We start from the raw sequence: 230,686 nt of genomic DNA, 5'->3' as shown, positions 1-230,686 counted from the left end.
GTGAGCGCCGCTCAGGTGGTTTCCAGGCAGTGGCGGCGGAAGGCGCGTTTCAGCATGTCAAGCTCTGCGCGCAGCAGTTCGACTTCGGCGCGCAGATCGTCCGCCACGGCCTCGCCGGCGATCAGGGTGAAATCGCCCAGCCGGGTGCTGTCCGCGGCATCAAAGATCACAAAGGTCTGCACCCCGTCGGCCAATGCTTCGGCGGGGACCGGCACCGAGATCAGCCATTCACCGCCTGCCTGGCCTTCTTCCAGTTTTGTATCAGCGACCGGCTGATCCTGGAACATCACGGAAATATCCGGCCGCGCGCCGCTGGCGGGGGCGTTGCTGATCCGGCCCTCCCAGATGCCGTTGCGGAAGCGGATTTTGGTCAGTGACAGATCGCTCATGGGGCAGGGTCCTCAGATCGCGGCGCGGCGGTGGCGCGAGAAGGTCAGGTCGCGCAGGATCACCTGGTTCAGATCAGGCGCTTCGAATATCAGATCAAGCCAGATCTTCTCGATCCGCTTTTCGTTCAGCTTGGAATAGGCCAGGTCGAACTCCACCACGATGTTCTTCTGATCCTGCGGCAGTTCGCGCACGATCTGTTCGGTGTTGGGGCCGTGCTGGATGTTGAGCCGGGCGAAAATCTCGATCGGCTGTTCGGATTCGATGATGCTGTCGATCCGCAGCAGGTGCTGCCGGGTGATGCCATCGGCGGCGGCCGGCGGCAGATCGATGACCAGCGACAGGAACGAGCCGTCGAATTTGAACACGTCCATGCGCAGGCCGAAGGGGGCGAGGTCTTCTTCGCGGGTGTTGCGCAGCTGGCGCAGAGTCAGCTCGGAAAAGGCGCAATCGTGGAACAGCTGCACCTCAGCGCCCAGCCGGGCCTTGGCGGGCACCGAGGACAGCCCGCGTTCCGGCAGCGGGCCGCGCCACAGCTCCGGGCGCCAGGACCAGTCGGTGCCATGCGGGCGGGGAAAGAAGGACGAGCCGATCTGCGGCAGCGCCAGGCGGCCGTCGGCGGTGTGGATCAGCCGGTCCAGATGGGTGCGCAGCTGGCGGGCCTGATTGCGCTGGCGGCGCAATTCAGACAGCGGCGCGCGGGCCGACTCTTCGGCAGCTGCGCGCCAGCGGCGCAGGCTGCGCAAATGCAGCAGCCGGTCCATGATCCTGCCCATCGTGCTCTCTCTTGCCTGTTGCGCCGTGTTGCGGAGTCCGGCCCGCGCGGCAATGCGGCGGGCGCTGTCGCCAGTGTAACCGCTGGAGGCTATTGAAATAAACCGGCAATCCGCTGGCCAAGCCCGCGTTTTTTGCGCCGCGCAGGCGTGGCGGCTGTTTCCGGGGCGGCGGCGGCGGCCGCTGCGGGCCGTGCCAGGGGGCGCAGGGACTGCCGGGGGGCTTGGGGCAGCACCGCGCCGGCGGCCTCAAGATCCGGCAGGGTGGAGGCCTCCAGCGTGCGGTGGGTCAGTTCGTTCAGCAGCGCCGCACCCTGGCGGCCCAGGGCCCGGCTGCCCTCCGGTGCGTAAAGCGCCAGGGCGACCAGATGCCGGTCGAGCACAAAGGCGCCGCGCCAGTGAACCGGGCTGGCACCTTCGGCGACGGCTTCGGGGAATTCCAGCCGGACCAGCGGCAGCAGCTGGTCGTCGCGGGTTTCCAGCAGCCTGGCGCCGGGGAACATGGCCACGATATCAGCCGCTTGCGGCGCCGTGGCGTCCTGTTTTGCCGGGCCGATCGACGCGGTGAGCACGGCCGCATTGCGGGACCCGAACCAGCGGTTCCGGTTCAGCCGGCTGCACGGGGCCATCAAGGCAAAGCCGCCGCTTTCATCCGCGGTGCTGCTGCGCCGGTCAAAGCAGTAGGTTTCCGGCGCGGCCAGCAGCACACCGCCGCCGGCAAAGGACATGACCTGGCCGCGGGGCCACTGCGCCAGGCCGGCGTCGCGGGCGGCAAAAGACATGCTTTTGGGGGCGGGGCTGCATCCCGCCAAGGCCAGACCGGCCAGCGCGGCAGCGGCTGCCGCCCTGCGCAGTCTGAGCGTCTTTCCGCCGGGGCGCGGAAAAGACGCGGGTTTCCCGTTGCTTGATCTGGTCACTGCTGTCCCTGCCGCTCTTGTTTTTTGCCGATTTCATTACGGGCAGGCCTGCTGCGCGGCAAGTGTGAACCGCGCGCCGGGCTGTCTGCCTTGCCATGGCGTTGCAGCAATGCATAACGTTGGCGCAATTTGCCGCCTTTCCAGCCGGAGGACACATGCCGCACAGGCGCAGAGACGGGCACAGCGACGGACACAGGGACGGGCAGGGCTACAGGGCGCATGAAGCCCTGGTGCGCTTTGCCCGGAGGCAGCCGCAGCTGTGGCGGCTGCTGTTGGGGCTGGTGCTGGTGGCGGCGGTCGGCTTTGCGTTGACCGCGGCGCTGCAGGTGATGCTGGCAGGCCTGTTCCCCGGTGCCTGGCTGCAGGGGCTGGCCGACGGCAGCACGGCCGGCGCCATGCTGGTGCTGCTGGGCAGCTTTGCCTTTTTGACGCTGGGCGTTGCGATGGCGGCGCGGCTGTTTCACCAGCGCAGCTTTGCCAGCGTGACCGGGCATCTGCGGCCGCTGCTGCGGCAGTTCGCCAGGGTGAGCCTGTATCTGGCAGGGCTGAGCGCGCTGATCATGCTGCTGCCGCCCTACGGCATGGGGCCGCCGATGACCCCGAACCTGCCGGTCTGGACCTGGCTGGGTCTTCTGCCTGTGTCGATTGCCGCGGTGCTGGTGCAGACCTCCTCGGAGGAGATCCTGTTCCGCGGCTATATCCAGCAGGCGCTGGCGGCGCGGTTCCGCAGCCCGGCCGTGTGGCTGCTGGGGCCGTCGGCGCTGTTTGCGCTGGGGCACTACCTGCCTGCCGAGGCCGGGGAAAATGCGCTGATGATCACGGTCTGGGCGGGGCTGTTCGGGGTTCTGATGGCGGATCTGACGGCGCGGGCCGGCACCCTGGGGCCGGCAATGGCGGTGCATTTCTTCAACAATGCCGCGGCGCTGTTGCTGTTTGCCTCGCCGACCAGCCTGAACGGGCTGGCGCTGTATCTGATTCCCTTCGAGATGGCCGATGTCCAGGCGCTGCGCCCGTGGATGGCTGTCGACTTTGCCCTGATGCTGGTCAGCTGGCTTTGCGCACGGCTTGCCATACGCCGCTGATTGCAATTGCGGCAAATGCGTCTTATCTGGGGGGCAAACCGCGCCCCCGGAGAGGCAAGCTATATGAACTGGATCACCAACTACGTCCGGCCCAAGATCAACTCGATCTTTTCGCGCCGCGAAGTGCCCGAGAACCTTTGGCAGAAATGCGATGAATGCGGCACCATGCTGTTTCACCGCGAGCTGAGCGACAATCAGAACGTCTGCACCAGCTGCGGCCATCACATGCATATCACCCCGCGCGACCGGTTCACCGCGCTGTTTGACGGCGGTGTCTTCACCGAGGTCGCGGTGCCGGAGCCGCTGGCCGATCCGCTGAAGTTCAAGGATCAGAAGAAATACCCCGACCGGGTGAAGGCGGCGCAGAAGAAGACCGGCGAAAAAGATGCGATGCTGGTGGCCGCGGGCGAGATCGGCCGCACTCCGATTATCGCTGCCGCGCAGGATTTTTCCTACATGGGCGGCTCGATGGGCATGTATGTCGGCAACGCCATCATTGCCGCGGCTGAAGAAGCGGTGAAGCTGGGCCGCCCGCTGGTGCTGTTCTCTGCCGCCGGCGGCGCCCGGATGCAGGAAGGCATCCTGTCGCTGATGCAGATGCCGCGCACCACCGTGGCCGTGCAGATGCTGAAAGAGGCCGGGCTGCCCTATATCGTGGTGCTGACCCATCCGACCACCGGCGGGGTGACGGCGTCTTATGCGATGCTGGGGGATGTGCATATTTCCGAACCCAACGCGCTGATCTGCTTTGCCGGCCCGCGGGTGATCGAGCAGACCATCCGCGAGAAGCTGCCCGAGGGCTTCCAGCGCGCCGAGTACCTGCTCGACCACGGGATGCTGGACCGGGTGACCCCGCGCACCGAGATGCGCGAAGAGCTGATCACCATTGTCCGGATGCTGATGGGCCTGCCGCCGCAGGTGGTGGGCGACCTGCCCTCGCCGGAAGAGGAAGCACCCGCCAAGGCCGCAAATGCGCCGGCGGGCGACGCAGTCAGCGAAGAAGCTGCCGAGTAATCCGGAATAGAATACCCTGCCCGGCCGAAGGCCGGGCAGCGCCCGTCCCGCCCCCGTCGAACCGGAGGTTTGCCTTTGGCAGAACGGGGGCGGGCGCTTCGCTTCACCCCCCGCCGGGACGGGCCTGCCCTTCGCGTTTGAAGCAGCCCTCAGGAGTGCCCGGCTGAACAGGACCAGGCTGATGACCCAGACCTCCGACGCGATCCTTGCCCGCATGATGGCGCTGCACCCCAAGATCATCGACCTGACGCTGGACCGGGTCTGGCGGCTGCTGGCCGCCCTGGACAACCCGCAGGACAAGCTGCCGCCGGTGATCCATCTGGCAGGCACCAATGGCAAGGGCTCGACCCAGGCGATGATCCGGGCGGGGCTGGAGGGTATGGGGAAAAGCGTTCACGCCTATACCTCGCCGCATCTGGCGCGCTTTCACGAGCGGATCCGGCTGGCGGGGGAGCTGATTTCCGAGCCGCATCTGACCGAAATCCTCGACGAGTGCTATGCCGCGAACGGCGGTGAAAACATCACTTATTTCGAGATCACCACGGTGGCGGGGCTGCTGGCTTTTGCCCGGACCCCGGCGGATTACACGCTGCTGGAGGTGGGCCTGGGCGGGCGGCTGGATGCGACCAATGTCATTGATAAGCCCGAAATCAGCGTGATCACCCCGATTTCGATCGACCATGAGCAGTTCCTGGGCGACACGCTGACCAAGATCGCCACCGAGAAGGCCGGGATCATCAAGCGCGGCGTGCCGGTGGTGGTCGGCCCGCAGCCGGAGGAGGCGATGGAGGTCATTGAGGCCACCGCCGCCCGCCTCGGCGCGCCGCTGATTGCCTATGGCCAGCAGTGGCAGGTGCATCAGGAGCGCGGCCGGCTGGTGTTTCAGGACGAAAACGGCCTTTTGGATCTGCCGCTGCCGGCGCTGCTGGGGGCGCATCAGGTTCAGAACGCCGGTGCGGCACTGGCGGCGCTGCGCCACCTGGGCGCCGATGAGGCGGCCTGCGAAGCGGCGATGACAGCTGCGGAATGGCCCGCCCGGATGCAGCGGCTGAAAACCGGCCCGCTGATCGAGGCCGCTCCGGAGGCTGAGCTGTGGCTGGACGGCGGCCATAATGCGGCCGCGGGCCTTGCGCTGGCCGAGGTGCTGGCGGGGCTGCCCAAGCGTCCGACGCATCTGATCTGCGGCATGCTGAACACCAAGGACGTGAGCGGCTACATGGCCCCGCTGGCGCCGCATACGGCGGGCCTGACGGCAATTTCGATCCCGGATGAGGTGAACACGCTGAGCGCCGAAGAGACCGAGGCTGCTGCCAAATCGGTGGGCATCGCGGCCGGCACCGCGGAGAGCACCCTGGCGGCGCTGCAGGCGATCATCGCCAGCGACCCGCAGGCGCGGGTGCTGATCTGCGGCTCGCTGTATCTGGCGGGGCATATCCTGCGCGAGAACGGCTGAGGCTTGCGGCCGTGGCGGGGGAAGTTCTCCCGCCCGGCTTCGATCTGACGATCTCATCCCGTTGGGCCGGGCGCCGCTGGCGCGGCGCTGGCCGTTGTTGCTTTGTGCCGTCTGCTCCTAGTCCAGAACGTAGTTCACCGGCTCCAGCTTGGGCGGCACCGGGCGGCCCAGGGCGTTGCAGACCGAGATTTCCATCACCCGGCACATGGCGCTGAGGGGGACGGAGTTGGCCTGTTTGCGGAACGGGTGCTCCAGCTCATGCGTCACTTCGGCGAGGCCGAAGAAGACATAGGCCGCCACCGCCGCCACCAGCGGTTCGAACCAGCCGGCACTGCCGAGAAGTGCAAAGGGCAGCAGCAGGCAGTAAAGATAGGTCGTGCGCCAGACCAGCAGCGAATAGACAAAGGGCAGCGGTGTGGTCAGCAGCCGCTCGTTGCCGGCCTGCGCCGCGGGGAAGGCCGCCAGCCGTTCGGCCAGGGCGCGCTGGCCGAAGCCGTCGATGCGGCCGTCCTCGGCCATTTCACGCAGCCGGGCCGCGATGTCGCGCAGGGCGGCGTTCGGGCTGTTTTCCGTCTGCATCAGCAGGTCTGCGTCTTCCGGGCCGACCCAGTGCCGGACGGTGTCCGCCACGTCGTCGCCGCGCAGCTGGGCGCGGTGCAGGTGGTGAAAGGCCAGGATGCGGTTGAGGATATAGGTCTCGTCCGGGCCCTGGCCTGCAAAGATGTGCAATTCCTGCGCCAGGCTGCGCACGTCCGATACCATGCGGCCCCAGATCTTGCGCGCTTCCCACCAGCGGTCATAGGCGGCGTTGTTGCGGAAGCCGAGAAACAGCGACAGCGACAGGCCGAACACCCCCATCGCCCCGATCGGGATCTGCGGCACCGCCACCACATGGCGGTCCAGCATCAGCACCGCAGCCGCCCAGAGCGCGGCGCCGATGATATTGGGCAGGATGCGCGGCACCACCGACCCGTTCAGGATCAGGAAGATCTCCCACCGGCGGGGGGTATGGCGGACGATCATGGCGCTGCGGCTCCCCAGTCCTTGTCCTGCATCTCGCGCAGGCGGGAGGCGGTGCGTTCGAACTCAAAGGTGCCTTCGCCCTCGACATAGAGCATTTCGGGCTGCGCGGCGGCAGAGCAGATCAGCCGCACCCTGGCCTCGTACAAGGCGTCGATCAGGGTGACGAAGCGCCGGGCCTCGTTGAAGTTGTTGCGGCTGAGGCGCGGGATGTCCTCGAGCACCAGCACCTTCACGGCTTCGGCGATGGCCAGATAATCGCCGGGCCCCAGCATCTTGCCGCACAAGTCATAGAAGCTGGCCCGCGCCACCCCGTTGCGGAAGGCGGGCAGGGTGACGTCGCGGCCCTTCACCTTCAGCGTCAGGGGCTGTGCCGGGCCGCCGGAAAGATCCGCCCAGATGGCCCGGATCTGCGCCCGGGCCTCGGCGTCGACGGGGGCAAAATAGACCTGGGCACCGGTCAGCCGGTGCTGGCGGTAGTCGGTGGGGCTGACCATTTCATGCACCGCCATATGGTCCTTGATGAGGTCGATGAAGGGCAGGAACAGCTGGCGGTTGAGGCCGTTCTTGTAAAGGTCGTCCGGCACCCGGTTGGAGGTGGTGATCACGGTGACGCCGGCCGAGAACAGCGCCTCGAACAAACGTCCGACGATCATCGCATCGGTGATGTCGATGATCTGCATCTCGTCAAAGGCCAGCAGCCGCACCGACTCTGCGACCTCTGCCGCGGCGGGCGCCAGCGCGTCCTCGGCGCCCTGCTGGCGCGCCTCATGCAGCTTGGCGTGGATTTCCTGCATGAAGGCGTGGAAATGCACCCGGCGCGACGGGATGCCGTCGAGGCTGCCGGCAAAGAGGTCCATCAGCATCGACTTGCCGCGGCCCACCCCGCCCCAGAGGTAGAGCCCCTGGACCGGTTCATATTCCGTCTTGCGGAAAAAACCGCGTTTCACCGGCGGTGCCATCAGCCCTTCGGCGATGCGGTCGAAATGGGGCAGCACGGCCTCCTGGGCCGGGTCGGGCGTCAGCTCGCCTGCGTCGATCTTCTGCCGGTACAGCGTGGTCAGATGGGTCATGGGGAAGGGATAGCGCGGGGCGCGGGGGATGGGAAGCGGGGGATGTTCTTTCGGTTCAGAACCTCATGGCATTGCAGATGTTTAGACTGCCCGCCTGCTTCGCATCAAATTCTCTTGATGATCTGCGCAGAATTCCTGATTTGACGCCTGCGGCAATATCCCTGAGGGTTGCCCGGCCTGTCAGGAGAGACCGCATGGACCGTTCCGCCCCGTTGTTTACCCCCGTTCTGATCGTGGGCTGCGTCATCATCATGGTGAGCTTTGCGGTGCGGGCCTCCTTCGGGGTGTTCCAGATCCCGATTGCCGAGGAGTTCGGCTGGCTGCGCTCGGAGTTCTCGCTGGCGATTGCGATCCAGAACCTGGCCTGGGGCATCGGCCAGCCGGTATTCGGCGCCATTGCCGAGAAGATCGGCGACCGCAAGGCGATCATCATGGGGGCCGTCGTCTATGCCGCCGGTCTGGTGCTGAGTGCCGGGTCCACGACACCGTTTGAAATGCAGGCCTATGAATGGCTGGTGGGGTTCGGCATTGCGGGCACCGGTTTCGGCGTGGTGCTGGCGGTTGTGGGGCGGGCAAGCTCTGATGAAAACCGGTCGATGTCGCTGGCGGTTGTCACCGCCGCGGGCTCTGCGGGCCAGATTTTCGGCGCGCCGGCGGCGGAGTGGATGCTGGGCTTCCTGCCCTGGCAGACGATTTTCCTGATCTTTGCCGGTGTGGTGCTGGCGCTGATTGCGACGCTGCCGCTGATGCGCGCACCGGAAACGGCGGGCCGGGCAGAGCTGGAAGAGAGCATGGGCGCGATCCTGATCAAGGCGTTCAAGGATCCGTCCTACACGCTGATCTTCCTGGGCTTTTTCAGCTGCGGTTATCAGCTGGCTTTTGTCACCGCGCATTTCCCGGCCTTTGTCACCGAGATGTGCGGGCCGATCCTGCCGGGCGGGGCGCTGTATTCCATCGGCATCACCTCAACCTCGGCGCTGGGGGCGGTGGCGATCTCGCTGATCGGGGCGGCCAATGTGGGCGGCACTTTGCTGGCGGGCTACCTGGGCAAGCGGTACTCCAAGAAATACCTGCTGGCGGCGATCTATACCGGGCGGACCATCGCGGCGGCGGCGTTTATCATCTTTCCCATCACGCCGCTGAGCGTGATCATCTTTTCGGTCGTGATGGGGTCCCTGTGGCTGGCGACGGTGCCGCTGACCTCGGGGCTGGTCGCGCATATCTATGGCTTGCGCTACATGGGAACGCTGTACGGGATTGTCTTTTTCAGCCACCAGCTGGGCAGTTTCCTGGGCGTCTGGCTGGGCGGGCGGATGTATGACATCTACGGCGATTACACCACGGTCTGGTGGATCGGCGTGGGCATCGGCGCCTTCAGCGCGATTGTGCATCTGCCGGTGAAGGAACGGCCGCTGCGGGCAGCGGCCCCGGCGGCCCCGGCAGCCGGGTAAGGCCGGCGGTCCTCTGCGGGGCAGCGCAGGGAGCGGGGCGCTGCCCGCCGCCATCGGGTCTGAACCCATGGCGCAGCAATGCCGGACCCCGGAGTATTTTTTGAAAGATGAAAACGGCGGGGCGGGTCAGAGCAGGCCGCGGCGGTGGTTTTGGGCGATGATCTGCAGCACTTCCTCGGTGTGGGTATAGGGCAGGCCGTGGCCGGCGCCGGGGATTTCCTCCTGCCGGATCGAGCGGGCGTGTTCGGCCAGACGCCCCGGCGAATTCGGCGGGATCACCGCGTCCTCCTGGCCCCAGATCGCCATTACCGGCACCCCGTGGCTGTGCAGGCGGCGGTGGTCTTCGGTGAAATCCTCGTTCAGGATGCCGCGCAGCGAGGACAGCACGGCCGGGATGTAGCCGCGGCAGGCCAGCTCCCTTTGCTGCAGATCGGTGATGCCGGGGACCGAGGAGGGCAGTTTGCGTTCGGCGTTGGTGCCGCGGACGTGCAGGGCGGGGAAGAGCGCGTGCATCAGCCAGTCGCCAAGGCCCGGGATCTGGCGGATTATCTTTGTCAGACGGTCCGGGCTGTGGCCGAAACCGGCAGGGGCCAGCAGGATCAGCTCGCGCAGGCGGCCGGGGTTGGCGGCGGCAAAGGCGGTGGCGATGGCGCCGCCCATGGAATAGCCGATCAGGGTGAAATCATCGGCAACCTCCTGATCCGCCAGCAGCTCTTCGAGCTGGGAGATGAAGAAGGCCCGGTCCTGCAGGCCCGCGGGGCGGTCCGAGTAGCCGCGGCCGTAAAGATCGTAGCTCAGCACCCGGTAGCCCATGGCGGCCAGCCCCTGCGCCACCCCGTCCCAGACAAAAGACGGCGTGGTGAGGCCGTGGACGCAGACCGCGACGGGGCCGCGCAGCGGTCCGCTCCAGCGGTAGTGGGTCAGCCCGCCGGAGAGCTGGGCAAAACCGCCGGGGGCGGATTGCCGGGCCTTGGCGTTCATCGGTTTGCGCAGCCGTTCCCGCAGCAGCGGAATGAGGATCAGGATCAGGGCGGCGGCAATCAGTGCCAGCAGCCAGCTCATGATGCGGCCTTCCATTTCTGCAGGATGTGGTGGCTGGTCATCAGATCCAGATGGGCGCCGCCGCCGTTCTTGAACAGGGTGATCCGGTCCGCCCCGAAGGCGGGGAACCGGTCGAGGCTGTAGAAATCGGCCAGCACGTCGCTGCGCTGGATGATGCCCTGTTCCAGCGGGGTCTTGAATTCGCCGATGTGGTCCAACGTGGTGCCGAAGCTGTCGCAGTAGATCCGGGCGCGCCGCAATGCCTCGTCATCGGCCTCGCGCATGTCGGGGCGGTAGGCGCCGATCAGGTTGAGGTGCTGGCCGGGGCGCAGCCATTCACCCTTGATCACCGGGGCAGAAGACATGGTGCAGGTGACGATGATGTCAGCGGCGCGCACCGCCGGTTCCAGATCGGCTGCGTGCAGGGTGCCGGGGTATTGGGCGCAAAGCTCCTGCGCCTTGGCGCCGGTGCGGTTCCAGACCCGGATCTGGGCCTGCGGGAAACCGGCGCCGAACGCCTCGATCAGCGAGGCGCCGACGGTGCCGGCGCCCACGATCAGCACCTCCTGCGCGTCCGGATCGGCCAGCCGCAGCGCGCCAAGCAGGCTGTCGCCCGCGGTTTTCCATTTGGTGACCAGGTGGAAATCCACCAGCGCCTCCGGGGTGCCGTCCTGATCGGAGTAGAGGCAGACAGAGCCGTTGATCATCGGCTTGCCGGTGCCCGGGTTGCCGGGAAAGACGTTGGCAGTTTTCACCGCGATGCCCATGCCGTCGATCCAGGCGGCGCGGCTGAGGACCGTGTCCGGGTTCCGGTAGAGGAAGGTGTCGCCGATTTCCGCCTTGGGCAGATCGTGGCTGGAGGCCAGGGCCTTGGTGAATCCGACCCAATCGAGCAGCGCCCCGCCCTCTTCAAAACCGATATATGGAATGCTCATCCGTGCCTTTTCCTGTGTCTGTTGCGGGCCGGGTCAGGCGGCCTCTTGTTCTGTCAGCAGCCCCTCCTGCACCAGCCGTGCGGCAAAGGGGCCGGGGATGGTGAACAGATGGGTCTGCCAGCCGCGCAGGCGCGCGGCCGCGATGTTTTCGGGACGGTCGTCGGTGAACAGCAGATGCTCCGGCGCCACCCCCGTTTCGCGTTCCAGAATGGCATAGATTTCCGGCTCTGGCTTGATGGTTTTCAGATGTGCGGAGACACATGTGTGGTCGAAGCCACGCAGGAAAGGGTAGGCCCCGCAGGCGGTCTCAAAGGTCTCGGTGCCGAAGTTGCTGAGCGCGAAGACCGGGATGCCCTTGGCCTGCAGCGCCTGCATCAGCCGGACTGAATGCGTAATTGCGCCCGGCACCATCTGCAGCCAGCAATCATGCCACCAGCGGATTTCTTCGGCCCAGGCGGGGTGGGCGTCCGCCAGCGCATAGACGCTGCCGCGGAACGGCGCGCCGCGGTCGATCCCGAGGTTGACGGCATGCAGCGGAACCTCTGCAAACAGCTGCCTGCGCCGGGCCGGGCCGATACGGCTGTCGTAGAAACGCTCAGGCTCCCATTCGATCAGCACCCGGCCAATGTCGAAGACGACGGCATCAATTGGCATGCGCTTTATCCTTCTGCGCGCGGGCGGGGCCGCGGGACGGGGCGGTTGCGGCGGGTCTCGCGCCAGACCGAAACCAGACCGGCCGCGATGATCAGGCTGCTGCCGGCCCAGACCGCCGGACCGGGCCATTCGTTGAAGATCAGCACGCCCCAGAGCACCGACATCGGCATCGCGATATATTCGAAGGGGGCGGCAAGGGCGGCCTCGTTCATGCGGTAGGCCTGGGTCACCAGATAGCCGCCGATGGAGCCGGCCAGGCCGACGCCGATCAGATAGGGCCAGTCTTCGGGGGCGGGCCAGATCCAGGCGCGCAGGATGAAGTCCAGCGCCGGGCTGCCGCCATCCGCAAAGCGGCCGTTGCCGAACAGGATTCCGGCCAGCGCGCTGACAATCAGAAAGCCCAGCATCGGGTAAAACGCCATGGTCGCGCCGGATTCCACGCTGCCGGCGCGGCGGGTCAGCACATGCAGCGTGGCATAGCCGCAGGCGCCGAGCGCGGGCAGCAGCGCCGCGGCCTGAAAGGTGCCGGGACCGGGGCGCATGATGATCAGCACGCCGAGGAAGCCGATGGCGACCGCTCCCCAGCGCCAGGGGCCCGGCCGTTCGCCCAGAAACAGCGCCGACAGGGCGGTGACGATCAATGGGGTGGCAAACGCGATGGCCACGGCTTCGGCCAGCGGCAGGATGGCAAGACCGGTGAAAAAGCAGATATTGGCAAACAGCACCGCAAGGCAGCGGGCGAAATGCAGTTTCGGCTGGTGGGTGCGCAGCAGGTGGTAGCCGCCTTCCAGCGGCAGGATCACGGCGAGCATCACGCAGACCGCGACGACCGAGCGGAACAGGACAACCTCGTACAGCGGGTAATCGCCCGACAGGAACTTGAAGGTCATGTCGATGACGGAAAAGGCAATGCCTGCACCGGCGGCTGCGAACAGGCCGGGAACGCTGATCTTTATCTCTGCGCTCATTTGTGTCCCCCCATTGTGCTGCCCTTGATCAGTGGCGGATTTGATCAAGGCGGGCAATGGGGCGGGGGGCGGAAAAAGGCAATTTTTCCGGGTGAAGTTTGGCGCCGGTATCTTGGGCCGCAGAACGCTGCAGGCTTGGCTTGGGGAGAGGATGGGCGTTGTGCTGCGGCGCGGCTCAGGTCCGGACGGGCGCTGTCCTGCGTCCGAACGGGACGCCGGTGCCGCTGAAGGCCGCGATCGGGTGACCGGAGTTACCGGCCCGCCTTGGCCGCCCGCAGTTCGCGCTCCAGCGCATCCAGAAACCGCGAGCGGTCGGCCTTGGTGAAGCCCTTGCCGCTGCCGCCGGCGCCCAGCGGGTTGGCGGCGCGCAGATCGGCCATCAGGTCGCGCATCGCCAGCTGCTGGCCGATGTTGGCCTCCGTGAAGCGCTCGCCGTTGTGGCGCAGCACGCGGGCGCCGGCCTTGATGCATTTGGCGGCGAGCGGGATGTCGCCGGTCACCACCACATCGCCCGGGCCGCAGCGCTCGGCGATCCACATGTCGGCCACATCGGCGCCTTCGGAGACGATCACATTCTCCACCAGCGGGTTCTGCGAGGGGCGCAACCCGCCGTTGGAAACCACGAACATGCGCAGGCGGTGGCGGGTGGCGACCCGCTCGGCCTCCGCCTTGACCGGGCAGGCGTCGGCGTCGATGTAAAGCGCGGTCACTCTGCCGCCTTCTTTTCGGCCCCGGGCTTTGTCTCCGTCTCGGCCTCGGCCTTGGGGGCGGGTTTGGCCTTGCGGGCAGGTTTCTTCACCTTGAACTCCTTCGGGATCGGCATCCGGTTGAAGGCGTCGAGACCGGCGATTTTATACGCCTCGGCCAGGGTCGGATAGTTGAAGGTGTTCTGCACGAAGTAATCCACCGTGCCCTTGAGGTTGAGCACCGCCTGAGCAATGTGAATAAGCTCGGTGGCGCCTTCACCGACGATCTGCACCCCCAGCACCCGGCGGGTCTTCAGCGAGAACAGCATTTTCAGCATGCCGTGCTCCAGCCCCATGATGTGGCCGCGGGAGGTTTCACGGAAGCGGGCGACGCCGACCTCGTAAGGAATGCCGCGCTCCTGCAGCTCTTCCTCGGACATGCCGCAGGTGGAGATTTCCGGCACCGAGTAGATGCCATAGGGATACCAGGGGCTTTCCGGCAGCGTCGGGGTGTCGAGCGCATGGCAGGCGGCAACCCGGCCCTGCTGCAGCGAGGTCGAGGCCAGCGACGGATGCCCGATCACATCGCCGGCGGCATAGATGTGCGGCACCTCGGTCTGGTAGGTCTTGCGGTCGACGCTCAGGCGGCCGCGGTGGTCGGTCTTCAACCCGGTCGCGTCAAGATTGAGCGAGGCCGTGGCGCCCAGCCGCCCGGCCGCAAACAGCAGCATTTCGGCCCGGACATGGCGGCCGTTGTCGAGGATCACCTCGACATGCTCGCCTGCATCCTCGATGGTTTCAACCGCGGCGCCGAGCCGCAGGTCGACGCCGTTTTCGCGGATCTGGTGGGTGAATTCCTGAATCAGGGTCTTGTCGATGAAATCCAGGAAGCTCTCGCGCGGCTCGATCAGGGTGACGCGGACATCAAGGGCGGCGAACATGGTGGCATATTCCACCCCGATCACGCCGGCGCCGATCACCACCAGCGAGCGCGGAATATCCGCCATTTCGAGGAATTCATCGCCATCGACCACGGTGCGGCCGTTGAACGGAACATAGTCCGGGCGGTAGGTGCGGGTGCCGGTGGAGATCAGGAATTTTTCTGCCGTCAGCCGGGTGGTTTCGCCGGCTTCGGTGGCGACCTCCACCTCGTTCGGGCCGATGAATTTGGCCAGACCCATCAGCGTGTCCACATGGTTGCGGTTGAACTGGTGCTCCAGCACGTCAACCTCGTGGTCCAGTGTCTTGTGCAGGCGCGCCTTCAAGTCATCGGCGAGGATGTCATCCTTCACCCGGTAGGAGCGGCCGTAAAAGCTGCGTTCGCGCCAGCCGGAAAGGTTCAGCACGGTTTCGCGCAGGGTTTTCGACGGGATGGTGCCGGTGTGCACCGACACCCCGCCGAGACGGTCCTTGCGATCGATCACCAGCACCCGGCGGTGCAGCTTGCCCGCCTGAATGGCAGCGGCGCGGCCCGAGGGGCCGGAGCCGATGATGATCAGGTCATAATCAAAGTCTTCACTCATGGCCGCGTCCTTTGTTGCTTAGGTCTGGTACAGCGCGTCGGCATGGAAGGAGACGTGCTCCTCCATGAAGGTCGACACGAAGAAATAGCTGTGGTCATAGCCCGGCTGCATCCGCAGGGCGGCCTGCTGGCGGCGTTCGGCCACCGCGTGCGCCAGCGCCTCGGGCTTCAGGAGGTCGATGAACTGGTCGCTGGTGCCGGTGTCGATCAGGATCGGACCGTCAAAGCCTTTTTCGCGCATCAGGAGGGTGGCGTCGTGCTTGGCCCAGGCGGATTCATCGCCGCCGAGATAGGCGTTCAGCTGCTTGCGGCCCCAGTCGGAGGCAGTGGGGTTGCAGATCGGAGCGAAGGCAGAGACCGATTTGTAGCGGCCCGGCAGGTTCATCGCCAGGGTCAGCGCGCCGTGGCCGCCCATGGAATGGCCGGTGATCGCCTGGCGGCTGAGGTCGATGGCAAAGTTTTCGCCCAGCAGCGCGGGCAGTTCCTCGGCCACGTAGTCCCACATGCTGAAATGCGGCGCCCAGGGCTGCTGGGTGGCGTTCACATAGAAGCCCGCGCCCTGGCCCAGGTCGTAGGCGTCATCATCGGCCACGCCTTCGCCGCGGGGGCTGGTGTCGGGGAAGACGATGGCGATGCCCTGCTCGGCGCACCAGGCCTGGGCGCCGGCCTTGGTCATCGCGTTTTCATGGGTGCAGGTGAGGCCCGACAGGTACCACAGCACCGGCACCGGGCCGTCCTTGGCTTCCTCCGGCAGGAACAGGCCGAAGGTCATATCGCCGCCGGTGGCGGTGCTGGCGTGTTTGTAGACGCCTTGGGTGCCGCCAAAGGCACGGTTCTCGGAAACGGTTTCCATGGGTAAGGCTCCTTAATTCTGTTAGCTCTACCGCTATCCGCAGTTGGCCTCAGGGTCCAGCGGGAGGGCGGCAGCAATGCCGGTTTTTGCGGCACGGGGCTTGCGAAATCGCAAACATTCGGAATGCAGGCACGGGATGGCTGCCGCCCGTCGCAGGAACATGGCGCAGGAACATGGCGCAGGAACATTGGACATGCTCCGCGCCCGCAGGCGCGCCTGCGGGCGCGGGAGCGATCCGGGGCGGGCGGCTGGCGTGTCAGGAGACCCAGGCGATCACCGCAGGCACGGTGACGATCGACAGCACGGTCGAGATCAGGATGGCGGCAGAGGCCCGCTGCGGTGCAACGCCGTAATGCTGCGCCAGCATGTAGACATTGCCCGCCACCGGCAGCGATGCGGCGGCGATGGCCACCGCGGCGGAGAACGGCGCGGCGGGGATCAGCCACAGCACGGCGGCGGCGACGCAGGCCGGGTGCAGCACCAGCTTGGCAAAGCTGAGCCAGCCGGAAACCTGGACCCTTTCGGCAGATTTCGAGGCCAGCGAGGCGCCGATGGCAAACAGCGCGCCGGGGGTGGCGGCGCCGCCGAGGATGGTGAGAAAGTCGTTTGCGGGCGCGGGGATCGGCCAGGCAGACGCCGACCAGGCAAGGCCTGCGCAGATCGACAGGATCATCGGGTTCTTCAGCAGGCCCAGCCCCACCAGTTTCAGCGTGCCCAGCCGCATTCCCGATCCTTGGCCCTGGCCGCGGCCGGTGTTGATCAGAATGACGATCAGCGAGGAGAACACCACCAGATCGACGCTCAGCACCACCATCATCGGCGCCGCGGAGGCCGGCCCGAACAGGATCGCCATCATCGGCAGCCCCAGGAAACCGACATTGCCGATCGCGGCGCATTGCGCCTCCACCGCTGCGGTGGGCATGTCCAACCCGCGGACCCAGGCCACGGCTGTCACCAGCAGGTAGACCGCCAGGGTGCCGGACAAGTAGCCGAGAATCAGGGCAGGATCGAAGATCTCGGCAAAGGACAGGTTGGCGGCAAAGCCGAAGATCATCGCCGACAGCGGGAAGTAGAACACGAAGCGGGTGAGATAGGCGGTGGCGTCCTCGGTGAAGAAGCGGCTGCGCCCGGCCCAATAGCCAAGGCCGATGATTGCGAAGAAGGGAAGGGTGCGGAAGAAGATTTCGGCCATGGGGCGAACTGGTAACGGGATTTGACCAATTGGCAAAGAGCCTTTTGCGGGGGATGGCGGGAAGCTCCCGCCTGGTCCCGGGTCATTGCGGGGAAAGCCCGTCGCTGTTGGGTGTGGCCGCGTGCGCTGCAGGGGGGGGGGCAGGTTTTCCGCCGGGACGCGGTCTGCGGGCCGCTGCGCCCTGAACGCGCCGCCTCTGCTGCGAGGCCGTTCCGCAGCGCGCCAGCGCTGCCGGGCCCAACCGGGGAGGGGCAGGCTGCGGCTGCTCCGGAGCGGGCGGGAGTGCTGCCGTTGCCGTGTTTCAGCCGCTGCCGATCAGCGCGCCCGCCCCCAGCACCAGGGCACCGCCGAGCACAACCTGCATTGCGGCGCGCCAGAACGGGGTTTGCATGAAGCGGTTCTGGATCCAGGCAATCGCCCAAAGTTCCACGAAGACAATCAGCAGGGCGAGGGTGGTGGCGGTCCAGAAGTCCGGAATCAGATAGGGCAGGGCGTGGCCGAGGCCGCCGAGGGTGGTCATCACGCCCGAGGCCAGGCCGCGTTTCAGAGGTGAGCCGCGGCCCGAGAGTTCGCCGTCGTCCGAGGCCGCCTCGGTGAAACCCATCGAGATGCCGGCCCCGACCGAGGCCGCCATGCCGACCAGAAACGTGGTCCAGGTGTCCTGGGTGGCAAAGGCGGTGGCAAAGATCGGCGCCAGGGTGGAAACCGAGCCGTCCATCAGCCCGGCCAGCCCCGGCTGCACCCAGGTCAGCACGAACTGGCGGTGGGCGGCGCGGTCCTCATCCTCGCGGGTGCCGGTGTCCAGATGCGTGTCCTGCAATTCGCCTGCGCGCGCCTGATGCCCGGCCTCGGCCGCGGCCAGATCGCCGAGCAGCCTGCGGGTGGCGGCATCCCGGGTGCGGGCGGCGGCGGCGGTGTAGAATCGTTCGGCGTCGCGCTCCATCGCGCGGGCTTCGCCGCGGATCCGGTCCAGGCTGAGGTTTTCCATCAGCCAGACAGGGCGGCGGGCATAGTAACCCGCCACATGCTCGCGCCGGATCAGCGGAATTGCCGGTCCGAACCGTGCCTGGTGCAGGTCGATCAGCTGGGCGCGGTGCTCGTCTTCTTCCGCCGCCATGCCGTCGAACATTGCCGCCGACGCGGGATATTCGGCGCGCAGCCGTTCCGCATAGCCGCGGTAGATCCGCGCATCATCTTCCTCTGAAGCGATTGCCAGGGCCAGAACCTCTTGCCCGGTCAGCTCTGCAAAGCGCTTGCGCTGGGTGAAAAATCGCATCATCTGCCCTCAGTTTAGAATGGTTCTAACTATACCCCTTCCGCGAGCCGCCGCAAGTCGCCGCGGGTAATGCTGTTGCAAAGCGGCGGCGCGGATTACATTAGGGTCAGACCGTGCTGCCTGCAGCCTGCATCCCGAGGAAACCGCATGAACCAGCAAGCCAGCGTCCTGCGCACCGGCCGGAAATTCGATCAGGTCCTGGCAGGGGCCCGCGAGGTTTTCCTGGCTGACGGGTTCGAGGGGGCGAGCGTCGACAATATTGCCAAGGCGGCGGGCGTGTCCAAGGCGACGCTGTACAGTTATTTCCCAGACAAACGGGTGCTGTTCATGGAGGTGGTGCGTTCGGTCTGCGGGCAGCAGGCGGACAGCGGGCCGGACCTGGCAGCAGGCGATTGCGGCCCGCGCGGCGTGCTGCGGCTGGCGGCGGAACATGTTCACGGCGTTCTGATCGGGGGGCTCAGCCTGCAGCTGTTCCGCATCTTTGTGGCCGAGGCCGACCGCTTCCCTGAACTGGGGCCGATGTTTTATGAAAGCGGCCCGATGGTGCTGCACGGGCAGATCCGCGATTACCTGGAGGGCGCCGCAGAGCGGGGCGAGCTGGCTATTCAGGATGCCGACCTGGCCGCCGCGCAGTTCATCGAGCTGTGCAAGGCGGATGTTTTCCTGCGGTTCCTGTTCAACATCGACGATGATTTCACCGAGGCCGAACGCGAGCGGGTGATCGCCGGGGCAATCGAGACCTTCATGGCGCGGTTCGGCACCTGACTGCGGCGCGCGGGCCGGTCCGTGCGGGCCGGCGGCTGATGCCTGCCGGTCATCAGTGCGTGGTGAAGCTGTTGGGCGTGTTGCGGTAGGTCTCGTGGCAGCTGAGGCAGCTTTGCATCAGGCTGGGCAGGGTGCGGCGCAGGGCGGGCAGGGACCGGGTGCTGAGGTTGCGGGCTGCTGCCTCGGCGGTGTCTGCGCGGGCTTTGAAATCTTTCCAGGCGTGCCAGATCGAGGGCCGCGCATGGGAACGCGGATCCATCCGGGCCTTCTTGAAATGCTTGCGGATCGTGCCGGTGGATCTGATCAGCTGCCGCCGCGCCGCGCGGGCCCTGTCCCGGTCGAAAGAGCTGCGCCCGGCCATCATGCCGGTCAGCACATCCATTGCTGCCTTTTGCGAGGTCATCAGGGCCATTCTGCGCGTCACGTGGTTGCTGTCGCCGTCCCTGGCTGTGACCGGAGCGGTGGTGCCAATGGCAAGCGCTGCGAGGATCGCCATGAAGGCAATGGTTTTGAACAGGCGGATGCTCATCGGGAGGGCCCCGGGGGGATCGGCCGAATCGGATGACAGGAACAAAATAAGAACATATGCTGTGGAACTCCTGTAATCTGCCGCCTGCCGGCCCCTGTTGCCCGATCTGCCCATGCCCCATCGCCGCATCTTATCGCTTTGGTTTCCGCGCCTTGGCGCCGAACGTATCATGCGGGCAGAGCGCGGCGGCATTGCCGGGCCGCTGGCTGTTGCCGGGGAAGTGTCCAACACCCAGGTTATTTCTGCGTTAAACACGGCGGCTTCGGCGGAAGGTTTGCAGCCGGGCCAGCCGCTGCGCGATGCCCATGCGATGTGTGCGGGCCTGGTGGTGCGGCCGCGCAACCGGGCGGCTGAGGCGGCGTTCCTGGCCGCTCTCAGGCGCTGGGCCGGCAAGTTCAGCCCCTGGGTGGCTGAGGCCGGGGAGGACGGGCTGACCATCGACCTTACCGGCTGCGCGCATCTGTTCGGCAGCGAGGCGGCGCTGATGGAGACGGCGGGGCAGGACTGCGCAGAGATGGGCCTGAGCGTGCAGATGGGGCTGGCGGATACCCTGGGCGCGGCCTGGGCGCTGGCGCGCTACGCGGGCGAGGACGCCGCGCCGGACCGCTCGGGCGATGCCATCGACCAGGAGGCCCGGGCGACCCGGTCCCGGGCCCAGAAGCGCAGCCCGCGGCAAAGCGCCAAACGCCGCCACTGGACCCGCGGCGGTGCGGCGCCGCAGCTGCAGGCGCCGCCGCCGGAGCCGGGGCGGATTGCCGGAGCCGGGCAGGCTTACGGCGCGCTTGGGCCGCTGCCGGTGGCGGCTTTGCGGCTGGACGGCGCCACGGTGGCGCAGCTGAACCGGCTTGGCCTCAGGCGGATCGGCGATCTGCTGGGGCAGCCGCGGGCCGGCCTGGCGCGCCGGTTCGGCCGCGGGCTGGTCTTGCGGCTGGATCAGGCGATGGGCAGCGCGCCGGAGCCGGTCTCGCCCGCGCGCAGCCCGGATCATTTTGCGGTGCGGCTGACCCTGCCGGAGCCGATCGGGCTGATGGAGGATCTGCTGGCGGGGATCGACCGGATGCTGCCGCGGCTGTGTGCCCGGCTGGAGACGCGCGGCAAGGGCGCGCGGGTGCTGCGGCTGGAGGCGCACCGCTGCGACCAGGAGATGGAGGCCGTGACCCTGGGCCTGGCCCGTGCCAGCCGCGAGCCGGACCGCATCCGGCCGCTGTTGGAGATGAAGCTGGAGCAGATCGATGCGGGCTATGGCATCGACATGCTGCGGCTGGAGGTGCTGCAGGCCGAAGCGATCCACGCCCGCACCCCCGCGGGCCATATGCAGGCGGGGGCCGCGGCGCGGGCACGGCAGGAGGATGGCGCGGCGCTGGAGGATCTGATCGGCCGCCTGGGCGCGCGGCTGGGGCTGGAGGCGATCACCCGGTATCACCCGGCAGAGAGCCATATTCCGGAAAAGACCTTTACCGTGCAGGCGGCAGCCTGGTCGGAACCTGCGGCGGGCGCGTGGCCGCAGCCGCCGCGGCCGCGGCCGCTGCTGCTCTGGCGGCCCGAGCTGGTCACCGCGCCGGAGCGGCCTGAGGTGCCGGAGCGTTTCCGCTGGCGGGCGCGCGACTGGGAGCTGGCCGGGGCCGAAGGGCCGGAGCGGATTGCGCCGGAATGGTGGCTGGAGGACCCGGAGTGGCGCAGCGGCGTGCGCGATTACTGGGTGGTGGCGACCCGAAGCGGCGAACGGCTGTGGCTGTTCTTTGCCCATGGCGGCGCGCTGTCGCCGGGCTGGTTCTGCCATGGGTCGTTTGCGTGACGGGACACGCGGGGAACAGTTCGATGCGCGGCGAAGGGTTTTGCTTGGGTCTGGCTGCAGGGCGCGCGTAGAGTGCAAACATGATCACACCGCGTTTCGACATTCTGGGCCAGGCCATCAGCGACGCCAGCCGCACGCAGATGCTGTGCGAGCTGATGGAGGGGCGCGCCTATACCAACAAGGAGCTGGCGGCGGCTGCCGGGGTGACGCCGCAGACCGCCTCGGCGCATTTGCGGCTGCTGCAGGATGCCGGGCTGGTGGTGGCCGAAAAGCGCGGCCGCTGTGTCTATCACCGGCTGGCCGGGCCGGAGGTGGCGCATGCGCTGGAGCAGCTGGCGGCGATTGCGCCCGCAGACAGCCTGCACCGGGCGCAGCAGCGCAAGGCGGGGGATCTGGCACAGGTGCGCAGCTGCTATGACCATCTGGCCGGGCCTTTGGCTGTGGCGATGACCCGGGCGCTTCTGGACCGCGGGATGCTGCGGGAGGAACACGGCGCCTTTTGCGCTGTTCCGGCCGGCGAATGGCTGAAGCTTGGGGTTGTTCTGCCTGAGAAACCGGGCCGCCAGCCCTTTGCCCGGCCCTGTCTGGACTGGACCGAGCGCAAGCTGCATGTGGCGGGGCCGCTGGGGCGGCTGATGCTGGATCACGCCCTGGACAGCGGCTGGGTCAGGCGCCGCCGGCACAAGCGCGGATTGGTGCTGACGACGCCTGGCGCACGCGCGCTGGAGCAGATTCTGGGCCTCAGCTGCGGCGGGCTGGTGGCGGCCTGAGGCAGGCCGGAGCGGGCTGAAAACAGGGGGCAGAGCCTGTGCGCCTTCTGCATCACAGGAAAATTCGAAGGGGATAAACCTTGATTTGCCCCGGAAACGGCGCAACCTATACACTATGAGCTTTGATCAGGTGCAGCCTTTTCCCGGATCTTCCTACCCTCAGCAAGTCGCGTTTGACCGGCGGGAACTGTCGGTCATTATGACGTTGTACGGCCGCATGGTCGCGGCGGGGGAATGGCGCGATTACGGGATTGCCTGCCTGCGTGATCTGGCAGTTTTTTCCGTCTTCCGGCGCACCGCAGAGCATCCGCTATACCGGATCGAAAAGCGTCCCAAGCTGCGGCAACGGCAGGGGCAGTATTCGGTGGTGGGCATGGACGGGCACATCCTGAAGCGCGGGGCGGATCTGAAAACCGTTCTGCGGGTGCTGGAGCGCAAGCTGATCCGGTCTGTGGACTGACGGGTGCGGCTGCTGCCGCAGAGGGACCGGAAAACTCAAATTTTCCGGTCAGAAAACTTCGCAAGATTTTCACTGCCTGCGGTGGCTGATGCGGGTCACGCCAGCCGTTTATGTGCGGTGACCGGGCCGTCGCCCTGGGCCTGGATCCGCTCAACCGCCGCTTCGATCGGTTCGATCGCCACCGCCATATCGTGGGCGTTGGCGTGGATCAGAGTGCGGGCGTCCCGCACCAGCGCCACATGGCCTTTCCAGAACAGCAGGTCGCCGCGCTGATAGTCTTTGGAGGCGGCCGCCTCTCCCAACTCTGCCTCCTGCATGCCGCTGTCGCCGGGGCAGGGCATGCCGCAGGCCAGCAGCGCCGCTTGCACCAGGCCGGAGCAGTCGATGCCGAACCGGCTGTTGCCGCCCCAGAGGTAGGGCGTGCCGAGAAACAGTTCCGCCACTGCCGCCGGATCCGCGGCATGGGCGCCCAGCGGCGACAGGTGGCGGGCGGGAATGAACCCCAGGTTGGTTTCAAGAAACCGTCCGGTGCCGCCCAGGGCCTGCACCCGGCTGCCATGGCTGAGCGCCTGCGTCTCCGGCGATTTGAAGTCATCCGCCGAATAGCAGTGGGTCGCCGGGGCGCTGACCCAATGGGTGGCTTCAAACGGCGCTGTGAGGGCCGTGCCGGGCACATATCCGACGTAGGAATCCTTGGCCGCTTGCAGAAACGACCAGCCGTTGCGGTCCTCGTAGACGGTCACCGGCTCGCCATAGACAAGCTGGCGGTCGCGGGCGCCGTCCGGCGCGCGCAGGAGGTCCGCAACCGGCACGCCGATGCGGGCGGCAGTGCCCTCTACCAGGTCCAGGCCGGCGGGAGCATCCTTCAGATGCGCGGCGGCGATGCGGTCATTCACCGGTGTGCGGCGGCGGTCGGTCATGCACTCAAAGCTCCAGCAGGCCCGGCAGCGCCGCAAACAGCGCGCGGGCGCCCTGCAGGGCGCCGCCCTTGGGGCGTCCGGGGGCGGCGCTGGGGGTCCAGCCGTAGATGTCGAAATGCATGTAACGGGCATCGCCGGCAAAACGGCGCAGGAACAGCGCGGCGGTGATCGAGCCTGCAAAGCCGCCGGAGGGCGCATTGTCCAGATCCGCAATGCCGGGTTCGATCATGGTCTCGTAAGGGGCATAAAACGGCATCCGCCAGACCGGGTCGGCGGTGTGCGCGGCACTGGCAGACAGGGCAGCGGCATCGGTATCGCGGTCGGTGTAGAAGGGCGACAGGTCGGGGCCGACGGCGACGCGCGCGGCACCGGTGAGCGTGGCCATGGAGATCAGCAGGTCCGGCTCTTCCTCGGCGGCCAGCATCAGCGCGTCGGCCAGCACCAGGCGGCCTTCGGCGTCGGTGTTGTTGACCTCGACCGTCAGCCCCTTGCGCGAGGTCAGCACGTCGCCGGGGCGGAAGGCGGGGCCGGAGACGGCGTTTTCCACCGCCGGAATCAGCACCCGCAGTTGCAGCTTCAGCCCGGCGGCCATGATCATCCGCGCCAGGCCCAGCACATTGGCGGCGCCGCCCATGTCCTTTTTCATCAGCGCCATGCTGTTTCCGGGCTTCAGGTTCAGCCCGCCGGTGTCGAAACAGACGCCCTTGCCCACCAGGGTGAGCCGCGGCCCGGCGCTGCCCCAGCGCAGGTCGATCAGCCGCGGCGCACGGTCCGAGGCGCGGCCGACAGTGTGGATCAGCGGAAAATTCTGCGCCAGCAGGTCCTCGCCCAGAATGATGGAGGTCTCCGCGCCGAATTCCTCTGCCAGGGCGGCGGCGGCGGCCTGCAGCTCTGCCGGGCCCATGTCAGAGGCGGGCGTGTTGATCAGGTCGCGGGTCAGGCATTCGGCGGCCGCGAGGGATTCCACGGCGCCTGCATCCAGACCATCCGGCGCCACCAATGCAGCGGCCTGTGCCGCGTTTTCCTTGTAGCGGTCAAAGCGGTAGCCGGTCAGCAGCCAGCCCAGCGATTCGGTTACGGCCGCTTCCTGCGGCAGGCCGGAGGCGATCCGGTAGGTCCCGGCGGGCAGTTTCGCGGCGGCCTCGGCCAGCACAAAGCGGCGGCGCGTGCGCGCGGCATCATTGCCATAGCCGGCCAGGGCCATTTCAAAGGTGCCATCCGCCGCCGGCACGGCCACAGCCTGGCCGCAGGCGCCGGTGAAGCCCTGCGCCGTTGCCCAGGCCTGCACGCGCTGCGGCTGGCTGGAGAGCCAGCTGTCGAAAGTGTCGCTTGCGATGACATGCACAGGACAGGCGTCCGGGCTGGGCGCGGCAAAGACGGGCGGCATGGGCATACTCCGGTTGCGGATCAGGAATGATGCGCCAGAGTAGCCGCCGCAGCGCCGTCTGCAAGCCCTGCCGGCCGCCGACCTGTCAGATCGTCATGTCCTGCTGATCCCAGACCGCGGTCAGCGAGCGTTCGCCCACCCGCATCAGCCGGAACAGGATCGCGGCAACCGCCGGAGCATCCTCGGCATCAATGGCCACGGTCGCATCCCTGGCAATGGCTGTCAGCGCCGTCATGCCGATCTGATCGGCCATCGCGATCAGCGACCGGGCGCTTTTGCGCAGGCTGACCATGTCATTCTGCCGCCAAAGCCGCTCGCAATGCGTCAGCCGCACGGCCATTTCTTCGACTGCCCGGCACACCACATCTTCGGCACCGGCTTCGCCGAGCTGATCGTAAAGGGAAGAGAGTTTGTCAGGATCAAGGCGCACTGTTTCCGAGTGCATCACTGTTAAAATATTGGCCACCACATTCACCCAAGTTGTATGTACCCCCACGGCACAACTGCCAGTTTGAGCCCGACAAGTTTTCAAAAGGTTTCCATTGCGGTGATCAAATCCCTCGAATTTACTGACAATGCGGGGTAACACCTCCGGCAATGCGCAATCAATCGGAGGATTCGACAATGGAATTTGCCAAACCTCTCCCCAGTTATCTGGTGACCCGTTACCACGGCTGGAAAGCCACATCTTATAAGGATAACCAGGGCTGGTACCGCCGCCTGGCCACCGAAGGGCAGCGCCCGCGCGCCATGGTGATCTCTTGCTGCGACAGCCGGGTGCATGTGACCTCGATCTTCGGGGCTGATCAGGGTGAATTCTTCATCCACCGCAATATCGCCAACCTGGTGCCGCCCTTTGCTCCAGATGGCGATCACCACGGCACCTCGGCAGCGGTGGAATACGCGGTGACGGCGCTGAAGGTTTCGCATCTGATCGTGCTGGGCCATTCGCAGTGCGGCGGCGTGCAGGGCTGTATCGACATGTGCAAGGGCAACGCGCCGCAGCTGGAAGAGAAGACCAGCTTTGTCGGGCGCTGGATGGAGATTCTGAGGCCCAAGTTCGACGGCGTTGCCGGAATCGAGGATCCGGAGCAGCAAGCGCGCCAGTTTGAGCGCCAGGCCGTTGTTGCATCATTGGAAAACCTGATGACCTTTCCTTTCATCGAATCATCGGTGAAGGCCGGACAGCTGAGCCTGCATGGCCTGTGGACCGATATCGGCGAGGGCGGGCTGGAATGTTATGATCCCAAGACGGGCCTGTTTGCGCCGGTCTGACGTCATGCCGGGTTTTTGCTGATACCAAAAGCAGCTGCCAGATTGGCGGCTGCTTGCGTATAGCCGCCGCCGGCCCCATCGACAAAGTGGATGTGGTCGTCCTCCACCGGCGAGGGCACGATACAGGTGACCATGGCGGCGTCTTGTTCGTGCAGGCCGAATTGCACCAGCCCTGCGCCGGCGGCCTGCTGCAGGCGGCCGCGGATCCGGTTGCTGATGGCCGGGGTGCAATCCAGCGTCATCTTCAGGCCATCGTCAAATTTGCGAAAATCGGAATGGGCTTTGAGAACGGACAGGTAGTGCACCGGGTCAAAGCCGCCCGCCGGGCGCTTCAAGGCGAAAAGCACCCCGGCAAAGAGGCTGTGGAAGAATAAGTAGAATTTCCGCAAGATCACCGGCTGATTCCCGCGGGACGCCTGGGCTTCCAGCGCCAGGCCGGCGGGCGGAAAGCGCAGTTTCGGGCCGGAATCGGGCACCGGGTGGCCGTCTTCCGCAAGTTCAGAGGCCAGATCCAGCAATTCTGCCGAGAGCCGGGCAAAGGCCCGCGGGCTGGTGCCCGGCGCGGGCTGGGCCACCACCGACAGGATAATGCCGTTCCGTGCGGGGGTGTTGCTCCAGCGGCAGGACAGGCCGCTGAGGTCGGGCGGTCCGGCCTGCGGGGCGGCGGCCACCGCAAAGGCGCCGGCCTTCATTTGCGACTCGGCCCAGGCCAGGCCGCCGCCGTTGAACATGGCGAAATCCGCGTGCTCCGACACCGCATAGCGGGCAATCCGGACGTCCAGCCCCTCGGCCCGGATCCAATCCATCGGCAGCATCGCAGCCCGCAGGCTGACGCCGTATTCCGCTTTGGTCCAGCTGCGCAGACCCGCCAGCACTTTTCTGGCGGTGTCCTTGTGCCGGGCCGGCACCGCGAAGGAGGCGCCGTCACCGCCGAAGATAAAAGGGAACGGCTCGCCCTGCAGCGCATTGCGCATGGCGGCGATCACCGCGGTGCCGATCATGTTGACGGTCTTGTAGCGGCCCGCCGCCGCCAGCCCGGTGGAATTGACGATATCGGTGCAGCACAGGTGCCAGTCCGGCGGCAGCGGCACAAAGGCTTCTGGCGCGGCAAGGCTGTCGAAGGACCGGGTTTTCGGCAGGCCGGCATAGAAGCTGTCTGTCGTCATTCCATTCCCGCCCCAGTAACCCGCGCCAGTGACCTGCCGTTTCTTCCTAAACGAATTGTGTGTCAGGGCCAAACATGCAAGCTGTGCCGCGGAAACGGCAAGCCGGGGGGCGGGGAATGCAGGCAGGATTGATTTTATTGTGCCTGGCTTACGTGCTGAGCCAGTTTTTCCGTGCCTTTCTGGCGGTGCTGTCCAGCGTGCTGGCGCAGGATATCGGTGCGGCACCGGATGATCTCGCCTTTGCGTCGGGCATGTGGTTCCTGTCCTTTGCCGCAATGCAGCTGCCGGTGGGCTGGGCGCTGGACCATGCGGGGCCGCGCCGGACCGCGGCGCTGCTGCTGCTTCTGGGCGGCGGCGGCGGGGCGGCGCTGTTTGCCGCGGCGGCCGGGCCCTTGCATGTCAGTATCGCGATGTTCCTGATCGGCATCGGCTGTTCGCCGGTGCTGATGGCCTCTTACTATATCTTTGCGCGCCAGTACCCGCCTGCGCGGTTTGCGACCCTGGCGGCGCTGATGCTGGGGGTTGGGTCGGCCGGCAATCTGGTGGCCTCTTATCCGACAGCGCTGGCGGTGGATCTGTTCGGCTGGCGGCAGACGCTGGCGGGGCTGGCGGTGGTTTCCGCGGTGGTGGCGGCCGGGCTCTTTGTGACCGTGACAGATCCGGACAAGCCGGACGGGGAGCACAAGGGATCGGTGCTGGATCTGCTGAAGATGCCGGCGCTGTGGGCGATTTTCCCGCTGATGCTGGTGGCCTATGCGCCGTCGGGGGCGCTGCGGGGGCTGTGGATCGGGCCCTATCTGAACGACCTTTACGGGCTCAGCACCCAGCAAGTGGGGCTGGCAACGATGGTAATGGGAGCAGCGATGATTGCCGGCACTTTTCTATACGGGCCGCTTGACCGGATGCTGGGCACCCGCAAATGGGTCATACTGGTCGGCAACCTGCTGGCGTGCCTGGCGTTGGGCGGATTGGTTCTGGCGGCTGGCGCGCCGGTCTGGATGCCGGTCCTGCTGATGGCGGCGATCGGGTTCTTTGGCGCCTCGTTCCCGGTGATCATGGCGCATGGCCGCGCCTTTGTGCCGCCGCATCTGGCCGGGCGCGGGGTCACATTGCTGAATTTCTTCGGCATCGGCGGGGTGGGAATCATGCAGTTCGCCACCGGCCGCATCCATGCGGGAATGGCCGGAGCGGACCTTTCCCTGCCCTATACCGGGATTTTCAGCTTCTTTTTGGTCTGTTTGGCGTTGGGATGCGCCATTTATCTGCTGAGCCGGGACAGCATGGACTGATCCGGGACTTTAAACTTGTCCCCGGAGGCAGTATCACTCCGCCGCCGGCCATGGGGCCGGGCATTACTGGAGAAACAGACAAATGGGTTACCGCATCGTCGTCGTTGGCGCCACTGGCAACGTGGGCCGCGAAATGCTGAACATCCTGGCCGAGCGCCAGTTCCCTGTGGATGAGATCGCTGTGCTGGCCAGCCGCAAATCTCTCGGCACCGAAGTCAGCTTTGGCGATAAGACACTGAAGACCCAGGATCTGGACACCTTCGATTTCACCGGCTGGGACATGGCGCTGTTCGCCGTGGGATCCGCCGCGACCAAGGATTACGCGCCCAAGGCTGCTGCCGCCGGCTGCACCGTGATCGATAACTCGTCGCTGTACCGTTACGATCCGGACATTCCGCTGATCGTGCCGGAGGTGAACCCGGACGCCGTGCACGGCTATGCCAAGAAAAACATCATCGCCAACCCCAACTGCTCAACCGCGCAGATGGTTGTCGCCCTGAAGCCGCTGCATGACCGCGCCAAGATCAAGCGCGTTGTCGTCTCGACCTATCAGTCGGTGTCCGGCGCGGGCAAAAACGGCATTGATGAGCTGTGGGACCAGACCAAGTCGATTTACAACCCGACCGATGACAAGCCGGCCCGGCAATTCACCAAACAGATCGCCTTTAACGTCATTCCGCATATCGACGTCTTCATGGAAGACGGCTCGACCAAGGAAGAGTGGAAGATGGTCGCCGAGACCAAGAAGATCATCGACACCTCGATCAAGGTCACCGCGACCTGCGTCCGCGTGCCGGTGTTTGTCGGCCACTCGGAAGCCGTGAACATCGAGTTCGAGGACTTCCTGGACGAAGACGAGGCCCGCGATATCCTGCGCGAGGCGCCGGGCGTCATGGTGATCGACAAGCGTGAAGACGGCGGCTACGTGACCCCGGTGGAATGCGTCGGTGATTTCGCTACTTTCATCAGCCGGATCCGCCAGGATTCGACCATTGAGAACGGCCTGAACCTGTGGTGCGTCAGCGACAACCTGCGCAAGGGCGCGGCCCTGAACGCGGTGCAGATTGCCGAGCTTTTGGGCCGTGAGGTCCTGAAGAAAGGCTAAGCCTTATATCCTTTTGGTGAGGGGGCCGCTTCGCAAGAGGCGGCCCTTTTCTTTTGCGTGGCCTCCGGGCGGGGCGGCGGCTAGGCTCGGCATCGGGCGGGCAGTTTTGCGCCGCGGATATTTGTTTGAGAGATGCCAATGCGATTTCCCATGATGGCCTTTGCCTTCACCTCATTTGCCGTGGCAGCCGCACCCTTTGCGGCGGCCGAAACCATTCCGGTCAGCAGTTCCGTGTCAGAGGTGACGCTGTACCCGGGGCTGGCGGAAGTCACCCGCAGCGCCGCGCTGGCACTGCCGGAAGGCCGCCACCGGCTGATCCTGCAGAATGTTCCCAGGACTGCCTTGCTGGAGACCCTGCAGGTTGAAATTGCCGGTGCGCGCCGCGTGGCCACCCTGCTGCGCGAGGATTATGTGCCGCCGCGTAATGCGGAGGATCCTGAGGCCGAGGCTGCAGAGGCGCGGGTGCGCGAGGCCGAGGCGCGGATTGCAGCGGTGCGGGATGAGGCTGCGCGGGCCCGTTCCGGGGTGCAGGCGGCGGAGGCTTCGATTGGCTTCCTGCAGCAATTGGGCGCGAACGAAGGGCTGGCGGAAGCGGATGCCGCCGCGCTGAGCGCCATTGCCCGGATGATTTCCGACGAGGCCGCCGGAGCCAGCCAGGCGGCGGTGGCGGCAGAGGCAGAGGCCCGCCGGATTGAGCTGCAGCTGGAGGACCTGGAAGAGGAATTGGCAGCGGCGCAGGCGGCGCTGGCCGCGATCACGCTGGAGGATGAAGACCGGCTGTTCATCGCCGTGGATATCGAGGCCGGGCAGGCGGGCGAGGGCGCTGTCAAGGTCAGCTACTACACCGCGGGTGCGGGCAATACCGGCTGGCAGCCGTCCTACGAGATGCACCTCAGCACAGTGAACGGGGAGCAGGTGATCCTGAAACGGGCGGTGATGCTGGTGCAGGATACCGGCGAGAATTGGCAGGACGTGGCGCTGACCCTGTCGACCGCGGTGCCCGCCGGGCAGGGCAGCCCGTCGGCACTGCACCCCAGGCTGCGCCGGATCGAGGAGCCGCAGCCGCCGCGGGCGCTGAAATCAATGGGGCAGGACGCGGCGGAACTGTCTGCGCTGGCAGAGCCGGCAGCGGCGCCCGTTTTTGAGGAGGAGGCCCGCGGCGGCTGGGGCGCTGATCTGGGCGGCGCAGCAGCGGCCTACCGGTTCGGCCTGCCGGTCTCGATTGCCTCCGGCGCCGACTTGCTGCGGCTGGAAATGGACAGCCTGACCGCTGAGGCAAAGGTGCGGGCGGTAGCAGTGCCGTTGCGGGACAAGACCGCCTACCGGGTGGCCGCATTCGCCAACACATTTGGCGAGCAGCTGCTGGCCTCGGACGAGGTTCCGCGGTTTGTTGATGGCAAGCTGGTCACGGTGGAGCCTTTCGCCGGGCTGGCGCCGGGTGCGGAAATGGACGCCGGTTTCGGCCCTATCGAAGGCCTGCAGCTGCGCCGCGACGTGCTGGGGCAGAGCGAGGGGGAGCAGGGGCTGATCTCGCGCAGCAGCGCGCAGGTGCAGAAGGTGGAGATCACGGTGGAGAATCTGACCGCGCAGGACTGGCCGGTACGGGTGCTGGACCGGGTGCCCTATTCGCAGCAGGACGATCTGGAGATCGAGTGGAGCGCGAAACCGCAGCCCGCGGAGGAAAACGTGGAGAAGCAGCGCGGCATCCTGGCCTGGGACCTGGAGCTGGAGCCGGGCGAAAGCCAGACTATCCGCCTGGACACCGCACTCAGCTGGCCCGAGGGGATGGTGCTGCGCTGATCGCCGCCCGGGCGCGGCGCGGAGTCTGGCGGCTGGCGGCGCGCTCCCGCCCGTCGCCGGGTATTGAAAATACCTTCCTCCCGTTGGGCGTGGCACCGCGCCCCGCGCGGTGCCACGCCCAAGCCCGCTGCCGTTGCTCTGGCTCTGCCAGGGCGGCGGGCGGGCACGGGAGAACGTCCATTATCAGGGCCCCAAGGGGCGGTGTTACTCCGCCTTCCAGCGTGCCGCCAGCGCGCGGGCATTGCGGGCAAGCACCATCACGTCGATGCCGACGGCCAGAAATTGCGCCCCCATGTCCGCGTATGCCTGAACGGCTTCCTCTGTGGTTCCGAGGATGCCGGGCGCGAGGCCTGCAGCCCTGATCCGATTGATCGCATCGGCAATCACTGCGCGCACGTCCGGATGCGCGGAGTTGCCCTGATGGCCCATATCTGTCGACAGATCCGCGGGGCCGATGAAGACGCCGTCGATGCCCTCGACCTGCAGGATTTCATCCAGAGCGTCCATCCCGGCACGGTTTTCCACCTGCACCAGCAGACACACCTCCTGATCGGCGGTCTGGATGTACTCCGTCACCGTGCCGAACATGGTGGCGCGGGCCGCCGTGGCGCCAACCCCGCGCAAGCCCTTCGGCGGGTAGTGGCAGGCGCGGACCAGTTCACGGGCCTGATCTGCGCTTTCCACAATCGGCACCAGGACCGTCTGGGCGCCGGCATCCAGCACCTGCTTGATCATCCAGGTTTCGCCAACCGGCACCCGCACCACCGGATGGCTGGGGGAGGCCGCCAGGGCCATCAGCTGGTCGCGGATCGAGCGGATGTCGTTCGGCGCATGCTCGCCGTCGATCACCAGCCAGTCAAATCCGCAGGTGCCCATGATCTCGGCAATCTGACCGTCAGCGAAGCTCATCCAGCAGCCGATCTGGCGCTCGCCCTTGGCGAGGGCTTGTTTGAAGGTGTTCTTGGGCGCGGGCATGGGCAGGCCTCCTGTCAGGCGAAGGTGATGGATACTGAGCCGAAGGGGCCGAAATCGGCGGCGATTTCTGTGCCCGGCGGGCATTCGATTGGGCGGATGAAAGAACCTGAGAGCACGATATCCCCGGCCTCGATCTGTTGTCCATATTCAGCCATCCGCCGCGCCAGCCAGAGCACTGAGGTGACGGGATCATTCAGCACGCCCGCGCCGAGGCCGGTTTCCTCGACCGTGCCATTGCGGGAGGTGATGGCGCCCACCCAGCGCAGGTCGTGGGCGTCGGCCGCGTGGCGTTCTTTGCCCAGCACGATACCGGCATTTGCGGCATTGTCGCTGATGGTGTCGGTGATGATGCGGGCCTGACCGGTCTCCGGATCCGCGCGCAGGATGCGGGTGTCGAGGATTTCCAGCGATGGCGCAACATGGTCCGTGGCGGCCAAGACGTCCGCGCGGCTGCAGTCGGCGCCTGCGAGGGGGGATTTCATGACAAAGGCAATCTCGGCCTCCACCCGCGGCTGGATGAAGCGGCCAGCGGGGACGGTGGCGCCGTTTTCAAAGAGCATATCGTCCAGCAGCACGCCGCTGTCGGGCGTGGTGATGTTCAGCGCCTGCTGCATGGCGCGGCTGGTGAGGCCGATCTTCCAGCCGATCTTGCGCCGCCCGGAGGTCAGTTTTTGCCGTATCAGAGCCTGTTGCACCGCATAAGCGTCCTCCAGCGTCATGCCGGGATAGGCCAGCGAGAGCAGGCCGCATTGCTGGCCGGTTGTCTCAGCCTGGCAGAGCCTTTCGGCGGCTTCCTGATGCTGTTCAGGGGTCATGCCTCATCCTCGCCAAATTCATCCGCGACGGTGTTGCGCAGGGTTCCGATGCCCGCTACGTCAACCTCCACCACATCGCCGGGCACCAGGTATTTCGGCGGATCAAAGCGCGCGCCTGCGCCGGTGGGGGTGCCGGTGATGATGATGTCGCCGGGCTGCAGCGTGGTGAAGGTGGAGATATAGGCGATCTCCTCGCGGATCGGGAACATCATGCGGGCAAGGGTGTCGTCCTGGCGGATTTCTCCGTTCACGCGGGTGATGATGCGGGCATTGTCCAGCTGCGCGGCATCGGTGAAGGGGACCAGCCAGGGGCCGATTGAACCGGAATTGTCCCAGTTCTTGCCTTGCGTGACGTTGAACTTGGCATGGCGCACCCAGTCGCGGATGGTGCCTTCGTTACACAACGTCAGCGCCGCGATGTGGGCATAGGCGTCTTCCGGCTTGATGCGGCGGCCCGGTTTGCCAATCACCACCGCGACCTCGCCCTCGTAATCCAGCGTGTGGTTTTCCGGCGGGCGGATCAGCGGGCGCTCTGCCCCGGTGAAGGAGCGCGCAAACCGCGGAAACAAGGACATGTGCTTGGGCTGGGCCGAGCCGTCCTTGTACTCTGCGTTGCGGTCCGGGAAGTTGACCCCGACGCAGAGGATTTTCTCCGGGTTCGGCACAGGGATTTCATAAGTGAAATCCCTGTGGGTCACGGGTTTGCCCTCGGCGGCTTCTGCCAGCGCGGGCAGGCCGTCTGCCGCGATCACCTCGCGTAAGGAGGGCCAGCCGGGGAACTGCGGCGACAGGGCGATCATGCCGGCATCCGTCACTGCGCCATAGAAGGTCTGCCCATCGGCGGTGTAGGTGGCAAAGCGGGTCATTTCAGGTTCCTTGCGATTTCGGTGATGACGTCGAAGGCCATCATCACGTCGGCTTCGGTGGTCTCGAACTGGCCGGCCTGGAAGCGGATCACCAGATCGCCGTCGACGCGGGTCTGGGTCAGGTAGATGCGGCCGTCGTCGTTGATGGCATTGACCAAGGCGAGGTTCAAAGCGTCTGGATCCGTGGCACCTTGGGGCAGATAGCGGAAGGTCCAGAGCGACCACATCGGCGGCGTCACGATCTGGAAATCAGGCTCTGACTTGAGCTTTTCGTGCAGTTGGTTCGACCAGTTCACATGGTTGCGCAGCCGCTGGCGCAACCCGTCGAGGCCGTAGGTGCGGATCAGGAACCAGATTTTCAGCGCGCGGAAGCGGCGGCCCAGAGGCACCGACCATTCGGAGTAATTGATGATGCCGTCATGGCCGTGGGTCTTGAGGTATTCCGGGCTGATGGCGAGGGTCTGCACCAGATCGTCCGGGTTCTTCAGGAAATGGGCGGAGCAGTCGAACTGCACGCCCAGCCATTTATGCGGGTTGAAGACGATGCTGTCAGCGCGCTCCACCCCCGGCCAGTAGTGGCGGTATTCCGGGCAGATCATGGCGGAGCCGGCCCAAGCGGCATCCACATGGGTGTAGAGGCCGTGTTTTTCGGCCACATCCAGCACCTGGTCCACCGGGTCGGTTGCGCCGGTGCCGGTGCCGCCCACACACAGGATCACGCCGGCGGGCTGGTGGCCCGCGGCGATGTCGGCCTGAATGGCGGCCTCCAGCGCATCCGGGTCCATGCCGCGCCAGTCGCCCTTGATCGGGACCCGGATCAGGTTCTGCTGGCCGATGCCTGCCACCCAGATGGCGCGGTCGATGGAGGTGTGGACCTCGGAGGAGCAGTAGATGCGCAGCGCCTTCTGCCCGAACAGCCCCTGTTGGTTGCCCTGCCAGCTCAGGGCCTTCTCCCGCATGGTCAGCACCGCGGCCAGGGTGGCGGAGGAGGCGCTGTCCTGAATGACGCCCTGAAACTGCTCTGGCAGGTCCAGCGCCTGTCGCAGCCAGTCCATCATCCTTGTTTCCATCTCGGTCGCGGCCGGCGAGGTTTGCCACAGCATGCATTGCGGCGCGATGGCAGAGGCGAGGAATTCGGCCAGCACCGAGGGCGCGGCGGCGTTGGAGTTGAAATAGGCAAAGAAACGCGGGTGCTGCCAATGGGTGATGCCGGGCAGCACCTTGGTCTCGAAATCGGCAAAGATCGCTTCCATCCCCTCGCCCTGCTCGGGCGGGGTTCGGGGCAGGGCGTTCAGCATGTCGCCGGGGCGGGACTGGGCACGCACGGGGCGGTCGCCCACCGTCAGGTGATAGTCCTGCGCCCAGTCCGCGACCTTGCGGCCCCATGCGGAGAAGTCATCCCATTTCATCTCGTATTCCTTAGGTTTGTGCAATTGGCGCGGACCGTGCCTGACCTTCCCCGTCAAACCGTAGGATTGCCTCCGGCAAAACGGAAGGCGCTTCACGCCTCCCCAAGGTCAGGCGCCGTCCTCATGTTGAATCAGGGGGCAATAATCGGCTGCGAGTCCAAGGTGCTGGGTTTCGGGGTGGCGCCTTCGAACACCGAGCCTTCCTCGAACCAGCTGCGCGGGGCAGGGGCGCCCCAGAGGGTCTGGCGCTGCGGATCGGTGAGCGACCATTTGATCGGCTCCAGATCCGGATCAACGGTCTGGTAGTCGGAGCAGTAGATCTCGATCCGGTGGCCGTCGGGATCGCGCACATAGAGGAAGAAGGCGTTGGAAATGCCGTGCCGGCCGGGGCCGCGCTCGATGTTGCCGACGTAACCGGTGGTCGACATCAGGTCCAGCAAGTCGATGATATTGAGCGGGTTCGGCACCCAGAAGGCGGTGTGGTGCAGGCGGGGGCCAAGACCATTGGTAAAAGCGACGTCATGCACGCCGCCCTTGCGGTGCATCCAGGCGGCCCAGACACGGCCGCTGTCGTCATCCTCGGTGTATTCGGTGACGCGGAAACCCATCTCGTTATAGAAGGCGACCGCCGCGTCCACATCCGCACTGAACATGTTGAAATGGTCGATGCGCAGCGGTTTTACCCCGTTATAGAGCCTGTATTTCTGGTGAATCGGCTCCAGCCGGTCCATCCTGACATAGAACTCAAGCGGGATGCCCCAGGGGTCGCGGGTGCGTAAGGTCTTGCCCATGTGGGGGCGGTCGATCCATTCCACCGGCAGATCCCGGGAGGTGAAGAATTCCGCGGCCTTGTCCAGGTCCGGCTCATCGTAAAGCTTGAAGCCCAGAACCCCGACCGAGGCGGTCTCCGCCTTGACCAGCACGATGCAATGGTGGCCGCGTTCCTCCATCGCGCGCAGATAGATGCGGCTGTCGTCCTCGTGCGTGACCTGAAGGCCAAGCGTGTCCACGTAGAAGGCGCGCGAGGCGGCAAGGTCGGTGACGGCGTATTCGACGTGGGACAGCCGGACGATGTTGAAGGGCGGATAGAGGTTTGCGGCGGGGACGGGCATGGTCGGAACCTTTCGCGTGGGGCCGGGGGCGGGAGCGAGGGGCCGGCCCCTCGCGCTCCCCGGAGTATTTTTTGACCAGAAAGAAGCGGGCTCAGGCGCCGAGGCGCGGGATCTTGTGATGGCCGGTGGCAAAGCCGATGTGCTTTTGTTCCATATAGAACTCGAACGACCAATCGCCGCCGTCGCGGCCGATGCCGCTGGATTTGACACCGCCGAAGGGCGTGGGCAGGTGGCGGACGTTTTCCGAGTTCACCCAGATCATCCCGGCCTCCAGCTGATTTGTGAAGCGCAGGGCGCGGGTGAGGTCGTTGGTCCAGACATAGCCGGTGAGGCCGTATTGGGTGTCATTGGCCAGTGTCAGAGCCTCATCCTCGTCCTTGAACCGGATCGAGGTGAGGACCGGGCCGAAGATTTCCTCCTGGGCGATGGTCATATTGCTGGTGGCATTGGTGAAGAGCGTGGGGCGGACGAACCAGCCCTTGTCTCCGGCGCGGATGCCGCCGGCGGCGATGGTGGCACCGCCCTGTTCGGCGGTCTCAAAATAGGACGTCACCTTGTCGAAATGCACCTTATGGATCAGCGGGCCGACCTCTGTGCCCGGGTCCAGCGGGTGGCCGACCTTGATGTTGTTCACACGCTTGATCAGTTTGGCCTCGAATTCCTCGGCGATGCTCTGCTGCACCAGCAGGCGCGAGGAGGAGGTGCAGCGCTCGCCGTTCAGCGAATAGATCATGAACACCGCGGCATCCAGCGCGCGGTCCAGATCGGCGTCGTCAAACACCACAACCGGGTTCTTGCCGCCCAGTTCGAAATGCACGCGCTTGAGGGTATCGGCGCCCTGTTTCATGATCATCGAGCCGGTTCTGGACTCGCCGACAAAGGCGATGGCCTTGATGTCCGGGTGTTCCGTGAGGGCTTTGCCCGCGTCCTCGCCAAAGCCGTTCACCAGGTTCCAGACGCCGGGCGGCAGGCCTGCTTCCTGGGCAATCTCGGCCAGGATGCGGGCGGTGAGGGGGGAGAATTCAGCCGGTTTGTGGACCACGGTGCAGCCGGCCGCCAGCGCAGGCGCGATCTTCCAGGTCGACAGCATGAAAGGCGTGTTCCAGGGGGTGATCACGCCAACCGGGCCGATCGGCACGCGGGTGGTGACATTCATCAGGGTGGGGGATTGCAGTTGCTGGCCGTCACGGGCCGCTGTGGCCTTGTCCGCGAAGAAGCGGAAGTTCTCGGCCCCGCGCAGGGCGGCCTTGGCCATGAAGCGGATCGGCTGGCCGGTGTCCCAGCTTTCGCACAGGGCGATTTCCTCGGCGCGGCCGGCGATCAGATCGGCGATGCGGTGCAGGATCTTCTTGCGCTCCAGCGCCGGCATGTCGCGCCAGGCGGGGAAGGCATCCTTGGCGGCCTTGGCGGCAGCGTCGATATCCGCGGCACCGCCCTTGGCAACAGTGCAGATCACGCTTTCATCCACCGGCGAAGATGTTTCAAACGTGGCACCGGAGGCCGCGGCCCGGCTTTCGCCTGCGATCAGGTTCTGAATGCCGCCGTCGCGGAAGCGGCTCAGGTGGCCGGTCAGCGTTTCGATGTTGGTGGTCAGATCGCGCATCACGGGTCCGCCTTTTGCATATGGTCGCGGATGGTGCCGCATTTCGGAGAAAGGTCCGGGTCGATGTCGCGCATCTCCAGCGAGAGCGCGATGGAGTGCTGCTGCATCGCTGGCGCAAGGAAGGCCCGGGCCGCTTCGAACACTGCCTGGGCCGCGCGTTTGCGGGTGTCTGGATCGCGGCCGGCCCGCAGGCGGATCGAAATATCGATGTAACCGTGCTGCGGGCCGCCATCCGCAATTGAGACGTGACTGGCGGCAAAGGCACGGACCCGGAGGCCCGCCAGAGGAAATACGCCGGTGTCCGCTGCAGCCTGCCGCAGATGGCCGCAGAGCGCGGCTATATCGGCGCGCTCCTCCATATTGGCAGAGTAGTCCAGGGTGATGTGCGGCATGTCCGGTATCCCTTCTGAATTACTTAACATGTTTAGCAAATTAATAGGCGCCAGTCAAGCAGAAGAAATTCAAGCGGTAATTGCGTTTAGCCGTAAGGGCGGTGATAATCGGATATGACCAAGATGATGCCGGCCACTGACCGATCCCTTCCCATCGCGCTGTTGCGGGCGCGTGAGCGTGTGATGGGGCCGATCCGGGCCTTGCTGAGCGGCGCCGGCCTGACAGAACAGCAATGGCGGGTTCTGCGCGTGGTGCAGGAGAGCGGGCCGATTGATCCGACCCAGATTGCGGATAAGGCCTGCCTGCTGCTGCCCAGTTTGACGCGGATCCTGCAGAAACTGGAGGAGAAGCAGCTGATCAGCCGTGAGCGGGATCAGCAGGACCGCCGCCGCCAGGTGGTGCAAATCTCTGAAGCGGGCACCCGGGTCATTGCCGACAACATTGACGAGAGTCTGGAGCTGATGAACCGCACCCGGGCCAAGATGGGGCCGGAGCGCTATGAGGCCCTGCTGGACCTGCTGAACGAGCTGGATCAGATCGATCTGTCCGAGTGAGTCGCCTTTGACGCATATGGCGCGAATGCTGGAGCGGGTGACGCAAACCGGGTGGGGGTTGCGCGTCGGCTGTATTTCCAGTTGATCACGCATTTTTCATTATAATTCAGTTTCTTGAGTGGTGTTTAGCGCAGGGGTTGCGCCGCATGCCATGCTGCGCCTGCATGGATGAATTCCTGATTGTGCCGCAAATGGCGCTGCCAGTGTCCGAAATCACTCTGTGAATTGCCGCATTTCTCAACAAATCTGTCGGTGACAGTTGGTGAGGACAAAATGCGGTACTCTGGCCTGAAAGTGATCAAGGAGGCCCTGACGGGCCACAAGGGATGGCGCCCGACCTGGCGCGATCCGGAACCCAAGAAAAGCTACGATGTGGTGATTATCGGCGGCGGCGGGCATGGGCTGGCAACGGCCTATTACCTGGCCAAGGAGCACGGTATCACCAATGTGGCTGTAATCGAAAAGGGCTGGATCGGCGGCGGCAACGTGGGCCGCAACACCACCATCATCCGTTCGAACTACCTGCTGGACGGCAACGAGCCGTTTTACGAGCTGTCGCTGAAGCTGTGGGAAGGGTTGGAGCAGGACTTCAACTATAATGCCATGGTCAGCCAGCGCGGCATTCTGAACCTGGTGCACTCGGACGCGCAGCGCGATGCGGCGCGGCGGCGGGGCAATGCGATGATCCTGAACGGATCGGACGCGGAGCTGCTGGACGTGGAGGGCGTCCGCGCCATGTACCCGTTCCTGAATTTCAACAACGCGCGTTTCCCGATCAAGGGCGGCCTGTTGCACCGCCGCGGCGGCACCGTGCGCCATGATGCTGTGGCCTGGGGCTATGCCCGCGGCGCGGATCTGCGCGGGGTGGACATCATCCAGAATTGCGAAGTCACCGGTTTCAGGATCGAGAACGGCAAGTGTCTGGGTGTTGAGACCACCAAGGGTTTCATCGGTGCCAACAAGGTGGCGAGCTGCGTTGCCGGGTCGTCGAGCCGGGTGATGGAGAAGGCGGGCATGCGCCTGCCGATCGAAAGCCACGTGCTGCAGGCCTTTGTGTCAGAGGGGCTGAAGCCGGTTCTGGACGGGGTCATCACCTTTGGCGCCGGTCATTTCTACTGCAGCCAGTCGGACAAGGGCGGCCTGGTCTTTGGCGGTGATCTGGACATGTACAATTCTTACGCGCAGCGCGGCAACCTGCCGGTTGTCGAGGACGTGATGGAAGGCGGCATGGCGCTGATCCCCAGCCTGGGCCGGGTGCGGATGCTGCGCAGCTGGGGCGGTATCATGGACATGTCGATGGACGGCTCGCCCTTCATCGACAAGACCCATGTGGATGGCCTCTATTTCAATGGCGGCTGGTGTTACGGCGGCTTCAAGGCGACCCCGGCCTCGGGCTGGTGCTATGCGCATCTGCTGGCGACGGACACCCCGCACAAAGTGGCCACGGCCTACCGGCTCGACCGGTTCCGCAAGGGCTGCATGATCGATGAAAAGGGCCAGGGCGCCCAGCCGAACCTGCACTGAGGAAAGGAGCAAACGATGATTATAGACCATCCGATCCTCGGGCCGCGGGACAGCCAGGAATTCACCTACCTGGGTGACGCGGCGCTGATCGACCGGCCCGACTGGCAGGCCGAGAACGCGGCGGATCAGTTTCACGACTATCTGTACCTGCGCGACAACCCGGCCGGCGAGCACCGCGAGCTGTGGTTCCATGAGCAGGGCGACCGGTCCTGGCTGGTGGTGACCCGCAATACCGTGACCCATGAAATCCTGACTGTCGAACTGGCCCGCGATGTGGCCCGGGCAAGGGGGCGCAGCAAATGACTGATGCAATACTGAATGCCGGAGCCGTTGCGTTCCAGGCCGATGGCAGCACCGGCACCCGCAAGGGCGTGCAGGTGAACCGCCTGGATGGCGGGCTGATCAAGGGCAGCAAGGCGCTGACCTTCACGTTTGATGGCAAGCGGTACAAGGGATTTGAGGGCGACACGCTGGCCTCGGCCCTTTTGGCCAACGGCGTGCGGCTGATGGGCCGCTCGTTCAAATACCACCGCCCGCGGGGTGTGCTGACCTCCGGGTCGGAAGAGCCCAACGCGCTGGTCGAACTGCGCAGCGGCGGCCGGCAGGAGCCGAACACCCGCGCCACCACCGCCGAGCTGTACGATGGTCTGGAAGCCAATTCGCAGAACCGCTGGCCGTCGCTGAAGCATGACTTCATGGCTGTGAACGACCGGTTCTCGAACTTCCTGACCGCCGGGTTCTACTACAAGACCTTCATGTGGCCTGCGGCGTTCTGGGAGAAGATTTACGAGCCGATCATCCGCAAGGCCGCGGGCCTCGGCAGCATCAGTTTTGAGGATGACCCGGACGCCTACGACAAGGGCTTCCTGCATTGCGATCTGCTGGTCATCGGGTCCGGCCCCTCGGGCCTGATGGCGGCGCTGACCGCGGGCCGGGCTGGCGCCCGGGTGATCATCGCGGACGAGGACTTCCTGCTGGGCGGACGCCTGAATGCGGAAACTTTCGGCATCAATGATCTGACCGGCTCAGCCTGGGTGGAGCAGGTGCAGGCCGAACTGGCCGCGATGCCGAATGTGCGGGTGATGCCGCGCACCTCGATCATCGGCGCCTTCGACCACGGCATTTATGGCGCGGTGGAGCGGACCGCCGACCATGTGCTGGCACCGGAAGCGGGCAGGCCGCGGCAGATCCTGTGGCGGATCTACTCCAAGCGGGCACTGCTTGCGGCGGGCGCCACCGAACGTCCGATTGCGTTCGAGAACAACGACCGTCCAGGCGTGATGCTGGCAGGGGCGGTGCGCGCCTATGCCAACCGCTGGGCGGTGACGCCGGATCAGACGGTTGCGGTCTTCACCAACAACGACGACGGCCACCGCACCGCGGCGGATCTGATCGCCAAGGGCGTGAAGGTGACGGCGGTGATCGACACTCGCCCGGATGCGCCCAAGGTTGACGGTGCCGAACTGTTCGCCGGTGCCCAGGTGACCGACACCCAGGGCCGGCTGGGCCTGGAAACGGTGCGGTTGCGTCTGGCCAATGGCGCCACCCGCGATGTGCCTTGCGGCGCGCTGGCGGTCTCTGGCGGCTGGAACCCGAATGTGCATCTGACCTGCCACCAGCGCGGCCGCCCGGCCTGGCGCGAGGACATTGCCGCCTTTGTCCCCGCAGGCGAGCTGCCGCAGAACATGTCTGTGGCGGGGGCCGCCAATGGCGATTTCTCGACTGCTGCCGCCCTGCGCGCAGGGGCCGAGGGCGCGGTTGCTGCGCTGTCGGACCTGGGGATCGAGGCCAAATCCGCCGATCTGCCCGAGGCCGAGGATGCGCCTGTCAACGTGACCCCCTTCTGGTATGTGAAAGAAGGCAAGGGCCGCGCCTGGCTGGACCAGCAGAACGACGTCACAGTCAAGGACGTCAAGCTGGCGCATCAGGAGAACTTCCGCTCGGTCGAGCACCTGAAGCGTTACACCACCCTGGGCATGGCCACCGATCAGGGCAAGACCTCCAATATGGGCGGTCTGGCGATCATGGCCGAGCTGGCGGGCAAACAGATCCCCGAGGTCGGCACCACCATGTTCCGCCCGCCCTATACGCCGGTGTCTTTCGGCGTGATGGCCGGCCGTTCGGTGGGCGAGGAGTTCCGCCCCACCCGCAAGACGCCCAGCCACAAATGGGCTGAGGAGCAGGGTGCGGAGTTTGTCGAGGTCGGCCAGTGGCTGCGTGCCCAGTGGTTCCCCAAGGCGGGCGAAACCCATTGGCGCCAGTCGGTGGACCGCGAAGTGTTGCAGACCCGCAACTCGGTCGGTGTCTGCGATGTGACCACGCTGGGCAAGATCGACGTGCAGGGCAAGGATGCGGCGGCATTCCTGAACAAGATGTACGCCAACGCCTTTGCCAAGCTGCCGGTCGGCAAGGTCCGCTACGGGCTGATGCTGCGCGAGGACGGCATTGCCTATGACGATGGCACCGCCGCACGTTTTGCCGAGGATCATTTTGTGGTGACCACCACCACCGCCAACGCAGTTCTGGTCTACCGCAACATGGAATTTGCGCGCCAGTGCCTGTTTCCTGACATGGATGTGCAGCTGATCTCGACCACCGAGGCCTGGGCACAGTTCGCGGTGGCCGGTCCCAATGCCCGCAAGCTGCTGCAAAAGGTTGTGGATCCTGAATTCGATATCTCGAACGAGGGTTTCCCCTTCATGGCCTGCGGTGAGATCACCGTGGCGGGCGGCTGCCGGGCGCGGCTGTTCCGGATCTCCTTTTCGGGCGAACTGGCCTATGAGATCGCGGTTCCGACCCGTTATGGCGACGCGCTGCTGCGCAAGCTGATGGAAGCGGGAGAGGAGTTCGGCGCGGTGCCCTATGGCACCGAGGCGCTGGGCGTGATGCGGATCGAAAAGGGCCATGCGGCCGGCAACGAGCTGAACGGGACAACTTCGGCGCTGAACCTCGGCATGGGCCGGATGGTCAGCAAGAAGAAGGACTGCATCGGCAATACGCTGAGCGAGCGGGAAGGCATGAACCGGGAGGATGCGCTGAAGCTGGTCGGTTTCAAGCCGGTGAACGCCGCCGATCCGGTGCCGGCCGGGTCGCATCTGATGAACGCCGATGGCGAAGTCAGCGCGGCCACCGATCAGGGCTATATCACCTCGGCCGCCTATTCACCGGTGCTGGGATGCGCGATCGGGATCGGCTTCCTGAAACGCGGCGACGCGCGCCTGGGCGAGGTGATCCGCGCGGTCAACCCGCTGGAAGGCAAGGAAGTCCAGGTCGAAGTTGTCAGCGCGCATTTTGTGGATCCGGAAGGGGAGCGTCTCCGTGGGTAAGTTTGATAATCATGGGCTGAAAGCCATTACGCCGCTGGGCGGGCATGAGCCGCAGGTCGATGCCTTTACCGGGCTGCTGATCCGCGAGGTCGCCGGCCGGGCGCTGGCCTCGCTGGCGGCGCGTCAGGGGCAGGAAGAGGCAGTGAATTCCGCCGCTGCCGCATATCTGGGCGGCGCGCTGCCCGGGCCAGCCGGCTGGACAGAAACCGGGGCATTCGCCACCTGGTGGATGGGGCCGGATCTGTGGATGGTCTCGGCACCGCATGACAGCCACGAACTGCTGGCGGGTGAGCTGAAGCAGGCCGTCGGCGAGGCTGGTTCTGTTGTCGAACAGACCGACGGCTGGTGCCGCTTCGATATGGAGGGCGCGCGCTGTTCCGATGTGCTGGAACGGTTGTGCAATGCTGATGTCCGGGGCGGAAAGGCGGGGAGTGCGGTACGGACCTCGATGGAGCATCTGGGCGTTTTCCTGCTGTGCCATGCTCCGGGGCAGCAGTATTCGATCATCGGCCCGCGTTCCTCTGCCGGCTCCCTGCATCATGCGCTGTTGGCAGCGGCAAAATCGGTGATCTGAGCCGGGCTGAAACAAAAGGGAGCGCCGCCTGTTCCAGTGCGGCGCTTTCCTATTGGTGTGCAGCGAGGCGCCGCAGGGCAGACAGATCGCAAACGGCAGTTCGATCAGTCCTGACCCGCCGTAAGCTTCAGCTGCCGCACTGCAGGCTGCGGGATCACCCTGGCGCCTGCCGGTGACGGCATCAGACAGACGGATAACAGGGACAAAGTCCGGCAGCAGAGCCTGTTGGTCCGCCCGGTGGAGGGCGGTGATCAGTTGTTCCTCCAAGCCGGAAGCGATTGCGGGATTGATTTCCGCCTCCACGCAGCTCCCGCAGGCCGCCGCAAGCGTGCCGCACAACTTGGCAGGCCGTTGCCGGCACGTGGCGATCGGGGGCAAGAAAGCCGAAGATCCTGTTGTTTTGCGAAAGCAGCGGCATGCTGACCTTTGCAATGCGGTGGAGGTAATCCAGGTGCACGCCAATCCGTCTTTCCGCGCGGCGGATCAATATGCGGCAATGGGGGGCAGACACGCCTGTTCCTCTCAACACCGCCCGTACCAATAGGGGGGCGTACCAATAGGGAGAGTAGCCGGGCGCGCATTTGTGTTAAGCCGGGAAAACCCACCGCTGCTGCCCGGGATGCGTCAGGCTGACGGAATGGGGCGGTTGTCCTGGACCCGGAACAGGTTCACCTTCCGGCGTTCCTCCTGCGGGGTGACGCCAAAGCTGTCGCGGTAGTGCTGCGACAGGGTGGAGGAGGTGGCGTATCCAACCGCATTGGCGATCGAGGTGATGGAATCCCGGGAGTACATCACCAACTGCCGGGCCGCGTTCATCCGCAGGGTGCGGTAGTAGATTGCGGGGCTTTGCCCGGTGGCGGATTTGAAGCTGCGCTCCAGCTGCCGCGGGGAGACGCCGATTTCGCTGGCGGCGTCGCGGATCGACACCGGATGCTCCAGATTGTCGGCAAAAAGCTCCACTGCCTTGGCGACCGGCGGCGGCAGGCTGTCGGCGGTGCTGTCGGTCTTGAAGGCGGGGATTTTCTGACGCACGCCTTCGGCCCGGACCATCGGGTGCTGGAACCAGCAGGCGACTTCGGTCATCACCGCGTCGCCGAGGGCCTGTTCAATCAGCTTCAGCGACAAGTCGAACATTGCCGCAGCACCGCTGGCGGTAAAACGGCGGCGGTCCAGAACAATTACATCGTCGACCGTGGCGAGCGATGGGAATTCAGCGCTGAAGGCGGCCTTGTAGCACCAGTGGACCGAGCAGCTGTGCCCGTCGAGCAGGCCGGAACGGGCCAGCGGGAACACCCCGCCTGACACCGCGCCCATGGTGGTGCCGTGGCGGGCCAGGTGGCGCAGCTTGCCGTTGGATCCTTTGGGGTCCTCGAACTTGCCTTGCGGGCTGGACAGCAGAAACAGCGTGTCGATGTCCTCGGCCTGGTCCAGGGCGCAGTCGGGCTGAAACGCCACATTGGCAGAGGCGTTCACGCCGGCGCCGGTTTCCGAGACCAGTTTCCAATGAAAGGTTTCAGTGCCGGCAATTTCATTCGCCGCCCGCAGCGGCTCGATAGCCGAAGTGAGGCAGGCCATTGGAAAGCCGGGGAAAATCAGAAAGCCGAGTGTCATGGTTTTATCGCGCTGCATAAGGTGGATATTAGCTTGCGAAGAGGGATTCGCACAGCGGCGAAAGGTGCCTGCGCCGCCCAGGAAGGAAAACGGCGCAGGCGGATCTGCTTAGTTTTGCAGATATACTTCCAGCGAATCGTCCAGGGCATCCTTCCACGGGGTGTGGTGGATAGGTGCCATGGTGCCGGTGATGACCGATTTGTAGGAATGGTTGCGGAAGGCCATGATGTCTTCGGCCTTGTGACCCTTCCATTCATAGAAGGCCTGGCAGGCGCCGGCCACGTCGAAGGTCGGGTAATCGGTCTCTTCGATCAGTTCCAGCACGTAGTCGCCCTGGTATTTGATCGCGTATTTGACGTCGTCCGAGGCTTCTTCGCGCTCTTCGCGCTCCTTCACGTCGGCCAGCAGGGTTGCCTTGTCCGAGGGGATTTCGATCTTGCCCATAATCGCATCCCGGACCCACCAGGCCTGGGCGTCGAACATGTTGAAGGTGAACCACTGATCCTGCATGCCGAGATAGAACATCTTGGGATTATGGGCAAAAACCACACCCTTATACAGGTCAGCCGCGGCAAGGCGGTTGGCGGTCTTCAGGCGCAGGTCGTCGGGCAGGAAGCTGAAGAAATGCTTGTAGCCGGTGCAGAGAATGATCGCGTCGACTTCTTTCTGGGTGCCGTCCGCGAAAAATGCGGTGTTGCCCTTGACCGCTTCCAGAGCCGGAACCTCGTCCCAGTTGTCCGGCCAGTTGAAGCCCATCGGAGCGGACCGGTAGGAGGTGGTGATCGATTTGGCGCCGTATTTCCAGCACTGCGAGCCGATGTCCTCGGCCGAGTAGGAGGCGCCGAGGATCAGGATGTCCTTGCCCTTGAATTCGCGCGCGTCGCGGAAGTCATGGGCGTGCAGAACGCGGCCGTTGAAGGAGTCGAAACCCGGGTAGAACGGCACGTTCGGGGTTGAAAAATGGCCCGATGCGCAGATCACATGATCGAAATCTTCCTTGTAGGTGCTGTCCTTGGCGTGGTCGTGCACGGTGACGGTGAAATTGCCGGCGTCCTCGTTGTATTCGACCCAGCGGATCGGCGAGTTGAAGCGGATCCACTTGCGCACATCGGCTTTTTCCACCCGGCCTTTGATATAATCGAACAGCACGGCGCGCGGCGGGTAGGATGCGATCTGCTTGCCGAAATGCTCCTCGAACGAATAATCGGCAAATTCCAGGCCTTCCTTGGGGCCGTTGGACCACAGGTAGCGGTACATCGAGCAATGCACCGGTTCGCCGTTTTCATCCAGGCCGGTGCGCCAGGTGTAGTTCCACAGCCCGCCCCAGTTGTCCTGCTTTTCAAAGCAGACGATCTCCGGGATCTCTTCGCCCTTGTTGGCGGCGGATTGGAATGCGCGCATCTGAGCCAGGCCGGAGGGGCCGGCGCCGATGATGGCAATGCGTTTCTTGGTCATTTGGCTCTCCCATTGGTATGGACCAATATTGTAGTTTGGTTCCTTTGGTCTGATCCAATTAGTCCAAAATGACGCCGCCGAGTCAACATATTTTCACGGAAGGAATAAGATTTTTCATTCAATGGACTGGCGGGACAGAGAATTATTGTTAGGATTCGAGCCATGAAGACAACGAGTTTTGTGCATCAGCTGACGGCCCGCGCAGCGCTGCCGCGGCTGTCGGTGGAAATGACGGAAACGGTGAACATCGGCTTTCTTGGCCCGCTTTCGGGCCGGGTAAAGAGCTGGGGGCTGCCCGGGCTGAATGGCTGCCGGATCTGGGAAGACGGGCTGAACAAGGCCGGCGGGGTGCTGATCGGCGGCCGCCGCTACCCGATCCGCATCCATTCCTATGATTGCGGATATGACCCGGAACGCGCGCTGGAGGGGGCGATGGAGCTGGTGCAGAAGCATAAGGTGAAGCTTATGCTGATGCTGGGCGGCGATACCTTTGCGCCGGTGCGCGATTTCCTGATGCGCAACAAGGTGCTGACCTCGACACTGCTGCCATCCGATTTGTCGCCCGATACGCCTTATCTGATCGCCCCCAGCGAAGCGCACCCGATCCAGAATGTGACCGGCGTGGCCTGGCTGGCGGAGAACAAACCGGGATTGAAAACCGTGGCCTTGTGCAGCCAGGCGGATCTGCTGGGGATGCCGTCGCAAGCGGTTTACCGGGCGGCGTTCAAGGCTGCAGAGAAAACGATTCTGCGCGAGGTGCAGTACGATCCGGGCTCCAGCGATCCGGGGCCGGTGGTGGACCCGATGCTGGAGAGCGGCGCCGATATCCTGTGCTGGTGCTCGTCTTATGCGCCGATGGTGCATGCGATGACGGAATATGCCTATGCCAAAGGTTTCAAGGGTCAGATCATCAGCTGCACCATGGACGGCTATGATCAGCTGGTGGAACGGACGTCGCCGGAATTCATGGAGGGCGTGGTTTTCCAGTTCCCGGATTTTGACGATCCGCTGCTGCGCGAAAAGGCGTTCTTCTTTAACCGGCCACATGTGTTTTACGAGGAGTACAACCGCCGTTTCCCAGGCAGCTGGTCGGCGGTAAGCTGGGAGTATGTGGCGATCCTCGACATCTGGCACAGCGCGGTGGAAAAGGCGGGATCAGTCGAGCCTCCATCAGTGCTGGCGGCGATGAAACAGTTGGGCCATGTCACCCACGCATTCGGCCATGCGGAATGGTGGGGAGAGGATATATTCGGCATTTCCAATGCCTTGGTTGGGGATTGGCCTGTTGTGACCATCCAGGAAGGCAAGGCGCGGATTGCCGCTTTCAAATCGATTCCCGGCTGGCTGGCGCAGCATTCCGATTTGCTTAAATCCGAAATGGCGGCTTTGGGGCAGCTGTGGCACCAGCGGCTGGAAAGCGATGCGCCGGGCAGTGAGGTCAGCTCCCGCGCAGTGAAGGTCTGATCGGGCAGGGTCCGGCCGGGTTCAGACCTCCTGCAGCAGCAGTTTCTGTTCGTCGATCAGATGCAGCTTGATGAATTCCACCGCGGATTCCACATCGCGTGAGGCGATGGCGTTGAACAGCGTGTTGTAGCGTTTCTGATATTCCTGGATCCGTTGCGGCGTCAGATGGCGGCGGCGCAGCGCGGTGCGGTAGGACAGGCGGCAGGCCTCGATTGTCAGCTCATAGCAGGAGTGCAGCAGCGGGTTTCCGGTGCCCTCGGCAATTTTGCGGTAGAGATCTTCCTCCGCCTCGATGAATTCCCCGGGATCGGTGCGCACGGCTTCGACGCGGGACAGGGTCTGGTCCAGCTCCTCGATCTGGCGCGGGGTCATGTTGATCACTGCAAGGCGCACAAGTTCCGGTTCCAGAATGCCGCGCACCACCAAATGGTCCAGAGGTGAAACTTCCCTGGCCAGTGAAGAATAGGATGTTTCGGGTTTGGGATCAGAGCGGAATTTGACAAAACTGCCGGACCCGGGGCGGCGGTGGATCACGTCCTGACCGGTGAGCACATCCAAGGCTTCACGCACGGTGTTGCGGGCAACGCCCAGTTCCGAGGCCAGAGTGCGTTCTGACGGCAGCCGGGTGTCCACCGGATAGGTGCCCGCCTTGATGCGGGCGAACAGCGTGTCGATCACGACTTGCACCGTGGCGCCAACCGAATGGGTGGTCAGGATTTGCGAGGTGGTGTCTTCCGCTGAGCTCATGGTCTGTATTTTCCGGGCCGGATGGGCGGGGGAATCCCCTGCGCCTGATCGCTGTGACAGAAGTGCAGTTACCCGTTTCGGCGGCCTTAATGCAACTGTCTGAAACAGCTGGGATTGGTCTTGAGGCTAACGATTCTTCGGCCCGGCGGCAAGAAAGTTGAAAGAAATTGGTTCTTAAATTGGTTGAGCGGGCGTCTTGTTGAAACATGCCGCAAGATCTTGTTTTTGTGTGGTTTTGGATGCTGCTATTGCCGCATTTCCGGGCACGTGGTTCCGGATTGGTGCTTTTTTGGTTCGTTATGTGACAGAAAATTGCTTTGCGGTGAACCAGATCGCTGTTGGACTTGGTCCGGGATGGGGCCAATTCACCCCAACCGGCTCAGTCATTTTGCGCTGACATCAAGGGGCGTCAAGGTCCGCAGCCGCATTCCGCATAAAACACCGCCGCTTAAAAACAGGCGGGTCCACCATGGGAGAAGAAAATGAGTTTTAAGATCGTGAAATCGGGCTGACCCGGAAAACGTTCCTTCAGTCGACGGCGGTTACCGCGATGAATGCCGGGCTGCCGGCCGCGTCGCTGACCGCAGGCCGCACAATCAAGATCGGTTTCTGGCGCCGCTGAGCGGAGCTGTGGCGGCCTGCGGCAAGCCCGGGCTGGACGGGTGCCGGATCTGGGCCGAGCGGGTGAATGCCGCAGGCGGGATCAAGCTGAGCGAGGGCAGTTATAACGCCGAGTTCGTGGCTTAAGGCAACGAATACGACCCGGCCAAGGCGCGCAGGGGGCCACCAAGCTGATCCGCGAGAACGGCGTGTGCTTTATCATGATGCTGGGCGGCGATACCTGGCCCGGTGTGCAGCCGGTGGCAGACAAGACCGGGATGCTGTTCTCGGCCCTGCTGCCGTCGGATCTGTCGCCCGATACCAATACGCTGATCGCGCCGACCGAGGTGCATCGGATCTACAACGTCACTGGTGTGGAATGGCTGGCCGAGAACAAGCCCGAGCTGAAGATCGCGGTGATGTGAGCGCAGGATGATGCACTGGGGCTGCCCTCGGTCGCGACCGATCTGGCAGCCTTTAAGGCGGCAGGGATTGAGATGCTGGATGAGCCGCTGCTATTCGATCCGGCAACCACCGGTTTTGCGCCGGTTGTCACCCGTCTGATCAGCAAGGACCCGGATATTGTCTGCCTCGATACCTGCTACAGTGATTACGTGCATCGGATTGCCAAACAGCTGTTTCAGCAAGGGTTCAAGGGGCAGAGCATTTCCTGCACCGCGGATTTCTATGACCAGATGATCGCCAAGACCTCGGAAGAGTTCATGGAAGGGTTCGTCTTCCAGTTCCCGGATTTCGATGAACCGGCGCTGAATGGCGAAAAGATCAATTTCACCGGCCGGAATGGGTTTTCTGAGGCATTCAACGCCCGGCACCCCGGCCAATTGGGCGCTGAGCTGCTTGGCATCGGCAGCGCGCTGGTCGGCGACTGGCCTGTGGTGGTGATTGAGAGCGGCAAAGCCAGGATCAAGAACTTCCGTGCGATTCCCGACTAATATGCCAAACACGGTGATCTGAACTTCAAACACATGCAGGCCTATGATCAGATGTGGGATCAGCGCAGCTGATCTTTCAGGCAGGTAATCCCGCGGCGCGGGGGCAGCTCTTCGCGCCGCAGACTGACTGAAAAAAACGAGACAATCCAATATATAGGACCTTCTGGCGCAGACAGGCCTGAACGCCGTGTATGCTGCGAGCTATGTTCCCGTTCCGCCTTAGGGCTTGTGCTGATTTTTGCGTCATGGGGGTGATCAATTCCGCCCATGGCGAACTGTTCATGGCGGGCGCCTATGCGATTGCAGCGCTGTATGCAGACCTGCATGTGCCGTTCTTTATCGCTATTGCAATCGGCCTGTTGTTTGCCGGCTGTCTGGGCCTGTTGATGGAAAGGGCCTTGTTCAGGCCTTTGAGGAACAACCCGCTGGGCGGGCTGGTCGCCTCGATCGGGTTTCTGATGATCCTGCAGGCGCTGGCTGTGATGGGGTCCGGTGTGCGGATGGAGCATAATTCGCTGGTGACGCAAGAGGTCATTGTGTTCAGCGAGACAGTACGGCTTCCGGTGGCGCGGCTTTGCGTGATCGTGGCCGCCGTGGTGCTGCTGCCGGCGCTTTGGACTTTTTATGCGGACCAGGTTCGGCTGGGCTTTGCGCGCGCCGGCGCAGGATCCGGAAGCGGCGGCGCTGCAGGGGATTTCGATCACCATGACCGCGCGGATTGCCATGTTCATCGGGGCGGAACTGGCGGGGATCGCCGGGGCGCTGGCGGCGCCACGGGCGCCAAGGTGGGGGCAAGGGGATTGCTCCGTTGTCAAATTTCCCGGCCTGATTCTATCAGTTCGATTTCTTTGAACCCACGTCCTACTACTATTTCGCTGGGGTCATCGTGGCGGTCTGCCTGTGGATCCTGTGGCGGATCGAGAAATTGCCGGTGGGCTGCACTCCACCTTTCATGCGGTGCATTGGCAGGGCAAGCTGGCGCAGGCCTCGGGTGTGAATGCGCGGGCCTAGCGGACGCCGGCCTTTGCCATCGCCTGGGGCTTTGCCGGGATTTCCGGTGCGCTGCTGGCGCTTTATGTCGGCGCCATCAACCCCGGTGCCTTTGTTATTGATCTGGTGGTCTATGTGCTGACCTGGGCCATCGTGGGCGGCGCCGCCGCATTCCAGGCCCGATTCTGGCCTGCAGATACATGAGGCGGCCCGGCGCGGTGCGGAGGTTTCAGCATTTGACGCTGTTTGCCGAGCTGACCGTGCTGGAGAATGCGCTGGTCGGCACCTATATGCCATTCCGTCCCAACATCTTTGCCGCGATCATCGGCTGGGACCGGGAGCGGCGCAGTAGCGCGCGCCAAGGAAGCGCTGGCGTTCTTCGGGCTGGAGCATGTGACGCACGAACCGGCCGGGGATCTGTTCCGCGGCCATCAGCGGGCGCTGGGCATGGCGGTGGAGAAGAGCCTGCGCACCGGGGCGTTCCTGCGCAAGGACAAGGAGGCGGTTGAAGAGGATCTGGAGGATGTCTTCAAGCGTTTCCCGCGTCTGCGCGAACGCCGTACCTAAATGGGTAAGACTATGTCGGGCGGCGAGCAGCAAATGCTGGCGATCGGCCGCGCGCTGATGTCCAAGCCGCGGTTGCTTTTGATGGATGAGCCTTCGATGGGGCCGGATCGCAGCGGAGACCGGGGAGGTCAGGCGGAAAACCAGTGGTGTTTGACGGCACGCGCTAGGTTCTGGGGGCCTGTTTGCTGCTGCTGGATGACTGACTTTATCCAGCTCCGAATGCTGGCAAGCGCAAATCCAGGCCGGATGACCCGGGTTGTGCTGTCAGCGTTCCTGCAAAGTTGGGCGGCTCAGCAACAAATTTCTTTCCTGTGGCGGTAAGGGCTTGGGAAAAAGTGGTAATGGCAGTAAAATAATTTTCGCGTGGTTTCTTGTGTCCGGAAAATTTTTGCGTACCGCCCGCTGCGCGCTTGTCAGAGGCTGTCCAGAAGGAAGATAACGCAGTGGCTAAACCCAAAGACGATAGCGACGCAGTGGCAAATAACCTTTCTCAAGATCCGCACCGGGTCCGCGACGGCGCGGAAAAAGTTCTGGAAGTGGCGATTGGCCGCGAGGTCCGGTCGTTCCGGCGCCAGCAGGGAATCACTGTGGCGGATCTTGCCACGCTGACCGGGCTGTCGATCGGGATGCTGTCGAAGATCGAGAACGGCAATACATCCCCGTCGCTGACCACGCTGCAATTGCTGGCCAACGCGCTGAGCGTTCCGATCACTTCTTTTTTCCGCCGTTTCGAAGAAACCCGTGAGGCAGTGCATACCAAGTCGGGCGAAGGCGTCGAGACCGAGCGTGCCGGTACGCGGGCGGGCCATCAGTATCAGTTACTGGGGCATCTTGGCTCCAATGCCTCGGGTGTTTTGGTGGAACCTTACATGATCTCCCTGACCGAGGAGTCGGATGTCTTTCCGACCTTCCAGCATGACGGCGTCGAGATGCTCTATATGCTGGAAGGTGAGGTGGATTACCGGCATGGCGACAAGGTTTACACGTTGAAGCCTGGCGATACGCTGTTTTTCGACGCCGACGCGCCGCATGGTCCGGAACAGCTGATCAAGCTGCCGGCGCGGTACCTGTCGATCATTTCATATCCGCAGTCGAGCTGAGCCGTGGCGGGATTGCTCCCGCCTGTTTCGGATCATCTGAAGATGCCCTTGACAGTTGGGCCCGGCGCCGCGCAATGCGCGGCGCGGCGGCACCCTGCCGCAAACCTCCCGGCTGCCGCCTGCAGCGCGCGAAGCCCGCCGCCCGGTCCAACGCTGCGAGGGGACAGGCGCAGCCTGCCGTCTGATGCGGGGGAATGTCCCGGTACACAAAAAAACTGCCGCGCCAGAGGCAGCGGCAGTCAGAGAGGCGGGCCTGAATGACAGGGGGGGAACGGCCCGCCGGGGTGGTTCGGGATTATTCGTCGGGCCAGATACCGTCCGAGGTCGGGCTGCCATCGTCGAACTGCGACAGGTATTCCACCATCAGCGGGCGGTTGTCGATGAAGCCTTTGTAGGTGGCCAGTTCTTCCGGCAGGTCGCGGATGACCCGGTGAAGACGGCGTGCCCATTTCGGCACCGTGACCAGGTCTTCAAACCGGATCAGGTAGCAGCGGATCGGGAACACCAGCGCGTTGGAGCGGGGCAGGCGGAAGAAGGTCTGCAGCTCGACCCGCAGGTACTGTTTCTCACCGATGTTTTCCATCGTCAGCCCCTGCTTCATGGTGCCCCATTTGTGGTAGTTCTCAGGGGAGGTGTCGAGCAGCGGATTGACTGTCATGGTCCAATTCAGACGGCGGGCCGGCTGGCCCTGCTGGATGTTCAAGAGGAATTTCAGAGCACGCACGAAGATGCCCATTTCATTCGCCTTGGGCACCGGTGCATGCCATTCAAAGAAGTTCATGCCGATGTCGAAGTCCAAGGACCAGTCCGCCTGGGTGGTGACCATGCCGGCATCCATCCACAGGTTGTCGTCGCGCTGGTCAAGCAGGGCGAAGTCGCCCTGGGTCTGGCGGGTGATGTATTCCATCGGCCCATAGGGCAGGGTGCTTTCATCGAGGAAGGTGAAGGTGTCGTCGATGCCCAGCGGCTTGTTGACCCAGCGCCAGCGGTTGCCGTTCTTGTGCAGTTCGAACAGGTCAGGGTATTCGGCGGCCTTGGCTTCCATGATCAGCTCGACCAGGTCCCAGCCGGCCAGTGTCATATGCGGCAGCGACTGGCAGCGCAGCGGATCGTTGGCCAGGACGCGGGCGCGGTCCTTCATTTCCGCCACATAATGCTCGTCCACGTCAAAGGTGCGCTCAAACACCGAGCCGGGGCGGTAGGACTTATGCGGCTCCATGTTCACGGAGTACATGTAGCTGTCTTCGTGGAACGGGAAGGGGAAGCGCTTGATCGCCCAGTCCGAGTTCTTGAAGGTGAAATCGCCGTAGAAGGTTTCGTCGTTGAATTGAATGGTCATTTTCTTTTCCTCAGCGATCCAGAACCAGGGTCTTGCCCTCAAAACGCGACACGCATGGCATGATATGTTTGCCGCCGGCCTTTTGTTCGTCGGTCAGCCAGTGGTCGTGATGCAGGAATTTGCCGTCATAGCCGATGACATTGGTCTCGCACTGGCCGCAGGCACCGCCGCGGCAGAGGTAGGGGGCGTCGACGCCCGCGGCCTCGATGGCTTCCAGCAGCGACTGATGCTCACCGACCTGGACCACCTTGCCGGAGACCGCCAGTTTTACCTCAAACGGTTTGCCGGAGGCAGGAGCCAGGAATTCCTCGGAATGCACGGCCTCGCGCGGCCAGCCCATTTCCGATGCGGTGCCATGCACCCAGTTGATCATGCCCTTGGGGCCGCAGACATAGACATGCGTGCCCAGCGGCTGGGTGGCGAGCAGGGTCTTGAGGTCGATCGCCTCTCCCTGGTCGTCATGATAGATATGCACCTTGCCCGGGTAGTTCGCCGACAAGTCCGCGGAATAGGTGCCGAGCGAGGCGTTGCGCACTGAATAGTGCAGCTCAAACTGGCCGCCCATCATTGCCAGCTGATGCATCTGGGCGATGAACGGCGTGATGCCGATGCCGCCGGCCAGCATCAGGTGCTTTTTGGCGCGCAGATCCAGCGAGAACAGGTTCACCGGGTTGGAGATCACCATCTCCATGCCCTCTTTCACCTGGGAGTGCATGAATTTGGAGCCGCCCCGGCCTTCATCATCCCGGCGGACCGAGATCGTGTAGGCGCCGCGGTCGGCCGGATTGGACATCAAGGAATAGGCGTTGAGCCGGGTGATGCCGCCATCCTGCATTTCGACCACGGTGTGTGCCCCGCCCGAGAAGGTGGGCAGGTCGCCGCCGCCGGTGCGGACGAATTTGAAACGGGTGACCAGATCATTGATCGGTTTGACCTCGGCCACGGTGACATTCAGTTTTGCGGTGCCAGCACTCATTTGAACAGCTCCACTTTCTCGGGGATATTGCCCGGATCTTCGGCATCCACCCGCACGCCTTGGAAGGCGGCGATGCGGCGCGAATAGTGGTCGCGCACAAACAGGCTGAGGCCGCAGTGGCTGCATTCGAAGGGATCGGTGGTGACGTCCTCGGTGATGCCCTTGCAGTGCACGCACTGCATGCGCCGCGCGGTCGAGCCGCGGTGTTCGGTCTGGATCGCTGTGTGCGGAACACCCGCCGTGGTGGCCTCGTACATTGCCTGGCCCATCAGGCTCTCGGTGCCGGTCAGGTAGACCTGGGTGCCCATGTGGCAGTTGTGCAAGGCGCGGCGGATGCGGCTTTGCGCGGCCTCATAGGAGGGGCCGGCGTAAAACTGGCCCGCACCCAGCTGTTCGAGCTGGCTGCTGTATTTGGTGCCGGTTTTCTTGGGGATGTAGATGATATGGGCCTTGGCCCAAAAGTCCTTGTCCACGGTTTTGGCCAGATCAAGGATTGCTTCGGCGCCTTCGGCGTCGGCGATCATCAGGTGGCCGCTGCCCGGGCGGGCTTCAAGCTCGCCGTAGACGGGGCGGCTGTTGATGGAGGGGGGGAATACGGTCTTAGGCATGTGAGTCGCTTTTCCTGCAGTCCGGGTGAACGAAAGCGGGCGCCCCCGAAGGGGACGCCCGGGGTCCGGCTCAGCCCTTTGCGGTGCGGATTGATTTGTCCTTGTCGTAGAAGGGCATTTCCTCGGCGGTGGCTGCAATCTCGGTGCCATCGCCATTCCGGACCGTCAGCTCGGTGCCCGGCTTGGCGCAGGCCACCGGCATCCGGGCAATGCCCACATTGTGGTTGTTGACTTCGGAGTACATGCCATAAGTCACCACGCCGACTTTCTCGCCGTTTTGCAGAAGATCGGCGCCTTCGTCCGCCGGAGTGGTGCCCTCCAGCATGACGCCGTAAATCTTGAACCGTTCCTTGCCTTTAGCGGCATAGTGGTTTTCGGCGCCGATGAAGCCGGTCTTGCCGGGGGATACGGTGAATTCCAGACCCAGCTCCCACAGAGTGTCGCCGCAGGTCTCATCCTCGAACGGATAGGTTTCGGAGTTGTCGCCCGGATAGAACAGCAGATAGCTTTCGGTGCGCAGCAGATCCAGTGTTGAGAATTGGACCGGCACGATGCCCAGGCCTTTGCCCTCTTCCAGAATGCTGTCCCACAGGTGAACCGCATCTTTGGATTGGCAGAAAATCTCATACCCGCGTTCACCAGTATAACCGGTGCGGGAGATCATCACCGGGCAGCCGAACAGCTTGGTCTGGATGATGCCGAAATAGGCCAGATCGCGGATGCCAGGGACATATTCGGCCAGAAAATCAACGGCGACAGGGCCCTGCAGCGACATGTCGTGCAGATTGTCGTCGAAGATCACCGAGCAATTCTTGCCTGCGGCAACCGCGTTCAGCTGTTCCATGCCGGTTCCGGTGCCGTGCACAATCAGCCAGCTGTTTACCGACAGGCGGTAGATGATGCAGTCGTCGACAAACTTGCCCTGATCATTCAGGATCGAGGCGTAGGTCGAGCGGCCCGGCATGATCTTTTCGACGTTGCGGGTGGTGACCCGGTCAATAACTTGCGCAGCGTGTTCACCGACAACATGGACTTTTTTCAAACCGGACACGTCCATGAGGCCGGCCTTGGTGCGGACCGCCTCATAGTCGGCCTTGGCGCGTTCGGGGCTGTGGTCATAAAACCATGCGGTTCCCATGCCGTTCCAATCTTCCAGCTCGCCGCCGATTTCCTTGTGCCGCTGAGCCAGTGCTGAAGTCCGCCAGATAATGGCCATGGTCTGTGTCTCCCAAAGATAGTGGTGGACCAAATTTCGCGATTTGGTTCCATTGGTCTGGTCCAGTTAGCCAAGAGAGTAGGCACTGTGTCAACGTTTATTCCTAACAGGAAAAAGATTTTGCCGAAAAGGCCGATTCCGAATGGATTTGCGGCATGGAATGGCCGGAAATGGTCTTTTAGGCAGTCTGTTTGAGGCTGCGTTGGCCTCGGAATGTCTTGTTTCGGGGGAGAATCGACACGTTGCGATGCCGGGGATTCGGTTGAATGCGTCGCAAATTCGCAATTATGCCGCGCATCCCCAAAAAAACCGGGCGCGAGCAGCTGCCGTGAAGGGAAAGCGGGCAGAGTGCCGTAAGCCCTTGGGAGGGTAGGTTTAAGGGGTTCTGCAGCAGCGCAGTTAAGCTGTGATTATGGCCGCGCCGGCTTTTCTGAGGGTAAACAAACTTTCACATGATTATTGACAGCTCTACCTCCTGAGACACAATAATAAATGAAAATAATATTCCCAAGAGGCAAGAAAGCCCGGGAGAACTGCCAACAGGAGGGCAAAACATTGGATGGAAATCTGAACGCGTTAACAACGGTGTTCACCGAGTTCTACTACTGGGTGACCGTTGTCTTCATGTTCCTCATTCACGTGGGGTTCTGCATGTACGAGGTCGGCGCCAGCCGCCACCGTAACCACATGCACACACTAATGAAGAACATCATGATCATTCCGCTGGTCACGGTGACATTCTTCTTCTTCGGCTGGTGGATCTACTGGTCATTCCCGAATTTTCCGTTTTTCGGCGGGCTGAACCACGATGCCGGTTCCGCAAACCTGCCGTGGTCGCAGAACATGGCCACCAACCTTTCCGACCGGATCACCGGTGTGTTTTGGGCAGCATTCCTGCTGTTTTCCTGGACTGCCGCCTCGATCGTGTCGGGCGCTGTGATCGAACGGATCCGCTCCTCGGCTTTGTGGGTGCACGCGGTGATGATCGGTTCGGTGTTCTGGATCATCGACGCAGCCTGGGGCTGGCACGCCGAAGGCTGGATGGTGAAGTATCTCGGCTACCACGATGCCTATGCATCCGGCGTGATTCACGCGGTGGCGGGCGGCTACGCGCTGGGGGTGATCATGGTGCTGGGCCCGCGGATCGGCAAGTTTGCCGCCGACGGCACCCCGCGCGATATCCCGCCGCATAATCCCTGGATGCTGACCATCGGTATCTTCCTGATTTATACAGGGTTCTGGGGCTTCTATGCTGCCTGCAACATTCCGGCGATCTCGCCAGACGGCATTGGCGGATTGCTGACTGGTGAAACCTGGACGGCCACCAATATCTACCTGGCGCCGACTTCGCTGTCTGCAATCACCTTCAACTTCCTGATGTCGATGTCGGGCGGGCTGATGGCGGCCTATCTGGTATCCAAAGGCGATGCATTCTGGACCTTCTCCGGCGGTCTGGCAGGGATCATCACCGCATCCGCCGGCAACGACCTCTATCATCCGATTCAGGCGATGCTGGTTGGCGCCGTCGGTGTAGTGATCGTGTACAAGCTGCACTACTGGGTGGAGCGTACCTTCAAGCTGGATGACGCGGTGGGCGCGGTTGCCGTGCACGGTTATTCGGGCATTGTCGGCCTTATCCTCGCCGGCTTCCTGCTGTGGGGCGCGCCGAGTTCGCCGTATGATGGCTATGCCACTGTCAATCCGGTCGGCCAGACCATCGGCGCGGTGATCATGTTCGGGGTGCTGGGCTGGCTGCCAGGATTTTTGATCTCCAAGATCCAGGCCGCTGCAGGTGTGCTGCGGATCCCGGTTGAGGTCGAACTTCAGGGCCTCGATTACGCAGAGCACCATGCCTACGAGGATGCCAAGGCGGCAATCATCGAAGCCGACAAGGCTGCCTTGACCGGCAGCTCCAGAGTCCCTGCGGAATAAGGAGAACGAAATGTCTACGATTGGATATGACAGCTGGGCAGTGGACCTGGCAGAGGTTGGGCCGGTCTACCCCTTCCAGGGATACGAAGTTTTGATGGTGATCTTGGGGGTGGCCTTCTGGATTGCCTGGCACCGGATCCAGTTTGCCCGGGAAAGCAAACACCTGGAGAAGGCTAGGCATATGGGTGATCAGGAAAAAATCCACGCTTTGCTGGAAAAATACTGACCTGAGTACATCGAAAGGCGCGCCAGCACGGCGCGCCTTGACTCACCTTCTTAGGAAAAAAAGTTTCACAAGAGTTGAACGGCAGATCGCAAACTGCTAGCGTTGATTCGAGATGAAAAGCAGGAGGCTTACCCATGTGCGGGATTGTCGGTCTTTTTCTAAAAGACAAATCACTTGAGCCGAAATTGGGCGATATGCTCACCGATATGCTCATTACAATGACGGACCGCGGTCCGGACAGCGCCGGTATTGCCATTTATGGTGCCGATACCGCAGGGCGGACCAAGGTCACGGTTCAGTCGGATTCGCCGGATGAGGCGTTTGACGGCTTGGACGGTGTGCTGGCTGAAGCCCTGAGCGGCGATGTGTCGATCCGGGTGATCGATACCCACGCGGTGCTGGACCTGCCCGCGGGCAAGGAAGAAGCAGCCCGCAGCGCGCTGGCCGAACTGCGCCCCGGCATGCGCATCATGAGCGCGGGCGACTCCATTGAGATCTACAAGGAAGTGGGCCTGCCCGAGAAAGTCGCCGAGCGTTTCGACGTCCGCGGCATGAGCGGCAGCCACGGCATCGGCCACACCCGGATGGCCACGGAATCGGCCGTGACCACCGAGGGCGCCCACCCGTTCTCCACCGGTTCGGATCAGTGCCTTGTGCACAATGGCTCGCTGTCCAACCACAACGCGCTGCGCCGCCGCCTCAAGCGCGAAGGCGTCCGCATCGAAAGCCAGAACGACACCGAAGTCGGTGCCGCCTATCTGACCTGGAAGATGCAGAACGGCTCCACCCTGGGTGAAGCCCTGGAAGGCACGCTGGAGGATCTCGACGGTTTCTTCAACTTCGTCGTTGGCACCAAGGACGGCTTTGGCGTGGTCCGCGACCCGATCGCCTGCAAGCCGGCCGTGATGGCGGAAACCGACCAGTATGTGGCGTTCGGCAGCGAATACCGCGCGCTGGTGAACCTGCCGGGCATCGAAGACGCCAAAGTCTGGGAGCCCGAACCCGCAACCGTTTACTTCTGGAACCACTAAGATGCAGACATATGATCTTGAAGCAAATGGCCTGCGCGGTCTGAACTCGGCCCTGCAGGAACTGAACGGCAGCTCCAACAAGACTGCTTGGGAAATCGTCAACCCCAAGGGCAGCCATGCGATTGCCGTCGGCCTGAACTCGCCCGTTGAGGTCACGGTCAAGGGCTCGACCGGCTACTACTGCGCCGGCATGAACCAGCAGGCGACCGTCAAGGTCGAGGGCTCGGTTGGCCCCGGGGTGGCGGAAAACATGATGTCCGGCACCGTGATCGTCGACGGCGATGCCAGCCAGTACGCCGGTGCGACCGGCCAGGGCGGGCTGCTGGTGATCAAGGGCAACGCGTCGTCGCGCTGCGGCATCTCGATGAAGGGCATCGACATCGTCGTGCACGGCAACATCGGCCACATGTGCGCCTTCATGGGGCAGGCTGGCAATCTTGTGGTGCTGGGCGACGCCGGAGATGCGCTGGGCGACTCCTGCTATGAAGCGCGGTTCTTTGTGCGCGGCTCGGTCAAGAGCCTGGGTGCCGATTGCATCGAAAAGGAAATGCGCCCCGAGCATATCGAGATCCTCAAGGATCTGCTGGCCCGCGCCGGTGCAGACGCCAAGCCGGAAGAGTTCAAGCGCTACGGTTCGGCCCGTCAGCTGTACAACTTCGACGTCGACAACGCGCAAGCGTACTAAGGACAGGGATCACAAACATGGATAACACTAAAATCCCCCGTACGGTCCCGATCCAGTCGGCGACTTTCTCCAACCCGATCAACGCGGAAATCCGCCGTGCTGCGGCCACCGGGATCTATGACATCCGCGGCGGCGGCGCCAAGCGCAAGGTTCCGCATTTCGATGACCTGCTGTTCCTTGGCGCCTCAATCTCGCGCTATCCGCTGGAGGGCTATCGCGAGAAATGCGACACCAAGGTGACCCTGGGCACCCGCTTTGCCAAAAAGCCGATTGAGCTGGATATCCCGGTCACCATCGCCGGCATGAGCTTTGGCGCGTTGTCCGGTCCTGCCAAGGAGGCCCTGGGCCGCGGCGCATCGGCTGCAGGCACGTCCACCACCACCGGCGACGGCGGCATGACCCCGGAAGAGCGGGGGCATTCCAGCAAGCTGGTCTATCAGTATCTGCCCTCGCGCTACGGAATGAACCCGGATGACCTGCGCAAGGCGGACGCGATCGAAGTCGTGGTCGGCCAGGGCGCCAAGCCGGGCGGCGGCGGCATGCTGCTGGGCCAGAAGATTTCCGACCGCGTGGCGCATATGCGCTGCCTGCCCAAGGGCATCGACCAGCGCTCCGCTTGCCGTCATCCGGACTGGACCGGCCCGGATGATCTGGAAATCAAGATCCTGGAACTGCGCGAAATCACTGACTGGCAGGTTCCGATCTATATCAAGGTTGGCGGCACCCGCCCCTATTACGACACCGCGCTGGCGGTGAAGGCCGGGGCTGACGTTGTGGTTCTTGACGGCATGCAGGGCGGCACCGCCGCGACCCAGGACGTGTTCATTGAGCATGTCGGCTTGCCGACGCTGGCCTGTATCCGCCCTGCCGTGCAGGCGCTGCAGGACCTGGGCGTGCATCGCGAAGTGCAGCTTGTGGTTTCCGGCGGCATCCGCACCGGCGCAGATGTGGCCAAGGCGATGGCGCTGGGCGCTGACGCGGTGGCCATCGGCACCGCAGCGCTGGTCGCGCTCGGCGACAATGACCCGAAATGGGAAAGCGAGTACCAGAAGCTGGGCACCACCACCGGCGCCTATGACGACTGGCACGAAGGTCAGGATCCGGCGGGCATCACCACTCAGGATCCCGAGCTGATGAAGCGCGTCGACCCCGTTGAAGCCGGCCGCCGCCTGCGCAACTATCTTAAGGTAATGACGCTGGAGGCGCAGACCATTGCACGCGCTTGCGGTCATAACCATCTGCACAACCTCGAGCCCGAGGATCTGTGCGCCCTGACAATGGAGGCCGCCGCCATGGCGCGTGTGCCGCTGGCCGGTACCGACTGGTATCCTGGCAAAGCAGGGTTCTAATGATTGGCAGGCGCGGCCGGGCAATGGCCGCGTCTTTTTCAACACACACTCAACAGGGAAAGGGAGTGGGACCATGACGACAGATCTGGCTGCTTTCGCAAAAGAAAAAGGCGTCAAATATTTCATGATCTCCTTCACCGACTTGTTCGGTGGCCAGCGCGCCAAACTGGTGCCGGCGCGGGCGATCGCAGATATGCAGGAGGACGGTGCTGGGTTCGCAGGTTTTGCCACTTGGCTTGATCTGACCCCGGCGCATCCCGACATGCTGGCGGTGCCGGACCCAAACGCCGTGATTCAGCTGCCTTGGAACAAGGAAATTGCCTGGGTCCCGGGCAATTGCGTGATGGAGGGCGAAGATGTCGCCCAGGCGCCGCGCAACGTGCTGCGCCGCCTGATCAAGGAGGCCGCGGACGAAGGCCTGCATGTGAAAACCGGGATCGAAGCCGAGTTTTTCCTGCTGACCCCCGATGGCGAGGAAATTTCGGACCCCTTCGATAACGCCGAAAAGCCCTGCTACGATCAGCAGGCAATGATGCGCCGTTTGGATGTGATCCGCGAAATCAGCGACTACATGCTGGAACTGGGCTGGGGCGCGTATCAGAACGACCATGAGGACGCTAACGGCCAGTGGGAAATGAACTGGGACTTCGATGATGCCCTGGCAACCGCTGACAAACACAGCTTCTTCAAGTTCATGGCAAAATCGGTGGCGGAGAAGCACGGCTTCCGCGCCACCTTCATGCCGAAACCGGTAGAGGGCCTTACCGGCAACGGCTGCCATGCGCATATCTCGGTCTGGGATGCTCCCGGCGCGGATTCGCGCAACAATGTCTTTGCGGCCGAAAAAGGCACAGGCGATATCGCTGAACTGGGGCTCTCCGAACAGGGCGGTTACTTCCTGGGCGGCATCATGAAACATGCCTCGGCGCTGGCGGCGATCACCAACCCGACGGTGAACTCCTACAAGCGCATCAATGCGCCGCGCACCATGTCGGGTGCGACCTGGGCGCCGAACACCGTCACCTGGACCGGTAACAACCGCACCCACATGGTGCGCGTGCCCGGCCCCGGCCGGTTTGAGCTGCGCCTGCCCGATGGCGCTGTGAACCCCTATCTGCTGCAGGCGGTGATCATCGCAGCCGGGCTTTCCGGCGTCCGCTCCAAGGCCGACCCCGGCCCGCGTCATGACATCGACATGTACGCCGAAGGCCACACCATCACCGACGCGCCGAAGCTGCCGCTCAACATGCTGGATGCGTTGCGCTTCTACGATAAGGACGATGGCCTGAAAGCAATGATGGGCGAGGAATTCTCTGCCGCTTACCTGAAGATGAAGCAGCAGGAGTGGAACTCCTTCGTCAACCACTTCTCCCGCTGGGAGAAGGACAACACGCTGGATATCTGACCCGGCAGTGATTCCCCCTGTCTGGCCTTCGGGCCGGACCTTGCATGGCCCGGGCATTGCCCGGGCCCTTTTTGTTTGCGTCAGCGCTTGCCGCATATGCGCCGTCTTCACCCGGGGTGAAATTCCGCTTGTTTCCGATGGGCGCCGGACGTGGTGAAAATGCCCTGTTTTTCAGGCGGATTCGGTCAGGAATGTGTTGACGAGCAGGAAAATAATTTGAGTAATAGGAATATATAGAGCCTCGCTATGGCACGCGCCTCGGGGTTTCAGCCAGAAGAGACGGCAAAAAGGGAGATAGCCATGAGCTACAAGAGTGACATCGAGATTGCGCGTGAAGCGCAGAAGAAACCGATCCAGGAGATTGGTGCGAAGATCGGGATTTCGGACAGCGATCTGCTGCCCTACGGCCACGACAAGGCAAAGGTGTCCCAGTCCTTCATCAACTCGGTGCAGGACCGCGAAGACGGCAAGCTGATCCTGGTGACCGCGATCAACCCGACCCCGGCGGGCGAAGGCAAGACCACCACCACCGTGGGCCTGGGCGACGGTCTGAACCGGATCGGCAAGAACGCGATGATCTGCATCCGCGAAGCCTCCCTCGGCCCGAACTTCGGCATGAAGGGCGGCGCTGCAGGCGGCGGCTATGCGCAAGTGGTGCCGATGGAGGAGATGAACCTCCACTTCACCGGCGACTTCCACGCCATCACCTCGGCGCATTCGCTGCTGTCGGCGATGATCGACAACCACATCTACTGGGGCAATGAGTGCGACATCGACACCCGCCGCGTCGCCTGGCGCCGGGTTGTGGACATGAACGACCGCGCCCTGCGGGTGATCACCGCGTCCCTGGGCGGCGTCTCCAACGGCTTCCCGCGCGAAGCCGGCTTTGACATCACCGTGGCCTCGGAAGTGATGGCGATTCTGTGCCTCGCCAACGATCTGAAAGACCTGGAAAAGCGCCTCGGCGACATCATCGTGGCCTACCGTCGCGACAAGACCCCGGTCTACTGCCGCGACATCAAGGCCGAAGGCGCGATGACCGTGCTGCTGAAAGACGCAATGCAGCCGAACCTGGTGCAGACCCTGGAAAACAACCCGGCGTTTGTGCACGGCGGCCCGTTCGCCAACATCGCCCACGGCTGCAACTCGGTGATCGCCACCAAGACCGCCCTGAAAGTCGCCGACTACGTGGTGACCGAGGCCGGTTTCGGCGCCGATCTGGGTGCTGAGAAGTTCATGAACATCAAATGCCGCAAGGCAGGCATCGCCCCCTCCGCGGTGGTGCTGGTGGCCACCGTGCGGGCGATGAAGATGAACGGCGGCGTTGCCAAGGCGGACCTGGGCGACGAGAACGTCGACGCGGTCAACGCGGGCTGCGCCAACCTCGGCCGCCACATCGAGAACATCAAATCCTTCGGTGTTCCTGTTGTGGTTGCGATCAACCACTTCGTCACCGACACCGATGCCGAAGTGGAGGCTGTCAAAGCCTATGCCGCCACCCATGGCGTCGAGGCGGTGCTGTCGCGCCACTGGGAACTGGGTTCGGAAGGCTCGGCGCCGCTGGCCGAGAAGGTTGTGGAAATCGTCGATGCGGGCCAGGCCAACTTTGCGCCGATCTACCCCGACGAGATGTCCCTGTTCGACAAGATCGACACCATCGCCAAGCGCATCTACCGCGCCGACGAGGTGCTGGCGGACAACAAGATCCGCAACCAGCTGAAGGAATGGGAAGAGGCTGGCTACGGCAATCTGCCGGTCTGCATGGCAAAGACCCAGTACTCCTTTTCGACCGACCCGTCGCTGCGCGGTGCGCCGGTGGGCCATTCGGTGCCGGTGCGCGAAGTGCGCCTCAGCGCCGGTGCCGGCTTCATCGTGGCGGTCTGCGGCGAGATCATGACGATGCCGGGCCTGCCGCGCAAACCGGCGTCGGAAACCATCCGCCTGAATGACGACGGCCAGATCGAAGGCTTGTTCTAAACGGCGATATGCGACATTCACGGCCCGGGTCCCATCCCGGGCCGTGAGAGTTTTAAGACATGAGCACACGCACCCCGCCAGATGCCTGCAGTGATATGGCAAGCCTCCGGCTTCAGATCGACCATCTCGACCGGGAGCTGATCGCGCTGCTGGCCGAGCGGGCCGGATACATCGACCGGGCGATTGCGCTGAAGCAGGCAAACGGCTGGCCGGCGCGGATCCCGGAACGGGTCGAGGAAGTGGTGCTGAATGCCCGCGCCGCGGCCGCGGAACAGGGGCTGGACCCCGATCTGGCCGGGCACCTGTGGCGGCAGCTGGTGGAGTGGTCGATTGCCCGCGAGGCGCGGGTGATCCGGGAAGAGTAGGCAGGTCTCAGGCCTGCGGCAAAGAGGAAGAGATCAAATGGCAGCAACATTGATTGACGGCAAGGCCTTTGCGGCCAAGGTGCGCGGCCAGGTGGCTGAGCATGTGGCGCGGCTGAAAGAGGAACACGGCATCACCCCCGGCCTGGCGGTGGTTCTGGTCGGCGAAGACCCGGCCTCCCAGGTCTATGTGCGCTCCAAGGGCAAGCAGACCGTCGAGGTCGGCATGAACTCGGTCGAGCACAAGCTGGATGCGGATACTTCCGAGGCGGATCTGCTGGCGGTGGTCGAGCAGCTGAACAACGATCCCTCGATCCACGGCATCCTGGTGCAGCTGCCGCTGCCGAAGCACATGAACGAGGATCTGGTGATCAATTCGATCGCGCCGGAGAAGGACGTGGACGGCTTCCACATCTCCAACGTCGGCCTGCTGGGCACCGGCCAGAAATCGATGGTGCCCTGCACGCCGCTGGGCTGCCTGATGATGCTGCGCGACCACCATGGTTCGCTGTCGGGCATGGACGCGGTTGTGATCGGCCGCTCCAACATCGTCGGCAAGCCGATGGCGCAGCTGCTCCTGGGCGACAGCTGCACCGTGACCATCGCGCATTCGCGCACCAAGGATCTGCCCGATGTGGTGCGCCGCGCCGACATCGTGGTGGCGGCCGTCGGCCGTCCGGAAATGGTGCCGGGCGACTGGATCAAGGAGGGTGCGACCGTGATCGACGTCGGCATCAACCGCATCGAGCGCGACGGCAAGACCAAGCTGGTCGGCGACGTTGATTTTGCCTCCGCTGCCGAGCGCGCGGGCGCCATCACCCCGGTGCCGGGCGGCGTCGGCCCGATGACCATCGCCTGCCTGCTTGCCAACACCGTCACCGCGGCCTGCCGCGCCCACGGCCTCAAGGAACCCGAAGGCCTGACCGCCTGACCCGGCGCAGACCGCTGAACGCCTGACAGATTTGCACCCGCCGGACGCCTCCGGCGGGTGTATTTTTGGGAAAGAGGGAATAACGAAGTGGGACTTCAGGCGCGCGGGGGCGGTCTCAATGGCCGAGATAGGCAATGCCGCCAAAGGTGACGGCCACGCTGATCCATTGGGCGCGGTTCATGCTTTCGCGCAGCACCAGCCAGGCCAGCACCACAGTAACCAGCCCGAAGAGCGACGCGCCGACCGAGGCGAATTCCGGCCGGGGCAGGCTTCCGGAATAGATCACCAAGCCAAGAGCAAAAGCGTCCAGCGTGCCCATCAGCACCAGCAGCGGCAGCATTTTGCGGGCGGGCAGTTGCACCATCCGGGCAAGCAGCGCCAGGCCCAGCAGCATCAGGATGGCGGCCAGACGGGTCACGATCAGCACTGGCCATTCGGCGCCGGCCAGGGCGGCGGCCTGGCCAATGGCAAAGGTAAGCGCAAATCCGACGGCGCCTGCCAGACCCCAAGCAGCGGCTTGCAGGTTGACCGGGCTGCCGTCTTCTTCGGTGGAAAAGACCGCAATGCAGCCGACGCCGCCAACCACCGCGGCAACCGCGAGCCAATGGCCCAGGCCAACCGGCTGCCCCTGCAGCATTGCCATGCCAAGCGACAGCACCGGATAGGAGCCCACCAGCGGCGCCACCAGTTTCACCGGCCCCAGGGCCAAGGCGCGGTAGAGCGCATAGGAGCCGAGGGCAAAGATGGTGCCCGAGAGACCTGCCAGCCGCGCGGCCGGGAGGGTCATCGCCTGCCAATCGCCAAGGGCCAGGGCCGCCCCGGCGACCAGAATCGCCCCGGTGCCAAAGACAATCAGCATGGCCGGCAGAATGCCGGTTCGCTGCGATACGAACCGTACGCAAAGGTCATGGGTTCCCCAGGCAAGAGCCGCGGCGAGGCCAAAGAGCAGCGAGTGCATGGCGAGCATCCTATTGTTTGCGGCATTCACCCCCAGGAAAGTGACGCATCCCGGGCATTTGCCGTTTTTCCGCAGAAAATCAACATGTTTGTTGATTAGAGTGGAGGAACGCAATATTCTTTTCAATAAATAAATATTCCGGCCGTGCAATATTTGGCTGGAATCCAGCAGGAGATGCACGATGAATGACATGAGCTTCCCTGAGGTTGTCAAAGGGCCGCCGAAGCCTTCCGGACTATATCAGCCATCGGTGTTTTCGCTGCCCAAGGGAACTGAACGCTATGTGGTGGAAGGGTGCGGCGCAATCCTGATCCGGGTGGAAACTGGTGATGCGGTGACGGTTGTCAACGACGAAGGCGGCCAGCCCTGCGAAATCGTTGCTGCCGGAAACAAGGGCGGCATTGATGCCGGGATTATCGGCATGGCGCCGAACAGCGACGCCGGCGGGCTGAAGGCGCTGCTGACCTCGGCGGACCAGTCCTTGCGCGGTCTGCGCATGGGAATGGAGGCACGCGGCATCAATCTGGGGCAGGGCGGTGCGGTGCGCTTCTTTGGATCGGACACTCCGGCCAAGACCGAAGAAAGTTTCACGGTTCAGCGCGACGGCGTGGTGATCATCGCAGCGCCGGGCGGGATCATGGATTTTGAACGGCAGGATACCGCCACGCAGCTGACGGTCATGGTCAAGCGCGCGGTGATCAAGCAGGTGGCACGGTTTGAGCTGCCGGACCCGCTGGCCGATCCGGTGCTGGACTTGCGGGTCAAAAGTGCAACCGCCGAAGCCTATTTCGTGAAGGCTGGCGACTACATCCAGGTGCTGGATGTCGATGGGCGCCAATGTACGGACTTTCAGTGTTTTGCGGCCCGCAAGCTGGACAAGGGGATCGAGCATGCGCTGGATGTAACCACAACACGGACGCTGATGGGACATGCCTATCCGATGCCGGGGCTGCATGCGAAATACTATGATCAGGATATGCTGCCGCTGGTCGAAGTGGTGCAGGACACTGTGGGGCGCCATGATGCCTTTGCTCTGGCTTGTGCGGCGAAATACTATGACGACATCGGCTATCCCGGCCATGTGAACTGTTCTGACAACTTCAACGGGGTTCTGGCTCAGCACGGGGTGACGCCGCGGGCGGGCTGGATGGCGATCAACTTCTTCTTCAACACCGGGCTGGATGAGCACGGTGTGATGTATGCCGATGAGCCCTGGACCCGGCCCGGCGACTATGTGCTGCTGCGGGCGCTGACCGATCTGGTCTGTGTCAGCTCGGCCTGCCCGGATGACACCAGCGCCGCCAACGGCTGGAACCCCACCGACATTCACATCCGCACCTACAGCGGCCAAGAGACCTTCAAGCGGGCGATTGCTTTCCGCGCGACCCCAGAATCGGAGCCGAAGATGACCAAGGAAACCGGTTTTCACGACCGCCTCAGCAAGATGACCCGCAATTTTATCGAGTACAACGGGTACTGGCTGGCCAATTGCTATGCCGAGTCCGGGCCGCTGGAGGAATACTGGGCCTGCCGCGAGAAATGCGTGCTGCTGGATCTGACGCCCCTGCGCAAGTTCGAGATCACCGGGCCCGATGCCGAGGCGCTGTGCCAGTATATCTTTACCCGCAATATCAAGAAGCTGGCGGTCGGGCAGGTGGTCTATACTGCGATGTGCTACCCGCATGGCGGCATGATCGACGACGGCACCGTGTTCCGGCTGGGCAAGGACAACTTCCGCTGGATCGGCGGCTCGGATTACGGCGGCGAATGGATCCGCGAACAAGCGGAGAAGCTGGGGCTGAACGTATTGATCCGCTCGTCAACCGACATGCAGCACAATATCGCCGTGCAAGGCCCCGAAAGCCGTGATCTGCTGAAGAAGATCATCTGGACGATGCCGCACAATCCGACGCTGGAAGAACTGGGCTGGTTCCGGTTCACGCCTGCGCGCATCGGCGGAGAGCATGGGGTCCCGGTTGTGGTTTCACGGACCGGCTACACCGGTGAGCTGGGGTATGAAATTTTCTGCCATCCGAAACACGCCGGAGACGTCTTCGACGCGGTCTGGGAGGCGGGACAGGACCACGGTATCCGCCCGATGGGGCTGGAGGCGCTCGACATGGTGCGGATCGAGGCGGGGCTGATCTTTGCCGGCTATGACTTCAGCGATCAGACCGACCCGTTTGAGGCAGGCATCGGCTTTACAGTGCCGCTGAAGTCGAAAGAGGATGACTTCGTCGGCCGCGATGCGCTGATCCGGCGCAAGACCACGCCCGCACGCAAGCTGGTGGGGCTGGATATCGACTCGGCGATCGACGTTGGGCACGGCGATTGCGTCCACATCGGCCGGGCGCAGATTGGCGAGGTGACGTCCTCGATGCGCTCGCCGCTGCTGGGCAAGAACATCGCGCTGGCGCGGGTGGATGTGTCCTGTGCCGAAGCCGGTACCGAGGTGGAGATCGGCAAACTTGACGGGCATCAAAAACGCCTGCCCGCAAAGATCGTACCCTTTGCCCATTACGATCCCAAGAAGACCCGGCCTCAATCCTGAGGCCGGCCGCTTCGGGGCTGGGAGGTACTCATGGTTCAGAAGCTGATAGAGCAAATCGGCGGCGAAGACGTGCTGCGTGCCTTGGTCGAACGGTTCTACGATATAATCGAAGAGACGGAGACCGGGGCACGGATCGCCCGGTTGCACACGCGCGGGCATGGATTAGACCATGCCCGCATCGAGCAGTTCAACTTTCTGTCCGGGTTCATGGGCGGACGGCGGTATTACGAGGAAAAGCACGGGCATATGGACGTGAAACTGATGCACGCCCATGTGCCGATCACCGGGGAAGACGCCGAGAACTGGCTAAGGTGCATGGATCAGGCGCTGGCGGATTTGTCGCTGGAAGGGCCGCATGTGGAACGGCTGCGCCAAGTGTTGCGGCGGGTGGCGCTGATGCTGGTCAATGATCTGGCAGAGTGGGGCGAGGCGCGCGTATCAGCCTGAACCCAGTGCTTGCAGCCGCTGCGGGATCCTCCGGCGGGAGTATTTCAGGAAAGTTGAAAAGCGGAGGCGGGCCAGGAGTTAGCCGGGGCGCCTCAGGAAGATCTGGACGTCGGCCACATTGGTGCCGGTGCCGCCGGTCATCAGCAGCGCATCCGCGGCTTTCAGCGCCGCGTTGCTGTCGTTGTTGGCGAGCAGTGCGTCCGGGTCCTGTCCGGCAGCTTTGATTGCGTTCCAGGTGGCAGGGGTGGCAATGCCGCCCGCGGCATCCGTGGGGCCGTCGCGCCCGTCGGTGCCGCCGGAGAGGAACAGCCAGTCGCCGCTGAGCCGCTCTGCGCCCAGTTTGGCGACGCGCAAGGCGAGTTCCTGATTGCGGCCGCCAAGGCCGGTGCCGGTGAGCTGGACAGTGGTTTCACCGCCAAAGATCAGCGCAACGGGTTTGTTCCCGGGCGCGGCTTCTGCTGCTTTTACTACGGTTTCAGCGGCCTCGGCCACGTCGCCCGTCAACCGGTGAGAGACCAGTTTGGGACCCCACTCCGCAGCTGCGGCGCTCATCATGGCTTTAAGGCTGTGGCGGTTGGAACCGATCAGCGTGTTGGTGGCCGGGGGCAGTGCGTCCGGAGCCTCATGAGTGGCGCTGAGGTGGGCTTTGACGGCCTCCGGAGCCCTGTCCCAGATGCCAGCCCGTTGCAGGGTCTCCCGCGCCTGTGCACGGGTGCCGATAGGCGCCACGGTAGGACCGGAGGCAATGGCGCGCAGGTCGTCGCCGATCACGTCCGAGAGGATGAAGGCCTGCACCCGGGCGGGTGCGGCATGACGCAGCAGGCCGCCGCCCTTGGTGTCCGACAGCTGCTGACGGATCAGGTTCATCTCGTTGATATCCAGCCCGGAGGCGAGCAGCAGTTTGTTCACTGCCGCCTTGTCCGCCAGTGTGAGGCCGGGGGCGGGGGCCACCATCAGCGCGGAGCCGCCGCCGGAGATCAGCGCAATCAGCCGGTCATCGGGGCCCAAGGCATGAGCCAGTTCAATGGCAGCCTGACCTGCGGCAGCGCTGTTTTCATCCGGCACCGGATGGCTGCCGCAGATCACTTTGGCGCCAGGAATCTCCGTGTGATTTTCCGGGTTTGTGATGGCCAGCGCCTGGGCGGTGCCGGGGATCAGATCCAGCGCTTCGCGCATCATCGGAACGGCTGCCTTGCCCACTGCCAGCAGCACGTTGCTGCCGCCTTCCGGCAGGGCAGGGAGCGGAGAGGCCGTCAGCTGTGCCCGCAGTGCCCGGGCCGGGTCGGCGCGGTCGACAGCGGCCTGAAACAGGGCCTTGGCGGTGGTCAGCAATCCGGTCATCTGCATCTCCTTGGCATAGCGGCGTACAGCCGCCCCAGTGGAACCGGGGCGGCGTAAGACTTTAAAAACAAACGGCGGCTTAGTTGCCGGCGATCTGTTTGGCTTTTTCCACCAGCACTTCTGCCTGACGGATCGAGGCATAGTCAATCAGGCGGCCGTCCAGCGACACCGCGCCTTTGCCGGCAGCTTCGGCTTCGGCCATGGCTTCCAGAATGCGGTGCGCCTTGGTGATTTCAGCATCCGAGGGCGACATCACCTCGTTGGCCAGCTCGATCTGGCTGGGGTGGATGGCCCATTTGCCTTCGCAACCCAGAACTGCGGCGCGTTTGGCGGCGGCCTTATAGCCTTCCTTGTCCTGGAAATCGCCGAACGGGCCGTCGATCGGGCGCAGGCCGTTGGCGCGCGCGGCAACCACCATGCGGGCCAGCGCATAATGCCACATGTCGCCCCAATGCACCTCGCGGGAGCCGTCTGCGGCCGGGTCGGTCAACACCGAATAATCGGGGTTCACGCCACCGATGATGGTGGTGCGGGCGCGGGTCGAAGCGGCATAGTCGGCAACGCCGAAATGCAGCGATTCATTGCGCTTGGAGGCTGCGGCAATTTCACTCACATTCTGCATGCCCAAAGCGGTCTCGATGATGTGCTCAAAGCCGATTCGCTTTTTCAGGCCCTTGGCGTCTTCGATCTGGGTCACCAGCATGTCGACGGCGTAGACATCGGCGGCGGTACCCACCTTGGGAACCATGATCAGGTCGAGACGTTCTCCTGCCTGTTCAACAACATCGACCACATCGCGGTACATGTAGTGGGTGTCCAGGCCGTTGATTCGGACCGACATGGATTTGTTGCCCCAATCGATATCGTTCAGGCCTTGGATGATATTCTTGCGGGCCTGGTCCTTTTCATCCGGCGCAACCGCGTCTTCGAGATCCAGGAAGATCACATCGACGTCAGATTTTGCCGCCTTTTCAAACATTTGCGGCTGGGATCCCGGGATCGCCAGTTCACTGCGGTTCAGGCGGCCGGGGGCTTGTTCAATGGTGTGGAATGACATGGGTTCGCTCCTCATTCGTGATAGGTTTTCGTCCTCTCCCCTCTAGGCATTCCTCACGAGGGTGTTTCCTGTCAAGAAAAAAATCTTCATTTAAATACATTCGCGCGCGTGTTCGTGGGCGCGACGCGCCCCCGCGTGCGTACGTGCCCGCGTGAGGCGCCCGCCGCCGTCACGGGATCATTCCTCGAGAAGGAAATCACCCTTGGCGGCGCGGTTGGCGTAGTAAAACGCAATCGCCTGGGCGCGGTTCTTGACCGAAAGTTTTTCGTAAAGGTTCGACAGGTGGAACTTCACCGTGTTGGTTGAGATCCCCAACTCCTTGCTGAGCTCCTTGTTGGTCAGCCCCTTCGACAGCGCTTGCAGCATCGTGCGTTCGCGGCGTGACAGCTGCTCAATCGGATCGGTTTGCAGGCCTCGGACGTCGAGGAAGGGGAAAACCATCTTGCCTTCAGCGACGGCTAGGCAGGTATCCAGAACGTCTTCGACAGCGCTGGAGCGCGGGGCGAAGCCGGCAGCGCCGGCGCTCATCGCCTTGCGCGGCACCTCGCCGCTCTCCTCGGCATAGACCACGAGCCGAGGCGCATTGGCCTGGTCGCGCAGCACTTCGATCAGCTTGGCGCCGCCAAGCGCAGGCAGATTCCAGTCGATGATTCCGACCTGAACCGGCACCCGCATCACCGTTCCAAGGAAGCCTTCAGCCGTTGCAGAGGTCGCGACCAGCGAGAATCGCGGGTCCTTGTCGAAGATTTCTGACATCGCCGATAGCACCAGTGGATTTGCGTCAGCCAGCATGACCGAAATCGGGGAAACTTTGTCGCTTATGGGAGCCATTTGGTGCCCTTTTGTGAAAAACTACCCAAGTGGGTAGGGGTGGTTTTGGTATGCAATGGTATTTTTACCTTTTTGGGCAGGTTTTTTACCACCCAATTAGATACCCAAAAGCAGGATATAGGTATGTTGCGTGTTTTGTCGACCTAGGGTTTCCTTGGGTTAACAGATGTTGCACGTCAGGAAACAAACCTTCCCGCAGTGAAGACCGCAGCGGAAGAGGCCCGTGACCTCCTGCACATCGGCGAACTGAAACCAGCGAGGTCTAACCCCGATGACTGAACCCATGATCTTCCCCAGCCTGGAAATTCCGGAAACCCTGGCCGCCGGCCCTGGCCCGGGCAATACCGATCCCCGCGTGCTGCAGGCCTTTGCCAACACCGGCTTGGCCGACCACATGCAGGCGGACGTGCTGCGCGGCATGATCGAGTGCAAGCAGATGCTGCGCGATCTGTGGGGCACCAGCAACACCTACACCTACGGCGTTGGCGGCACCGGCTTCTCTGGGCTGGACTGCATGCTGAACGCGATCCTGCCCGGCGACAGCGTGGTTGCCTTCCAGAATGGCACCTTCTCGGGCATCGACGCAATGACCATCCGGATGAAGGCCGCCACCCGCGCGGAGCTGGCCGCCGATGCGATGAACCCGCAGCCTGCCTCGGTCACCGTGATCGACGTGCCGCACGGCGAGTCGGTTTCCGGCAAGCTGGTGGAACAGGTACTGGCTGAGAAGAAACCGAAATGGGCCTTCATGGCGCATTGGGAAACCGGCTCGGGCCGCATCAACGACCTCAAGGGCTTCTCGGACGCGTGCGTGAAACACGGCGTGATGGGCCTGATCGATGCGGTGTCCTCGCTGGGCATCGAGGATTTCTCGATCGACGATTACCCGGGCGTTGCCGGCTGGGCTTCCTGCCCGCAGAAAGGCGTGCTTTGCCTGCCGCTGACCTATGCACCGGTGTCGTTCACTGACAGCTATATCCAGACCGTGCGCGAGAACGGCTGCCATTCCTATGTCCATAACCCGATCCTGGAAGCGCGCCACTGGGGCATCGTGGACGGGGAGGACGTTGCCGCCGGCACCTACCACCGCACCCATTCGGGCTATGCGGTTGCCGCCTTCCACGAGGCGCTGCGCATCACCCTGCAGCACGGCCGTGCCCAGAAGGCCCGCGACTATGCGTTCCACGAGAAAGCGCTGCGCGACGCCGTGACCGCGATGGGCTGCGATGTGACCAGCAACATGACCAGCCTGGTGGTTTTGAACCTGCCCGGCGATCTTGCAGGCCGCGAGAAGGAACTGGTGGGCAACTGCCGCGCCGTGGGCTTTGGCATCTGGCCGACCCTGTCGGAGCCGGTCCAGGTCCGCATCGGCATCCTGAACCAGATCACACCTGCCGCCATCACCGACATCGTCAACCGCTTCGGCAAGGCGATGAACGACATGGGGGCAAATGTCGACCTTGAGGCGATCAACGCCCTGCTCGACCAGCATTACACAGCAGCTCTCGAGCCCGCTGAGTAATAGATTTCCGCATCCATGAGGAGGAGAGGACCATGGATATCCACGAATACCAGGCCAAGGAAGTTCTTAGCAACTTCGGCGTGACCGTACCCCCGGGCGCGCTGGCCTACAGCCCCGAGCAGGCGGCCTACCGTGCACGGGAACTGGGCGGCGACAAATGGATCGTCAAAGCCCAGGTCCACGCCGGCGGCCGCGGCAAGGCGGGCGGCGTCAAACTGTGCAACTCGGAAGCCGAGATCTATGAGGCGACCGAGAACCTGTTCGGCAAGAAGCTGGTAACCCACCAGACCGGCCCCGAAGGCAAAGGCATCTACCGTGTCTATGTCGAAGGTGCGGTGCCGATCGCCCGCGAGATCTACCTGGGCTTTGTGCTGGACCGTTCCAGCCAGCGGGTGATGATCGTTGCCTCGTCTGAGGGCGGTATGGAGATCGAAGAGATCTCTGCCGAGCGCCCCGAGTCCATCGTGCGTTCGACCGTTGAGCCGGCCGTTGGCCTGCAGGACTTCCAGGCACGCGAGATCGCGTTCAAGCTGGGCATCGAGCCGGCAATGACGCAGCAGATGGTGCGCACCCTCAAGGGCTGCTACCAGGCGTTTTCCGAACTGGACGCAACCATGGTTGAGATCAACCCGCTGGTGGTCACCTCGGATAACCGGGTCATCGCGCTGGACGCAAAGATGACCTTTGACGACAACGCCCTGTTCCGTCACCCGCAAATCGCCGAGTTGCGCGACAAGAGCCAGGAAGATCCGCGCGAAAGCCGCGCCGCTGACCGCGGCCTGTCCTATGTCGGGCTTGAGGGCAATATCGGCTGCATCGTGAACGGCGCAGGCCTGGCGATGGCGACCATGGACACCATCAAGCTGGCCGGCGGCGAGCCTGCCAACTTCTTGGACATCGGCGGCGGTGCCACACCGGAACGGGTTGCCAAGGCGTTCCGCCTGGTGATGTCCGACAGCAATGTGCAGGCGGTGCTGGTCAACATCTTCGCCGGCATCAACCGCTGCGATTGGGTGGCCGAGGGTGTCGTTCAGGCGCTGCGGGAAGTCGAAGTTGACGTGCCGGTTGTGGTCCGCCTTGCGGGCACCAATGTGGAGGAAGGCCAGAAGATCCTGGCCCAGTCCGGCCTGCCGCTGATCCGCGCAACTTCGCTGATGGAAGCCGCTGAGCGGGCCGTCGGCGCGTGGAAAAACGACCTCGACCAAAACACTCGTGTGAGGGCAGTCAAATGAGCATCCTTCTCGATCGCGAAAGCAAAGTCATCGTCCAGGGCATCACCGGCAAGATCGCCCGGTTCCACACCAAGGACATGATCGAATATGGCACCAATGTCGTTGGCGGCGTGGTGCCGGGCAAAGGCGGCGAAACGGTTGAAGGCGTGCCCGTCTTCAACACCGTGAAAGAAGCCGTTGAAGCCACCGGCGCCAATGCCTCTCTGGTGTTCGTGCCGCCGCCGTTTGCAGCAGACTCCATCATGGAAGCGGCGGATGCGGGCATCAGCTACTGCGTCTGCATCACCGACGGCATCCCGGCTCAGGACATGATCCGCGTGAAGCGTTACATGTACCGCTATCCCAAGGACAAGCGGATGATCCTTACCGGTCCGAACTGCGCGGGCACCATCTCGCCGGGCAAGGCGTTGCTGGGCATTATGCCGGGCCACATCTATTTGCCGGGCACCGTGGGTATCATCGGCCGTTCGGGTACATTGGGTTATGAGGCTGCGGCACAGTTGAAAGAGCTGGGGCTGGGAATTTCCACTTCGGTTGGCATCGGCGGCGACCCGATCAACGGCTCCTCTTTCAAGGATATCCTTGAATGGTTTGAGAAGGATCCGGAAACCGAGGTTATCGCGATGATCGGTGAAATCGGCGGCCCGCAGGAAGCGGAAGCGGCGGATTACATCAAGAACCATGTGACCAAGCCGGTTGTGGCCTATGTCGCAGGACTGACCGCTCCCAAAGGCCGCACGATGGGCCACGCGGGTGCGATTATCTCGGCCTTTGGCGAATCCGCTTCCGAGAAGGTGGAGATCCTGTCGGCGGCTGGCGTGACCGTTGCCGAAAACCCTGCCGTGATCGGCGAAACCATCGCAAGCGTGATGAAAAAGAACGCCGCCTGATCCGGCCACGGAACAGGCGCGACGCTCCACCCCTCGCCTGGGGCAATGGCAGGGGTGGAGCGCATTAATAAAGCATAAGCACCACAGGGAGAAGAAATCATGGCAAAGCCAAAGGTTCTGGTGACCCGCCGCTGGCCCGCCGCAGTTGAGGCGCAGCTTTCTGAAGCTTTTGATGCTGTGCTGAACAGGGATGACAAGCCGCTGAGCGAAGCCGAGTTGCGTGACGCGCTGACGTCTTATGACGCGGTGCTGCCGACAGTGACAGACAAGATTTCCGCCAAGTCGTTCGATATCGCCAAGCCCCAGGCGCGTATCCTCGCCAACTATGGTGTGGGCTACTCTCATATCGATATGCCTGGTGCAGCAGGCCACGGCATGACTGTGACCAACACTCCCGATGTCCTCAGCGAATGCACCGCCGACATCGCCATGACGCTGCTCCTGATGGTCGCCCGCCGGGCAGGCGAGGGTGAGCGTGAAGTGCGTGCTGGCAAGTGGACCGGCTGGCGTCCGACCCATCTGGTCGGCACCAAAGTCTCCGGAAAGACGCTGGGCATCGTCGGTTTTGGCCGCATCGGCCAGGAAATGGCCCGTCGCGCGCACCATGGCTTTGGCATGAACATCGTGGTTCAAAACCGCTCCCGCGTGTCGCCGGATATACTGGCCCGCTGCAACGCTACTCAGGCTGACAGCCTAGAAGAGCTGATGCCGCAGTGCGATTTTGTGTCATTGCATTGCCCCGGGGGGGCTGCAAACCGGCATCTTATCAACACCCGGATGCTGAACCTGATGAAGCCGGACGCATTCCTTATTAATACGGCCCGCGGCGAGATAATCGACGAACTGGCTTTGTCCCGGGCCCTGTGGTTCGAAACCATTGGCGGCGCCGGGCTGGACGTATTCGACGGCGAACCGCGCATCAACCCGGACCTGATGGACTGCGACAACCTGGTGATGCTGCCGCATCTGGGCAGCGCCACCCGTGAAGCGCGCGAGGCGATGGGCTTCCGGGTGCTCGACAACCTGACTGATTTCTTTGCAGGGCGCGAACCGCGGGACCGGGTGATGTGATGGGAGATCCGGCCGAAAACACCCCCGAAGGAACTGAAGAAACCGGCTATGCCGCGGAACTCCGTTCTGAGCTGCGCACCCTGTGGTTGGACGTCCTGCGCCAGCGCGCGCCTGAAGTGGCGGAAAGAGCCATCGGCGAACCCGCCTGGGATCTGGCCGATGGCCAGCCCGAAACCGCGTATATGCAGGCCTTCAACATCTGGTTCCAGCTGCTGAAGATCGTCGAGGAAAACGCCGCCATGCGCGACCGCCGCTTGGCTGAAACCCAGGACGGGCCGGAAGTGGTCGAAGGCAGCTTTGCCCGCGCCCTCGATCTGGCCGGCGAGCTGGCTACGCCCGAACGGCTGCAGGAGGTGGCCAGCCAGTTTTCGATCGGCCCGACGCTGACCGCCCATCCGACCGAAGCCAAGCGGGTTACCATCCTGGAAATCCACCGCCGCATCTACCGCGGGCTGGTGTCGCTGGAGGCCAAGCGCTGGACCCCGCGCGAGCGTGCCGATCTGCTGGAGGATCTGCGCTCGGAGATCGATCTGTTGTGGATGACAGGCGAGTTGCGCCGCGAGCGGCCCAGCTTGCAGGACGAAATCCAGTGGGGTCTGCAGTTCTTCCGCGACAGCCTGTACGAGGCAGTGCCGCAGCTGTTTGAACGCTACATTGCCGCTGCCGAACCGCGGCTGGGCGCGACCGCGGACGCACCCTGCGTGAAATTCCACTCCTGGATCGGCGGCGACCGTGACGGCAACCCGAATGTGACCGTTGAGGCCACTGCCGAAGCGCTGACGGCCAACCGCGCGGCGATCCTCAAGCGCTACCAGAAGGCGCTGACCACCGCGGCTGAACGGATTTCCATTTCTGCAGATGTGTTTGCACTGCCGGACAGCGCCTCTGCCCGCCTGGCTGTTATCATTGAAGCGGCTCCCGGCATGGCTGGCCTCGCGGCCCGCAATCCGGGCGAAGTCTTCCGCCAGGCACTGACAGCCATCCTGGCCCGCATCAAGGCTACCGCTGCAGAAGACCCCGGCGCCTATCCGCACCTGGGTGACTTTATCAGCGACCTCACCCGGGTTGAGGAGGCGCTGGAGGAGATCGGCGCCAACCGTCTGGCGGCCCGCTATGTGCGTCCGATCCGCTGGCAGGCCGATGTCTTCGGCTTCCGCACAGTGACGCTGGATATCCGCCAGAATTCCACCGTCACCACCGAGACCCTGACCGAGATCTGGGCGCGCTCCGGTGAGGTGCCGGACTTCGGCAGCGCCGAATGGTCCGCCCGTCTGCGCCGCGAGCTGGGCAGCGCCTCGCTGGCCTATGTGATGCCGGATGAGCTCAGCCCGCAAAGCGGCGAGCTGTTGAAACTTCTGCGGCTGATGCGCGATGCCGGTGCGGGTGAAGACCCGCAGGCGATGGGTCCGTTCATTCTGTCGATGACCCGCTCCACTGATGACCTGCTCGGCGTCTATCTGCTGGCGCGCTATGCCGGCTTCGGGGCGGAGAAGGCGGCACTCAAGGTGGTGCCGCTGTTTGAGACCATCGGCGATTTGCGCGCAGCGCCCGGTATTCTGAATGGTCTGCTGGCTGTGCCCTTTGCCCGCCGCTCGCTGAAATCCGGCGACAACCGGATCGAGGTTATGCTTGGCTATTCCGACAGCAACAAGGATGGCGGATTCCTTTGTTCCACATGGGAGCTGGAGAAGGCGCAGCGCCTGATCACCCGCACCCTGGCGGCGCACCGGATGAAGCCGGTCTTTTTCCACGGCCGCGGCGGCTCGGTCTCCCGCGGCGGCGCCCCTGCCGAACGTGCGATCGCCGCTCAGCCCGCGGGCACCATCGCAGGCCAGATGCGGATCACCGAACAGGGCGAGGTGGTCAGCTCCAAATACGCCAACCGCGGCACCGCGCTGCACCAGCTGGAGCTGATGGCCTCTTCGGTCCTGCGTCATTCGCTGCAGGAAGACACGCCGCCGGTCAATCCGGAGCATGACGACGCCTTCGAGGCCCTCGCAGGCATGTCCCAGGCAGCCTATTCCAACCTGCTGAATGCGCCAGGTTTCCTGGATTACTTCCAGCAGGCCAGCCCGGTGGAAGAGCTGGCCATGCTCAAAATCGGCTCGCGCCCCGCGCGCCGGTTCGGCGCAGGCTCACTGGATGACCTGCGCGCCATCCCCTGGGTTTTTGCCTGGTCGCAGAACCGCCATATGATCACCGGCTGGTACGGCTTCGGCTCGGCGGTGGCCAGCTTCCGCAAGTTCCGCGGCGCGCGCGGTGATGCGGTCCTGCAGGACATGTTCAGAAACTCGCCACTGTTCCGCCTGGTGGTGGATGAGGTCGAAAAGACCCTTCTGCAAAGCGATATGGAGATTGCTGCGGATTACGCCACGCTGGTGCAGGACGCGGAAATCCGCGAGCGGATCTTTGGAACCATCCGTAACGAGTATCAGCTGGCTCGGGAGGCGATCCTGTTCCTCACCCGAGACACCGGTCTCGCCAACCGCTTCCCGCGCCTGCGCGCCCGCTTTGGCCAGGTCGAAACCATGCTGCGCGAAATTCACAAGACACAAGTGCGCCTCCTGCGGGAAGAGCGCGCCGAGAAGCCTTCAACAGTGCCGGTCCCGCTGATGCAGTCGATGAACTGCGTTGCCGCGGGGCTTGGCTGGACAGGATAGACAGGAGCCCCGAATGTCCAAAGATCTCTTTTTCACCCAAGCGCTGTCGGAGCGCGATCCTGAACTTTATGCCTCGATCACAGCCGAGCTGGGCCGCCAGCGCGACGAGATCGAGCTGATTGCCTCCGAGAACATCGTCTCGGCCGCGGTGATGGAAGCGCAAGGCTCGGTGCTGACCAACAAATACGCCGAAGGCTACCCGGGGCGCCGCTACTATGGCGGCTGCCAGTATGTCGATGTCGCCGAAAACCTCGCCATCGACCGCGCCAAGCAGCTGTTCGGCTGCGAATACGCCAACGTGCAGCCGAACTCCGGCAGCCAGGCGAACCAGGGTGTGTTCCAGGCGCTGATCCAGCCCGGCGACACCATTCTGGGCATGGATCTGGCCTCCGGCGGCCACCTGACCCACGGCGCCCGCCCGAACCAGTCGGGCAAGTGGTTCAACGCTGTTCACTACGGTGTGCGCGAAAGCGACAACCTGATCGACTACGACCAGATCCAGGCCCTCGCGACCGAGCACCAGCCCAAATTGATCATCGCCGGCGGTTCCGCCATCCCGCGCCAGATCGACTTTGCCAGATTCCGGGAAATCGCCGACAGCGTCGGCGCCTATTTCATGGTCGACATGGCCCATATCGCGGGTCTGATCGCTGCCGGTGAGCATCCCTCGCCGTTCCCGCACGCGCATGTGGCCACCACCACCACCCACAAGACCCTGCGCGGCCCGCGCGGCGGCATGATCGTGACCAATGACGAGGCGATCGCCAAGAAAGTGAACTCGGCGATCTTCCCCGGCATCCAGGGCGGCCCGCTGATGCATGTGATCGCCGGCAAGGCGGCGGCCTTCGGCGAGGCGCTGAAGCCGGAGTTCAAGGCCTACCAGAAGCAGGTCCGCGCCAACGCAGCCGCGCTGGCGGATCAGCTGATCCAGGGCGGGCTGGACATTGTCACCGGCGGCACCGATACCCACGTCATGCTGGTTGACCTGCGCCCCAAAGGCGTCACCGGCAACATCGCTGACAAGGCGCTGGGGCGGGCCCATATCACCACCAACAAGAACGGCATCCCGTTCGACCCGGAAAAGCCCACCGTGACCTCCGGCCTGCGTCTGGGCACGCCGGCAGGCACCACCCGCGGCTTCGGCGAGGCAGAGTTCCGCCAGATCGCCGATCTGATCATCGAGGTGATCGACGGGCTGGCCGCCAACGGTGAAGACGGCAATGCGGATGTGGAGGCCGCGGTGCGCGCCAAGGTTGCGGATCTCTGCGCCAGGTTCCCGCTGTACCCGAACCTGTAAGCCCTTGCAGGAGTGAAGAAACGAACCGCCGCGCGCCGGAAGGCCGCGGCGGTTTTGCTTTGATGCAGGAGGCGCCCGCACCGTGTGCAGGCGTGGCGCCCCCCCCCCAACGCTTTCAGACTGCCACAGGCAAGTCAGAAAAGGGGCAGGAGCAGCCGGAAGTTGGAGGTGATGGCGCCTGTTTGGCGGAAAATGCCCGGATATCCAGGGAAATGTGGGGATTTGTGGGTTGGCCTTGTATCCCGGAAGGAATTCATGCCTTATGCCTCCAGACGGTTAAATGCGAACAGGCTCATTCTTGTCGGACTCACTTTCTCTCTCTCATCGCGAATTGGAACTGGTGGACGCTTTGCGGCGTTTGGGCGGCTCGGCCCGCAGCGCAGAGCTTGCAAAAATGCTTGATGTGTCCGAGGAAACTGTGCGCCGCACCATCAAGGCGCTGAATAAGGTTGGAGCCGTGCAACGGGTGCATGGCGGAGCTTTTCTGCCGGGGCCGCAAAGCGCCACCAGCTTCGCCCGGCGGATTTCTGAGAATCAGAAGGAAAAAGCACGGATCGCGGCCCGGATCGCTGCACATGCTCGTGATGGCATGGCGCTGTTCCTGGATGTCGGTTCTACCACTGCATTTGTTGCGGAGGAGCTGCGGCAGAAGACCGGGCTGATCGTGGTCACAAATTCTATCGGAGCTGCGCAGGCGCTGGCAAACCACAATGGCAACAGGGTGCATCTGTTAGGTGGTGAATTGCAGAGCAATGAGCGCGGCACATTTGGTTTTGTGGCTGAGCAGCAAGTCCGGCGGTTTGCGCTGGATCTGGCGATACTGTCTGCGGACGCATTTTCTGCCAAACAAGGCGTGCTCTATCACAGTGCGGCCGAGGCCCAGCTGGCTGGGGTGGTTGCCGATTGCGCAGAGCAGGTGGCGGTGGCTGTCGTCCATCCCAAGTTTGCGGAATCAGCGCCGCATTGCGGCCCCGCTCCACGCAAGATCGATGCGCTGTTTACGGACCGCAGACCTGACAAGAAACTCTCTGCAGCGCTGGCAGACTGGGGGGTGAAGGTGGACGTTGCCCAGGGTGGCAACGATGACTGATATCCACCTGGCCTTGCCCGACAGGCAGTCTGAAAAGCAGGGTGCCTGATGGACGACCGCAGGAGATGCCCGCCGTGGGTGCATCAAGGCCGCGATCAAGCAGAATTGGCTGCGGCTGGGGCCGATACAAACCCGCTGCTGGCCGTAAACAGGAACTGACATGGCAATTTTGACTTTTCTCATCAGTCTGGCGGGAGCCACGATGCTGCTGCTTTATGCAGTGCGGATGGTGCGCACCGGAATCGAGCGCAGCTATGGCGCGTCATTCCAGCGGTTGCTGACCGGCCGGCAAAGCCATCTCCAGGCGGGCCTGATGGGGCTGGTGCTGGCGATCGTTCTGCAAAGTTCGGCTGCTGTGGCGCTGCTCACCTCCGGGTTCGCAGCAAGCGGCTATCTGGCCTTTCCCTCCGGGCTGGCCATCGTTCTGGGCGGCGACCTGGGCTCGGCACTGATCATTCAGATCCTTTCCTTCAAGCTCGATTGGCTGGTGCCGGTGTTGCTGGCGGCAGGCGGATATCTGTTCGTCAAGACCGAGGCCAAGAAGGTGCGGCAGCTGGGCAGGATCCTGATGGGGGTCGCCTTCATCCTGATTTCGCTGCGTTTCCTGCGCGAGGCGATGGATCCGATCCGCGACAGCGCCTTTCTGCCGGCAGTTGCAGGCTATCTGGCGCGGGATTACATCACGGCTTTTTTGGTCGGTGGCGCACTGGCCTTTGTGATGCATTCGTCTGTTGCCGCCATCCTGATGTGCGTGACACTGGTGCAGATTGGTGCCATTCCCTTTGCCGCCGGCCTTTCACTGGTATTGGGGGCGAATTTCGGTTCTGCTTTCATTCCGGTCTGGCTGAGCCGCGGGATGGATTTGCGGGCCCGCCGCATCCCTTATGCCAACCTGGCTTTGCGCGGCACCTGGGCGGTGATCTGCCTGTTCGGCGCCAATCTGGCGCTGCGCCAAGGGGGGCTGGGGGATCCGCAAGGCGGTCAGATGCTGGTCAACGCGCATCTGGCCTTCAATGCGTCACTGCTGGTGCTGGCGCTGCCGGTTTGCACGCCGTTGGGCGATGTCTTTGCCCGGCTGTTTCCCGAACCCGCGCAGACAGAGGGAAACCATCCGGGGCGGCCTGTGAGTGCGCTGGAGCAGGGCAGCTATGGCTCGCCTGCTGTGTCTGTTTCTAATCTTAAACGCGAATTGCTGCGGATGTCGGATCAAGTCAATGCCATGTTCCGCCCGATCCTGGAACTGTACCGATCAGGCAGCAAGGAGCAAATCAAGATCGTCCAGTCGATGGACGATGAGGTCAACGCTTGCCTGTCCGGTGTCCGGAAATATGTGGCCGCGATCCCCGAGGACAGATTTGACAAAGAGCAGTTAAAGACGGCCCGCGGCCTGATGGATTATGCCATCCGCCTGGAAACCGCCGGCGATGTGGTGGCGCGCCGTTTAACAGTCCTGGCGGGAGAGTTGAATAAAAGGAATTTGAATTTTTCCAGGGACGGCTGGATGGAGATCACCCGGATGCATGAGGCAATCATGGCCAATATGCAGCTGGCCTCCAATGTGCTGATCTCTGATGATCTGGAGAGCGCGCGGCTGTTGAGCCTGGAAAAAACCGAACTGAAGCGGATGGAGCATGATAGCCGTAAACGCCACCTGAAACGGTTGCAGAATGGCGCCCGGGAAAGCTTTGACACGTCCGACATCCATTTGGAAACGCTGCGTGCCTTACGTGAATTCAACAGTCACATTGCAGCTGTGGCCTATCCGGTTCTGTACCAGAATGGCCAGCTGCTGGAGACCCGGCTGATCAATGAAATGCTGCCGGAAGACGCAGACTGAGACTGGAAACAGCCGCCCGCCTAAAGACTTGCCGAGAATATGCCCCCTATTATCATCGCTATCATTCTGTCGGCTGCGGTATTGCATGCTGTGTGGAATGGTATTGTGAAAACGGCTGCGGACCGTACCACCACACTAGGGCTGGTCGCCTTTGGCCAGGTGATCCCCAGCGCCGTAATGATCACTGTCCTGCCGCTGCCTTCTGCAGAAAGCTTCGTTTATATCCTGCTCTCCACGGTGGTTCATTTCGGGTATTACTACATGCTTGGCCGCGCCTATCAGCACGGTGACCTTAGCGTCGTGTACCCGATTGCAAGGGGCATCGTGCCGCCGCTTGTCGGCATCTGGGCGATGATCTTCGCCGGTGAGCTGCTGCCGTTGCAGGCCTGGGGGGGGATTGCGGTGATTGCCCTTGGAATCCAGCTCAGCAGCTGGAAGGCGCTGCGCTCAGGTGTTGGGCGAGCGGCCCTCGGCTTTGCCGCAGGGACCGGAATTTGCATTTCGGTGTATTCAGTGACCGATGGTATCGGCGTGCGTTTGTCCGGCAACACACTCAGCTACTGGGCCTGGGGGGGCTTTCTGCACATCTTTATCGCTGGCTTCATAGCTGTGCGTAAGCGCCGAACCCTGGCGGCTTTGCCCAAGCGGGTTTGGGTGCTGGGAATTGCCGGAGGGCTGGTATCGATGACGGCTTACGGGCTGGTGCTTTATGCCAAGAACTTTGCCCCTCTGGGGGCCGTTTCCGCGTTGCGCGAAACTTCGGTGATCTTTGCTGCGCTGATCGGATTTGTCTTTCTCAAGGAAGGATACTGGATGCGGCGGCTCGGTTCAGCGGTCTTGATGGCCGCCGGTGTGGCCCTGATCGGGACGGCTGTTTAGATCCTTGGCGTCTTGATCTGCCGGCATTCAATGGATTTGGGTTGAGACTTCAGGCCCTGGCCCTGAGCAGTTGCTCAATGGGGGGAGTGTCTCTCAAAATTGATGCCAAAGTGTGCAGTAGAACTGCCTTTTTAACAGGCTTGGCCAGGAAGTGATCCATGCCTGCATCCAGACAGGCCTGCCGGTCGCTGGAAAAAGCGTTGGCCGTCAGGGCAATGATTGTTGGCTGGGGAATGGGCAGGCTGCGGATCTGCCGTGTAGCCGCAATGCCGTCCAGCTCGGGCATCGACATGTCCATCAGGATGATGTCCGGCAGCAGTTCCTTGAACATTTTCACTGCCGCACGGCCATTGCCGGCTTCAGCCAGCTCAACCGGCTGTCCGCGCAGGAATTTGCGGACCAGCAGCCTGTTGGTTTGGTTGTCCTCAGCTAGCAGAACCTTGCAAGGCCTGATCTGTGGCGCGGTGTCCAGAGAAAAGCCCGAGGCCGGGATTGCCGCCTGTTTGGCTGGCGCCATTTGCAGCTCCAGCCGGAAACATGAGCCCTGGCCGGGATCCGATTTGACGGAAATACTGCCGCCCATCCGCTTGGCCAGCATGCTGGAAATAGTAAGCCCCAGACCGGTGCCGCCAAATGCCTTTGTGGTCGCCGCGTCTGCCTGGGTGAAGCGGTCGAAAATATGGCGCGCTTGAGCCTCGGATATTCCGATCCCGCTGTCCTCAACTTCGGCAACAAGGCAACAAGGGTTGCCGCCGGCGTGTGAAACGCGGACGTCAATCCTGCCTTGCGGTGTGAATTTGACAGCGTTGCCGATCAGGTTGACCAGAATCTGCCGCAATCGCCCGTTATCGCCATGCAGCCGCTCCGGTAGCCCGTCCGCGTAAGAGACCTGCAGCGACAAACCTTTTTCCAGCGCTTTCGGACGGAAAAGCCCCGCTGCACCGCCAATGCAGTCACGCAGATCAAAGTCCTCTTCGGCTATGGAGAATTTCCCCGCTTCCAGCCGTGAAAGGTCGAGGATGTCATTGATGATTTTCAGCAGTGCTTGGGCCGAACTGCGGATGGTTTCCACATTCTGCTGTTCATCCGGCGACAGCTCGGCCTCTGCCAGCAGCTCGGCCATGCCGATGATGCCGTTCATCGGCGTGCGGATTTCGTGGCTCATGTTCGCCAGGAACTCTGATTTGGCCCGATCGGCCTGTTCCGCGGCTACTTTGGCCTCGGCCAGTTCCCGTTCCCGCAATTTGCTGTGGGTAATGTCGCGTTCAATGCCGATAATCAGGTCAACTGTGCCATCCTCGCCGGTCACCGGGACGATATTGGTGTCGAACCAGGCGACTTCTCCCGATTTGGTGTAGGTGAGCACCTCGTTGTGATAGGGGATGCCAAGGTCCTTGTGGCGGTCTATTTCCCGGATCACGCCGGGATCGGTGTCAGGGCCATTCAGCAGTTCTGCAGGTGTCCGGCCAATCGCTTCGCTGGCGGTATAGCCTGTGACGCGGGTAAAGGCCTCGTTGACCCAAAGGATCTGCCGCTCTGCATCGGTCAGGATAATACTGTCGGAGGTGTGTTTTGCGACCAGCGACAGACGGTGCAGCTCCGCCTGTTGTTTTTGCAGTGCGGCATGGGCGTCCTCCAATGCGCGTTTGCCGTGATTCAGTTCGCTGTTCCGCTCGGACAGCGTCTGGTTCGCGCGGATCAGTTCTTCGCGCAGATGGACATCCTCCGACACATTCCAGTTGACGCCGATCAACCAGTCGCGGCCTTGCGCATCTGTAAAAGGGCTGGCCATTGCGCGGATATGCTTGAAGGTGCCATCTTCCATAACAATCCGGAAATCGGAGGCGTAATGTGCCTTGTCCCGTTCTGCTGACTGCTGCGCTTCCGCCACCCGGTCCCGGTCGCCGGGATGCAGCATGGCCATCCACTTTGTCCCCTCCGGCGGCCCCTGATCCACGGGCACGCCGTAAAGCTCATGCATGCGGCTGTCCCAGCTCACCTTCTGGTTCTTCGAATCCCATTCCCAAATGCCAACACGGGATGTCTTTACCGCAACTTCCAACCGCCGGGAGACTGCCTCCAGTTCGGCTTCCCTGCGCCGCAGCTGGCCGATCACGGTTCGCCGCGCGGCAGACAGCCTGCCGGCCAGAAACGTTGGGAAAACGATCAGTGCCGCCGCCGCCATCAGCGCCAGCCTCAGCTTCCACAGGTTGCCGGGAACGCATTGCCAGCCGTCTCGGGGGCGGGCGGCCAATTTCCATGAACCAACTGGCAGGTTAATGTCCAGCAGCACAGGATCTCCGCTCAGCATGTCCGGCACGCCAAAGAACTGGCGGCCGGAAGGGCCCGTCCCGTCTTGACCTGTCAGCGCTATTTCCAGACCGCTTTTGTTGCCATTGATACCGGTCTCTGCATAAAGGGTGCCGGTTGCGACCACAGCCGAGAGAATGCCCCAGAATTGCCGGTCAGTCCCTGACCCGCTGAAAATAGGCAGCCGGTAGATGAACCCGGAGCCGCCCTGTAACAGGTTTACCGGCCCGGCCAGCACCATGTCACCGCTATCGCGCACCCGGTACGCCGCCGCGCGCTGGGCGGCATTCTGGTTGTAGTCCAGTCCGATGGCGGTTTCGTTCCCCTTTAGCGGGTGTACCAGAGAGACCACTAAGCCGGGAGCCGCTGCGATGTGCCTGATGGCGGTCTGTCCCTCAAGCACCTGTGCAGCCATCCGGCTGAACTGCGCCTGTTCCATGTCCGGTTGGGTGGCCAGCATCGCGGCCAGCCCGCGCAGCCGCTGATAGTCGCCATTGACTTGACCTTCCAGACGGGACTTGATCATCCCTGCCTGTTGCTGGACCCTGGCACGTTCAGACTGATGGTGAATTGTGGCGTTTTGCTTTTCAGCATAAAACCCTGCGGCACAGACTACCGCCAAGGCAAGCAGTGCGGGCAAGTAGGTCCGGTTGCTGAGAGCGCGCAGCCAGCGAGCAGAAAGTTCAGACACGGTCATCTTGCCACCTTTGCATTTGCGCGAAGCACTGCGGGCATCCGTGTCCAGAATGTATGCCAAGTGTTCGTTTTAAACCCAATGTCGTCATAAAGTCTGAAAATTTGGTTTTCACAACACCGGGGCTGTTTGAGCGGTGCTGCGGCCGCCTCCGCGGCGGCCGCAGCGGGCTGGTGCAAAACGGGTTCAGCGGCGCGGCTGTTGTCGTTGACTCGATGTGCCCCGCTCCAGTCAGGATCAGAAGTCCTGCCATTTTGCCAAAGCGGCTGAACCATCTGCAGCCGGAATGGCGGAAAGCGTCTCTGATGGAACATCCCAGCCCGAGCCGTGGACGGATGCCTGAATTGGCTCCGGCACCTGGCGGGGCGGAGGCGTCTCCATTCCGACATTGAAAATGTCCACCAGCCCGGCCAGCTTCGAAGCATCGCCGTTCAGAAGCTGGCCTGCTGCCGTCATTTGCTCCACCATCGCGGCGTTCTGCTGGGTCACCTGGTCCAGTTGCATAACGCCAGTATTGATTTCACCGATGCCAGTGGATTGCTCTGCTGCGCCCTCGGCAATTCCCGAGACAAGCCTCGAGATATGGGTGACCTGAGAGACAATGCTGTTCAGCGCCTCGCCGGCTTTGCCGACCAGATCCACCCCCTTTGCCACTTGGTCACCGGAATCGGAGATCAGCGTCTTGATTTCCATCGCCGCATCCGAAGACCGTTGTGCCAGTGCCCTCACCTCGGAGGCTACAACAGCAAAGCCGCGTCCGGCATCGCCGGCGCGCGCCGCCTCGACGCCTGCATTCAGCGCCAGCAGATTTGTCTGAAAGGCGATATCGTCGATCACCCCGATAATCTGCGAAATATGGGAGGCGGATGCTTCTATTCCGTTCATGGCAGAAACCGCGTTTCGCACCACCTCGCCGCTGGCTTCGGCTTCGTCGCGGGCCTCGTTCATGGCGGTTTCCACCTGGCGTGCGCCATCGGCAGCAGCCTTGACGCTGGCGGTCATCTGGTCCAGCGCAGCAGCGGTCTGCTCCAGCGTGGCGGCCTGGCTTTCGGTGCGCTGCGACAGATCATCCGAGGCCTGACTGATTTCCGAAGTGCCGTTGCGGATGCTGGTGGTGGCTTCCACCACTTCGCGCACCGTATTGTTCAATGTGTCGGCCGTTTGGTTGAAGTCCATGCGCAGGCCCTCATACGCTTCGGGAAAGGGTTCCGTAATAGGGTTCGAAAAATCCCCGTTGGCCAGATGCTTCAGGCCATTGCGCAATTCACCAACCACGAGATCCTGCTGGCGTTGCAGTTCAGCCCGTTCCTTTTCCGCCGTCTGAGCATTTTGCAAGTCAGTTTTGAACCCTTCGAGGATGCCGGCTATATTGCCGAATTCATCGCCGGTGCCATGGCCTGAGACCGGATGGTTGTAATCCTTGGCTGCGATATGCTCGACACTGTCGGACAGGGCCGAAACCTTGCGTGCAATGCTGCGGGCTGCCACCCAGGACAGCAATGCCACAGCCAGCGCCACGCCAACTGCCTGCAGCATGGCGGCGTTTGACAGGCTGTTCTGGGCCGCCAGCGCCTCGGCGCTGTCAACTTCCAGGACAATGCCCCAGGTCCGGTCTTCGAGGGCGACGCCGGCGGCCATGGCCTCGACCGGTTGGCCCGCCAGGCCCGGAGTGCCCGAAAAGCTGCTTTGCCCGCCGCCAAGTGCCGCTGCAATCTGCGTCAACTCAGGCAGACGAGACAGTGCCTGATGCCCTCCGCCGCGGTTTGAAGCAGTCAACGCCACTCCATCGCCGCGCACCAGGTAGGCCTGGCCGGTTTCCCCCAGCAGACTGGAGTGGGACAATAGTTTGGAGATGTCTTCGACCGGGACGCGCAGAACCAGCGCGCCCATCATTGCGCCTTTCTTCAGGATCGGAGCAGATATGAACATTGCCGGTCGGCCGCCATCGGCCTCAAAGGATGCCATTTCCGATAGGAACACCTGGCCGCGCTCCAGTTCCAGCGCGGCGCGGAATGCTACGCCCAGCCCGCTGTCCTGATACGGCCCATCCAGGTAGTTCAGTGCAAAGTCGTCGTTCTTTTGCACCGCATAGACCATGTTGCCCTGCACATCCAAAAGGTAAGCATCCATAAACCCCTGTTCTTCCAGGAAGGTGACAAATCCAGTGTGATTCATCTTGTGGCGGATCGACCAGGCGGATTTGTCTTTGGCATCGAGCAGTTTGTAGCGTTCGCCTGCAGGGTTGGGGTTGCCGTCCGCATAAGCGGCGCGAAGATGCCCGCTGGGGTCGTCACCCAAAGAATAGAAACCATTGGAAAAATCCCGCAATGCCGTTTCAACCGCCTTACTGGCAACCAATGTCCGGGTCTGCGATCGCAGGTCGGCCACCCAGTTCTCCAATGCCTCCTTGCGCTCTTCGAGCAGTGTTGCATACGCGGCTTCCCGGTTCGCCTTCAGTGCTTGTCCGGCGTCCCAGGCAAAGAAAAAGCCAGAGGCAAGGGTTAGAAAAATCGTCGGGGCGGCGATAGACAGCGGGAGCTTGCGGCCCAATGGCATATTCGCCCAGAATTTAAACAGTCGAGTCATTGCAGCGTAGTTCCCATCAAGGTTTGTGTCTGCCGGCAGCTTGGGAGCAGCCGTGAACGGGCCGGCTGGTTAGCGCCTGATGGCAAAACACTTGATGGGATTCATTTCAGCAGTGTTAAATTATGTGCGAATGCCTCTGATCTGCTGCGTTTGGCAGGTCAGATACAGCGAAAAAGGCACATACATTTTTATTTGTGGACCTGCGAGCGTATCGCGAATCGCCCGTTTGCCACTTAGCCATGCGGCTCTTCAGCCGGGTTTTGGGAAAACAGCGAATCCCTTGTGCCAGCTGCAGTAGCCGCCGCACAGGGCAAGCTGTGCCCAAGGGCGGCCTTAAAGGCCGGCTGGCAGGCAGATGGTGCGGATGTTCCTGTATTCACGGTCATCTTGCGTGTCTACAGCGGCCGTCTTACGGGGACAGTCCGCCAAAGGCTCGGCGCTTGCCACTCAGTATCTTGAAATCATTTAGTTTTTTGGAAGATGGTGCTGCTGGAGAGAATTGAACTCTCGACCTCTCCCTTACCAAGGGAGTGCTCTACCTCTGAGCTACAGCAGCGCCGGTGAGGGGGCTTTTAGGCATAAACGCTGAGGGGCGCAAGAGCATTCTGGACGGTTTTTTCGCACTAAGTTACAGAAGTCTTATGGCAGAGAAGAAAACACCGAAAAACGACAGGTCAGCGGTATCGCGCGAAGACCGGCTGAAGGCTGCGCTCAAGGCAAATATGGCCCGGCGCAAGGCTCAGGCCAAAGCGCGGGCGGAAAAGCCGGACCAGGATACGGGCAAAAATGGAGAGTAAGGGCAGATGGATTCGATTCTGGTAACTGGTAACGGCCCGCTGAACGGGCAGATTCCTATCGCAGGGGCCAAAAACGCCTGCCTCACCCTGATGCCCGCGACGCTCCTGAGCGAAGAACCGCTGACGCTGACCAACGCGCCGCGGCTGAGCGATATCAAGACGATGACGCTGCTCTTGCAGTCGCTGGGTGCCGAAGTGTCCAGCCTGCAGGACGGTCAGGTGCTGGCGATGTCGAGCCATGACCTGACCAGCCATGTCGCGGATTACGATATCGTGCGGAAAATGCGCGCCTCCAACCTGGTGCTGGGTCCGATGCTGGCGCGGCTGGGGCAGGCGGTGGTGTCGCTGCCTGGCGGCTGTGCGATCGGCGCCCGGCCGATGGATCTGCACATTCAGGGGCTTGAGGCGCTGGGCGCTGAGATCGAACTGAAAGATGGCTATCTGCACGCCAAGGCGCCTAAGGGCCTCAAGGGGGCAGAGATCGCTCTGGCCTTCGCCTCGGTCGGGGCGACTGAAAACGTCATGATGGCGGCAACCCTGGCCAAAGGCACCACGGTCATCAAAAACGCTGCACGCGAACCGGAGATCGTCGATCTCGCAGATTGCCTGCGCAAAATGGGCGCGCAAATCGAGGGTGACGGCACACCGGAGATCACCATTCAAGGTGTTGACCGCCTGCATGGCGCGACACATCAGGTGGTGACTGACCGGATCGAACTAGGCACCTACATGCTGGCCCCGGCCATTTGCGGCGGTGAAGTGGAACTGCTGGGCGGCCGCATCGCCCTGGTGGGAGCTTTCTGTGAGAAGCTGGAGGCAGCAGGCATTCAGGTGACGGAGACGGACAAGGGGCTTATGGTCAGCCGCAAGAACGGCCGCGTCCGGGCGGTGGATGTTGTGACCGAGCCATTCCCGGGCTTTCCGACCGACTTGCAGGCGCAGATGATGGCGCTGATGTGTACCGCTGAAGGCACCTCCGTGCTGGAAGAAAAGATCTTTGAAAACCGGTTTATGCATGCTCCGGAACTCACCCGCATGGGCGCGCAGATCGAAGTGCACGGCGGACATGCAACCGTGACGGGCGTTGAAAAGCTGAAAGGCGCTCCGGTGATGGCAACCGACCTGCGCGCCTCGGTCTCGCTGATTCTCGCCGGTCTGGCGGCGGAAGGTGAAACCAAGGTGAGCCGGGTCTACCATTTGGACCGAGGCTATGAGCACGTAGTGCGCAAACTTTCCGGGGTCGGTGCCAAAATCGAACGGATCAGGGAAGAGTGATGGCGGATGCAAGTTTTGAAGACGGCCGCGAGGCGCCGCTGAACCTGGGCGCGCTGGAGACCGAAGATCTTAAAATTCTGTCCTCGTTGCTGCAGGATGCGGTCTTTCCGGTAACTGAAATGAGCTGGCGCGCGGCTGAGCGCCGTTTCGCGTTGCTGGTGAACCGGTTTCGCTGGGAAGACCGCGATGCTGCGGAACGGCGCGGCCGGCCTTTTGAGCGTGTGCAGTCGCTGCTGGTGGTGGACAATGTGCTGGCTGTCGCATCGCAGGGCGTGGACCGCAAGGATAAGGACCTGGTTCTGTCGCTGCTCGCCCTTGATTTCGAGCCAGGTGAGGACGGTGCCGGCCACGTGCTGCTCACCCTGGCTGGCGACGGCGCCCTGCGCCTGGCGGTCGAGGCGCTGGAGGTGTCCCTGCGGGATGTCACCAGGCCTTACCGTGCGCCGTCGGGTCACGCGCCGGATCATGGCGTTTGACCCATGCAGAACAAGCGCGGCGTTTCGCAGGTCTTTGCCCGGCCTGCAACGAAGCTGCAGATCCGCCCTGCCACAGTCTTTGATGTATTCGCTATGAGCCAGGTGCTCATCGCGTCGATCCGCGATCTGTGCCGGGCGGATCACGGCGGCGATGCCGCAAAAATAGCGGATTGGACTGCGGACAAGTCGCCTGCGCATATCCGCAGCTGGATTGACGGCCCCGGACGCTACTGGCTGGCGGAACGGGGCGGCAGCGCCGAAGCGGTCGGCGGCTTGGATCCGGATGGGGCGGTCTCTTTGCTTTATGTTTCCCCCAATGCTGCCGGGCGCGGCTCCGGATCCGTTCTGCTGGGGCATCTTGAGGCGGAATTGCGCAGGGCAGACCATAGCGACGGGCGGCTGAACGCGACCCGCACAGCGCTGGGCTTTTACCAACACCATGGCTGGCAAAGAGTTGACGCGCCTGAGGGATGCTGCGGGACATCCGGTGTCCCGATGCGAAAACCCCTTCTCTGACGGCTGCGGCTTCTTTCTGGTCCCAAATACTCCGGGGTGAATTGGCCGTATGGCCTAGAGGGGCAGCGCCCCGTCCTTGCGTCCAATTGCACCGCCCCGCGCCATAGTTCTTGAGACCGCGCTGGCATAAAGCTATGCGAGGGCCAAAGGAGATCCCGATGCCGCAGTTTCTGAATACCGCCGATTCTGATTTCGAACAGTCCTTTGCCGCTCTTTTGGGTGCCAAGCGCGAGGATAGCCCGGATGTGGACGCTGTCGTGGCTGGGATCATCGCCGATGTGCGCGCCCGCGGTGACGCGGCGTTGGTGGAGCTGACAGCGAAATTTGACCGGATGGAACTGGACCCCGCGCAGCTGCGGATCACCGGTGCAGAGGTGGAGGCGGCCATCGCCGCGGTTTCTGCAGAGGAGCGCGAGGCGCTGGAAGTGGCAGCTGAACGCATCCGCGCGTACCACGCCCGCCAGATGCCGGAAGACGCGCAGTGGACGGACGAGACAGGCGCAAGCCTGGGCTGGCGCTGGTCGGCAGTCTCGGCAGCTGGTCTGTACGTGCCGGGCGGACTGGCCTCTTATCCTTCGTCGGTGCTGATGAACGCTATTCCAGCGAAGGTTGCAGGCGTGCAGCGGCTGGCGGTCACGGTTCCGACCCCGGACGGACAGATCAACCCGCTGGTGCTGGTGGCTGCAAAGATTGCAGGGGTGGATGAAATCTACCGGGTCGGCGGCGCTCAGGCTGTAGCGGCACTGGCCTATGGCACTGAAACCATCGCCCCGGTCGATAAAATCACCGGCCCCGGCAATGCCTTTGTTGCCGCCGCCAAGCGCCGGGTCTTCGGCAAGGTCGGCATCGACATGATTGCGGGCCCTTCTGAAATCCTGGTGATTGCGGATAAGGACAACAACCCTGACTGGATTGCGCTGGATCTGATGAGCCAGGCCGAACATGACGAAAGCGCCCAGTCGATTCTGATCACCGATGACGAGGGTTTTGGCCTGGCTGTGGCAGCGGCGGTGGACAAGCGTTTGGAAACGCTGGAGCGCCGTGCAATTGCCGGACCCTCCTGGCGGGACTTTGGTGCGGTGATCACCGTGCGGGATCTGGATGAGGCTGCGGCGCTGTCCAACCGCATAGCACCGGAACACTTGGAGCTCTGCGTCAAAGACCCTGCCGCGCTGAGCCAACAGACGGTGCACGCAGGAGCGATTTTTCTGGGGCAATTTACGCCCGAGGCTATTGGTGACTACGTGGGCGGCCCCAACCACGTGCTGCCCACCGCCCGGTCGGCCCGGTTTTCCTCCGGCCTGTCTGTTCTGGACTTCCTCAAGCGCACGACTCTCAGCCAGATGACGCCGGACTCTCTGCGGGCAATCGGGCCGGCGGCGGAAATCCTGGCACACAGCGAAAGCCTGCAGGCGCACGGTCTGTCTGTCACGGCGCGGCTGGATGCGTTGAACGGTTGAGACATTGAGGGGCGCTGCCCCTCTGCGCGCGGCGCACGCATTCACACCGGAGTATCTCGAACCGGAAAGAAAGCACTGGCCGTTCAGTAGTGCGAGGTATACCCGCCATCCACGGCCAGCACCTGCCCGGTGACGTATGAGGCCGCGGGCGAAGCAAAGAACAGGATGGCCGGAGCCAGCTCTTCCGGTTCGCCCCAGCGGCCGAGCGAGGTGGCATTTCTCAGTTTTACAGCGATTTCCGGATCGCTGGCCGCGGCCATGTTGGGGCTGGTTTTGAAGAATCCCGGGGCAATAGCATTCACGGTGATGCCATTGGGGCCAAGCTCGGCCGCCAGGGCCTTGGTCATGCCGTTGATGCCGGCTTTGGCAGTTGTGTAGGCGGCATCCCCTGATTGCGCGATGAGGCCGGCAATCGAGGAAATGTTGATGATGCGGCCATATCCTTTCGGCGCCATTTGAGCGGCGGCCAATTGCGCAAGGCGGAACGGGGCGACCAGATCAACATCCCATAACGCTTGTAAATCGGAGCGCGTGAATTCCGTCAGGCCGCGCCGGTCCCGTTGCCCCACGTTGTTGACCAGAATATCAAGCCCGCCTTCAGCGGCGATGTCCTCGAATGCCGCGGCTGCAGATCCCTCATCAGCCACATCCAGAACCAGTGGGCGGGCGATGCCGGGTATCCGGGCAAGCGCATCCGCAACCCGGTCCTGACTGCGTCCGTTCACCCAGACCTCGGCGCCCGCTTCCGCCAGAAGTTTGGCGGCGGCAAACCCCAGCCCCTCCGTGGAGCCGGTCACCAGCGCACGCTGGCCTTTGAGGGAAAATCGTTCAAGCCCTGTCATCATCCTGTCTCCTGTTGCAGGCAAGCTGTGCGTGCGGGCGTGGCCTGTCAAGCACTGCCGCAAATGGCTCAGGCTTTGACGCCCGCTGCTGCATTGCCCCAGGCGCGGCGGTGCGATACTCATGGCCGGACGCCTCAGCGCATTTTAGAGACAAAGACCCATGAGCCGCATCAGCCATATCGAACTGGACGACCGCAATCTGCCGCCTCCGACGCCCGAGATCGAGCAGGAGCGCAAAGTGGCGATTTACGACCTGATCGAGGGCAACAGTTTTGCGCTGCCGTCCCGCGAGGGACGCGATCTGCCCGCCGGCCCTTACCATTTGGGACTGGCGATCCGCGACAAGCGGCTGGTCTTTGATGTCAACACCGAAGCGGGCGAGAAAGCAGCAGAGTTCCACCTGTCGCTTTCGCCGTTCCGTCAGGTGGTCAAGGACTACTATCAAATCTGCGAAAGCTACTTCAGTGCAGTGAAAACCATGCCGCCCAGTCAGATCGAGACCATCGACATGGCGCGGCGCGGCATCCACAACGAAGGCAGCCGGGTTCTGCAGGAACGGCTGGAAGGCAAGGCCGAAGTCGACATCGACACCGCCAGGCGCCTGTTCACCTTGATCTGCGTCTTGCACTTCGGAGGCTGACCGGTGAAGGAGCTGCCGCAGTCCATTCTGTTCTGTTGCGACCACAATTCGGTCCGTTCGCCGATGGCGGAGGGCATCATGAAGAAATTCTATGGCACCGGCACCTATGTGCAGTCTGCCGGTGTCAAGAACGACATGGAGATCGACGGCTTTTCGATTTCCGTCTGCCAGGAAATTGATGTCGAGCTTTCGCGGCACCGCTCCCGGTCGTTTGACGAGATGGAGCGCTGGGGCGATGATCTGTCGTCCTTTGACCTAGTGGTGGCGCTGTCGCCGGCCAGCCAGCGCCGGGCGCTGGAACTCACCCGTTTTTTTCACCTTGATGTCGAATATTGGCCGATTATGGACCCTACCGGGCTGGGTGAGACGCGCGCAGCCAAGCTAGATGTCTACCGGCAAACCCGGGACCAAATCATCCAGCATCTGAAGAATCGCTGGGGCGAACCAACGGAGAAAACATGACCGACACCATCGCGCGTTATTTTGCAGCCTTCAACGCTGGCGACACTGAGACAATGCTCGATTGCCTTGACGAAAACATTGCCCACCACGTCAACGAGGGGCAGATCCGCGTAGGTAAGGAGAAGTTCGCCGCGTTCTGTGCGCATATGAGCCGCTGCTACAAAGAAGAGCTGACCGATATGGTTATTTTTTCTTCTGAGGACAGCTCCCGCGCAGCGGCGGAATTCATCGTCAACGGCACCTATCTGGTGACTGACGAAGGCCTTCCCGAAGCCAAGGGCCAGACCTACCGCCTGCCCGGCGGATCGTTCATTGAGCTGAAAGACGGGAAGATTTCCCGTTTGACCACCTATTACAACCTGGCGGACTGGATCGCGCAGGTGTCCGGCAAGCCGGCCCCCGCATGACGGCCCTCCGCATCGAAGCGATGACCGGTGCGGCTTTGGAGACCGCACTGGACGATGTCGCACGCCTGCGGATCAAGGTGTTCCGGGATTGGCCTTATCTTTACGATGGTGATTTGGCCTATGAGCGGGACTACCTGCAGCGCTACCGCGACAGCGCGAGGGCTGTTGTTGTCGGCGCGTTTGACGGAGACACTCTGGTGGGTGCCTCTACTGGTGCGCCGCTGGCCGACCATGCGGATGATTTCGCAACCGCATTTGACGGCAGCGGCATTGATCTGAGCGACGTTTTTTACTGTGCCGAATCCGTGCTGCTTCCGGACTACCGCGGACGCGGCGCCGGGCATGGTTTTTTCGATGCGCGCGAGGCCCATGCCCGCAAACACGGTTTCCGTAAATGCGCGTTCTGCGGGGTGCAACGTCCGGCGGACCACCCGCTGCGGCCTGCAGATTATGCGCCGCTTGACCCGTTCTGGCGCAAGCGCGGCTATCAGCCCCTGGATGGCGTCATCGCGCATTTTTCCTGGAAAGATGTGGATCAGTCTGAAGAGACAAAGAAGCCGCTGCAGTTCTGGGGCCGGGATTTGTAGCACTGCCGGAGCGGTCATGCAGAGGGGCTTTCCGCAGGACCGCTGCATGAGGGGTGCACAGGGGGGGCACGGAAGTCACCCCGTTTCCGGAGGCCGCCGGAAATATCCGGAAGAATGTATGGGCTGCATCTGTAAAAAGGGAAGACAGGATGAAAATCGCAACCGCCGCCTATACGCTCGACTGGCTCGACAGCTGGGCCCAGTATGAAGACAAATTGGCCGCCTGGGTGTCAGAGGCAGCTGGCAACGGGGCAGAGCTGCTGGTGTTCCCGGAATACGGTGCAATGGAGCTGTCCACGCTGGACGGCGCCGCGGTTGCTGGCGATCTGCAGCAGTCGATCCATTCCGTGTCGGAAAAAATGGAAGACGCCGCCGCCCTTCACCTGAAGCTCGCCGCCGAACACGGGGTGCATATCCTGGGGGCTTCAGCGCCTGTGAACAGCGGATCGGCCCAGCCGGTGAACCGGGCGGAGTTTTATGCGCCCTCCGGCAAACGCGGCCATCAGGACAAGCAGATCATGACCCGTTTCGAGCGCGAAGAATGGGGCATCACCGGCGGGGGGCCTCTCAAGATATTCAATACCGCGCTGGGAAGAATCGGCGTGCTGATCTGCTACGACAGTGAATTCCCGCTGCTGGGCCGCGCACTTGCAGAAACGGACGTCATTCTGATTCCCTCTTGCACCGAGGCGCTGGCCGGATACTGGCGGGTACGTATCGGGGCAATGTCGCGGGCGCTGGAAAACCAGTGCGTGACGGTGATGGCGTCGTTGGTGGGCCGCTACGACTGGTCCGAGTCGGTAGACGCAAATACCGGCATGGGAGGCATTTTCGGTCCGCCGGACAAGGGGTTCCCGGAAACCGGTGTGCTGGCTGCAGGCGGCATGAACCGGCCCGGCTGGACCTATGGGGAGGCGGACCTTGAAGCTATAGCACATGTCCGGGCTGACGGCGGGGTGTTGAACCGGCTGCACTGGGAAGAGCAAATGCCGCGGGTGAAATCGGTCACAAAGGCCGTCATAACCTGATTGAGCCCTTGAAATATTGGAAAAATGCCCCCATTTAAGCGCACGTCCCGCAGTTTGCGGGGTAACCCAATGATGGAGACAACATGGCCAAGGAAGATACGCTCGAATTTCCCGGTGTCGTGAAGGAACTCCTGCCTAATGCGACGTTTCGGGTCGAGCTGGAAAACGGCCATGAAATCATCGCTCATACGGCAGGCAAGATGCGTAAAAACCGCATCCGTGTTCTGGCAGGCGACCGGGTCCAGGTTGAAATGACACCTTACGACCTGACCAAGGGCCGGATCAACTACCGCTTTAAATAAGCAGTTGATCCGACAAGACTATCAAGGCCCGGCTCTTTGCCGGGCTTTTGTTTTTACAGCGGCTTTGCAGCCGCCGCCTGGGGCGGAAGTATTTTCGGCCAGAGGAAAGTGCGCGGTGCTTTCCCGCTGCCGGTATTCACCGTATGACAGGCGCAAACAGGTAGAAGGGCCACGGCATGGCGTTCATTCTGGGATCGGGCAGCCCGCGGCGGCTGCAGCTACTGGCACAGCTCGGGGTGCATCCCGACAGCGTGCGTCCGCCGGAAATTGACGAAACTCCGCTTAAGAATGAGCTGCCTCGGGCCTATTGCGTGCGGGTCACGAGGGAAAAAACTGAAGCTGTCCCCGCGGGGACAGGGGATGTGGTTCTGTGTGCGGATACGACGGTGGCCTTGGGCCGCCGGATTCTGGGCAAACCACGCAATGCGGGCGAGGCGGCAGAGTTTCTGCTGGCCTTGTCGGGCCGCCGCCACCGGGTGATTACGGCAGTCGCCGTGCGCCGCGGCGACCGTGTCTGGGAAAAGGACGTGGTCAGCCAGGTAAAGATGAAAAACCTGTCGGACGTGGAATTGAACGCCTATCTCGCGACGGGCGATTGGGAAGGCAAGGCCGGAGGGTATGCCATTCAAGGCCCCGCCGGGGCGTTCATCCCGTGGATCAGCGGTTCCTTCACGGGGATAGTCGGGCTGCCGTTGTCTGAGACCGCCAACCTTTTGCGCGCCGCCGGGCTGCCATTGTATCAGGAGGCTGCCGCATGAAGGGCCGCACTATCATCCTCGACCATATCCAGGACCGTGAAGCCGCTGCGTTGATGGTGGATGGAAAACTGGAGGATTTCCTGATCGACAGCGACGCACCGTCGCCTGGTACGATCTACCGCGCCCGTGCCGACCGGCCGGTGAAAGGGCAGGGGGGCATGTTCTTGACCACCCCTGACGGGCCGGCCTTCCTGCGTCAGGTCAAGGGGCTGGCGCCCGGACAGATGCTTCTGGTGCAGGTCTCCGGTATTGCCGAGCCGGGCAAAGCGATCCCGGTAACCCAGAAACTGCTGTTCAAAAGCCGTTACGCCATTGTGACCCCCGAGGCGCCGGGCCTGAATATTTCGCGCAGCATCCGAGACGAAGACGAGCGAGACCGCCTGCTGGAAATTGCCCATGAGGAAATGGGCGAAACCGGATATGGGCTGATCCTGCGCTCGGCCTGCGCTGGGGCGGACAGCGGGGAGATCGCCGAAGACGTCGCTGCCATGGCCGCACTGGCAATGCAGGTGATGCAGGACGAAGGGTCCGAATCTGAGGTGCTGGCCGAAGGCGACACGCCGCATCTTCTGGCCTGGCGCGACTGGGTGGAGCCTGCGGACATAGAACGCGGCTCCGGCGGCTTTGAGCGTCTGGGGGTGCTGGACGCGCTGGACATTGCTCTGGGCATCCGTGAGCCGCTGCCAGGCGGCGGCTTCCTGTTCATCGAGCCGACCCGTGCGCTGGTTGCGGTGGACGTGAATACGGGGTCCGACACGTCGCTGGCGGCCGGTGTCAAAGCCAATATGGCTGCCGCCAAAGCATTGCCCAGAGCCTTGCGTGTGCGCGGATTGGCCGGACAGATTGTACTGGATCTTGCGCCGATGCCGAAAAAGGACCGCCGCGGTTTTGAAACAGCGTTGCGGGCGGCTGTCCGGTCCGAGTCGGAGGAGACGGTGCTGGCCGGCTGGACCAATCTTGGCCACTTCGAAATGCAGCGTAAACGCAGCCGCATCGCCCTGCGGGAGGTTTTGAAATGAGTTGCCCGATCTGCGGCGGGGAAGCGCAGAGGGGACACCGGCCTTTCTGCTCCAAACGCTGTGCTGATATTGACCTCGGCAGATGGCTGAACGGCATCTATGCGGTGCCCAGTTTGGAGCCGGAAGATATTGAAAACGCTCCGGAAGAAGCGCGGCAGACATTGCCGGCGGACGAAAAAACACCTCAAACCCGGCATTAGTGAATTTCTTTCAAAAACCCTCTGGACACCGCTGCGCGCACGTCATAGAAGGCCCCCACCCAAGGCGACAAGCCTTCCCGTGCCCGGGTAGCTCAGGGGTAGAGCAGTGGATTGAAAATCCTCGTGTCGGTGGTTCGATTCCGCCCCCGGGCACCACTAAATCACTGAAATAGTTGATTTATTTGGTCCGTTGAGATCGTCAGATTTCACCCGTAAAAGTTACACACAGTTATACACTCCTCTGACGGGCTCGATTTGTCCCAAGATTCCAAAAACCGAATACTCAAGATCAAGCATCTCCGGAAAGGGCTGGCCATCGTGCTGACAGCCCGAAGCCCGTACTGGCTTATTCGCTTCAGAGACCCCCTTGCAGGGAAATACGTCCACCGGTCGTCCAAGGAGACATCCCGGCTGGATGCGATTGAAGTGGCCTATGAGTTTGCCGACTCATACCGCAGCAAGGCCAACAGCGACCATGCTCAGAAGAAAGCCACCAGTTTCGAGCACTATGCCAAGAAGCTGATGGGCATTCAGAAAGGCAAGTCCAAGTGGTCAGACGGCGACAACAAGCTGCTGAACCGATCCAAGGACGGGCTGATCTGCTACTTCGGCAAGTATGATGTCACGAAGATCACCACCGGCAAGGTTCGGGATTACCTGATTCATCTGGACGAGAACCGGCCAAAGCGTCTGGCAGAATCGACCAAGGCCAAGCACACAATCATCATCCGCAAGGTGCTGACCCTGGCGGTGGAAGACGGCATTCTGAACGTGCTGCCGGTGATGCCGAAGCAGAAGACCGTGGACACGCCACGACACACCTTCACGGACGACGAATACAAACGGTTCATGAAGGCTGCCGGTGAGTGTGCCAAACGTGGGGATATGGTCCGTGGCGTCCAGATCACCGGCCACCATGCCAAGATGTTCCGGTTTGTCGTTCACACCTTCCTTCGGCCTACTGAGGGCGAGCTGTTCGGGCTGAAGCACAAGGACATTCAGGTCAAAGGCGACCCGCCGCACTTGGAGATGAACGTCCGTGGCGGCAAGACCGGTGGGCGCACCAGCGTGACAATGCCGCTGGCTGTCCCCCTCTATCTCGGGACTCTGAATCCGTTCGACGAGATCGGCCCTGATCGGAACGGCTATGTGTGGATGCCGGAATATTCCAACCGCAGGACAGCCATCAACACCGCCCGGCGTCTGTTCAACCATATCCTTGAAAAGGCCGAGCTGCTGGACGAGGACAGGAAGCTGTCTCCGTACTCCCTCCGGCACTATGCCATCCAAGCACGCCTCAGAGGCTCCCAGGGTAAGGTGAACCTTTACACCCTGGCCAAGAATGCTGGCACGTCGGTGGACCAGCTGGAACGCTTTTATCTGAAGAACATGGCCCCCACGAAAGAGCTGATCGAAAACCTACAGACACGTGGGGATGACTAGCCCCGCAGGCCGTTGACTGGAACAGCGGCGTTGTCTGCGATTGGGATAAGGAGGACGCCTTTGGGGTAGCAAAGGAGACCCCAATGGCACTTGAGAAACAGTTCAAACTTGAAGCCGCCGAGAAGCCGAAGGCAAGCCAGCCGTCGAGCCAGCGCCGTCAGAAATTCATCGCCGCCATCGACAAGCAGTTGGCGGGTATGCCGGATGGTGATGCCAGCACGATCAAAAGCACTTGGGTGTGGAAATCGGATCAGGGCGATTGGTTCATCTCTCCCCGCTACGGGAAAGCTCCGCTTGAGCTGGCCCCTGGCCTGAACGCCATCAAATGCACCGATGCCAAGGACGTGGCCGAGAACCTTCAGAAGTTGAAGACCCTCGCCAGCGAAGGCAAGCTGGATGACGTGCTGGAAGGTGCCGCGTCGGCCATCCGGAGCCGCTTCGGCAAATGAGACGGCAGGCGGGCTGCAGAACCAGTTTGGCCAAAGGCCGAACTCTAAACTCAGCCCGCCCAGCCCAACCAGCGTGCAAATCCTATGGCACCTGCGAAGCACTTCACGAAGTGAAGCCATAGCCGATCTTTGGCCAATCGCTTGATCACTTCGTGATCAAGAACTGCGTTTGTATCTGTTTGGTATTCTTGGGTTTTGGACATACTTCTCCTATCCGTTAAGGAGAAGCCTGTAAGACCCGAAGGTCTGACAAACCATCCACACACGATTGCTTTCCAAAGCGCGGCTGGCGGTTATCCGGTCTCAGCCTACGTGCTGCTCAAACAGCGGACCGATGTGCTAGCTTTACGTGGACGGCAATTCGGCTAGCTCGGCGACGGCACTTCCCCGTCTCGTGATGACAATTGTTTTGCTCTGGCTCTCTGATGGGGGCTTTCACCTTTCCCCCGCTTTCGCTGTCCCCTGACCCTACTATTCGATGACGTCCTGTCTGCTGACCTACTGGATTCGGTTCGGCACCATCCGGCGGAGATTACCTTCTGATCGCATGACGCTTCGGGCTGTCTATGTGGTTGTCTGTATCGCGTTCCTGATACGAGAGAGCTGCGAGCTGTGTTCAATATGGCTGTGTGTACGGCGTGTTTCTGTGTGTGATGCTATTTATACGCTTAGGTCCCCGGGTTTCCCGAGTTTCATGGCGATTTGGTCAAAAAGGGAGAATCTCCCCCAGACACCCGGAAACGGGGCAGATTATCCCACAGCCCCGGCAGCTAGCCCTGGCTGCCGTCATAGCTGGCAAAAATAGTAATTGTGTCATATGGGTGTGGGCGAACGACTTTTACCATTTCTGGCAAGTCGGCACGCTCACCTAGATCAGGCTCCCATGCAAGACAGCAGGCACTTCCGCACTGACCAGTTCCTCCGCAAGAACAGCCCGAATTCCGGCCACCCTCGTTACCTGGTGATCGGCTTTGACACCGAGTACCAAAGGGAGACGGTTACCAACGCCGATGGACAGGTCGAGCTGCGGAACCAGGTGCTTTCCTATCAGTACAGCTGCCGAGTCATCACGCCGGATAACGCTGACAGCGAGCCGCACTGGTCCGGCATTGTGCTGCCCAAGGGACGCGGTGATGACAAAAGGCTGACAGTGACGGAATTTGTGGAACATGCCCTCACTGCCGGGTTCCGGGCATTACCGGATCTGAAGGTTCCCGTTGATGTTTATCTGGTGGCGCATTTCACCCGTGCTGACGTGCCGGGGTTCAGCGACTTCAAGGACGAGGCCTCCCGCAAGGCCATGAACCTCGAAAACGTCCGCAATCTGTTCATGAACGTCAGCAAGGACATCGACGTGAAACTGAAGCGGGCCGGTGGCAGCAGGCCTATCCGGCTGAAGGTGAAAATCCGGGACACAATTGCCCTGGCTCCGACGGGGGCAAAGAGCCTTGCTCAGCTCGGGGACATTCTGGGCTTTGAAAAGCTGAAGCTTTCCGATGACCCCGACAAGGAGCTGCATTACAAGCAGCACATGGCCGAGTTCATGGAGGCGAATTGGCGGCTGTTCAGGGAATATGCCATCCGCGATGCAGAGATTTGCGCCCAGTACACATCCAGGATCATCCGGCTGTACTGCGACAAGACCGGCAAGTTCAAACTGCCGGTTACCCTGACGTCCATCGGGGTCGACCTCATCCGGAGCTACTGGGAGGGGCAAGGCCTCGATCCGCTGGCGGTCGTAGCAAAGGAAGAGGTGGAGGAAACCTACTGGAGCAAGAAGCACAACCAGTCCAAAACACGGAAGAAAACTGTCTCCACGCAAAAGCTGCACTGGAACGAGGACTTTTTCACCGAGTGCTATCATGGCGGGCGCAATGAGCAGTTCTGGTTTGGCCCGGCACCGGAAGGTGTTTGGTATGACTATGATCTCGCCAGCGCATACCCATCGGCAATGGCGCTCATCGGCGCTCCGCATTGGGATACGATCAGGGCGATTGGCAGCACTGACGAACTCCTGACCCGCTTTGCGCCTGACGATCTGGCCTTTGCCAATGTAGATTTCGAGTTCCCTGATGGCGTTCGGTATCCTGTTCTGCCAGTACGAACAGAAAACGGCCTGCTGTTTCCCCGCAAAGGCAACAGCACGACCCACATCAGCGAAATCCTGTTGGCCAAGCAGCTCGGCTGCAGGATCAGCCTTGTCGAGGGGCGGCAGATCGACTGCGACAGGATCATCAGCCGGACGGAGGAATACGCTCCTGCGAAACGTCCGTTCATCGGCTTTGCCAGCAACTGCATCAACGAGCGGCTGAAGCACCCCAAGAAGTCCCTAGATAACCTATTCTGGAAAGAGTTGGTCAATTCGACCTACGGCAAGACCGCCCAGGGCCTGCGGGAACGGCGGATATACGATTTGCGGGATGCCGAGACAAAACCGTTGGAGCCAAGCAAGATCACCAACCCTGTCTTTGCTGCTTTCATCACTGCCTTCTGCCGGGGCGTCCTGGGGGAAATCATGAATGCCCTGCCGCCGGAGGTGCAGATCTTCAGCGTCACCACGGACGGCTTTCTAACTACGGCCACCGACAAGCAAATGCGGGCGGCTGCATTCGGGCCTCTGGGGCGCAGGTATCTGGACGCACGCCGTATGCTTGCCGGAGAATGGGGCATCTACGAGATCAAGCATGTCATTCGTCAGCCCGTTGGGTGGAGGACACGAGGCCAAGCGACACTGCAGCCTTCGTCTCCCTCCGATTGGGAAGGGACCGGAATGGTGCCCAAAGAGGACGAACGTGTGGTACTGGCCAAGGGCGGCATCAAGCTTGACGGCCTCTTGTCCAAGTCGGAGCAGAACGCTGAAATCACCCGCCTGTTCTTCGAGCGCAAGCCCACGGACAAGCTGCTGGTCACCATGGGTGCTGGAATTCGCGAGATGTATGAACAGGGTATGGATTTCGTTGACAAGACGATGGATCGGCGGCTGTCCATGGAGTTCGATTGGAAGCGGCGGCCTGCCCAGGCGGGCGAAGTGTCGGCGTCATACGGCAGTGGTAAAACCTGCAAGCATTTGGCGTTCTCGACCGGTCCCTGGGACACCGTGGAGCAGTTCAACACCGTCCGCGCGATCTGGTCCCAGTACAACAAGGAAGCTCCGCATTGCTTGAAGACCGTACGGGACTACCAAGCCTTCGCCTCCTATTTCGAAGGCAAGCTGGCCGCACAAGGGGATGCCGGAAGGTACTTGGCCAAGGCGGACGGCCCGCTGAAGCGGCTCCGCCGGGATTTGGCGATTGCTCACAAGCTGCGAAAGGCGGGCACCCATGAGCTGAAGCCGAATGCCTTTGGGCGGGAGCGTCTGGCCAAGGATTCGAAGCTAAAGGTGAAGGAGCTTGCCGAGTTCCTTGCCGATGCGCTGGATGTGCCGTGCACAAAGACCGACCTGGACAATGCTCGCAAGAAGACGGTGTTCACGCCGCATCAGGTGCCACGTACTGCCGAGGCGGTTTCGGTGCTTGAGGCTGTGCGGCGGGAGCTGTTTCCGCTGCTGGAGATTGATCAGTTCGTGACCCCGAAGGCTGCGTTCAGCTTGGATGTGGCGAGTGCTGATATGACACTGCCTCCCCGTGATCGGATGAAGGATTAGGGGGAGGAGCGATGGCCGGGAAGTTGTTCAGTTATCAAAACGACGATTGTAGAGTGGCCCATGACTAGTTTTTGATGTTACAAGCTATCCCAGTAAGTCAGAAGACCTTTCAAATATACTTTTCCTCGCGGCTGACCTGTTGCGCCGATCGCCTTTTTTAGAGCCATCACTCGCTCTCCTAAGGTGCCACCAGTAACGTCGTTATGATGGGCGCTCAAAAATCGAATTACCTCAAAATCGCCGACATATTCATTTAACAGAAAATCATCCAGCACCTTTGCGAATTTTCGGCAAGCCCTCATCGTGCTGTATAGACTTTTTTGCGACAACCGTTCCATTGGCTGAAGTTCACGCAATCCGTGGTATTGCGCATTCTCGATGTTTCTCCCGAATGCATGCCCCACATTATTCCGCAGCTTTCGAAGCCTTTCGAGGCTTGCGTGTTGATGTCTCAGCTCAAGAGGTAGTGGTCCAAATATCTTTTCTAGAGCTTCGAGTCTTTTGCTCCAGTCTCCCTTGGTGCAGGAGATGATGTAGTCTTTGGTGTCGAATGTCGGCGCTCCATATTTGAGAAGAACTGAGCCGTCCAGCGCGTGTTTTGTCCCAAAGAGAGAAGCTGGGGCGGACCTTATCGCAAGATCTATTACACCCACCATGTAGGTTTCCAAATTTGAAGCGCATGCTAACGCTGCGTTAAGATGCGTCCAGTTTGCGAAATCACCGTAAACATTGGACCAGTGGGTGATATCGTTAAACGAGTTGAGAAAACGGTCTCCTGTTCCAAGAGCGCTTTCAGCGCTGTCCTGCGGCTTCGTTCCGTTTCTACCAAGCGTTTTATATGTAAACTTGCTAGCATTTTGCTGGGCGGTGAGCATTACCCCCAGTTGATCATCGTATTGAGAAAATAATTGGTAAGACCAGGTTGATTGCTCAAATGCTTGCCATCTATCGAAATTTCTTTGCGATTTGACCAATTCTCTGTCCTCAAAATTTTTGGCAGCCAGCAATTTGTGAAAAGTTCATTACACGCCGTGGCCACCGAAATATAGCTATACCTGAAAGAACCTTGCAAGACTTGGCTCGATGCTATGTTTCACTGTACCGGTACTGACTGCCTACGTTGCATCAATCTTCGTACCTTGGAGTTCGCATGCTGAGCTGAATCGTCTACGCTCAAAGGCATCTCGCATGCCCCGCCACGGAAAGCGGTTTGTAGTTGCAGACTGTTTGCGGATACCACTTCCCGCCCTTGGCTGTCTTCACGCCACGGTCGTTCAGGAGCCGTGCAGCACCGGAAAGAGATCCCGCCTCGGCAACTGCCTGTTCGAACTCAGCGCGTATCGTTTCGAAGAAATCCTGCTTCTCTAGCCGCCGTTGCACCGCCAAGGCTTGGGCGTTCCGGCCAAGCTCCGTTCCCCGCTTCTTGGCGGCTCTGAGCGCCGCTCTGGTGCGTTCTGAGATCTGACGGCGTTCCTCCTCGGCAAAGCAGGCCAGCAGGTGCAGGAAGAAGATTGAGACGTTCGGGTGTTCGCAGACGGTCAGCTCTATGCCCTGGTCGATGATCCCTGATATGAACGACACCTTCCGGGAAAACCTGTCCAGCTTCGGAATCAGCAGCTTGGACCGGGTCTTTTTGACGAGGTTGATCGCGTTCCAAAGCTCGGTCCGGTCGTCCCGTTTGCCGGATTGGATTTCGGTGAACTCGGCGATCACGTTGTCGGCGGGCTGAAGGAACTGCTCGACCATCGCCCGCTGCGCTTCCAGCCCCAAGCCAGACCGCCCCTGCCGTTCCGTCGAAACCCGATAGTAGACAACATATTCAGCCATTCTGATCCCTTCGTAGCCGACAAACGTTGGTTTGTCGTAGACGGCGTCCGAAGGATTGTTAGCTATATCAACGCTGATGGGTGTTGTGATTGCCTGATCCTTCCTGACCTACTTGAGCTAGAACAGTTTCCCACAATCGGTCCCACTGGAAAATCGGTGGAGAACATCAATGGGCGCGCTGCAGCTATTGAATGCTACTTGGATCTGACCCGCGGAGGCTTACCAAATATGGAAGTCGAGTGGGGAGCAAAAAAACAACGCTCTCGGCCGATATCAAGGAGAACTAATTGGCAAAACACAGGCTATGAAAGACTTCCTGAACTACAAGGGTGAACCTGATAAACACGGCGCTTATAAAACTCAAAAGTTAGAAGCGATACTGGATGTGCTGCAAAACGCTTGTATATCGATTGCCAGCAAAAGCGAGTGCTCAGCCATACACAATCGTCCACGCTGATAAAGGAATAACTAGTAGGACACAGTGAACGCTGACCTATTCAAATTTCAATTCTCCCGAAGAGACTCCTTTCTCCACTATCTGATAGTACTCTTCGATTGACACTCCAGTGCCGCGACCTTCCGCAGTTGCTGCGAGTTCATAAAGGACGGCGTAGTCGATTTTAGCATTATCACTCTCCAATTTCACCAAGTCATAATCGGGGAAAATTGAATCCTGAAGCATACCACGATCCATGATCTCGCCTGTTGCCTCTAACCCCTTGGGAAGGCCTGAAGAATAGACAAACACGGTAGTGCTTGCTAGGATATCTGCGATTTGGACCGAAGGGTGGGCACGAGAGTCGACAAATTCAAGCGGTTTCGCGAAGTCCCATCCCAACCCTTGTGCACCTAGTAGAACTCTCGCTCTCTCAATAGCCGCATTGCGTCCTACATCATCCAGATCTCTTTCGATAGCGCGAAGAGGCTTGCTGTCGTCACAAATGACTGTGAGTGGCATTTTCTGCCGTCCCCAGTAGTTGAGATGGCTCCACAGGCCGGACGCAGAGAGATCAAGCGTCCAAGTGCCATTGTCGGTGGTGTGCTTCTTGATATTCGCGATGTCGCGAGAAATGGTTTCTTTATGGCCAGTTGCAAAGCGTTGAATCAATTCGAATGGATGAGGTTTCCCTGATATTGCTCCCCCTTTGAACTCAAATAGAAATGGTGCATCGCCTATGTCCTTGCTTCTCATGAATGCTTGGAACTGCACCAAGGCGTCCTTTGCGTTGGAATTTTCATCTTGGAACCAAAGATAGCAAAACATAGCAATGAAGCGGTGAAAATTCTTCTGATAGAAGATGCGCGGGTCATGTTGGTAAACAGGCTCAAAAATGTACTCAAATACCCAGCCGCAAAGCGCCAAAAGTTTGTCGTGGGCGTTGATGGCAAACTTCCCGTCAATCTTCTCTACTATATGTGAAATAAGCCTCCGACCCTGGTTGCTTTTCATGAGCTTCGATGCTTTGAGTTCCGGCATCTGGACTGGATGGGTTTGCCGTGCCGAAGAAATCAGCGCCCAGGCCTCTTCATCCGAAATATTCACTGTCGCAAAAGCAAAATATCTTTGGTCTTTTGCTAAAAGGTCAGGGCCGGTGTGTCCAGCTTCATCGCATGCAATCAACACTTCAACCGCTCCCGCAAGAAGTATTCTAGGGACTCAACCTTAGCGTGATCAACGAACTATGCAAGAGAACTGATCGCCACGTTGAAATAGATATATTCTTGATTGAAAAGGAAAATTGACCGATGCACATTGTTGCTCCGCTTAGCAGCATTACCTAATGGCTTGACTAGGTCATTTTTCGAGTATCATTTCCGAGCGGAAAACACTCCCTATGGTCATAGTTGCTGATCGCTCTTCACTTTTGAGCATGCTTCGGCCGATCTTGGCCTCCCACTCAGCGCCGGACTCAGAAATTGTCTCTTCGATAGTTGGCCTATCCTGCATTTCTTTTATTGCGTCCTCGTTGAGACCCTGCCTCACAACTACGCGAGAAACGGGAGTGTCATCAACTATGACGGAACGTGGCAGTGCGAAATGCTGCTCGCGACCCAAAAAGTGTTCGCCGAAAAGAGAGGTTCGCTCTCTGTTTTTTAGTTCGTCACGTGCGCGCTCATTGCGATCATTTACTTCTTGTACCCGCTGCTCTTCAAGCTTCTTGGAGTACCCGTATCGTTCGCTAGGCCTCCTCCCGAAAGGTGAAGCTGTTACCTCGGCAGAAGTTTCATAGCCGGAAAGGCGCAGCGCTTTAGACATTACGCACCGTGTCGCGGCGTCGTTCGCAAGCTCCAAATCTTGTTCACTTACCACGAAGGGTTTCTCTGGTTCCGGGTCGATGAAGGTTAAATGGCTTGGATTGCCGGCCTCAACACCAATCTGCAACCCACTGACAAGGCGCTGTCCCGTATAGCCAGCTGGGAAAAGGATTGACCGTTTTTGTGCCACCCCTCCTGTTGGAGGAGGCCCTGCGTTCCCCAACTGTCTGGCGCCATACTCGCGCCCGGACTGGGTGCCCTTGCACTCAATTACGTGCCATACGCCACTTGTGTCACGAGCTACAAAATCTGGCGACTTGTTCGGGCCGCGCTTTGCTGTCCTCCGTTGCGTTGCCCCCATTGAGGCCGCGACATATTCCACGAAGTACCGTCCATCCACTATCCGGTCCAGATCTAGGTGTTCATTCAGCCATAGCAGCGGGGCGCCCATACCAAAGTCATCACTTAGAATCGTCTTCTGATGCGCATCGAGGTCTGCGAAGCTACTAGTTAAGCGAAGGTCCGGATCTGGAGTGACGGCGGAGAGATATCTTACCCAGGCCCAAAACTCGCTTAAGGATACTCCCGTCGAAGATGTCGGCGTTGTAAGGTAGCCAATCATAAGCAGCATTGCGGGGAAGTTGATATCCCATATCTGGGTCCCTCTATGAAAGGACCGTGGAAAAGCTGGGACATTTCCAGGCCCAGGCCAAGTCGCGTCCATGACTTCAACAGAAATAGTTTTAATCACAAATCAATCCTTTAAAGGGCCTGGCCCTAGTTTCAGTACATTCCGTCCGAAACGAAGCTTACGGATTGGCTAGCAACCTTCAATGGGGGTAAGGGCTCTTTGCGTTTATAGCTTCATCACCGACGCAGTGCGTGGCGAGGTGCGTAGCTTCTATAAGCCCTTTTCGCCAGGGAATGTTTAGGCCACGCCAGAACGGTCCGGCGCGGCTGGTTGGTTATCGCACTAAGCGCAAAGAGGGTGCCTCTGGGCGCGAGGGCATGTGCCCTGCCAGATCGAAAATTAACGTTTCGACCTCTTCCCAAGGAAGGTTCAGCTTCTGTGCAATTTCAGATCGGGTGACCCCGTTTTTCCAGAGTGCGGCCAAGACTTTTCCCAGGACCGTGGACGTCTCGCGCTCCACACCTACAGGCTCGCCCTTCCGGTACCCTCGCTGTCCCAGTTCGATGATGATCGACCTGTAATTCCAATCACTCAGCATACCTAGGCCGTGCAGTCGCGTTGCCAACGCCATCGCAGACACCTTCCAGCGGTGCTTTGCCTGGATGATCTGTGAGGCACTGTAGACGTGCCCGAAACGGCTCTTTACGTCATCTTCTGGCATCAAGAAGGCAGACGCAAACTGGTCCGCCTGCTTTTCAGCGTCATCTATCTGCGCCGACTGCCGCGCTGCGTGGAAGTGGAGTACAAGGTGCCCGAGTTCGTGCGCGGAGTCGAAGTTCGAGCGCTCCGCCGTCTTGCGCTGATTCAGGAACATGTAGGGGCGTTCCGCGTGCCAGAATGAGTAAGCGTCAACGTTTGGCGTATTCTCCGACAGGGAAAGAACCCTGATACCCTTCGACTCATAGAGCTTGAGTAAGCTCCCTATCGGACGATCACCGAGCCCCCAGTGTTGGCGCAAGAGACGCGCGGCGACCTCGGGGCGGTCACGTTCTTTGCTCAGGTCGATCAGGTCCGGCAATGGCAGGTTGAAGTGTTTTTCGATCCAGTCATAGAAGGCGATCCCAATCGACCCTGCTGCCAAGGACGCGTTACGCTCGGCTGCGCTCATCTTCTTAAGGCTTCGGAACGAAACGGCTTTTGTTTCGAGGGTTTCCGGGGGTTCCATGAAAAAGAAATCGATGGGGTACTCTAGTGCATCCGCTAGCTTCTGCACCGTGGCTTCGTCAGGCTGGTGCCCGTTCTCTGCCTTGGACACAGTAACAGGAGTGAGTCCCGCAGCTTCTGCGAGTCCCTTTCCGGACAGCTTCCGCCTAAAGCGGGCCATCCTAAGTCTTTCTGCGCTGAACATCACGTCTTGTCTTTAAAGCTTACCGGCACGTCAAAGTCGTCGAGGGGCTCGCTATCAGGTTCAATCCGGTCTTCCCAGTCTTCGCCGGGGCGATCCACAAAAATGCGTTCCCGGAAGTCCGAGTATCTCTGGTTGGCAATGATGGGGCTGGACAGTTCAACGCTTCCGTCTTCACCCACCATTACAAAGTACGTCGCTACCTGATCCCCGTGGGGGTCTTTTACGTCATCGCGGGGAACCCTGTCATGGTCGGTTTCAAGGGTCATTCCGTAGTAGTCAAACAGGGGAAAGCTGCACATCTTTTCAGAAGCAGGACCTTTCACCGAACGCGGCATCGGCTTGAAAACGAGGTCACATGCCTTGTCGACATTCTGGTAACCGATGCGGATACCAAGTTCGCGATTGATCACGGCTTCGACGCCAAGGGTGCGATCTATCACCCACTCGCCGTCTAGCACCTGGGCGCGCAGTGCTTCGACCCCGCGGATGTACGCAAGCGTCCCAGGTGCGTTCAGGGGCATGAGCGGGCTTGCATCGTCTGCAGCAGCACGAGCGGAGTCTCGAATGGCAAGAATTTGCGTTGACGTCAGGCCGAAGTCGGCAAGGCGCACTTCTGCGTCAGCTGGGGTTTCGGAGATCGCGGTATTGAAAGCAGTCATGCCTACCTCGTTTAATATTTTGCCTCACATTAGAGGGGTGGAATATTAAACGCAAGGTCATACTTTCGGGTTGAGTATTTTGGGGCGATTGTACCATTTCACATGGCCCAAGCAGCTCCGTGTGGTGTACGCTGCAGGAGTTGAAGAAGTTGACGCTCGATCCGACAAACTCCGGAACATTCACCATGCGTAAATTTTCCTATCATTATCAGCGCGTTGCTGGAAAATTTCAAAAAGTTACACACGAAACTTCACACTCGCTCACAACTATCTGATTTTGTTGCTGGTAATGTGATTGAAAATCCTCGTGTCGGTGGTTCGATTCCGCCCCCGGGCACCATTTTTACCAAGTGAAAGCAATGTGTTGGCGAAATACCCGCTGTTGCACCTCTTTGGTTGTTTGCCCGGGACTGCACCGGGACTGCAAAGAGGTTATTCCAGGTTTGCGTTGTGGTCGAGACGGACAGTCTTCGCGTGAACCCGAGTTGTTCCAGGCCCAGTTGCGAATAACGGCTTGGCGGTCCCAGTGAAGATACTGAGAAAAAACTCCGGCGGTAATTACTCTGGGTTGAAGGTGGCGGAAAAACAGTGTGTTTTCACGGAAGTTGAAACAAGTGAGTCATCTCCATGCCTGATTGTTTTGCGTTTCGCCAAGTTGATTACCGGGACATCCCGACCTTCTTGGCAGATGGAGAAGTCAGATCCAAGAATCATGGCACACCCCAAAGGTGTCACCAAACAAGTCTACCCGGTCTGGTTGGTTTGCGCGGGACTGGCGCGTTCACACTGCCGCATGGTGGTGTAGTTAATGACTACGTTGCATTCTATTTCTCCCCTTTGACATCGTTCACCTGCTCAATCCATCGAGAGAGCGTGGAGGTAATCGACCCAAATGGCGTCAAATTGGGTATGTCCAAGATGGATGATAGAGCCTTCATCGTGTGCCGCACCGACGCTTTTACCGCCGTAGGTGCTGACCTGCCCCCCGCAAAATCCCTCACCATGAAGTAGAGTCTGCCCAACCTGTGCTCTGGTCCCCAACATTGGACCACCGGAAGCTGGAGTTTTCCGGCTGTGTCACGATGACGGGCTGGTGACGCCATCGGGATAATGCATGGCAATCGGGACGTTATACCCGATCGCACTGTGAGGTCGGTCTTCGTTGTAGTGTCTACGCCAAGCTTCCAACTTTTCGCGGGCGTCGGCAAGGCTCATGAACCAATGCGCGTTCAGGCATTCGGATCGGAACTTGCTGTTGAACGCCTCGATGAACCCGTTGTCCGTCGGCTTTCCGGGCCGTGAGAAGTCCAGCGTGACGTCATTGGCGTAGGCCCAGAGATCCAGATCGCGGGAGATGAACTCGCTGCCATTATCGACTCGAATGGTGTTCGGGTAGCCAATCCTGCCGCAAACCTGTTCCAGGGTCTGAACCACGTCCTCGCCGCGGTAGCTGAACCGAGGATCCACGGCAGGGCAGAACCGCGAATGCGTGTCGACCACGGTCAGGATCCTCAATTTCTTTCCCATGGCCAGCTGGTCGTGAACAAAATCCATTGCCCAGACGTCGTTCGGCCCGGTGGCTTCTTCGCGATCCTCGCGCAGCTTGGCTTTCACTCGCCGTTTCGGGTGCTTATTCCGCAACTGCAGACCCAACTCATTGTAAATCCTGCGTGTCTTCTTGATATTGATGGTCCAGCCCTCTCGCCGCAACAGAACATGGACGCGCCTGTAGCCATAGCGCACACGCGTTTCTGCAATCTCCTTGATCCGCCGCTCGACGGCAGCCTGGTCCCCTCTCGGGACATCGCTGGGCGATGCCCTGCCGGGCAGTGATCCGCCGGGACTTGTAGTGGTAGGTGGAGGTGTCGAAGCAGATGGCCCCACAGGCCCTCCGGATCGACACGCCCCAGTCGACGCACATCCCGGTGACGATCTCGCGCAAACGGCCAGGCTTCAGAGCTTTCGCCGAATGACATCCTGAAGCATTTCCCGGTCCAGCGTCAGATCGGCTACGATCTTCTTCAGCCGGGTGTTCTCATCCTCCAGCGCTCTCAGCCGGCGCATCTCGTCCGGCAGAAGACCCCCGTATTTTTTCTTCCAGTTGAAGTACGTCGCCTGGCTGATCCCCGCCTTGCGGCAGATCTCCGCGACCGGCGTGCCTTGCTCGCCCTGCTTCAGGATGAAGGCCTTCTGCGCCTCCGTGAACTTCGATGCTTTCATGCGATTCCTCTCCTCTCCCAGCCAGGGAAACTTAGCGGAAAACTCCAGCTTCATACGGTCCAGTTTTCAGGGGGCAGAGCAACCTATGTAGGAGCAGACGAATGCGTAAGAGCCGTTTCACCGAGGCGCAAATCATCGGGATGATCAAAGAGCAGGAGTTCAAGCGTTAAGCAATTGATCCAGTGGATCAATTGTAGTGCCGAACGGGATGCCGACGGCGGAGGTGTGCCGTCGGCATGGGCTGAGCCCGGCGACCTTTTACAAGCTGAAGTCCAAGTCTGGCGGCATGGAGGTATCGGAGGCGGCGCGGCTGAAGGCGCTGGAAGATGAGAATGCCAAGCTGAAGCGGCTGCTGGCAGACACGATGCTCGACAATGTGGTTCTGAAAGACCTGCTGGGAAAAATCTGACGGCACCGAAGGAGCGGCGAGAGGCAGCGCTCCCTGCGATGCGGGATCATGGCATCTCGCAGCGCAGGGCCTAAGAGGTCTTTACGACGCGTTCCCTGATCACGCTGCCAACCTCAACTTGCCAAGGGTGTTCGATGATATCGAGTTGCACGAACTGAGCTGGTTCTGCCAGTTTCGGCAAGCCAATGTTGGGCTGAATTCCTTTCAGATTTGGAACCAAATTTTAAAGACTGAAACGAGCTTTGAGACGGGTACCTGAAGGCACACCGCACCGCGACCAGCATGGGCGTCAAAAAGGGGGGCGTGGACGCCTGATTGGTCGAACGAAGGGCGGCATGAACACCAAACTGCATGCCATCTGCGACAGCCAGGGGCGTCCGTTGAACCTGTTCGTCACTGCTGGTCAGCTCAGCGATTACATCGGGGCACGGGCTTTGCTGAGCAGCCTGCCGAATGTCGATTGGCTCCTCGGGGACCGCGGGTATGATGCAGACTGGTTCAGAGAAGCGTTGAAAGACAAAGGGATACGCGCGTGTATCCCCGGTCGGAAACAGCGGAAGAAACCGGTCAAGTACGACAAGCGCCGGTACAAGCGGCGAAATCGCATCGAGATCATGTTCGGCAGGCTCAAGGACTGGAGGCGCGTGGCAACCCGCTATGACCGTTGTCCGAAAGTCTTCCTCTCAGCCATCGCCCTCGCCGCACTCGTCATTTACTGGCTATGAGTCCTGACCCTACTCGCCCCAAGCTTCTTGAACTCCTTCCCTTCACCGCGCTTTCGTCTGGTCCTTCCTGCTCATACTGGCCCTCTGGCAGGCCAGCCTTCTCGAAAGGATTGTGCTCCCAAGCATCAACCGGCTTATTAGCGATCTGAACAGCTTTTGCTGCAACTTCCATAGTTGTTCTTCCTAATTCTGACCCATCGGGTCGTGGGATTTGCGCCGCAGATCAAAACAGGGTATATTTAGGTCACAAACACTGACCCACACCTGCGATCTGCAGCATGGTTAGGCCTCCCCCGCACCAACGGGCGGAGGCATTTCTTTCGCGCAATAGCAGCGCATGCTCTGGTGAATGTTCCTGCCGTCTTACCCATCGGCAGGTGGCCCTCATGCAGTCCGAAAGCCTCGAACTGAAATTGTGTGCGACTCCCGCACGGACAGGGCGATGGTCTACCCATCTGAGCTGGCTTTATAGCGGATAAGGTCCGAGAAGTCAACAGATCTCTCGTGTAACCTGCTGCTACGCAACACAAATTCGTCTTTATGACGAATTTCATGTAATTGGTCAGAGCGGTCGCGTGAGGGCCTAACTGCACGCAACTGACGTAGCTGTTCAACAGGGCGGTCTGAAGATCAGGCACGAAAGCCAAAAGATGCCGCTCTCCTGCTTCGGCGGGATCAGTCCTGTTGCGTGAAATGCCTTGAAGGGGACCGACCCGTTACCGAAGTCCCGAGCCTAAAGGCCGCCCGGAGGCGGAGGCGCCGCTTGCCTTGGGCGGCGGCCGGGCGGTTGGAAGGCGTGTTTGCGGTCTTGGACCGGCGTAACGCCATAAAGCTTGCGGTAGTGCAGAGTCAGCGTCGAGGAACTGGCATAGCCGACAGCATGGGCAATATCTGATACCGGATCCCAGGAATAGAGCACCATTTGCCGGGCGGCCTTCAGGCGCTGGCGCCGGTAGTACTCGCCGGGGCTGAGGCCGGTTGCGGTGCGAAAACTGCGCTCCAGCTGGCGCGGGGAAATGCCGGCCAAGCGGGCCACGTCTCGGATGCAGACCGGGGTTTCGAAGTTCTCCGAGAAGATTGCCATTGCCTCCTTTACCGCAGGCGGCATCTGGTCGACGGTGCGGTCGCTTTGCAGCACTGGGATTTTCTGGCGGGCACTGCCGTTGCGGATGACGGGGTGCTGGAACAGGCAGGCGATCTCGTTCTTGGCGTCCGGGCCGAGAGCATTGCCGATCAGTTCCAGCGACAGGTCGAACATGGCGGTTGCACCGGAGACCGTGTGAATATTGCCGTCCCGCACAATCAGCCGGTCAACGGCTAGGCAATCGGGAAAGGCGGTTTCAAAGGCGCTGCGATAACACCAGTGAACGGCACAGCGCCGACCGGACAAAACCCCGCTGCGCGCCAATGGGAAGACACCGCCGGACACTGCGCCCAGTGTTGCACCGTGCCGCGATAGATAGCGCAGCCGCCCATGCCCCGAGACAGGATCTTCGAATTCACCTTCCGGACCGGACAGCAGAAACAGGCAGTCCAGTCCGTCGGTGCCGGCAAGGCTGGTTTCTGCTGAAAAGAGGACCCCGGCGGAAGCTGCTGTGTCCGCGCCGGTCTCCGTTACCAGGGACCAGGAAAACACCTGGTGCCCGGCAATTTCATTGGCGGCACGCAGCGGCTCTATCGCCGAAGTCAGACAGGCCATAGGAAAGCCTGGAAACAGCAGAAAGCCGATGCGGGTACAGGGCGCAGGGCCAAAGTCGTTGGAATGGAAGGTCATGTTATCACTCCAGTCCCAGCGCATCTTTCTTGGATTTCGCCCAGGTGGTGACCAAGTGGTCGACCATCAGCCCCATGAAGGCGACGGCAAGGCCAAGCACCAGCCCTTTGCCCACATCTGTGGAGGACAGCGCGCGCTGCATTTCCTGGCCCAGGTCCTGGGTGCCGATGAAGGCGGCAATGATCACCATGAACAGTGAGAACATCACCGACTGGTTCACCCCGACCATGATGGTAGGAAGCGCCATCGGCAGGCGGACCTTCCACAGCGTTTGCATCCGGGTGGCGCCGGACATGTCGGCGGCCTCGATCAGGGTTTCGGGCACCTGGCGCAACCCCTCGATAGTGTAGCGCACCAGCGGTACCGCGGCGAAAAGGACAACGGCGCCGATCACCGCCACATCGTTCACTCCGAACAGCATGACCACTGGGATCAGGTAGATGAAGCTGGGGAAGGTTTGCAATGTGTCGCAGATCAGCAGGGCCAATGCGGCGCGTTTCTCGTGAAACGATCCCCAGATGCCCAGCGGAAAGCCCAGCACGGTCGCAATAGCGACGGCGACGACGACGGTATAGACTGTGATCATCGCCCGGTCCCACCAGCCGGACATGGCGATGAGGCCGAAGAAGGCTACGCAGACGAGGGCGGACCGCAAACCGCCGATGGCCCAGCCGGCGGCCGCGAGCAACGCCAGAACTGCGGTATAAGGCATCCATAGGAAGGCATCGCGGATCGGGATCAGCACCCAGGTGATCAGGAACCAGCGCAGCCACTGGGTGACCGGGTCGATTAGCACGATGAACCAGTCTGCTACGGCATCAATCGGCTTGGAAATAGTGAAGGCTTCGCGGCGGCTGATCTGGTCCATCAGCGGGATGAACTGCGCAAGAACGAGGCAGGCAAGGGAGAGGCCCGCACCGATCAGCAGAAATTTGTTGCGGACTGCAAAGGAGATACCTTTCTCAAAGTGCTCAGGCTGCTTGGTCGCCCAGGCTTTGGTGCAGCGGTCCAGCATGACTGCCAGGAGCACGATGGTGATGCCGATCTCGACCGAGCGGCCGATCTTCAGAGCTTGCAGCAGTTGCAGCAGTTTCTGGCCCAGCCCGGGCATGCCGATGAAGCTGGCCAGAACGACCATCGCAAGGCATTGCATGATTACCTGGTTCACGCCCACCAGGATCTCTGTCCGGGCGGTGGGGATGCGGACGTGGCGCAGCAGCTGCCAGCGGGAGGAGCCGCACATGTGGCCGCTTTCAATCACCTCATGCGGAACCTTGCGCAGGCCCAGCAGGGACATGCGGATCATCGGAGGCACGGAAAAGATGATGGTGACGATTGCGCCGGCCTTGGGGCCAACGCCGATGAAGACGACAACCGGAATCATATAGGCGAAATGCGGCAGGCTTTGCGCGATGTTGAGAACCGGGTTCAGGAACTTTTCGAAGGTTTTTGAGCGCCAGGCGAGAACGCCCATGACCAGCCCGAACAGAATCGAGAACGGGGCAGCGACGACGATAACCGAAAGGGTTTCCATCGCCCATTTCCACTGCCCCATGACCGCGATCCAGACAAAGGTGCCGCCGGTGAGCAACGACAACCGCCAGCCTTGCAGCGCATAACCGATGACAAAGCCGATGCTCGCAATCACGGTCCATGGAATGGGCCCCAGACGGGGCCAGCGGTTCTTGCCGTAAAGCAGGTTGGCGGTCACATCGAGCAGCCATTCCACCCCGTCGGCAAAGGCACGGGTCAGGTACAGCAGGCCCAGGTCATCACGGAGAAAAGCAAAGATGGCATTGATCCAGTCAGCGAAGGGCAGGATCAGCCACTCTGGCGGCCGCACCAGCCCTGCGGGCAGGACGGAGTTTCCCACGGCCAGCAGGCAAGCTGCTGCCAAGATCGTCCAGCCGGTCTTGGCGCGCGTCCAGCCGTGGGACTTTCCAGCAAGTATCAGGGTCTGGTCCGTCATGACGCCTCTCCCAACAGAACGTCGAGCGCCTCCTGGCGGCTCATCGCTCCGATCAGGCTGCCTGCGTTGTTGGCAACGGGCAGAAAGTCGCGGCTGTCATTGACCAGCAGGCGGGCCAGTTCGGAGATGGTCTGTTTCTCGCCGATCGGCGCCCCGGTCAGGCTGTGGCCGTTCACCTCCCGTGCCAGAACGCCGGCATGCACGACGCGGGATTTCTCAATTTCTTCAGTGAATTTGGCAACATATGCGGTGGCGGGGTTCAGCACGATCTGATCGGGGGTGTCGCATTGCTCGACAACACCGTCCTTCATGATAGCAATCCGGTCGGCAAGGCGCAGGGCCTCGTCAAAGTCGTGGGTGATAAAAACGATGGTTTTGCCCAGCATTTCCTGCAAGCGCAGAAATTCGTCCTGCATCTCGCGGCGGATCAGCGGGTCGAGCGCCGAAAACGGTTCGTCCAGGAACCAGATATCGGGCTCGATTGCCAGGCTGCGGGCAATGCCGACACGTTGTTGCTGGCCGCCAGAGAGTTCGCGCGGGAAGTAATCCTCGCGGCCCGACAGGCCGACCAGTTCAATCACTTCCATAGCACGGGCGCGGCGAGCGTGGCGGTCCTGGCCGCGCATTTCCAGTGGAAAGGCCACATTGTCCAGCACGGTGCGGTGCGGCAAGAGGCCGAAGCTTTGGAAGACCATGCCCATCTTATTGCGGCGCAGCTCGATCAGTTCCTTCTCGGACATCTCACCAATGTTCTGACCTTCGACCCGGACCTCTCCGCCGGTGATATCAATGAGACGGGACAGGCAGCGCACAAAGGTCGACTTGCCGGAACCTGACAATCCCATGATCACCAGCATTTCCCCCTTGGCGATATCCAGGGAGACGTCACGCACAGCTGCGATGTAGCCAGCGTGGCGGATCTCATCAAAACCCGGGTTGCCGGTCAGGGACTTCAGATACTGTTCCGGTTGGGCGCCAAACAGCTTCCAGACGTTTTTGCAGGAAATGACAGGGGAGGCGGCGGTCATGGCTTATCTTTCATTGATAGGGAAACCGGGGCGGCGCGCCGCCCCGGAACAAGGGTCTGAATGTGGGTTTAGGAACCAGTCCAGGGCTTCCAGAGACCCTCATTCGCGGCCAGCCATTCCGCTGCGGCGTCCTCGGGCTCCATCTCATCGATGTCGACCAGCTTGGCCATTTCCGCAATTTGCGGATTGGTGAAGCTGATTTCAGTCAGCGTTTTATAGGCTGCCGGCCATTTTTCTTTCATGCCGTCCCAAGCGGCCTTCTTCAGATAGCCGTTTGCCGGGTTGCCGCAGTCATAGGTGGCATCCGGGTTCGGGCCCACGGAAGGGTCCTTGTCACAGCCCTCGACCCACTTGGGGAACTCGACAAATTCGCCTGGCCAGACGGCCTCGGCAAAGTTCGGGGTCCAGTTGAAGATCACCACCGGTCTTTTGGTCTTCTCCGCAGCTGCAACTTCGGCCCAAAGCGCCGAAGCCGAGCCCGCGTTCACCACGGTAAAGTTCATGTCCAGCGCCTCCACGCGCTCGGCGTCATGCTTGAGCCAGTCGACGGGGCCGCCCAGGAACCGGCCCTTGTCGCCGGTTTCGGGCGTGGCAAAGACGGCGGCGCAGTCGTTCAGTGCTTCCCAGGCCGGGAGGCCGGGGCAGGCTTCTTTGGTCCAGGCCGGATACCACCAGTCTTCGCGGGTGACGGCATTGTGATCGCCGGCGTCATGCAGGCCGCCCTTGGACACCGCCTCATTGAAAGATTTGCCAAAGGCGCCTTCCCAGACTTCCAGCTCCAGGGTCACATCGCCAAGGCGGACTGATTCATAGACGGCCTGGCTGTCGGTCGACACATATTCGACGCTGTTCCCCATCGATTCAAAGATTTGTCCGACAACGTGGCTCATCACGATCTGGCTTGACCAGTTGTGGATCGGAATGACGATGGGGTCCGGGGAATCTTCGGCCATCGCCATCGGGGCCGTCATCATTACGGCCGCTGCACTGGCCAATAGGTATTGCCGGTATTTCATGTGTTTCTCCCTGTTGTCGCAGCTCTGGTCCTGAAGGCCTGAACTTTTTCGCGTTTTGAAAGCCGGGCTTTCGAGAAAAGAAGTTAGGCAGCAGTTGTGAACAGGTCAGCCCGGCGGGATGAACAGGCTGGTCAGTCATGTTAAAATTTGTTAACCGGCGGGAATAATCGCGGGGACGTTAAAATCATGGCGCATATTCTGATAATTGAGGACGAACCCGTCACCCGGGCCACTCTCGCCAGTTATCTGGACGCCCAAGGGTACAAAGTTTCACAGGCTGAGACTGCCGAAGACGCGGAAAGTATACTTGAAGAACAGGATGTTGACCTTTTGCTTGTCGATATCAATCTGCCCGGAAAAGACGGGCTGCAAATAACCCGGGAACAGCGTGCCAAGTCCGAGTTGGGGATCATCCTGGTGACCGGCCGGGACGATGAGATTGACCGGATCGTCGGGCTTGAGCTTGGCGCGGATGATTATGTCTGCAAGCCCTTCAACCGGCGCGAATTGCTGGCAAGGCTGAAAAACCTGCTGCGGCGGACAGAAGATGTCCGGCGTTTGTCACGCCGGATCTACAGATTCGGGAAATTTCAGTTCGACGTTGCGGCGCGGCATCTGCAAACGGTGGAAGGTGGCAGCATTTCTCTGACCCGGGCCGAATTCGAAGTGTTGGACATGCTGGTCAGCCGGGCAGGGGAGGTCGCCTCGCGCGATGCGCTGATGAGCCGGGTGACCCACCGGCAATACGGCGCGAATCCCCGTACCGTGGATGTGCTGATCCGGCGCCTGCGCGGCAAGCTGGAAGAGGATCCCGCCAATCCGCGGGTAATCACCACAGTGCATGGCGAGGGCTATGTGTTCACGGCGCCTTTGAACTGACGGTTTCACATTCCCGCAGCACCGCGGCTAGCGCGTGCAAGATGTGCGGGACCATGTCTGTCAGCCTTTCCAACTGGTCCTTGGCAGCGTTCCTTTCACCTTTTTCGGCGAGTGTTTCCAGCGCAGCCAGCAGCGCAGCAAGATCCTGCTGGCCAAAAGTGCTGGCAGCTCCTTTGGCTCGGTGCGCTTCCACTGCAAGAGTTGCGAAGTCTAGCGTTTTCAAAGCCGCAGTCATCCGGGCAAGGCCTAGTGGAAGCTCCTGTTCAAATATCCTTGCGATGTCCAAAGCTTGCCTTTCGCCAAGATCACGCATGTTTTCCTGCATCTGTTTTTGAAGGCTGGCGCGGCGGTTCGGCTGTTCCAGGGCAGCCTGGCGGTCGGACAAGTAAATTGCGCCCTCGCGCCCCTGCATAACGCTGTCTAAAGCCTTGGCCAGGCGTTCAGGAGAGACCGGTTTGGCGACAAAACCGTTCATGCCAGCCTGCAAGTGCGTCTCGATCTGGTCCTTTTGCACATGCGCTGAAATGCCGATGACCGGCAATTCGGCAACCCGCCGGTCGGGCAGGGCGCGCAGGCGGCGGGTGGCTTCGGTGCCGCTGATGCCCGGAAGGTTCACATCCATCAGAACCAAATCAAACCCGGAACCGGGTAGCAGTTCCAGCGCGTCTTCGGCGCTGCCGGTGCAGTGGCAGCTGTGTCCCATACGCTCCAGGTACCCCTGTGCCACCATCTGATTGATTTCGTTGTCTTCGACCACCAGCACAGACAGGGGCCGTTCGGCTTGCTTTGTCGGGACTGGCGGCTCTTCACACTTCAGATCGGCGGGATTCCCCGGTTCCAGCTCCAGGGCCAGTGTGAAAACCGAACCCACACCAGGGGTGCTTTCCAGCGACAGCCGGGCACCAATGGTTTGGGCGAAGTGCCTACTGATTGCGAGCCCCAGCCCGGTGCCGCCGAACTTGCGGGCGGTATCTGTGTCCTCTTGTTCAAAGGCCTCAAATATTCTGGACTTTGCTTCCGCCGATATGCCCTTGCCGGTGTCACTGACTTCAAAGGTCACCCGGTGGCGGCCGCTGGCAGTCTCGTTAATCCGGATCCGCAGAATGACCTCGCCGTCGTCAGTAAATTTCAGGGCGTTGGACAGCAGGTTGAACAGGATTTGCCGGAGCTTGGCGGCATCGCCCTGCACTGCCTCTGGCAGATTGCCGGGGGCATCAAGCCACAGGTGGACGCCTTTGCTGTCCGCGCCGGGCCGCAGCAGCACGACGATGTCGGTTACCAGTTCCCGCAGGGAAAATGTGCTGATTTCCGGCTTCAGTGCACCGCTTTCGATTTTCGAGTAGTCCAGAATGTCATTCAAAATCTTCAGCAGATTCTGGCCGGAGACCAGCGCTGCCCGAAGCCGCTCCATCTGCTTGGCAGACAGGCCATCGTCCGAAAGGCTGCGCAGCATGCCAAGCACGCCATTCATCGGCGTGCGGATTTCATGGCTCATCATGGCGAGGAATTCGGATTTAGCACGATCGGCGCTTTCTGCCTTCCGACGGGCCTCGTCATGGGCTTCGACTTCCTCCTGCAGCCGCTCGGTCTGTTCATTGACCAGGACCTGGAGATTGTTGCGGTGTTCGCGCAGTTCCTGCTCATTGCGATCCCGGACACTTTCCAGTTCCAATTTGTCGATGGCTTGCTGGCGGAAAACCTCGACGGCCGCCTCCATACGGGCGATTTCGTCATGCCCCTGGGGGCGCACACGGTGGTCAAGCTGGCCGCGCATCAGGGCCGCCATTGTCCCCGACAGCTGGTTAAGGCGCCGGGTGATGCTTCCGCGCACATAAAACCACAGGACTGCAAGCGACAGCACAAGCCCTGCAATCGCCGCAAAGCCGTTGCGCAATTGGGCCCGCTGAACGTCGAGAGCGGCTGCGTTGCCTGATCGGATCACCCGTGCTTGGGCCTGATCTGCCACGGCTGCAGCCTCGTCGCCAAGCCGCAACGCGGTATCCTGCAAGCCCTGTTGCAGCGCGGTTATGCGGCCTTCGGTGGTCAGAATCCTGTGGCGCAGCACAAACAGCCCAATGTCCTGCTCTGAGACGGTACGTAATTGCACGGCAAAGCTTTCGGCCTGCTGGCGCCGTCCAGGGTCGCGGATCGCCTTTATCCGGCGGGAAACTATGAGCAACCGGCTGGTCAGAGATGTCTCGATCTCACCCAGTTCGGTTTCATCGCGCGCGTCTTCGATCCGGTTGATCAGCAGCCCGATTTCGGCGGTTTGCGACCGCAATTCGAACATCAGGCCCAGTTGGAACAGGTCAACCTCGATCAGCTTGTCCAGCGTATCGGTACGGGCTTTCTCCTCAATTGGGGAGGAGCTGTGACCATAAAGGCTTGATATCACTGCAGTGGTCCCCATCTCGGCATTTGCCACCAAAGTGTCGGCCATGCTGAGCAAGTTGTTTGCAGCGGAAAGATTCTGCCCGGCCAACTGGTTGAATTCGCTGTGCAGGGCAATGCGGGTCTCAACCAGGGCATCAAGCAGCGGCAGCACGCGGGACGCCTCTGTCACGGTTTCACGCAGCCGGGCGGACCCGGTGCTGCCAGCTGTCTCCAGGGCTTCAAGTCTCCGGGTCAGTGCTTCGACTTGAGCTGACAGGAATTCCGTCCGCTTTTCCCGTTCGGACTGGGTGTCGACTGCGGCCAGCTCCGGAGCAATAGCGATGATACGGGTGCTTTCCTCGGCCATGCCGCGGACTTCGGCGATGGCCGGGATGGTTTGACTGATGACCTCTGCCTGGCGGCGTGCAAGCACCCGCAGTTCGATCAGGCCAAGGATGCCCGCAAGGGTGGGCAGCCCTGCAATGACGACGAATGCGAGGCTTAATTTCCCGCCAAGACCAAGCTTTTTTAACATGCCTGAACTGTCGCGCGCATTTGTCTGTTGTGCAATTTTGAATTTCCCTTTTGCGTTCTGCTGCCTATCCTCGGTGCCTGGAAGGAAATTTAATGCGCGCAATCTGGTTTCTGGTCTTCTCAGTGCTTTGCACCACAGCCGCCGCCGACAACTGGCGCCTGCAGAATCCGCGAATCCCGTTCGACTACGAAAGCGGGTACGAGACCGCCGTTTATCAGCCGTTGAAACGAGCCTCGCAGATATGGCGGCTGTGCATTGCATATCCCCATCTGAAGGACGCCTATTGGTTGAGCGTCAACTACGGAATGGTGGCTGAGGCGGCACGTCTGGGGGTAGCTTTCAAGCTGGTTGAGGCCGGCGGGTATCCGAACCTGCAGCGGCAGATTCGCCAGGCTGAAGACTGCGTGGAGGGAGGGGCAGATGCCCTGATCCTGGGGACAGTCTCCTTTGCGGGTCTTACCGGAACTGTGCAACGGATTTCGGCGAAAGTTCCGGTAATCGCTGCTGTGAATGATATCGCCGATGCAGGGATCACTGCCAAAGTCGGTGTATCCTGGATAGAAATGGGCGCTGTAGCCGGGCGTATCATCGCTGCACGGCATCCCAAAGGCACGCCGCCAGTGAAAGTGGCCTGGTTTCCCGGCCCGGAGAATGCGGGCTGGGTGAAATTTGTCGAGCAAGGGTTTCGCTCGGCGCTGGCGGAAAGTTCCGCGGTGGTCGCAGTGACGAAATACGGAGACACCGGACGGGAGATCCAGGTTCGCCTCGTAGAGGAGGCGCTGGATGAGGCGCAAGATCTGGACTACATCGCCGGGTCCGCGCCGGCTGCCGAGGCGGCGGTGTCGGTCCTCCGTGCCCGTGGTTTGCAGGGAAAGGTTCATGTTGTGTCTGACTACATGACCCACGCCGTCTACCGGGGGGTTCTGCGTGATCGCATCCTTGCAGCCCCAACGGATTTTCCTGTTCTGCAAGGACGGCTGGCTGTTGAAATGGCGGTTCGGGCTATTGAGGGAAAGCTGAAAACCAAGCATACCGGGCCGGAAATCCAGGTATTTGATCAGAGCTCGCAGCGCGGGGATATGCTTGAGCAGTCCCTGGCGCCGGCAAGTTTTGTACCGGTGTTTGATTTTCATCCGCAACGGTGACGATGCTATGGCAGGGCCAGACCGGCAGCGGCAGCTTTGTTGACCGGCGGCGTATGATCCACCATCCTTAACCAAATATTGCGGGAAACCAACAGGCGGCCGGCGGACTTTCTCCGGCAGTCATGGAATATGAGGCCTGCCCCATGCAAAAAGCGCAGCGAAAGGGATATGTTTTGGACACCCACCGGCTGTGCAATCCGGCGCAGACGCTGGCAGCCGTCCGGCCGCATCTTGCCGGCATGGGCATTACACGGATTGCAAATCTGACCGGGCTGGACCGGGTCGGCCTGCCTGCCGTTATGGTGACGCGGCCGAATTCACGCTCCGTCGCGGTGGCGCTTGGAAAGGGACTGACGCTGGAAGCGGCACAGGCCTCGGGGGTGATGGAAGCGATAGAGACCTGGCACGCGGAACGGATCACACTGCCCTTGCGGGCAGCCAGCTATCTGGACTTGCGGCAAGAGGCATTGGTCGCGGATGTTGAGCGGCTGCCCAGTGTGACCGGCGGCAGCTTTGATCCTCACCATCCGATGCTGTGGATAAAAGGGGAGGATCTTGCGTCAGGCCAACCGCATTGGCTGCCCTATGAGATGGTGGACACTGACTATACCGCCCGGCCTTGCGGCGGACAGGGGGCGTTTCCGCGCACGACCAACGGTCTTGCCTCCGGCAACAGCCTGGCAGAAGCCACTTGCCACGCCATTTGCGAGTTGATCGAAAGGGATGCAATCACGCTTTGGCATCATGCACCGCCGGGCCCGAGGATCAATCCCGGGACCATCGAAGACCTGCGTTGCCGCGCGGCGCTGGAGCGGTTTTCCGCGGCAGGATTGGACGCCGGAGTTTGGAATATTGCCTCGGACACTGGGGTGGCGGCGTTCCATTGCATGGTTTGCGAAGCAGGCAGCCGGCCCGGCCATATCGGCATCGGCAGCGGCTGCCATCCGGACCGGGCAATCGCGCTGCTGCGGGCGCTGACCGAGGCGGCACAGACGCGGCTGACCTACATCTCAGGTGCGCGCGACGATCTGGACCCGGATGAGTTTACAGCCGAAGCGTCGGCAGAACGCGTGCAGTATGTCCGGGCGCTGTTTGATCGGAGCGAACCAACGGCCCGGATGCAAGATTGCCCTACCTACTCGTCGCCGTCGTTCGAAGATGACCTGGCTTGGCTCCTGAGCCGGCTGGGGGATGCAGGGATTGAGCAAGTTCTGACAGTCGATTTGTCGCGTCCGGGTCTGGGCATCTCTGTGGTGCGCGCGGTGATACCGGGACTGGAAGCGCCGCATGACGATCCGGATTTCATACCGGGCCCGCGGGCCCTGAGCGCAGCGGGGGCGCAGGCTTGACGGCGGTTGTTTTTGCAGGCCCGACAATCAGCGCTGAGGAGGTCCGGACCTTGCTGAATGCCACTGTTCTGCCGCCAGCTGGTCAAGGCGACATTTACCGCGCCGCCCGTCAAGGGGCAACCGTCATCGGCTTAATCGACGGGTACTTTGAAGGCGTACCCTCGGTCTGGCACAAGGAAATCCTGTGGGCAATGGAGCAGGGGATCGCGGTATTCGGCAGCGCCAGCATGGGCGCGCTGCGGGCGGTTGAGCTGTCTGCCTTCGGGATGATTGGCACCGGAAACATCTACAAGGCGTATGCTGCTGGCGAAATCTGCGACGATGACGAAGTTGCTGTCCTGCACTGCCCGGCAGAAATGGGCTTTGCTCCGCTAAGCGAACCAATGGTCTCGATCCGGGCAACAGTGGCGCGCGCGGTAACTGATGCAGCGCTGGAAGCGGATCAGGCTGCTGAGCTGCTCAGAACGGCCAAGCGACTGTTCTACCAGGACAGGACTTGGGAACAGATCCTTGCGGGGGTTGCGGACGCATCCTGGCTTGGCAGGTTCTCGGCCTGGCTGGAAACCGGGCGGGTGGATGCCAAGCGCGATGACGCGCAGATGATGCTGAACCGCATGGCGGCCGTTCTGCAGAATGGAGCTATGGCCGCTTGCATGCCGGCACAGAGGGTTGAACGCTCGCTTGCCTGGCAGGGACTGGTACGGCGTATCGAGGCGGAGGCGCAAAGCCTGCCGGACGCGGATCTGCGGGTGCTGGATGAGTTGCGCCTCGAGCCGGAGCGCTTTGGTGAATTCCGGACCCGCGCTGCGTTGCGCTGTATGGCGCTGGAGGATGCCAGGCGAACGGATCTGAGTGCGGACCGGCAAGAGATTTTGGAGCAATTGAACCGCCATCGGGAAACACTCAAGCTTTTCCGCAGTCACGACCTAAAGCAGTGGCTGGCAGAAAACGGTCTGACTGCTGACGGGTATGAAGCTTTGCTTGGGGAAACAGTGCTGGCCGGCACCGCTGTGAACGCCCAGGACAGGGATTTGGACCTGCACTTGCTGGCGGAGCTACGGCAAGCAGACGCCTATGCGCAATTGAAATCCCGAGCCATTTCCAAATCGCAGTGGCTGGCTGAGCGGGGCAGCGATCAGCCTGAACAGGACCGGTTGCGCTTGACCGTCTGGTATTTTGAAACGCGTCTGCAGCGCGAAATTCCGGATGACCTGGGTAAGTATGCTGCGGGCATCGGTCTTAGAGCCCTTGATGAATTCTATGCGCTGATCCGGCGTGAATTCATGTATCATCAAAAGGGAAGAACACAGTCTGCACCGGAATGCAGCGACTAGGCAGGGCATATACGGCGAAACCTCCGCAAGATTGGAGGGCACATGGATGACACCTTTGGGATGGCGGAGGAAGCGCCGGGAACGCGGTTTCTTTTATTTCCGCAATCGCCGTTCCGGACTGCGGATCCGGAACTGGAACTGATCGAGATTTCCGCGCCGCCGGGTTCAATCGGGCCGGGCCCGTCGGGACCGCGGATGTATGCGGTCAACCCTTTGGGCAAAACAATTCCGTTTGGCGCCATCGTTCCTGGCCCGTCGGGGCCGGGTATGTATCTGCCGCCTTGGCTCGGAGAGATCCAAGAGCCTCCTGCGCCGGATGAAGATGGGCATTTTGTTCACGTTCAGCCTTCAGATCCCGGCTTTGAAGCGGTGCATTTGTTTGCTGCTGCCCATTTCACGCTGGATGTCTGGGAGGCGTATTTCGGGCACCCGATCCCCTGGCATTTTGAACGCGATTATGACCGGCTGGAGCTGTCGCTGCTGCCGAGCCTGGACAACGCGCATATCGGCTGGGGGTTTCTGGAAACCGGCGGCACCAGCGAACATGGCGGCGAATACCGCGCTTACAGCCTGAATTTTGATGTGGTCGCCCACGAGATCGGCCATGCCATCATCTACAGTGTTGCGGGAATGCCGGTCTCGGACGATGTGCCGGGCGAATACTTCGGGTTTCACGAATCTGCAGCCGATTTGGTGGCGCTGATAGCGTCGCTGCACTTCGGGTCGGTTGTGGAGGAGCTGCTAGAGAACACGAAGGGCAATCTTTACACGTTAAATCAGTTGAACCGCTTTGCCGAACTTGCCGGGAATGCGCAAATCCGGATGGCGGCAAATACCCGGACGCTTCAGGAGTTTGTGTCCGGCTGGAGCAGTGAGCACGCGCTGTCCGAACCTCTGACGGGGGCGATGTTCGATATCCTCGTCGATATTTTTCACGAGCGTCTGCTGGTTCATGACCTGATCACACCTGAAATGGAGGACCTGTCCGACCAGTTGGAGGAAACACCCTATTACAGCGATGTCATGCAGGCCCTGTTTGATGCGCGCTATGCTCTTGATCCCGAAGGGTTTCGCATATCTCTTTTGGAAGCACGTGATTTTCTGGGCGCCTATCTGGCGGCAGCGTGGAGCATGCTGGATGCCGAAAACCTTACCTATGCAGCAGTGGAGAAAGCGCTGTTGATCGTTGACCAGGAAACAACCGGAGGCGCCTTCCGCACTATTATTGAAGGCAACTTCCGCATGCGGGGAATTGGCTTTGCCCAGGCTGGTCCGCGACTGGCTGAAGCGGATGAGGGCAGCCACGCCCACTCAGTGAGAACAAGAATGCCCGGCGGCTGACTGGCTGATTGTCTACAAATTCTATTCATTTCGTGCTATTTTACATTTCAGGGGGCATTGAAGGCATCAGAACCTGCAGAAGTTCCAGACCTGTCTTTTTTTGAACTGTCATCCTGAGTTGTTTCCATAGCCACAGGAGTGTGTACAGTGGCCGAGTCTTTGCTGAGTTTTTCTGAAGTGTTGTTATTTGGGCGTCTCCTGAACGATCTGCAAATTGTCAGGTCCGATATCAAGAAAACGGTCCGGGTTGCGACCGTTGAAAAGGTGAATCTGAATAATGTCGATACGGAATTGGATGGGGTTGAGCTTGCTGAAGGCGACCTGGTCCTAGTGCGGCGCAACAACGCAAATGAAAATGGCGTGTACAAAGTCACCGCCGGAGCCGGAAGCGCTTTCAAGTTGGCGGTCGAGAAGAAAATTTCCGCAGACGATCGCGTAGCCGTTCTGGATGGCATTGAACATGGGGATACGGTCTGGACGCAGACCAAGGATATTCCAAAGCAGAACTACAAGCAGGCGGGGCTTCGGGGGCGCGGGCGCAACAATCTGTTGGATGCCCAGCTCAGTTTGCATGCGAAGTTTGCCCGGATCTATGGCTTCGCTTACGAAGGAACCTATCACGAGTTGCCGGAACCGGCCTTGTTCCTGGTGCATGGCGAGGGCAAAAGTGCGACAGACAATATGCCCGCCAATCAGGGTGCCCGGGCGCCTCAGAATCCTTCCATAACCGGTGTCGCCTCGGCAGAGTATCAGATCGCAAACGACATCCGGGTCTGGGATTATGACAAGGCGGATTACTCGATCAGGATGGACGTGATGACCGGCATGCTGGAACAGGTGCTTTTGGATGTTTATTTCGGTGGCGGCGGGCCTTCGGTTAGCGGTGCCAAGGTCAGCGGTGCCAAGGTCAGCGGAGCCAAGGTCAGCGGAGCCAAAGTAAGCGGAGCGAAAGCACGCGGATCCGGCGACTAAGCCTGAGAATGGCGCAGAGATATGCTGTGAAGTTTCAGGGAAGGACTGGCATTAATAACCGGGGCGGCGGTCTTCGTTAAAACCCGGCCTTCTTCAAGCCCTCGACAAAATGCAGCGTGTCTTCTTCCAGCCGGTCAGGCTGCACTTTGGTCCAGCGTTCCAGTGAAAAATTCGGATGTGCTTCGCGGTGCCGGGCGGCCATGTCCCGGGCCAGCTCCATTCTGCCCAGCTGCGCATAGCTGGCGGCCAGCATCCGCTGTCCCTCGGTCGGGTTGTTCATTTTTGTGAGCGTTTCGATGACGGCCTCATAGTGTTTCAGGTTGTAGTAGGCGCCGCCCAGATGCCAGAGATATTGATCGGGAAAATAGGGGTTCAGCCGCATCGCTTGCTGCAAGCTTGCGATGGCTGTTTCATTGTCGCCGGAATGTGCCAGCGCGTCAGCGTAATCCGACAGAAGGTCGGCATCGTTCGGATTAAGCGCAAGGGCGCGCCGGTAAGCGCCGATCGCTGCGTCATGCTCCTTCCGGTATAGGTGCACGAAACCCAGTTCGCCGAAACCGCGGGCATCGGTCGGATCCAGCTCCACTGCTTTCTGGGCATAAGACAGGGCTGTGTCCAGCGCGTGCTCGGCGTCCTTGGCCCAGGAATAGCGCCAATCTATGTTGAGGGTCCGTGAAATTGCAGCCGAAGCCCGGGCATAATCCTGGTCCCGGGCAAGGGCCCGTTCATAAAGGGTCTGGGCTTCGCGGTTATCCTGCCGGGTGTAGCGGAAGATAAACTGCTGCCCGCGCAGCACAAAGCCATAGGCCGCAAGATCTGCCGGTGCTGCCTGTGCCATCCGTTTGCGTTCCTGGGCTTCGATCAGAACAGCGGTTGCCGCGACAATTGCGTCGGTTACCTCGTCTTGGATGGCAAATATATCGTCGATGTTCCGGTCGTAGCGTTCGCCCCAGATCGTTCTTCCCGAATCCGCATCAATCAGTTCTATGGCGATGCGTACCCGTGCTCCAGCCCTGCGGACGCTGCCGCGCGCGACGTAGCGTACCCCTAATTCACGCGCGGCTTCTTGAGGCGGCATCGAACGGGTCTTGAAGAAAAAGGCCGAGTTGCGGGCTATGACAAAGAGGTTTTTGAATTTGGACAGGTTCAGAATGATGTCTTCTGTCAGCCCGTCCGCAAACCAGCTGTCGGACTGATCGCCGCTCTGGCTGACAAAAGGCAGCACGGCGACCGACGGGATGCCGGGGGGCGGACGGCCTGCCGGCTGAGCTTCCGGAGGGCGCAGGGTGGCGGCCATGGCTGCTCCGGCCACTTCGCTGCGGACACAATAGGACGGCACCGGTTCCGCAATATTCTTAAGCCGCTGCGGGCCAAGAAATTCAAAGCCGAAACGCAACCGGTTGCGGATCTGCTCATAAACGGGACCGCTGACATAAACCCGGCCCGGTTCGGCGATTTCCTGCAGCCGGGCGGCAATATTGACATTGTCGCCGTGAATGCCGCGGTCATCGACCAGGATTTCGCCCATATGCACACCAGCCCGAAACCGTAGCTGCTGTTCCTCTGGCCGTGCACTGTTGTTCTGCGCTGCAATGCGGTGCAGTTCGACGCCGAATTTCACCGCGTCTGTCGCTGTCTCAAACAATGCCAGAACCCCGTCGCCGCGGACAGCAACAACCTGTCCGTCATGCGCATTGCATGCTGCTTCCAGCTCTTCCAGCAGGGATTTCAGGGCGCTGTATGTGTCGATTTCGTCATTGCCCATAAGCCTGGCATATCCGACGACATCGGCAAACAGCACTGCTCCCAGCTGGCGCCGGACCGTTGTTGTTTTTTTATGGCCGCTCACAAGCTGTCCTCCTCCTGTGAGTGTCGGCAGGAAATGCCGGAGAAGCCGGCGCTGCCCGTATGCTTTGTCGCTTAGCCTGCCTGCGGATCTGCCGGGCCCGGCGGCCAGGCCCAGCCTGTAATCTCCGCGCCGTGGAAGCTTGCTTGCGCACTGGCATCAAGCGCCTGCGCCAGGACCCTGCGGCTGGCCTCCCATTCCTCCCTTAAGAGGCCCACTGTGATCATGTCGAAGTACCGGCCTTCTGCGTACCAGGCTGCTCGCATCCTGCCTTCGGTTGCGAAGCCGGCGCGCGTGGTGAGTTCCTCGCTGCGGGTGTTGTCGGCACGGTAATAGGATGTAATGCGATTTAGCCCGATCTGACGGAATGCAAAGTCCAGAAGCAGCGCAAGCGCCCGGATGCCGATACCCTGCCGGCGTCTGGACTGCTCAATGAAAAGCGCAATTATGGCGTCACGGTTGACCATGGAGATGTTTTCCAGACCGGCAATACCGCAAAGCGCATCGGTTTCTGTAACAATTGCAAACCAGCATTTGCTGGTATCCGGCACTGCATCCGCCGAAGAGCTCCAGGCCTGTTCGGTCTCTGGCAAGCTCAGGGGGGAACGGGCAGAGCGGTCGAAACATGCCAGATCAGCCACATTCTGAAACCAGCCGGCCAGAGTAGCCAGGTCTTCTGCTTCCAGCGGCCTCAGGCGAAATTCTGCGGACTCCCGGTCCGGCATTTGCGGTCCCCTTTTTCCTTTTCGATATGTTGCTTCCCTTGGCTCCAGGGCGGTGGGAAGAACGTCGCTTTTGCCTTATATCACATTTAGCCGGACTGGGGTTGCGGAAGCGGGCAGCACTCAACCAGCCTGCGCGCTTCCGCCGGGAAAGCCATTTCTGCTTGCGTGCGGCAAGGGTGACCGGGTCACCGGGCGTCCTGCAAGTCAGGCACCAATTTCAGGCGGGAAAGACAGGCAAGAAATACGGGCCGAGCCTTCTTTTGGGGGTTGCGCCCGTGCGGTGCTATGATTAAACCCCGCCGCAGTGGACCGATAGCTCAGCTGGATAGAGTACTTGACTACGAATCAAGGGGTCGGGGGTTCGAATCCTCCTCGGTCCGCCACCTTAAGAATACTGCAAGCCGAGCAAACCTGACATTTCCGTCGGATTGCTGACCCAATCAACATCACATGGCGCTGCGAGCATCTACTCCCCCCTTTCGGTGTTAATTTTCAACATCAACGCTCGCGCCCTCTGTCCCGCCAGTGCCGAATTATCCCTGATTTTCACATTGGAAGACCCCGAATCTTACGGAAGACAAGGCAGGGTGGGCGCAGCTCGGACTGCGGCCGGGAGGTCATCTTACTCTCAGGTTCTGAGCAGTGAAATAGGAGGGGCCCGCGCCGGGTGCGGGAGGCTGCGGGTTTCTCCGTGAAGGCTGACACGCAGCTGCTTGAGAGCTGGTGTTCATATCGCGGGCCGGATGGCAGGCGGGCCAATAAAATGGGAATCTTCCAGGCGCGCCACAGCGGAACGGGGCGTGGCGGAATTCCGTCCAAGCGATCGCCGTTACTTTGTTCCCATTCTGAACTTTAGCAAGAAGTGCAGGGGAAGAGCGGCCGGGCATAGCTGCCACAAAACCCGCGGGGTACATCCGTCCTGGGAAAGGGGAGTTCCGCCCAGGCTCCGAATTTTGCAACACGGATATTGAAATCGTTTCGATTTGGTTAGATATGTTGAGAGTAATTTAAGTTGGATTTTTGGAACAGGTCCGACGCCGATTCAGCATTCAGGGATTGCCTGCACGCCATTGCAAGATCGGCGGCTTCGGGTAGCGAAAATTTCTGACCCATTGTCTTCATGCCTTTTCAGGGCTGTTAAAATTTATTCTTCCGGAGTTTTTCGTTGGATAACAAATTCGACCATCCCCCTATATATAGTTCGGCTTCTGGCCAGGCCGCTGACGCGGCTGCGGAGGTGCTGCCGGATGATGGGTTGCACATGTTGGAATTGGCGCTTCAAAGAGCGGGAGAAGGTTTGGCCCGATGGCAGACCGTCTGTATTGAACAGATCAGCACCGTGCCCTTGGCAAGTGCGGAGATCACACTCCTGCAGTTGATCGGCAAGGGCGGCCGGTCCAAAACGATCAAGGAGCTTGCCCAAACCACCAACCGGACCGACATTCCAAACATCCAGTATTCCTTGCGCAAACTGGCCTCTGCCGGGCTGACCCGCAAACAGGGGGCTGGCCGCTCAGGAGTCACCTACCGCTTGACTGAGGAAGGCAGCCAGTTGGCAGACAGACTGCAGGATACCCGTGAACGTCTGCTGCTGCAGGCATTGGCGGGGTGTCCGGATCTGGCCAGGAGGTTGCACAGCGCTGCGGAAGCACTGGAGCACTTGACCGAACTGCTCGGCGCCGCTGTTCGTCAGGCTGAAGCGCACAGCGGCCCCTGAGGACGCAGCAGATCCCATTGCGCGGCCCGGCAGGGGCAGCGTATGGTTTGGTCATGATCGAACTTAAAGACCTTCAGCTGCTGACTGCGCTGGCGCGGCATCAGCACTTTGCCAAGGCCGCTGCCGATTGCGGTATTTCGCAGCCCGCGTTCTCCATGCGGATCCGCAATCTGGAGGAACGGCTTGGTTTGTCGATCGTGCGACGGGCCAACCGGTTCCAGGGGCTGACTGAAGAGGGCATGATGATCGTGCGCCGGGCGCGCTCGATCCTGGATGATGCCAAGGCGCTGGAGCAGGAGATTGCTGCCGCCCGCGGCGAGGTGACAGGCACATTGGTGCTTGGGGTGGTGCCGACCGCCACCGCTTGGGCCGCGCAGCTGGTGGATCAGGTGCATCAGGCCTATCCGCGGGTTCTGGCCCGCGTCGAGGTCACAACATCCCTGGCTATTCAGCAGCGGCTTTATGATGGTACAATTGATGCCGGGATAACTTATTCCGACAGCATGGGCCGGGATCTGGTTACAGTTCAGCCGCTGTACGAGGAAAGCTATGTGTTGCTGGCGCCGGAAGAGATGGTGGCGGGCCGTGGCGATGCGATCAGCTGGGCGGAAGCGGCAGAGCTGCCGCTCAGCCTGCTGGATCAGCAGATGCAAAACCGCCGCATTTTGGACCGGATTTTTGCTGATCTGGAACTGAAGCCGGAGATCGTGTCCGAATCCAACGGTTTCATGGCCTCGATGGTGCTGGCACGTGAAGGTTCGGTGGCGACGATTCTGCCGCGCGCGCTGATGCAGGCTTTAGGAAACCTCGGCGGAACCCGGGTGCTGATGCTGATTAAGCCGGAACAAACCCGGCAGATTTGCATCGCCACTCTGGACCGGACACCTGAACTCACAACTTTGCGCGCTTTGAAAGAGGTAGTTGCGACGTTTGTGAGTGATAGGATGCCGCAAATGGCGTGATAACCATTGCTTATCGTGCAATCGGTATTCTAGATTTGACGATATTCATTCTTGATGGCATTTCGAGCTGGATTACGTGCTGACTGGAGGACCCCATGGCACCATTGGATGATAGCAAGGGCGTATGGAAGTCCGGCAAAGGCAAAGGGCGCAGAACGCCCAAAGGCCGCCAGGTTGACGACATTGCGCTGAGCGAGGTTCAGGAGCTGCTGGGTGACCGCCCGCGCAACCGCGACCTGCTGATCGAGTTTCTGCACCTAATTCAGGACAAATACGGCTGCCTCAGTGCCGCGCACATCCGGGCGCTGGCCGAAGAAATGCGCACTGGCCAGGCGGAAATCTATGAAGTTGCAACCTTCTATGCCCACTTCGATGTGGTGAAAGAAGGCGAGACCCCGCCGCCAGCGCTGACCATCCGGGTCTGCGATTCGCTCTCTTGCGAGCTGGCCGGCGCCCAACAACTGCAAAAGGCACTGGAAGACGGTCTGGATGCCTCCCAGGTCCGCGTTCTGCGCGCGCCCTGCATGGGCCGTTGCGACACCGCGCCGGTGCTGGAGATCGGCCACAACCACATCGACCACGCCACACCCGAAAAGGTGCAGGCAGCGATTGCGGCAAATGACACCCACGCGCATGTCCCAGACTACGAAACATTCGCCGCTTATGAGGCCGAAGGCGGCTATGCCACGCTGAAAGACCTGCGTGCAAACGGCGACTGGGAAGCTGTCCAGGCCAAGGTGAAGGAAGCCGGTCTGCGCGGTCTTGGCGGCGCTGGTTTCCCGTCGGGTACCAAATGGGGTTTTGTCCGCGCCAATGAAGGCCCGCGCTATCTGGCAGTGAACGGCGACGAGGGCGAACCGGGCACCTTCAAGGACCGCTATTATCTTGAGCGCACCCCGCATGTTTTCCTTGAAGGCATGCTGATGGCCGCATGGGCGGTCGAGGCCGAGAAAGCCTTTATCTATATGCGCGACGAATATCCGGCGGTGCTGGAGATCCTGGCAACCGAGATCAGGGCGTTGGAAGACGCAGGCATTGTCGAGGAAGGCTACATCGATCTGCGCCGCGGGGCAGGAGCCTATATCTGCGGTGAAGAAAGCGCGATGATCGAGTCGATCGAAGGCAAGCGCGGCGAGCCGCGCCACCGTCCGCCGTTTGTGGCGCAGGTGGGCGTCTTTGGCCGCCCGACTCTCGTCCATAACGTGGAAACCCTGTACTGGGTCTGTAAGATCAACCGCGAAGGGCCGGAATGCCTGAACTCGGTTGAAAAGAATGGCCGCAAGGGCCTGCGCAGCTACTCGGTGTCGGGCCGAGTGAAGAACCCGGGCGTGCACATGCTGCCGGCTGGCTCCACTATCACTGACATCATCGAAGCCTGCGGCGGTATGATCGACGGTCATGCCTTCAAGGCATACCAGCCGGGCGGCCCGTCTTCGGGCCTGCTGCCTGCGTCGATGAACGACATTCCGCTCGACTTTGACACGCTGCAGCCGCATGGCACCTTTATCGGTTCTGCTGCTGTTGTGGTTCTGTCCGATCAGGACTCCGCCCGCGACGCCGCGCTGAACATGCTGCGCTTCTTCGAAGACGAAAGCTGCGGCCAGTGCACCCCCTGCCGGGTGGGTTGCGAAAAAGCTGTGAAGCTGATGAGCGAAAAGAAGTGGGATCAGGGCCTGCTTGAGGAACTGAGCACGGCGATGGTCGATACGTCGATCTGCGGTCTGGGCCAGGCGGCGCCGAATCCGATCCGACTGACCATCAAGCACTTCCCCGAGGAGGTATAAGCCATGAGCGACAAGATTACTTTCACACTTGATGGCGAACAGGTCACGGCAGAGGCTGGCCTGACCATCTGGGAAGTGGCCAACGGACGCGGCCTGAAGATTCCGCACCTGTGCCACAAACCGCAGCCGGGCTACCGCCCGGATGGCAACTGCCGCGCCTGCATGGTGGAGATCGAGGGCGAGCGCACGCTGGCCGCCTCCTGTATCCGCGAACCCGCCAACGGCATGGTTGTCACCACCAACAACGCGCGGGCTGAGAACGCCCGCAAGATGGTGATGGAACTGCTGCTTGCCGACCAGCCCAAACGGGATGAGGCGCACGACAAGTCCTCCCACATGTGGGACATGGCAGATCTGAACGGCGTTACCGAAAGCCGCTTCCCTAAGCTGGAAGAGGGCCGCATTCCGTTGCTGGATGACAGCCACGTTGCCATGAAGGTGAACCTGGACGCCTGTATTTCCTGCGGTCTGTGCGTGCGCGCCTGCCGCGAGGTTCAGGTCAACGACGTGATCGGAATGGCGGGCCGCGGCCACGATGCCTATCCGACCTTTGACATTGCCGACCCGATGGGGGCCTCAACCTGTGTTGCCTGCGGTGAATGTGTGCAGGCCTGCCCGACCGGTGCGCTGATGCCTGCAACTGTGATGGATGACAACCAAGTCGGCGACAGCAAGGACTACGATTCCGAAACCGAAAGCGTCTGCCCGTTCTGCGGCGTGGGCTGCAAGGTGTCGCTGAAGGTGAAGGAGGGCAAGGTCAAATATGTCGAAGGCATCAACGGCCCGGCAAATGAAGGCCGCCTGTGTGTCAAGGGCCGCTTCGGGTTCGATTACATCCACCACCCGCACCGTCTGACTAAGCCGCTGATCCGTCGCGAGGATGCACCCGCAAAGGGCCTGAACGTCGATCCGGGCAACCTGTCGACCCACTTCCGCGAAGCGACTTGGGAAGAGGCGATGGATCTGGCCGGCAAACGCCTGATCGAGCTCAGGGATGAAGACCCGAAATCGGTTGCAGGCTTCGGCTCGGCAAAATGCACCAACGAAGAGGCTTACCTCTTCCAGAAGTTCATCCGTCAGGGCTTTAAGCACAACAACGTCGACCACTGCACCCGTTTGTGCCACGCGTCCTCGGTTGCGGCGCTGATCGAAAACGTCGGGTCCGGTGCGGTTACCGCGACCTTCAACGAGATCGAAAACGCCGATGTGGCGATCATCATCGGGGCCAACCCGATTGAGAACCACCCGGTTGCGGCGACCTATTTCAAGCAGTTCACCAAACGCGGCGGCAAGCTGATCGTTATGGATCCGCGCGGGGTCGGCATGCGCCGCTATGCAGATGAAATGCTGCAGTTCCGCCCCGGTGCCGACGTATCGATGCTGAACGCGATCATGAATGTGATCGTCGAGGAGGAGCTGTACGACAGCCAGTACATCCACCGCTGGACCGAGAACTGGGAAGCCGAGAAAGAGCACCTGAAGCAGTTCACGCCCGAGAAAATGTCGGAAATCTGCGGCATTGAACCGGAGCAGCTGCGCCGCGTGGCCCGCCTGTTTGCGGGTGCCGACGCCGGCCTGATCTTCTGGGGCATGGGCATTTCCCAGCACATCCACGGCACCGACAATTCGCGCTGTCTGATCAGCCTCGCGCTGATGACTGGCAATGTGGGCAAGCCGGGCGCCGGCCTGCACCCGCTGCGCGGCCAGAACAACGTGCAGGGCGCGTCTGACGCAGGCCTGATCCCGATGTTCCTGCCGGACTATCAGACCGTAACCTCGGATGATGTCCGCAAGAGCTTTACCGACGTTTGGGGCGGCGGCGACTTCTCGAACGAGAAGGGCCTGACCGTGACCGAGATCGTTGATCAGGCCTATGCCGGCAATATCAAGGGTATGTATATCCAGGGTGAGAACCCGGCGATGTCGGACCCGGATGCCGATCACGCACGGGATGCCTTTGCCAAGCTGGAACTGTTGATCGTGCAGGATATCTTCCTGACCGAGACGGCAAACTTTGCCGATATCATCCTGCCGGCCTCGGCGCTCTATGAAAAGAACGGCACGGTCTCCAACACCAACCGCCAAGTGCAGCGTGTGCGTCCTGCCGTGGCGCCTCCGGGTGACGCGCGCGAGGACTGGAAGGTCACCGTCGAGCTGGCGCAGCGCATCGGCCTGCCCTGGGACTACAAGGATGTCAGCGAAGTCTTTGCCGAGATGAAGCTGAACATGAAGTCCCTCGACAACATCACCTGGGAGCGTCTGGAGACCGAGACCATCACCTATCCGTCGCTGCATGAGACCGACCCCGGTCAGGCGATTGTGTTTGGTGACGGTTTCCCGCGTCCCGAAGGACGTGCCCGCTTCACGCCGGCTTCGGTGATCCCGCCGGATGAGGCGCCGGATGCGGAATACCCGATGATCATGACCACCGGCCGCCAGCTGGAGCATTGGCACACCGGGTCAATGACCCGCCGCTCTTTGGTGCTGGACGCGGTGGAGCCGGAGGCGAACTGTTCGCTCAACCCCAAAACCCTGCGGGCGATGGGTGTGGAGCCGGGCGAGATGGTGCGTCTCTCAACCCGCCGCGGCTCGATCGAGATCATGGCGCGCGCCGACCGGGCGATTGCCGAGGATATGGTGTTTGTACCGTTTGCCTACGTTGAGGCGGCGGCCAACATCCTGACAAACCCGGCGATCGACCCCTATGGAAAAATCCCCGAGTTCAAGTTCTCGGCGGTACGGGTCGAGAAGGCGGAAAGCAAGATTGCCGCCGAATAAACCCGGTTGCGCATGAGTGAAATTATGGCGGGCGCGAAGCTGATGGCTTCGCGCCCGCTTTATGTTTCGGACGGCCGGATTATCCATCAGGATTTTGAGACTGGCCGACTGTCTGCTGTGCGCCGAAAGTTAAGTTCAGTCAGCTATGGCGGGCCAGAAAGCGGTCCAGATCCCGCTGTGAGGGCGGCGTGCCGGTGAAAACCTCGACCCAGCCGGGCATAAGCGAAATCCGGTAGCCGGTGCTTTCGCTCACTTGCATGGAGATATAGCCGATTTGGGTGTAGATCATGGCCCTGGCGCGGATCAGTGCGACGCCTGGGCTGAATCCAAAGCGGATGAACATCTCTGTTAATGCCTGCTCGCGCCGGGTATCGGCTTGGTCCAGCCGTGCCTGCAGGCCGGGATCGTTCCGCGCCCAATTGCGGATGGCCAGATCCAGCCGGGAATCGAACAGGTCGGCATCAATCCAGCAGTCAAACAGGTTGAACAGCGCCTCGGCAATGGTTTCGGCATAAGCTTCGGACCGGGCGATCAGGTTCCCGGTGTTCTTTTCCTCCCACCGCCGCACCATCGCTTCCAGCAACGCCTCGCGGTCTTTGAAGTGCCAGTAGAAACTGGTGCGGGCGACGCCAAGCCGCTTTGCCAGCGGCATCACTTTCACTGCTTCGACGCCGCTCTCGGTCAGTACTTCGTAGGCGGCTGATAGCCAGTCTTCCTCCCCCAGCCGGGTGCGGGTAATGTCCTGAGTGTCCATGCGGCAGACATACCAGCAGGGCAGGACAGGTGCAACTTTTCTTGACAGGTGTGATAGGTTGAATGACACATGTGTCGAGTGCACTTGGCGACTCGCCGGACCCGCATTTGTCCAGACACCGCTCCAGGAGACCCGCACCATGTCCAAGGACCCGCTGCTGCAGCCCTTCAAACTAAAACACCTGACCCTTAGGAACCGGATCATGACGACCAGCCATGAGCCGGCCTACCCGGAGGACGGGATGCCCAAAGATCGATATGCTGCCTATCACGCGGAACGGGCAAAAGCCGGTGTGGCGCTGACGATGACAGCGGGATCGGCGGCGGTCAGCAAGGACAGCCCGCCGGTTTTCAATAATATCCTGGCCTACAAGGATGAGGTGGTGCCGTGGATCCGCAACTTGACCGATCAGGTGCATGAGCATGGCGCAGCCGTGATGATCCAGCTTACCCATCTGGGCCGCCGGACTGGCTGGAACAAAGGCGACTGGCTGCCTGCGGTGTCCTCCACACGCCACCGCGAACCTGCACACCATGCGTTCCCCAAGCTGGCGGAAGACTGGGATATCGCCCGCATCATCACGGATTTCGCGGCCGCGGCGGAGCGGATGAAAGAAGGTGGCATGGACGGCATTGAGATCATGACCCATGGTCATCTTCTTGATCAGTTCATCTCCCCATTGACCAACGATCTGGAGGGCCCATTCGGAGCGGGCAGTCTGGAGAGCCGGATGAAGCTAACCTGCGATGTCATCGATGCCGTGCGGCAGCGGGTGGGAAATGACTTCGTGATCGGTGTCCGCTTTGGTGCCGATGAAGCGCAGAAAGGCGGGATCACTCCGGAAATGGGGTTTGAAATGGCCCGCATTCTTCAAGCCACAGGGCAGGTGGACTTCTTTAATGTGAACCGGGGCAGAATCCACACCGACCCTGCGATGACCGACATGATCCCGGTGCAGGGAATGCGCAGCGCGCCGCATTTGGATCTGGCTGGGGCCGTGCGCGCGGAAACCGGGATGCCGACCTTCCATGCGTCCCGAATCCCGGATGTGGCAACCGCCCGCCATGCGGTTGCAGAAGGGCTGTTGGACATGGTCGGCATGACCCGCGCCCATATGGCGGACCCGCACGTGGTAAAGAAGATCATTGAGGGGCGCGAGAATGACATCCGCCCTTGCGTTGGAGCTACCTATTGCCTCGACCGGATCTATCAGGCGGGGGATGCGCTGTGCATCCACAATGCGGCAACGGGCCGTGAGCTGACCATGCCGCACGAGATTGCACCTGCAGAGACCCGTAAGAAGATCGTGATTGTCGGAGCCGGCCCCGCCGGGCTGGAGGCCGCCCGCGTGGCCGCAGAGCGGGGCCATCATGTCACCGTGTTCGAGGCCGCGGCAGAGCCGGGCGGCCAAATCCGTCTGACAGTGCAGAACCCGCGCAGGGCCGAGATGATTGGCATCATCGACTGGCGCATGGCACAATGCGCCGCCCGTGATGTTGAGTTCCGGTTCAGCACTTGGGCTGATGCCGCGGATGTAACCGCGTTGAACCCGGATGCGGTGATCATCGCGACGGGTGGCATGCCCAATACCGGACTGTTCGAAACCCGCCGGGATATTCCGCATGCGGTCTCGGCCTGGGATATCATTTCCGGCGATGTGAAACCGGCAGCAAATGTGCTGATCTATGACGAGACTGGTGACCACCCCGGCCTGATGGCCGCAGAAATTGCTGCCAATGCCGGTGCCGCAGTCGAGGTGATGACCCCGGACCGTACCTTTGCTCCGGGTATCATGGCGATGAACCTTGTGCCCTACATGCGGGCGCTGCAGGACAAGGATGTCACCTTCACCGTGACCCGCCGCCTGCTGGAGGTCGAGCGAAACGGAAATAAGCTGACCGCGGTAATCGGGACCGACTACAGCGGCCATGTGTACAGGGCCGACTATGATCAGGTGGTTCTGAACTACGGGACGCTGCCGCTGGACGATCTGTACTTCGATCTCAAAGACCTCTCGTCCAACCGCGGCGAAATCGATCAGGATGCGTTGATTGCGGGCAACTCGCAAAGAATAGCGTCCAACCCGCCAGGACAGTTCCAGTTGTTCCGCATCGGTGACGCGGTTTCCGCCCGCAATACGCACGCGGCGGTCTATGATGCGCTGCGCCTGATGAAGGATATCTGATATGCGTTTGGGTTTTTTGGGATGCGGCACCATTGCTTCTGCCGTGGTGCGGGGCCTGGCTGGCAAGGGGCACCAAATAACGGTGTCGGAGCGTAGCAAAGCTCACTCCGCGATGCTTGCCAAGGCGTTCGGAGATGTCACGGCGGCTGGCAATCAGGCGGTGATTGATGCCAGCGATGTGATCTTCCTCGGCCTGTTGGCAGAGACCGCTGAGGGCATTCTGAAGGAGCTGGCCTTCCGTGAAGACCAGCGGGTGATCTCGTTCATGGCCGGTGCGGATCTTTGCCGGGTGGCTGAGCTGACCGCTCCGGCTGAAGCCGCTTCTGTGATGATCCCTTTTCCGGGCATAGCCCTGGGCGGCTCTCCAGTCATGGTGTTGGGCGACACCGCGCTGGTGGGCTGGATCTTCGAGCCGGACAACAGGGTCTTTGCGCTTCAGGACGGGGCGGAACTGAATGCCTATCTGTCGGCGCAGGCGGTGCTCTCGCCAGCGGTGCGCCTAGTGGGGGACGCCGCGGAATGGCTCGGCAATCGGGTCTCGGACAAGGCGCAGGGAGAGGCCTTTCTGCGGATGCTGGTGTCGACCAGCCTGCAAGCATCCGGCTGCGCGGAATTGATCGACGCGCTGAATACCCCTGAAGGCTATAACCAGCGGCTGCGGCTGCATATGGAGAAGGCCGGTCTGCGCACCAGCCTTGCGGAGGGTTTGAGTGCGATCGAACACTGAGGGATCTGCTTGAGTGGCCTAGCCGGCGGGTGTTCTTTCCGTCTTTTGTTCGGGGCTTTGGCCGCATCCTGTTTTTGGCGGCCTTGGCGGGGGTATTTTTGTCCGGACGGAAGCGGGGGGATTGCTTTTTGGGGCTGTTTGGAGCGATTCCGGGGACGGTTCTGTGGATAAGGCGGGCCGGTCTGTGGGTAAGTCTGCCGGTTCCCGGGGCGGCGGGGGCCGGGGCGGGATCCGGCGGTTGCGGCGGCGGTTGCTGAGGGNGGCGGGCGGGGCAGGGGGCNNGAGTTTANTNCNGCGTAAGCCGTTGATTTTGTTGGCATTGCGGTTTTTCCGGGCAGAAAGTTTTGTTTTTTGCGATTTTGGGCTTGCGGGTTCTGGGGGGTAACCGTAAAAGCCCCCTCACCGGCGGCGCTGAGGCGCAGCGGGGCACACCGGACGGGGCGGCGGCGACGCAGGAACGGACGGGAGACACGGCGGAGAGACGCCGGGACGGGCCGGAGAGACGGCAGGACGCCCGGGAGAGACCGGGGCATTTTGATGGATTTGGCAGGCGGGCGCGCTGGGAGAACTGGCGCATCGGTCCTGTTTTTGACCTCGGGATGTTTGCTCTTTGACATTGATGGATAACTGAAGAGATATGTGGGCGGTTTGGTTCGTTTCGATGGATCAACGTCTGTATATCAACGCTCTTAGGAAGTTCGCTTCCGATGATTGAGTGTCAGCTTCACTGTCTTGTTCGGCTTCGGTTTCTTTTGAAACCAAGCACAACAGACAGAGAATAATTGGTTGCAGTTCCGGTTCCTAGCCGGGTCGGATCGCAAGGCATTTCAGACCCCCGTGTTTGAGTGTTTTGTTAAAGCAACCAGTGATGTGCAGAGGTTCGAACGTCAAGGATACGCTGGCAACGGCGTTTCAACTTGAGAGTTTGATCCTGGCTCAGAACGAACGCTGGCGGCAGGCCTAACACATGCAAGTCGAGCGCTCTCCTTCGGGAGGGAGCGGCGGACGGGTTAGTAACGCGTGGGAACGTGCCCTTCTCTAAGGAATAGCCACTGGAAACGGTGAGTAATACCTTATACGCCCTTCGGGGGAAAGATTTATCGGAGAAGGATCGGCCCGCGTTAGATTAGATAGTTGGTGGGGTAACGGCCTACCAAGTCTACGATCTATAGCTGGTTTTAGAGGATGATCAGCAACACTGGGACTGAGACACGGCCCAGACTCCTACGGGAGGCAGCAGTGGGGAATCTTGGACAATGGGCGCAAGCCTGATCCAGCCATGCCGCGTGAGTGATGAAGGCCTTAGGGTCGTAAAGCTCTTTCGCCAGAGATGATAATGACAGTATCTGGTAAAGAAACCCCGGCTAACTCCGTGCCAGCAGCCGCGGTAATACGGAGGGGGTTAGCGTTGTTCGGAATTACTGGGCGTAAAGCGCGCGTAGGCGGACCAGAAAGTAAGGGGTGAAATCCCAGGGCTCAACCCTGGAACTGCCTCTTAAACTCCTGGTCTTGAGTTCGAGAGAGGTGAGTGGAATTCCGAGTGTAGAGGTGAAATTCGTAGATATTCGGAGGAACACCAGTGGCGAAGGCGGCTCACTGGCTCGATACTGACGCTGAGGTGCGAAAGTGTGGGGAGCAAACAGGATTAGATACCCTGGTAGTCCACACCGTAAACGATGAATGCCAGTCGTCGGGTAGCATGCTATTCGGTGACACACCTAACGGATTAAGCATTCCGCCTGGGGAGTACGGTCGCAAGATTAAAACTCAAAGGAATTGACGGGGGCCCGCACAAGCGGTGGAGCATGTGGTTTAATTCGAAGCAACGCGCAGAACCTTACCAACCCTTGACATCCTCGGACCGCCAGAGAGATCTGGTTTTCACTTCGGTGACCGAGTGACAGGTGCTGCATGGCTGTCGTCAGCTCGTGTCGTGAGATGTTCGGTTAAGTCCGGCAACGAGCGCAACCCACATCCTTAGTTGCCAGCAGTTCGGCTGGGCACTCTAGGGAAACTGCCCGTGATAAGCGGGAGGAAGGTGTGGATGACGTCAAGTCCTCATGGCCCTTACGGGTTGGGCTACACACGTGCTACAATGGCAGTGACAATGGGTTAATCCCAAAAAACTGTCTCAGTTCGGATTGTCGTCTGCAACTCGGCGGCATGAAGTCGGAATCGCTAGTAATCGCGTAACAGCATGACGCGGTGAATACGTTCCCGGGCCTTGTACACACCGCCCGTCACACCATGGGAGTTGGGTTTACCCGAAGGCCGTGCGCCAACCACTTCGGTGGGGGCAGCGGACCACGGTGAGCTCAGCGACTGGGGTGAAGTCGTAACAAGGTAGCCGTAGGGGAACCTGCGGCTGGATCACCTCCTTTCTAAGGATGATGCTAGCATCATGGAGCCTGCTCCTGATCGTGCATCACTTAGCATGGACAGCAAACAAAGCTGTCCGCATCGGGGCATCGCAAGATGCCCTCTGGACCGGACCGTCCTCATATCTCTTCAGGAAAACACGCGGCAGCAGCCGTTACTGGCAGCTGTCGGTGACATAACCACTGAGTGCTGCTCTCGGGCATTGCCTTGCAATACCCTGTCGCACACCGGTTTTGTTTTGCAGAGCAGAACGAAAACCTGGGTCGGTAGCTCAGGTGGTTAGAGCGCACGCCTGATAAGCGTGAGGTCGGAGGTTCAAGTCCTCCTCGACCCACCATAATCCCTCGGGATATATTTGGGGCCTTAGCTCAGCTGGGAGAGCGCCTGATTTGCATTCAGGAGGTCAGGAGTTCGATCCTCCTAGGCTCCACCATCCCCCGCGGGGACGCCGTAAGGAAGAACATATCTTCAAGCAGTTTCTGACTGTTTGAACGTCTGTTCTTCAGACGAAAATTGACATCGTTAAGAGAGATACAATCAACAAGACTGTTGGCCGCCCGAGTGTGGGACCGGTCTCAGTCAGGTGCTGACTGTCCTTCGGGACGGGATGCGAGCTTCAGAATACGTCATGTTTCCTCAGACGTCCTGAAGTCTGCCTGATTGAAAAGACAGTGTTGTCCAAGTCAAGTACACTAACCCGCATGATCTGAGGATCATGCAACAAGTTCCTGGTCGCAGATGTGGCCGGGAGCGGGATAGTTTGCTTTTTGGTTCAGAATAAAGGCGCCGGTTTCTTACCAGCTTCCGGAGCCGCGGAAGGTAACACTTTCTTTTTCTGGATCAAATCAAGCGCGAGAAGGGCGTTTGGTGGATGCCTTGGCAGTAAGAGGCGATGAAAGACGTGATACCCTGCGATAAGCTTGGGGGAGCCGGGAATAGGCTTTGATCCCAAGATCTCTGAATGGGGGAACCCACCTGAAAGTTTGTTATAATAGCCGCCGGTTTATTCCGGATGGCTGCTTATAATGGGCTTAACCAGGTACTTATAGACTGAATACATAGGTTTATAAGAGCAAACCCGGGGAACTGAAACATCTAAGTACCCGGAGGAAAGGACATCAATAGAGACTCCGTTAGTAGCGGCGAGCGAACGCGGACCAGCCGAGCCTGATGAGTGAGAAGAACATGCTGGGAAGCATGGCCATAGCGGGTGACAGCCCCGTATTCTAAGCTCTGAGGGACGTATTAAGTAGGGCGGGACACGTGAAATCCTGTTCGAAGATCGGAGGACCACCTCCGAAGGCTAAGTACTCCTTACTGACCGATAGCGAACCAGTACCGTGAGGGAAAGGTGAAAAGCACCCCGGCGAGGGGAGTGAAACAGTACCTGAAACCGAACGCCTACAATCAGTTGGAGGCCCCTTGAGGGCTGACAGCGTACCTTTTGTATAATGGGTCATCGACTTGGTCTCACGAGCAAGCTTAAACCGTTAGGTGTAGGCGCAGCGAAAGCGAGTCTTAATAGGGCGCATGAGTTCGTGGGATCAGACCCGAAACCGAGTGATCTAGGCATGGCCAGGTTGAAGGTGCGGTAACACGCACTGGAGGACCGAACCCACATCCGTTGAAAAGGATCGGGATGAGCTGTGCCTAGGGGTGAAAGGCCAATCAAACTCGGAGATAGCTGGTTCTCTGCGAAATCTATTTAGGTAGAGCGTCATCCGAATACCCCGGGGGGTAGAGCACTGGATGGGTAATGGGGCCCCACAGGCTTACTGATCCTAACCAAACTCCGAATACCCGGGAGTACTGGATGGCAGACACACGGCGGATGCTAACGTCCGTCGTGGAGAGGGAAACAACCCTGACCTCCGGCTAAGGCCCCCAATTCATGGCTAAGTGGGAAAGCAGGTGAGACGTCCAAAACAACCAGGAGGTTGGCTTAGAAGCAGCCATCCTTTAAAGATAGCGTAACAGCTCACTGGTCTAATCAAGATGTCTTGCGGCGAAGATGTAACGGGGCTCAAGCCATGAGCCGAAGCCGAGGATGCACATAGTGCATGGTAGCAGAGCGTAGTGTGACATAGTTCCATGCGTCCTTACTTTCCTCCGGGAAAGATTGGACGCAAGGAGCTTTCGATGAAGCGGGCGCGTGAGCGATCCCGTGGAGAGATCACTAGTGAGAATGATGACATGAGTAGCGACAAAGAGTGTGAGAGACACTCTCGCCGAAAGTCCAAGGGTTCCTGCTTAAAGCTAATCTGAGCAGGGTAAGCCGGCCCCTAAGCCGAGGCCGAAAGGCGTAGGCGATGGGAACCACGTTAATATTCGTGGGCCAGGAGGATGTGACGGATTGTGAAGGTAGTTCATCCTTATCGGATTGAATGGGCTGCTGATCAGTCCCTGGAAATAGCCCTCCGTCAGACCGTACCCTAAACCGACACAGGTGGACTGGTAGAGAATACCAAGGCGCTTGAGAGAACGATGTTGAAGGAACTCGGCAAAATACCTCCGTAAGTTCGCGAGAAGGAGGCCCGGGTCCTACGCAAGTGGAATCCGGGGGCACAAACCAGGGGGTGGCGACTGTTTATTAAAAACACAGGGCTCTGCGAAGCCGTAAGGCGACGTATAGGGTCTGACGCCTGCCCGGTGCCTGAAGGTTAAAAGGAGGGGTGAGAGCTCCGAATTGAAGCCCAGGTAAACGGCGGCCGTAACTATAACGGTCCTAAGGTAGCGAAATTCCTTGTCGGGTAAGTTCCGACCTGCACGAATGGCGTAACGACTTCCCCGCTGTCTCCAACATCGACTCAGCGAAATTGAATTGCCTGTCAAGATGCAGGCTTCCCGCGGTTAGACGGAAAGACCCCGTGCACCTTTACTACAGCTTCGCACTGGTATCAGGATTGTGATGTGCAGGATAGGTGGTAGGCATCGAAACCGTGACGCTAGTCGCGGTGGAGCCTCCCTTGAGATACCACCCTTCGCACTCTTGATATCTAACCGCGGTCCGTTATCCGGATCCGGGACCCTGCGTGGCGGGTAGTTTGACTGGGGCGGTCGCCTCCTAAAGAGTAACGGAGGCGCGCGAAGGTTGGCTCAGAGCGGTCGGAAATCGCTCGTTGAGTGCAATGGCAGAAGCCAGCCTGACTGCGAGACTGACAAGTCGAGCAGAGACGAAAGTCGGCCATAGTGATCCGGTGGTCCCGAGTGGAAGGGCCATCGCTCAACGGATAAAAGGTACGCCGGGGATAACAGGCTGATACTGCCCAAGAGTCCATATCGACGGCAGTGTTTGGCACCTCGATGTCGGCTCATCTCATCCTGGGGCTGGAGCAGGTCCCAAGGGTACGGCTGTTCGCCGTTTAAAGAGGTACGTGAGCTGGGTTTAGAACGTCGTGAGACAGTTCGGTCCCTATCTGCCGTGGGTGTAGGATACTTGAGAGGAGTTGCCCCTAGTACGAGAGGACCGGGGTGAACGAACCACTGGTGGACCTGTTGTTGCGCCAGCAGCAGTGCAGGGTAGCTATGTTCGGACAGGATAACCGCTGAAGGCATCTAAGCGGGAAGCCCCCCTCAAAACAAGGTATCCCTGAGGGCCGTGGAAGACCACCACGCCGATAGGCCGGAGATGTAAGTGCAGCAATGCATTCAGTTGACCGGTACTAATCGCCCGATAGGCTTGATTTGATCCAGTAACAGACAGTGTTACTCGAACCAAAGCAAACACATCCCAAACTGACTTGGACAACCTTGATTGTAACGCCTTCCGCTTTTGGAAACGTCCCCGTGACGTAACAGACCAGCGGCAACGCATGTTTGCTTTGCAAACACGCTGCCTGCCGCCAAATCCAAAAGCCGGAGGCTTTTGGATTTTCCTCGGTTTGGTGGCTACAGCACAAGTGAAACACCCGGTCCCTTCCCGAACCCGGAAGTTAAGCACTGTCGCGCCGATGGTACTTGGGCTCAAGCCCTGGGAGAGTAGGTCACCGCCAAACCTAGTAAAATCCAAACCTCTCATAACGATATCAAAAAAAAACACCTGACGCGGGATGGAGCAGCCAGGTAGCTCGTCAGGCTCATAACCTGAAGGTCGCAGGTTCAAATCCTGCTCCCGCAACCAGCGTTTCCGACCAAGCCTCCGCCAACAGCGGGGGCTTTTTCGATTCCGGGCTCCCCAAAGCCATGATCCCGGCCAATTCCCCAACAAGTTCAAGCTCATGCCCGCCCGGCGCATCAGCGTCCGGAACCATCCGAACCTGCGAAATCAGCGCCCGCAGCGCTGCTGTGGCTTCCCGCTTCACCTCCGGCGCGTTCAGCGACCGGGCGAGATCTTCGACCATCTCGCCGTAGCGCTGCGAAAGGCTGGGATGCAGCCGCAGGGCAGGGGGCCCAGGGCTTTCCTTGATGATGGCCTCCAATCCGGCTTTCTCCGCTTCCAGTTCCGACATCTTGGCCTTCAATGACGCATGGTACATGGCTGCGAGCACGCCGGGCCGGTCAGGGTGGCATGGCTCATCGACCAAGTTGGCGATCAGGTGACGGTTGCCGACGTGATTGCTAAGATGAAATGCACCAGGTGCAAGCAGCGGAACATCAAGCAGTATTCGATCACCTTTGCAGGGGCTTCCATGGAGGCCATGCGCGGGGCTGATCAGCGAAGATAGACGGCCAGCTGGCATTCAAGTTTTTCAATGCGCTGGCGCAGCCGTCTTTGGAAGCGCCAGTCTTCTCTCCGTTGTCTCGATGCGGCTTTCCGGAACAATACATGTGCAGCTTGCGGGGCCGCCTATCGCACTGCCGCGACATGTGGGGGTAACACGTCGTAACCGTATTCGTCTCTGCCCAATAGCAGCGGTCTGGCACGTGTACCGTCAAAGACATCGGATCGGCGCTTTACCAGAAGGGCGACGACATGGAAGAGTTCTTTGAGAGTGTGGCCTCATGGCCAACGCGGCGCACCAGAGCGCCTATCGGAAGCAGAAGTCGAAATAGGAGAATGATGTAATGCCACTTACGTTTTCGGGAGAGCGGGAAGGCTCTCAGGAGTTTGAGACGCTGCTTGAAGCGTTTGATGGAGAAAAGCGCGTGGTCATTGTTACCTCCAGCGAAGCTATCGAGGACCACGGGCTCCATGCTGTGCAGTCAAGGGCTGAGGAAAAGTACGACGCTGGGCTGTTTGGTAGTGATGGGCGCGTGCGGGTGTTAACAACGGATTTCTAGCGCTGGGTGTTTCGGTCGTCCATAAGAGGAGAATTAGGCGTGGAAGTATCAATATGGCAGGGAATAGTCGTGGGGGCAGTCGGTGGCGCCTGTGCTAGTTTGACGGTCGCTCTGGTTTCTTGGGCGGCGCGACTGGCAGGTGAGCACAGGGACCGGAAAAAATTTACTACTGGCTGAAAGGCGAGAGGAGCGGCGGCGGTCATAGCTTCCGGTCCACGCGCGCTATAGCGAGCTGGAACAACCTTACAGAGGACCGCGTGCGCCATCTCCGCTCGCACGACAAGAGGATTTTTCTTTCAACGGGGGAGCGAGGAGATATGTGGAGCATTACGAGCCGCGAACAGTCTCCCAATATTAGGTCCACCTGATTCAGAAAAGGAGAAGTCGGCCGTGGATCAGTTCGTGGTTTCGAATATCGGCATTTTTTCTCAAATTGCAGAAGATGCTTTTGCGGATATGGAGCAGGCCGAAGGTAAAGCTCGCACACCGCGCCTCGGTGGAGTTGGCGACATCGTTAAATTTGACCCTCAGCGGAAATCGTTTAAGGCAGCACTTGTTTATATCACCTTTTCGGCAATGTGGTTGGAAGCGAGACTGCATGTTGAAATCGCAGAGCGCTTCAGCAAAAGCAAGGCTCGTGAGTTCGACAAGAAGAAGTACGAGTGCAGGCTAAAGTTTCTAGGGGTCTTGGATGAGAGCCTGCTGAGTCGCGTTCACCAATTCAGGTTACTTAGAAATGACCTTGTTCACGAAAAGGCTCACTGTAACCAAAATACAGTTCACGTTGCTCAGAAAGAGGCGCGCAAAGCCAGGGCACTGATGCAGGATATTAGTCGCCGGTTGGCGGATCAAAGTGTCATTACGTAACGGAAATCCGGAAAGGGAGCGAATTTTGAGGAAGTTGAATGAAGTACAGCGGGTGGAAGTGCTGAACGACTACTGCAGGTATTTGCTCGAGATATTTAATCGTCTTTGGGTCTGTCACCACACACTTAACGCCCTCTCGAAGGGGGCGGCGGTAAATGTCTATCGTCCCGTCGATATAGAACTTTGTTACCTGCAACTCAGGAAAGTCTTTGAGTTAATGATGTTTGGGAGCTTGCTGGCCCAGTCAACCGAGTTGCCTGCGCTCGGGAAAAAGCTAAGGAATACCTACAAGGCCACACAAATTGTCGCTCATGTTCGAAAGAGAAACCCCAAATTCTTCCCCATACCCAGGGCGCCAGACGCAGACACTATACCTCATAGGGCGCAGTCTAATTCTGATCCACATTTGGAAGAGAATGAGTTTAAGGTTCTGTATCAACGAGCATTAGACCATCACCTACATGCCAATCGCAATTTTGGCATGTGCGCTGATCAAGACACTTCTGCGGTGCTCGAAATTCAGGCCGTGGTTTGTAAGATTAAGCGGCTTCTGAAAGTGCATACGCTCGAGCTTTCAACAGGCGACCTTATTTTGGCGCAGTTGATGAACAAGGAAACTGAGAAGCCTCATGCACAGTTTCTTATGCGTGTCACAGGTCCAGTCTGAATGATCCAGAAAAGGAGCAGGGTATGATGGGCGATGGCAACAATAACAGTCGAGGGTTTCAGGACATGGAACCGTTTCGTGTTGAACTCTTTTCAGCCAGCTTTACTATTCCTTGGGCATCAATGCGAAGTGAAAACAATCTGTTACTCGCCGCCTTTGTCGTGAACCGTATTCAGCCCCGGATAGAAGATGCTCTGTCTCGGCATTTTCCCCGCGCAGTTGAACAGCCTGACGGGGGATATCTTGATATTAAGTTGGAAGAATTCTTTTTTCCTGAGGTCAAGTTTGAAGAAGGCTCGATAAAGATTACTTTTACCGGGGCCGTTTTTATAATTTGGTTTGCCTATCAAGGCGTCGCTGCCTATCCAGGCTTCAAGGAGGGCGCTTTTGAGATGTACAGTGATGTACGCGCTGCTATTTCGGCTGTGCAGCAGCAAATTAAGGGGTCAGACGCGGAAGAGCATGAACCTATCCCGCAATTTTTCGATACGGTTGAGTTTTGGTGCCGCGATCCCGAGGACATTGAAAGAGAGTTACTGACGAATTGGAAAAGCCGAGACCCAAAAATGCACTAAGCCGCTTTGCAATGAATTATCCGCATTGCTGAGCTTTCGCTTTTATCTCCTTGCGTTGGCTATCTACAGTGTCCGTCCTATCCAACAAAGGAGTGTCATGCGGCTTCCTCCATTTCATCAATGTTGCAGAGGTGCGGGCGGAAGGTGATCGCCACGACCTTCGGATTGGCTTCCCAGCTGATGTCTGGGCCGTCTTTTTTGCGGGGGGAGCCGTTGATGCTGTCCCAGAGTGCAGCAAAGGCTGATACCGGGCTGCCATGCCGGGTGTCACCTTCGAAACCCCAGTTGCAGCCATGATCGACGGCCAACTGCCCCGCCCACGGGAGCTGAATGAGGCCTTCGGCCTCGGCATCGTCCGGCGAAATATCCTGCAGGCGCTGGAAACGCACGTCAGTCACCTCCAGCGTGATCCGGCTGGCCCAGCGGGGCTTATGGATCGAGGGGCGCCAGCGAAGCCCGCCGGTGCTGCGGTCAAAGCAGGCGCGGTAGACGGCGGCGTCGTAGTCGTTGGCGGGGTTGACGCGCTGATCTACGCCGACGCTCAAGCGGTAAGCGTGCTTGTTGGTCAGAGCGTGTGTCTCGCGCACCCAGATGTGGTCGCCTACGCAGTATTGCTGCGGCTCTGAAGCCGGGATCGGGTTTGTAGATCCGCCGCGTCTGGGTTTTCCCGGCTCCCGGGGTCTCAATTTCGCGCAGGATCGCCCTGACCATCGGCGCGGCGAAAAGCATGGGCTTGTCGGTCATTTGCAGGCCTCCCGGAATGAGGTGAGGCCTTGTCACAGGCCAGCCGTGCGCGCCGAAGGTCAGCAAACACACGCTTGCATTCACCAGCCGTTGCTCCATCCCTGTGCAGAAACCATTCTGCTAGGAGGCAGTGGACCTCCCTGGAGGCTTCGAGGCCTGCCGCCAGTTCCTGCGCCGCAATGAGCGCACGCATCATCTGGCGGCGGGGCGGCTCCTTCATTGCGTTGCCATCGCCGCCGTGAAGGTCGCGGATATGCTGTTGGATGCTCGCCTCTTTGTGCGAGCGCTTGCCGCAGCGGGAGCAGAAAAAGACGCCTTTCCCTGCTGATCCCTTGGCCCCGTTGCCGGGCGCCCTGGCTGCTTTGATATGGTCGAGGATGTTCACGCGGCTTCCTCCTCAACTTCGGCAGGGAAGTAGTAGAATACCGGGTCAGTTCTCAGTGAAATTCAACAATCCAGTCTCTGACAGCCTCAGCGATGAACTCCGGGCCATTGTCTGACCGAGTGCAGCCTGGCACGCCGCGCAGGATGAACAGGTCAGTCAGTGCATCAATGACTTCGGTCGGGTTCAGCTTGCGTTTTACACGGATCGCCAGACATTCCCGGCTGTGCTCGTCCAAGATGTTGAGCGTCCTGAACGCCCTGCCAGCGTCGGTTCGATGATGCACGAAGTCATACGGCCAAACATGGTTGCGATACCCGGGTTGCAGACGGACGCACGATCCATCGTTCAGCCAGAGCCGCCCCTTCTTTGGTTGTTTCATTGGCACTTTAAGCCCCTCACGCCGCCCCAAGCTGTCACGGTTGTAAACTAGTTGTTTGATCCCACGGTTTGATGGTGCGATCCTTTCGTCGGAATGGAGGGAGATGGGGATCACGTCCGTCAAGCTGGTGTAATTTCCCGGATGGCCTGAGGTCATAATCAGGCGGCTTGGGTTGAAAGGCTGAGACTGGGGTCTGTCTCCTCTGCGTCGGTTTCGGCGAAGGCCTCAACCATCATGTAGCGGCTGGCGGCCTGCCATTCGTCGTTCTGTTCGAACAGCACGGCGCCGGTCAGGCGGGTGATGGAGGCCTCATCCGGGAAAATACCGGCGACATCGGCTCGGCGCTTCAACTCCTTGTTCAAGCGCTCGATCGGGTTGGTGCTGTGCAACTTCGTCCTGTGCTGGCGCGGGAACGCGATGTAGGCCAGCACGTCGTGCTCGCTCTCATCCATGAGGTTAGCCAGCTTGGGCCATCGTCCGCGGAGCTGATCCGCAACGCGTCGCCAGGTTTATCCGGCGGATGCGCGGTCGGGCTGGTCGAAGGCCTGGCGGATCGCAGCGGCGACTACGGTGTGCTGGCCGCGTGGGACATGTGCCAGAGCATTGCGCATCCAGTGAACGCGACATCGCTGCCAGGTTGCCTCGAAGACCCGCTCGATGGCCGCCCTGAGGCCGCTGTGCGCGTCGCTGATCACCAGCTTGGTGCCGTCCAGCCCTCGGGCCTTCAAGCCGCGCAGGAAGTCCGTCCAGAAGGTCTCGGCTTCTGACGGACCAAGCCCCAGGCCAATGATTTCGCGCCGCCCATCGGTGTTTGCGGCGACGGCTATTATGGCCGCGACGCTTACGATCCGGCCGCCCTGGCGCACCTTGAGATACGTTGCATCCAGCCTGACGCAGGGCCATCCGCCGCAAAGAGGGCGGTTCAGAAACTCGCCGACACGCTCGTCGATGTCCTTGCACAGCTTCGATACCGTGCTCTTGGAGATGCCCTGCAGCCCCATCGCCTGGGCCAGCTCGTCGACCCTGCGCGTGGACACCCCGCCGATCCAGGCCTTCTGGATCACCGCGCCCAAGGCCTTCTCCGGGGTCTTGCGGGGCTCCAGGAAGCCGGGGAAATAGCGGCCCTGCCGAAGCTTTGGAGCCTTCAGGTTCAGCGTGCCCAGCCGCGTATCAAATGCGCGCTCCCGGGAGCCGTTTCGCCAGGTCGTGCGCTGATCGGCGCGCTCATGCTTGCCGGCACCGATCAGGCCTTCCACGCCGGCCTCCATGATCAGCTGTAAAACTGCCTCGGCGACGGCATGCAGAAAGTCGCCGCCATCCTGCTTTGCGAGAAGCTCGGAAAGGCCCATGTTGGTCTTGGTCACCGGGGTTGCTGTGTGGTTCGTGGTTGAAGCGTCGAAACTCCACCTCGGCCATACACCTCGATAGGGTGTTGTGAAATTATTGGCTGGACAAATGCAGCAAAGTTATGTCAGCAATGCGCTACTGTTTTGGTAGCGCATTGGAGAGCCCAATGGAAAATCCCTTAAGACCGGCCGAGGAACCATTTTCAGCCGAAATCCAAATGCTCCTTGAAGGGGTTCCCCGGCAAAATGGTTACTTGCTGAAATTATTTCGCGTCTTCGCCAATAGCCCAAGGTTCCTGAAGAAAGGAGTGTCAAATCACCTTGACAAGCAAAGCCCGATTTCCAAACGGGAGCGGGAAATTGTGATCCTGCGGGTCACCGCCAACCTTGAGTGTGAATACGAGTGGGGTGTTCATGTCGCAATTTTTTCACGCCACGTGGGCCTTACCGAAGAGCAAGTTCGAGCCACTGTGCAGTGCGCAAGCACTGCATCATGCTGGTCGGAGCCAGAGAGTTTGCTTCTTGAAGTTGTGGACCAGATGTGCCTCCAAGGCTACTTGGACCAGGAAGAATTAAACCGTTTTCAGGAAATGTGGACAGTCGAGCAACAACTGGAAATATTGGCTGTGTGCGGGACTTACCATACTGTCAGCTATGTGGCTAACGTGTCTGGGATTGACTTAGAAAGCTTCAGTGCAAAATTCCCAAGGTCTGTTAGTTCATGTTGACGGCATGAGTGCCGCGCAAAGTAAAGGCCGCTAATTTTCCCCCAAGGAGTTATTTTGGAGCCGGCAATCCAAAACCAGTTTTTAAGGCGAAGCGAAACAACAAAATTCTCGGATTCATTACCGGGCTTACCATGGCAGGACAAGGTCGCGGGGGCTTTGTTTCATAAATCTGCTGAAGGCCGTGCTTCCCCTTTCTCCGGACAGACTTATCCTGCGGCCAGGGTAGCCGCGCTGCCGGATCAGCATGTTAGAATGACGCACCAACGTCGGGTTGGTGTCGTGGCAGGGCGTGGTGGATCGGAGGGCCTATCATGCCCATTGCCAATTTACCTGCCATTCGCGCGTGCCGCCCAGCTTGGAACAAGGGGCGCGATGCCGGTCAGAAGCGGCCGCTCTTGCCAAAACACGTCTGGGCCATTCGCGTCCGCCTGGAGATCGCCCGGAACCACAGGGGTCTCGCCCTGTTCAATCTGGCTATCGACAGCAAGCTGCGTGGCTGTGACCTGGCGAAACTGAGGGTCGCGGATGTCTATGCCTCGGGCCGGGTCAAGGAGCGCGCCTCGATTGTTCAGAGCAAGACCCAGCGACCGGTGCGCTTCGAGATAACAGCGGGCACGCGCAAGTCGCTTTTGCGATGGATGGAGGAACCGGTGATGGTCGGCTCAGAATACCTCTGGCCCGGCCGTTTTCACGAACGCTTGCACATCTCTACCCGGCAGTACGCCCGTCTGGTGCGGGATTGGGTAAGGTCCATCGGGCTGGATTCCACTTCCTATGGGACGCATTCCATGCGCCGGACAAAAGTGGCGCATATCTACAGAAAGACTGGCAACCTGCGGGCCGTACAGCTGCTGCTCGGACATACCAAGATGGACAGCACCACCCGCTATCTCGGCATCGAGCTGGAAGATGCTCTCGCGATCTCCGAAAGCGTGGAAATTTAAAGAATTTGGGCCGCTTGCAAGAGCGGCCCTGAGCGGCCGTCCACCCTGCATTTGAAATGCTGCGAGGCGGCCCCGAAGGAGACATTCGCTGCAACTACGTAAGCAGAGGACTGGGCGAGGCGAGCACAGCGGACAAATCAGCCGCTGCCGTCTTTCAATGACAGCGTTCATGGCTCTCCTGTCATCCCTTGTCATTGACCTGTCGCCTCTTCCTATGGGCCGCTACCTTATGCCGGTTGCCGCAGGTTGACATATTGCACCACCGCCGCCCCCGCCCCCGCCCCGAGTTCAGAAAGAACCAACTGCACCGTTCGCACTGACGCAGCTTTGCAGCTTCGGGTGATCTGATAAAACCATCCACAAGTAGAACGAAGCGATCGATCCAGTGGTGGGCGGGGACTTTGGTGGCGATCCATGGGGGCGGTGTGACGGTAAGGTCCAGGTGTGCGCGCCCCAAGGCAGACTTAATGTGCGCCTCGAATGCTTGGATGTCGTCAGGTTCGGGTGTTCTATTGCTCACGGAGGCTGACAGAACGCGGTGGGTCAGTTCTCGAAATCCGATCAGCGCGTCTACGTCGTCTTGTAACGGCGGCGTGACTTTTGCGTCTCTTCCCTCCGTGCCGCTCACTGCGAGCCAATCAAGCAGAGCTTCCGGCGACGTGAGAAGATTGGCTGACCTTGACTTATCAGTATCCCCAACGGTGTTGAGGAAGTCCAAGGCTAGATGCCCCCCGACAAAGCTCTCTTCCGACCACATTGTAACCTCATATGTGAAAAATAAGGTTACATACAGTGGGCCGCAGTGTAACCGTATATCCAGCATAAAGCATTACAGGGGATTCGCCATGCTATCGCTACCCGAACGTTACGATCACAACGGACAATCGATTGCCTGGGGTGAAATCGGGTCTGGTGATCCTTTGGTGCTGGTGCATGGGACGCCCTTTTCATCGCAGGTCTGGCGCCGGATCGCTCCGCTGCTGGCCCAGCGGTGGACTGTCTATTTCTTCGATCTCATTGGCTACGGTCTGTCAGAGAAAAAAGACGGGCAGGATGTGTCCTTGGCAGTGCAGAACGACCTACTGACCGCCATGTTCAGCCACTGGGGTTTGGAGCGCCCCGAAATCCTGTGTCATGACTTCGGTGGAGCGACCGCATTACGGGCCTACTACCTTAATGATCTGAGATACAAGCGTATGACTATTTTTGACCCAGTCGCGGTCGCCCCGTGGGGGTCGCCGTTTGTTGCGCACGTCAGGCAGTATGAAGCTGCTTTTGCGGGTCTTCCTGCATATGCGCATGATGCGCTCCTGCGTGCATATCTGCAAAGCGCAGCGCATAAAAAGCTTACGGAAAAAGCGCTACAGGTCTACATGGCGCCTTGGCAGGGAGAGGTGGGGCAACCGGCATTCTACCGGCAGATCGCACAGATGGATCAGAAGTACACGGATGAGGTCGAGAGCCAATATGCATCTCTTGATTGCCCCACCACCTTGCTTTGGGGCGCAAAGGACGACTGGATTCCCCTAGAGCGTGGGCACAAATTAGCTGGCATGTTAACCGAGGGCCAGATCACTGTGATCCCAGACGCCGGTCACTTGGTGCAAGAAGACGCGCCAGAAGCCATCGTCGCTGCAATGTTCCAGCATGGCCAATAGATCGAAAGCAAGCACTGATAAGCAAACAAACCTCTTCAGACCCGCTACTGCAGCCGCTCAAATTGAAGCATCTGAATCAACGCAACCGCGTGATAAGTACAGCGCATGCTCCAGCTTATGCTGAGGATGGTCATCCCAAAGACCGATACCGCCTCCTTCACGAGGAAAAAGCCAAGGGTGGCATCGCTCTGACGATGATCGGAGGTTCGACCAATGTAGCGCCCGACAGCCCTTCAGTCTTTGGTCAGCTGTACGCTGGGGATGTTTCCAGTGTTCCTTGATTTAAAAAACTAACTGCTGGGGTATCCGTGAGTTGGATCGGCTCGGAGAGGACCTTGCCGTGCTCGATCGCAACATCGCCCAGAAGGCGCTGGAAGACGAAGCCATCCAGCGCCTTCTAACCATCACCGGTGTCAATCTGGCGGTCGCAGCCGGGCTGATGGCCGTGGTCGGCAGCATTGAGCGGTTTAAGTCGCCGTAGAAACAGGTGAGCTATTTCGGGCTGAACCCGCGGGTGCGCCAACCCGGTCTGAGGCCCGCTCACCGCGGCCGGATCAGCAAGGCTGGACGTGACCATGCCCGCGTGGCTGCAAAGGCACCGGACCCGCTCCACGCTTTCTTTGTCCGCCTCCGCTCAAGCTGTCGAGATTATGCACGGGGCGACCATGGTGCGGCTGGATGAGAAGACACCACCTGCCGGATCGCAGAGATTGTTCATGCCTTGAATGAGGACTCATGATCTTCCTGAACCGCTCCGGCTTGCGCAGCGAGCATTTTGTTCAACCCGTTACGCGACCGTATCCATCGCTTCTGCTTGTGTAAGGTATCGCCGCTCGGCCTCGGCTGGCGGCATGTAGCCGATTTAGCTCAGAAGCCGGTCCTGAATGCAGCAATCGACCCAGTGCATGGTTCCCCATTCGACGTCATGCATTGTTTGCCAGTGCCCAAGCTGCTTGATGACTTTGGCCTTGAACGGAGCAATCACGCTTTCGGCGAGAGCGTTCGGCGCCTTTGAATGATCCCCCAGATCATTCAATCCGCTGGTGCGGACCAGCTTGAACTCATGGCAATCCCCGGCTGTCCCGACTGATGGGTCCACCGGGCGGCTGGCCGCCGAAATCCAGATTTGCATTGCCATTATGAACCGCTTCTCCGCCCTCGGCAGGGACGGGATCAGAGCTATTGCCTGACTTCAGGGGAAAGGCACGATTATCCTTCAGGCTGCATTGTGGAGTATCGGCTATCAGTGTCCACTTGATTTAGTACAGAAAGTGTAGCATGTGTATTCCCTGTTTTCAGGGCATGTCTAGAGAAAGAAGAGTACCGTTGAAAAAGCCAGGGGAGAAGGTTCGAGGGTCGTCATCAGGCCGACCGGTTATGGTGCTTTTTGATGTCTTGGGGCAGCGGTGGACTATGCGGATTTTGTGGGAGCTTCGAAACGAAGAGCTGTCCTTTCGAAAACTTAGGGAACGTTGCGACAATATTTCCCCTTCAATCCTGAATGGTCGCCTGACTGGTTTAAAAGCTCTTCAATTCGTTGAACGAGGCCAGTCGGGTTACCGCTTGACAGATGTGGGAAAAGAGCTCGCTCAGCAGCTAATTTCGCTGTGTGAATGGGCTGATAGGTGGGGGCAAAGCTTTCAGTTCAAAGAACGATAACGTTATTTTTCTTTTGGTTGAATAAAAGGTTGTTCGAGGTTGACTGATAATGTCTGTCAATAGAAACTGAACGACTACCGGCTGGCGCCGGTAGGATCGGCAATGTGATTTTCCAGGCTTTGTTGCATAAACCGGGTTTTGAGGGCTTTGTTGCACAAATCTGGATGTGTCCAAACTTCCCCATTCCCCGGACGGTTTTCCCCTGCGGGCTCGGCAACAGGTATGCCAAGAGCAGCATCGCGATTGAGGACGGCAATGCGGACCTGGATGTCCGCCACTTGGCGGTCGAAGCCCCGCGCCATGAGGCTTTGGCCGAGCAGTTTGATCGAGCAGTTTGATACAGTGCATCCAATCGCCGGGAAAATGAACCCCCGGATCACTTTCAGGCCTCCTCATATCCCGGCGCGGCTGCGGCGCTGGTATCCGCTCCATCGTCGCCATAGGGCACGGTCCGAATATCGCGATGCATTGACGGCCCCGTTCCGGGCGATGGCCCCTGCGCTCGCAGGCTTCCAGGGTTTGGCGTTTTTGCGCGGAGGAATGACGGCATGCGCGCCACGCTCGGCAATCGCGCCGCGGCACTTCCGGGTGTCGCAGGTACCATTTTCGGTCACTGATCCGATGTCTTGATCGGGTGGAATTTGGTTGAGTAGTCCGGGCCGCATGGGCGCATCAGCGATGTTGCTGGTGGTGGCCTCGACCGTTCGAACCTCCAACGTTTCTGCGCCGATCCCGATGTGTATTTTGCGCCAGATGCGCCGCTTGGGGACGCCGTGTTTGCAGGCGTTCCACGCGCCTTCACCCTCAGCCTTCACCCTCAGCCTTGATGCCGGTGCTGTCCGCTGCCCGGCAGTGGTTTGCTTGCAAGCCATGAGAGGGGGGGGAGCAGGTTCAGTGGACCGCTGCCGCCGCGATATGGCAGGCTGACGTTCAACGTTTGCTGGCGGCGGCGCAAGGTACTGAAATCCGGTGCCGCCCAGTCCAGCCCGGCCAGCCGTAACAAGCATTGCACGACGCCGGTGGTTTGCCGCAAAGGCATGCCAAACAGGACCTTCAGGGTAAGGCAGGCCTGGATTGCCGCATCGCTGAATTGGCATTGGCGGCCAGGCTTGCCTGTTGGCGGCGGCGGCCAGGCCATCTCGGGATCAAACCAGATCGGCAGCGATCCGCGTTGCTTCAGTGCTGTGTTGCAAGACGGCCAGTTCGTGGTATTGCACTTCGCCGGGGCCCGACGGCTCATGGCCTCCAGCTATCACGCTGGATGCACGCAGTGAATCCTTCACGCAATCTGTGCAGCAAAGCCCCTTCGCGGCGTATTTTCTGAACGGGCAGTAAGGCCCGTTCAGTCCGGCTGGGGCCCGGGGTAAAAGGTCAACTGTTCATCAGCTTGAGAAGGGCCGCGTGGAGTTCCGGCGATGCGGCTGAGACCACAGCCCCGTCCGATTCCAGGGTCAGTGGCTTGCCTTGCCAATCCGACACGACGCCGCCTGCCGCTTCGACAACCGCTGAAACCGCCAGGAAATCATAAGGTTTCAGATCGTAGTCGATCACCGCGTCGACATGACCGGCGGCCAGCAGGGCATGGGGGTAGCAATCATATCCGAACCGCCGGGTCTGTCCGGCCTGCAGCAGCCGGGCGGTGGCGCGCGGATGATCTGCCAGCAACTTCTCGCCTTCGTTGATGTAGATTACCGCCTCGTCCAGGTTGCGCTGGCCAGACACCCGGATGGGATTGCCGTTGCAGGTCGCCGGAACACCAACGCCGCCGCAATACACTTCGTTCAGCGCTGGCATGCTGATGGCGCCCGCCTGCAGCCGGCCCTTGCTGAGAAACGCAATCAGCATGCCGAACAGCGGATTGCCGGAGATGAACGAGCGGGTTCCGTCGATCGGATCGATCACCCAGAGGCAATCCTTATCGCCTCCCTCGATGCCGGTTTCTTCGCCGAATATCCCGTGATCCGGGTATTTGGCGTTGATCGCCGCTTTCAATTCCTTCTCGACGGTCTGGTCGGCGAGGGTAACCGGGCTGAGGTCTGCCTTGAAATCAACAGCGGTGCCCTGCCGGAAGAACCCAAGTGCAGTTTCGGCAGACATTACAGCCCACGTCAGGCAATCTTTGAGGATCGCGTCTACTGAAAGCTGTTCTGATGGGGAAGAGGTCGGTGTCATTGGAGTCTCTTTCAGGATCTCATGAGGAGATTGAAGCGGCCTCTGCAGCGCTAAGAGATTTGCGCAGGGCGGTTGGGGTTGTGCCGTAGACTTGCTGAAAAGCCGAGGCAAAGCTGGAACTTGTGGAGAACCCCGCCGCAATCGCCACTTCAAGCAAAGTCATATTGGTTCTCAGCAGCAGTTTTCGGGCATGGTCGAGCCTCATCTGCCGATAGTAGCTGCAAGGGGTGATGCCGCAGTTCTGTTTGAAATGCCGTTCGATGCAGCGGGGGGAGGATCCCAGGATGCGGGCGACCTTGGCCATCGAAAGCGGATTTTCCAGATGGTCCTGAAACAAGGCGATTGCCTTGTTGACCAGGCCGGAGCCAGACAGTGCCGCATGCATCACCTCGCCGTTTTGAGTGCTGCGGGTGTCGCTCAGCCGGGTATGGATAAAGGCTTGCGCCAAACGGGTGGCTGCATGCTTGCCGTAGACTTCGGCGACGACATGCAGCGCCAAATCCAGCGTTCCGGTTTTTCCGCAGGACGACCAGTCGCCTTCGGTGACCGAGCAGACTTGATCTGTTGGATCTACCACACTCATCAGCCCGCTGAACAATTCCCTGTTCTGCCAGTGAACCGCACAGCTGTAGCTGTCGAAGATCCCGGCCTTGGCAAGTGTGAGCGCCGCGCCGCCAACCGCTGCAATCTGGCAACCGTTGCGCCGGAGCGTCTGCAGCGCCGCCCGGAAGCGCTGGTTGCTTCCGGGCGCAGCCTTGTGGCCGCCAAAAACCACCAGATAGTCCAGCCCATCCAGCAATTCCGTCAATGGCCTGGTCTGAACTGCCGCGCTGCAGCTGCCCCGTACAAACCCGCCGTTAAAGGACAGCACATCAATTTTCAGGCGGTTCCCGCAGGTTTCGCCCGCATCATGCAGAGCGGCAGCAAACAGCGCGTACTCCTCAATCGGAAATCCGGGAAAGACATGCAATCCAGCCCTCACAGTTTTTCCAGATCGCTCGCTGGCGGGACGCGGGCCGCGCCGTACCGGCGTGTGGTCGCAAAAACTGCTCTGTTTCGAGTGCTGCATTGCCGTAACTCCTAATTCCCTGCCGATTGAGAAATCTAGGTTCAGGTTTTCACCCGGCTCATCGACGGGTCGAACAGCGGGCTCAGCTGCACATTGCAGGGCACCCGTTCGGTGGCCACCTCCAGCTCGTAATCGCCGCTCAGCACATAGTCCGCATCCACACCTTCCGGGTCGCGGATGTAGCCGTAGCCGATGGATCGGCCGACGGTGTAGCCATAGCCGCCCGAGGTGAGCCAGCCGACACGCTTGCCGTTGCGGTAGATGGTCTCGCGGCCCAGCAGCACCACGCCGGGATCGGTGGTGAAGCAGGCGAGCATCTTTTTCACGCCGCCGGCCTTCTGCGCCTCGGCGGCAGCGCGGCCCTTGAACGGAATGTCCTTCTTCAGCTTCACCGCCCATCCCAGCCCGGCTTCGAACGGGGTGTGGTCCGGGCCGATGTCCGCGCCCCAGGCGCGGTAGCCTTTTTCCAGCCGCAGCGATTCGATCGACCGGTAGCCGGCATTGATCAGCCCGTGGGGTTTGCCTGCCTCCCTCAACGCTGCATAGACAGTCTGGGCGTATTCCACCGGCAGGTGCAGTTCCCAGCCCAATTCGCCGACGTAGGTCACTCGCAGCGCCTGCACCGGGCAGCCGGCAATGCCGATGGTGCGGATGGTGCCGAATTTGAAGCCATCGTTCGATACATCGTCTCGGGTGACCGCAGCCAGGATATCGCGTGCCTTCGGTCCCATCAGCGACAGCACCGCGTTGGAAGAGGTAATGTCGAACAGCTGGCAGTTCATGTCCTCAGGGATGTTGCGGCGGATCCAGTCAAAATCATGGGTGGCATAGCCGGTGCCGGTGACGATGTAGAACTCGTCATGCGCGATGCGGCCCACCGTAAGATCGCATTCGATGCCGCCCTTATTATTCAGCATCTGGGTGTAGATCAGCGATCCCACAGGCTTGTTCACGTCATTGGCGCAGATCCAGTTCATCGCGGCCAGTGCATCCGGGCCTTTCAGCGCGAATTTGGCAAATGAGGTCTGATCGAACAGCACCGCCGCCTCGCGCGCCGCCTTGTGCTCGCGGCCCACTGCTTCGAACCAGTTCTGGCGCCCAAAGCTGTAAACATCCTTGGGCGTCTCGCCCTTGGCGGCATCGGCAAACCAGTTCGGGCGTTCCCAGCCGAGTTTCTCGCCAAAGCAGGCGCCCTGGTCCTTGAGGGTGTCATAGAGCGGCGACTTGCGGCAGGGGCGGCCAGAGTCGTGTTCCTCATGCGGCCAGGCCATGGTGTAATGCTTGCCATAGGCCTCGACGGTGCGGGTGCGCACCCAATCGGTGTCGAAATGCGGCCGCCCGAAGCGGCGGATATCGGCGGACCACAGGTCAAACGGCGGCTCGCCGTTTTTCACCCATTCCGCCAGCGCCATGCCGGCACCGCCGCCGGCCGCGATTCCAAAGGCGTTGAAACCGGCGCCGACAAAGAAGTTCTTCAGCTCCGGTGCCTCGCCAATGATGAAGTTGCCATCCGGGGTAAAGCTTTCCGGCCCGTTGGTCAGCGTCTTGATGCCGGCATGTTCCAAGGCCGGCACCCGGCCAAGCGCCAGCTCCATCAGCTGTTCAAAGTGATCGAAATTGCTGTCCAGCAGCGAATAGTGGAAGCCCTGCGGGATGCCGTCCTTGGCCCAGGGGATCGGGTTCGGCTCATAGCCGCCCATCACCAGGCCGCCGACTTCCTCCTTGTAATAGGTCAGCCGGTCCGGGTCGCGCAGGGTCGGAAGGCCGGAGGGCACCCCCTCGAAAGGTTCGGTCACCATATACTGGTGCTCCATCGGCACCAGCGGCACGTTGACGCCAAAGCGCCCCGCAAAGATTCGGGTCCACTGGCCGGCGCAGCAGATCACCTTCTCGCATTCGATGCGGCCGTGTTCGGTGATGACAGCGCGGATCTTGCCATCCTCAATCTCGATATCAGTGACCTTGGTGTCCTCGAAGATCTTGGCCCCGGCCATGCGGGCGCCCTTGGCCAGCGCCTGGGTGATGTCGGAGGGGTTGGCCTGGCCGTCGGTCGGCATGAAGGCGGCGCCAATGACGTCGGAGATATCCATCAGCGGCCACAGATCCTGCGCCTCCTTTGGGGTCAGCAGCTCCATTTCCAGCCCGAAGGAATGCGCGGTGGTGGCCTGGCGTTTGACCTCGGTCCAGCGTTCCTCGTTACAGGCCAGACGCAACCCGCCGTTCATCTTCCAGCCGGTGCCGAGGCCGGTTTCCGCTTCGATCTTGTTATAAAGGTCGACCGAATAGCCCAGCAGCTGGGTGATATTGGCGTTCGAGCGCAGCTGCCCGACCAGCCCGGCGGCATGAAAGGTGGTGCCCGAGGTCAGCTTCTTGCGTTCCAGCAGCACCGTGTCGGTCCAGCCCAGCTTGGCCAGATGATAAGCGGTGGAGCAGCCGATGATGCCGCCGCCGATGATGACTGCCTTGGCAGTGGAGGGAAGTTCAGTCATGTCAGTCCTCAGGTGTTTTGAAAGTCGTCGAAGGCCGCGCGGAACCGCGCGAGGTTGCTGGCGGTGTAGGCCGCATAGTCAAAGTCGATTTCGGAGGTAAGTTCCGAGACCATGCTCCACATGGTTTCGCGCAGCAGCGAGGCGCATTTCATGGCGCTGTAGCGGTGCAGCAGGTCATCGCTCACCGGTGCTTCGAAATAGCTTTCCAGCAGCCATTGCTCCTGCTGCTGCGACAGTGCGTTGTTGGAGGCGAGGCCGCCAAGGTCGAACAGCGGCGAATTGAAGCCGGCATAATCAAAGTCGATCAGCCAGAGCCGCTGGCCATCATCCAGGAAGTTGCCGCACAAGAGGTCGTTGTGGCCAAATACGATGTCAAACGGCCCGGCTGCCTGTTCCAGCGTGTTGCCGGTGTCCACCAGCCCGGAAAGCAGCGCCGCATGCAGGCTGCCCTGTTCCTGCAGGGTGGCGGCATAGTCGCGGATCACATGGAACACCCAGAACACCAGCGCCGGGCCGCGCAGGTGGTTCGGCACATCCCGGTGGCAGGATTTCACCAGTTCCAGCACCCGCGGCAGCATCGCCGGGTCGCGCACATCCGCTTCGCTCAGGGTGCGGCTTTCGATGAACTCCAGCACCGTCAGATCGCCTTCGGCATGCACCACGGCAGGGGACAGGCCAGCGGCATGGGCGGCGCGGCCAGCGGCCAGTTCATTGAAGCGCATCACCTGGTGCAGTGGAATGTCGTCGCCTGCGCGGACCACGTATTTGCCGCCTTGGTCCGTGACCAGATAATTGACGTTGGTTATCCCGCCCGTCAGCGGTTCGGCGGTGATTTCCCCCTGCCAGATCGGCAGGGCGCGGATTTGGTTCAGAAGATCGGATTGGCTCATGGTCAGCTCTCCAGCCCAAAGCGGATACGGGCACCGCGCGCGCTGGCATTGACCAGCCGGTCGGCGATGATGGCAATGAAGGCGATGGCTAGACCCGCCACCAGACCGCGTCCGGTGTCGGCCTTGGTCAGCGCGATATAGACCTCCTGGCCAAGATCGCGGGTGCCGACCAGCGCGGTGATCACCAGCATTGACAAGGCCAGCATGATGGTCTGGTTGACGCCCAGCAGGATCTCCGGCAGCGCCAGCGGCAGGCGCACCAGGCGCAGCAGCTGCCATCTGGTGCAGCCCGAAACCTGCCCCGCCTCGATCAGCTCGCCGCTGACATTGCGGATGCCATGCGCGGCATAGCGGACCGCCGGCGCCAGCGCATAAAGGACGATGGCGATCATTGCGGTGAAATCGCCGACCCGGAACAGCATCACCACCGGGATCAGATAAACAAAGCTGGGTAGCGTCTGCAGCGTGTCGATCAGCAGGTTGATGGCCACCCCGGCGCGCCGGTTGAGTGCCGCGAGCAAGCCCAGCGGAACGCCGATCAAAGTGGCGAGGATCACCGAGGCGCCGCAGAGATAGACGGTGACCATGGCTTTGGCCCACAGCCCGCTCACCGCGATCAAAGCCGACATTCCGCCGCACAGCAGCGCCAGCTTCACACCGCCCGCGCGCCAGCCGAGCAGGGTCAGCATGGCAATCGCCCAGGCCCAGGGGATACCCAGCAGGGTCTTCTTGATCGGCAGCAGGAACCAGTGCAGGAAGAAAACCTTCAGCGCCTCAAAGGCATCGAAGAAATTGACGTTCAGATATTTGACGGCATCGCTCCAGAAGGCGCCGGTGGTGATGGTCTGGCCGGCCGGATACTCCAGCAGCAGCGGCGAGAACCGTCCCAGCAGCCAGGTCACCGCCAGCAGAGCCAGCACAAAGGCGGTGCGCTTGTGGCGGGCCGCCCAGCTGCGCCCGGCGGCCGGCGCGGTGACCTGGCCCAGCCGTTCGGCAAAGGCCTGGCTCAGCCGGTCGACGGCAATGGCCAGCACCACGATGGCAATGCCCGCTTCAAAGCCGGCGCCGATATCGAGGCGGCGCAATGCGGCCAGCACATCAAAGCCAAGCCCGCCGGCGCCGATCATCGAGGCGATGATCACCATGTTCAGGGTCAGCATGATCACCTGGTTGACGCCGACCATCAGGCTTTGCGACGCCGAGGGCACCAGCACCCGCCACATCAGCTGCCGTTTGGTGGTGCCGGCCATGCGCCCGAAATCCAGGATTTCAGGATCCACCGCCTTCAGCGCCATGGTGGTGATGCGGATCATCGGCGGCGTGGCATAGATAATCGTCGCCACCAGCGCCGAGATCGGGCCGAAACCGAACATGAACAGGATCGGCACCAGATAGGCAAAGATCGGGATCGTCTGCATCAGGTCCAGAATGGGAGAGAGGATGCGCTCGACATGCGGGCTGCGATAGGCCCAGATGCCGACCATCAGCCCGCCGCCTGCGCCGATCGGCACGGCAATCATAACCGACGCCAGGGTGACCATCGCACTGTCCCATTGGCCGAACACCGCGAGATAGGCGAAACAGGCGCCAACCAAGGCCGCAAGGCCCCAGTCGCGGCAATATTGGCCCAGCGTGATCACCGCCGCCGTCACCGCGATCCAGCTCGCCGCGGGCAGTATCGTATGTGCTGTGGCACCCAGCCCGGAGACAAAGCCGTTGGCCAGCAGCGAGAGGGCAAACTGGTAAGGCTGTTCGATCATCCAGGCGATGGCGCGGGTGACATCCGTAAAGGCGATGGGGCCGATGGCCGCCTCCTCGACCAGCCATTGCATCGCCGCCGAGATCTGAGACTTCACCGGGATCACCCAGGCCGAGGGGAATTTGACCAGCCAGCGCATGTCCAGCTCCTTGGCGATATCCCGCCCGAACCATCCAAGCAGAAGGGTGACCACAATCAAGCCCCAGACCGTCGCGGTGCCTTTGTTGATGCGCCAGGTCATGCCGCATCCCCCGCGCCGAACAGAACATGGGCAATTGCGGTCCGGTCAATGGAGCCGACGATCTGCCCGGCCTCGTCGGCAACTGGCAATGCGTCTTCGGCCGAGATGATGCGTTCGGCGACCTCTGAAATGCGGGCCGATTGCAGAACCGGCTCGCCAGAGCACCCGGCTCCGGGCGTCATCAGTCCGGCCACCGTCAGCACCTTGGAACGCGGAATGTGGCGGGTGAATTCAGCGACATAACCGGTGGCCGGGTTCAGCACCAGTTCCTCCGGCGTGGCGACCTGGATGATTTCGCCGTCCTTCATGATGGCGATGCGGTCGGCCAGGCGCACCGCCTCTTCAAAGTCATGGGTAATGAAGACGATGGTTTTGTGCAGGCGGGCCTGCAGGCGCAGGAACTCGTCCTGCATCTCGCGGCGGATCAGCGGATCAAGCGCGGAGAAGGGCTCGTCCAGGAACCACAGGTCGGGTTCGGTCACCAGCGAGCGGGCAATGCCGACCCGCTGCTGCTGGCCGCCTGACAATTCGCGCGGGTAATAATCCTCGCGGCCCTTCAGGCCGACCAGCTCCACCACATCCCGGGCCTTGGCCTCGGCTTCCGCCTTGGGGGCGCCCTGCACGGTCAGCGGGAACATCACGTTCTGCAGCACGGTCAGATGCGGCAGCAGGGCAAAATGCTGGAACACCATCCCCATCTTGTGACGGCGGATCTGGATCAGTTCGCGCTCGCTGGCGGTCAGCAGGTCAACACCGTCAAACAGCACTTCGCCGCCGGTCGGCTCAATCAGCCGCGACAGGCAGCGTACCAGAGTGGATTTTCCGGAGCCCGACAGCCCCATGATGATGAAAATCTCGCCTTCGGCAATATCGATGCTGGCATTGCGCACGGCGCCAATGATCCCGGCACTGCGGATTTCCTCGCCGCTGGGCGAAGGGTTGTCTTTCAGAAATGCTTCCGCATTGGCGCCATAAAGCTTCCAGACATTACGGCAGGATAGTTTGGTTTTGGGTGTCATCGAAATCGGCTCCGGCACGGTCCGCACAGGGCGGCCAGGCAAAGTAGCAAGGCAGAAAGGAAGCCGGGGCTGTTGGAGAGCGGAAAACAGCCCCGGCTGATCGGATCAGTTAGCGATCCAACCGGACCAGCGGTCCTTGTTCGCGGCCATCCAGCCGGAGACCACAGCATCGATATCAGCGCCGCCGAGGTCCACTTCGCTTACCATGGCGCTCATCTCGCCGTTGGAGATCCGGTAGGATTGGATGATCTCATAAGCGCCCGGCCATTTTTCCGGCAGACCGGCCCAGGCGGCTTTCCAGATCGGGCCGCGCGGCTTGCCGCAGTCATAGGCCATGTCCGGGTTCACACCCACAGCGGGGTCGGCGTAGCATTCCGGTGAATAGGCTGGGAACTCCACGAATTTGCCCTCGTATTTCGACGGCGCCCAATGCGGCGTGTAAATCCACAGAACGATCGGATCCTGGCGCTGGTAGGCGGATTCAAGTTCAGCAAACAGCGCCGCATCGGTGCCTGCGTGGACAACTTCGAATTCAAGCTCCAGCGCCTCGACGCGCTCCTCGTCAAAACCACCCCAAGTTACCGGGCCGCCAACATAGCGGCCGTTGGGGGCAGTTTCTGCAGTGGCAAATTCTTCGGCACAATTCTTCAGCGCCTGCCAGTCAGGCAGGCCCGGGCAGCGGTCCTCCATGTAGGCGGGATACCACCACTCCTCAATCGCCATCAGGCCGGTTTCGCCGGCATTGACCACCTTGCCCGAGCCAGTAGCTTCGTCCAGCGCCTCGCGGCCGGTGGTTTCCCAGATCTCCATGGCGAGATGCAGATCACCGGTCTTCAGGCCGGCGAACTGGGCGATGTAATCGGCCTGGACGTATTCGATATTGTATCCCGCCTCGCCCAGGATGCTGCCCATGATCTTTGTATTGATCAGCTGTCCGGACCAGTCGTGCAGTGTCAGCCTGATCGGATCAGCAGATTCGGCGGCCCAGGCGGGGGCGGAGGAAGTGGCAGCTGCAAGTGCCAAGGCCCCCAGAATATTGAATTTCCGTGTCATGGTCATTTCCCTATTGTGTGGCATTTTGTGCGATTCTTAGCGTCGCGTGACTGCATTGTGTTCTTGAAATTGAGTTTGGTCAACGTAAACCACAATAAGCCACGATCATTCTCGAAATACGTCAATCTTCACACCAAAATGCGAGTCTTGACGTTGCTTTTTGTGGCTTTTGGCTATACGGCTTGGAGCCGCTTCAGGTGCAAAAAAGCTGGATGTGATAATGAATCAGAAGACAACCAACCAGCGTGAAGAAGAGATTCTGCGCGAACTTTATCGCGTCGGCGGTTCCTGCCGAGTGAGTGTTCTTGCCGAACAGCTGAAGGTCTCCAACGAGACTATCCGGCGCAACGTCAAGGCGCTGGAGGAGCGCGATATCGTGCGCAAGGTGCATGGCGGGGTACACCTGAATGGAGACGTCAACGAGCTGCCCTTTGAGAACCGCCTCAGCACACAGGCGGATGTGAAGGAGGTCTTGGCCTGTGGCGTTGCAGAAACAATCAGCGACGGCGATTCTGTGTTTCTCGATATCGGATCGACGACAGCCTATGTCGCCCTCGCCCTCCGGAACCACAGAAACCTCTTTGTCGTTACCAACTCTGTCTTTGTTGCCAGCACTTTGGCGATGCGGAACAACAACCGGGTGTTTCTGGCCGGCGGCGAGCTGCGCGCCCATGATGGCGGCGCTTTCGGAGCCGAGGCGCTCGACCTTGTGCGCCGTCTCAATTTTCAGCTCGCGGTGTTTTCGGTCGGTGCGGTGAACAGCGAGCTGGGGTTCATGCTGCACGACTTGGAAGAAGCCAATATCGCGCGCATCGCTGCTGACAATGCCCAGGTCAGAATCGTTGTTGCCGACAGCGGCAAATTCAACAAGCGCGCACCGGTGTCGTTCGACAAAATGTCCATGATCGATGTATTCTTCACTGACAGCAACCCGCCTGAAGGCATCAAGGCCATCCTGGAGAAGCACGAGATCGAAACCGTGGTCGTCAAAGGCGAAGGCCGCTTAGTTGGTCAGGCAGAAGCGTCGGCGAACAATTGAGGGTGTGAACCGCTCCGGGTTTGCCGGAGGCTTCAACTCCTGAGTAGGATGAAGCCACAATGAGCAAGACAACAAACAAGTATTCCCCTGAGGTCCGCGAGCGTGCGGTGCGGCTGGTGCTGGACAACCGGGGCCAGCACAGTTCCCGCTGGCAGGCGATCATGTCGATCTCCGCAAAGATCGGCTGTTCGGCGCATACGTTGAATGAGTGGGTCAAGAAGGCAGAAGTCGACAGCGGCAAGCGGGCGGGCGTCCCGACAGATATGGCCGATAAGATGAAGGCGCTGGAGCGGGAGAACCGCGAGCTGCGTCAGGCGAACGAGATCCTCCGCAAAGCCTCCGCGTATTTTGCGATGGCGGAGCTCGACCGCCGGTCGAAGTGATGGTGTCATTTATCCGCTGCCCGGCAGCGCATGCCAGCATGCGCGAGAGGGGACATGCATCGCGCGGAGCATGGGGTCGAGCCGATCTGCACTGTCCTGCCGATTGCCCCTTCCACGTATTATGAGCACTTGGCGAAGCGGGCTGATCCGGCCCGGTTGTCGGACCGTGCCCGGCGTGACCAGGCATTGCGGCCCGAGATCCGGCGGGTTTTCGAAGAGAACTGGCGGGTCTATGGCGTTCGAAAGGTCTGGCGGCAATTGCAACGGGAAGGCTTTAACGTCGCCCGCTGCACGGTTGCCCGGCTGATGAAGAGCATGGGTATTCAAGGCGCTCGCCATTGTCCTCGGACCAATGGCGGACAAAGGCTCGCTCCGGGGTGAGCCGCTCAAGACGACGGTTCCCGGCAAGAAGGCGCCATGCCCGCTGGACAAGGTGAACCGGCAGTTCCGTGTGCCCGCGCCCAACATGCTTTGGGTCAGCGATTTCACCTATGTCGCCACTTGGAATGGGTTCGCCTATGTCGCCTTCGTTATCGATGCCTATGCCCGCAAGATTGTTGGTTGGCGTGTCAGCACCTCGGCGCATGCCGGGTTTGTACTCCACTCTCGGCAGCATGCTGCGCATGTGCCTGCCGGGCAATGGATGTTCTGGAGCAAGCTGTTCACAAGCGGCGGCCGACAAAGGCGATGGGGCTTGTTCACCACTCCGACCGCGGCAGCCAATACCTGTCGATCAAATACACAGAACGGTTGCGCGAAGCCGGTATCGAGCCCTCTGTCGGCAGCGTTGGAGACAGTTACGACAATGCCCTGGCCCAGACGGTCAACGGCTTGTTCAAAGCCGAGGTCATTCACCGCCGCGGCCCTTGGCGCAACTTCGAGGCGGTGGAATACGCAACACTCGAATGGGTGGACTGGTTCAACAACCGCCGTCTGCTTGAGCCTATCGGAAACATTCCGCCGGCAGAAGCAGAGGCCAATTTCTACGCGGCTATGGAAACTGAAGACATGGCCGCGTAACTAACTGAAATCAGCCTCCGGCAAACCCGCGGCGGTTCACAGTGCCTTCGACGTCGCCCCCGTGTCCGGGTGTTGGCTGGCCCAAGGCGGCAGTGTTTCTATACAGTGCAGAAGTATCAGGCTCATAGTGGTTCGGGCGCGTTTCGGTGTTAAGGGCTGCTTGTTTTCGCTTCATGACTCAACTGAACACCGACGCTCACGTCGTTTGTCGCCGGTCTCGCACCGGCCAATAGAAATTTCCCTTTGCCTCACAAAAAACCAAACCTAAGCGACGGAATGCGTTTCGATGACCGTAACAGAAGAGGCACAAACACCGAAGTGAACCTCTTCATGACAAAACTCTCCGACTTCCCAGACTGATTTTAGCCATCGCTTGGCAATTCTTTGTTCGGCGCGACGGCGTTCTGACGCGTTAGCCCGATTAGCAAGAACTACGACGACGTGTTCGCATGGACAGCGCCCCTCAGGAGCCAAGAAGAATTTGAAAAAATTAGTTTTCACCGTTTTATCCCTTATCATCATTGTGAGCGCCTATGGCATCGCTTTCGGTATTCCTGAGCATGTCACTCAGCTCTGGGGCGGCAGCGCGACCGAAACAGCTGATGCTGCTCAAGACGCAGGACCAAGACGCCGGGGGCAAGGCCGAGCGACGGGGGTTGTTCTCACCCCGCTTGAAGCCCGCGAGTACACGCTTGTTCTGCGGACCGTTGGCAGTGCTGTCTCGCTGCGCCGTACCGAAGTAACCGCAACCGATGCGGGCGAAGTGGTCGAGACTGCGCTGCAGGCTAATCAGATGGTGGAAAAGGGCGAGGCTCTTTTGCGCCTGGATGATCGCACGGAACGTCTGGCGCTGGAGATTGCTCAGGCCAACCGAGATCAGGCACAGGCCACTGTCACCCGCTATGAGGGTCTGCGCAGCAGTGGCAGTTCAGTTGTGACGGACGTGGCGCTTTCCGATGCGCGCATAGCTTTGCGTTTGGCCGAAGCCAATGTCGGGCTGGCCGAGATCGCGCTGGACGACCGCACGATCGTGGCCCCGATTTCTGGTCAATTGGGCCTCAGCAATGTCAGTATGGGGGACCGCCTGTCGAGCGGGGATGCCATCGTGACGATTGACGATACCAGCAGCCTGCTTGCCACATTTGAAGTACCGGAACGCTCCATCGGTCTTTTGACCGAAGGCAAGCCGGTCCTCGTGTCGACGCCGAACTATGCGGGGCGCCTTTTTATGGGTGAAGTAACTGCCTTCGATAGTCGGCTCGACAGCGTGACCCGCAGCGCGACCGTGCAGGCTGAAATTGCAAACCCTGAGGGATTGTTGCTTGCTGGCATGACCTTTGCAATTCGCATGACCGAAGAGACCGATCCACTGCCCGTCGTACCCGCAACAGCAATCACATGGGACCGCACCGGAGCAGGCATTTGGGTTGCCGAGGGCGGCAGCACACGCCGGGTGCCCGTTACCATCCGCTACCGCGAGGGGGATCAGGTTTGGGTTGAAACAGAAGCCCGCTTGGGTGCGCAGATCGTGGCCGAGGGGGCATCCAAGTTGCGAGAAGGGGCGAAAGTCACGGCCGATGGCGCACTTAAAGGGCCAGGGGCATGAGTTTCGAAAAAAGAGCACAAAAAGCCGGTTTCGCCGACGTCTTTGTTGCGCGGCCAATTTTGGGGATCGTACTGAACCTGCTAATCATCATCGCTGGACTGGCGGCGTTCACCAGCGTCGATATCCGGGAAATGCCGGACGTGGACAGGCCTGTGCTCTCCGTCAGGACCACCTACGAAGGCGCGGTGGCCAGCACGGTAGATACAGAGGTCACGCAGGTTCTCGAGGATGCGCTGAGCGCGCTTGGGGGCATGGCGTATATTGAGTCCACGTCCAGCGCGGGGTCGAGCCGTATCACCATTGATCTGTCTGACGGTACGGATGTCGATGTCGCTGCAAACGAGGCGCGCGAGATCGTGTCGGGCACCCTGCGTTCTTTGCCGGATGATATCGAGGATCCCGTTGTCAGCAAAAGCGACAGCAACGCTGACGCGATCATTCGCCTTGCCTTATTGGGTGACGCGAGCCTCGATGCGCTGACTCATCTTGCTGAGAACATGGTTTATGAACGGCTATCGCTGATCGACGGCATTGCGGAGGTCACGGTGCGGGGCGACCGGGCCAATGAATTCCGGGTATCGGTGAACATGCCTTCGCTGCTGAGCCGCGGCCTTACGATCTTTGACGTCTCCACCGCGCTTGCGCAGCTTCGCGACGACACCGCCCTCGGCGCGCTTTCAAGCGAGTCCCAGACTCTCTCGCTCCGGGTCGGCAACGAAGATGTCACTGTCGAGAACATCAACCAACTTCCGGTCAACGACACGACGCAAGTGGCCGATATCGCCTTTGTTCAACTGATCCCGGAAGACACAAGCGTCTACACCCGTGTGAACGGCGAAACGGCCATTGGCCTCGATATCACCCGGCAATCGGTTGGCAATACGCTGGAAATCTCACGCGACGTCGCAATCGCGGTCGAGGAATTGCGCGACCAATTGCCCGTAGGCGTTCAACTGCTGGTGACCTCGGACGACGGTATTTTCATCGAAGGGTCGATCAACGAGGTCGTCAAATCCATCCTTCTGGCGACCGGCATCGTGGTCGCTGTAATCTTTCTGTTCTTGCGCTCACTGCGGGCGACCTTGATCCCCGCGGTCACGATCCCGGTGGCCTTGATCGGCACATTGGCCGCGATCTGGATCACCGGGTTTTCCGTCAATACAATCAGCCTGCTTGCACTGGTTTTGGCGACGGGCATGGTTGTGGATGACGCCATCGTCGTGGTCGAAAACATTGTGCGCAAGCGCAAGTCAGGCTTGGGGGCCTTCGCCGCGGCAGCATCGGGCACCAATGAGGTCTTTTTCGCCGTCATTTCCACCACCGCGACGCTCGCTGCGGTCTTCATCCCGATTTCGTTTTTGCCCGGCCAAGCGGGGGGTGTCTTTTCGGAATTCGGCTTTGTGCTGGCTTTCGCGGTCACCTTGTCGTCGTTCACCGCCCTGACCCTCGCGCCGGTCCTGTCAGCCCTCTTGGATCCGGGTAAGCCGCAAACCAACGCGGAGCAAAGCCAACCCGGCGCCCTGGCACGCAGCTTCGACTACGTCATGGATTTCGCTATCCGCACGCCCGTGCTGGTTCTCTCAATCGCGACCGGTTTCGCCATCATCGCTATGGGGGCCGCGATGACGCTGCCCTCCACTGTCACACCCGAAGAAGACCGTGGGTTCTTCCTCGTGCAGGCGCGCGGAGCCTCTGACACGACGATTGACTATCTGGATACGCAGGTTCGGTTGATCGAGGACATTCTCGCTCCTTACCGAGACAGCGGGCAGATTGAGACTGTCCAAAGCATCATCGGCGTCGGGGGCGGCACCAGCGCATTTATCGTCGTGCGCTTGCCGGACTGGGCCGAGCGCGACTTCACCCAGCAGGAGCTGATTGCACAGATCAGCGGCCAATTGACGACAGTCCCCGGTGTGCAGGTCAGCGCCCGTTCCACCAACAGCCTCAACATTCGCGGCGCAGGCGGCGGCCTGAGCTACGCAGTGACCGGCACGAACCTTGCCACCATGACCGAGGCCGCCGAAGCTCTTGCCGCGGCTATGTCGCAGGATCAGACGTTCCTGAATCCGCAACTGTCTAACAACAGCATTAATGCACAGTTGGAAGTGAGGATAGACGACAGCGCCGCGGGGGGCATGGGCCTGAACAGCGCGGATATTACCGCGCTCGTGAGTGCTATGGTTCAAGGCGATGTTGCCGTCAGCGTCTTTTCCGATGATGTGGAAATAGACGTCAACGTCGTCCCCGGTGGGCCGCCGATTGATGATCCCTCCGACCTTGAAACCATGTCCATCCGGCTCGACACTGGGGCCTATATCCCATTGTCCACCGTCGCATCGCTGGACATGGTGGTGAGCGATGCTCAGATCGAACGTTTGGCTGGCGCCTTGTCCGTTTCGATGCAGGCGAACCTTGGGGAAGGCGTTGACTTGTCGACAGCGATGGAACGTCTGCTCGCAATTTCAGATGAAATCCTGCCCGACAATATGGGCATTGCCTTCACCGGAGAGGCTGCAACGCTCGACGGTTCCCAAGGCGGTATCTACATTGTCTTCGGCGTCGCTCTGATCGTCGTGCTGCTGGTACTCGCCGCCCAGTTCGAAAGCTTTGCCAGCGCGGTTGTCATCATGATGACTGTGCCCTTCGGCCTTGCCGCGGCACTCCTGGCGATCTCGATGACCGGCGGTTCGCTGAACTACTACAGTCAGATCGGCCTTGTCATGCTGATCGGGGTCATGGCGAAGAACGGCATCCTGATCGTCGAATTTGCAAACCAGTTGCGCGAAGCGGGCGAGGACATCGACAGCGCGATCCGCAGCGCACTTCGGCTGAGGATCCGCCCGGTGATGATGACGATGGTCTCAACGGTCCTTGGTGGCCTGCCCCTGATCCTGACCTCCGGTGCAGGGGCCGAAGCGCGCATCGCCGTAGGCTGGGTGATCGTCGGCGGCTTAGGGTTCGCCACGGTGTTCACCCTGTTCCTCACACCGATCTTCTATCGCTGGATCACCGTCTGGGGCGCCGCGCCCGGTAGTGCCGCGCGCAGGCTTAGGTCAGAGGTGAAAGCGGCTGCGAGCGTGTAGTGTAAAAACTTGCAGGATCCGGAAAGAGGGCTGTCGAATGCGGGCTGGAGGCTTTGTTGCACAAATGTCATTGGTGATTCATCTTGCGAATTCAGCATGATAGCTGGGGGTCATGAGCAGTTGGGCCCCTGCGAAGTACAAGACCGGGAACTGGCCGTCTTACAACACCGCGCTGAAGCAGCGCGGATCTCTTTCGAATTGGTTTGATCCGAATATGGGCTGGGAGCCGCCGCCGAGCGGCAAGCGCGGCCGCCAGCAGAAGTTCAGCGGCGCCGCGATCCAGACCTGCCTGACGATGAAGGTCCTGTTTGGCCTGACGATGCGGCAAACTACGGGTTTCGCCGAGCGCCTTTTGCGGTTGGCCGGGTTGGACTGGGCGGCACCGGATTTCAGCACATTGTGCCGTCGCCGGAAGACGCTGAAGGCAAGCCAGCCATATCGCGGCGGCAGCGGCCCGCTGAACCTGCTCATCCCCTCTCATGGCTTGCAAGCATGGTGGCCCTAAATGGCGGATCTGGTGTAAGATGCACATCGGGATCGACGCAGAAACGTTGGAAGTTCGCACAGTCGAAGTCACCACCAGTAATGTTGGTGACGCGCCCATGCTGCCGGAGCTGCTTGACCAATTCCCGCCCGATCAAGACCTCGGCAGTGTCACGGCAGACGGGACTTATGACACCCGCAAATGCCGCGATGCGATTGCCGCGCGCGGCGCGCATGCCGTCATCCCGCCGCGCAAAGACGAAAACACCCAGTTTGCGCAGTTCGTTGGAGGTACGGGCCTGGCCGTAAGCCGGGAAATCGGGGCCCGGCTTGGTCACTGCCTGCTCGGTCGCGTCGTCCGCCGGGTTCGCCAGATTGGGCTTGTACCGGGTGCGCTCAAAAAGGGCTTCGACGCCGCCGTCTTCAACCGCCGATTTGTAACGGTGGAACGTGTCCCTGCTGTTGCCCATCACCTGGCAGGCCTTTGAAACGTTGCCCAGCTCCTTGGCTAGGTTCAGCAACCCGGTTTTGTGTTTGATGATCTTGTCAGTAGAATTCAACATCGTGGTTTCCTCGTTTTGGGGTTGGTCAGCACCACCATCAAAACGGGCAATCATCATCTCCATCAAAAGAAGCGCCGTCCTCATTTCAACTTGCTGAGAAGGGGGCTGTGTCAGATCGCATCGAGACTAATTCATCAAAGATGCCCCTTCGCCGCGAGGCTCGACAACTCGAAGGTCGAGGAACAAGAGCGCATTTTACCATGCTGCGGATGCAGGTACGGAAATCGCTCGCATTTGTGGCGTGGTTCGTTCGGCAGCGCAGCGAACCCCCTGTTGAGGTCGTTCAACAGTACCGATCCCGCCAGATTCCAGACCGCCCTTTCGCTGCGCCGAGGATGGACGGGCTAAGTGCGCTATTCCCCCTGCCAATCCGCTTGGGTCATCGCAATACGGCCCAGTGTTTCCGGCTCTTCCACATTTCGCGCCACGACTACGCGCATGGACGTGCAGGTAGTGATCTGTTCAAAACCCCAAGTCGTGAACGTCGGGTGTTCGTCGATTTCGCCGTTCTTGAACGCCTCCGGCTCGAACACATGCTGCGAAAGAAGCGGGTTCGGCAGAGCCTGAGAAAACGCATCAAGCGCCACAAAGGACAAGATGGTCTGCGGCAGAGGCGAGGCTTTCACGCGGTCTTCGCAGAAGATGCCGACAAAGAAGTCGACCCGGTTCACATCCGAATAAGCATCCTCCAACATCCGTTGCACCTCCGGATCGGAGCTGATTTCCTTGAACGTTTTCACCCGTTCCCGCCCAAGATACTCGCGATAGTCGTTGTACGAGGCAAGTTGGCAGATCCGCCCCTGCCGGATCGAATCCTTCTCTATATCCAGAAGTTCATCCGTGGTGTTGCGCGCTCCAAGCTCCGCAGCCACCTGCGCGCTCATGTCCTCGAACGCGCGTTTCACACCCACGTTCAGCAGCGGCAGGTTGTTCAGAAGGTAGGACTTGTCTACCGGCAAGTCCTGCCCGCCCCAGGTGATCCGGTCCGGGATCAGCGCGTGCCAGCGGTACAGCAGGCTGAATTCCGTGGTGATCCAGTTCGACTTGTTCCATGGCGCGTTCCAGCACACTTTCGGATCGGCAATCAGCGGCATGGCAACCGGGGCGATGTGGTTGATGTAGTCCTCCACAACGATCTTGATAAATTCCACGATCAGGATGTTGCGCGCGGTCTGGAACACCCGTTCGTCATCCCAATCCTCGTGCCGCTTGCCCAGCTCTCTGGCAAGACGGTTGTGTTCGCGCAGCCAGATCGTGTTCAGCATGGAAACCTGAGGCACGGAGTTAACCCGGTCCCCGCCAACCGCAAATAGCGCGTCGCGCATCAAGACCGCCCCGGCGGCGATCTGCGGGTTCTCGTCCTCGCATGCCGCCAGCAGTTTGTGCAGGCCAAGCGGCCAATCGAGGCTTTGGAACTCCGGGGCAATTTCGCCATCCCGGAACAGGAAGGGCGGGTATTCCTCGCCCTTGATGATCTGCGAGCGCAGGTGTCCCCGCCGCTCCTTACCCGGCTTGTCCTCCCGCAAGGCCTGAACCTGCTCCGGCGTGCGGCCGTAGAGCGTGCACATGTCAATCTCGTGGTTGGAATTGTTGCGCTTGCGGTTATTCCCATCCATGATTCCGGTTCGTGGATCCTTTTCCGGCACCGTGCGCAGGAATCCGTCCGTCAGATACTGGGCAAAGGCCGGAAACAAGCAGGTTGATTTAGGGCACATTCTCTGGGTGCCGTCGGGGCGTTTGAAAAGATTCTTGAGATCGTCGGGATCGGGTAGCAGGTCCGGATCAATTTCCGATACGCCAAGGTGCCGTCCGGACCATGTCCGGTCCGTCAGGCTTGACCACGACGAATAGGCGGACATGGTCGAAAACGGATGCGGCCGATACCGTGCCTGACCGACGATCTTGTTAATGATGATCCTGTTGATCCACCGGTGGAGCGGTGGAACCGCAACGATCAGGTTGGCCACCCATCGGCGGTTGAGCAGGGCCATGGCCTTGTCGCCCAGCCTGCCCAGCCAGCGGCGTCCGAACTGTGCCAGCCACCTGGATTTCTTCATCCCGGGGTAGAACGGCAGGAACACGGCAGAGAACACGATATGCGGCGCGACATGGTGCTGCCAGATGTCTTCGAGAATGAAGATGAACCAATAGCCCACCAGAAAGTTCAGCACGGTGAACACCCACCAGCCCACTTTCAACTCGCGCCACATCAGAAAGATGCCGAAGACTCCGCCAAAAAAAACCGGGCCCAGGGCCCAGCGTTCCCAATAGGCCGGCGTCCGGCAGACATCGCCCAGAAGCGGCACGCCGGGGAACAGCGGGATCCAGTCGCTTGGATAGCCAAAGAAATTGAGCAGCCCGCGATAGAACATCATGGCACCCACCAGAAGGCAGGTCAGCTGCAACAGGGGCCTGCGGTATTTTTTCCAGCTCCAGCCCGAGCCCGCAGAGGTGACAGCGGATCCAACATGCGCCATTACTGTTACCTTGTTCATAATTTCTCGATTTATAGCAAAGATTGTGACACACTCAGGCGTGTTGTGTCTAATTCTATTCCCGGTATGGTTGCGGCATGAGGAAATTGATTTTTGCGGTCTTCTTTGTATTGCTTGGAGCGGCGCTGTTCCTTGAATTCAAGCGCCTGACAATTAAGCCATGGCCCGCGACGCATTTCGCGGACATCGACGAGCATTTCAAATACGGTTCCATCGGGGCCGAGGTGGACGGCTTCCCCTATTCCATCTGGCGCGAGCTTCCGACGATCTTTGCCGATGATCTGCCCAACGGTTTTGCCGAGTTCGGTTTCCTGACCGAGGAGGGTCATGACCTGCCCATCGGCGTTTCGGTCCGCCGGATCGGGGTCCCGCGTGTCGGCTTCAACTGTGGCACCTGCCATGTCTCGGCCTATCGATTGAACGGCGAAGAGCATCTGGTCATGGGTGCCCCGGCCAATGCGCTGAACCTCCAAGCGTACATCACCTTCCTGACCACGGCAGCCACAGATGACCGGCTGACGGCGGATGCCGTGATTGAGGCCGCTGAAGCCAATGGCCGCCCGCCCGGTTTCCTGGAGAAGATGGTGTTGCGGTTCGTGGTCTTTCCGCGCCTTGGCGAGCAGGTGGCAGGCCTCAAAGACAGCCTTGCCTGGCTGGGCACCCGCCCGGCTCATGGGCCGGGGCGCACGGATGCGGGCAACTTCTGGCGCGAACGCTGGGGGCTGGAGCCAGACAAGGACAGCCGCGTTGGCACCGTCGATTTCCCCTCGGTCTGGAACCAGCGCATCCGGCTTGACGGCTGGTTCCACTGGGATGGCAACAACGCCTCTCTGGATGAGCGCAACATCTCCGCCGCCCTCGCCGGAGGGGCGCAGGAATGGTTGCTGGAGCGGCACTCCATCGACCGGATTTCCGACTGGCTGATGGATTTCCCGCCGCCCGCCTTCCCTGTGCCCTATGACGAGGCGCTGGCGACGGAAGGCCGAGTGATTTATGAGCGTGAAGCCTGCGACAGCTGCCACGATCCCGGCGCCGCGAAACTGGGCCAGGTGACCTCCTCAGACATCCTTGGCACAGATCGGGAGCGAACCGGGCTTTTCGATGAAATCATGGTCCGTTATTTCCGCACCGTGGGCGAGAAATATTCTTGGCAATTCAGGAATTACCGGGTGACGGACGGGTATGCCAACATGCCGCTCGATGGCATCTGGATGCGCGCGCCCTACCTGCACAATGGCTCGGTCCCGACGCTGGCTGATTTGCTGGCCCCGCCAAATCAGCGCCCTGCGAGCTTCTTTCGTGGCTGCGGCGATTTCGACCCCGTGACAGTCGGATTCATCTGTTCGGACGGTTTCCAATTCGACACCAGGCTTACCGGCAACGGCAACAGCGGGCATGTCTACGGAACGGGGCTGCCCGAGGCGGAGAAGAACGCCCTGCTCGAATACCTCAAGTCACTTTGACCGGGGGCGGGATGAAGCTTGGCGAGGAAAGAATTCCGCCCGACGAGGCCGAGGTTTTTGAAGCTCTCATTGCAACAAACCTGAAGACCGTCTGGATGGAAGGAACCACCGCGAAGCGTGGCCAGCATGGCAAGCATCACGGGCTGGCCAAGGGCACCTTCCAGGTGTCTTCCGATCTGCCTGAGGGGTTTGCAGTGGGCGTGTTTCAGCCTGGTCGAGAATACCGCTGCCAGCTCCGCTTTTCGAACGGTGGAAAACTCGATGATACCGACGAAGACGTGCGCGGCATGGCGATCAAGCTTTTTGACGTCGAAGGCAAAAAACTTCTGGCAGGTCGTGGCCCATCCACCGAGCAGGATTTTCTGCTAGTCGATCACCCGACCTATTTCACTGCGACCATGGCCGAGTACCTGGCGTTCAATCGACATTTCACACCGATACAAGACATGCGCGGCAACGGCATGCTGCCGCTCAAGGTGATCCGCGCACTTTGGGGGCTGGCCATGCTTTCAATCTTTCACAGAAAGACACTCAAAGCAGCAAGGATGTTTGCCGGGAGACAGGTTCACTCGATCCTGTCGTTGACGTTTCACAGCACCACTCCTTATCTTTTCGGCGAGGGCCGCGCGGTAAAATACAAGGCTGTGGGCCATGGTCCGAAGGGCGGCACGCTTGATTGTGATAACGGACTTGGCCGCTCGCTCCGCGACACTCTGAGACAAGCTCCGGTGACGTTTGATTTTGGTGTGATTGTTCAGACGGATGCGATCCGTCATCCGATCGAGGATCCGACCGTCGATTGGGAAGCTAATGGAGCAAATTTCATCTCACTCGCCAAATTGACCTTGGAGCAGCAAGAAAACAGTTCCGAAAAGGACGCATTGGCTGAAAAGCTGCGTTTTAATCCATGGATGGCTTTGCCCGAACATCGACCGTTAGGTTTCATCAATCGCGCGAGAGGTGAGATCTACCGAGCTATGTCAAACCTTAGAGGCCGGAAAACGCGCTAGTTTTTAAACTGTGTGCCAGTTTCACGAATATGCGGACAAACTGAAATCTGAACTGTGACCCGGTTAGTTGGAACAGTTTCAAGCTGGCTTGCAGAGGAGTTCCCTTGCAGATGGCTTTGTTGCACAAGCACCATCCAGGGATTCATCTCACGAATTCAGAATGATAGCTGGAGGTTATGAACAGTTGGGCCCCTTCGAAGTACAAAACCACGACCTGGTCGGCTTACAATGACGCCCTGAAGCGACGCGGATCGCTGTCGATCTGGTTTGATGCTAAGATGATCTGGACGCCTCGACCTAACGGGAAGCGCGGCAGGCAGCAGCGCTTCAGCGGCGCCGCGATCCAGACCTGCCTGACGATGAAGGTCCTGTTTGGCCTGCCGCTTCGGCAGACGGCGGGGTTTGCCGAGAGCCTCCTGCGGCTGGTTGGGCTGGTTGAGTAGGCGGCACCGGATTTCAGTACCTAGTGCCGCTGCCGACAAACGTTGAACGTCAGCCTGCCATATCGCGGCGGCAGCGGTCCGCTGAACCTCCTCATCCCCTCTCATGACTTGCAAGCAAACCACTGCCGGGCAGCGGACAGCACCGGCATCAAGGCTGAGGCTGAAGGCGCGTGAAACGCCCGCAAGTATGGTGGCCCTAAACCCCGGATCTGGCGCAAGATGCACATCGGGATCGGCGCAGAAACGTTGAAGGTTCGCGCAGTCGATGTCACCACCAGCAATGTTGGTGACGCGCCCATGCTGCCGGAGCTGCTTGACCAATTGCCACTCGACCAAGGCATCGGATCAGTCACAGCCGATGGTGCCTGTGACCCCCGCAAATGCCGCGATGCGATTGCCGCGCGCGGCGCGCATGCCGTCATCCCGCCGCGCAAAAACGCCAAACCCTGGAAGCCTGCGAGCGCAGGAGCCATCGCCCGGAACGAGGCGGTCAATGCCTCACGATATCCCGGCCGCGCCATCTGGCGAAGGTGGAGTGGATACCATCGCCGAAGCCGCGCCGGGATATGAGGAGGGTCTGAAAATGATCCGGGGGATCATCTTCCCGACGATTGGATGCACTGTAACAAACATCCCGGCCAGCCGCTCATGGCGAGGGATTTCGACAGGTAGGTCGCCGAAATCCAAATCCGCATCGCCGTGCTCAATCGCTGCTCCGCTCTTGGCATACCCGTCTCAGAGGCCGTAGGATAAGTCCGTCTCGGGTAAGGGGAAGTCCGGGCCTCAGCCGATTTGTGCAACAAAGCGCCACAACCTCGCCTTCCTGGGCTGTTTCTTGGGCACTTTGAGCCCCTCACGCCGCCACAGGCGTTCGACACGCTTGCCCTTGATCAGCCAGCCTGCGTCCCTCAACAGAGCCGCAATCCGACGATAGCCGTATCGACCATACTGGCGGGACAATTCGATCATGCCTGCGACCAGTCGATCCTCATCGGCTCGGCCAACAGGCAAACGCCTCTGCGTGGAACGGTGCTGCCCCAAGACACGACATACCCGCCGTTCCGACACCCTGATGTGACTGCGAATGTGGTCGATGCTGGCGCAGCGGCGCGAGCGGCTTAGTCGTTTTCCCGTGCTGCTTCCGGCAGGATACGCTTGTCCAACGTCAGGTCAGATACCGCTCGACGCAGCCAGAAGGTGCCGCCTGAAATCTTTACGACAACTTGAACCAGAGGCCAGACGTCGCCGGGCCGCCCCGCCGCCTACTTCAGCAGGCCTTCGAGATAGGCGCCATAAGCGTTCTTGGCGAATTTTTCCGCCCGCGCCTTGAGCTGGTCCGCATCGATCCAGCCCTCACCGTAGGCGATTTCCTCCAGGCAGCCGGTTTGCAGCCCTTGGCGCTCCTGCAGGGTGCGCACGAAATTGCCCGCATCCAGAAGCGAGCCATGGGTGCCGGTATCCAGCCAGGCATAGCCCCGGCCCATGGTTTCAACCCGCAATGACCCTTCTTCCAGGTACATCTGCAGCAGATCGGTAATCTCCAGCTCGCCGCGCGGCGACGGTGCAACCCGCCGGGCCCGTTCCGGCGCTGTGCCATCCAGGAAATACAATCCGGTCACTGCATAGTTCGAGGGCGGCACCTCAGGTTTTTCGATGATCTCGCGCGCGCGGCCCTCATCGTCGAACCCGACCACGCCATAGCGTTCCGGATCCGCCACGTGATAGCCGAACACGGTGCCGCCCCCGGTTTGCGCATCGGCGGCGGCCAGAAGGTCCGGCAGACCATGGCCAAAGAAGATATTGTCGCCCAGAACCAGCGCCGAGGGGGCGCCGGCCAGGAAGTCCTCGGCCAGGATAAACGCCTGCGCGAGACCGTCGGGAGAAGGCTGCACCACATACGTCAGCTCAACCCCCCATTGGCTGCCGTCGCCGAGGAGGCGGGTGAACTGCTCCTGGTCCTGCGGCGTGGTGATCACGCAGATCTCGCGGATACCCGCCAGCATCAGCACGCTGAGCGGGTAATAGATCATCGGCTTGTCATAGAGCGGCAGGAGCTGTTTTGAGACCGCCATGGTGATCGGATAGAGCCGGGTGCCGGAGCCGCCCGCGAGAATGATGCCTTTGCGGGCGGATGCGGTTCCTGTGCCGGGCTTGCCATCTGTCATGCCAATTCTCCCAATTCTTTCAATATGTCGTTCAGTCCTGCCCGCCAGTCCGGCTGCGGGATGCCAAAAACTGTCTCCAGCGATGTGCAGTCGAGACGTGAATTCAAGGGGCGCGCCGCAGGCGTGGGATAAGCCGAGGTTGGAATATCCTTTACCGCACAGGCAATGCCGGCCCGGGCAAAAATTTCTCTGGCAAAGCCTGCCCAGCTGGTTTGGGGGGCGCCTGCCAGATGATAGATGCCGGATTTTCCTGGATCCGCCTGCAACTGCCGCGCCATTTTCAGGCAGGCAGCCGCGATGTCCCGGGCTGGAGTCGGCGCGCCGGTCTGGTCGCTGACAATGGTGAGCCGCTCGCGCGCACGGCCCAAACGCAGCATGGTTTTCACGAAGTTGCCGCCATGCGCCGAGACCACCCAGGAGGTGCGCAGGATCGCATGGGCACCGCCCGCTGCCCGCACAGCCTGTTCGCCCGCCAGTTTCGAGCGGCCATAGGCGTTCAGCGGGCCGGGCGCATCGCTGGGCTGCCAGGGCGCCGTGCCGCTGCCGTCGAACACGTAATCGGTGGACACTGTGACAAAGGGGATGCCCAGATCCGCGCAGGCCTGCGCCATTGCGCCGGGAGCGGCGCCATTGACCACAGAGGCCAGGGCGTCTTCTTCTTCAGCCTTGTCCACCGCGGTATAGGCAGCGGCATTGATCACGGCCTGCGGCGCATGGGTGCGGATGGCGGCAGCGCAGGCTTCGGGGGCGCTCAGTTCCGCCTGATCTCGGCCCAGGCAGGTGATGCCGTCACAGGCTGCCAGCTCACGGGCAAGCTGACCGGTTTTGCCAAAAACAAGAATACGCATATCCGCGCCCCTTTCATTCTGTCCCGAATATCCCCGCCGGACGCCGCCTTTCCAGCCGGGTAGCCTTCACTTGCCGGTGCCCAGCCGCTGGCCGACGCCGTCGCGGTCCTGCAGGGCGCGCCACCAGGTCTCGTTGTCGAGATACCATTGCACGGTGCGCTCCAGACCTTCCTCAACCGTCACCGATGGCCGCCAGCCCAGTTCGTCGCGGATGCGGCTGGGGTCGATGGCATAGCGCGCGTCATGGCCCGGCCGGTCGGTGACAAAAGTGATCTGGTCTGTGTAGGATTTCCCGTCCTTGCGCGGTTGTTTCCCGTCCAGAATGGCGCAGAGCGTCTGCACCAGCTCCAGGTTCGAGCGTTCATTCTCGCCGCCGATATTATAGCTGCGGCCCAATGCCCCCTTCTGCACCACCAGGAGGAGTGCATCGGCGTGATCCTCCACATACAGCCAGTCGCGCACGTTGGAGCCGTCGCCGTAGATCGGCAGAGGCTTGCCCGCCAGCGCATTGAGGATCACCACCGGAATGAGCTTTTCCGGAAAATGATAGGGGCCGTAGTTGTTGGAGCAATTGGTCAGCACCACCGGCAGGCCGTAGGTTTCGGCCCAGGCGCGCACCAGATGGTCGCTGGCGGCCTTGGAGGCGGAATAGGGCGAGCGCGGATCATAGGCGGTGTTTTCGGTGAACATCACTGCCGGATCCGCGGGCAGCGAGCCATAGACCTCGTCGGTCGAGATGTGGTGGAAGCGGAAGCTGTCCGGCCTGCCGGCCTGCATCCAGTACTTCCGGGCGGCCTCCAGCATCTGATAGGTGCCGGTGATATTGGTCTCGACAAAATCGCCTGGCCCGTCGATCGAGCGGTCGACATGGGATTCCGCTGCCAGATGCATCACGGCATCCGGCTTATGGGTCTCAAACACGCGGTCCAGCGCGGCGCGGTCGCGGATATCGGCCTGCTCAAAGGCATAAAGCGGGCTTTTTGCGGCATCGGCCACATTTGCCAGGCAGGCGGCATAGGTCAGCGCATCCAGGTTCACCACCTGATGGCCGCGCGCCACGGCCAGCCGCACCACTGCCGAGCCGATAAAGCCGGCCCCGCCGGTCACCAGTATCTTCATGCCGCGCCTCCGGCTGCGAGTATTTTCATCACTTATCCTTCCCAGGCAAAGGGGCTGTCGAAATCCGCCAGCGCGGGCGCGCTTTTGTCTTTGTCCGACAGGACGGGCGTGCCGTCAAACGCCCAATCGATGCCGCAGCTGTCCCAGGCCACCGCGCCGTCGCACTCGGGCGCATAGTAATCAGTGCATTTATAGATCACCTCGGTGTTCGACGTCCGGGTCAGGAAGCCATGCAGGAAGCCCTTGGGCACCAGCAATTGCTTGCCGTTCTCTGCCGACAGCTCGATACCGAACCATTTGCCGTAAGAAGGTGAACCTTTGCGGATATCCACCGCCACGTCGAACAGGGCGCCCTGGCCGCAGCGCACCAGCTTGTCCTGGGCGTGGGGCGGGGCTTGGAAATGCAGGCCGCGCAGGGTGCCGGTTTGCGCCGAAACAGAATGGTTGTCCTGCACAAAATCCAGATCGATGCCAAGGGCGGCCAGCCGCTGCCGGTTCCAGCTTTCGCTGAAGAACCCGCGTGCATCGCCGAACCGTGCGGGTGTCAGCACCTTCAGTCCCGGCAGCCCTGTTTCATCTATCTGCATCGCCTCTGACCTCTTGTCTTCTGTGTATCGCCTGCACCAGGCCGAAGTACTGCTGCCCGATCCGATCCCATCTGTAGCACCGCCGGGCAACTTCGCGCAGGGATTCTACTGCGGCGGTATCGTCAAACCCGCCGGATATCAACTCTGGCACCATAAAGTTAACTGACGAGGACCGAAACCGGGGCTGATTGCGATGATCACGCGGTATCGCGCTGAGCGATGGTGCGCCAGACCTCCATGGCGGCGGTGCGGAGTTCGCGAAAATGTGAGGATTTCATATTGTGGCGTGGCAGGTGAAATAGTGTCCGTCGTCATATAAAACGGGGCTTCAGAGCGGCTTGAGCCCCCGCACGCCCTCGACACGCTACCCCGGATGCCGGCCTTGCTCACGGGCCACCACCCGGAAACACCTGGCAAAGTGGCGTTTTTGCCGGGCGCCGCGCTGGCGCATCTGCATCTTATGCTCAATCGGGAAGGTGTGCCTCAGGCGTGGTTGCGGGAGCGGCTTGCGTTGTGCGCAGCGGAAGCCTGTGCTGCCTCCTTCGGACGCGTTGAAAGGGCACTCGAGCAACGCGATCCTGTGCAGTTCCTGCGACCGGCTGGTGGAGCTTGGTGCCGTGCAGGAACTGCACAGGATCGCGATACGTTCCGGCTCTACGGGGTCTGAGCGATGGCCAAGGATACCGCAGAACCCGAACTGGATCTCGAATTGGAGGCCCTTCCGGCTGACTTCCGGTGGCGGGAATGGATGCGCGGTTCACATATCGCGGCGAAGACGTGGTGGCGACGCTTGAACGGATCTGTAAACGCACCGGTTATCCAGCGACAATCCGAGTCGACCAGGGCAGCGAATTCATCTCGAAGGATATGGATCTTTGAGCCTGCGCCAACGATGTCACTTTGGACTTCTCACGTCCTGGCGAGCCGGCTGACAATGCCTACATCGAGGCGTTTAACGGCCGCCTGCGTGCGGAATGCCTGAACAGCCACTGGTTCATGAGCCTTGAAGATGCGGCCGAAAAGTTGGAGGCTTGGCGTAGAGACTACAACGAAGAACGCCCGCATGGGGCAATCGGGAACAACGTCCCGGCGGACCTCATGAAATCAGTTCACGACACCAGCCCGTGAACCTGATGGAAGTGCGGAAGCTCTAAAGACGGCCGAGGGCACGTCGGGGAGCACATCAGGGGGGAGGATGCACTAACAATCAAACCGGACCACCCGATGGGGGCACGCCAGCCGATGTGCCGTAATCCACTTGTTCAACGTCGATAGCCCGACGCCCGAATTCGATGCCACTTGTTTGCGTGCCAGTCCGCTGATCAGCGCAACCCGCACCGCATCCTGGCGGAATTCATCCGTTCCTCCATGTCCCATCGTTCGTCTCCTTTGCTGCAGTAAATGCTATCAAAGGAGCGGCACAAATCCGTGGCAGGTCCAGCTTGTGAGAGTCCAGATCAGCGGGATCGTCACGTTCCCCTTCACCCGTCGTCGTGCCAGGCTCAGGTTCTGCATCGAGTAGGCACCTGACCTTCTCGATCCTGTAGCGGCTGATGACGTGATGATGAGGAAACAAGGCAACCAAGAGCCAGGAAATTCCGGGAATGTCCGTGGCCCTATGAGGCCGCAGAGCCGATTGGAACCTCGCTCGTGGAAACCATCAGGGCCAGTGGCAGACCGCCACGAAAACAGGTCGGACAGACGATATTACTGACGAAAACGCCGCTGAAACCACCAAAAAATGTCTTGCAATGCAGGAGCCATCCACAGAGGTCATTGCAAGCTAGTCTGAGGGATAAAATACGAACCATCGCTTCGCCGTAATCGGGATCGACCATCGAGGTGCGCAGACTTTCCGGACTTACGCGCGTGCAGCGGCTGCACGTGCAGAAACTCCGAAGCTTCATTTGAGCTAGCAGCGCCGACTTTTCTGTGTCGCAGCAGATTTCATCAGACCAGTCACTGAATGACGCACCTACGAGCGGATTTCAAACCAACCATTCCTGCTGTTCATCGCGCCTTCCAGACACAACAGAACCGCGCCTCCAGGATAAAAAGAGCATAGAAGGCTGGCAAGGTTTCTGTCCAACGCCAGCACTACCGCAACAGCCTTCCGGGCGCTGTGCTGGATGGTCCATTAGGTGCTGGTCAAGGTCGCTCGGAGGATCAAACACGTTATTCTTGGGCCGGCCAGAACGGTGAAAAAGAAAAGCCGCCCCTGAAATGGCACCGCCGCGAGGTTTCACGGCGTCAACATCGGCTTCCCCTGTATTCGGCTGCCCATTGAGGGAATAGGCCGATCAAGTTTGGTCTTCGCGAAGTGAGTGCGCCCGCGGCTTCCCATGTTCGTCAAGCGCAACCATTGTGAATTCCGCAACCACGGCGCGCTCCCGCTGTCCCGAGAATTGCCTTTTGACCATGCAATCCACGTGCAGCGTTATTGAGGATCGGCCTATCCTTTCCGCTTCCGTATAGACGCAGATTGTATCGCCGACTCTGATGGGCCGCTCAAAGTTTAGTTTTCCGACCCCTGCAGTGACAACGCGGCCCAGTGTCAGCTCGCTGCCGCGAATGCCGGCAGCGATGTCCATCTGAGACATCACCCAGCCTCCGAAAATATCGCCTGCCGGGTTGGTGTCCGCGGGCATTGCCTGGGTTCGCAAGGTGAGCTCTTTGGATGGCATGTTCTTCCCATAATTATTAATGCCGATATGGTAACTGGTCTTTGATCAGTTGATCAGTTGATCCGCCCGCGGCCGCGGGCGGATCTGATTTTTCTACAGGAAATTGCCAGCAACCGGTCGCTTGGCTGGTCAGCTGCGGCTCCCCGCTGCGCGCGACTGGGATGCGCCCGGCCATTGGCCAGAGCGCATTTTTTCCCGTGATCTTTCCAGCTTTCCGCTCAGCGCAGCTTGAACTTGCCAGTCGAATACGACAGCTCGATCGTTACTTTGCCCTCGTTGACCAGCCACGGCTTGATGGTGTAGCGGCGCGCGCCTTTCGAATGCATTGGATCGGCATCCATGATCTTGCGGGCGTCATCCATCGACGCCGCGCGGATCACAACGGTCCCGTCACCGCGCCACTCCTTTTCGTCTTCGGTCCAGTTCGGGCCTGCGGCAAACATGATCCCTTCGGCTTCAAGCTTGACCTGATAGTCGAGGTGCTCTTCGACGACCTTAAGCACCGCCTCCAGATCTCCGGTCGGGGTTGTGTGAACAAGATACAGCTGCTTGGCCAGCATTCCCTTTTCTTCGACCAGGCTCTTGATCGCTTCGGCGGGTATGGAATTCTGTGACATTCGGTCCTCCGTGTCAGATAAAAGCGCTTGTGCGCAAGTCATGTCCGGGTTCAGGGGCGGGCGGCAGGGATATGTCTTGCGGGTCCTGCTGCCGGCGGTCGGTAGCAGCGGTTGCTAGAGCACGGCCGTGACCAGCGGCGGAAAGGCCATGAGGATCAGGATCAGCAGCAGCATCGCGAACAGGTAGGGCAACGCGCCGAGATAAACGTCGCCAAGCGATACCTTATCGCCAATGGCGGCTTTCACCACAAATGCGGCGATGCCAAAGGGAGGTGTGAGCAGGCCCATTTCGACCGCCACAATGGTAAGGATGCCGAACCAGATCATGACTTCCGGGCCGATGACACCGCTGCCAAGGGACACAATCAGCGGCTGCACCAGCGGTACCGTGATGACGATAATCGAGGTGGAGTCGAGGAACATTCCCATGACGATAACGATACCCACGAACAGGCAGACGATCGCCCAGAAGCCTAGCTGCATTTCCGTTGCCGATCGCACCAGATCCATCGGCAGGCTGGTCATGACCAGCGCGCGGGAAAATACGCTTGCCCCGATGATCAGGAAGAGCACCGCCACGGAGATCTGTCCGGTTTCGGTCAGAACCTCCTTGAAATTGCTCCAGGTCAGACTGCGCCGGATCAGCGCGAGGATCAGGGCGGCAAAGGCGCCAACTGCTCCGGCCTGGGTCGGCGTGAACCAGCCAAGATAAATGCCGCCAAGCACAACAAGAACGAGGATAGCGATTGGAAGCAACAGCCTCAGGGAAGAAGACAGGGTTTCCTTCTCCAGATCGTCGGGCAGGGTACTACTGCCGACCCAGCCGGGCGCAAAGCGGGCCAGAAGGATAATCGTAATGCAAAACAGGACCGCCAGCAGCAGGCCGGGAACGGCCGCAGCTACGAAAAGCCGACCAACCGAGCTTTCAGTGACAAAAGCAAAGATGATCAACAGCAGGCTCGGCGGGATCAGCATTCCGAGGATCGATGACCCGGCAACGGTGCCCGCAGCAAAACGCGATGTGTAACCGTGCGCGGTCATCTGCGGCACCGCGACCCGGGAAAAGATTGCGGCCGAAGCGATCGAGATTCCCGTGACCGCTGCAAAGATCGCATTGGCAACGACAGTGGCAACTCCAAGACCGCCAAGCAGGTGCCGGGTCCACCACGCAGCAACCTTGTACGCGTCGCGGCCGATGCCGGCGATGTTGGTCAGAAGGCCCATCAGAACAAACAGGGGCACAACGCCGAAGTCGAACTTGTCGATCGTGCCTGTGGCCGCGACCTTGAGCGTGCGGAACGCGACGGCCGGATTGTCGCGCACCAGCCAGATTGAGGCCAGGCCGACGACGGCAAGAACGATTGGCACCGGCATCCCGCAAAGCAGAAAAAAGAACAGGAAGACGATTGCCAGAACGCCAATGGCATTTCCTTCCAGACCCGCATTCGCGATCCAGGCCGCTATTAGGCCAAAGAGCGCAAGGGAAACCGCAAAGATGGCCATTTCCCTGAGGGTTGCCGACCTGCGGATTGTTTGAGAACCCAAGGCGAAAACGGCGGCCGCACACTGAACCGTGAACTCGGCGGCCAGCGCGCCAGCTCCGATCAGGGTGGCCAGCGTGAACGGCCATACCGGCGCGCTGAAGATGGTTTGGGTGCCGAAATAGGACCCTGAGGCAAAGGCCTTTTGGAAATCAGCAAGCAGGAAGCTGGACAGGATTCCAAGAATGGCGACACCCACAACTGCAAAAAGCGCATCCATTAGGCGCGCGGATGCAGGGAACTTGCTGTCCACGGCGCTATAGATGAAGTCGATCCGCGTGATGCGGCCGGTCCGGGCCGCATAGGCGAGTTGCAGGAAGACAACCGGCACAATAGATTTCTCGGTCAGCTCGATGACGCCGTATATCGGGCTGGCGAACAGCTTCAGGCCAACGACGTCGGCGCAAATGAGCAGCATCAACACAAGGATCCAGCAAGTCGCAGCTGCAGCGAAGGCTGCTATGACCTTGTCGTAAATCTGTGCCAGGCTACTGCCTGTCCGGTTCATTGCGATCTCTTGCATGATATCCTCCTCGAAATCATGTGCGGTGAAGTTGCCGGGCAATCCGGCCGCGCGGCAGCTTGCCACGCGGCTTCTCGGGCATCAGTTGGCCCAGTTTCGCAGCGGAGTTTCTCCGGCCTCGGCGATGGCTGCCATGTAGGCGTCCAGAAGTTTTTTCCCGTGCGGCAAGTCCTGGGCCCAATCACCTGCCAGATCGGGAAGGGTCTCGGCCCAACGCATGCGTTCGCTCTCCGGAAGCTCACTCACCGTAACCTTGGGGTCAGAGTCCAGCTTTGCGACGATGTCCCGGTAGCGCTGTTGCAGCAGCGCGCCGTTCTCGGCGCTGTATTCCCGCCCCAGATCGTGCAGCACTTGGCGCACGTCGTCCGGAAGGCCGTCCCAGCTGTCCCGGTTGATCGACATGCCGCCAATGAAGTTTGCGCCCAACCCGATCAGGGTGACATGGGGGGCCACTTCATGAAGACGCAGCGGATAAGCACCGGTCAGGATGACTAGAACGCCATCGGCTACTCCGGTTTCCACTTGGTTGTAGTAGGTTGTCAGGGCTCCGCTTACCGGCACCGCACCGGCAGCAGCGATCCAGGTGCCGGATGGGCCTGGGGCAAGGATCCTGCGGCCGCGCAGGTCATCAATGGAATTCACCGGGAATGTGGTCAGCAGGTGATAAGTGTCAGCTGCGGCCCCGCCGAGGAAAACCTGATTTTCCTCTTCCCAGGCTTCATTCAGAAAGGGCAGTTCGTCATGCAGACGGTTAAAGATATTCAGTTGCAACGACGGGTCATTGGTCGTGAAGGGCGTGTAATAGGTGACGTTCTGATAGGGCATTTTGCTCTCTTCCCAAAACGTGCCTACCCATCCGATATCGGTGAGTCCGAGCCCCACGGCTTCCAGCGTGTCGCTGTAGCCGTACAGCGACCCGCCATAGGCTTCAGTCCAGTCGATCCGGCTTTGCGACCCGGCGGCTTCCAGCCGGTCATTGGCCTCTGCGACCACGCGTGTCGACAGCGGGGCCACCCATGGCAGGGCCGCCGAATGGCTAGAGGCAATGGTGAGCCGGTGCGCGTCACCAGCATGAGCAAAGGTTGCTGCGGCGCTGATAGCCAGTGCTACATTGGCGAGTTTGGCGAGTTTCATAATTCATCCTCCTTTTTGTCTTCCGTTGATGCCTCCCTTTTCGGGATAGGCGCGACCGGGGCAGAGCCGCACGCGAGAGCTACGGGACAGGACATATCTTTCCCTCGCGCTCCCCGCGCGGCACGCCGGCGGAACGTTTATTCGATGCCAATTTTCAGAAACGGGTGCTGACGCTTTAAGGCGTGTTTGGCAGGATCTCAGAGATCCGCTTTCAGTTTAGTGCCGTGCTTGCCTCCTATTTCTGAGCATTTCGCCCCATTCGGACAAAGCGTTCAGAACATCCTGTGCGGCGTCGGCCTGTACCGGGTTGGGGGAAAACCGCCCTTCATCGTCGCATTGCTGTGTATAGAGCGGCGCCACAATATTATGGTTGAGCGGCACCATGTTCAGCGCGACAGCGGTGCGTCGGAGGTCTTCTGCGGCCCTGATCGCCCCTGAAATGCCGCCATAGCTGAACACGGACATCGGCTTTCCGGCCCATTCGAGCGCCAGGTAGTCCAGCGCGTTCTTGAGCGCACCTGGAATGCCGAAGTTATACTCGGAAGATACAAAGACGTATGCATCTCCGCGGCTGATCAACTCGCTGAAGCGCCGGGTGTGCTCATGGGTGTATTGTGCCAGGCGCGGATGGTTCGGCTCGTCCATCATCGGCAGGTTCAGTTCCAGCAAGTCAACGAATTCAACATTGAACCGGCCGTCCTGGCGGGCGGCTTCCTCGAACCAGCGTGCCACGGAAACGCCGCCCCGCCCTTGCCGGATGCTTCCCAGGATGATTTGCAGAGTAAGCATTTCAGTTCCTCTAAGTTTAACGTGTTCCCGTCGTTTATTCGAAGTCAGAGCATATTTTCTGCGACCGGTGTGGGCTGGAAGGCACGAAGCTTCCATGTTGCGCCTCGCCCTGACCACACTGCCAAGTAGCGGCAGTTGAGCACGCGCGGATTGCCCTTCACCTCGGCCTCGCCGTGGATCCAGCCATGAACCAGGGCAAGACCGTAGTGGATCTCAATATTGCCGACCTCAAAGCCCAATTGGTGATAGACGAAATGGCCGGCGGCGACTTTCCCTATGTAGCTGGCGCATGTGTCTTGGCTGCCATCGGAGTGGGTGTAGACCAGATCGGTATCAAACATGCCCAGCAACGACGCGGCATCTCCGGCAAGCATAGCAAGCCGTCTTTGATCTTCGAGGCGGCGGATCATCGCCGCCTCTGTTTCTTGCCTGGTCAATGGCCTGGCCGGCCCATGCAGGGAATGAAATGGCCGATCCATTCTTGCGAGGGGAGCTGGCCCCAGCGGTTCACGACTTTGTAGTTTGACAGGTTTTCACCGGGATCGACTACGCGCGCCTGAAACTCGGGGTCGGCGATCCGCTCCATTTCCGCCGTGCATTCAACCAGAAAGCCGGCTGCATCGACATAATAGACAAACAGATTGTCGCCGGCGCCATGCCGCCCCGGCCCCCAGACCAGTTTGCGGTCGAAGGTATCAAGAACATCTCCCAGCCGTTTGAAGTCGTTGAAATCCGCGAACTCCCAGCTGTAGTGATGGATGCCTGCTGCATCGGACTTGACGAAGGCCAACGTATGATGCCGCCCATCTCCCGCACGCATCCACGACAGTTCCCATCCTGCAGTGCGTTCGGACAGTTTCAATCCGAGCACCCGCATCATTTCTTCCGAGGCTGAGGCAGGATCCCGTGCCGTCAGGTTCGCATGGTCAATATAGCGCGGGTGAATGCCAGGTCCTGAATAACGCGATGGGCGATCACGCAGCATAGGCGTGTGGACCTCGACCAGATGATTTTCTGAAAAACGGATCGTGACCCCGTGCTCCATGGCGGGCAGGGACGGTGTTTCGGACACGACCTCCAAACCTTCCGCCCGCGCCCGGCGGGCCACTTCTCCCACATGGGCGGGTGTCAGCGCTTCAAGGCCGATTGTGTGCAATTCGCTGGCCTCCGCCTGATAAAAGATCAGTTCGGCGTGACGGTCGTTAGACGTCAGCAGCGCGCGGCCATTTCCCTGACCAACCAGCGAAAGGCCCATGACGTCCCGTGCATCGGCTATTGCCGCGTCCAGGTTTTTGACGTTCAGGGCGACAAAGCCCAAGCGGTGTACCAACGGGTCCATATTATTTCCTCCTCCCATTCTGGCGTTCATACAATCGCGTCTTCGTCTGCCACGGGGTTGCGGAGGAGGCCGATCTGGTCGATCTCGACTTCCACAGTGTCTCCGGGGCGCATGAAGAGTTTTGGGTCGCGAGCCCATCCAATCCCAGCCGGCGTGCCTGTGGCGATGACGTCGCCAGGTTCCAGCGTGATTGCCTCTGAGATAATGGAGATGAGATCGGCGACGGAATAAATCATATCCGACGTATTGCCACGCTGGACAGTTTCGCCGTTCAGCCGGGTTTCAACAGCCAGCCCGGCCGCTCCTTCCGGTAGCTCATCCGCCGTAACCAGTACCGGCCCGAAGGCGCCTGTGCCATCGAAATTCTTGCCGACAGTCCACTGGGGCGTCTTGAATTGATAGTCGCGGATCGAGGCATCGTTGAAGATGGAATACCCGGCCACGTGCGAAAGCGCCTCCGCTGGGGATACATGCCGGGCGGTCTTTCCGATCACAACGGCCAGTTCGCCCTCGAAATCAAGTTCATGGGATTTGCGCGGCCGAATGATCGCGGCCCGGTCAGGGATCAGGCTGGTGGCAAACCGGGGGAACAGGGTCGGGTACTCGGGCTGTTCATAGGGAGATTCCGCAGTGTGGTCGGCGTAGTTGAGCCCAACACAAATGATCTTTCCTGGCCGCGGGATCGGCGGCAGCACCTCAACGGACGAAATGTCAATTCGAGGCGCCTGCTTTGCGGCTTGTGCAAGCGCATGGAACTTTGCGCTGCCAGTCACCGCGTCGATCGGGTCAATCTCCCCGAGATCGGCCCAGTCACTTCCGCAGCCAAGCGCCATCCCCTGCTTGCCATCCCTCTTGTAGGTCAAAAGCCTCATGTCCGTCACTCCTTCAGAATCAGCTTGCATTGGAATGTATCACGTATTTTCCAAAATACAAAAGTTTTGGAAAATATAGCCGCTGACCGTATTGGCTCTGGAGCGCGGGCTAGTTTCCAAAATCCTTGCTTGCGCGTGAGGAAATTGATATTTTCCAAAATACTGGAAGATTGAAAAACAGCGAAGGGCCAACGCCATGGATCAATCCAGATCGCCGGAAAGTGGGCCAACCCGCACTGCGGAAGTCACGGACGTATTGAGAAACGACATTCTGGAAGTGCGTCTCAAGCCAGGCGAACGTTTGCGGTTCGACGACCTGCGGGAACACTATGGCGCAGGAATCTCGCCGCTCCGGGAAGCGCTGATGCATCTCGCGGCGCAGGGATTGGTCGTTTCTGAACATCGGAAAGGCTACCGGGTTGCCCCGGTTTCAAAAGAAGACTTGCAGGAGATCGCCCGGCTGAGGGGTGAGTTCGATGCCTTGGCGATCGCAGAGAGCATCCGGCATGGTGATGAGTTGTGGGAAGGGAGGATCATCGCAGCCTTCCACGCTCTTCAGAAGCGCAATAAGATCGGGCCGGACAGTGAAATCGACCGGGATTGGGAGCGTTACCACATCAGATTCCACGAAGAACTGGTATCGGAGTGCAAACTGCCGAAGCTTATGGAGTTTCGCTCGATTCTTGATCTGCAAGCCCGCCGGTACAGGCGGATTGCCGTTCACTACCTCACGACACCCCGCGACGATGTTTGCGAGCACAAGTCGATCCGGGATGCAGTCCTTGAGCGCGATGCGGAGTTGGCAGGCCAACTTATCAGGGAACACTTCCGCAAGACGGTGGATATCATCCTAGAGGGAAACTTCGCCTGACCCCTGCGTCGGCCAGCTGTCCAAGCTTCAATTTTTCTCCTGAGACACCACTGCCTCACGACTTTGCAAGGCCGGTTTTCAGCAAGGGCGCAAAGCTGCCCCGCGGCTTGGTGGAAGACATCGGTCCGGGCCGTTACTGCGGCTGCGCGATCAGGTTGCAGACCCGCCTTGTCACATCGATGCCGCCAGGGGCGGCTAAACTGCCAAAGCTTGCGAACGCGCAACCGCAATCCCTTGCGGACCTGTGTGGCCTTGGTACGCAATTAGGTTAATGGCTTCTCCGGCAGCTGGCCCCGTTCAGCTAAGGCAGAGGACATCGGCCACCTTCCTGACAGTTTCCGGACTACGCAGCATTCTCACCTATCGGGCAGTGGAATGAATTCGTCCTTGTCGTCTTGAGGCAGGTCGAACAACCCCTTTCCCCAGCGAGCGGCACGCCATTCTTCTTTGGCCTCTTCAATCCGGTCTTGGGATGAGGCCACAAAATTCCACCAGACATAACGCGGACCGTTCAGCGTGGCTCCGCCAAGTGCCATCAGCCGTGCTCCAAGGTCACCTGCGGCAACCGTGATTTTATCGCCGGGGCGGAAGACCATCATCCGGCCTGCCTCAAATGTCTGCCCTGCAATGCTGACCGAGCCCTCAGTGACGTAAAGCCCGCGATCCTCGTGATCATCCGGCAGGGGAAAGCGCGCGCCAGGGGCGAGTGTTACGTCAAGGTAAAAGGTTTCCGAATAAAGTGTTGCGGGGGCATTTTCACCATACGCGTTTCCGAGGATAAGCCGGGCAGCTACGCCGTCGGATTCGATCAGCGGCAGCCTCTCCTTGCCGTGGTGTTCAAAAATTGGATCCATGTCCTCGCGATCCTCGGGCAGCGCAATCCACGTCTGGATACCGTAAAGACTATGCGGTCCCTGTCGCCCGGTCGAACTGGTCCGCTCCGAATGGGTCACGCCCTTGCCGGCCACCATCCAATTCAGCGCGCCTGGCTCGATGATCTGGTCGCTGCCTATACTGTCCCGGTGATGAAAATCGCCGCTGTACAAATAGGTTACGGTACCCAGACCGATATGGGGATGCGGGCGCACATCAATACCCTGTCCTGTCAGGAATTCGGCCGGCCCGGCCTGATCGAAGAAGATGAACGGTCCAACCATCTGCCGCTTTGGCGCGGGGAGGGCACGCATGACTTCAAATCCGCCCAGATCGCGGGCGCGGGGAACGATCAGTGTTTCGATTGAATCGACGCCAATGTCATCAGGGCAGCCAGGTTCCAATGCGGGGTTCCAGCTCATGTCGTTGTCCTCCTTTAAAGTTAATTGAGTAGATCTGGCTGACTGAAGGTCGGTTAATTCGCCTGCTCCGGTGCGCCAGATCCCGGGATGGCGTCAGCATGCAGCGGGATCTATCCTGGGAAAAATCAGGTGATGCTGGTTTTCGCGGGCAGGGCCTTCCTCCGGCCGCCTTTTGTGGAAGCGAGGTGATTGCTGACCCTAGCCGCAATCACGGCATATACCGTGTGACAATCTCTCGTTGAACGCGGTGGTGGGCACGCCTTTACTCATGAGCATCTTGGACGCAATCACTGAAGCGGCGGAAAACCGTACCACCCAAAATTTCGCTCCTGTCCGGGGCGGCAGTAAATAAGGAACAGCGCCGAGTTCCTGGGTGGCAAACGATTCTTGCAAGGTCACGGTGTGTTTCACTCCTGCTGACAGTCTCTTTCGTTGCTTTGTTGTGAGAGGTTATCCGCGCGCGGAGTCCAGTTGCTCGCCATCATGTTCAACTGCGCGTGCTTTTTGATAGCTTTCAATCAGAAGCTGGTACTCGGGGAAGATCCGGGTATAGATCTCTGCCCATTTCCCGGCGTCATCGCGATGCCAGGTGCGCTGAATTTCTGATGCAACAGCCGCGGTGTCCATAGGAACAGCACCCGCCTGAACAACCCGGGCAAGCGTGATCTCCTGGGCCATTTTCGAATAGGTGCCGGACGCGTCCACCACCACAAAAACCTTGTACCCGTCCGCAATCGCGCTGATTGCCGGAAAGGCCATGCAGACGCTGGTAATCGTGCCAGCGATGATCAGTGTCTTCCGGCCTGTTTCCTCGACGGCTTTGACAAACTCGGGATTGTGCCAAGCATTGATCTCGCCGCGGCGTGCCACGTACTTCGCATGGGGGGCGTTCTCGTGGATCTCGTGGATAAGCGGGCCATTCGGTCCTTGAGGGACGGAAGCCGTTGTGATCACAGGGATTTCCGCCAGGGTCGCCATAGAGGCCAACGCCCCGGCATGACGGCGCAGAGCAGTCATCGGCATGTCATTTACGGTCTGGAACAGGCCGCTTTGGTGGTCGATCAGCAGCATCACAGCGTCATCGGGGTCGATTACCGGGAGAGAGTTCTCAAAGTTTGCGGGGGTGCTCATTCTCGTTCCTCCCAGGGGAAGTTTTTCTGTGCGCGGATCAGCGCCGGGATACGCTCTGTACCGATGCCCGATCAGGTGCGGCTTTTATTATATCGACGCTCATCTGACCCTGCGTTCGTCTTTTCCGAACACCGCGTATCAAGGCGATGCTGTTGACGTTTCGAGGTAACCTAGGACTCTAAGCCAATGTGGCAACGTTTCTTGCTCGGTGTTGATATTGTATTCCTGAGGGTGGAAAATGAGGAAACTTACTATTGCGATGGGCGCGTGCGCGCTCGCCTCATATCACGACTTGGTATGGCCGTGTGCGGGCTTGGTCGCCGGCGTGAACTCCTTTCCGAAGGCCGGCCGGGGTATCAAGGGATTGCACAGCAGCATTGCCAGCGCCGGGAGCTTTCACGCGATACCGGATATGCTAGCAAGGAGCGCAGAAGCGGAGAGGGCGATGGCTCGCGGGGCCGGTAAGTGACGACGGGAATCCATCACGTCACAGCGCTTACCCGGAATGTTCAGCGCAACGTGGACTTCTACGCCGGTTTCCTGGGGCTGCGTCTGGTCAAACAGACCGGCGGCTATGAAGACGGCGAACAGCTCCATCTGTTTTACGGTGACAATCTAGGCACTCCAGGCTCAATCATCACTTTCCTGGTCTGGCAGGAAGGCGCGTCCGGCCGCGTGGGACTGGGGCAAGTCAGCGAGATTGCTTTCGCCGTGCCGCCCGCAAGTATCGGAGACTGGCTGCAGCGGGCGATAACGGCGGGCGTGTCCCCGAGATTGTTGATTTTCACTGAGAACTGACCCGGTATGGTCGATGTTCTGTCGCTGGTTCTGCAGCATGACGAGGAGGCCGTTCTACGCGCCGTCGAACTGGCGCTGGAGGCTGGGGTGCCAACCAAAACGCATATCCTGAATCTGCTGCACCGGTTGATCGACGAGAAACAAACCGATCTACCCGACGTCGACGCCAGAATGACAAGCTACGCGGGCACAGCGAGACGATTGGTGAACGGCTCCAACAGGATCTGGAGGCGATGGCGCCGTTGTCAGCCACACCTTTTGCAGCCTGTGACCAGACGTCCGGGCGGGTCAGCTCGCTCGCACTGGTGCGCTACAAAACCAACGATTATTCCGTGCCGGTTGCCTTCGGGCACCGGGATGTCTGGATCCGCGCCTATGTCGACCAGGTGGTCATCGGCTGTGGCGGCGAGATCATCGCGCGACATGCCCGCAGCTACGGCCGCGAAGACATGATCTTCGATCCGATTCATTACCGGCACATCCCTTACAGCGAGGAGAAGGAGCGCAAGCTTGCCATGGGTGCCTTTGAGGAGGGCGCGCCGCATGTGGTGCTGCTGGCGTTCAAGGGCGAGGTGCCAGTGGGGCTTGCTGCGTGTTCGGTCGGGGAATATCACACTGGCACCGATGTTCGGATTGCCAGTATTCAGAATATCAGCGTGTCGCGGAGTGTTCGGTCTGCTTTGGGCGGCGGGCGGGTGGCCTTGGGGCTGATGCAAGCAATCCACCGCTGGGCGAAGGCGCAGGAAGCACAGGAAGTGGCGTTGCATGGGACATCCGGAGTCGGCTTGCAGCGGCGGCATAAATTGGCGGTGAGAGTAGGGTATGAGTTTACCGGTGGAAACTATGTGCGGCTGTTCAATGAGTAGCTTTATTCACGCAAAATGGGTCCACGGCCTGCGCCTGCTACGAATTCTTTGAGGAAAGACAATGAAAGATCGGACCAAAATACCTCAAGCGAAAAGCTTTCTTGCCGGAGTGGCGTGTTCAATATGTTTTGCTGGCATTGGTGTAGATTTGAGTGCGCAAGAAACTGCCGCAGATCTCTCGAATCCCACGAATAGATTTATTCGCCAGAACCCTGAGAAAGATGTTTTGAGTCATTGGCGGGATGATATAGCTCTTGAGCTGGTGGGCCCCGGAGTTGATCAGAATTTCTTTCGGGCAAGCGCTTTTGCCAAGATGCTCGCCGATAACGCCGGCGTTCAACTACGCTAGTTGGTGAAACTGAAAGTTGGTTTACACCTAAACTTACACCAAGCGAGGATGCGAATTTTCTGATCGTGTTTGAAAACGGTAATGCATCTAATTTGCTGGCAAAAGATGCTATTTTTGCCGAAGATACTTCGTTGAGTGTCAATCGGTTGAATCGTGATGTAAAGAAAGTTATTGAGCGTGGTTTGCCAAAGCGGGGGCCAGGGTGCTACGGGAATTGGGCGGCAAGTACTGAAAACGCAATCTCCGCGTTCGTGTTAGTAGTTTTCCCAGTTGAAGACTCCGAACTGAAGAATGCCTGTTATGAGACACTATTGCCTGCGTCCTTCGGAGTGTATCCAGCAGTAACGACTTTGGACTTTTAGTACGCGCCCTATTTCGAAGGGGATGGAGTTTTTTATGATGACAGTGAGGTCTACCAGCTGCTGCGTGCGGCCTCGTTTTGTCGAAATGAACTTTTGGAAAAACACTTGGCATGTGTATCCGGAGTGTTGGGGCATTTGTATCCGGCACATGTTGAATCTCTAAAAAAGTAAATCCCACTAACACGTTTTCATACTTTAGGAATTTTCAAATTGGCAGATGGCATTCATGGCATTCATGGCATTTCTGGTCGAATTGGTCCGGATTTTGGGTTTGGGAATTTGCGCGGGCGTGCGACAACTGACGCCGATGCTGTTGGCCGAAGCATTACGGCACGCGGCGCATTTGGGCCCTTTGGTGTTGATTTTCACTGAGAACTGACCCGGTATTTTCACCGAGATTTGACCCACCCTTGTTTATGTATCAGCGGTTATTTCGTGGCAATGCTGGCGTCTCCTTCCGTGTTTTCTTTGCGGCCTCGGAGCTGGCTTTGAAGCGGTAACTGTCGTTGCCGGTTTCCAGGATGTGGCAGCGGTGGGTGAGTCTGTCGAGTAGAGCCGTCGTCATCTTTGCGTCTCCAAATACCTGGGCCCATTCGGCGAAGCTGAGGTTGGTGGTGATGATGACGCTTGTCTACCCGTTCCTGCCACGGACTACGGTGCAGACGACATCTCCGGCCAGCTACATGTGCCTGACAACCGGTGCCCGGACATGACGGAAGCCCCGCAGATCCTGCTGAACCACCAACTCAAGAAGCTGAAGCTGCCGACCATCCTGCGGGAATACGACAAGCAAGCCCGGCTCTGTGCTGCCGAGGCTCGTGACCATGTCCAGTTTCTGGCCCGCCTGATCGAATTGGAACTTATCGATCGGGAACGGCGTATGATCGAACGGCGGATCAAGGCCGCAAAATTCCCGGCGACCAAGAGCCTGGACAGCTTCGGCTTCACCGCAATCCCCAGCCTCAACAATATGCAGGTCTTGGAACTGGCGCGCTGTGAATGGGTCGACCGCTGCGAAAACGTCATCGCTCTCGGCCCCAGCGGCACCGGCAAGACCCATGTGGCGCTCGGCCTCGGCCTGGCCGCTTGCCAGAAAGGGATGGCGGTCCGCTTCACCACCGCCGCCGCCATCGTCCACGAGTTAATGGAGGCCCGCGGCGAGCGCCAACTCCTGCGGCTTCAGAAGCAACTGGTGAAGCAGAAGCTTCTCATCATCGGCGAACTGGGCTTCGTGCCTCTCAGCAAGACCGGCGCCGAACTGCTGTTCGAACTGATCTCCCAGAGATACGAGCGCGGTTCCATCCTGATCACCTCGAACCTGCCGTTCGAAGAATGGACAGAAACTTTCGGATCAGAGCGCCTGACAGGTGCCTTGCTCGACCGCTTGACCCACCATGTCAGTATCTTGGAGATGAACGGCGACAGCTATCGGCTGGCACAGAGCAAGGCTCGCCAAAACTCCTGAACCAAGCCTGGATTTGGTCCTAACGGACCAAGGCGCCTTGGCAACCGACAGCTATGTGGGGAGCGCGTTTGCCAAGGCGCCGGTCACGCCCAGACTGGCCGACTTTTGCTCCGCCCCGTGGCCGGATTTTGCGCCGCCGTTGACACTGACATGCCCCGCATTGGCCTGCCGACACGCAGGCCCGTAAGCGCGAAAGATGTTAGCGATCTCCAGCCTGGTGCGGGTCACCGGCCCCAGGCGCTATTCATTCCCCGTCGCAAGGTCTCGTCTTGCAGCAGCTTGATCTGTTCATAGGGGCTGACCGTGCTGCGGATCGTCTTTGTGGCTACCTGCGTGTAGCGTGCCGTGGTGCTCAGCCTGGCATGGCCGAGCAACACCTGGATGACCCGGACATCGGTGTTGGCCTCCAGCAGATGCGTCGCAAAGCTGTGGCGGAGCGTGTGCAGCGTTGCCGCCTTCTTGATGCCCGCCATGTGCTTGGCCGAGGTGAACGCCCGGTTCAACTGTCGTGGTGACAGTGGATTGGTCTTCGGCTTTCCCGGGAAGAGCCATCCCTCCGGACGGGACACGCGCCAGTAGTCGCGCAGAAACGCAAGCAGGTTGGGCGACAGCATCGCCTTACGATCCCGCCCGCCCTTTCCATCATCGACATGGATCAGCATACGGTCGCTGTCGATGTCCGTGACCTTGAGGTTGCATACCTCGGAGGCGCGCAGACCGGCTCCGTAGCTGATGCCAAGGGCGGCACGATACTTGAGCCCGGGGCCGGGAACCGCGGCCAACAGGTCGGCCACCTCCTCGACGCTGAGCACCACGGGCAGTTTGCGGGGCTTGCGGTGGAACTGCATGAAGCGCTTCATCTCTTCGCGCCCGCAGGTCACACCGAAGAAGAACCGCAAGGAAATGATCCGAACATTGAAGGTGCTGGCTGATACCCCGTCTTCAGTCATCTTCAACTGATACGACCGCAGCTCCTCGGGGGCCGCCGTATCGGGTGATCGGCCAAGAAAGGCCGCGAAGTGCTTCACGTTACGGATATGGGCCTTTTGGGTCTTCTCCGCCAGACCCCGGATGTTCATGTCTTCGATCATCCGCTGGCGCAGCCGGGTCACCCTCTCCTCTGTCATGGGAGCCTCCTGTCTGATGATTGAGAAGGCCCCAATCGTCAGGCAGCTTGCTGAGCCAGCCAAATGTGCCTCGTTATGGGCGCCCCACGCCCGTGGCCACGAGCGCCAATGCCGCGGAGCGGCTTAGCCCATCCAATAGTCAGTCGTCCCCGCGGCAAACCACTGCAAAACAAGGGGTGAGCGGACTTCAGCCTAGCGACGGTAAAGCGGGGTGGAATAATTCATCAGCTGCCCCTTGGAAGGGCTTGAATGCAGATCCGGGAATACTGATTTCAATTGTACTCGAGGGAATTGCTCCTTCGAAGTTTTCAGGAGAAAACGAATATGCGTCGTGCAGCAGTTGGTACTATGATGGCCGCTCTGATCGCGGCTCCGGCCTTCGCCCTTACGGTTTCGGACGTCGATACCGATGGCGACAGCCAGATTTCCTTCACCGAAATGGCGGTGATGTATCCGGACCTGACCGAAGCAGCCTTCGGCGAAGTCGACACCAGCGGTGACTCTTTGGTGGACGAAGCGGAACTCGCCGCCGCTCTTGAAACCGGCATGATCGAGGAGCCAGCCGAGTAACCCTCCTCGGTCAGGTTTTCGCGCTCAATCAAAGGATTGAAGAGATGGCTGTGAACATGCATGCGCCCAAGATGACCAACTGGTGGGTCTGGGGCGGAACTGCCGCTGCCGCAATCGTTGTGGTTGCGGCTCTCGGCTACGGGTTTGACTGGTTCGGCGGCGGGGTCACCGATGAGGTGGTCCCTACGATCGAACAGACCGCGCCTGTAACTGAATAGGCGTCAAAAACCTAGAAACCGTACCCCCGGCGGACAGAAATTCGCCGGGGGTGCGCGAGCTACGTTTATGTTCTCTGGCCGTGACGTTGGCACGTGTTCCGAGGCGGCTCGCCTGCTTGCTTGGCGAAGCCGTTAATGATTTCTAAATTACTGTGTTTATTGCGCTAAATAATTTTGGTCGCATCTTGTAGTCCGCATCGCCCAGGGCCATTTGTGTACTACGCGAAACACTTTGAATCGCGATGTCTCTGATGGAGAGAATTATGAGTAGAGTCACCATTGGTGCTCTTCTCGCGACCTTCGTAGCCTTCTCGGCTCATGCCATGAGCGCCGAGATCGATACTGACGGGGACGGAAAAGCAACCCTCGTTGAGCTTCAAGCGGCCTTTCCCGAAATCACCGAAGATCTATTTCTGGAAATCGACACTAACGCAGACGGCTTCGTGAACGATGAAGAAATGATGATCGCGGTCGAGACCGAGATGATCCCTGATATCGAAACGGACGCGTAACGCCCGGCCGTGGAGATCGTGCAATGCAGAAGCATGACAAGTTCAGATGGGTCTATGCATTTCTGGACCTCTGGCTGAACGTCTCACCTTTCCTGCTTCTTGGCGGTAGAAAATCGCTGATGAACGCGAGGATCGGTGAGGCCGGGGTGCTGATGCCCGGCGGTCTGGTGGCGCTTTGGGTGGCGTGTTTGAACCACCCCCTGCAAGACCTGATGCAAGCGGGTGCCGGTCTGACATTGGGTTCTTCGATGATCGCAGCACCTTTGGCGCTGGGTCTCGGCGAAAGCTCCATGGCTGTTTGGAACGCTCAGGTAAGTGGTTCTGTCTTCGTTTTGGGCGCTGTCCTCGAGCTCTATTGCCACTGGGTAGGCCACAACGCCCAGTGAACTTTCTGGAGTGGGGCGATTGTCGCCCCACCCGCCTTCAACTCGGGGCCTATTGTGCCTCGTCAGGACAACACCGTGACAATCAAAAAGCTCTTGAAGGACTCGAACGTCAGCCTGCGAACAATCGCGCAAACCGCACAGATCGCCCAGGCCATCACCTTGCTGGCCGCTGACGATACCTCGACCCTCCTGGTGACAAATGACAACCAGACAATCAACGGTATTTTGTCGAGCAGCGATATCGTCAAATATCTCGACGACAACAAGAAGGTGCCGGACGGCCTTCTTGTGCTGGACGTGATGACAAAAGACGTAATCACCTGCGAGGTAACAGACACTGTCCAGCGCCTTGAACTGCTGATGACCCAAAACAACGTGCGCCACATTCCGATCACGGATGCCGGGGCGCCCGTTGCCCTGATCAGCGTCATCGACGTGACGCGCTACCGGCTGTCTCTGGCCGAAGGCGAGATGTCACAGATGCGCGATTTTGTCAGCGGCGGCGGGTAACGTCCGCGGCCCGCCAAAGCCGGGACACCCAGAACTGAACCTGTCGCCACTTGCGACATCCCCCCCTCCCTGAAAGGCACGACAATGAAGAACGATAGACACGGTAGACGCGGCAACAAGGAAGCCAAGAAACCGAAGCAGGAGAAGCCGAAGGTCTCCGCCACAGCCAATTCTCTTGCAGGCAAGCCTGCATTGGAAATTGGCGGAAAGAAGCTGAAGTGACACTCGCTTGCCCCTGCGGCGATCAAACACCGCAACCCAACAAATGCGTCGAATAAACGATTGGAGCACGCGCAAGGCTCGCGTGCTCCTGCAAAGGCACCGAAGAGTGGCAAGCGCCATTGCACCCGAATTTTGACCACACCCACCGGAACTCGCCAGAAGGAGCAATTCCGAGATGTTTAAGCCTCTACACGACCGCGTTCTGCTCCGCCGCATCGAAGGCGACGAAAAGACGAAGGGCGACCGGATCTCCGTGGACGTCAAAACCGGCGACAGGATCCTGTTCGGCAAATGGTCCGGCAGCGAAATCAAGATCGACGGCGAAGACCGGATGATCATGAAGGAGAGCGACATCTTAGGTATTATCGCCTGACCCCTTCTGTCCTCCCCTCATTTTTAGGAATTCCGACATGTCTGCAAAAGACGTCAAGTTTGGCACAGACTCCCGTCACCGCATGCTCAAGGGTATCAACACCCTCGCCAACGCCGTCAAGGTTACACTGGGTCCCAAGGGCCGCAACGTCGTCCTGGAAAAATCCTGGGGCGCACCGCGCATCACCAAGGACGGTGTCACCGTCGCCAAGGAGATCACCCTGTCCGACCCGTTTGAGAACATGGGCGCACAGATGGTCAAGGATGTCGCGTCGCGCACCAATGAAGAAGCTGGCGACGGCACGACCACCGCAACGGTTTTGGCACAGGCCATAATCAAGGAAGGTATGAAATCTGTCGCTGCGGGCATGAACCCAATGGATCTCAAGCGTGGCATCGACAAAGCAGTGGTCGCCGTAGTGGCCGAGGTCAAAGAGATGTCGCGCCCGGTCGGCGACACCGATGAAATTGCCAAGGTCGGTACGATTTCGGCCAATGGCGAATCCGCGATTGGCCGACAGATCGCCGACGCGATGGCAAAGGTTGGCAACGAAGGCGTCATCACCGTCGAAGAAAACAAGGGCCTGGAAACTGAAACGGAAGTCGTTGAAGGTATGCAATTCGACCGCGGGTATCTTAGCCCCTACTTCGTCACAGAAGCCGAGAAAATGAGGGTGAGCCTGGAAGACTGCGTCATCCTGCTGCACGAGAAAAAGCTGACCTCTCTGGCCCCGATGGTGCCCCTGCTCGAAGCGGTTATTCAAGCGGACAAGCAGCTCTTGGTTGTCGCTGAGGATATCGACGGCGAAGCGCTCGCAATGCTCGTTGTGAACAAGCTCCGTGGCGGTTTGAAGGTTGCGGGCGTCAAGGCACCCGGCTTCGGGGATCGTCGCACGGCGATGCTGGAAGACCTCGCTATTCTTACAGGCGGCCAGGTCATTTCCGAAGAACTCGGCATTAAGCTCGAGAATGTCACACTGGACATGCTGGGCGCCGCCAAGAAGATCACTATCACCAAAGACGCAACAACCGTGATTGACGGGGCGGGCGTCAAGGCCGCCATTGCCGCACGCGTGACGCAAATCCGCACGCAGATCGAAGACACCACGTCAGATTACGACAAAGAAAAGCTGCAGGAACGTCTCGCGAAACTCGCAGGCGGGGTCGCCGTTATCAAGGTGGGTGGTGCGACAGAAATTGAAGTCAAGGAGCGTAAGGACCGCGTCGATGACGCCCTGAACGCAACGCGCGCGGCCGTCCAGGAAGGCGTTGTTCCCGGCGGCGGTGTTGCTTTGGTCCATGCCGGGAAAGTGCTGACCGGTCTTACGGGTGACAATGCGGACCAGACGGCTGGGATTGCCATCATCCGCAAGGCGCTCCAGGCTCCGCTTCGGCAGATCGCTGAGAATGCAGGCGTTGACGGATCGGTCGTTGCCGGAAAGATCGTCGAGAATACCAGCAAAACGTTCGGCTACGATGCGCAGGCAGACACATACGGAGACATGCTGAAGGCGGGTGTCATCGACCCCACGAAGGTTGTTCGAATTGCGCTTCAGTACGCGGCCTCTGTCGCAGGCCTGCTCGTGACAACCGAAGCGATGGTTGCCGACCGACCGGCGAGATCCGGCACAAACGACATGGCTGACATGGATAGCCTGATGTAGCCAGACGTAAGGCGATGGCTTGCAGCGACGCGCTGCAAGCCATTCGGTTGGGCGCAGAACTGGTTTCGTAGAGTGCCTCAGTATGATCTCTGCCTTACCAAGCCGAACGTCAGATTGCCCTTGCCGCGGTTCGGATGAACGGCGTCTACTCTCGCCGCAAGGCAGCATGTGTCAATACCACGCCGCAGCGATATCCCTGCTGCGTGCGCGCGCAGCGAGAAAACTGAATTTACAAGTTGGGCTCGAAAGCAGTTTTCACCGCTTTCGCCGCGGAGGGCTGCTCCTGAGATGCGAACGACAGCGCATAGGGCAAGACCCAGGGAACTCAAGAGCTTGGTTCACTTCACCGATGGCCGGTTCCGCAGCGCTCGCACCGAGGTACATGCTGCACTGGCATTCGGCGGCTTCGAGCCCACTTTACCACATGCTGTGCCTGGCACGGGCGGCAGGACTGCGCAGGTGCCGACACCCCCGGTTCACGCCATCCGCGGCATCGCGGCTCAATGCCGGACGCCGCGGACGACAAGAGCAAGCCTTGGTATCACCAGGCCCAGCCCGGTCTCATACGGCCGGTGGAACTCCTCGAATGCGGTCCTGAATTCCTCTCGCCGGTCCGGCGGGAGGGTGGCGCAGGTGGCCGCGACCGGACCAAACCCTTTGACGTATTCCTCCCACACCGTGGTCACGTCAGGGGCATAAAACGTCGTCACCTGTTCGCGGCTCTCGATCTCAAAGTGCGCGCCCAAGACCTCCTTCAACCAAGTTTCGCGGCCCCAGTCGAAGGGCGAGGCGGGTGGCGGAGGCGCATCGGACCATTGTCCGACCAATGCGAAGAAGCCCGCGATGTATCCGTCGGGACTGTCGGACCAGGTTGCCAGCGCCAGGCGGCCTCCGGGCCGGAGCACACGCGCCATTTCGGCCGCGGCCTTCTTTGGCGCTTTCGAGAAGATGACGCCATAGGTGGAGATCACCCCATCGAAGCTCCCGTCAGCGAAAGGAAGCGCCTCGGCCGCCGCCTGTTGAAAAACCGGCCGGGGATCAAACCCGGCCGACAGCGTTCCGGCCGCTTCGAGCATACCAGGTGCAATGTCCATGCCGGTGACGGCGGCGCCGCGCCAGGCCGCAAGCCGTGCGGCCCAGCCCGTGCCCGTTCCGATGTCGAGGATGCGTTCGCCGGGCCGTGGCCAAAGGGCCTGAACCGTATGCGATATCGTGTCGGACAGGCCGAACGATATGCCGTCGTAGGATTTGCCCGGCTGGCCCCACATCCGTGCTTCAGGGCTTAATGTGTTGACGTTCATCACAGGCTCCTTTCAGTGGCTTTGGACCGATTGTGCCAATCAGCTCCGCCGGCGGATACTCCACGATCTGGAGTATTCAGGGCGAGACAGTTGGGCTATCCTGCGTACAGCACGGGAGGCCGTCATGAAGAGCTATGGTCAATTCTGTCCCATCGCCAAGGCCGCGGAAATCTTTTGCGAACGCTGGACCGCGCTGGTCATCCGCAACCTCGGGGCCGGTGCGGAACGGTTCAATGACATACATCGCGGCGTGCCGCATATGTCCGCCACGCTGCTGACGCGGCGCCTGCGCCAGCTGGAAGCCGAAGGCCTCCTTAAGCGCAAGCGAAGCCAGACGGGGAAAAGCTGGACGTATCACCTGACCGACGCCGGTGCCGAGTTTCTGCCCCTTGTCAGCGCGCTCGGGACATGGGGGCAAAGGTGGACACGGCGTGAGCTCAGGGACGGCGAGCTCGATTTGGGGCTGCTGATCTGGGGGATGGAATATTCCGTCGATCCCATGGCGTTCGGACCAAGCCGCCACGTCCTGCGCCTGAGCGTTTCCGACCAGCCGGAGCACAAGAGGCATTACTGGTTCGTGTGCGAAGCAGGAAACCTCGACCTTTGCGTTGCCGATCCCGGCGGGGGCACCGATCTGTTTCTGGATGCTTCGCTCAGCAACCTGATCAGTGTCTATCGCGGCGATGTCGCACTGGAGGCCGCGATCGACGACGGGCGGCTTAAGGTCGATGGAACGCCGAAGCACATCCGGCGTCTGCGCCGCTGGTTCAACTTCGGCACCATGGCCAAGACACCGTCAGATGAGGACGGTCCGTCCCGGCGATTGGTGCCGACGCCTTCCGATCCCCGATAGACCGAAAACGCGAGGCCTTGACGCGAGCAGGAGAGCCGGCGCCATGTTTATCGGTTGCCAGGGTTTCTCGTGCTGTTGGAGCCAGACATTCAGGCCGTGGGTACGAACGGCAATAAAGTCCGCAGTGTGTGAACTCACCGATCCGAAACCTCGCAGTCGCAGCGAACGGCATGGTGTGTTTGCGGCGGCCGCTCTCCCAGGGCGAACGAGGTCCGATAAGATCGGCCTCAGCAGAACCAGCCGTGAAGGAGAACGACCATGTTGCACTATGTTGGTCTGGACGTGTCCGTCAAATCCGTGTCGATCTGTGTTGTCGATGAAGATGGCGAGGTGCTGGCGCGCGGCGAAACCAGTTCGGATCCGGACGAGATTGCATCGTTTATTTCCGAACATTCCGCCAAGCCCGAGCGGATCGTGCATGAGAGCGGCATCCTGGCCATCTGAAACACCCGCGAGCTGGAGAAACGCGGCCTTCCGATCATCTGCATTGATGCCCGCCTGGCGCACAAGGCGCTGTCTGGGCGGATCAACAAGTCCGATACCGGTGAAGCCGAAGGGCTGGCGCATCTGGCCCGCACCGGCTGGTTCAGCCGGGTTCACATCAGAAGCGAGGCGTCGGAGCGGGTTCGCGTTCTTATTGGCGCACGGGAGCGCCTGATCAGGATGCGCAAGGACCTTGAAGCGCATGTTCGCGGAGTGCTGAAGATTTTCGGGATCTGCATGGGGCCAGTAGGCCGGGCAGACCTGCGGCAGGGCTTCCGCGACCAGCTCGCAGAGGCAGGCCAGACCGACCCGGCGCTCGGCCTGATGGCGGATATGTTCATCCCGATCCACAGGGCGCTGTGCGCAGCCGCGGAAGCGATGGACGGCGATCTCAGGCTCATCGCGCGCCAAAGCGGCCTTGCCCGCCGCCTCATGACCGTCCCGGGCGTTGGGCCTGTCGTCGCGCTGTCCTTTATCGCTTCCCTCGACAATGCGGAGCGTTTCCGGAGATCGAGGGACGTCGGCGCCTTTCTCGGCCTCACTCCGCGGCGTCACCAATCCGGAGACATGGACTGGTCCGGCCGGATATCAAAATGCGGAGATCGTGATCTGCGAAGACTGCTCTACTCCGCGGCCACCACCTTAATCACCCAGGTCAGAAAGCCATCACAGCTGCGCGCTTGGGCCAAGAGGCTGCAAGACCGAAAAGGCTTCAAGAAAGCTGCTGTCGCGGCATCCCGAAAACTCGCCGTCGTCATGATGTCCATCTGGCGCGCTGGCACGATCTTTGAACCAGAAAGGGAGCTCATAATCTGACATCCAACCGAGACCCCGCCCACCAGAGAAAGGGCGGGTTCACCGCCCTTCGGGACGGAGGCGGATCAAGCCAGTCATAAGCTGCTGAAGGTGCGTGCTGTTCACTTCGCGAATGACATTCTGCCCGGTCAGCTCCCGGACGCCATCAGGAAGCGGAAACACCGACTTCGTAGAGAACCAAGACACCCGAACGGCTATAGAACCCGTGCTTGACGCTTCTGCAAACAGAGAGCAGGAATGGTGGGCTGCGCCGCAGCAGAAGACCTCGGCTGGTTGCGTCAAACAGCTAAGTTTGCAGAGGGCGGTTGCTGCGCACAGCTGCCGCCTGTGTAACGCGCAGCAAACGGCAACTCTCCGCCCGACATGCATGTGCTGGCCCGCCAGACTGGTCACCAGGCATGGGGCTGCTCCGGGCAGTGATCGGCATGCTGCTCAGCACCTTGTGCAACACTGAAAAACACCGCACGGCGGCCGACAAACGGCCGCCGCATGTCCCGTTTAGTTCCCCGCATTAGCCTCAGCCGGTCCAGTTCACTGCTTGCGCGTAAATCAGGAATGCAGCCGCAATCCCGATCCATAGACCGAACAGCGGCAGGAAAAACCGGACCCAACGGTCCCAGGACACTCCGGCAAGCGCCAGTGTCGCCATGAAGTAGCCCGAGGTCGGATAGAAGATGTTCGAGAGACCATCGCCCAGCTGATAGGCCAGCACGGCGTTCTGGCGGGTGACGCCGATCAGGTCCGACACCGGCGCCATGATCGGCATGGTGACCAGCGCCTGGCCGCTGCCTGACGGAACCACGAAGTTGAAGCCGAGCTGCGACACAAACATGCCGACCGCGGATACCGAACTGGGGAAGTCGCCGACAAGATGGCCCAAGCCATGCACCAGCGTGTCCATCACCTGGCCCTGCTCCAGCATGACTGCCACCGCACGGGCCAGGCCGACGATTATCGCGCCCATCAGCACGTCGCGGAAACCTTCGTTGAAGGCGTCGCAGATCTTGCCCGGGGTCAGCCCGGAAATCAGCCCGACAGTTGCGCCCATCAGCACGAACAGCCCCGCCATTTCCATCATGAACCAGCCGCGGGTCAGCACGCCCCAGACCATCAGGCCAAAGAACATGAGCGCGGCAATCCCGGCCCAGGCCTGACGGGTGGTAAAGCGCATTGCCGGCGCGTCCAGGTCATGCACATAGGTGTCGCGCTTGGCGGCTTCCTTGGGGTCATTGGCCAGCAGGCTCGCCTCCGGGTTTTTCTGCACCCGCAGCGCATACCGCATCAGATAGGCTATCCCGGCCCCCAGTAGGCAAATGAACAGCAAAGCCCGCAGTCCGGCGCCGGAGTAGAGCGGCAACTCAGCGATGGACTGGCCCAGCCCGGTGTTGATCGGATTCAGCACCCCGGCAGTAAAGCCCGCTGTCGTCGCCAGCAGCGCGGTGGCAACCGCAGTGATCGAGTCGAACCGCAGCGCGATCATCAGCGGCAGGATCACCGGCACATAGACCAGCGCCAGCTCCTGAGTGCCGATCAGTGTCGCCACCACCGCAAAAATCACCATCAGCGCGGGAATCATCAGCACGCTGCGCGCGGCGAAGCGCCGGGTCAGCTTGTCCACAACCACATCGATCACGCCGGTGCGGCGTATCACCATGAACATGCCGCCAATGATGAAGGTGAAAAACACCACCGTCGAGGCGTTCACCAGACCGTTCGGCACGGCCAGCATGAATTGTTCCCAGCCGATCGGGCTGGCCTCGACGTATCGGAAGGAGCCCGGATCGACGGCACTGCGTCCGTTCGCCAGGGTCACCCGGTCGTACAGCCCGGCTGGCACGAAATGTGTCGCCAGCGCGGCCAGCGCCGTGAACACGAATAGGATCACGTAGATATGCGGCATCCGGATTCCCTCCTCCTGAACTCCGGCTTCAATCTCCTGTTGCTGTGCTGACATGCGTTCCTCCCTTGCCGCCACATTTCAAATGCCTGTTGACATCTTCTGTAAAATGTTAGGAGCTATGCTATAGCTGTGACAATCAGGGATTCCGAAAAGCATCTACCTGGATTTCTTGAAAGACTTCCTGATTCATTTTATATTCAAAGGGTTGAGGATGAAAGACGCGACCGGATCAGGACAAGAGCTGCAGGCGGACCAGGCTTTTGAAGCGCTGCTCGCAGCTTTGCGGCAAGGCACGCTCAGGGCTAATGAATTCATTTCCATGCCCAAACTTGCCGAATTGCTCGGCTTTCCGATTGCCGCCACCCGCGAGGCCGTCAAGCGGGCAGAGACACAGTCCCTTGTCAGTATCCTGCCCAAGCGCGGCATCGTGGTGATGGACGCGAGCCCGGAAGTGACGCGGGCCTGCCTGGACATGCGGGCGCTGCTGGACAAGGAGGGGGCTTGCCGTCTGATCCGGGCCGGTGTGCCGCTGCCGCTCAACAGCCTTCGGGGAGCGCATGAAACGATGCTGCAGCTGCCGCAATGCGGCAGCTGCGCGGATCTGCCGGTCCAGGCACTCGAAACCGATCTGAGCTTGCATGACATGCTGGCGAGCGGGCTGGACAACCCCTTCCTGCGCAGCGCCTATGATGCCAACCGAAACCGTCTTTCGGTGATTCAGGCCGCCCGCGCCTTTCTGGTTGACCGCATTGTCAGCGCCATGGAGGAGCACCTCGCCATCATCGCAGCCCTGCGCGCCCAAGACACCGAACAGGCTGCGAAGGCAATCGACCACCACTGCCGTCAGACAATGCGCTGGTGGGGAGTCGAGGAGCGCTAAGAGTTTCCCTCACCGCAATGATGCGGCTTCGCGGGGAAAAACTTGGCGTCCTTTAACGGGCGGACGGGGAACGAAAACCCCACTTACGCAGCCACCGGGGTCCCGGAGGATGTTTCCATAAAGGTTACGGCCACTGACCGGACAATTGAAAGTCAGAAATGACCTGTGCTTTCGCCACCGCAGCGAACAGTTGCTTTGACAGGCTGCGCCGCAGCATCAAACCCTGCGTTTATGGCCTGAAGGGTGCCAGGCGCAGGGGGGTGCGCGGTTCTCGGTAGCGACTGCAGCATCACCTAGTGCCTTACCGGCTTGTGGATGTCGGCTGTCAGGAAGATGGCCCAGGACTTTCGCTCCTGCACAGGTTGCTCTGCCCCCTGAAAACTGGACCGTATGAAGCTGGAGTTTTCCGCTAAGTTTCCCTGGCTGGGAGAGGAGCGGAATCGCATGAAAGCATCGAAGTTCACGGAGGCGCAGAAGGCCTTCATCCTGAAGCAGGGCGAGCAAGGCACGCCGGTCGCGGAGATCTGCCGCAAGGCGGGGATCAGCCAGGCGACGTACTTCAACTGGAAGAAAAAATACGGGGGTCTTCTGCCGGACGAGATGCGCCGGCTGAGAGCGCTGGAGGATGAGAACACCCGGCTGAAGAAGATCGTAGCCGATCTGACGCTGGACCGGGAAATGCTTCAGGATGTCATTCGGCGAAAGCTCTGAAGCCTGGCCGTTTGCGCGAGATCGTCACCGGGATGTGCGTCGACTGGGGCGTGTCGATCCGGAGGGCCTGTGGGGCCATCTGCTTCGACACCTCCACCTACCACTACAAGTCCCGGCGGATCACTGCCCGGCAGGGCATCGCCCAGCGATGTCCCGAGAGGGGACCAGGCTGCCGTCGAGCGGCGGATCAAGGAGATTGCAGAAACGCGTGTGCGCTATGGCTACAGGCGCGTCCATGTTCTGTTGCGGCGAGAGGGCTGGACCATCAATATCAAGAAGACACGCAGGATTTACAATGAGTTGGGTCTGCAGTTGCGGAATAAGCACCCGAAACGGCGAGTGAAAGCCAAGCTGCGCGAGGATCGCGAAGAAGCCACCGGGCCGAACGACGTCTGGGCAATGGATTTTGTTCACGACCAGCTGGCCATGGGAAAGAAATTGAGGATCCTGACCGTGGTCGACACGCATTCGCGGTTCTGCCCTGCCGTGGATCCTCGGTTCAGCTACCGCGGCGAGGACGTGGTTCAGACCCTGGAACAGGTTTGCGGCAGGATTGGCTACCCGAACACCATTCGAGTCGATAATGGCAGCGAGTTCATCTCCCGCGATCTGGATCTCTGAGCCTACGCCAATGACGTCACGCTGGACTTCTCACGGCCCGGAAAGCCGACGGACAACGGGTTCATCGAGGCGTTCAACAGCAAGCTCCGATCCGAATGCCTGAACGCGCATTGGTTCATGAGCCTTGCCGACGCCCGCGAAAAGTTGGAAGCTTGGCGTAGACACTACAACGAGGACCGACCTCACAGTGCGATCGGGTATAACGTCCCGATTGCCATGCATTATCCCGATGGCGTCACCAGCCCGTCATCGTGACACAGCCGGAAAACTCCAGCTTCCGGTGGTCCAATGTTGGGGACCAGAGCAGAAGTGCGGAAGCTCTAAAGACGGCCGAGGGCACGTCGGGGAGCACATCATCAGGTTGATCTGCAAAGCAGAGTTCGAGGGCGCAAAGCGCGGCACCGGACACTCCTGCATTGGAATAAAGACCGCATTCGCTGCAAAGCTCTTGCCGGAAGCCGTGTGATTTAAATAATTCCGTAACGCTCAGCCTGGCCGGCCCAACGCAACAACCCCTGGAAAGACCATTGGACCCGGCGTTTGCTTCACCGGCGGAGAGAAACCTGTCGCCGGAGAAAATGGTGATGATGGCCAACCAGCTGGCCTCCTTTCTCAAAACCCAGACTGGCGGCGGCCAGGCCGAAGAGGTGGCTGCCGACATCAACGATTGCTGCGAGCCGCGGATGCGCAGCCAGCTGATACGCTATGCTGCAATGGGGGAACCGGGATTGCACCCGCTGGTGCAGAGGGCAATGCGTTCGGTGCGCGCACCTGCAGATGGATAGCTTGCCCGGCTGATCATTTGGGCGGCTCTGTTCCCGCGGGCCGCAATACACTCTCATCGCCGAGACATATTGGCAGCCTTGCTGGTTTATTTATGCAACGCACATCAGAACAGGCCGGGCTGGTGATGCAAAAGCTCCTGCTCTCTCGACAAAGCAATGGAGAGCGACAATACTCCGACACCGCCCCCACTGAAGAGCGGCAGGTATGACAATTACAGATTTGGCAAGGCTGGCCGACCCGCTTGAACAGGCAAGCATACTCATCGTGGACGATGAAGCGGGCATGCGTAATTTCCTCGTGAAAACCCTGCGCCCTCTGTGCCAGCTGGTGGAGGAGGCCGAAAACACCGAGGCTGCCGCCGCCCTGCTCAGCACCCGGCAATATGACGTGATGATCCTCGATAACATTATGCCAGGCCAGAAGGGGCTCGATTGGCTGGCCGATCAGCGCCGCGACGGCGGCTTTACCGACACCATCCTGATCACCGCCTATGCCGATCTGCAAACTGCGATTGATGCTCTGCGGGCCGGCGCGTCGGATTTCGTCCTGAAGCCGTTCCGCTCGAACCAGATCCTCAACGCCCTGCGCCGCTGCATCGAAACAGCCCAGTTGAAACGCGAGAACATGCTGCTGCGGCGGGAGCTGGAAACCACCGGTGTCGGCCGCCGCCGCCGCCGCGAGCTGGTCGGAGCTTCGCCCGCCATCAGCCAGGTCCGCGCCTTGCTGGACCGGGTGGCGCAGGTTTCCACCCCGGTGCTGATCACCGGCGCCTCGGGCACTGGCAAAGAGGTTGCCGCGCGCCACTTGCATGCGCTCTCCAGCCGCGCCGGGGCGCCGTTCGTGCCGGTGCAATGCGGCGCCATTCCGGCGGATGTTATTGAATACGAGCTGTTCGGCCACGCCCCCGGCGCCTTTCCCGGTGCCCCTGCGGCTGCCCGTGAAGGGCTGCTGGCCTCGGCACAGGGCGGCACCGTTTTCCTTGATGAGATCGGCGAACTCAGCTCCTCGGCGCAAAACGCGCTGCTGCGGGTGCTGGAGGATGGCCGCATCCGGCCAGTTGGCACGGAACGGACGGTGCAGCTGGATGTCCGTTTCGTGATGAGTTCCAGCCGCGCCCTGGCCGAGGCGGTGGCCGCCGGAAGTTTCCGCGAGGACCTGCTGTTCCGCATCAACGTGATCGAAGTGCCAATGCCGCCATTGCGCGAGCGCGGCACCGATATTGTCGAGCTTGCGGAACTGTTCCTCTCCGAAATCGCCGCCCAGCTGCAGCTGCCGCCGCTGGAGCTGTCCGCCAGCGTCAAGTCCGCCCTGCTGCGCCATGACTGGCCTGGCAATATCCGCGAGCTGAGGAATTTTGTGGAACGCTCGCTGATCTTCGGCAGCTTTTCCCTGGAAACGCTGGCCCCGGCCCGGCCCGCTGCTGACATCCTGCCGCTGGAGGAGGTCGAGCGCCGCGAGATCCTGCACGCGCTGGAGGCGGCCGGCGGCAACCGCAGCGAAGCGGCGCGGCGGCTGGGTGTCTCGCGCAAGACCATCGACCGCAAATGCACGGCTTGGGGGCTTTGAGCCGTGCGAAGGCTGCACCCGCTCTTGCGGTCGGTCCGGGTCCGGCTGCTGCTGATCGCGCTGCTGCCGATGCTGGTGCTGATGCCGCTGCTGCTGGGCATAGCCACCTGGCGCTGGTCGGACAAGGTCGATGGCCTGCTGATCACCAAGGTGAACGGGGATCTGACCATTGCCGACCAGTATCTGGCCAGGCTGACTGCCACCTCCGGCGAACTGCTGGATGCGGTGGCGCAATCGGTCCGTTTCCGCAACGCGCTTACGGCGGGCCGCACTGCAGATTTCCTGGCGCAGGAACAGGCCCGGCTAGGTCTCGATTTCCTCTATCTCGCCGGCCCTGATGGCCATGCCGGTTTTATTCCGGCAGACTGGCCCGTCATCCGCGGCGCGCTGCAGGGGCAATGGCAAAGCGCGGTCGACATTCTGGATGCCGCCCAGCTTGACGCTCTGGTCCCCGGCCTCGCCGCCCGCGCTGCCATTCCGCTGGTGGCAACCGAAGCCGCTGTGCCCACGAACCGCAGCGCCGAGACCCGCGGCATGATCATCCACTCCGCGGCGCCTGCGGCCCTGCCGGCCAGCCAGCCGGCGGTGCTGGTGGGAGGGCGGCTATTGAACCGCAACCTGGATTTCATCGACACGATCAATGCGCTGGTCTACCGCGAGCAAAGCCTGCCGGAGGGCAGCCAGGGCACCGCGACGCTGTTTCTGGAGGACGTGCGGATCTCCACCAATGTGCGGCTGTTCGAAAACCTGCGCGCCCTCGGCACGCGCGTCTCGGCCGAGGTGCGCGGCCAGGTGCTGGGGCGCGGCGAAACCTGGCTCGACCGCGCCTTTGTGGTGAACGACTGGTACATCTCCGCTTACGAACCCATTCTCGACAGCCGCGGCCACCGGGCCGGGATGCTTTATGTCGGCTTTCTGGAAACCCCGTTCCGCCAGGCCAAGCGTCAATCGGTGCTGGCGCTCGGCGCGGCTTTCCTGCTGATTGCGGCACTGTCGGTGCCGATCTTCCTGCGGTGGGCCGGGCGTATTTTCCGCCCGCTCGAGGGTATGACGCAGACCATCACCCGGGTCGAGCAGGGCGACCTCGCTGCGCGCAACCGCCCGCAGAAGGACGGCGGCGAGATTGCCCGCGTGGCGTCGCATTTCGACAGTCTGCTGGACCAGGTGCAGGAGCGCGACCGGCAATTGCGCCACTGGGGCGAAAGCCTCGAAGCCAAAGTCGAGGAGCGTACCGCCGATCTGCGTGAGGCCAACCGGCGGCTGGAGCAAACCACCCAACGGCTGATCGTCTCCGAAAAGCTCGCTGCAGTGGGCGAGATCACAGCCTCGGTTGCGCATGAGATCAACAACCCGATCGCAGTGATTCAGGGCAATCTCGATCTCGCCCGCACGGTGCTGGGGGATCAGGCGCAGCCGGTCGAGGAGGAATTCCGTCTCATTGACGATCAGGTCTACCGCATCGGCGTCATCGTCTCGAAACTGCTGCAATTCGCCCGGCCAGAGGAATACTCCGGCGCCTCAGGTCTGATCTCGCCGGCCGAAGTGCTGTCCGACTGCCTGGTGCTGACCCGCCACCAGATCGAGGTGGCAGGGGTCAGGGTCGAGACCCGTCTGGACAGCACCGGAGAAGTGCGGATATCGCGCACCGAATTGCAGCAGGTGCTGGTCAACCTGATCCTCAACGCGGTGCAGGCAATGCCCGGCGGCGGCCGCCTGACCCTGACGGCTGAAGATGCCCCGGATGGCGTGCTGCTGGCCGCCGAAGACACTGGTACCGGCATCCCGCCCGAGCTGCAGAGCCGCATCTTCGATCCCTTCTTCACCACCAAACAGGCGCAGGGCACCGGGCTCGGCTTGTCAATCAGCCACCAGCTGGTGAGTCGCGCGGGCGGGCGGATCACCGTGCAGTCGCAGCCCGGACAGGGCAGCCGCTTCGAGATATTTCTCCCCTCCACCGTCGCGGCCTGATGTGGACAAATTGGATAAAATCCGCAAGGAGCCGGGGCCCCGGCGCGGACAAAATGTCCCGCGATTATTAAAAGGCCTGCCGAGAGTCAGACAAAATGGCCGCATAAGTCATTGTGTTTGCTAAATTTTTTATTTGACAGATGGATCTTCCCGCCGCCTTTTTCAAGCTGCGGCGCTTTGCCGTAAGCCATTCCGGGCGGCCGCAATAGGAGGTTGCAGCCACCGGGACAGCACTAGGGAGGACAACTTATGAACAACCGATCACCAGGCGGGCTGGGTTTTCTGCACAAGAGCCACATCACCGCTGAACCCGGCTTCAACCGCTGGCGGGTGCCGCCGGCATCCATCGCCATTCATCTCTGCATTGGCTCGGTCTACGCTTGGTCGGTGTTCAACCCGCCTCTGACCCGCGAGCTGGGGGTGGTGGCTTCCAGCGCCGATGACTGGAGCCTCGGCTCGGTTGTCTGGATCTTTTCAGTGGCTATTGTTTTCCTCGGGCTGGCCGCCGCTTTTGCCGGCAAATGGCTGGAAGAGGTCGGCCCCCGCATGGTGGGCGTGGTGGCAGCGCTGCTGTGGGGCGGCGGTTTCATTGTTGGGTCGTTCGGCATTTCCAGCCATCAGCTGTGGCTGGTTTATCTGGGCTACGGGGTGCTTGGCGGCTGCGGTCTGGGACTGGGCTATGTGTCTCCGGTTTCGACCCTGATCCGCTGGTTCCCCGACCGGCGCGGCATGGCAACCGGCATGGCAATCATGGGCTTTGGCGGCGGTGCGATGATTGCCGCGCCGGTCAAGGGCTGGCTGCTGGATCTCTATGAAACCGAACCGACCTATCTCGGTGCCAAGGACGCGGTGCAGACCGTGGTTGAAAACGGCCGGGTCTTTGCGGAAACCGCGCAAGGCAAAATCGAGGTGG

Annotated in this window: 194 protein-coding genes, 6 tRNA genes, 3 rRNA genes, 20 pseudogenes and 1 other annotated feature (2 of these 224 running past the window's edge); of the genes and pseudogenes, 130 read left to right on the top strand and 93 right to left on the bottom strand. The window is 60.7% G+C overall.

The annotated features are described in order from the left end of the window. Window positions 1-4, top strand: the final stretch of a protein-coding gene (locus tag METH_RS17895; protein WP_024091881.1) for an isocitrate lyase/PEP mutase family protein. 740 nt of this gene lie to the left of the window's left edge; the window shows 4 of its 744 coding nt (coding positions 741-744); its start codon lies off the left edge, out of view; it ends in the stop codon at window positions 2-4. A gap of 7 nt (window positions 5-11) precedes the next feature. Here the strand turns inward: METH_RS17895 and METH_RS17890 are convergent, their stop codons facing one another. The 3 genes from METH_RS17890 to METH_RS17880 form a co-directional block, all read right to left on the bottom strand. Next, on the bottom strand, window positions 12-389 hold the full coding sequence (locus METH_RS17890) for a hypothetical protein (protein WP_024091880.1): 378 nt from the start codon (window positions 387-389) through the stop codon (window positions 12-14). A gap of 12 nt (window positions 390-401) precedes the next feature. After that, window positions 402-1,163, bottom strand: a complete 762-nt coding sequence (locus tag METH_RS17885) for a DUF6478 family protein (protein WP_024091879.1) — start codon at window positions 1,161-1,163, stop codon at window positions 402-404. An 89-nt stretch (window positions 1,164-1,252) separates the two neighbouring features. Further along, window positions 1,253-1,942, bottom strand: coding sequence for a hypothetical protein (locus tag METH_RS17880; protein WP_245602922.1), 690 nt, complete (start codon window positions 1,940-1,942; stop codon window positions 1,253-1,255). A gap of 290 nt (window positions 1,943-2,232) precedes the next feature. On the opposite strand from METH_RS17880, the gene METH_RS17875 reads away from it, so the two are divergent. The 3 genes from METH_RS17875 (at window position 2,233) to METH_RS17865 (ending at window position 5,626) form a co-directional block, all read left to right on the top strand. After that, window positions 2,233-3,159, top strand: coding sequence for a CPBP family intramembrane glutamic endopeptidase (locus METH_RS17875; protein WP_024091877.1), 927 nt, complete (start codon window positions 2,233-2,235; stop codon window positions 3,157-3,159). Between the two features lie 63 nt (window positions 3,160-3,222). Continuing rightward, entirely contained in the window at window positions 3,223-4,173 is a 951-nt protein-coding gene (accD, locus tag METH_RS17870) for an acetyl-CoA carboxylase, carboxyltransferase subunit beta (protein WP_024091876.1), read from the top strand. 181 nt (window positions 4,174-4,354) lie between these two features. Beyond that, complete coding sequence (locus METH_RS17865; RefSeq protein WP_024091875.1) at window positions 4,355-5,626, top strand: bifunctional folylpolyglutamate synthase/dihydrofolate synthase; 1,272 nt, start codon at window positions 4,355-4,357, stop codon at window positions 5,624-5,626. 117 nt (window positions 5,627-5,743) lie between these two features. Here METH_RS17865 and METH_RS17860 read toward each other — a convergent pair whose 3' ends face one another. Both METH_RS17860 and zapE read right to left on the bottom strand, forming a co-directional pair. Next, a complete protein-coding gene (locus tag METH_RS17860) occupies window positions 5,744-6,649 on the bottom strand; it encodes a bestrophin family protein (protein WP_024091874.1) in 906 nt (301 codons plus the stop codon). After that, complete coding sequence (gene zapE / locus METH_RS17855; RefSeq protein ID WP_024091873.1) at window positions 6,646-7,719, bottom strand: cell division protein ZapE; 1,074 nt, start codon at window positions 7,717-7,719, stop codon at window positions 6,646-6,648. Before zapE ends, METH_RS17860 begins: the two co-directional genes overlap by 4 nt. A gap of 194 nt (window positions 7,720-7,913) precedes the next feature. On the opposite strand from zapE, the gene METH_RS17850 reads away from it, so the two are divergent. Beyond that, window positions 7,914-9,170, top strand: coding sequence for an MFS transporter (locus tag METH_RS17850; protein WP_024091872.1), 1,257 nt, complete (start codon window positions 7,914-7,916; stop codon window positions 9,168-9,170). Between the two features lie 126 nt (window positions 9,171-9,296). On the opposite strand, the gene METH_RS17845 is transcribed toward METH_RS17850, so the two are convergent. The 9 genes from METH_RS17845 to mbfA all read right to left on the bottom strand — a co-directional run bounded on the left by METH_RS17845 (window position 9,297) and on the right by mbfA (window position 18,297). Next, the gene (locus tag METH_RS17845; protein ID WP_024091871.1) at window positions 9,297-10,232 is read right to left on the bottom strand and encodes an alpha/beta fold hydrolase; all 936 of its coding nucleotides are present in this window, start codon (window positions 10,230-10,232) and stop codon (window positions 9,297-9,299) included. Next, window positions 10,229-11,146, bottom strand: coding sequence for an ornithine cyclodeaminase family protein (locus tag METH_RS17840; RefSeq protein WP_024091870.1), 918 nt, complete (start codon window positions 11,144-11,146; stop codon window positions 10,229-10,231). The genes METH_RS17845 and METH_RS17840 overlap by 4 nt, the downstream gene beginning before the upstream one ends. Before the next feature lie 33 nt (window positions 11,147-11,179). Then, a complete protein-coding gene (locus tag METH_RS17835) occupies window positions 11,180-11,800 on the bottom strand; it encodes an HAD family hydrolase (protein WP_024091869.1) in 621 nt (206 codons plus the stop codon). Window positions 11,801-11,805: 5 nt separating this feature from the next. After that, window positions 11,806-12,768 carry a DMT family transporter gene (locus tag METH_RS17830; RefSeq protein ID WP_024091868.1) on the bottom strand — a complete coding sequence of 321 codons (963 nt, stop codon included), beginning with the start codon at window positions 12,766-12,768 and terminating at the stop codon, window positions 11,806-11,808. Between the two features lie 251 nt (window positions 12,769-13,019). Further along, window positions 13,020-13,478, bottom strand: a complete 459-nt coding sequence (locus METH_RS17825; protein WP_024091867.1) for a YaiI/YqxD family protein — start codon at window positions 13,476-13,478, stop codon at window positions 13,020-13,022. Beyond that, the gene (gene sthA / locus METH_RS17820) at window positions 13,475-14,977 is read right to left on the bottom strand and encodes a Si-specific NAD(P)(+) transhydrogenase (protein ID WP_024091866.1); all 1,503 of its coding nucleotides are present in this window, start codon (window positions 14,975-14,977) and stop codon (window positions 13,475-13,477) included. The genes METH_RS17825 and sthA overlap by 4 nt, the downstream gene beginning before the upstream one ends. An 18-nt stretch (window positions 14,978-14,995) precedes the next feature. Next, a complete protein-coding gene (fghA, locus tag METH_RS17815; RefSeq protein WP_024091865.1) occupies window positions 14,996-15,829 on the bottom strand; it encodes an S-formylglutathione hydrolase in 834 nt (277 codons plus the stop codon). Window positions 15,830-16,085: 256 nt separating this feature from the next. Then, complete coding sequence (locus METH_RS17810; protein ID WP_024091864.1) at window positions 16,086-17,021, bottom strand: AEC family transporter; 936 nt, start codon at window positions 17,019-17,021, stop codon at window positions 16,086-16,088. Window positions 17,022-17,322: 301 nt separating this feature from the next. Further along, a complete protein-coding gene (gene mbfA / locus METH_RS17805) occupies window positions 17,323-18,297 on the bottom strand; it encodes an iron exporter MbfA (protein WP_024091863.1) in 975 nt (324 codons plus the stop codon). Between the two features lie 147 nt (window positions 18,298-18,444). Here mbfA and METH_RS17800 point away from each other — a divergent pair, with 147 nt between their 5' ends. Next, window positions 18,445-19,062 (top strand): TetR/AcrR family transcriptional regulator, encoded by a 618-nt coding sequence (locus METH_RS17800; protein ID WP_024091862.1) that lies wholly within the window; start codon window positions 18,445-18,447, stop codon window positions 19,060-19,062. A gap of 52 nt (window positions 19,063-19,114) precedes the next feature. Here METH_RS17800 and METH_RS17795 read toward each other — a convergent pair whose 3' ends face one another. Continuing rightward, on the bottom strand, window positions 19,115-19,591 hold the full coding sequence (locus METH_RS17795; protein WP_245602921.1) for a c-type cytochrome: 477 nt from the start codon (window positions 19,589-19,591) through the stop codon (window positions 19,115-19,117). Between the two features lie 112 nt (window positions 19,592-19,703). On the opposite strand from METH_RS17795, the gene METH_RS17790 reads away from it, so the two are divergent. From METH_RS17790 to METH_RS17780, 3 genes are all read left to right on the top strand, one after another. After that, complete coding sequence (locus METH_RS17790) at window positions 19,704-21,386, top strand: Y-family DNA polymerase (protein ID WP_024091860.1); 1,683 nt, start codon at window positions 19,704-19,706, stop codon at window positions 21,384-21,386. A gap of 80 nt (window positions 21,387-21,466) precedes the next feature. Next, entirely contained in the window at window positions 21,467-22,156 is a 690-nt protein-coding gene (locus METH_RS17785) for an ArsR/SmtB family transcription factor (RefSeq protein ID WP_024091859.1), read from the top strand. Between the two features lie 115 nt (window positions 22,157-22,271). Further along, entirely contained in the window at window positions 22,272-22,616 is a 345-nt protein-coding gene (locus tag METH_RS17780) for a DUF2794 domain-containing protein (protein WP_024091858.1), read from the top strand. A 95-nt stretch (window positions 22,617-22,711) separates the two neighbouring features. Here METH_RS17780 and METH_RS17775 read toward each other — a convergent pair whose 3' ends face one another. The 3 genes from METH_RS17775 to METH_RS17765 all read right to left on the bottom strand — a co-directional run bounded on the left by METH_RS17775 (window position 22,712) and on the right by METH_RS17765 (window position 25,368). Beyond that, window positions 22,712-23,536, bottom strand: a complete 825-nt coding sequence (locus tag METH_RS17775) for a C40 family peptidase (RefSeq protein WP_024091857.1) — start codon at window positions 23,534-23,536, stop codon at window positions 22,712-22,714. Between the two features lie 4 nt (window positions 23,537-23,540). Beyond that, window positions 23,541-24,923: a leucyl aminopeptidase family protein gene (locus tag METH_RS17770; RefSeq protein ID WP_024091856.1), complete on the bottom strand. Its 1,383-nt coding sequence runs from the start codon at window positions 24,921-24,923 to the stop codon at window positions 23,541-23,543. 85 nt (window positions 24,924-25,008) lie between these two features. Further along, window positions 25,009-25,368: a hypothetical protein gene (locus METH_RS17765; RefSeq protein ID WP_052348742.1), complete on the bottom strand. Its 360-nt coding sequence runs from the start codon at window positions 25,366-25,368 to the stop codon at window positions 25,009-25,011. A 179-nt stretch (window positions 25,369-25,547) separates the two neighbouring features. On the opposite strand from METH_RS17765, the gene METH_RS17760 reads away from it, so the two are divergent. Then, window positions 25,548-26,198 (top strand): carbonic anhydrase, encoded by a 651-nt coding sequence (locus tag METH_RS17760; protein ID WP_024091854.1) that lies wholly within the window; start codon window positions 25,548-25,550, stop codon window positions 26,196-26,198. A 2-nt stretch (window positions 26,199-26,200) separates the two neighbouring features. Here the strand turns inward: METH_RS17760 and METH_RS17755 are convergent, their stop codons facing one another. After that, window positions 26,201-27,364, bottom strand: a complete 1,164-nt coding sequence (locus METH_RS17755) for a DUF3095 domain-containing protein (protein WP_024091853.1) — start codon at window positions 27,362-27,364, stop codon at window positions 26,201-26,203. Window positions 27,365-27,480: 116 nt separating this feature from the next. Between METH_RS17755 and METH_RS17750 the strand changes: the two genes are divergently transcribed. The 3 genes from METH_RS17750 (at window position 27,481) to METH_RS17740 (ending at window position 31,558) form a co-directional block, all read left to right on the top strand. Then, window positions 27,481-28,653: an MFS transporter gene (locus tag METH_RS17750; protein WP_024091852.1), complete on the top strand. Its 1,173-nt coding sequence runs from the start codon at window positions 27,481-27,483 to the stop codon at window positions 28,651-28,653. Between the two features lie 82 nt (window positions 28,654-28,735). Continuing rightward, window positions 28,736-29,758: an aspartate-semialdehyde dehydrogenase gene (locus tag METH_RS17745; RefSeq protein ID WP_024091851.1), complete on the top strand. Its 1,023-nt coding sequence runs from the start codon at window positions 28,736-28,738 to the stop codon at window positions 29,756-29,758. A gap of 138 nt (window positions 29,759-29,896) precedes the next feature. Then, entirely contained in the window at window positions 29,897-31,558 is a 1,662-nt protein-coding gene (locus METH_RS17740) for a DUF4139 domain-containing protein (RefSeq protein ID WP_024091850.1), read from the top strand. A gap of 204 nt (window positions 31,559-31,762) precedes the next feature. On the opposite strand, the gene METH_RS17735 is transcribed toward METH_RS17740, so the two are convergent. From METH_RS17735 to METH_RS17705, 7 genes are all read right to left on the bottom strand, one after another. Beyond that, a complete protein-coding gene (locus METH_RS17735) occupies window positions 31,763-32,533 on the bottom strand; it encodes an HpcH/HpaI aldolase family protein (protein ID WP_024091849.1) in 771 nt (256 codons plus the stop codon). Window positions 32,534-32,547: 14 nt separating this feature from the next. Beyond that, the gene (gene hpaH, locus METH_RS17730) at window positions 32,548-33,348 is read right to left on the bottom strand and encodes a 2-oxo-hept-4-ene-1,7-dioate hydratase (RefSeq protein WP_024091848.1); all 801 of its coding nucleotides are present in this window, start codon (window positions 33,346-33,348) and stop codon (window positions 32,548-32,550) included. Then, window positions 33,345-34,214 (bottom strand): fumarylacetoacetate hydrolase family protein, encoded by an 870-nt coding sequence (locus METH_RS17725; protein ID WP_024091847.1) that lies wholly within the window; start codon window positions 34,212-34,214, stop codon window positions 33,345-33,347. Before METH_RS17725 ends, hpaH begins: the two co-directional genes overlap by 4 nt. Further along, entirely contained in the window at window positions 34,211-35,623 is a 1,413-nt protein-coding gene (locus tag METH_RS17720) for a pyridoxal phosphate-dependent decarboxylase family protein (protein ID WP_024091846.1), read from the bottom strand. The genes METH_RS17725 and METH_RS17720 overlap by 4 nt, the downstream gene beginning before the upstream one ends. A 131-nt stretch (window positions 35,624-35,754) precedes the next feature. Further along, window positions 35,755-36,735, bottom strand: coding sequence for a 3,4-dihydroxyphenylacetate 2,3-dioxygenase (hpaD, locus tag METH_RS17715; RefSeq protein ID WP_024091845.1), 981 nt, complete (start codon window positions 36,733-36,735; stop codon window positions 35,755-35,757). A gap of 91 nt (window positions 36,736-36,826) precedes the next feature. Beyond that, window positions 36,827-38,338, bottom strand: a complete 1,512-nt coding sequence (gene hpaE, locus METH_RS17710; protein WP_024091844.1) for a 5-carboxymethyl-2-hydroxymuconate semialdehyde dehydrogenase — start codon at window positions 38,336-38,338, stop codon at window positions 36,827-36,829. Then, on the bottom strand, window positions 38,338-38,730 hold the full coding sequence (locus tag METH_RS17705; protein WP_024091843.1) for a 5-carboxymethyl-2-hydroxymuconate Delta-isomerase: 393 nt from the start codon (window positions 38,728-38,730) through the stop codon (window positions 38,338-38,340). Before METH_RS17705 ends, hpaE begins: the two co-directional genes overlap by 1 nt. Before the next feature lie 114 nt (window positions 38,731-38,844). On the opposite strand from METH_RS17705, the gene hpaR reads away from it, so the two are divergent. The 5 genes from hpaR (at window position 38,845) to METH_RS17680 (ending at window position 44,709) form a co-directional block, all read left to right on the top strand. After that, the gene (gene hpaR / locus METH_RS17700) at window positions 38,845-39,285 is read left to right on the top strand and encodes a homoprotocatechuate degradation operon regulator HpaR (protein ID WP_024091842.1); all 441 of its coding nucleotides are present in this window, start codon (window positions 38,845-38,847) and stop codon (window positions 39,283-39,285) included. 273 nt (window positions 39,286-39,558) lie between these two features. Beyond that, on the top strand, window positions 39,559-40,809 hold the full coding sequence (locus METH_RS17695; RefSeq protein ID WP_024091841.1) for a sarcosine oxidase subunit beta family protein: 1,251 nt from the start codon (window positions 39,559-39,561) through the stop codon (window positions 40,807-40,809). A 15-nt stretch (window positions 40,810-40,824) separates the two neighbouring features. Next, on the top strand, window positions 40,825-41,112 hold the full coding sequence (locus tag METH_RS17690; protein ID WP_024091840.1) for a sarcosine oxidase subunit delta: 288 nt from the start codon (window positions 40,825-40,827) through the stop codon (window positions 41,110-41,112). After that, window positions 41,109-44,135, top strand: a complete 3,027-nt coding sequence (locus METH_RS17685; protein ID WP_024091839.1) for a sarcosine oxidase subunit alpha family protein — start codon at window positions 41,109-41,111, stop codon at window positions 44,133-44,135. Before METH_RS17690 ends, METH_RS17685 begins: the two co-directional genes overlap by 4 nt. Beyond that, on the top strand, window positions 44,128-44,709 hold the full coding sequence (locus METH_RS17680) for a sarcosine oxidase subunit gamma (RefSeq protein ID WP_044008491.1): 582 nt from the start codon (window positions 44,128-44,130) through the stop codon (window positions 44,707-44,709). The genes METH_RS17685 and METH_RS17680 overlap by 8 nt, the downstream gene beginning before the upstream one ends. 624 nt (window positions 44,710-45,333) lie before the next feature. On the opposite strand, the gene METH_RS17675 is transcribed toward METH_RS17680, so the two are convergent. Together METH_RS17675 and METH_RS17670 are read right to left on the bottom strand one after the other, a co-directional pair. Continuing rightward, entirely contained in the window at window positions 45,334-46,338 is a 1,005-nt protein-coding gene (locus METH_RS17675; RefSeq protein WP_024091837.1) for a GlxA family transcriptional regulator, read from the bottom strand. Between the two features lie 90 nt (window positions 46,339-46,428). After that, window positions 46,429-47,775 (bottom strand): NAD(P)-binding domain-containing protein, encoded by a 1,347-nt coding sequence (locus METH_RS17670; RefSeq protein WP_024091836.1) that lies wholly within the window; start codon window positions 47,773-47,775, stop codon window positions 46,429-46,431. A 162-nt stretch (window positions 47,776-47,937) separates the two neighbouring features. On the opposite strand from METH_RS17670, the gene METH_RS17665 reads away from it, so the two are divergent. Continuing rightward, a complete protein-coding gene (locus tag METH_RS17665; protein WP_024091835.1) occupies window positions 47,938-49,239 on the top strand; it encodes an ABC transporter substrate-binding protein in 1,302 nt (433 codons plus the stop codon). 21 nt (window positions 49,240-49,260) lie between these two features. Here the strand turns inward: METH_RS17665 and METH_RS17660 are convergent, their stop codons facing one another. Continuing rightward, the gene (locus METH_RS17660) at window positions 49,261-49,986 is read right to left on the bottom strand and encodes a FadR/GntR family transcriptional regulator (protein WP_024091834.1); all 726 of its coding nucleotides are present in this window, start codon (window positions 49,984-49,986) and stop codon (window positions 49,261-49,263) included. An 809-nt stretch (window positions 49,987-50,795) separates the two neighbouring features. Here METH_RS17660 and METH_RS24970 point away from each other — a divergent pair. The 6 genes and pseudogenes from METH_RS24970 (at window position 50,796) to METH_RS17630 (ending at window position 54,196) form a co-directional block, all read left to right on the top strand. Next, the gene (locus METH_RS24970; RefSeq protein WP_024091832.1) at window positions 50,796-51,011 is read left to right on the top strand and encodes a hypothetical protein; all 216 of its coding nucleotides are present in this window, start codon (window positions 50,796-50,798) and stop codon (window positions 51,009-51,011) included. 15 nt (window positions 51,012-51,026) lie between these two features. Continuing rightward, window positions 51,027-51,539 (top strand): type 1 periplasmic-binding domain-containing protein, encoded by a 513-nt coding sequence (locus tag METH_RS24965; RefSeq protein WP_342667103.1) that lies wholly within the window; start codon window positions 51,027-51,029, stop codon window positions 51,537-51,539. A 191-nt stretch (window positions 51,540-51,730) separates the two neighbouring features. Further along, window positions 51,731-52,391: pseudogene (locus tag METH_RS25460) on the top strand (branched-chain amino acid ABC transporter permease). Window positions 52,392-52,841: 450 nt separating this feature from the next. Next, window positions 52,842-53,096: a hypothetical protein gene (locus METH_RS25455; protein ID WP_024091829.1), complete on the top strand. Its 255-nt coding sequence runs from the start codon at window positions 52,842-52,844 to the stop codon at window positions 53,094-53,096. A gap of 12 nt (window positions 53,097-53,108) precedes the next feature. Further along, window positions 53,109-53,417: an ATP-binding cassette domain-containing protein gene (locus METH_RS25450; protein ID WP_245602920.1), complete on the top strand. Its 309-nt coding sequence runs from the start codon at window positions 53,109-53,111 to the stop codon at window positions 53,415-53,417. Window positions 53,418-53,539: 122 nt separating this feature from the next. Next, complete coding sequence (locus tag METH_RS17630; protein WP_052348794.1) at window positions 53,540-54,196, top strand: helix-turn-helix domain-containing protein; 657 nt, start codon at window positions 53,540-53,542, stop codon at window positions 54,194-54,196. 295 nt (window positions 54,197-54,491) lie between these two features. Here METH_RS17630 and METH_RS17625 read toward each other — a convergent pair whose 3' ends face one another. The 4 genes from METH_RS17625 to METH_RS17610 all read right to left on the bottom strand — a co-directional run bounded on the left by METH_RS17625 (window position 54,492) and on the right by METH_RS17610 (window position 58,335). Then, the gene (locus tag METH_RS17625) at window positions 54,492-55,535 is read right to left on the bottom strand and encodes a heme-dependent oxidative N-demethylase family protein (protein WP_044008490.1); all 1,044 of its coding nucleotides are present in this window, start codon (window positions 55,533-55,535) and stop codon (window positions 54,492-54,494) included. Between the two features lie 10 nt (window positions 55,536-55,545). Beyond that, entirely contained in the window at window positions 55,546-56,511 is a 966-nt protein-coding gene (locus METH_RS17620) for a PDR/VanB family oxidoreductase (RefSeq protein WP_024091826.1), read from the bottom strand. Beyond that, complete coding sequence (locus tag METH_RS17615) at window positions 56,508-57,119, bottom strand: dimethylamine monooxygenase subunit DmmA family protein (protein ID WP_024091825.1); 612 nt, start codon at window positions 57,117-57,119, stop codon at window positions 56,508-56,510. The genes METH_RS17620 and METH_RS17615 overlap by 4 nt, the downstream gene beginning before the upstream one ends. Window positions 57,120-57,189: 70 nt before the next feature. Beyond that, on the bottom strand, window positions 57,190-58,335 hold the full coding sequence (locus METH_RS17610) for an aminomethyl transferase family protein (protein WP_024091824.1): 1,146 nt from the start codon (window positions 58,333-58,335) through the stop codon (window positions 57,190-57,192). A 555-nt stretch (window positions 58,336-58,890) separates the two neighbouring features. Here METH_RS17610 and METH_RS17605 point away from each other — a divergent pair. From METH_RS17605 to folD, 9 genes are all read left to right on the top strand, one after another. Then, window positions 58,891-60,267, top strand: coding sequence for an ammonium transporter (locus METH_RS17605; RefSeq protein WP_024091823.1), 1,377 nt, complete (start codon window positions 58,891-58,893; stop codon window positions 60,265-60,267). A gap of 10 nt (window positions 60,268-60,277) precedes the next feature. Then, window positions 60,278-60,493: a hypothetical protein gene (locus METH_RS17600; RefSeq protein ID WP_024091822.1), complete on the top strand. Its 216-nt coding sequence runs from the start codon at window positions 60,278-60,280 to the stop codon at window positions 60,491-60,493. Between the two features lie 134 nt (window positions 60,494-60,627). Next, window positions 60,628-61,524: a class II glutamine amidotransferase gene (locus tag METH_RS17595; protein WP_024091821.1), complete on the top strand. Its 897-nt coding sequence runs from the start codon at window positions 60,628-60,630 to the stop codon at window positions 61,522-61,524. Between the two features lies 1 nt (window position 61,525). After that, window positions 61,526-62,209: a GltB/FmdC/FwdC-like GXGXG domain-containing protein gene (locus METH_RS17590; RefSeq protein ID WP_024091820.1), complete on the top strand. Its 684-nt coding sequence runs from the start codon at window positions 61,526-61,528 to the stop codon at window positions 62,207-62,209. Between the two features lie 17 nt (window positions 62,210-62,226). Further along, entirely contained in the window at window positions 62,227-63,558 is a 1,332-nt protein-coding gene (locus tag METH_RS17585; RefSeq protein ID WP_024091819.1) for an FMN-binding glutamate synthase family protein, read from the top strand. A 73-nt stretch (window positions 63,559-63,631) separates the two neighbouring features. Continuing rightward, window positions 63,632-64,963: a type III glutamate--ammonia ligase gene (gene glnT / locus METH_RS17580; RefSeq protein WP_024091818.1), complete on the top strand. Its 1,332-nt coding sequence runs from the start codon at window positions 63,632-63,634 to the stop codon at window positions 64,961-64,963. A gap of 300 nt (window positions 64,964-65,263) precedes the next feature. Further along, window positions 65,264-66,940: a formate--tetrahydrofolate ligase gene (locus METH_RS17575; protein ID WP_024090987.1), complete on the top strand. Its 1,677-nt coding sequence runs from the start codon at window positions 65,264-65,266 to the stop codon at window positions 66,938-66,940. Window positions 66,941-66,999: 59 nt separating this feature from the next. Continuing rightward, complete coding sequence (locus tag METH_RS17570; RefSeq protein WP_024090986.1) at window positions 67,000-67,305, top strand: chorismate mutase; 306 nt, start codon at window positions 67,000-67,002, stop codon at window positions 67,303-67,305. A 37-nt stretch (window positions 67,306-67,342) separates the two neighbouring features. After that, complete coding sequence (gene folD, locus METH_RS17565; protein ID WP_024090985.1) at window positions 67,343-68,233, top strand: bifunctional methylenetetrahydrofolate dehydrogenase/methenyltetrahydrofolate cyclohydrolase FolD; 891 nt, start codon at window positions 67,343-67,345, stop codon at window positions 68,231-68,233. 115 nt (window positions 68,234-68,348) lie between these two features. Here the strand turns inward: folD and METH_RS17560 are convergent, their stop codons facing one another. Next, window positions 68,349-69,191, bottom strand: a complete 843-nt coding sequence (locus tag METH_RS17560; RefSeq protein WP_024091817.1) for a DMT family transporter — start codon at window positions 69,189-69,191, stop codon at window positions 68,349-68,351. A 181-nt stretch (window positions 69,192-69,372) separates the two neighbouring features. On the opposite strand from METH_RS17560, the gene METH_RS17555 reads away from it, so the two are divergent. Then, complete coding sequence (locus METH_RS17555; protein ID WP_024091816.1) at window positions 69,373-71,742, top strand: trimethylamine N-oxide demethylase; 2,370 nt, start codon at window positions 69,373-69,375, stop codon at window positions 71,740-71,742. A 30-nt stretch (window positions 71,743-71,772) separates the two neighbouring features. Further along, window positions 71,773-72,189, top strand: coding sequence for a group II truncated hemoglobin (locus tag METH_RS17550; protein ID WP_024091815.1), 417 nt, complete (start codon window positions 71,773-71,775; stop codon window positions 72,187-72,189). 78 nt (window positions 72,190-72,267) lie between these two features. On the opposite strand, the gene METH_RS17545 is transcribed toward METH_RS17550, so the two are convergent. The 3 genes from METH_RS17545 to METH_RS17535 all read right to left on the bottom strand — a co-directional run bounded on the left by METH_RS17545 (window position 72,268) and on the right by METH_RS17535 (window position 75,379). Beyond that, window positions 72,268-73,530, bottom strand: a complete 1,263-nt coding sequence (locus tag METH_RS17545; protein ID WP_024091814.1) for a glycerate kinase type-2 family protein — start codon at window positions 73,528-73,530, stop codon at window positions 72,268-72,270. A gap of 79 nt (window positions 73,531-73,609) precedes the next feature. Continuing rightward, window positions 73,610-74,587, bottom strand: coding sequence for an HpcH/HpaI aldolase/citrate lyase family protein (locus tag METH_RS17540; protein WP_024091813.1), 978 nt, complete (start codon window positions 74,585-74,587; stop codon window positions 73,610-73,612). A gap of 177 nt (window positions 74,588-74,764) precedes the next feature. Continuing rightward, a complete protein-coding gene (locus tag METH_RS17535) occupies window positions 74,765-75,379 on the bottom strand; it encodes a response regulator transcription factor (RefSeq protein WP_044008743.1) in 615 nt (204 codons plus the stop codon). A gap of 310 nt (window positions 75,380-75,689) precedes the next feature. Between METH_RS17535 and METH_RS17530 the strand changes: the two genes are divergently transcribed. The 9 genes from METH_RS17530 (at window position 75,690) to METH_RS17490 (ending at window position 87,896) form a co-directional block, all read left to right on the top strand. Beyond that, window positions 75,690-76,940: a pyridoxal-phosphate-dependent aminotransferase family protein gene (locus METH_RS17530; RefSeq protein ID WP_024091811.1), complete on the top strand. Its 1,251-nt coding sequence runs from the start codon at window positions 75,690-75,692 to the stop codon at window positions 76,938-76,940. A gap of 32 nt (window positions 76,941-76,972) precedes the next feature. Next, window positions 76,973-78,172: a malate--CoA ligase subunit beta gene (locus METH_RS17525; RefSeq protein WP_024091810.1), complete on the top strand. Its 1,200-nt coding sequence runs from the start codon at window positions 76,973-76,975 to the stop codon at window positions 78,170-78,172. After that, window positions 78,169-79,062: a succinate--CoA ligase subunit alpha gene (gene sucD, locus METH_RS17520; protein WP_024091809.1), complete on the top strand. Its 894-nt coding sequence runs from the start codon at window positions 78,169-78,171 to the stop codon at window positions 79,060-79,062. The genes METH_RS17525 and sucD overlap by 4 nt, the downstream gene beginning before the upstream one ends. Before the next feature lie 99 nt (window positions 79,063-79,161). After that, window positions 79,162-80,133 (top strand): 2-hydroxyacid dehydrogenase, encoded by a 972-nt coding sequence (locus tag METH_RS17515; RefSeq protein ID WP_024091808.1) that lies wholly within the window; start codon window positions 79,162-79,164, stop codon window positions 80,131-80,133. Then, on the top strand, window positions 80,133-82,793 hold the full coding sequence (locus METH_RS17510) for a phosphoenolpyruvate carboxylase (protein WP_024091807.1): 2,661 nt from the start codon (window positions 80,133-80,135) through the stop codon (window positions 82,791-82,793). Before METH_RS17515 ends, METH_RS17510 begins: the two co-directional genes overlap by 1 nt. 13 nt (window positions 82,794-82,806) lie before the next feature. Continuing rightward, entirely contained in the window at window positions 82,807-84,090 is a 1,284-nt protein-coding gene (glyA, locus tag METH_RS17505) for a serine hydroxymethyltransferase (protein ID WP_024091806.1), read from the top strand. A gap of 280 nt (window positions 84,091-84,370) precedes the next feature. Then, window positions 84,371-85,180 (top strand): DeoR/GlpR family DNA-binding transcription regulator, encoded by an 810-nt coding sequence (locus METH_RS17500; RefSeq protein WP_044008489.1) that lies wholly within the window; start codon window positions 84,371-84,373, stop codon window positions 85,178-85,180. Window positions 85,181-85,340: 160 nt separating this feature from the next. Further along, on the top strand, window positions 85,341-87,017 hold the full coding sequence (locus tag METH_RS17495) for a Na/Pi cotransporter family protein (protein WP_024091804.1): 1,677 nt from the start codon (window positions 85,341-85,343) through the stop codon (window positions 87,015-87,017). A gap of 39 nt (window positions 87,018-87,056) precedes the next feature. Beyond that, window positions 87,057-87,896 carry a DMT family transporter gene (locus METH_RS17490; protein ID WP_024091803.1) on the top strand — a complete coding sequence of 280 codons (840 nt, stop codon included), beginning with the start codon at window positions 87,057-87,059 and terminating at the stop codon, window positions 87,894-87,896. A 49-nt stretch (window positions 87,897-87,945) separates the two neighbouring features. On the opposite strand, the gene METH_RS17485 is transcribed toward METH_RS17490, so the two are convergent. The 3 genes from METH_RS17485 to METH_RS17475 form a co-directional block, all read right to left on the bottom strand. After that, complete coding sequence (locus METH_RS17485; protein WP_245602919.1) at window positions 87,946-90,732, bottom strand: ATP-binding protein; 2,787 nt, start codon at window positions 90,730-90,732, stop codon at window positions 87,946-87,948. A 405-nt stretch (window positions 90,733-91,137) separates the two neighbouring features. Further along, entirely contained in the window at window positions 91,138-93,486 is a 2,349-nt protein-coding gene (locus METH_RS17480; protein WP_084013835.1) for a methyl-accepting chemotaxis protein, read from the bottom strand. 481 nt (window positions 93,487-93,967) lie between these two features. Continuing rightward, window positions 93,968-94,042 (bottom strand) — tRNA-Thr (locus METH_RS17475). 85 nt (window positions 94,043-94,127) lie between these two features. Here METH_RS17475 and METH_RS24390 point away from each other — a divergent pair. The 5 genes from METH_RS24390 (at window position 94,128) to hisD (ending at window position 98,010) form a co-directional block, all read left to right on the top strand. After that, the gene (locus METH_RS24390; RefSeq protein ID WP_024091800.1) at window positions 94,128-94,283 is read left to right on the top strand and encodes a hypothetical protein; all 156 of its coding nucleotides are present in this window, start codon (window positions 94,128-94,130) and stop codon (window positions 94,281-94,283) included. Between the two features lie 6 nt (window positions 94,284-94,289). Further along, window positions 94,290-95,558 carry a UDP-N-acetylglucosamine 1-carboxyvinyltransferase gene (murA, locus tag METH_RS17470; RefSeq protein ID WP_024091799.1) on the top strand — a complete coding sequence of 423 codons (1,269 nt, stop codon included), beginning with the start codon at window positions 94,290-94,292 and terminating at the stop codon, window positions 95,556-95,558. Then, entirely contained in the window at window positions 95,558-96,034 is a 477-nt protein-coding gene (locus METH_RS17465; RefSeq protein WP_024091798.1) for a DUF2948 family protein, read from the top strand. The genes murA and METH_RS17465 overlap by 1 nt, the downstream gene beginning before the upstream one ends. Before the next feature lie 3 nt (window positions 96,035-96,037). Then, window positions 96,038-96,550, top strand: coding sequence for a GNAT family N-acetyltransferase (locus METH_RS17460; protein ID WP_084013834.1), 513 nt, complete (start codon window positions 96,038-96,040; stop codon window positions 96,548-96,550). Window positions 96,551-96,708: 158 nt separating this feature from the next. Further along, entirely contained in the window at window positions 96,709-98,010 is a 1,302-nt protein-coding gene (hisD, locus tag METH_RS17455; protein ID WP_024091796.1) for a histidinol dehydrogenase, read from the top strand. A gap of 83 nt (window positions 98,011-98,093) precedes the next feature. Here hisD and METH_RS17450 read toward each other — a convergent pair whose 3' ends face one another. Next, window positions 98,094-98,852, bottom strand: coding sequence for an SDR family oxidoreductase (locus METH_RS17450; RefSeq protein ID WP_044008742.1), 759 nt, complete (start codon window positions 98,850-98,852; stop codon window positions 98,094-98,096). Window positions 98,853-99,012: 160 nt separating this feature from the next. Between METH_RS17450 and METH_RS17445 the strand changes: the two genes are divergently transcribed. The 13 genes from METH_RS17445 to METH_RS17385 all read left to right on the top strand — a co-directional run bounded on the left by METH_RS17445 (window position 99,013) and on the right by METH_RS17385 (window position 109,790). Continuing rightward, a complete protein-coding gene (locus METH_RS17445) occupies window positions 99,013-99,492 on the top strand; it encodes a UPF0262 family protein (RefSeq protein WP_024091794.1) in 480 nt (159 codons plus the stop codon). A 3-nt stretch (window positions 99,493-99,495) separates the two neighbouring features. Continuing rightward, window positions 99,496-99,954: an arsenate-mycothiol transferase ArsC gene (locus METH_RS17440; RefSeq protein WP_024091793.1), complete on the top strand. Its 459-nt coding sequence runs from the start codon at window positions 99,496-99,498 to the stop codon at window positions 99,952-99,954. Next, window positions 99,951-100,361, top strand: a complete 411-nt coding sequence (locus METH_RS17435; protein ID WP_024091792.1) for a ketosteroid isomerase-related protein — start codon at window positions 99,951-99,953, stop codon at window positions 100,359-100,361. Before METH_RS17440 ends, METH_RS17435 begins: the two co-directional genes overlap by 4 nt. After that, window positions 100,358-100,948 (top strand): GNAT family N-acetyltransferase, encoded by a 591-nt coding sequence (locus METH_RS17430; protein WP_024091791.1) that lies wholly within the window; start codon window positions 100,358-100,360, stop codon window positions 100,946-100,948. Before METH_RS17435 ends, METH_RS17430 begins: the two co-directional genes overlap by 4 nt. 149 nt (window positions 100,949-101,097) lie before the next feature. After that, window positions 101,098-101,976 carry a carbon-nitrogen hydrolase family protein gene (locus METH_RS17425; RefSeq protein WP_024091790.1) on the top strand — a complete coding sequence of 293 codons (879 nt, stop codon included), beginning with the start codon at window positions 101,098-101,100 and terminating at the stop codon, window positions 101,974-101,976. An 83-nt stretch (window positions 101,977-102,059) separates the two neighbouring features. Continuing rightward, window positions 102,060-102,278 (top strand): translation initiation factor IF-1, encoded by a 219-nt coding sequence (infA, locus tag METH_RS17420; RefSeq protein ID WP_005620785.1) that lies wholly within the window; start codon window positions 102,060-102,062, stop codon window positions 102,276-102,278. A gap of 176 nt (window positions 102,279-102,454) precedes the next feature. Beyond that, entirely contained in the window at window positions 102,455-103,036 is a 582-nt protein-coding gene (locus METH_RS17415) for a Maf family protein (protein ID WP_024091789.1), read from the top strand. Further along, the gene (locus METH_RS17410; RefSeq protein ID WP_024091788.1) at window positions 103,033-104,055 is read left to right on the top strand and encodes a ribonuclease E/G; all 1,023 of its coding nucleotides are present in this window, start codon (window positions 103,033-103,035) and stop codon (window positions 104,053-104,055) included. The genes METH_RS17415 and METH_RS17410 overlap by 4 nt, the downstream gene beginning before the upstream one ends. Beyond that, window positions 104,052-104,255 carry a DNA gyrase inhibitor YacG gene (locus METH_RS17405; RefSeq protein WP_024091787.1) on the top strand — a complete coding sequence of 68 codons (204 nt, stop codon included), beginning with the start codon at window positions 104,052-104,054 and terminating at the stop codon, window positions 104,253-104,255. The genes METH_RS17410 and METH_RS17405 overlap by 4 nt, the downstream gene beginning before the upstream one ends. 81 nt (window positions 104,256-104,336) lie before the next feature. Next, a tRNA-Phe gene (locus tag METH_RS17400) sits at window positions 104,337-104,411 on the top strand. A 162-nt stretch (window positions 104,412-104,573) separates the two neighbouring features. After that, window positions 104,574-105,698, top strand: coding sequence for a tyrosine-type recombinase/integrase (locus METH_RS17395; protein WP_245602918.1), 1,125 nt, complete (start codon window positions 104,574-104,576; stop codon window positions 105,696-105,698). A gap of 83 nt (window positions 105,699-105,781) precedes the next feature. Beyond that, complete coding sequence (locus METH_RS17390) at window positions 105,782-106,147, top strand: hypothetical protein (protein ID WP_024091785.1); 366 nt, start codon at window positions 105,782-105,784, stop codon at window positions 106,145-106,147. Between the two features lie 817 nt (window positions 106,148-106,964). Then, window positions 106,965-109,790 carry a DNA polymerase gene (locus METH_RS17385; protein ID WP_245602917.1) on the top strand — a complete coding sequence of 942 codons (2,826 nt, stop codon included), beginning with the start codon at window positions 106,965-106,967 and terminating at the stop codon, window positions 109,788-109,790. Between the two features lie 77 nt (window positions 109,791-109,867). On the opposite strand, the gene METH_RS17380 is transcribed toward METH_RS17385, so the two are convergent. Next, window positions 109,868-110,797 carry a hypothetical protein gene (locus METH_RS17380; RefSeq protein ID WP_156927524.1) on the bottom strand — a complete coding sequence of 310 codons (930 nt, stop codon included), beginning with the start codon at window positions 110,795-110,797 and terminating at the stop codon, window positions 109,868-109,870. Window positions 110,798-110,963: 166 nt separating this feature from the next. After that, window positions 110,964-111,617, bottom strand: coding sequence for a recombinase family protein (locus METH_RS17375; protein WP_024091782.1), 654 nt, complete (start codon window positions 111,615-111,617; stop codon window positions 110,964-110,966). A 304-nt stretch (window positions 111,618-111,921) separates the two neighbouring features. Here METH_RS17375 and METH_RS24130 point away from each other — a divergent pair, with 304 nt between their 5' ends. Further along, window positions 111,922-112,074 carry a hypothetical protein gene (locus METH_RS24130; protein WP_156927523.1) on the top strand — a complete coding sequence of 51 codons (153 nt, stop codon included), beginning with the start codon at window positions 111,922-111,924 and terminating at the stop codon, window positions 112,072-112,074. A gap of 36 nt (window positions 112,075-112,110) precedes the next feature. On the opposite strand, the gene METH_RS17370 is transcribed toward METH_RS24130, so the two are convergent. The 5 genes and pseudogenes from METH_RS17370 to METH_RS17350 all read right to left on the bottom strand — a co-directional run bounded on the left by METH_RS17370 (window position 112,111) and on the right by METH_RS17350 (window position 118,791). Beyond that, a complete protein-coding gene (locus METH_RS17370; RefSeq protein WP_206777820.1) occupies window positions 112,111-113,238 on the bottom strand; it encodes a DUF3800 domain-containing protein in 1,128 nt (375 codons plus the stop codon). Between the two features lie 174 nt (window positions 113,239-113,412). Continuing rightward, entirely contained in the window at window positions 113,413-114,504 is a 1,092-nt protein-coding gene (locus tag METH_RS17365) for a hypothetical protein (RefSeq protein WP_044008486.1), read from the bottom strand. Between the two features lie 334 nt (window positions 114,505-114,838). After that, window positions 114,839-115,912 carry a helix-turn-helix domain-containing protein gene (locus tag METH_RS17360; protein WP_024091779.1) on the bottom strand — a complete coding sequence of 358 codons (1,074 nt, stop codon included), beginning with the start codon at window positions 115,910-115,912 and terminating at the stop codon, window positions 114,839-114,841. Further along, on the bottom strand, window positions 115,912-116,571 hold the full coding sequence (locus tag METH_RS17355) for a hypothetical protein (protein ID WP_024091778.1): 660 nt from the start codon (window positions 116,569-116,571) through the stop codon (window positions 115,912-115,914). Before METH_RS17355 ends, METH_RS17360 begins: the two co-directional genes overlap by 1 nt. Window positions 116,572-117,648: 1,077 nt before the next feature. After that, window positions 117,649-118,791: pseudogene (locus tag METH_RS17350) on the bottom strand (IS3 family transposase). A gap of 101 nt (window positions 118,792-118,892) precedes the next feature. Between METH_RS17350 and METH_RS24560 the strand changes: the two are divergent. Together METH_RS24560 and METH_RS17335 are read left to right on the top strand one after the other, a co-directional pair. Then, window positions 118,893-119,271, top strand: a pseudogene (locus METH_RS24560) (transposase); the annotation flags it as partial. A gap of 181 nt (window positions 119,272-119,452) precedes the next feature. Beyond that, window positions 119,453-119,925 (top strand): annotated as a pseudogene (locus tag METH_RS17335) (IS5 family transposase); the annotation flags it as partial. A gap of 733 nt (window positions 119,926-120,658) precedes the next feature. Here the strand turns inward: METH_RS17335 and METH_RS17330 are convergent. From METH_RS17330 to METH_RS17315, 4 genes are all read right to left on the bottom strand, one after another. Continuing rightward, the gene (locus tag METH_RS17330) at window positions 120,659-121,699 is read right to left on the bottom strand and encodes a GlxA family transcriptional regulator (RefSeq protein WP_052348739.1); all 1,041 of its coding nucleotides are present in this window, start codon (window positions 121,697-121,699) and stop codon (window positions 120,659-120,661) included. A 4-nt stretch (window positions 121,700-121,703) separates the two neighbouring features. Further along, complete coding sequence (locus METH_RS17325) at window positions 121,704-123,668, bottom strand: ABC transporter permease (protein WP_024091774.1); 1,965 nt, start codon at window positions 123,666-123,668, stop codon at window positions 121,704-121,706. Further along, a complete protein-coding gene (locus tag METH_RS17320; protein ID WP_024091773.1) occupies window positions 123,665-124,696 on the bottom strand; it encodes a quaternary amine ABC transporter ATP-binding protein in 1,032 nt (343 codons plus the stop codon). The genes METH_RS17325 and METH_RS17320 overlap by 4 nt, the downstream gene beginning before the upstream one ends. A 68-nt stretch (window positions 124,697-124,764) precedes the next feature. After that, window positions 124,765-125,712, bottom strand: a complete 948-nt coding sequence (locus tag METH_RS17315) for an ABC transporter substrate-binding protein (protein WP_024091772.1) — start codon at window positions 125,710-125,712, stop codon at window positions 124,765-124,767. 186 nt (window positions 125,713-125,898) lie between these two features. On the opposite strand from METH_RS17315, the gene METH_RS17310 reads away from it, so the two are divergent. After that, window positions 125,899-126,591, top strand: coding sequence for a response regulator (locus METH_RS17310; protein ID WP_024091771.1), 693 nt, complete (start codon window positions 125,899-125,901; stop codon window positions 126,589-126,591). Here METH_RS17310 and torS read toward each other — a convergent pair. Then, complete coding sequence (gene torS / locus METH_RS17305) at window positions 126,572-129,499, bottom strand: TMAO reductase system sensor histidine kinase/response regulator TorS (RefSeq protein WP_024091770.1); 2,928 nt, start codon at window positions 129,497-129,499, stop codon at window positions 126,572-126,574. The two genes, METH_RS17310 and torS, sit on opposite strands and share 20 nt — an antisense overlap. A gap of 92 nt (window positions 129,500-129,591) precedes the next feature. On the opposite strand from torS, the gene torT reads away from it, so the two are divergent. From torT to METH_RS17280, 5 genes are all read left to right on the top strand, one after another. Beyond that, window positions 129,592-130,644, top strand: a complete 1,053-nt coding sequence (gene torT, locus METH_RS17300; protein ID WP_024091769.1) for a TMAO reductase system periplasmic protein TorT — start codon at window positions 129,592-129,594, stop codon at window positions 130,642-130,644. Window positions 130,645-130,787: 143 nt separating this feature from the next. Then, window positions 130,788-131,993 (top strand): YcaO-like family protein, encoded by a 1,206-nt coding sequence (locus METH_RS17295; protein ID WP_024091768.1) that lies wholly within the window; start codon window positions 130,788-130,790, stop codon window positions 131,991-131,993. 50 nt (window positions 131,994-132,043) lie between these two features. Continuing rightward, on the top strand, window positions 132,044-133,327 hold the full coding sequence (locus tag METH_RS17290; RefSeq protein ID WP_245602916.1) for a TfuA-like protein: 1,284 nt from the start codon (window positions 132,044-132,046) through the stop codon (window positions 133,325-133,327). 42 nt (window positions 133,328-133,369) lie between these two features. After that, a complete protein-coding gene (locus METH_RS17285) occupies window positions 133,370-134,668 on the top strand; it encodes a gluzincin family metallopeptidase (RefSeq protein WP_024091766.1) in 1,299 nt (432 codons plus the stop codon). A 147-nt stretch (window positions 134,669-134,815) separates the two neighbouring features. Beyond that, window positions 134,816-135,640, top strand: coding sequence for a hypothetical protein (locus METH_RS17280; RefSeq protein WP_024091765.1), 825 nt, complete (start codon window positions 134,816-134,818; stop codon window positions 135,638-135,640). Between the two features lie 76 nt (window positions 135,641-135,716). On the opposite strand, the gene METH_RS17275 is transcribed toward METH_RS17280, so the two are convergent. Both METH_RS17275 and METH_RS17270 read right to left on the bottom strand, forming a co-directional pair. Further along, window positions 135,717-137,489: a tetratricopeptide repeat protein gene (locus tag METH_RS17275; RefSeq protein WP_024091764.1), complete on the bottom strand. Its 1,773-nt coding sequence runs from the start codon at window positions 137,487-137,489 to the stop codon at window positions 135,717-135,719. A gap of 71 nt (window positions 137,490-137,560) precedes the next feature. Beyond that, on the bottom strand, window positions 137,561-138,211 hold the full coding sequence (locus METH_RS17270) for a GNAT family N-acetyltransferase (RefSeq protein WP_024091763.1): 651 nt from the start codon (window positions 138,209-138,211) through the stop codon (window positions 137,561-137,563). Window positions 138,212-138,517: 306 nt separating this feature from the next. On the opposite strand from METH_RS17270, the gene METH_RS17265 reads away from it, so the two are divergent. From METH_RS17265 to fdhF, 5 genes are all read left to right on the top strand, one after another. Further along, window positions 138,518-138,594: transfer RNA gene (locus METH_RS17265), tRNA-Arg, on the top strand. A 914-nt stretch (window positions 138,595-139,508) separates the two neighbouring features. Further along, window positions 139,509-139,928 (top strand): winged helix DNA-binding protein, encoded by a 420-nt coding sequence (locus tag METH_RS17260; RefSeq protein WP_245602915.1) that lies wholly within the window; start codon window positions 139,509-139,511, stop codon window positions 139,926-139,928. Between the two features lie 53 nt (window positions 139,929-139,981). Beyond that, window positions 139,982-140,890 (top strand): LysR family transcriptional regulator, encoded by a 909-nt coding sequence (locus METH_RS17255; RefSeq protein WP_024091760.1) that lies wholly within the window; start codon window positions 139,982-139,984, stop codon window positions 140,888-140,890. A gap of 95 nt (window positions 140,891-140,985) precedes the next feature. Beyond that, on the top strand, window positions 140,986-142,674 hold the full coding sequence (locus METH_RS17250; protein WP_024091759.1) for an NAD(P)H-dependent oxidoreductase subunit E: 1,689 nt from the start codon (window positions 140,986-140,988) through the stop codon (window positions 142,672-142,674). A gap of 3 nt (window positions 142,675-142,677) precedes the next feature. Continuing rightward, window positions 142,678-145,452, top strand: a complete 2,775-nt coding sequence (gene fdhF, locus METH_RS17245; protein ID WP_024091758.1) for a formate dehydrogenase subunit alpha — start codon at window positions 142,678-142,680, stop codon at window positions 145,450-145,452. 139 nt (window positions 145,453-145,591) lie between these two features. Here fdhF and METH_RS17240 read toward each other — a convergent pair whose 3' ends face one another. Continuing rightward, window positions 145,592-146,206: a TetR/AcrR family transcriptional regulator gene (locus METH_RS17240; protein ID WP_024091757.1), complete on the bottom strand. Its 615-nt coding sequence runs from the start codon at window positions 146,204-146,206 to the stop codon at window positions 145,592-145,594. 139 nt (window positions 146,207-146,345) lie between these two features. On the opposite strand from METH_RS17240, the gene METH_RS17235 reads away from it, so the two are divergent. The 13 genes from METH_RS17235 to METH_RS17165 all read left to right on the top strand — a co-directional run bounded on the left by METH_RS17235 (window position 146,346) and on the right by METH_RS17165 (window position 158,826). Next, window positions 146,346-148,391, top strand: a complete 2,046-nt coding sequence (locus tag METH_RS17235) for an NADH:flavin oxidoreductase (RefSeq protein WP_024091756.1) — start codon at window positions 146,346-146,348, stop codon at window positions 148,389-148,391. Window position 148,392: 1 nt separating this feature from the next. Next, window positions 148,393-149,118 (top strand): NAD(P)-binding domain-containing protein, encoded by a 726-nt coding sequence (locus METH_RS17230; RefSeq protein WP_024091755.1) that lies wholly within the window; start codon window positions 148,393-148,395, stop codon window positions 149,116-149,118. A 913-nt stretch (window positions 149,119-150,031) separates the two neighbouring features. Further along, window positions 150,032-151,499, top strand: a 16S ribosomal RNA gene (locus METH_RS17220). A 258-nt stretch (window positions 151,500-151,757) separates the two neighbouring features. Continuing rightward, window positions 151,758-151,834, top strand: a tRNA-Ile gene (locus METH_RS17215). Between the two features lie 20 nt (window positions 151,835-151,854). Next, window positions 151,855-151,930: transfer RNA gene (locus METH_RS17210), tRNA-Ala, on the top strand. 410 nt (window positions 151,931-152,340) lie between these two features. Further along, window positions 152,341-155,184, top strand: a 23S ribosomal RNA gene (locus METH_RS17205). A gap of 193 nt (window positions 155,185-155,377) precedes the next feature. Next, window positions 155,378-155,492 (top strand): 5S ribosomal RNA (rrf, locus tag METH_RS17200). The 16S, 23S and 5S rRNA genes sit together here with 3 tRNA genes alongside, the layout of an rRNA operon. Window positions 155,493-155,540: 48 nt before the next feature. Next, window positions 155,541-155,617, top strand: a tRNA-Met gene (locus METH_RS17195). A 346-nt stretch (window positions 155,618-155,963) separates the two neighbouring features. Continuing rightward, a complete protein-coding gene (locus METH_RS17185) occupies window positions 155,964-156,161 on the top strand; it encodes a hypothetical protein (RefSeq protein ID WP_024091754.1) in 198 nt (65 codons plus the stop codon). A gap of 340 nt (window positions 156,162-156,501) precedes the next feature. After that, the gene (locus tag METH_RS17180; protein WP_024091753.1) at window positions 156,502-156,717 is read left to right on the top strand and encodes a hypothetical protein; all 216 of its coding nucleotides are present in this window, start codon (window positions 156,502-156,504) and stop codon (window positions 156,715-156,717) included. 390 nt (window positions 156,718-157,107) lie between these two features. Further along, window positions 157,108-157,584 carry a hypothetical protein gene (locus tag METH_RS17175; RefSeq protein WP_024091752.1) on the top strand — a complete coding sequence of 159 codons (477 nt, stop codon included), beginning with the start codon at window positions 157,108-157,110 and terminating at the stop codon, window positions 157,582-157,584. Between the two features lie 25 nt (window positions 157,585-157,609). Further along, a complete protein-coding gene (locus METH_RS17170; protein ID WP_024091751.1) occupies window positions 157,610-158,251 on the top strand; it encodes a hypothetical protein in 642 nt (213 codons plus the stop codon). Between the two features lie 26 nt (window positions 158,252-158,277). Continuing rightward, the gene (locus METH_RS17165; protein ID WP_156927521.1) at window positions 158,278-158,826 is read left to right on the top strand and encodes a hypothetical protein; all 549 of its coding nucleotides are present in this window, start codon (window positions 158,278-158,280) and stop codon (window positions 158,824-158,826) included. A gap of 95 nt (window positions 158,827-158,921) precedes the next feature. Here METH_RS17165 and METH_RS22805 read toward each other — a convergent pair whose 3' ends face one another. The 4 genes and pseudogenes from METH_RS22805 to METH_RS17145 all read right to left on the bottom strand — a co-directional run bounded on the left by METH_RS22805 (window position 158,922) and on the right by METH_RS17145 (window position 161,698). Next, a complete protein-coding gene (locus tag METH_RS22805) occupies window positions 158,922-159,413 on the bottom strand; it encodes a hypothetical protein (protein WP_024091749.1) in 492 nt (163 codons plus the stop codon). Between the two features lie 95 nt (window positions 159,414-159,508). Then, window positions 159,509-159,955, bottom strand: a complete 447-nt coding sequence (locus METH_RS17155; protein WP_024091748.1) for a hypothetical protein — start codon at window positions 159,953-159,955, stop codon at window positions 159,509-159,511. 67 nt (window positions 159,956-160,022) lie between these two features. Beyond that, window positions 160,023-160,370 (bottom strand): annotated as a pseudogene (locus METH_RS17150) (DDE-type integrase/transposase/recombinase); the annotation flags it as partial. A 122-nt stretch (window positions 160,371-160,492) separates the two neighbouring features. Continuing rightward, window positions 160,493-161,698 (bottom strand): annotated as a pseudogene (locus METH_RS17145) (IS256 family transposase). Window positions 161,699-161,847: 149 nt separating this feature from the next. Here METH_RS17145 and METH_RS17140 point away from each other — a divergent pair. Both METH_RS17140 and METH_RS17135 read left to right on the top strand, forming a co-directional pair. Further along, a complete protein-coding gene (locus METH_RS17140; protein ID WP_024091746.1) occupies window positions 161,848-162,408 on the top strand; it encodes a carboxymuconolactone decarboxylase family protein in 561 nt (186 codons plus the stop codon). Window positions 162,409-162,719: 311 nt separating this feature from the next. Then, entirely contained in the window at window positions 162,720-163,352 is a 633-nt protein-coding gene (locus METH_RS17135; protein WP_024091745.1) for a tyrosine-type recombinase/integrase, read from the top strand. 181 nt (window positions 163,353-163,533) lie between these two features. Here the strand turns inward: METH_RS17135 and METH_RS25445 are convergent, their stop codons facing one another. Next, window positions 163,534-164,109, bottom strand: coding sequence for a CGNR zinc finger domain-containing protein (locus METH_RS25445; RefSeq protein ID WP_052348735.1), 576 nt, complete (start codon window positions 164,107-164,109; stop codon window positions 163,534-163,536). An 88-nt stretch (window positions 164,110-164,197) separates the two neighbouring features. On the opposite strand from METH_RS25445, the gene METH_RS17125 reads away from it, so the two are divergent. The 3 genes from METH_RS17125 to METH_RS25440 all read left to right on the top strand — a co-directional run bounded on the left by METH_RS17125 (window position 164,198) and on the right by METH_RS25440 (window position 165,692). After that, window positions 164,198-165,010, top strand: coding sequence for an alpha/beta fold hydrolase (locus METH_RS17125; protein ID WP_024091743.1), 813 nt, complete (start codon window positions 164,198-164,200; stop codon window positions 165,008-165,010). 340 nt (window positions 165,011-165,350) lie between these two features. After that, on the top strand, window positions 165,351-165,491 hold the full coding sequence (locus METH_RS24535) for a hypothetical protein (protein WP_024091742.1): 141 nt from the start codon (window positions 165,351-165,353) through the stop codon (window positions 165,489-165,491). Window positions 165,492-165,497: 6 nt separating this feature from the next. Next, window positions 165,498-165,692: a transposase gene (locus METH_RS25440; protein WP_197538814.1), complete on the top strand. Its 195-nt coding sequence runs from the start codon at window positions 165,498-165,500 to the stop codon at window positions 165,690-165,692. A gap of 180 nt (window positions 165,693-165,872) precedes the next feature. Here METH_RS25440 and METH_RS17120 read toward each other — a convergent pair whose 3' ends face one another. Next, the gene (locus tag METH_RS17120) at window positions 165,873-166,148 is read right to left on the bottom strand and encodes a hypothetical protein (protein WP_156927520.1); all 276 of its coding nucleotides are present in this window, start codon (window positions 166,146-166,148) and stop codon (window positions 165,873-165,875) included. Between the two features lie 140 nt (window positions 166,149-166,288). Between METH_RS17120 and METH_RS25435 the strand changes: the two genes are divergently transcribed. Beyond that, entirely contained in the window at window positions 166,289-166,669 is a 381-nt protein-coding gene (locus METH_RS25435; RefSeq protein ID WP_425412309.1) for a winged helix-turn-helix transcriptional regulator, read from the top strand. A gap of 74 nt (window positions 166,670-166,743) precedes the next feature. Here METH_RS25435 and METH_RS23420 read toward each other — a convergent pair. The 8 genes and pseudogenes from METH_RS23420 to METH_RS17080 form a co-directional block, all read right to left on the bottom strand. Then, window positions 166,744-167,909: pseudogene (locus METH_RS23420) on the bottom strand (IS5 family transposase). A gap of 131 nt (window positions 167,910-168,040) precedes the next feature. After that, entirely contained in the window at window positions 168,041-168,841 is an 801-nt protein-coding gene (locus METH_RS17110; RefSeq protein WP_024091739.1) for an inositol monophosphatase family protein, read from the bottom strand. 19 nt (window positions 168,842-168,860) lie between these two features. Further along, window positions 168,861-169,823 carry a GlxA family transcriptional regulator gene (locus METH_RS17105; RefSeq protein WP_245602914.1) on the bottom strand — a complete coding sequence of 321 codons (963 nt, stop codon included), beginning with the start codon at window positions 169,821-169,823 and terminating at the stop codon, window positions 168,861-168,863. 128 nt (window positions 169,824-169,951) lie between these two features. After that, the gene (locus METH_RS17100) at window positions 169,952-172,399 is read right to left on the bottom strand and encodes a GcvT family protein (RefSeq protein ID WP_024091737.1); all 2,448 of its coding nucleotides are present in this window, start codon (window positions 172,397-172,399) and stop codon (window positions 169,952-169,954) included. 8 nt (window positions 172,400-172,407) lie between these two features. After that, window positions 172,408-173,289: a phosphotransferase gene (locus METH_RS17095; RefSeq protein WP_024091736.1), complete on the bottom strand. Its 882-nt coding sequence runs from the start codon at window positions 173,287-173,289 to the stop codon at window positions 172,408-172,410. A gap of 2 nt (window positions 173,290-173,291) precedes the next feature. Beyond that, a complete protein-coding gene (locus METH_RS17090; RefSeq protein WP_024091735.1) occupies window positions 173,292-175,289 on the bottom strand; it encodes an ABC transporter permease in 1,998 nt (665 codons plus the stop codon). Then, window positions 175,286-176,308, bottom strand: coding sequence for a quaternary amine ABC transporter ATP-binding protein (locus METH_RS17085; RefSeq protein ID WP_024091734.1), 1,023 nt, complete (start codon window positions 176,306-176,308; stop codon window positions 175,286-175,288). The genes METH_RS17090 and METH_RS17085 overlap by 4 nt, the downstream gene beginning before the upstream one ends. Window positions 176,309-176,413: 105 nt before the next feature. Next, window positions 176,414-177,361 (bottom strand): ABC transporter substrate-binding protein, encoded by a 948-nt coding sequence (locus METH_RS17080; protein WP_024091733.1) that lies wholly within the window; start codon window positions 177,359-177,361, stop codon window positions 176,414-176,416. Between the two features lie 220 nt (window positions 177,362-177,581). On the opposite strand from METH_RS17080, the gene METH_RS17075 reads away from it, so the two are divergent. The 5 genes and pseudogenes from METH_RS17075 to METH_RS23415 form a co-directional block, all read left to right on the top strand. After that, entirely contained in the window at window positions 177,582-178,400 is an 819-nt protein-coding gene (locus tag METH_RS17075) for a DeoR/GlpR family DNA-binding transcription regulator (RefSeq protein WP_024091732.1), read from the top strand. Window positions 178,401-178,459: 59 nt separating this feature from the next. Beyond that, window positions 178,460-179,803 (top strand): annotated as a pseudogene (locus METH_RS17065) (IS3 family transposase). Further along, window positions 178,741-178,894: a sequence feature (AL1L pseudoknot), on the top strand. It overlaps the preceding pseudogene by 154 nt. Before the next feature lie 481 nt (window positions 179,804-180,284). Beyond that, window positions 180,285-181,409: an efflux RND transporter periplasmic adaptor subunit gene (locus METH_RS17060; protein WP_024091730.1), complete on the top strand. Its 1,125-nt coding sequence runs from the start codon at window positions 180,285-180,287 to the stop codon at window positions 181,407-181,409. Then, window positions 181,406-184,495: an efflux RND transporter permease subunit gene (locus METH_RS17055; protein WP_024091729.1), complete on the top strand. Its 3,090-nt coding sequence runs from the start codon at window positions 181,406-181,408 to the stop codon at window positions 184,493-184,495. Before METH_RS17060 ends, METH_RS17055 begins: the two co-directional genes overlap by 4 nt. A gap of 112 nt (window positions 184,496-184,607) precedes the next feature. Then, window positions 184,608-185,238: pseudogene (locus METH_RS23415) on the top strand (IS5 family transposase); the annotation flags it as partial. On the opposite strand, the pseudogene METH_RS17045 reads toward METH_RS23415, so the two are convergent. Further along, window positions 185,236-185,541 (bottom strand): annotated as a pseudogene (locus METH_RS17045) (helix-turn-helix domain-containing protein); the annotation flags it as partial. The pseudogenes METH_RS23415 and METH_RS17045 sit on opposite strands and share 3 nt — an antisense overlap. Window positions 185,542-185,894: 353 nt before the next feature. After that, window positions 185,895-188,036: a peroxidase family protein gene (locus METH_RS17040; RefSeq protein ID WP_156927519.1), complete on the bottom strand. Its 2,142-nt coding sequence runs from the start codon at window positions 188,034-188,036 to the stop codon at window positions 185,895-185,897. A gap of 77 nt (window positions 188,037-188,113) precedes the next feature. Between METH_RS17040 and METH_RS17035 the strand changes: the two genes are divergently transcribed. The 3 genes and pseudogenes from METH_RS17035 (at window position 188,114) to METH_RS17025 (ending at window position 191,705) form a co-directional block, all read left to right on the top strand. After that, window positions 188,114-189,499, top strand: a complete 1,386-nt coding sequence (locus tag METH_RS17035) for a c-type cytochrome (protein ID WP_044008482.1) — start codon at window positions 188,114-188,116, stop codon at window positions 189,497-189,499. 11 nt (window positions 189,500-189,510) lie between these two features. Continuing rightward, the gene (locus METH_RS17030) at window positions 189,511-190,509 is read left to right on the top strand and encodes a catalase family protein (RefSeq protein WP_044008481.1); all 999 of its coding nucleotides are present in this window, start codon (window positions 189,511-189,513) and stop codon (window positions 190,507-190,509) included. 176 nt (window positions 190,510-190,685) lie between these two features. Beyond that, window positions 190,686-191,705 (top strand): annotated as a pseudogene (locus tag METH_RS17025) (IS5 family transposase). Window positions 191,706-191,759: 54 nt separating this feature from the next. Here the strand turns inward: METH_RS17025 and METH_RS24120 are convergent. The 5 genes and pseudogenes from METH_RS24120 to rfbC all read right to left on the bottom strand — a co-directional run. Next, window positions 191,760-192,142, bottom strand: a pseudogene (locus tag METH_RS24120) (IS3 family transposase); the annotation flags it as partial. Between the two features lie 72 nt (window positions 192,143-192,214). Continuing rightward, on the bottom strand, window positions 192,215-193,117 hold the full coding sequence (gene rfbA / locus METH_RS17015; protein ID WP_024091722.1) for a glucose-1-phosphate thymidylyltransferase RfbA: 903 nt from the start codon (window positions 193,115-193,117) through the stop codon (window positions 192,215-192,217). After that, on the bottom strand, window positions 193,114-193,965 hold the full coding sequence (gene rfbD / locus METH_RS17010) for a dTDP-4-dehydrorhamnose reductase (RefSeq protein WP_024091721.1): 852 nt from the start codon (window positions 193,963-193,965) through the stop codon (window positions 193,114-193,116). The genes rfbA and rfbD overlap by 4 nt, the downstream gene beginning before the upstream one ends. Before the next feature lie 66 nt (window positions 193,966-194,031). Further along, window positions 194,032-195,084 (bottom strand): dTDP-glucose 4,6-dehydratase, encoded by a 1,053-nt coding sequence (gene rfbB, locus METH_RS17005; RefSeq protein ID WP_024091720.1) that lies wholly within the window; start codon window positions 195,082-195,084, stop codon window positions 194,032-194,034. A gap of 32 nt (window positions 195,085-195,116) precedes the next feature. Beyond that, the gene (gene rfbC / locus METH_RS17000; RefSeq protein ID WP_024091719.1) at window positions 195,117-195,671 is read right to left on the bottom strand and encodes a dTDP-4-dehydrorhamnose 3,5-epimerase; all 555 of its coding nucleotides are present in this window, start codon (window positions 195,669-195,671) and stop codon (window positions 195,117-195,119) included. Window positions 195,672-196,038: 367 nt separating this feature from the next. Between rfbC and METH_RS23410 the strand changes: the two are divergent. Continuing rightward, window positions 196,039-196,338, top strand: a pseudogene (locus tag METH_RS23410) (DUF1403 family protein); the annotation flags it as partial. 77 nt (window positions 196,339-196,415) lie between these two features. After that, window positions 196,416-196,799, top strand: a pseudogene (locus METH_RS24115) (integrase core domain-containing protein); the annotation flags it as partial. A 111-nt stretch (window positions 196,800-196,910) separates the two neighbouring features. On the opposite strand, the pseudogene METH_RS24110 reads toward METH_RS24115, so the two are convergent. From METH_RS24110 to METH_RS16955, 9 genes and pseudogenes are all read right to left on the bottom strand, one after another. Then, window positions 196,911-197,048, bottom strand: a pseudogene (locus tag METH_RS24110) (transposase); the annotation flags it as partial. A gap of 923 nt (window positions 197,049-197,971) precedes the next feature. After that, complete coding sequence (locus tag METH_RS16990) at window positions 197,972-198,355, bottom strand: acyl-CoA thioesterase (protein WP_044008480.1); 384 nt, start codon at window positions 198,353-198,355, stop codon at window positions 197,972-197,974. Between the two features lie 218 nt (window positions 198,356-198,573). Further along, entirely contained in the window at window positions 198,574-198,972 is a 399-nt protein-coding gene (locus METH_RS16985; RefSeq protein ID WP_024091717.1) for a YciI family protein, read from the bottom strand. Between the two features lie 114 nt (window positions 198,973-199,086). Continuing rightward, entirely contained in the window at window positions 199,087-201,036 is a 1,950-nt protein-coding gene (locus METH_RS16980; RefSeq protein ID WP_156927518.1) for a TRAP transporter large permease subunit, read from the bottom strand. An 81-nt stretch (window positions 201,037-201,117) separates the two neighbouring features. Beyond that, entirely contained in the window at window positions 201,118-202,170 is a 1,053-nt protein-coding gene (locus METH_RS16975) for a C4-dicarboxylate TRAP transporter substrate-binding protein (protein WP_024091715.1), read from the bottom strand. A 216-nt stretch (window positions 202,171-202,386) separates the two neighbouring features. Continuing rightward, window positions 202,387-202,959: an NADPH-dependent FMN reductase gene (locus METH_RS16970; RefSeq protein WP_024091714.1), complete on the bottom strand. Its 573-nt coding sequence runs from the start codon at window positions 202,957-202,959 to the stop codon at window positions 202,387-202,389. A gap of 44 nt (window positions 202,960-203,003) precedes the next feature. Then, window positions 203,004-203,369, bottom strand: a complete 366-nt coding sequence (locus METH_RS16965; RefSeq protein WP_024091713.1) for a nuclear transport factor 2 family protein — start codon at window positions 203,367-203,369, stop codon at window positions 203,004-203,006. A gap of 23 nt (window positions 203,370-203,392) precedes the next feature. Beyond that, complete coding sequence (locus tag METH_RS16960) at window positions 203,393-204,298, bottom strand: VOC family protein (RefSeq protein WP_024091712.1); 906 nt, start codon at window positions 204,296-204,298, stop codon at window positions 203,393-203,395. A 26-nt stretch (window positions 204,299-204,324) separates the two neighbouring features. Then, window positions 204,325-205,170, bottom strand: a complete 846-nt coding sequence (locus tag METH_RS16955; protein WP_024091711.1) for a fumarylacetoacetate hydrolase family protein — start codon at window positions 205,168-205,170, stop codon at window positions 204,325-204,327. Window positions 205,171-205,366: 196 nt separating this feature from the next. Between METH_RS16955 and METH_RS16950 the strand changes: the two genes are divergently transcribed. Further along, window positions 205,367-206,041 (top strand): GntR family transcriptional regulator, encoded by a 675-nt coding sequence (locus METH_RS16950; RefSeq protein WP_024091710.1) that lies wholly within the window; start codon window positions 205,367-205,369, stop codon window positions 206,039-206,041. Window positions 206,042-206,397: 356 nt separating this feature from the next. Here METH_RS16950 and METH_RS16945 read toward each other — a convergent pair whose 3' ends face one another. Both METH_RS16945 and METH_RS16940 read right to left on the bottom strand, forming a co-directional pair. Continuing rightward, the gene (locus tag METH_RS16945; RefSeq protein ID WP_024091709.1) at window positions 206,398-207,336 is read right to left on the bottom strand and encodes a pirin family protein; all 939 of its coding nucleotides are present in this window, start codon (window positions 207,334-207,336) and stop codon (window positions 206,398-206,400) included. 450 nt (window positions 207,337-207,786) lie between these two features. Further along, window positions 207,787-208,407, bottom strand: a complete 621-nt coding sequence (locus METH_RS16940; protein ID WP_197538811.1) for a hydrolase — start codon at window positions 208,405-208,407, stop codon at window positions 207,787-207,789. A 525-nt stretch (window positions 208,408-208,932) separates the two neighbouring features. Here METH_RS16940 and METH_RS16930 point away from each other — a divergent pair. The 5 genes and pseudogenes from METH_RS16930 to METH_RS24100 form a co-directional block, all read left to right on the top strand. Then, a pseudogene (locus METH_RS16930) lies at window positions 208,933-209,232 on the top strand (VOC family protein); the annotation flags it as partial. A gap of 39 nt (window positions 209,233-209,271) precedes the next feature. Next, window positions 209,272-209,433 (top strand): annotated as a pseudogene (locus METH_RS25430) (IS21 family transposase); the annotation flags it as partial. Next, window positions 209,424-209,807, top strand: a pseudogene (locus tag METH_RS23400) (Mu transposase domain-containing protein); the annotation flags it as partial. The pseudogenes METH_RS25430 and METH_RS23400, both read left to right, overlap by 10 nt. Before the next feature lie 385 nt (window positions 209,808-210,192). Further along, window positions 210,193-210,480, top strand: a complete 288-nt coding sequence (locus METH_RS24105; protein ID WP_156927517.1) for a hypothetical protein — start codon at window positions 210,193-210,195, stop codon at window positions 210,478-210,480. 572 nt (window positions 210,481-211,052) lie between these two features. Beyond that, window positions 211,053-211,214 (top strand): hypothetical protein, encoded by a 162-nt coding sequence (locus tag METH_RS24100; RefSeq protein ID WP_206777819.1) that lies wholly within the window; start codon window positions 211,053-211,055, stop codon window positions 211,212-211,214. Window positions 211,215-211,263: 49 nt separating this feature from the next. On the opposite strand, the pseudogene METH_RS23395 reads toward METH_RS24100, so the two are convergent. Next, window positions 211,264-211,473: pseudogene (locus tag METH_RS23395) on the bottom strand (ATP-binding protein); the annotation flags it as partial. Between the two features lie 78 nt (window positions 211,474-211,551). Here METH_RS23395 and istB point away from each other — a divergent pair. Further along, complete coding sequence (gene istB, locus METH_RS16910) at window positions 211,552-212,307, top strand: IS21-like element helper ATPase IstB (protein WP_024091703.1); 756 nt, start codon at window positions 211,552-211,554, stop codon at window positions 212,305-212,307. Window positions 212,308-212,531: 224 nt separating this feature from the next. Here the strand turns inward: istB and METH_RS16905 are convergent, their stop codons facing one another. Then, complete coding sequence (locus tag METH_RS16905; RefSeq protein WP_024091702.1) at window positions 212,532-213,434, bottom strand: tyrosine-type recombinase/integrase; 903 nt, start codon at window positions 213,432-213,434, stop codon at window positions 212,532-212,534. 324 nt (window positions 213,435-213,758) lie between these two features. Between METH_RS16905 and METH_RS16900 the strand changes: the two genes are divergently transcribed. The 8 genes from METH_RS16900 (at window position 213,759) to groL (ending at window position 217,888) form a co-directional block, all read left to right on the top strand. Continuing rightward, entirely contained in the window at window positions 213,759-214,004 is a 246-nt protein-coding gene (locus METH_RS16900) for a penta-EF hand family protein (protein WP_024091701.1), read from the top strand. 44 nt (window positions 214,005-214,048) lie between these two features. Then, the gene (locus METH_RS24095; RefSeq protein ID WP_024091700.1) at window positions 214,049-214,222 is read left to right on the top strand and encodes a hypothetical protein; all 174 of its coding nucleotides are present in this window, start codon (window positions 214,049-214,051) and stop codon (window positions 214,220-214,222) included. Between the two features lie 263 nt (window positions 214,223-214,485). Continuing rightward, window positions 214,486-214,734: an EF-hand domain-containing protein gene (locus METH_RS16895; RefSeq protein WP_024091699.1), complete on the top strand. Its 249-nt coding sequence runs from the start codon at window positions 214,486-214,488 to the stop codon at window positions 214,732-214,734. A 23-nt stretch (window positions 214,735-214,757) separates the two neighbouring features. Further along, the gene (locus METH_RS16890; RefSeq protein ID WP_024091698.1) at window positions 214,758-215,120 is read left to right on the top strand and encodes a hypothetical protein; all 363 of its coding nucleotides are present in this window, start codon (window positions 214,758-214,760) and stop codon (window positions 215,118-215,120) included. Window positions 215,121-215,195: 75 nt separating this feature from the next. After that, window positions 215,196-215,630: a CBS domain-containing protein gene (locus METH_RS22795; protein ID WP_052348731.1), complete on the top strand. Its 435-nt coding sequence runs from the start codon at window positions 215,196-215,198 to the stop codon at window positions 215,628-215,630. A gap of 84 nt (window positions 215,631-215,714) precedes the next feature. Continuing rightward, window positions 215,715-215,852: a hypothetical protein gene (locus METH_RS24580; RefSeq protein ID WP_024091696.1), complete on the top strand. Its 138-nt coding sequence runs from the start codon at window positions 215,715-215,717 to the stop codon at window positions 215,850-215,852. A 175-nt stretch (window positions 215,853-216,027) separates the two neighbouring features. Next, window positions 216,028-216,225, top strand: a complete 198-nt coding sequence (locus METH_RS16880; protein ID WP_024091695.1) for a co-chaperone GroES — start codon at window positions 216,028-216,030, stop codon at window positions 216,223-216,225. Between the two features lie 37 nt (window positions 216,226-216,262). Continuing rightward, on the top strand, window positions 216,263-217,888 hold the full coding sequence (gene groL / locus METH_RS16875) for a chaperonin GroEL (protein WP_024091694.1): 1,626 nt from the start codon (window positions 216,263-216,265) through the stop codon (window positions 217,886-217,888). Between the two features lie 500 nt (window positions 217,889-218,388). Here groL and METH_RS16870 read toward each other — a convergent pair whose 3' ends face one another. After that, window positions 218,389-219,189, bottom strand: a complete 801-nt coding sequence (locus tag METH_RS16870; RefSeq protein ID WP_024091693.1) for a class I SAM-dependent methyltransferase — start codon at window positions 219,187-219,189, stop codon at window positions 218,389-218,391. Between the two features lie 124 nt (window positions 219,190-219,313). Here METH_RS16870 and METH_RS16865 point away from each other — a divergent pair, with 124 nt between their 5' ends. From METH_RS16865 to METH_RS16860, 3 genes are all read left to right on the top strand, one after another. Further along, window positions 219,314-220,042, top strand: a complete 729-nt coding sequence (locus tag METH_RS16865) for a winged helix-turn-helix transcriptional regulator (RefSeq protein ID WP_024091692.1) — start codon at window positions 219,314-219,316, stop codon at window positions 220,040-220,042. A 258-nt stretch (window positions 220,043-220,300) separates the two neighbouring features. Next, window positions 220,301-220,486, top strand: a complete 186-nt coding sequence (locus METH_RS24935) for an IS110 family transposase (protein WP_245602913.1) — start codon at window positions 220,301-220,303, stop codon at window positions 220,484-220,486. Window positions 220,487-220,498: 12 nt separating this feature from the next. Then, window positions 220,499-221,341, top strand: a complete 843-nt coding sequence (locus METH_RS16860) for an IS110 family RNA-guided transposase (RefSeq protein WP_342667102.1) — start codon at window positions 220,499-220,501, stop codon at window positions 221,339-221,341. A 517-nt stretch (window positions 221,342-221,858) separates the two neighbouring features. Here METH_RS16860 and METH_RS16855 read toward each other — a convergent pair. Continuing rightward, complete coding sequence (locus METH_RS16855) at window positions 221,859-223,295, bottom strand: YfcC family protein (RefSeq protein WP_044008475.1); 1,437 nt, start codon at window positions 223,293-223,295, stop codon at window positions 221,859-221,861. Window positions 223,296-223,452: 157 nt separating this feature from the next. Between METH_RS16855 and METH_RS16850 the strand changes: the two genes are divergently transcribed. Both METH_RS16850 and METH_RS16840 read left to right on the top strand, forming a co-directional pair. Further along, window positions 223,453-224,121 (top strand): GntR family transcriptional regulator, encoded by a 669-nt coding sequence (locus METH_RS16850; protein ID WP_024091689.1) that lies wholly within the window; start codon window positions 223,453-223,455, stop codon window positions 224,119-224,121. A 444-nt stretch (window positions 224,122-224,565) separates the two neighbouring features. After that, window positions 224,566-225,708, top strand: a pseudogene (locus METH_RS16840) (IS3 family transposase). Here METH_RS16840 and METH_RS24380 read toward each other — a convergent pair. Then, complete coding sequence (locus METH_RS24380) at window positions 225,689-226,048, bottom strand: hypothetical protein (protein ID WP_169731250.1); 360 nt, start codon at window positions 226,046-226,048, stop codon at window positions 225,689-225,691. The pseudogene METH_RS16840 and the gene METH_RS24380 sit on opposite strands and share 20 nt — an antisense overlap. On the opposite strand from METH_RS24380, the gene METH_RS16835 reads away from it, so the two are divergent. The 4 genes from METH_RS16835 to METH_RS16820 all read left to right on the top strand — a co-directional run. After that, window positions 226,038-226,238 (top strand): formate dehydrogenase subunit delta, encoded by a 201-nt coding sequence (locus tag METH_RS16835; protein WP_342667052.1) that lies wholly within the window; start codon window positions 226,038-226,040, stop codon window positions 226,236-226,238. The two genes, METH_RS24380 and METH_RS16835, sit on opposite strands and share 11 nt — an antisense overlap. A 205-nt stretch (window positions 226,239-226,443) precedes the next feature. Then, a complete protein-coding gene (locus METH_RS16830) occupies window positions 226,444-227,805 on the top strand; it encodes a sigma-54-dependent transcriptional regulator (RefSeq protein ID WP_024091687.1) in 1,362 nt (453 codons plus the stop codon). 69 nt (window positions 227,806-227,874) lie between these two features. After that, a complete protein-coding gene (locus METH_RS16825; protein WP_169731260.1) occupies window positions 227,875-229,773 on the top strand; it encodes a sensor histidine kinase in 1,899 nt (632 codons plus the stop codon). Window positions 229,774-230,022: 249 nt separating this feature from the next. Then, window positions 230,023-230,686 carry the 5' end (the start) of an OFA family MFS transporter gene (locus METH_RS16820; RefSeq protein ID WP_024091684.1) on the top strand. It continues 1,058 nt past the right edge of the window, so 664 of the gene's 1,722 nt are visible here — the first part of the coding sequence; the start codon lies at window positions 230,023-230,025; its stop codon lies off the right edge, out of view.

The sequence above is a fragment of the Leisingera methylohalidivorans DSM 14336 genome (genome assembly GCF_000511355.1).
GTDB lineage: Bacteria > Pseudomonadota > Alphaproteobacteria > Rhodobacterales > Rhodobacteraceae > Leisingera > Leisingera methylohalidivorans.
This window is presented reverse-complemented; position numbering and strand designations above follow the sequence as displayed.

Bases quoted from the DNA above. Each gene is read 5' to 3' on its own strand.
- METH_RS17450 (WP_044008742.1), bottom strand. From the start codon at position 98,852: ATGACAGGGCTTGAACGATTTTCCCTCAAAGGCCAGCGTGCGCTGGTG.
- hpaR (WP_024091842.1), top strand. From the start codon at position 38,845: ATGACCAAGATGATGCCGGCCACTGACCGATCCCTTCCCATCGCGCTG.
- METH_RS17035 (WP_044008482.1), top strand. From the start codon at position 188,114: ATGAGGAAATTGATTTTTGCGGTCTTCTTTGTATTGCTTGGAGCGGCG.
- fghA (WP_024091865.1), bottom strand. From the start codon at position 15,829: ATGGAAACCGTTTCCGAGAACCGTGCCTTTGGCGGCACCCAAGGCGTC.
- METH_RS16945 (WP_024091709.1), bottom strand. From the start codon at position 207,336: ATGAGCTGGAACCCCGCATTGGAACCTGGCTGCCCTGATGACATTGGC.
- METH_RS17880 (WP_245602922.1), bottom strand. From the start codon at position 1,942: ATGTCTTTTGCCGCCCGCGACGCCGGCCTGGCGCAGTGGCCCCGCGGC.
- METH_RS17330 (WP_052348739.1), bottom strand. From the start codon at position 121,699: ATGACCTTCCATTCCAACGACTTTGGCCCTGCGCCCTGTACCCGCATC.
- METH_RS17125 (WP_024091743.1), top strand. From the start codon at position 164,198: ATGCTATCGCTACCCGAACGTTACGATCACAACGGACAATCGATTGCC.
- METH_RS17740 (WP_024091850.1), top strand. From the start codon at position 29,897: ATGCGATTTCCCATGATGGCCTTTGCCTTCACCTCATTTGCCGTGGCA.
- METH_RS17055 (WP_024091729.1), top strand. From the start codon at position 181,406: ATGAGTTTCGAAAAAAGAGCACAAAAAGCCGGTTTCGCCGACGTCTTT.
- METH_RS17255 (WP_024091760.1), top strand. From the start codon at position 139,982: ATGATCGAACTTAAAGACCTTCAGCTGCTGACTGCGCTGGCGCGGCAT.
- METH_RS24935 (WP_245602913.1), top strand. From the start codon at position 220,301: ATGTTGCACTATGTTGGTCTGGACGTGTCCGTCAAATCCGTGTCGATC.
- METH_RS17515 (WP_024091808.1), top strand. From the start codon at position 79,162: ATGGCAAAGCCAAAGGTTCTGGTGACCCGCCGCTGGCCCGCCGCAGTT.
- METH_RS17525 (WP_024091810.1), top strand. From the start codon at position 76,973: ATGGATATCCACGAATACCAGGCCAAGGAAGTTCTTAGCAACTTCGGC.
- METH_RS17430 (WP_024091791.1), top strand. From the start codon at position 100,358: ATGACGGCCCTCCGCATCGAAGCGATGACCGGTGCGGCTTTGGAGACC.
- METH_RS16835 (WP_342667052.1), top strand. From the start codon at position 226,038: ATGATGGCCAACCAGCTGGCCTCCTTTCTCAAAACCCAGACTGGCGGC.
- METH_RS17165 (WP_156927521.1), top strand. From the start codon at position 158,278: ATGGGCGATGGCAACAATAACAGTCGAGGGTTTCAGGACATGGAACCG.
- METH_RS24095 (WP_024091700.1), top strand. From the start codon at position 214,049: ATGGCTGTGAACATGCATGCGCCCAAGATGACCAACTGGTGGGTCTGG.
- murA (WP_024091799.1), top strand. From the start codon at position 94,290: ATGGATTCGATTCTGGTAACTGGTAACGGCCCGCTGAACGGGCAGATT.
- METH_RS16970 (WP_024091714.1), bottom strand. From the start codon at position 202,959: ATGCTTACTCTGCAAATCATCCTGGGAAGCATCCGGCAAGGGCGGGGC.
- METH_RS17615 (WP_024091825.1), bottom strand. From the start codon at position 57,119: ATGCCTAAGACCGTATTCCCCCCCTCCATCAACAGCCGCCCCGTCTAC.
- rfbC (WP_024091719.1), bottom strand. From the start codon at position 195,671: ATGCAGATAGATGAAACAGGGCTGCCGGGACTGAAGGTGCTGACACCC.
- METH_RS24130 (WP_156927523.1), top strand. From the start codon at position 111,922: ATGAAAGACTTCCTGAACTACAAGGGTGAACCTGATAAACACGGCGCT.
- METH_RS16825 (WP_169731260.1), top strand. From the start codon at position 227,875: ATGCTGGTGCTGATGCCGCTGCTGCTGGGCATAGCCACCTGGCGCTGG.
- glnT (WP_024091818.1), top strand. From the start codon at position 63,632: ATGACGACAGATCTGGCTGCTTTCGCAAAAGAAAAAGGCGTCAAATAT.
- hisD (WP_024091796.1), top strand. From the start codon at position 96,709: ATGCCGCAGTTTCTGAATACCGCCGATTCTGATTTCGAACAGTCCTTT.
- METH_RS17230 (WP_024091755.1), top strand. From the start codon at position 148,393: ATGCGTTTGGGTTTTTTGGGATGCGGCACCATTGCTTCTGCCGTGGTG.
- METH_RS17745 (WP_024091851.1), top strand. From the start codon at position 28,736: ATGGGTTACCGCATCGTCGTCGTTGGCGCCACTGGCAACGTGGGCCGC.
- METH_RS17250 (WP_024091759.1), top strand. From the start codon at position 140,986: ATGGCACCATTGGATGATAGCAAGGGCGTATGGAAGTCCGGCAAAGGC.
- METH_RS17685 (WP_024091839.1), top strand. From the start codon at position 41,109: ATGACTGATGCAATACTGAATGCCGGAGCCGTTGCGTTCCAGGCCGAT.
- METH_RS16830 (WP_024091687.1), top strand. From the start codon at position 226,444: ATGACAATTACAGATTTGGCAAGGCTGGCCGACCCGCTTGAACAGGCA.
- METH_RS17480 (WP_084013835.1), bottom strand. From the start codon at position 93,486: ATGACTCGACTGTTTAAATTCTGGGCGAATATGCCATTGGGCCGCAAG.
- METH_RS17445 (WP_024091794.1), top strand. From the start codon at position 99,013: ATGAGCCGCATCAGCCATATCGAACTGGACGACCGCAATCTGCCGCCT.
- METH_RS17435 (WP_024091792.1), top strand. From the start codon at position 99,951: ATGACCGACACCATCGCGCGTTATTTTGCAGCCTTCAACGCTGGCGAC.
- METH_RS17625 (WP_044008490.1), bottom strand. From the start codon at position 55,535: ATGACCATTCAATTCAACGACGAAACCTTCTACGGCGATTTCACCTTC.
- sthA (WP_024091866.1), bottom strand. From the start codon at position 14,977: ATGAGTGAAGACTTTGATTATGACCTGATCATCATCGGCTCCGGCCCC.
- METH_RS17185 (WP_024091754.1), top strand. From the start codon at position 155,964: ATGGTACATGGCTGCGAGCACGCCGGGCCGGTCAGGGTGGCATGGCTC.
- METH_RS25435 (WP_425412309.1), top strand. From the start codon at position 166,289: ATGTGTATTCCCTGTTTTCAGGGCATGTCTAGAGAAAGAAGAGTACCG.
- METH_RS17830 (WP_024091868.1), bottom strand. From the start codon at position 12,768: ATGAGCGCAGAGATAAAGATCAGCGTTCCCGGCCTGTTCGCAGCCGCC.
- sucD (WP_024091809.1), top strand. From the start codon at position 78,169: ATGAGCATCCTTCTCGATCGCGAAAGCAAAGTCATCGTCCAGGGCATC.
- METH_RS17240 (WP_024091757.1), bottom strand. From the start codon at position 146,206: ATGGACACTCAGGACATTACCCGCACCCGGCTGGGGGAGGAAGACTGG.
- METH_RS17415 (WP_024091789.1), top strand. From the start codon at position 102,455: ATGGCGTTCATTCTGGGATCGGGCAGCCCGCGGCGGCTGCAGCTACTG.
- METH_RS16980 (WP_156927518.1), bottom strand. From the start codon at position 201,036: ATGCAAGAGATCGCAATGAACCGGACAGGCAGTAGCCTGGCACAGATT.
- METH_RS17320 (WP_024091773.1), bottom strand. From the start codon at position 124,696: ATGACCGCCGCCTCCCCTGTCATTTCCTGCAAAAACGTCTGGAAGCTG.
- METH_RS17385 (WP_245602917.1), top strand. From the start codon at position 106,965: ATGGGTGTGGGCGAACGACTTTTACCATTTCTGGCAAGTCGGCACGCT.
- METH_RS16880 (WP_024091695.1), top strand. From the start codon at position 216,028: ATGTTTAAGCCTCTACACGACCGCGTTCTGCTCCGCCGCATCGAAGGC.
- METH_RS17040 (WP_156927519.1), bottom strand. From the start codon at position 188,036: ATGAACAAGGTAACAGTAATGGCGCATGTTGGATCCGCTGTCACCTCT.
- METH_RS17885 (WP_024091879.1), bottom strand. From the start codon at position 1,163: ATGGGCAGGATCATGGACCGGCTGCTGCATTTGCGCAGCCTGCGCCGC.
- METH_RS17120 (WP_156927520.1), bottom strand. From the start codon at position 166,148: ATGGCAATGCAAATCTGGATTTCGGCGGCCAGCCGCCCGGTGGACCCA.
- glyA (WP_024091806.1), top strand. From the start codon at position 82,807: ATGTCCAAAGATCTCTTTTTCACCCAAGCGCTGTCGGAGCGCGATCCT.
- METH_RS16975 (WP_024091715.1), bottom strand. From the start codon at position 202,170: ATGAAACTCGCCAAACTCGCCAATGTAGCACTGGCTATCAGCGCCGCA.
- hpaD (WP_024091845.1), bottom strand. From the start codon at position 36,735: ATGCCCGTCCCCGCCGCAAACCTCTATCCGCCCTTCAACATCGTCCGG.
- METH_RS17325 (WP_024091774.1), bottom strand. From the start codon at position 123,668: ATGACGGACCAGACCCTGATACTTGCTGGAAAGTCCCACGGCTGGACG.
- METH_RS16905 (WP_024091702.1), bottom strand. From the start codon at position 213,434: ATGACAGAGGAGAGGGTGACCCGGCTGCGCCAGCGGATGATCGAAGAC.
- METH_RS17180 (WP_024091753.1), top strand. From the start codon at position 156,502: ATGCCACTTACGTTTTCGGGAGAGCGGGAAGGCTCTCAGGAGTTTGAG.
- METH_RS16895 (WP_024091699.1), top strand. From the start codon at position 214,486: ATGAGTAGAGTCACCATTGGTGCTCTTCTCGCGACCTTCGTAGCCTTC.
- METH_RS16960 (WP_024091712.1), bottom strand. From the start codon at position 204,298: ATGGACCCGTTGGTACACCGCTTGGGCTTTGTCGCCCTGAACGTCAAA.
- METH_RS17425 (WP_024091790.1), top strand. From the start codon at position 101,098: ATGAAAATCGCAACCGCCGCCTATACGCTCGACTGGCTCGACAGCTGG.
- METH_RS16985 (WP_024091717.1), bottom strand. From the start codon at position 198,972: ATGTCACAGAATTCCATACCCGCCGAAGCGATCAAGAGCCTGGTCGAA.
- METH_RS17875 (WP_024091877.1), top strand. From the start codon at position 2,233: ATGCCGCACAGGCGCAGAGACGGGCACAGCGACGGACACAGGGACGGG.
- METH_RS17490 (WP_024091803.1), top strand. From the start codon at position 87,057: ATGCCCCCTATTATCATCGCTATCATTCTGTCGGCTGCGGTATTGCAT.
- METH_RS17110 (WP_024091739.1), bottom strand. From the start codon at position 168,841: ATGACACCGACCTCTTCCCCATCAGAACAGCTTTCAGTAGACGCGATC.
- METH_RS24390 (WP_024091800.1), top strand. From the start codon at position 94,128: ATGGCAGAGAAGAAAACACCGAAAAACGACAGGTCAGCGGTATCGCGC.
- METH_RS17720 (WP_024091846.1), bottom strand. From the start codon at position 35,623: ATGAAATGGGATGACTTCTCCGCATGGGGCCGCAAGGTCGCGGACTGG.
- METH_RS24580 (WP_024091696.1), top strand. From the start codon at position 215,715: ATGAAGAACGATAGACACGGTAGACGCGGCAACAAGGAAGCCAAGAAA.
- METH_RS17530 (WP_024091811.1), top strand. From the start codon at position 75,690: ATGACTGAACCCATGATCTTCCCCAGCCTGGAAATTCCGGAAACCCTG.
- METH_RS17545 (WP_024091814.1), bottom strand. From the start codon at position 73,530: ATGACCGGATTGCTGACCACCGCCAAGGCCCTGTTTCAGGCCGCTGTC.
- METH_RS17765 (WP_052348742.1), bottom strand. From the start codon at position 25,368: ATGCACTCGGAAACAGTGCGCCTTGATCCTGACAAACTCTCTTCCCTT.
- METH_RS17085 (WP_024091734.1), bottom strand. From the start codon at position 176,308: ATGACACCCAAAACCAAACTATCCTGCCGTAATGTCTGGAAGCTTTAT.
- METH_RS17235 (WP_024091756.1), top strand. From the start codon at position 146,346: ATGTCCAAGGACCCGCTGCTGCAGCCCTTCAAACTAAAACACCTGACC.
- METH_RS17080 (WP_024091733.1), bottom strand. From the start codon at position 177,361: ATGACACGGAAATTCAATATTCTGGGGGCCTTGGCACTTGCAGCTGCC.
- METH_RS25445 (WP_052348735.1), bottom strand. From the start codon at position 164,109: ATGTGGTCGGAAGAGAGCTTTGTCGGGGGGCATCTAGCCTTGGACTTC.
- METH_RS17660 (WP_024091834.1), bottom strand. From the start codon at position 49,986: ATGAGCTCAGCGGAAGACACCACCTCGCAAATCCTGACCACCCATTCG.
- METH_RS16965 (WP_024091713.1), bottom strand. From the start codon at position 203,369: ATGATCCGCCGCCTCGAAGATCAAAGACGGCTTGCTATGCTTGCCGGA.
- METH_RS17405 (WP_024091787.1), top strand. From the start codon at position 104,052: ATGAGTTGCCCGATCTGCGGCGGGGAAGCGCAGAGGGGACACCGGCCT.
- METH_RS17845 (WP_024091871.1), bottom strand. From the start codon at position 10,232: ATGAGCTGGCTGCTGGCACTGATTGCCGCCGCCCTGATCCTGATCCTC.
- torS (WP_024091770.1), bottom strand. From the start codon at position 129,499: ATGTTAAAAAAGCTTGGTCTTGGCGGGAAATTAAGCCTCGCATTCGTC.
- METH_RS17595 (WP_024091821.1), top strand. From the start codon at position 60,628: ATGTGCGGGATTGTCGGTCTTTTTCTAAAAGACAAATCACTTGAGCCG.
- METH_RS17775 (WP_024091857.1), bottom strand. From the start codon at position 23,536: ATGACCGACCGCCGCCGCACACCGGTGAATGACCGCATCGCCGCCGCG.
- METH_RS17785 (WP_024091859.1), top strand. From the start codon at position 21,467: ATGATCACACCGCGTTTCGACATTCTGGGCCAGGCCATCAGCGACGCC.
- METH_RS17365 (WP_044008486.1), bottom strand. From the start codon at position 114,504: ATGCTGCTTATGATTGGCTACCTTACAACGCCGACATCTTCGACGGGA.
- METH_RS16855 (WP_044008475.1), bottom strand. From the start codon at position 223,295: ATGTCAGCACAGCAACAGGAGATTGAAGCCGGAGTTCAGGAGGAGGGA.
- METH_RS17840 (WP_024091870.1), bottom strand. From the start codon at position 11,146: ATGAGCATTCCATATATCGGTTTTGAAGAGGGCGGGGCGCTGCTCGAT.
- METH_RS16950 (WP_024091710.1), top strand. From the start codon at position 205,367: ATGGATCAATCCAGATCGCCGGAAAGTGGGCCAACCCGCACTGCGGAA.
- infA (WP_005620785.1), top strand. From the start codon at position 102,060: ATGGCCAAGGAAGATACGCTCGAATTTCCCGGTGTCGTGAAGGAACTC.
- METH_RS17750 (WP_024091852.1), top strand. From the start codon at position 27,481: ATGCAGGCAGGATTGATTTTATTGTGCCTGGCTTACGTGCTGAGCCAG.
- METH_RS17375 (WP_024091782.1), bottom strand. From the start codon at position 111,617: ATGGCTGAATATGTTGTCTACTATCGGGTTTCGACGGAACGGCAGGGG.
- METH_RS17665 (WP_024091835.1), top strand. From the start codon at position 47,938: ATGAAGACAACGAGTTTTGTGCATCAGCTGACGGCCCGCGCAGCGCTG.
- METH_RS16865 (WP_024091692.1), top strand. From the start codon at position 219,314: ATGAAGAGCTATGGTCAATTCTGTCCCATCGCCAAGGCCGCGGAAATC.
- METH_RS17705 (WP_024091843.1), bottom strand. From the start codon at position 38,730: ATGCCGCACATCACCCTGGACTACTCTGCCAATATGGAGGAGCGCGCC.
- METH_RS17725 (WP_024091847.1), bottom strand. From the start codon at position 34,214: ATGACCCGCTTTGCCACCTACACCGCCGATGGGCAGACCTTCTATGGC.
- istB (WP_024091703.1), top strand. From the start codon at position 211,552: ATGACGGAAGCCCCGCAGATCCTGCTGAACCACCAACTCAAGAAGCTG.
- METH_RS17310 (WP_024091771.1), top strand. From the start codon at position 125,899: ATGGCGCATATTCTGATAATTGAGGACGAACCCGTCACCCGGGCCACT.
- METH_RS17540 (WP_024091813.1), bottom strand. From the start codon at position 74,587: ATGTCATTCCACACCATTGAACAAGCCCCCGGCCGCCTGAACCGCAGT.
- groL (WP_024091694.1), top strand. From the start codon at position 216,263: ATGTCTGCAAAAGACGTCAAGTTTGGCACAGACTCCCGTCACCGCATG.
- METH_RS17555 (WP_024091816.1), top strand. From the start codon at position 69,373: ATGAATGACATGAGCTTCCCTGAGGTTGTCAAAGGGCCGCCGAAGCCT.
- hpaH (WP_024091848.1), bottom strand. From the start codon at position 33,348: ATGACCCCTGAACAGCATCAGGAAGCCGCCGAAAGGCTCTGCCAGGCT.
- METH_RS17495 (WP_024091804.1), top strand. From the start codon at position 85,341: ATGGCAATTTTGACTTTTCTCATCAGTCTGGCGGGAGCCACGATGCTG.
- METH_RS17670 (WP_024091836.1), bottom strand. From the start codon at position 47,775: ATGACCAAGAAACGCATTGCCATCATCGGCGCCGGCCCCTCCGGCCTG.
- METH_RS17030 (WP_044008481.1), top strand. From the start codon at position 189,511: ATGAAGCTTGGCGAGGAAAGAATTCCGCCCGACGAGGCCGAGGTTTTT.
- METH_RS17695 (WP_024091841.1), top strand. From the start codon at position 39,559: ATGCGGTACTCTGGCCTGAAAGTGATCAAGGAGGCCCTGACGGGCCAC.
- METH_RS17800 (WP_024091862.1), top strand. From the start codon at position 18,445: ATGAACCAGCAAGCCAGCGTCCTGCGCACCGGCCGGAAATTCGATCAG.
- folD (WP_024090985.1), top strand. From the start codon at position 67,343: ATGGCAGCAACATTGATTGACGGCAAGGCCTTTGCGGCCAAGGTGCGC.
- METH_RS17760 (WP_024091854.1), top strand. From the start codon at position 25,548: ATGGAATTTGCCAAACCTCTCCCCAGTTATCTGGTGACCCGTTACCAC.
- METH_RS17835 (WP_024091869.1), bottom strand. From the start codon at position 11,800: ATGCCAATTGATGCCGTCGTCTTCGACATTGGCCGGGTGCTGATCGAA.
- METH_RS16990 (WP_044008480.1), bottom strand. From the start codon at position 198,355: ATGCCATCCAAAGAGCTCACCTTGCGAACCCAGGCAATGCCCGCGGAC.
- METH_RS17270 (WP_024091763.1), bottom strand. From the start codon at position 138,211: ATGCCGGACCGGGAGTCCGCAGAATTTCGCCTGAGGCCGCTGGAAGCA.
- METH_RS17600 (WP_024091822.1), top strand. From the start codon at position 60,278: ATGTCTACGATTGGATATGACAGCTGGGCAGTGGACCTGGCAGAGGTT.
- mbfA (WP_024091863.1), bottom strand. From the start codon at position 18,297: ATGCGATTTTTCACCCAGCGCAAGCGCTTTGCAGAGCTGACCGGGCAA.
- zapE (WP_024091873.1), bottom strand. From the start codon at position 7,719: ATGACCCATCTGACCACGCTGTACCGGCAGAAGATCGACGCAGGCGAG.
- METH_RS17620 (WP_024091826.1), bottom strand. From the start codon at position 56,511: ATGAGTGCTGGCACCGCAAAACTGAATGTCACCGTGGCCGAGGTCAAA.
- METH_RS17735 (WP_024091849.1), bottom strand. From the start codon at position 32,533: ATGCCCGCGCCCAAGAACACCTTCAAACAAGCCCTCGCCAAGGGCGAG.
- METH_RS24105 (WP_156927517.1), top strand. From the start codon at position 210,193: ATGAAAGATCGGACCAAAATACCTCAAGCGAAAAGCTTTCTTGCCGGA.
- METH_RS17135 (WP_024091745.1), top strand. From the start codon at position 162,720: ATGCCCATTGCCAATTTACCTGCCATTCGCGCGTGCCGCCCAGCTTGG.
- METH_RS17485 (WP_245602919.1), bottom strand. From the start codon at position 90,732: ATGATCAAGTCCCGTCTGGAAGGTCAAGTCAATGGCGACTATCAGCGG.
- METH_RS17675 (WP_024091837.1), bottom strand. From the start codon at position 46,338: ATGCAGCGCGATAAAACCATGACACTCGGCTTTCTGATTTTCCCCGGC.
- METH_RS17090 (WP_024091735.1), bottom strand. From the start codon at position 175,289: ATGACCTGGCGCATCAACAAAGGCACCGCGACGGTCTGGGGCTTGATT.
- METH_RS16900 (WP_024091701.1), top strand. From the start codon at position 213,759: ATGCGTCGTGCAGCAGTTGGTACTATGATGGCCGCTCTGATCGCGGCT.
- METH_RS16940 (WP_197538811.1), bottom strand. From the start codon at position 208,407: ATGCTGCTGATCGACCACCAAAGCGGCCTGTTCCAGACCGTAAATGAC.
- METH_RS17570 (WP_024090986.1), top strand. From the start codon at position 67,000: ATGAGCACACGCACCCCGCCAGATGCCTGCAGTGATATGGCAAGCCTC.
- METH_RS17285 (WP_024091766.1), top strand. From the start codon at position 133,370: ATGGATGACACCTTTGGGATGGCGGAGGAAGCGCCGGGAACGCGGTTT.
- METH_RS17535 (WP_044008743.1), bottom strand. From the start codon at position 75,379: ATGCTGGCTGACGCAAATCCACTGGTGCTATCGGCGATGTCAGAAATC.
- rfbB (WP_024091720.1), bottom strand. From the start codon at position 195,084: ATGAAGATACTGGTGACCGGCGGGGCCGGCTTTATCGGCTCGGCAGTG.
- fdhF (WP_024091758.1), top strand. From the start codon at position 142,678: ATGAGCGACAAGATTACTTTCACACTTGATGGCGAACAGGTCACGGCA.
- METH_RS17610 (WP_024091824.1), bottom strand. From the start codon at position 58,335: ATGGCCATTATCTGGCGGACTTCAGCACTGGCTCAGCGGCACAAGGAA.
- METH_RS17585 (WP_024091819.1), top strand. From the start codon at position 62,227: ATGGATAACACTAAAATCCCCCGTACGGTCCCGATCCAGTCGGCGACT.
- METH_RS17780 (WP_024091858.1), top strand. From the start codon at position 22,272: ATGAGCTTTGATCAGGTGCAGCCTTTTCCCGGATCTTCCTACCCTCAG.
- METH_RS16870 (WP_024091693.1), bottom strand. From the start codon at position 219,189: ATGAACGTCAACACATTAAGCCCTGAAGCACGGATGTGGGGCCAGCCG.
- METH_RS17360 (WP_024091779.1), bottom strand. From the start codon at position 115,912: ATGTTCAGCGCAGAAAGACTTAGGATGGCCCGCTTTAGGCGGAAGCTG.
- METH_RS16850 (WP_024091689.1), top strand. From the start codon at position 223,453: ATGAAAGACGCGACCGGATCAGGACAAGAGCTGCAGGCGGACCAGGCT.
- METH_RS17510 (WP_024091807.1), top strand. From the start codon at position 80,133: ATGGGAGATCCGGCCGAAAACACCCCCGAAGGAACTGAAGAAACCGGC.
- METH_RS16955 (WP_024091711.1), bottom strand. From the start codon at position 205,170: ATGAGGCTTTTGACCTACAAGAGGGATGGCAAGCAGGGGATGGCGCTT.
- METH_RS17500 (WP_044008489.1), top strand. From the start codon at position 84,371: ATGCGAACAGGCTCATTCTTGTCGGACTCACTTTCTCTCTCTCATCGC.
- METH_RS17315 (WP_024091772.1), bottom strand. From the start codon at position 125,712: ATGAAATACCGGCAATACCTATTGGCCAGTGCAGCGGCCGTAATGATG.
- METH_RS17560 (WP_024091817.1), bottom strand. From the start codon at position 69,191: ATGCACTCGCTGCTCTTTGGCCTCGCCGCGGCTCTTGCCTGGGGAACC.
- METH_RS17575 (WP_024090987.1), top strand. From the start codon at position 65,264: ATGAGCTACAAGAGTGACATCGAGATTGCGCGTGAAGCGCAGAAGAAA.
- METH_RS17860 (WP_024091874.1), bottom strand. From the start codon at position 6,649: ATGATCGTCCGCCATACCCCCCGCCGGTGGGAGATCTTCCTGATCCTG.
- METH_RS17460 (WP_084013834.1), top strand. From the start codon at position 96,038: ATGCAGAACAAGCGCGGCGTTTCGCAGGTCTTTGCCCGGCCTGCAACG.
- METH_RS17590 (WP_024091820.1), top strand. From the start codon at position 61,526: ATGCAGACATATGATCTTGAAGCAAATGGCCTGCGCGGTCTGAACTCG.
- METH_RS17075 (WP_024091732.1), top strand. From the start codon at position 177,582: ATGAATCAGAAGACAACCAACCAGCGTGAAGAAGAGATTCTGCGCGAA.
- METH_RS17390 (WP_024091785.1), top strand. From the start codon at position 105,782: ATGGCACTTGAGAAACAGTTCAAACTTGAAGCCGCCGAGAAGCCGAAG.
- METH_RS25450 (WP_245602920.1), top strand. From the start codon at position 53,109: ATGTCGGGCGGCGAGCAGCAAATGCTGGCGATCGGCCGCGCGCTGATG.
- METH_RS17100 (WP_024091737.1), bottom strand. From the start codon at position 172,399: ATGACTGAACTTCCCTCCACTGCCAAGGCAGTCATCATCGGCGGCGGC.
- torT (WP_024091769.1), top strand. From the start codon at position 129,592: ATGCGCGCAATCTGGTTTCTGGTCTTCTCAGTGCTTTGCACCACAGCC.
- rfbD (WP_024091721.1), bottom strand. From the start codon at position 193,965: ATGCGTATTCTTGTTTTTGGCAAAACCGGTCAGCTTGCCCGTGAGCTG.
- METH_RS17770 (WP_024091856.1), bottom strand. From the start codon at position 24,923: ATGCCGCCCGTCTTTGCCGCGCCCAGCCCGGACGCCTGTCCTGTGCAT.
- METH_RS17890 (WP_024091880.1), bottom strand. From the start codon at position 389: ATGAGCGATCTGTCACTGACCAAAATCCGCTTCCGCAACGGCATCTGG.
- hpaE (WP_024091844.1), bottom strand. From the start codon at position 38,338: ATGCGCGATCTGACCACCAACATCGAAACGCTGACCGGCCACCTGAGC.
- METH_RS17755 (WP_024091853.1), bottom strand. From the start codon at position 27,364: ATGACGACAGACAGCTTCTATGCCGGCCTGCCGAAAACCCGGTCCTTC.
- rfbA (WP_024091722.1), bottom strand. From the start codon at position 193,117: ATGACAGATGGCAAGCCCGGCACAGGAACCGCATCCGCCCGCAAAGGC.
- METH_RS17355 (WP_024091778.1), bottom strand. From the start codon at position 116,571: ATGACTGCTTTCAATACCGCGATCTCCGAAACCCCAGCTGACGCAGAA.
- METH_RS17095 (WP_024091736.1), bottom strand. From the start codon at position 173,289: ATGAGCCAATCCGATCTTCTGAACCAAATCCGCGCCCTGCCGATCTGG.
- METH_RS17140 (WP_024091746.1), top strand. From the start codon at position 161,848: ATGGAAAATCCCTTAAGACCGGCCGAGGAACCATTTTCAGCCGAAATC.
- METH_RS17850 (WP_024091872.1), top strand. From the start codon at position 7,914: ATGGACCGTTCCGCCCCGTTGTTTACCCCCGTTCTGATCGTGGGCTGC.
- METH_RS17295 (WP_024091768.1), top strand. From the start codon at position 130,788: ATGCAAAAAGCGCAGCGAAAGGGATATGTTTTGGACACCCACCGGCTG.
- METH_RS16890 (WP_024091698.1), top strand. From the start codon at position 214,758: ATGCAGAAGCATGACAAGTTCAGATGGGTCTATGCATTTCTGGACCTC.
- METH_RS17410 (WP_024091788.1), top strand. From the start codon at position 103,033: ATGAAGGGCCGCACTATCATCCTCGACCATATCCAGGACCGTGAAGCC.
- METH_RS17810 (WP_024091864.1), bottom strand. From the start codon at position 17,021: ATGGCCGAAATCTTCTTCCGCACCCTTCCCTTCTTCGCAATCATCGGC.
- METH_RS17465 (WP_024091798.1), top strand. From the start codon at position 95,558: ATGGCGGATGCAAGTTTTGAAGACGGCCGCGAGGCGCCGCTGAACCTG.
- METH_RS17865 (WP_024091875.1), top strand. From the start codon at position 4,355: ATGACCCAGACCTCCGACGCGATCCTTGCCCGCATGATGGCGCTGCAC.
- accD (WP_024091876.1), top strand. From the start codon at position 3,223: ATGAACTGGATCACCAACTACGTCCGGCCCAAGATCAACTCGATCTTT.
- METH_RS17690 (WP_024091840.1), top strand. From the start codon at position 40,825: ATGATTATAGACCATCCGATCCTCGGGCCGCGGGACAGCCAGGAATTC.
- METH_RS17795 (WP_245602921.1), bottom strand. From the start codon at position 19,591: ATGAGCATCCGCCTGTTCAAAACCATTGCCTTCATGGCGATCCTCGCA.
- METH_RS17790 (WP_024091860.1), top strand. From the start codon at position 19,704: ATGCCCCATCGCCGCATCTTATCGCTTTGGTTTCCGCGCCTTGGCGCC.
- METH_RS17550 (WP_024091815.1), top strand. From the start codon at position 71,773: ATGGTTCAGAAGCTGATAGAGCAAATCGGCGGCGAAGACGTGCTGCGT.